Annotated in this window: 179 protein-coding genes, 2 tRNA genes, 1 pseudogene and 1 riboswitch (2 of these 183 running past the window's edge); of the genes and pseudogenes, 79 read left to right on the plus strand and 103 right to left on the minus strand. The window is 73.5% G+C overall.

Going from position 1 to position 230,686, the window contains the following annotated elements; genetic code table 11:
* Together WME83_RS22825 and WME83_RS22830 are read left to right on the plus strand one after the other, a co-directional pair.
* Nucleotides 1-449, plus strand: the 3' portion of a protein-coding gene (locus WME83_RS22825; RefSeq protein ID WP_437321400.1) for an NUDIX hydrolase. The gene continues 463 nt to the left of window position 1, outside the view; only the last 449 of its 912 coding nucleotides appear in the window; its start codon lies beyond the left edge, outside the window; its stop codon occupies nt 447-449.
* Between the two features lie 3 nt (nt 450-452).
* The gene (locus WME83_RS22830; RefSeq protein WP_020736479.1) at nt 453-1,040 is read left to right on the plus strand and encodes a response regulator; all 588 of its coding nucleotides are present in this window, start codon (nt 453-455) and stop codon (nt 1,038-1,040) included.
* 40 nt (nt 1,041-1,080) lie between these two features.
* On the opposite strand, the gene WME83_RS22835 is transcribed toward WME83_RS22830, so the two are convergent.
* The gene (locus tag WME83_RS22835; protein ID WP_437321401.1) at nt 1,081-2,877 is read right to left on the minus strand and encodes an N-acetylmuramoyl-L-alanine amidase; all 1,797 of its coding nucleotides are present in this window, start codon (nt 2,875-2,877) and stop codon (nt 1,081-1,083) included.
* A 210-nt stretch (nt 2,878-3,087) separates the two neighbouring features.
* On the opposite strand from WME83_RS22835, the gene WME83_RS22840 reads away from it, so the two are divergent.
* From WME83_RS22840 to WME83_RS22850, 3 genes are all read left to right on the plus strand, one after another.
* A complete protein-coding gene (locus tag WME83_RS22840) occupies nt 3,088-3,498 on the plus strand; it encodes a YbjN domain-containing protein (RefSeq protein ID WP_437321402.1) in 411 nt (136 codons plus the stop codon).
* A 127-nt stretch (nt 3,499-3,625) separates the two neighbouring features.
* Nucleotides 3,626-5,077: a hypothetical protein gene (locus WME83_RS22845; RefSeq protein ID WP_437321403.1), complete on the plus strand. Its 1,452-nt coding sequence runs from the start codon at nt 3,626-3,628 to the stop codon at nt 5,075-5,077.
* Between the two features lie 93 nt (nt 5,078-5,170).
* On the plus strand, nt 5,171-6,607 hold the full coding sequence (locus WME83_RS22850) for a hypothetical protein (RefSeq protein WP_437321404.1): 1,437 nt from the start codon (nt 5,171-5,173) through the stop codon (nt 6,605-6,607).
* A gap of 570 nt (nt 6,608-7,177) precedes the next feature.
* Here the strand turns inward: WME83_RS22850 and WME83_RS22855 are convergent.
* From WME83_RS22855 to WME83_RS22865, 3 genes are all read right to left on the minus strand, one after another.
* Nucleotides 7,178-8,083 carry a hypothetical protein gene (locus tag WME83_RS22855; RefSeq protein ID WP_437321405.1) on the minus strand — a complete coding sequence of 302 codons (906 nt, stop codon included), beginning with the start codon at nt 8,081-8,083 and terminating at the stop codon, nt 7,178-7,180.
* Between the two features lie 549 nt (nt 8,084-8,632).
* Nucleotides 8,633-9,670 carry a deoxyhypusine synthase family protein gene (locus WME83_RS22860; protein ID WP_437321406.1) on the minus strand — a complete coding sequence of 346 codons (1,038 nt, stop codon included), beginning with the start codon at nt 9,668-9,670 and terminating at the stop codon, nt 8,633-8,635.
* A 465-nt stretch (nt 9,671-10,135) separates the two neighbouring features.
* Nucleotides 10,136-11,560: a sigma 54-interacting transcriptional regulator gene (locus WME83_RS22865; RefSeq protein ID WP_437321407.1), complete on the minus strand. Its 1,425-nt coding sequence runs from the start codon at nt 11,558-11,560 to the stop codon at nt 10,136-10,138.
* Nucleotides 11,561-11,694: 134 nt separating this feature from the next.
* Here WME83_RS22865 and WME83_RS22870 point away from each other — a divergent pair, with 134 nt between their 5' ends.
* Nucleotides 11,695-12,510, plus strand: a complete 816-nt coding sequence (locus WME83_RS22870) for a hypothetical protein (protein WP_437321408.1) — start codon at nt 11,695-11,697, stop codon at nt 12,508-12,510.
* Nucleotides 12,511-12,563: 53 nt separating this feature from the next.
* Nucleotides 12,564-13,835: a Stp1/IreP family PP2C-type Ser/Thr phosphatase gene (locus WME83_RS22875; RefSeq protein ID WP_437321409.1), complete on the plus strand. Its 1,272-nt coding sequence runs from the start codon at nt 12,564-12,566 to the stop codon at nt 13,833-13,835.
* 105 nt (nt 13,836-13,940) lie between these two features.
* Here the strand turns inward: WME83_RS22875 and WME83_RS22880 are convergent, their stop codons facing one another.
* The gene (locus WME83_RS22880; protein ID WP_020736495.1) at nt 13,941-14,270 is read right to left on the minus strand and encodes an FKBP-type peptidyl-prolyl cis-trans isomerase; all 330 of its coding nucleotides are present in this window, start codon (nt 14,268-14,270) and stop codon (nt 13,941-13,943) included.
* A gap of 118 nt (nt 14,271-14,388) precedes the next feature.
* A complete protein-coding gene (locus WME83_RS22885) occupies nt 14,389-15,492 on the minus strand; it encodes a M48 family metalloprotease (RefSeq protein ID WP_437321410.1) in 1,104 nt (367 codons plus the stop codon).
* A 133-nt stretch (nt 15,493-15,625) separates the two neighbouring features.
* Here WME83_RS22885 and WME83_RS22890 point away from each other — a divergent pair, with 133 nt between their 5' ends.
* A complete protein-coding gene (locus WME83_RS22890) occupies nt 15,626-16,216 on the plus strand; it encodes a hypothetical protein (RefSeq protein WP_437321411.1) in 591 nt (196 codons plus the stop codon).
* Nucleotides 16,217-16,254: 38 nt separating this feature from the next.
* Here WME83_RS22890 and WME83_RS22895 read toward each other — a convergent pair whose 3' ends face one another.
* A complete protein-coding gene (locus tag WME83_RS22895) occupies nt 16,255-17,310 on the minus strand; it encodes a hypothetical protein (RefSeq protein WP_437321412.1) in 1,056 nt (351 codons plus the stop codon).
* A 178-nt stretch (nt 17,311-17,488) separates the two neighbouring features.
* On the opposite strand from WME83_RS22895, the gene WME83_RS22900 reads away from it, so the two are divergent.
* From WME83_RS22900 to WME83_RS22915, 4 genes are all read left to right on the plus strand, one after another.
* Nucleotides 17,489-18,943, plus strand: a complete 1,455-nt coding sequence (locus WME83_RS22900; RefSeq protein WP_437321413.1) for a serine/threonine-protein kinase — start codon at nt 17,489-17,491, stop codon at nt 18,941-18,943.
* 200 nt (nt 18,944-19,143) lie between these two features.
* The gene (pdhA, locus tag WME83_RS22905) at nt 19,144-20,121 is read left to right on the plus strand and encodes a pyruvate dehydrogenase (acetyl-transferring) E1 component subunit alpha (RefSeq protein ID WP_437321414.1); all 978 of its coding nucleotides are present in this window, start codon (nt 19,144-19,146) and stop codon (nt 20,119-20,121) included.
* Entirely contained in the window at nt 20,118-21,101 is a 984-nt protein-coding gene (locus WME83_RS22910) for a pyruvate dehydrogenase complex E1 component subunit beta (protein ID WP_437321415.1), read from the plus strand. Before pdhA ends, WME83_RS22910 begins: the two co-directional genes overlap by 4 nt.
* 39 nt (nt 21,102-21,140) lie before the next feature.
* Entirely contained in the window at nt 21,141-22,472 is a 1,332-nt protein-coding gene (locus tag WME83_RS22915) for a pyruvate dehydrogenase complex dihydrolipoamide acetyltransferase (RefSeq protein ID WP_437321416.1), read from the plus strand.
* 75 nt (nt 22,473-22,547) lie between these two features.
* On the opposite strand, the gene fxsT is transcribed toward WME83_RS22915, so the two are convergent.
* The 3 genes from fxsT to WME83_RS22930 form a co-directional block, all read right to left on the minus strand.
* The gene (gene fxsT / locus WME83_RS22920) at nt 22,548-25,418 is read right to left on the minus strand and encodes an FxSxx-COOH system tetratricopeptide repeat protein (RefSeq protein ID WP_437321417.1); all 2,871 of its coding nucleotides are present in this window, start codon (nt 25,416-25,418) and stop codon (nt 22,548-22,550) included.
* A 147-nt stretch (nt 25,419-25,565) separates the two neighbouring features.
* Nucleotides 25,566-26,642 (minus strand): ATP/GTP-binding protein, encoded by a 1,077-nt coding sequence (locus WME83_RS22925; protein ID WP_437321418.1) that lies wholly within the window; start codon nt 26,640-26,642, stop codon nt 25,566-25,568.
* A gap of 26 nt (nt 26,643-26,668) precedes the next feature.
* Nucleotides 26,669-28,171, minus strand: a complete 1,503-nt coding sequence (locus WME83_RS22930) for an SIR2 family protein (protein WP_437321419.1) — start codon at nt 28,169-28,171, stop codon at nt 26,669-26,671.
* Nucleotides 28,172-28,414: 243 nt separating this feature from the next.
* Between WME83_RS22930 and WME83_RS22935 the strand changes: the two genes are divergently transcribed.
* Nucleotides 28,415-29,413, plus strand: a complete 999-nt coding sequence (locus WME83_RS22935) for a formylglycine-generating enzyme family protein (RefSeq protein WP_437321420.1) — start codon at nt 28,415-28,417, stop codon at nt 29,411-29,413.
* A gap of 93 nt (nt 29,414-29,506) precedes the next feature.
* The gene (locus WME83_RS22940; protein ID WP_437321421.1) at nt 29,507-30,451 is read left to right on the plus strand and encodes a metallophosphoesterase family protein; all 945 of its coding nucleotides are present in this window, start codon (nt 29,507-29,509) and stop codon (nt 30,449-30,451) included.
* A gap of 199 nt (nt 30,452-30,650) precedes the next feature.
* Here WME83_RS22940 and WME83_RS22945 read toward each other — a convergent pair whose 3' ends face one another.
* A complete protein-coding gene (locus WME83_RS22945) occupies nt 30,651-30,857 on the minus strand; it encodes a cold-shock protein (RefSeq protein WP_012236438.1) in 207 nt (68 codons plus the stop codon).
* 981 nt (nt 30,858-31,838) lie between these two features.
* On the opposite strand from WME83_RS22945, the gene WME83_RS22950 reads away from it, so the two are divergent.
* Together WME83_RS22950 and def are read left to right on the plus strand one after the other, a co-directional pair.
* A complete protein-coding gene (locus tag WME83_RS22950; RefSeq protein ID WP_437321422.1) occupies nt 31,839-33,971 on the plus strand; it encodes an ATPase, T2SS/T4P/T4SS family in 2,133 nt (710 codons plus the stop codon).
* A gap of 179 nt (nt 33,972-34,150) precedes the next feature.
* The gene (def, locus tag WME83_RS22955; RefSeq protein WP_020736508.1) at nt 34,151-34,663 is read left to right on the plus strand and encodes a peptide deformylase; all 513 of its coding nucleotides are present in this window, start codon (nt 34,151-34,153) and stop codon (nt 34,661-34,663) included.
* A gap of 18 nt (nt 34,664-34,681) precedes the next feature.
* Here def and ribD read toward each other — a convergent pair whose 3' ends face one another.
* The 9 genes from ribD to WME83_RS23000 form a co-directional block, all read right to left on the minus strand.
* Nucleotides 34,682-35,827, minus strand: a complete 1,146-nt coding sequence (ribD, locus tag WME83_RS22960; protein WP_437321423.1) for a bifunctional diaminohydroxyphosphoribosylaminopyrimidine deaminase/5-amino-6-(5-phosphoribosylamino)uracil reductase RibD — start codon at nt 35,825-35,827, stop codon at nt 34,682-34,684.
* Nucleotides 35,828-35,843: 16 nt separating this feature from the next.
* Entirely contained in the window at nt 35,844-36,305 is a 462-nt protein-coding gene (gene nrdR, locus WME83_RS22965) for a transcriptional regulator NrdR (RefSeq protein WP_061625365.1), read from the minus strand.
* Between the two features lie 24 nt (nt 36,306-36,329).
* Complete coding sequence (fabF, locus tag WME83_RS22970) at nt 36,330-37,574, minus strand: beta-ketoacyl-ACP synthase II (protein ID WP_437321424.1); 1,245 nt, start codon at nt 37,572-37,574, stop codon at nt 36,330-36,332.
* A gap of 127 nt (nt 37,575-37,701) precedes the next feature.
* Nucleotides 37,702-37,950 carry an acyl carrier protein gene (gene acpP / locus WME83_RS22975; RefSeq protein WP_020736512.1) on the minus strand — a complete coding sequence of 83 codons (249 nt, stop codon included), beginning with the start codon at nt 37,948-37,950 and terminating at the stop codon, nt 37,702-37,704.
* Between the two features lie 150 nt (nt 37,951-38,100).
* On the minus strand, nt 38,101-38,847 hold the full coding sequence (fabG, locus tag WME83_RS22980; protein ID WP_437321425.1) for a 3-oxoacyl-ACP reductase FabG: 747 nt from the start codon (nt 38,845-38,847) through the stop codon (nt 38,101-38,103).
* Between the two features lie 6 nt (nt 38,848-38,853).
* A complete protein-coding gene (gene fabD, locus WME83_RS22985) occupies nt 38,854-39,795 on the minus strand; it encodes an ACP S-malonyltransferase (protein WP_437321426.1) in 942 nt (313 codons plus the stop codon).
* Nucleotides 39,796-39,968: 173 nt separating this feature from the next.
* On the minus strand, nt 39,969-40,964 hold the full coding sequence (locus WME83_RS22990; protein ID WP_437321427.1) for a beta-ketoacyl-ACP synthase III: 996 nt from the start codon (nt 40,962-40,964) through the stop codon (nt 39,969-39,971).
* Between the two features lie 115 nt (nt 40,965-41,079).
* Entirely contained in the window at nt 41,080-41,274 is a 195-nt protein-coding gene (rpmF, locus tag WME83_RS22995; protein WP_020736516.1) for a 50S ribosomal protein L32, read from the minus strand.
* A 4-nt stretch (nt 41,275-41,278) separates the two neighbouring features.
* Nucleotides 41,279-42,004, minus strand: coding sequence for a YceD family protein (locus WME83_RS23000; protein ID WP_437321428.1), 726 nt, complete (start codon nt 42,002-42,004; stop codon nt 41,279-41,281).
* Between the two features lie 107 nt (nt 42,005-42,111).
* On the opposite strand from WME83_RS23000, the gene WME83_RS23005 reads away from it, so the two are divergent.
* From WME83_RS23005 to asnB, 7 genes are all read left to right on the plus strand, one after another.
* Nucleotides 42,112-43,446 (plus strand): hypothetical protein, encoded by a 1,335-nt coding sequence (locus WME83_RS23005; RefSeq protein ID WP_437321429.1) that lies wholly within the window; start codon nt 42,112-42,114, stop codon nt 43,444-43,446.
* 154 nt (nt 43,447-43,600) lie between these two features.
* Entirely contained in the window at nt 43,601-44,164 is a 564-nt protein-coding gene (gene pyrR / locus WME83_RS23010; protein WP_020736519.1) for a bifunctional pyr operon transcriptional regulator/uracil phosphoribosyltransferase PyrR, read from the plus strand.
* 8 nt (nt 44,165-44,172) lie between these two features.
* On the plus strand, nt 44,173-45,138 hold the full coding sequence (locus WME83_RS23015) for an aspartate carbamoyltransferase catalytic subunit (protein WP_437321430.1): 966 nt from the start codon (nt 44,173-44,175) through the stop codon (nt 45,136-45,138).
* 200 nt (nt 45,139-45,338) lie between these two features.
* Nucleotides 45,339-46,313, plus strand: coding sequence for an NAD(+) synthase (gene nadE, locus WME83_RS23020; protein WP_437321431.1), 975 nt, complete (start codon nt 45,339-45,341; stop codon nt 46,311-46,313).
* 397 nt (nt 46,314-46,710) lie between these two features.
* Nucleotides 46,711-46,971 carry an acyl carrier protein gene (locus tag WME83_RS23025; protein ID WP_020736522.1) on the plus strand — a complete coding sequence of 87 codons (261 nt, stop codon included), beginning with the start codon at nt 46,711-46,713 and terminating at the stop codon, nt 46,969-46,971.
* Between the two features lie 22 nt (nt 46,972-46,993).
* On the plus strand, nt 46,994-48,586 hold the full coding sequence (locus WME83_RS23030; RefSeq protein WP_437321432.1) for a class I adenylate-forming enzyme family protein: 1,593 nt from the start codon (nt 46,994-46,996) through the stop codon (nt 48,584-48,586).
* Between the two features lies 1 nt (nt 48,587).
* Nucleotides 48,588-50,606, plus strand: coding sequence for an asparagine synthase (glutamine-hydrolyzing) (gene asnB, locus WME83_RS23035; RefSeq protein WP_437321433.1), 2,019 nt, complete (start codon nt 48,588-48,590; stop codon nt 50,604-50,606).
* A 48-nt stretch (nt 50,607-50,654) separates the two neighbouring features.
* Here asnB and WME83_RS23040 read toward each other — a convergent pair whose 3' ends face one another.
* The 11 genes from WME83_RS23040 to WME83_RS23090 all read right to left on the minus strand — a co-directional run bounded on the left by WME83_RS23040 (nt 50,655) and on the right by WME83_RS23090 (nt 63,922).
* Nucleotides 50,655-51,878, minus strand: a complete 1,224-nt coding sequence (locus tag WME83_RS23040) for a lipoprotein receptor (RefSeq protein ID WP_437321434.1) — start codon at nt 51,876-51,878, stop codon at nt 50,655-50,657.
* Complete coding sequence (locus WME83_RS23045) at nt 51,878-52,837, minus strand: PEGA domain-containing protein (RefSeq protein WP_437321435.1); 960 nt, start codon at nt 52,835-52,837, stop codon at nt 51,878-51,880. The genes WME83_RS23040 and WME83_RS23045 overlap by 1 nt, the downstream gene beginning before the upstream one ends.
* Nucleotides 52,838-52,899: 62 nt before the next feature.
* The gene (locus WME83_RS23050) at nt 52,900-54,429 is read right to left on the minus strand and encodes a protein kinase domain-containing protein (protein ID WP_437321436.1); all 1,530 of its coding nucleotides are present in this window, start codon (nt 54,427-54,429) and stop codon (nt 52,900-52,902) included.
* Between the two features lie 165 nt (nt 54,430-54,594).
* Entirely contained in the window at nt 54,595-55,977 is a 1,383-nt protein-coding gene (locus tag WME83_RS23055; RefSeq protein WP_437321437.1) for a tetratricopeptide repeat protein, read from the minus strand.
* 86 nt (nt 55,978-56,063) lie between these two features.
* Nucleotides 56,064-56,585 carry a hypothetical protein gene (locus WME83_RS23060; protein ID WP_437321438.1) on the minus strand — a complete coding sequence of 174 codons (522 nt, stop codon included), beginning with the start codon at nt 56,583-56,585 and terminating at the stop codon, nt 56,064-56,066.
* 65 nt (nt 56,586-56,650) lie between these two features.
* Nucleotides 56,651-57,655, minus strand: coding sequence for a collagen-like protein (locus WME83_RS23065; protein ID WP_437321439.1), 1,005 nt, complete (start codon nt 57,653-57,655; stop codon nt 56,651-56,653).
* Nucleotides 57,656-58,034: 379 nt separating this feature from the next.
* Complete coding sequence (locus WME83_RS23070; RefSeq protein WP_437321440.1) at nt 58,035-59,399, minus strand: M16 family metallopeptidase; 1,365 nt, start codon at nt 59,397-59,399, stop codon at nt 58,035-58,037.
* Entirely contained in the window at nt 59,396-60,838 is a 1,443-nt protein-coding gene (locus tag WME83_RS23075; protein ID WP_437321441.1) for a M16 family metallopeptidase, read from the minus strand. The genes WME83_RS23070 and WME83_RS23075 overlap by 4 nt, the downstream gene beginning before the upstream one ends.
* A 23-nt stretch (nt 60,839-60,861) precedes the next feature.
* A complete protein-coding gene (locus WME83_RS23080; RefSeq protein WP_437321442.1) occupies nt 60,862-61,512 on the minus strand; it encodes a hypothetical protein in 651 nt (216 codons plus the stop codon).
* Nucleotides 61,513-61,599: 87 nt separating this feature from the next.
* Nucleotides 61,600-63,402, minus strand: coding sequence for a translation elongation factor 4 (gene lepA, locus WME83_RS23085; RefSeq protein WP_437321443.1), 1,803 nt, complete (start codon nt 63,400-63,402; stop codon nt 61,600-61,602).
* 310 nt (nt 63,403-63,712) lie between these two features.
* Nucleotides 63,713-63,922, minus strand: coding sequence for a ribbon-helix-helix domain-containing protein (locus WME83_RS23090; RefSeq protein ID WP_437321444.1), 210 nt, complete (start codon nt 63,920-63,922; stop codon nt 63,713-63,715).
* A 276-nt stretch (nt 63,923-64,198) separates the two neighbouring features.
* Between WME83_RS23090 and WME83_RS23095 the strand changes: the two genes are divergently transcribed.
* The 3 genes from WME83_RS23095 to WME83_RS23105 all read left to right on the plus strand — a co-directional run bounded on the left by WME83_RS23095 (nt 64,199) and on the right by WME83_RS23105 (nt 67,257).
* Nucleotides 64,199-65,032, plus strand: coding sequence for a hypothetical protein (locus WME83_RS23095; RefSeq protein ID WP_437321445.1), 834 nt, complete (start codon nt 64,199-64,201; stop codon nt 65,030-65,032).
* 1 nt (nt 65,033) lies between these two features.
* Nucleotides 65,034-65,810, plus strand: a complete 777-nt coding sequence (locus WME83_RS23100) for a hypothetical protein (protein WP_437321446.1) — start codon at nt 65,034-65,036, stop codon at nt 65,808-65,810.
* A 241-nt stretch (nt 65,811-66,051) separates the two neighbouring features.
* Entirely contained in the window at nt 66,052-67,257 is a 1,206-nt protein-coding gene (locus WME83_RS23105) for a pseudouridine synthase (RefSeq protein ID WP_437321447.1), read from the plus strand.
* Here the strand turns inward: WME83_RS23105 and WME83_RS23110 are convergent.
* Together WME83_RS23110 and WME83_RS23115 are read right to left on the minus strand one after the other, a co-directional pair.
* Nucleotides 67,169-68,332 carry an AAA family ATPase gene (locus WME83_RS23110; RefSeq protein WP_020736536.1) on the minus strand — a complete coding sequence of 388 codons (1,164 nt, stop codon included), beginning with the start codon at nt 68,330-68,332 and terminating at the stop codon, nt 67,169-67,171. The genes WME83_RS23105 and WME83_RS23110 overlap by 89 nt on opposite strands.
* A 199-nt stretch (nt 68,333-68,531) precedes the next feature.
* A tRNA-Gly gene (locus WME83_RS23115) sits at nt 68,532-68,606 on the minus strand.
* A 429-nt stretch (nt 68,607-69,035) separates the two neighbouring features.
* On the opposite strand from WME83_RS23115, the gene WME83_RS23120 reads away from it, so the two are divergent.
* The gene (locus WME83_RS23120; RefSeq protein WP_437322028.1) at nt 69,036-70,265 is read left to right on the plus strand and encodes an FHA domain-containing protein; all 1,230 of its coding nucleotides are present in this window, start codon (nt 69,036-69,038) and stop codon (nt 70,263-70,265) included.
* Nucleotides 70,266-70,429: 164 nt separating this feature from the next.
* Here WME83_RS23120 and amrB read toward each other — a convergent pair whose 3' ends face one another.
* Nucleotides 70,430-71,695 (minus strand): AmmeMemoRadiSam system protein B, encoded by a 1,266-nt coding sequence (gene amrB, locus WME83_RS23125; protein WP_437321448.1) that lies wholly within the window; start codon nt 71,693-71,695, stop codon nt 70,430-70,432.
* Between the two features lie 276 nt (nt 71,696-71,971).
* Between amrB and WME83_RS23130 the strand changes: the two genes are divergently transcribed.
* A complete protein-coding gene (locus WME83_RS23130) occupies nt 71,972-72,574 on the plus strand; it encodes a YkgJ family cysteine cluster protein (protein ID WP_437321449.1) in 603 nt (200 codons plus the stop codon).
* A gap of 9 nt (nt 72,575-72,583) precedes the next feature.
* Here WME83_RS23130 and WME83_RS23135 read toward each other — a convergent pair whose 3' ends face one another.
* Nucleotides 72,584-74,758: a RelA/SpoT family protein gene (locus WME83_RS23135; RefSeq protein ID WP_437321450.1), complete on the minus strand. Its 2,175-nt coding sequence runs from the start codon at nt 74,756-74,758 to the stop codon at nt 72,584-72,586.
* A 276-nt stretch (nt 74,759-75,034) separates the two neighbouring features.
* Between WME83_RS23135 and hemW the strand changes: the two genes are divergently transcribed.
* Entirely contained in the window at nt 75,035-76,270 is a 1,236-nt protein-coding gene (gene hemW / locus WME83_RS23140; RefSeq protein ID WP_437321451.1) for a radical SAM family heme chaperone HemW, read from the plus strand.
* 149 nt (nt 76,271-76,419) lie between these two features.
* On the plus strand, nt 76,420-77,361 hold the full coding sequence (locus tag WME83_RS23145) for a pyridoxal-phosphate dependent enzyme (RefSeq protein ID WP_437321452.1): 942 nt from the start codon (nt 76,420-76,422) through the stop codon (nt 77,359-77,361).
* A 47-nt stretch (nt 77,362-77,408) separates the two neighbouring features.
* Here WME83_RS23145 and WME83_RS23150 read toward each other — a convergent pair whose 3' ends face one another.
* Nucleotides 77,409-78,173 carry a carbon-nitrogen hydrolase family protein gene (locus tag WME83_RS23150; protein ID WP_437321453.1) on the minus strand — a complete coding sequence of 255 codons (765 nt, stop codon included), beginning with the start codon at nt 78,171-78,173 and terminating at the stop codon, nt 77,409-77,411.
* A 100-nt stretch (nt 78,174-78,273) separates the two neighbouring features.
* Nucleotides 78,274-78,693, minus strand: coding sequence for a response regulator (locus WME83_RS23155; protein WP_437321454.1), 420 nt, complete (start codon nt 78,691-78,693; stop codon nt 78,274-78,276).
* A 293-nt stretch (nt 78,694-78,986) separates the two neighbouring features.
* On the opposite strand from WME83_RS23155, the gene WME83_RS23160 reads away from it, so the two are divergent.
* Nucleotides 78,987-83,423 (plus strand): protein kinase domain-containing protein, encoded by a 4,437-nt coding sequence (locus WME83_RS23160; RefSeq protein WP_437321455.1) that lies wholly within the window; start codon nt 78,987-78,989, stop codon nt 83,421-83,423.
* A gap of 64 nt (nt 83,424-83,487) precedes the next feature.
* Here the strand turns inward: WME83_RS23160 and WME83_RS23165 are convergent, their stop codons facing one another.
* Nucleotides 83,488-84,840 carry a hypothetical protein gene (locus WME83_RS23165; RefSeq protein ID WP_437321456.1) on the minus strand — a complete coding sequence of 451 codons (1,353 nt, stop codon included), beginning with the start codon at nt 84,838-84,840 and terminating at the stop codon, nt 83,488-83,490.
* 182 nt (nt 84,841-85,022) lie between these two features.
* Nucleotides 85,023-87,794 (minus strand): transglycosylase SLT domain-containing protein, encoded by a 2,772-nt coding sequence (locus WME83_RS23170; RefSeq protein ID WP_437321457.1) that lies wholly within the window; start codon nt 87,792-87,794, stop codon nt 85,023-85,025.
* A gap of 214 nt (nt 87,795-88,008) precedes the next feature.
* On the opposite strand from WME83_RS23170, the gene WME83_RS23175 reads away from it, so the two are divergent.
* The 4 genes and pseudogenes from WME83_RS23175 to WME83_RS23190 form a co-directional block, all read left to right on the plus strand.
* Complete coding sequence (locus tag WME83_RS23175; protein WP_437321458.1) at nt 88,009-88,491, plus strand: MarR family winged helix-turn-helix transcriptional regulator; 483 nt, start codon at nt 88,009-88,011, stop codon at nt 88,489-88,491.
* A gap of 355 nt (nt 88,492-88,846) precedes the next feature.
* Entirely contained in the window at nt 88,847-90,025 is a 1,179-nt protein-coding gene (locus WME83_RS23180; protein ID WP_437321459.1) for a hypothetical protein, read from the plus strand.
* 213 nt (nt 90,026-90,238) lie between these two features.
* Nucleotides 90,239-91,036 carry a CDP-alcohol phosphatidyltransferase family protein gene (locus WME83_RS23185; RefSeq protein WP_437321460.1) on the plus strand — a complete coding sequence of 266 codons (798 nt, stop codon included), beginning with the start codon at nt 90,239-90,241 and terminating at the stop codon, nt 91,034-91,036.
* Nucleotides 91,037-91,275: 239 nt separating this feature from the next.
* Nucleotides 91,276-91,908: pseudogene (locus WME83_RS23190) on the plus strand (phosphatase PAP2 family protein); the annotation flags it as partial.
* Nucleotides 91,909-91,955: 47 nt separating this feature from the next.
* Here the strand turns inward: WME83_RS23190 and WME83_RS23195 are convergent.
* On the minus strand, nt 91,956-92,666 hold the full coding sequence (locus WME83_RS23195; RefSeq protein ID WP_437321461.1) for a cob(I)yrinic acid a,c-diamide adenosyltransferase: 711 nt from the start codon (nt 92,664-92,666) through the stop codon (nt 91,956-91,958).
* Between the two features lie 99 nt (nt 92,667-92,765).
* Here WME83_RS23195 and WME83_RS23200 point away from each other — a divergent pair, with 99 nt between their 5' ends.
* Nucleotides 92,766-94,316, plus strand: coding sequence for a hypothetical protein (locus tag WME83_RS23200; protein ID WP_437321462.1), 1,551 nt, complete (start codon nt 92,766-92,768; stop codon nt 94,314-94,316).
* 94 nt (nt 94,317-94,410) lie between these two features.
* Complete coding sequence (gene moeB, locus WME83_RS23205; RefSeq protein WP_437321463.1) at nt 94,411-95,574, plus strand: molybdopterin-synthase adenylyltransferase MoeB; 1,164 nt, start codon at nt 94,411-94,413, stop codon at nt 95,572-95,574.
* Between the two features lie 68 nt (nt 95,575-95,642).
* Here moeB and WME83_RS23210 read toward each other — a convergent pair whose 3' ends face one another.
* Nucleotides 95,643-95,975: a hypothetical protein gene (locus WME83_RS23210; protein WP_437321464.1), complete on the minus strand. Its 333-nt coding sequence runs from the start codon at nt 95,973-95,975 to the stop codon at nt 95,643-95,645.
* Nucleotides 95,976-96,165: 190 nt separating this feature from the next.
* Between WME83_RS23210 and WME83_RS23215 the strand changes: the two genes are divergently transcribed.
* The 5 genes from WME83_RS23215 to WME83_RS23235 all read left to right on the plus strand — a co-directional run bounded on the left by WME83_RS23215 (nt 96,166) and on the right by WME83_RS23235 (nt 100,776).
* Complete coding sequence (locus WME83_RS23215) at nt 96,166-96,618, plus strand: hypothetical protein (protein WP_061628896.1); 453 nt, start codon at nt 96,166-96,168, stop codon at nt 96,616-96,618.
* Nucleotides 96,619-96,829: 211 nt separating this feature from the next.
* On the plus strand, nt 96,830-97,846 hold the full coding sequence (locus WME83_RS23220) for a tetratricopeptide repeat protein (protein ID WP_437321465.1): 1,017 nt from the start codon (nt 96,830-96,832) through the stop codon (nt 97,844-97,846).
* A gap of 56 nt (nt 97,847-97,902) precedes the next feature.
* Entirely contained in the window at nt 97,903-98,961 is a 1,059-nt protein-coding gene (locus WME83_RS23225) for a hypothetical protein (protein ID WP_437321466.1), read from the plus strand.
* A gap of 55 nt (nt 98,962-99,016) precedes the next feature.
* Nucleotides 99,017-99,232, plus strand: coding sequence for a hypothetical protein (locus WME83_RS23230; protein ID WP_437321467.1), 216 nt, complete (start codon nt 99,017-99,019; stop codon nt 99,230-99,232).
* A gap of 65 nt (nt 99,233-99,297) precedes the next feature.
* On the plus strand, nt 99,298-100,776 hold the full coding sequence (locus WME83_RS23235; protein ID WP_437321468.1) for a hypothetical protein: 1,479 nt from the start codon (nt 99,298-99,300) through the stop codon (nt 100,774-100,776).
* Between the two features lie 6 nt (nt 100,777-100,782).
* On the opposite strand, the gene WME83_RS23240 is transcribed toward WME83_RS23235, so the two are convergent.
* Nucleotides 100,783-102,621, minus strand: coding sequence for an ArnT family glycosyltransferase (locus tag WME83_RS23240; protein ID WP_437321469.1), 1,839 nt, complete (start codon nt 102,619-102,621; stop codon nt 100,783-100,785).
* Complete coding sequence (locus WME83_RS23245) at nt 102,618-103,610, minus strand: hypothetical protein (protein WP_437321470.1); 993 nt, start codon at nt 103,608-103,610, stop codon at nt 102,618-102,620. The genes WME83_RS23240 and WME83_RS23245 overlap by 4 nt, the downstream gene beginning before the upstream one ends.
* 188 nt (nt 103,611-103,798) lie before the next feature.
* Here WME83_RS23245 and WME83_RS23250 point away from each other — a divergent pair, with 188 nt between their 5' ends.
* On the plus strand, nt 103,799-104,272 hold the full coding sequence (locus tag WME83_RS23250) for a RusA family crossover junction endodeoxyribonuclease (RefSeq protein ID WP_437321471.1): 474 nt from the start codon (nt 103,799-103,801) through the stop codon (nt 104,270-104,272).
* Complete coding sequence (locus WME83_RS23255; protein ID WP_437322029.1) at nt 104,269-104,904, plus strand: hypothetical protein; 636 nt, start codon at nt 104,269-104,271, stop codon at nt 104,902-104,904. Before WME83_RS23250 ends, WME83_RS23255 begins: the two co-directional genes overlap by 4 nt.
* A gap of 134 nt (nt 104,905-105,038) precedes the next feature.
* On the opposite strand, the gene WME83_RS23260 is transcribed toward WME83_RS23255, so the two are convergent.
* The 8 genes from WME83_RS23260 to WME83_RS23295 all read right to left on the minus strand — a co-directional run bounded on the left by WME83_RS23260 (nt 105,039) and on the right by WME83_RS23295 (nt 118,185).
* Nucleotides 105,039-107,117: a hypothetical protein gene (locus WME83_RS23260; protein ID WP_437321472.1), complete on the minus strand. Its 2,079-nt coding sequence runs from the start codon at nt 107,115-107,117 to the stop codon at nt 105,039-105,041.
* A gap of 148 nt (nt 107,118-107,265) precedes the next feature.
* Nucleotides 107,266-108,798, minus strand: coding sequence for a metallophosphoesterase (locus WME83_RS23265; RefSeq protein ID WP_437321473.1), 1,533 nt, complete (start codon nt 108,796-108,798; stop codon nt 107,266-107,268).
* 121 nt (nt 108,799-108,919) lie between these two features.
* Complete coding sequence (locus tag WME83_RS23270; protein ID WP_437321474.1) at nt 108,920-109,807, minus strand: hypothetical protein; 888 nt, start codon at nt 109,805-109,807, stop codon at nt 108,920-108,922.
* 376 nt (nt 109,808-110,183) lie between these two features.
* Nucleotides 110,184-110,423: a hypothetical protein gene (locus WME83_RS23275; RefSeq protein ID WP_437321475.1), complete on the minus strand. Its 240-nt coding sequence runs from the start codon at nt 110,421-110,423 to the stop codon at nt 110,184-110,186.
* Nucleotides 110,420-111,124: an RNA polymerase sigma factor gene (locus WME83_RS23280; RefSeq protein ID WP_437321476.1), complete on the minus strand. Its 705-nt coding sequence runs from the start codon at nt 111,122-111,124 to the stop codon at nt 110,420-110,422. The genes WME83_RS23275 and WME83_RS23280 overlap by 4 nt, the downstream gene beginning before the upstream one ends.
* A gap of 13 nt (nt 111,125-111,137) precedes the next feature.
* A complete protein-coding gene (locus WME83_RS23285; protein WP_437321477.1) occupies nt 111,138-116,771 on the minus strand; it encodes a tetratricopeptide repeat protein in 5,634 nt (1,877 codons plus the stop codon).
* Between the two features lie 296 nt (nt 116,772-117,067).
* The gene (locus tag WME83_RS23290) at nt 117,068-117,661 is read right to left on the minus strand and encodes a Uma2 family endonuclease (protein ID WP_437321478.1); all 594 of its coding nucleotides are present in this window, start codon (nt 117,659-117,661) and stop codon (nt 117,068-117,070) included.
* A 101-nt stretch (nt 117,662-117,762) separates the two neighbouring features.
* Nucleotides 117,763-118,185: a hypothetical protein gene (locus WME83_RS23295; RefSeq protein WP_437321479.1), complete on the minus strand. Its 423-nt coding sequence runs from the start codon at nt 118,183-118,185 to the stop codon at nt 117,763-117,765.
* Between the two features lie 223 nt (nt 118,186-118,408).
* Here WME83_RS23295 and WME83_RS23300 point away from each other — a divergent pair, with 223 nt between their 5' ends.
* Nucleotides 118,409-118,897, plus strand: a complete 489-nt coding sequence (locus WME83_RS23300) for a type II toxin-antitoxin system RatA family toxin (RefSeq protein ID WP_437321480.1) — start codon at nt 118,409-118,411, stop codon at nt 118,895-118,897.
* Between the two features lie 142 nt (nt 118,898-119,039).
* Here WME83_RS23300 and traA read toward each other — a convergent pair whose 3' ends face one another.
* Both traA and WME83_RS23310 read right to left on the minus strand, forming a co-directional pair.
* Nucleotides 119,040-120,326: an outer membrane exchange protein TraA family protein gene (gene traA / locus WME83_RS23305; RefSeq protein WP_437321481.1), complete on the minus strand. Its 1,287-nt coding sequence runs from the start codon at nt 120,324-120,326 to the stop codon at nt 119,040-119,042.
* Nucleotides 120,327-120,543: 217 nt separating this feature from the next.
* Entirely contained in the window at nt 120,544-123,597 is a 3,054-nt protein-coding gene (locus tag WME83_RS23310; RefSeq protein WP_437321482.1) for a helix-turn-helix domain-containing protein, read from the minus strand.
* Between the two features lie 122 nt (nt 123,598-123,719).
* Between WME83_RS23310 and WME83_RS23315 the strand changes: the two genes are divergently transcribed.
* Nucleotides 123,720-124,295, plus strand: coding sequence for a 2OG-Fe(II) oxygenase (locus tag WME83_RS23315; RefSeq protein ID WP_437321483.1), 576 nt, complete (start codon nt 123,720-123,722; stop codon nt 124,293-124,295).
* 76 nt (nt 124,296-124,371) lie between these two features.
* Here WME83_RS23315 and WME83_RS23320 read toward each other — a convergent pair whose 3' ends face one another.
* Complete coding sequence (locus WME83_RS23320) at nt 124,372-125,232, minus strand: NAD-dependent protein deacetylase (RefSeq protein WP_437321484.1); 861 nt, start codon at nt 125,230-125,232, stop codon at nt 124,372-124,374.
* Between the two features lie 191 nt (nt 125,233-125,423).
* Here WME83_RS23320 and WME83_RS23325 point away from each other — a divergent pair, with 191 nt between their 5' ends.
* From WME83_RS23325 to WME83_RS23360, 8 genes are all read left to right on the plus strand, one after another.
* Nucleotides 125,424-126,035 carry a cytochrome c-type biogenesis protein gene (locus WME83_RS23325; protein WP_437321485.1) on the plus strand — a complete coding sequence of 204 codons (612 nt, stop codon included), beginning with the start codon at nt 125,424-125,426 and terminating at the stop codon, nt 126,033-126,035.
* Nucleotides 126,036-126,120: 85 nt separating this feature from the next.
* Nucleotides 126,121-126,328: riboswitch (cobalamin riboswitch) on the plus strand.
* A 257-nt stretch (nt 126,329-126,585) separates the two neighbouring features.
* Nucleotides 126,586-129,036 (plus strand): ribonucleoside-diphosphate reductase subunit alpha, encoded by a 2,451-nt coding sequence (locus tag WME83_RS23330; RefSeq protein ID WP_437321486.1) that lies wholly within the window; start codon nt 126,586-126,588, stop codon nt 129,034-129,036.
* A 59-nt stretch (nt 129,037-129,095) separates the two neighbouring features.
* Nucleotides 129,096-130,052: a ribonucleotide-diphosphate reductase subunit beta gene (locus WME83_RS23335; RefSeq protein WP_437322030.1), complete on the plus strand. Its 957-nt coding sequence runs from the start codon at nt 129,096-129,098 to the stop codon at nt 130,050-130,052.
* 929 nt (nt 130,053-130,981) lie between these two features.
* Nucleotides 130,982-132,238, plus strand: a complete 1,257-nt coding sequence (dhbC, locus tag WME83_RS23340; protein ID WP_437321487.1) for an isochorismate synthase DhbC — start codon at nt 130,982-130,984, stop codon at nt 132,236-132,238.
* Nucleotides 132,238-133,881: a (2,3-dihydroxybenzoyl)adenylate synthase gene (locus WME83_RS23345; protein WP_437321488.1), complete on the plus strand. Its 1,644-nt coding sequence runs from the start codon at nt 132,238-132,240 to the stop codon at nt 133,879-133,881. Before dhbC ends, WME83_RS23345 begins: the two co-directional genes overlap by 1 nt.
* An 89-nt stretch (nt 133,882-133,970) precedes the next feature.
* Entirely contained in the window at nt 133,971-134,954 is a 984-nt protein-coding gene (locus WME83_RS23350; protein ID WP_437321489.1) for an isochorismatase family protein, read from the plus strand.
* Nucleotides 134,955-134,992: 38 nt separating this feature from the next.
* Nucleotides 134,993-135,838, plus strand: coding sequence for a siderophore-interacting protein (locus tag WME83_RS23355; protein ID WP_437321490.1), 846 nt, complete (start codon nt 134,993-134,995; stop codon nt 135,836-135,838).
* Between the two features lie 19 nt (nt 135,839-135,857).
* Entirely contained in the window at nt 135,858-136,634 is a 777-nt protein-coding gene (locus WME83_RS23360; protein WP_437322031.1) for a 2,3-dihydro-2,3-dihydroxybenzoate dehydrogenase, read from the plus strand.
* Between the two features lie 138 nt (nt 136,635-136,772).
* On the opposite strand, the gene WME83_RS23365 is transcribed toward WME83_RS23360, so the two are convergent.
* The 4 genes from WME83_RS23365 to WME83_RS23380 form a co-directional block, all read right to left on the minus strand.
* A complete protein-coding gene (locus WME83_RS23365) occupies nt 136,773-137,774 on the minus strand; it encodes a PepSY domain-containing protein (protein WP_437321491.1) in 1,002 nt (333 codons plus the stop codon).
* Nucleotides 137,771-139,024 carry a hypothetical protein gene (locus WME83_RS23370; protein WP_437321492.1) on the minus strand — a complete coding sequence of 418 codons (1,254 nt, stop codon included), beginning with the start codon at nt 139,022-139,024 and terminating at the stop codon, nt 137,771-137,773. Before WME83_RS23370 ends, WME83_RS23365 begins: the two co-directional genes overlap by 4 nt.
* A 34-nt stretch (nt 139,025-139,058) precedes the next feature.
* A complete protein-coding gene (mxcH, locus tag WME83_RS23375; protein ID WP_437321493.1) occupies nt 139,059-141,905 on the minus strand; it encodes a TonB-dependent siderophore myxochelin receptor MxcH in 2,847 nt (948 codons plus the stop codon).
* Between the two features lie 161 nt (nt 141,906-142,066).
* Complete coding sequence (locus WME83_RS23380) at nt 142,067-142,297, minus strand: hypothetical protein (protein ID WP_437321494.1); 231 nt, start codon at nt 142,295-142,297, stop codon at nt 142,067-142,069.
* A 513-nt stretch (nt 142,298-142,810) separates the two neighbouring features.
* Here WME83_RS23380 and WME83_RS23385 point away from each other — a divergent pair.
* On the plus strand, nt 142,811-144,076 hold the full coding sequence (locus tag WME83_RS23385; RefSeq protein ID WP_437321495.1) for a condensation domain-containing protein: 1,266 nt from the start codon (nt 142,811-142,813) through the stop codon (nt 144,074-144,076).
* Nucleotides 144,077-144,154: 78 nt separating this feature from the next.
* Entirely contained in the window at nt 144,155-145,426 is a 1,272-nt protein-coding gene (locus WME83_RS23390; RefSeq protein WP_437321496.1) for an MFS transporter, read from the plus strand.
* Here WME83_RS23390 and WME83_RS23395 read toward each other — a convergent pair.
* The 6 genes from WME83_RS23395 to WME83_RS23420 form a co-directional block, all read right to left on the minus strand.
* Nucleotides 145,404-145,859 carry a TlpA family protein disulfide reductase gene (locus WME83_RS23395; RefSeq protein WP_437321497.1) on the minus strand — a complete coding sequence of 152 codons (456 nt, stop codon included), beginning with the start codon at nt 145,857-145,859 and terminating at the stop codon, nt 145,404-145,406. The genes WME83_RS23390 and WME83_RS23395 overlap by 23 nt on opposite strands.
* Nucleotides 145,849-146,424 (minus strand): peroxiredoxin, encoded by a 576-nt coding sequence (locus tag WME83_RS23400; RefSeq protein WP_437321498.1) that lies wholly within the window; start codon nt 146,422-146,424, stop codon nt 145,849-145,851. Before WME83_RS23400 ends, WME83_RS23395 begins: the two co-directional genes overlap by 11 nt.
* Before the next feature lie 217 nt (nt 146,425-146,641).
* The gene (locus WME83_RS23405) at nt 146,642-147,760 is read right to left on the minus strand and encodes a hypothetical protein (RefSeq protein WP_437321499.1); all 1,119 of its coding nucleotides are present in this window, start codon (nt 147,758-147,760) and stop codon (nt 146,642-146,644) included.
* Nucleotides 147,761-147,968: 208 nt separating this feature from the next.
* Nucleotides 147,969-148,760, minus strand: coding sequence for an SDR family NAD(P)-dependent oxidoreductase (locus tag WME83_RS23410; RefSeq protein WP_437321500.1), 792 nt, complete (start codon nt 148,758-148,760; stop codon nt 147,969-147,971).
* A 205-nt stretch (nt 148,761-148,965) separates the two neighbouring features.
* Nucleotides 148,966-150,345: an OmpP1/FadL family transporter gene (locus tag WME83_RS23415; RefSeq protein WP_437321501.1), complete on the minus strand. Its 1,380-nt coding sequence runs from the start codon at nt 150,343-150,345 to the stop codon at nt 148,966-148,968.
* Nucleotides 150,345-151,667, minus strand: coding sequence for an OmpP1/FadL family transporter (locus tag WME83_RS23420; protein ID WP_437321502.1), 1,323 nt, complete (start codon nt 151,665-151,667; stop codon nt 150,345-150,347). The genes WME83_RS23415 and WME83_RS23420 overlap by 1 nt, the downstream gene beginning before the upstream one ends.
* Before the next feature lie 51 nt (nt 151,668-151,718).
* Between WME83_RS23420 and rlmN the strand changes: the two genes are divergently transcribed.
* Genes rlmN through tatC form a run of 3 tightly spaced genes read left to right on the plus strand, consistent with a single transcriptional unit; the run spans nt 151,719 to nt 154,590 of the window.
* Nucleotides 151,719-153,008 (plus strand): 23S rRNA (adenine(2503)-C(2))-methyltransferase RlmN, encoded by a 1,290-nt coding sequence (gene rlmN, locus WME83_RS23425; protein ID WP_437321503.1) that lies wholly within the window; start codon nt 151,719-151,721, stop codon nt 153,006-153,008.
* 44 nt (nt 153,009-153,052) lie between these two features.
* Complete coding sequence (gene tatB / locus WME83_RS23430) at nt 153,053-153,709, plus strand: Sec-independent protein translocase protein TatB (protein ID WP_437321504.1); 657 nt, start codon at nt 153,053-153,055, stop codon at nt 153,707-153,709.
* Entirely contained in the window at nt 153,706-154,590 is an 885-nt protein-coding gene (tatC, locus tag WME83_RS23435; protein WP_437321505.1) for a twin-arginine translocase subunit TatC, read from the plus strand. Before tatB ends, tatC begins: the two co-directional genes overlap by 4 nt.
* A 262-nt stretch (nt 154,591-154,852) precedes the next feature.
* Here tatC and WME83_RS23440 read toward each other — a convergent pair whose 3' ends face one another.
* The 5 genes from WME83_RS23440 to WME83_RS23460 form a co-directional block, all read right to left on the minus strand.
* Nucleotides 154,853-155,791: a prolipoprotein diacylglyceryl transferase gene (locus WME83_RS23440; RefSeq protein ID WP_437321506.1), complete on the minus strand. Its 939-nt coding sequence runs from the start codon at nt 155,789-155,791 to the stop codon at nt 154,853-154,855.
* A gap of 2 nt (nt 155,792-155,793) precedes the next feature.
* Nucleotides 155,794-156,558: a signal peptidase II gene (gene lspA, locus WME83_RS23445; protein WP_437321507.1), complete on the minus strand. Its 765-nt coding sequence runs from the start codon at nt 156,556-156,558 to the stop codon at nt 155,794-155,796.
* A gap of 180 nt (nt 156,559-156,738) precedes the next feature.
* Entirely contained in the window at nt 156,739-157,422 is a 684-nt protein-coding gene (lspA, locus tag WME83_RS23450) for a signal peptidase II (protein ID WP_437321508.1), read from the minus strand.
* A gap of 166 nt (nt 157,423-157,588) precedes the next feature.
* Nucleotides 157,589-158,149 carry a DUF4398 domain-containing protein gene (locus WME83_RS23455; RefSeq protein WP_437321509.1) on the minus strand — a complete coding sequence of 187 codons (561 nt, stop codon included), beginning with the start codon at nt 158,147-158,149 and terminating at the stop codon, nt 157,589-157,591.
* Nucleotides 158,150-158,175: 26 nt separating this feature from the next.
* Nucleotides 158,176-158,529 carry a DUF4398 domain-containing protein gene (locus tag WME83_RS23460; RefSeq protein WP_437321510.1) on the minus strand — a complete coding sequence of 118 codons (354 nt, stop codon included), beginning with the start codon at nt 158,527-158,529 and terminating at the stop codon, nt 158,176-158,178.
* Between the two features lie 537 nt (nt 158,530-159,066).
* Between WME83_RS23460 and WME83_RS23465 the strand changes: the two genes are divergently transcribed.
* Nucleotides 159,067-161,463, plus strand: coding sequence for a DEAD/DEAH box helicase (locus WME83_RS23465; RefSeq protein ID WP_437321511.1), 2,397 nt, complete (start codon nt 159,067-159,069; stop codon nt 161,461-161,463).
* A gap of 179 nt (nt 161,464-161,642) precedes the next feature.
* Here the strand turns inward: WME83_RS23465 and WME83_RS23470 are convergent, their stop codons facing one another.
* Nucleotides 161,643-162,455, minus strand: coding sequence for an SDR family oxidoreductase (locus WME83_RS23470; protein WP_437321512.1), 813 nt, complete (start codon nt 162,453-162,455; stop codon nt 161,643-161,645).
* A gap of 287 nt (nt 162,456-162,742) precedes the next feature.
* On the opposite strand from WME83_RS23470, the gene WME83_RS23475 reads away from it, so the two are divergent.
* Both WME83_RS23475 and WME83_RS23480 read left to right on the plus strand, forming a co-directional pair.
* Nucleotides 162,743-164,320: a serine/threonine-protein kinase gene (locus WME83_RS23475; RefSeq protein WP_437321513.1), complete on the plus strand. Its 1,578-nt coding sequence runs from the start codon at nt 162,743-162,745 to the stop codon at nt 164,318-164,320.
* A gap of 89 nt (nt 164,321-164,409) precedes the next feature.
* Nucleotides 164,410-165,288: a class I SAM-dependent methyltransferase gene (locus WME83_RS23480; protein WP_437321514.1), complete on the plus strand. Its 879-nt coding sequence runs from the start codon at nt 164,410-164,412 to the stop codon at nt 165,286-165,288.
* Between the two features lie 125 nt (nt 165,289-165,413).
* Here the strand turns inward: WME83_RS23480 and WME83_RS23485 are convergent, their stop codons facing one another.
* Entirely contained in the window at nt 165,414-166,532 is a 1,119-nt protein-coding gene (locus tag WME83_RS23485) for a DUF1566 domain-containing protein (protein WP_437321515.1), read from the minus strand.
* Between the two features lie 384 nt (nt 166,533-166,916).
* Here WME83_RS23485 and WME83_RS23490 point away from each other — a divergent pair, with 384 nt between their 5' ends.
* The gene (locus WME83_RS23490; protein ID WP_437321516.1) at nt 166,917-167,693 is read left to right on the plus strand and encodes a hypothetical protein; all 777 of its coding nucleotides are present in this window, start codon (nt 166,917-166,919) and stop codon (nt 167,691-167,693) included.
* 138 nt (nt 167,694-167,831) lie between these two features.
* On the opposite strand, the gene WME83_RS23495 is transcribed toward WME83_RS23490, so the two are convergent.
* The 3 genes from WME83_RS23495 to WME83_RS23505 all read right to left on the minus strand — a co-directional run bounded on the left by WME83_RS23495 (nt 167,832) and on the right by WME83_RS23505 (nt 172,993).
* Complete coding sequence (locus tag WME83_RS23495; protein ID WP_437321517.1) at nt 167,832-169,382, minus strand: pre-peptidase C-terminal domain-containing protein; 1,551 nt, start codon at nt 169,380-169,382, stop codon at nt 167,832-167,834.
* A 1,127-nt stretch (nt 169,383-170,509) separates the two neighbouring features.
* On the minus strand, nt 170,510-172,213 hold the full coding sequence (locus WME83_RS23500; RefSeq protein ID WP_437321518.1) for a hypothetical protein: 1,704 nt from the start codon (nt 172,211-172,213) through the stop codon (nt 170,510-170,512).
* 480 nt (nt 172,214-172,693) lie between these two features.
* Nucleotides 172,694-172,993, minus strand: coding sequence for an FtsB family cell division protein (locus tag WME83_RS23505; RefSeq protein WP_061625815.1), 300 nt, complete (start codon nt 172,991-172,993; stop codon nt 172,694-172,696).
* Between the two features lie 257 nt (nt 172,994-173,250).
* On the opposite strand from WME83_RS23505, the gene WME83_RS23510 reads away from it, so the two are divergent.
* Nucleotides 173,251-178,533, plus strand: a complete 5,283-nt coding sequence (locus WME83_RS23510) for a protein kinase domain-containing protein (RefSeq protein ID WP_437321519.1) — start codon at nt 173,251-173,253, stop codon at nt 178,531-178,533.
* Here WME83_RS23510 and WME83_RS23515 read toward each other — a convergent pair.
* The gene (locus tag WME83_RS23515; protein ID WP_437321520.1) at nt 178,470-179,924 is read right to left on the minus strand and encodes a hypothetical protein; all 1,455 of its coding nucleotides are present in this window, start codon (nt 179,922-179,924) and stop codon (nt 178,470-178,472) included. The genes WME83_RS23510 and WME83_RS23515 overlap by 64 nt on opposite strands.
* Between WME83_RS23515 and WME83_RS23520 the strand changes: the two genes are divergently transcribed.
* From WME83_RS23520 to WME83_RS23530, 3 genes are all read left to right on the plus strand, one after another.
* A complete protein-coding gene (locus WME83_RS23520; protein ID WP_437321521.1) occupies nt 179,917-180,795 on the plus strand; it encodes a Fic family protein in 879 nt (292 codons plus the stop codon). The genes WME83_RS23515 and WME83_RS23520 overlap by 8 nt on opposite strands.
* A complete protein-coding gene (nth, locus tag WME83_RS23525) occupies nt 180,764-181,591 on the plus strand; it encodes an endonuclease III (RefSeq protein ID WP_437322032.1) in 828 nt (275 codons plus the stop codon). Before WME83_RS23520 ends, nth begins: the two co-directional genes overlap by 32 nt.
* Nucleotides 181,592-181,773: 182 nt before the next feature.
* Nucleotides 181,774-182,067: a hypothetical protein gene (locus WME83_RS23530; protein WP_437321522.1), complete on the plus strand. Its 294-nt coding sequence runs from the start codon at nt 181,774-181,776 to the stop codon at nt 182,065-182,067.
* A gap of 139 nt (nt 182,068-182,206) precedes the next feature.
* Here WME83_RS23530 and meaB read toward each other — a convergent pair whose 3' ends face one another.
* The 3 genes from meaB to WME83_RS23545 all read right to left on the minus strand — a co-directional run bounded on the left by meaB (nt 182,207) and on the right by WME83_RS23545 (nt 184,476).
* Nucleotides 182,207-183,286: a methylmalonyl Co-A mutase-associated GTPase MeaB gene (gene meaB, locus WME83_RS23535; RefSeq protein WP_437321523.1), complete on the minus strand. Its 1,080-nt coding sequence runs from the start codon at nt 183,284-183,286 to the stop codon at nt 182,207-182,209.
* A 59-nt stretch (nt 183,287-183,345) separates the two neighbouring features.
* Entirely contained in the window at nt 183,346-183,573 is a 228-nt protein-coding gene (locus WME83_RS23540) for a hypothetical protein (protein ID WP_437321524.1), read from the minus strand.
* 108 nt (nt 183,574-183,681) lie between these two features.
* On the minus strand, nt 183,682-184,476 hold the full coding sequence (locus tag WME83_RS23545) for an arginyltransferase (RefSeq protein ID WP_437321525.1): 795 nt from the start codon (nt 184,474-184,476) through the stop codon (nt 183,682-183,684).
* A 449-nt stretch (nt 184,477-184,925) separates the two neighbouring features.
* On the opposite strand from WME83_RS23545, the gene yhbY reads away from it, so the two are divergent.
* Nucleotides 184,926-185,228, plus strand: coding sequence for a ribosome assembly RNA-binding protein YhbY (gene yhbY / locus WME83_RS23550; RefSeq protein ID WP_020736636.1), 303 nt, complete (start codon nt 184,926-184,928; stop codon nt 185,226-185,228).
* A gap of 161 nt (nt 185,229-185,389) precedes the next feature.
* Here yhbY and WME83_RS23555 read toward each other — a convergent pair whose 3' ends face one another.
* The 5 genes from WME83_RS23555 to WME83_RS23575 form a co-directional block, all read right to left on the minus strand.
* Nucleotides 185,390-189,220, minus strand: a complete 3,831-nt coding sequence (locus WME83_RS23555; RefSeq protein ID WP_437321526.1) for an FAD-dependent oxidoreductase — start codon at nt 189,218-189,220, stop codon at nt 185,390-185,392.
* A gap of 390 nt (nt 189,221-189,610) precedes the next feature.
* A complete protein-coding gene (gene accC, locus WME83_RS23560) occupies nt 189,611-190,957 on the minus strand; it encodes an acetyl-CoA carboxylase biotin carboxylase subunit (protein WP_437321527.1) in 1,347 nt (448 codons plus the stop codon).
* A gap of 21 nt (nt 190,958-190,978) precedes the next feature.
* Nucleotides 190,979-191,509, minus strand: a complete 531-nt coding sequence (gene accB, locus WME83_RS23565; protein WP_437321528.1) for an acetyl-CoA carboxylase biotin carboxyl carrier protein — start codon at nt 191,507-191,509, stop codon at nt 190,979-190,981.
* Nucleotides 191,510-191,548: 39 nt separating this feature from the next.
* Entirely contained in the window at nt 191,549-192,016 is a 468-nt protein-coding gene (locus WME83_RS23570) for a type II 3-dehydroquinate dehydratase (RefSeq protein ID WP_437322033.1), read from the minus strand.
* Nucleotides 192,013-192,360, minus strand: coding sequence for a roadblock/LC7 domain-containing protein (locus tag WME83_RS23575; protein ID WP_237245570.1), 348 nt, complete (start codon nt 192,358-192,360; stop codon nt 192,013-192,015). The genes WME83_RS23570 and WME83_RS23575 overlap by 4 nt, the downstream gene beginning before the upstream one ends.
* Before the next feature lie 589 nt (nt 192,361-192,949).
* On the opposite strand from WME83_RS23575, the gene WME83_RS23580 reads away from it, so the two are divergent.
* Complete coding sequence (locus WME83_RS23580; protein WP_437321529.1) at nt 192,950-194,854, plus strand: aconitase family protein; 1,905 nt, start codon at nt 192,950-192,952, stop codon at nt 194,852-194,854.
* 137 nt (nt 194,855-194,991) lie between these two features.
* Here WME83_RS23580 and WME83_RS23585 read toward each other — a convergent pair whose 3' ends face one another.
* A complete protein-coding gene (locus WME83_RS23585; protein WP_437321530.1) occupies nt 194,992-197,088 on the minus strand; it encodes a hypothetical protein in 2,097 nt (698 codons plus the stop codon).
* 22 nt (nt 197,089-197,110) lie between these two features.
* Nucleotides 197,111-198,094, minus strand: a complete 984-nt coding sequence (locus WME83_RS23590; protein ID WP_437321531.1) for a hypothetical protein — start codon at nt 198,092-198,094, stop codon at nt 197,111-197,113.
* A 203-nt stretch (nt 198,095-198,297) separates the two neighbouring features.
* On the opposite strand from WME83_RS23590, the gene WME83_RS23595 reads away from it, so the two are divergent.
* Nucleotides 198,298-199,824 carry a sulfatase gene (locus WME83_RS23595; protein WP_437321532.1) on the plus strand — a complete coding sequence of 509 codons (1,527 nt, stop codon included), beginning with the start codon at nt 198,298-198,300 and terminating at the stop codon, nt 199,822-199,824.
* Nucleotides 199,825-199,880: 56 nt separating this feature from the next.
* Here the strand turns inward: WME83_RS23595 and WME83_RS23600 are convergent, their stop codons facing one another.
* From WME83_RS23600 to WME83_RS23610, 3 genes are read right to left on the minus strand one after another with little or no spacing between them, the layout of a single operon-like run.
* Nucleotides 199,881-200,915, minus strand: coding sequence for a hypothetical protein (locus WME83_RS23600; protein ID WP_437321533.1), 1,035 nt, complete (start codon nt 200,913-200,915; stop codon nt 199,881-199,883).
* Nucleotides 200,912-201,322: a hypothetical protein gene (locus WME83_RS23605; protein ID WP_437321534.1), complete on the minus strand. Its 411-nt coding sequence runs from the start codon at nt 201,320-201,322 to the stop codon at nt 200,912-200,914. Before WME83_RS23605 ends, WME83_RS23600 begins: the two co-directional genes overlap by 4 nt.
* Nucleotides 201,319-201,996 (minus strand): hypothetical protein, encoded by a 678-nt coding sequence (locus WME83_RS23610; RefSeq protein ID WP_437321535.1) that lies wholly within the window; start codon nt 201,994-201,996, stop codon nt 201,319-201,321. The genes WME83_RS23605 and WME83_RS23610 overlap by 4 nt, the downstream gene beginning before the upstream one ends.
* A 345-nt stretch (nt 201,997-202,341) precedes the next feature.
* Between WME83_RS23610 and WME83_RS23615 the strand changes: the two genes are divergently transcribed.
* Nucleotides 202,342-202,770 carry a hypothetical protein gene (locus tag WME83_RS23615; protein ID WP_437321536.1) on the plus strand — a complete coding sequence of 143 codons (429 nt, stop codon included), beginning with the start codon at nt 202,342-202,344 and terminating at the stop codon, nt 202,768-202,770.
* Between the two features lie 59 nt (nt 202,771-202,829).
* Here the strand turns inward: WME83_RS23615 and WME83_RS23620 are convergent, their stop codons facing one another.
* On the minus strand, nt 202,830-203,045 hold the full coding sequence (locus WME83_RS23620) for a hypothetical protein (RefSeq protein ID WP_044986107.1): 216 nt from the start codon (nt 203,043-203,045) through the stop codon (nt 202,830-202,832).
* 318 nt (nt 203,046-203,363) lie between these two features.
* Nucleotides 203,364-204,626 (minus strand): A/G-specific adenine glycosylase, encoded by a 1,263-nt coding sequence (gene mutY, locus WME83_RS23625; RefSeq protein WP_437321537.1) that lies wholly within the window; start codon nt 204,624-204,626, stop codon nt 203,364-203,366.
* 139 nt (nt 204,627-204,765) lie between these two features.
* Between mutY and WME83_RS23630 the strand changes: the two genes are divergently transcribed.
* The 4 genes from WME83_RS23630 to WME83_RS23645 all read left to right on the plus strand — a co-directional run bounded on the left by WME83_RS23630 (nt 204,766) and on the right by WME83_RS23645 (nt 208,163).
* Complete coding sequence (locus WME83_RS23630) at nt 204,766-205,539, plus strand: hypothetical protein (protein WP_437321538.1); 774 nt, start codon at nt 204,766-204,768, stop codon at nt 205,537-205,539.
* A gap of 251 nt (nt 205,540-205,790) precedes the next feature.
* Nucleotides 205,791-206,297: a hypothetical protein gene (locus WME83_RS23635; protein ID WP_020736653.1), complete on the plus strand. Its 507-nt coding sequence runs from the start codon at nt 205,791-205,793 to the stop codon at nt 206,295-206,297.
* Nucleotides 206,294-206,788 carry a hypothetical protein gene (locus WME83_RS23640; RefSeq protein WP_437321539.1) on the plus strand — a complete coding sequence of 165 codons (495 nt, stop codon included), beginning with the start codon at nt 206,294-206,296 and terminating at the stop codon, nt 206,786-206,788. Before WME83_RS23635 ends, WME83_RS23640 begins: the two co-directional genes overlap by 4 nt.
* A gap of 166 nt (nt 206,789-206,954) precedes the next feature.
* Nucleotides 206,955-208,163: a phosphodiester glycosidase family protein gene (locus WME83_RS23645; protein WP_437321540.1), complete on the plus strand. Its 1,209-nt coding sequence runs from the start codon at nt 206,955-206,957 to the stop codon at nt 208,161-208,163.
* Between the two features lie 48 nt (nt 208,164-208,211).
* On the opposite strand, the gene WME83_RS23650 is transcribed toward WME83_RS23645, so the two are convergent.
* Nucleotides 208,212-210,452, minus strand: a complete 2,241-nt coding sequence (locus WME83_RS23650; protein ID WP_437321541.1) for an ATP-binding protein — start codon at nt 210,450-210,452, stop codon at nt 208,212-208,214.
* A 25-nt stretch (nt 210,453-210,477) separates the two neighbouring features.
* Entirely contained in the window at nt 210,478-213,009 is a 2,532-nt protein-coding gene (locus WME83_RS23655; RefSeq protein WP_437321542.1) for a hypothetical protein, read from the minus strand.
* Between the two features lie 303 nt (nt 213,010-213,312).
* On the opposite strand from WME83_RS23655, the gene WME83_RS23660 reads away from it, so the two are divergent.
* Entirely contained in the window at nt 213,313-214,836 is a 1,524-nt protein-coding gene (locus WME83_RS23660; RefSeq protein ID WP_437321543.1) for a protein kinase domain-containing protein, read from the plus strand.
* 22 nt (nt 214,837-214,858) lie between these two features.
* On the opposite strand, the gene WME83_RS23665 is transcribed toward WME83_RS23660, so the two are convergent.
* On the minus strand, nt 214,859-215,938 hold the full coding sequence (locus WME83_RS23665; protein ID WP_437321544.1) for a tetratricopeptide repeat protein: 1,080 nt from the start codon (nt 215,936-215,938) through the stop codon (nt 214,859-214,861).
* A gap of 269 nt (nt 215,939-216,207) precedes the next feature.
* Between WME83_RS23665 and WME83_RS23670 the strand changes: the two genes are divergently transcribed.
* Nucleotides 216,208-218,049: a serine/threonine-protein kinase gene (locus WME83_RS23670; RefSeq protein ID WP_437321545.1), complete on the plus strand. Its 1,842-nt coding sequence runs from the start codon at nt 216,208-216,210 to the stop codon at nt 218,047-218,049.
* 239 nt (nt 218,050-218,288) lie between these two features.
* Complete coding sequence (locus WME83_RS23675) at nt 218,289-218,552, plus strand: GlsB/YeaQ/YmgE family stress response membrane protein (RefSeq protein WP_061628248.1); 264 nt, start codon at nt 218,289-218,291, stop codon at nt 218,550-218,552.
* Here the strand turns inward: WME83_RS23675 and WME83_RS23680 are convergent.
* The 5 genes from WME83_RS23680 to WME83_RS23700 all read right to left on the minus strand — a co-directional run bounded on the left by WME83_RS23680 (nt 218,513) and on the right by WME83_RS23700 (nt 223,978).
* Nucleotides 218,513-219,331: a hypothetical protein gene (locus WME83_RS23680; protein WP_437321546.1), complete on the minus strand. Its 819-nt coding sequence runs from the start codon at nt 219,329-219,331 to the stop codon at nt 218,513-218,515. The two genes, WME83_RS23675 and WME83_RS23680, sit on opposite strands and share 40 nt — an antisense overlap.
* A 275-nt stretch (nt 219,332-219,606) precedes the next feature.
* Nucleotides 219,607-221,124 carry a serine/threonine-protein kinase gene (locus WME83_RS23685; RefSeq protein WP_437321547.1) on the minus strand — a complete coding sequence of 506 codons (1,518 nt, stop codon included), beginning with the start codon at nt 221,122-221,124 and terminating at the stop codon, nt 219,607-219,609.
* A 243-nt stretch (nt 221,125-221,367) separates the two neighbouring features.
* Nucleotides 221,368-222,816, minus strand: coding sequence for a flippase (locus tag WME83_RS23690; protein WP_437321548.1), 1,449 nt, complete (start codon nt 222,814-222,816; stop codon nt 221,368-221,370).
* Between the two features lie 257 nt (nt 222,817-223,073).
* Nucleotides 223,074-223,146: transfer RNA gene (locus tag WME83_RS23695), tRNA-Gly, on the minus strand.
* 289 nt (nt 223,147-223,435) lie between these two features.
* Nucleotides 223,436-223,978 (minus strand): hypothetical protein, encoded by a 543-nt coding sequence (locus WME83_RS23700; RefSeq protein WP_437321549.1) that lies wholly within the window; start codon nt 223,976-223,978, stop codon nt 223,436-223,438.
* A 187-nt stretch (nt 223,979-224,165) separates the two neighbouring features.
* On the opposite strand from WME83_RS23700, the gene WME83_RS23705 reads away from it, so the two are divergent.
* Nucleotides 224,166-224,480 (plus strand): hypothetical protein, encoded by a 315-nt coding sequence (locus WME83_RS23705; RefSeq protein ID WP_437321550.1) that lies wholly within the window; start codon nt 224,166-224,168, stop codon nt 224,478-224,480.
* Between the two features lie 313 nt (nt 224,481-224,793).
* Here the strand turns inward: WME83_RS23705 and WME83_RS23710 are convergent, their stop codons facing one another.
* The 5 genes from WME83_RS23710 to WME83_RS23730 all read right to left on the minus strand — a co-directional run.
* On the minus strand, nt 224,794-225,432 hold the full coding sequence (locus tag WME83_RS23710; RefSeq protein WP_437321551.1) for a sterol desaturase family protein: 639 nt from the start codon (nt 225,430-225,432) through the stop codon (nt 224,794-224,796).
* Between the two features lie 240 nt (nt 225,433-225,672).
* Entirely contained in the window at nt 225,673-226,827 is a 1,155-nt protein-coding gene (locus tag WME83_RS23715; protein ID WP_437321552.1) for an iron-containing alcohol dehydrogenase, read from the minus strand.
* Complete coding sequence (locus WME83_RS23720) at nt 226,824-228,185, minus strand: glutamine synthetase family protein (protein WP_437321553.1); 1,362 nt, start codon at nt 228,183-228,185, stop codon at nt 226,824-226,826. Before WME83_RS23720 ends, WME83_RS23715 begins: the two co-directional genes overlap by 4 nt.
* Before the next feature lie 155 nt (nt 228,186-228,340).
* Nucleotides 228,341-228,952: a hypothetical protein gene (locus WME83_RS23725; RefSeq protein WP_437321554.1), complete on the minus strand. Its 612-nt coding sequence runs from the start codon at nt 228,950-228,952 to the stop codon at nt 228,341-228,343.
* Nucleotides 228,945-230,686 carry the 3' portion of a serine/threonine protein kinase gene (locus tag WME83_RS23730; RefSeq protein ID WP_437321555.1) on the minus strand. It continues 43 nt past the right edge of the window, so only the last 1,742 of its 1,785 coding nucleotides appear in the window; its start codon lies beyond the right edge, outside the window — the gene reads right to left on this strand; its stop codon occupies nt 228,945-228,947. The genes WME83_RS23725 and WME83_RS23730 overlap by 8 nt, the downstream gene beginning before the upstream one ends.

The raw sequence follows: 230,686 nt of genomic DNA on the forward strand, positions 1-230,686 counted from the left end.
GGCGCCACGACGGGCACGAGACGACGACGAGCTTCTGGGCCGCGCCCTCGAAGGTGCTGGAGCGCGCCGCGCGTGGCGAGATCGTTCTCGCCCCGCCGACGTCGCGCACGCTCGAGCTGCTCGCCGCGGCCCCCGACGTGCGCAGCGCCGTGGCGCTCGCGGAACGCCAGCCGCTCCTGCCGATCTGCCCGCGCTTCGTCCCGGGCGATGGGGCCGAGCCGCCCTACCTGGCGCTGCCGGGCGACCCCTCGCACGAGATCCGCGAGCGGCGCGTCGACGGCCCGACCCGTTATGTCCTGCGCGACGGGCGCTTCGTCGCTGAAGAATGCTGCGCACATGGATCCCCGATCCACATCAAACAGGAACGAGAGCCCAGATCCACGACGAGCTTCGACACCCCCCAGACGACTGCCCCCTCCGTGCCGGCGACGCCTGATCTCGAGGAGTGAGCCATGGAAACGAACCCGAAAGAGAACACGACGCAGCCCGAGCTGTTCACCGCGAGCGACGTCGCGCGCTTCTGTCAGGTGGACCTCAAGACCATCCACAACTGGGCGGACAAGGGGGAAATCCGCCACTTCCGCACGCCCGGACGGCACCTCCGCTTCCGGCGGCTGGACGTGCTCGATTTCCTCCGCAAGTACGGCTACCCCATCCCGGAGATCCTGCGGATGGGCAAGCCGAAGGTCGTCGTGGTCGACGACGACCCCGCCGTCCTCGCCGCGCTCCGCAAGACCCTCTCGCGGCGGTTCGACCTGACCACGTTCCAGGATCCGTTCGACGCCCTCGTCGCGGTGGGCAACCTCCAGCCCGACGCGCTCATCCTGGACGTGATGATGCCGGGGCTCGACGGCGTGCGCTGCCTGGAGCGCCTCCGGTCGATCGACTCGACCTCGCACATCCGCTGTATCGTCTACTCGAACCACGAGGAGATGAAGAAGAACGCGACCGAGGCCGGCGCCTACGACTTCATCAAGAAGGGCGAGGCCGGCGAGCTGCGCGACTCGCTCGAGCGGCTCATGGGCCTCGAGCGGGGGTGATCCCGGCGCGGACGGCGCCTCTTCGGGCCGTCCTCGCCCTTCACTTGCCCTCGCGGTAGGCGCGGATCGCGTTCACGATGGCGTCCGCCATCTTCTGCCGGAAATCGGCGGTGGCGAGGCGCGCCTCGTCCTCGGGGTTCGAGATGAACGAGGTCTCGAACAGCGCGGCCGGCATGTCGGCGCCCGCCAGGACGAAGAAGCCCGCGCCCTTGACGCCCTGGTCCTTCGTGTCGGGGTAGCGGGGCGACAGCGAGGCGAGCGACGACCGCTGGAGGAGCTCGGCGAAGTGGCGCGAGCGGGCCGCCATGTCGCCGACGTTGAGGTTCGACAGGATCGCCGCCACCTCCCGGCGGGCCTCGGGATCGCCCGGCTCCGCGCCCTGCCCTCCCCTGGCGGCGCGGGCGGCGTTCTCGCGCGCCGCGAGCGCGGCCGACGTCGACTCGGCGTCGTGGGGCGCCGCGAGCGAGAAGGTCTGGACCCCGCGCGCGCGGCCGTTGTCGCTGGCGTTGCAGTGGATCGAGACGAACAGGTCGGCGTGGAACGCGTTCGCGCGCGCGGTGCGGAGCTCGAGCGGGACGTAGACGTCGCTGTCCCGGGTGAGGAGCGTCTCGATCTTGAGCTCGCGCGCGAGGAGCGGGGCGACGCGGTGGGCGACGTCGAGCGTCACGTCCTTCTCCTTCAGCCCGGTCGGGCCGACGGCGCCGGTGTCGTTGCCGCCGTGCCCGGGGTCGATCGCGACGCGACGGACCTCCCGCGCGCCGCCGGGCTTGGCCTCGTCGTCGCGCACCGGCGGGCGGGTGCTCACGTCGACGACGATCCGGAACGGCTCGGGCAGGTAGAAGATCCGGCGGTACAGGTTGGCGGCGAGATCGAGGACGACGCGCGTGCCCTTCGGCTGCACGCCGACGCGCACGCGCCTGAGGACGCCGCCGACCTCGATCTCCCGCGCGACGCCGCGCGACGTCGCCCTCGCGATGTCGACGAAGATGCGCGCGTCCTTGCCGGCGGTCTCGTCCGCCGGGAGCGTGCCGACGTCGAACGTCGTCGGCGCGGAGAGCTCGATGACCACGCGCGCCCCCTTGTCCGAGCCGTGCCGCTCGATCGACGTGACCTTCACCGGGCCTGCGGGCGCCGCGGACGCCGGTGGAGCGACGACGAGATCGCCCGCGGCGTCGGCGGTCGCCTGCACCGGCGCCGCGCTCGCCGGCGCGGCGGAGGCGCCCGGCGCGAGCGCGAGCGCGAGCGCGACGCCCTCGACGCGGTGCCCCTCCTGCTCCAGGGCCCGCAGCGCGTCCCCGCTGGGCCGGTAGGCGGCGGCCTGCGCCAGGGCGACCGCGATGGCGCCGAGGCACGGCGAGGCCGCGGGCGGCGCGCCGCCGGACGCGGGCGGCGAGAGGGCCGCGTAGCGCCGGGAGACCAGGTAGAGCTCGCGGTAGGCGACGGCGGCGTCGCGGGCGAGCTCGCCGGCGAGCAGCGCGCGGCGTCGCTCGGCCTGGCACGCGCGCTCGAGGTGGGCCGGATCGGCCGAGGCGCGGAAGGCGGTCGCCGCGGCGCTGTACAGCTCCATCGCCTCGCGCGCGTCGGTGGCCGCCTGGTCGAGGCGGAAGAGCCGCACGCGAAGGTCGGCGGCGAGCTCCGCGAGCGCGGCGGCCGGCGCCCCGGCCTCGGCCCGCGACGACGCGATGGCGACGGCGTCGGCGAGGGCGACCGTCTCGGCGCGGGGCGGGAGCAGCGCGCCCGGATCGAGCAGCGCGGCGGCGCGCTGCTCGTCGGAGGGGGCGGCGGGAGCGGCGGGCGCGCCGCCGTCGGCGCCGCACCCGAGGGTGTGCGCGGCCACTGTAAAAAGCGTGATCGCCGAGAAGGCCAGGGCGCTACGATGCGGCTGCGCTGGGGTGGTGCGCCGTCGTTTCGCCAGAGCTGCCCCGCGCGCCGAGCGAACGGCGATACGTCCCGGAGGTTTCACGTGCCCGACCTCACGCCCACTTCATCCACAGAACCCCTCTACGCGGATCGTGCGTCGGGGGAGAGGTTTGCCGACGCGACGAGCATGGTCAACGCGTATCTCGCCCGGTACGCCGCGAGCGCTCGGGGCGGGGCCGGATCGCCGGGCGGCGCGAGCGCGCTCGACGAGACCGGCTACGCGCAGCTCCAGCACGGGAGCGCGACGATCGGCGTCAACGTGCTCGAGGCGCAGGGGGTCCTGATGGTCTTCTCTCCGATCATGGCCGTCCCCCTGACCGGGCGGGAGGCCTTCTACCGGCGCCTGCTGGAGCTCAGCTTCGTCGCCACCTCCGACGCGGCGTTCGCGATCGACAGGTCGCGCAACGAGGTGGTGGTGCGCTGCCTGCGGCGGCTCAGCGCGCTCGAGTACGAAGAGTTCGAGGATATCGTCACGACGGTGAGCCAGGTCGCCGACAAGTGGGACGACGCGCTGCTGCGCGAGGTGCGCGGCGGATGAGCGGGTCGAGGCGACTCCCGGGGCGTCGGGCGGCGCGCGCCCCCGCCGCCGCGCTCCGGGAGGGCGACCCGCGGATCCGTCGCGAGATTGCGGTGCGGCAGACGCGGGTGATAAGTTCCTCACCGCGATGACTGCGGGGGAGCGACCGACGACCGCGGAACCTGGTGAGCGCTCCCTCTCTGCGGAGGAAGCGGATCGGATCGCGGCGTCGATCCGGCCCTCCTGGGAGGGGTTCGACGAGCTGTCGGGCGCCCGGGGCGACGAGCGCGGCAGCGCCCCCGGTGTCCGAGGCGACGAGCGCGGCAGCGCCCCCGGTGTCCGAGGCGACGAGCGCGGCAGCGCCCCCGGCGCCCCGGCCGCGAAGCCGCCGGAGGCCGCGGCGGCGCCCCTCGTCGGTGCGCCGGCCGCGAAGCCGCCGGGGGCCGCGGCGGCGCCCCTCGTCGGTGGGCCGGCCGCGAAGCCGCCGGGGGCCGCGGCGCCGCCGGTCGATGCGCCGGCCGCGGGGCGTGAGCCGGCGATGGCCGCCTTCTCTGCCGCGCCGATCGCGCCCGCGGCGCGCGTGCTGGAAGCGCCGCCGGCCGGCGCCTCCGGCGTGTCCGACACCGTGATCGAGGGGGTCCCGACCATCGCCGTCGGCGACGACGCGCAGGGGGCGCCGGTCGCGGAGGCCACGCCCAAGGCTGCGGCGGGCGCTCCCGATGCCGGCGCGCAGGACAGCCCCGCGCCTCGACCGCTCGCGGATGCCCCGACGAGCGGCGGCGCTGCCGGCGGCGCTGCCGGAGTTCCGGAGGGCGGCGCGGCGAAGCCGGGTCAGTACCTCGCGCCCGCCGGAAAGACGCGCGTGGGCGTCGGCGAGCCGGATGCGGCGGACGACGCGCCGGCGGCCGAGCTCGGCGGCGAGGCCGGCGCGCGGGCCGCTGAACCGGGGCGCCCGGAGCCGGCCCCCTCCCCTGCGCGCGAGCAGGAGCCGCCGTCCGCGCGGCCTGCGCGCACCCGCTCTCGCGCATCGCGCTCGGCGCCGGAGGGCGCCGGTTCGGTGGCCGCGTCGGCCGTGCGCACCGAAGACCACGATCCCATCGAGCTCCCGGTCTCCACGCCGAACAAGGCGGCGCTGCGGATCATCATCGCCCTCGTCGGCGCGGTCTTCCTCTTCTTCGTCGTCCGCGCCCTGCGTCACGACGACGCCGGCGCCGATCCCACGCCGCCCGCGGCGGAGGCGCCGTCCGCGGCGGAGGCGCCGCCCGCGGCGACGGCGGCACCTCCCGCCGTCACCGCGCAGGCGACCGACGGCCCTTCGCCCGCTGCCACGGCCGTCGGCGTTGCGCCGGCGCCGAGCGCCTCAGCGCCAGCGAGCCCTCCGACCTCCGCGGCGGCGACATCTCCCTCCGCGCCGCCGTCCTCCTCCGCGCCGCCGCCCGCCGCCGCGCCCCCCACCGCCGCCGCGTCGCCGGCGACGCCGGCGACGCCGGCGACCGAGCCCAAGACAGCTCCAGCACCGCAGAAGCCTGTGCCGGCGCAGCGCGGGACCACGACCGGGGGCAACAAAGGCGGAGGCATCATCCGCGATGCCCCCTTCTGAAGCGCCCCGCTTTCCGCCTCGGCAGCGAGGCTTGCTGCAGTCGTTAGTCACCTACCGCGGACGCCGACGAGGCGAAGCGCGACCTGAGGAGCCATGAAAACACGCGCCTGCGCCCCCGTTCTCCTGCTCTCGCTCATCGCTCCTGCTGTGCTCACCGAGGCCGGGCTCCCCTCCTCTCTTCTCGGCGAGCCGCTCTGCTTCGCGCAGTCGTCCGATCCCGTCACCGAGGTCGCGCGCCAGCGCTACGAGGACGGCGTCAAGGCGTATGACGCCGGCCGGTTCGAGGATGCGCGTACGGCGTTTCTTCAGGTCTACGCGCTCAAGCGGCACCCGGCCGTGCTGCTCAACCTCGGGCAGAGCGAGCTTCGCTCCAATCACCTGGAGGACGCCGGCAAGCACCTCCAGCAGTTCCTGCGCGAGCACACCACCGCGACCCCGGACCAGCGCGCCGCCGCCGAGAAGGCGCTCGCCGACGTGAAGCGGCGGACCGGCTTCATCATCGTGACGGCCGACGCGAACGGCGCGGACATCAGCGTCGACGGCGTCCTCGTCGGCAAGGCGCCCCTGCTCGATCCGGTGTTCGTGGCCCCCGGCAAGCACACCTTGTTCGCGACCTACCAGGACCGCTCGGCGACGGTCCAGGTGGACGCGAAGGTCGGCACGGCCACGCCGGCGACGCTCACCCTGGGAACGACCGGCGCGCCCGCCGCCACCGCGCCGACGCCCGCGCCGGGGGCGCTGCCGACCACGCCGACCCCGGGCGCGCCGGCCGGGGCCACGCCGCCGGGCACCGCGCAGCCGGCCCCCGGCTCGCCGACGCCGGGGGCGACGACCCCGGGCGTGCCGGCGCCCGGCGCGACGACGCCCGGCGCAGCGGCTCCCGGCGCGACGGCGCCCGGCACAGCGGCCCCCGGCGCGACGGCGCCCGGCACAGCGGTGCCCGGCGCGACGGCGCCGGGCGCTCCGGCGGCGGCGACGGGGTCCGGCGGGCTCAGCGTCTCGACGAGCGGCACGCTGGGCACGATGGGCACGGACCAGACCTCCGGCGGTCGCGAGCCGTTCTTCCACTGGTATGCGCGCAAGCCGCTCGCCTGGGTGGGGACCGGCGTCGCGGGCGTCGGTCTGGTCATGGGGATCGTCGGCTCGGCGATCGTCGTCAACGCGCGCGGCAACGCCGACGAGGTCGGGCAGACGATCGAGGCGTACGTCGCGAGCCACCAGAGCACGATCCCCGCAAACCGCAGGTCGCAGCCGTGCGGCGCGCGCGAGGATCCCTCGGGCGACCTCCCCGGCTTCCAGACCGCGTGCGGGACCCTCCGGGATGAGCTCGACCGCTACGACGGCGCGCTCCCCTGGGCGATCACCGGGTGGGTCCTCCTCGGCGTCGGGGTCGTCGGCACCGCGACGTACGCGATGATCGATTGGTACCCCCAGAAGCAGCAGACCGCGTCGGGCGGCCCGCGCATCACGGCGATCGCGCCGTTCGTGGCGCCCGGTCAGGCCGCCCTCGGCGTCGCGGGGACCTTCTAGAGCGGTTTTTAGCTCGGACTGACACATCGTCGTCCGTCTCGTCCCCGTCTCTCGTCCCCGTCTCTCGTCCCCGTCTCTCGTCCCCGTCTCTCGTCCCCGTCTCTCGTCCCCGTATCTCGTCTTAGCTCTTCCGTGCGCGTGCGCGCTGATTCCGGGGAATCGCGCACGCGCACGCGCACGATGGACGCGCACGAAGACGGGGGACGGGAGACGGGAGATGGGGGACGGAAGACGGGAGACGAAGAGGGCCTGGGGCCCGTGGCGTCGCGCGTGTGAGCATCTGCGGCGGCTCGCGCAGGCGGACCGCCGCGCGAGCCGTCCGCGTCGGTTGAGCCGTGTTCGCCGCTAGGTAGCCTCGCCGTCGTGGAGCTGAGATTCGAGGGACAACGGAGGGGCAGCGATACCTGATGAGCATGAGCCAGCGCATCGAGCCATCCATCGGGTCTTCCCGGCGGAGAGCCTAGCCCTGGCGGAGCGCGACCGGTTGAGTCAGGCGCTCCTGCCAGCGTGACAGCGGGGTTACGGCGCGTCCGCAGCGCTGGCACGCCGCGTTCTCGATCGGGAGTGGCTTCAGACCGGCGCGGGCTCGATGGGCTTCGGCTCGGCGGGCTTCGGCTCGGCGGACTTGGCGTCGGCGGGCTTCGGCTCGACGGGTGCCGGCTCGTCCGGCGCGGCGGCGCTGCCGCGGCGCTTCGGGCGGAGCCTCCGCAGGGCGTTGCGGAACGAGGTGGCGCTGAAGCGGCGCTTCGCCTCGGGCATGTCCCAGCAGGCGTTGACGCCGGCGGCGCGCGCCTCGTTCCCGAGCAGCGTGGCATACGTCACGATGGAGTTGCGGAGCACCATCGCCTCTTCCCGGTTGCGCAGCCCGAGGATGCCGAGCAGGTCGCGGCCGCTCACCTCGTCGAGCAGGGCGCTGCCCTCACGCAGGAAGTCCTCGGTGAGGCCGACGGGCGCGAGGCGGGCCTGGTGCTGCTTGGCGAGCCGGAGCAGCATGGCGAGATCGCTGGTCTCCTCGGCGAGCGTGCCGCTCGTGTTCACGTCGGCGAACTGCTCGGCGACGTCCGGCTCGAACGCGAACGCCTGGTCGGCGAACGCCTTGAGCCGCGCGCGCCACGGCCGGCTCGCCTTGATCACCTGGTCGATGGGCCGCACCTGGTAGGCGCCGGTCCGCTTGCCCTCGCCGAACCAGAGGTTCGCGGTGTCGAGCAGCTGCATGGCGCCGCGGAGCAGCGCGCGGCGCTCGGGGCCGTAGGCCTTGCTCGCGAGCGCCGCCTCGTACTGGACGACGGCCAGGTAGAGGTCCCGGAGCTCCGTGAGGGTGATCGAGATGGGCTGGCTCGGCTCCATGACCTCGCGGACGATGCGGTCCATCTCGGGCCGCGCGGCATCGAGGAGGGCCTGAAACTCCGCGGGGGTCGCGACCGCGCGGGTCTCCTTCAGGACGGCGTGCTGCTCTTGCGACAGTTCGATTCCCATGAACCTACCTCCGGTGGGGTGGCGAGCGGCCAGGCGTATCACCACAGCAGAGCTCGCGGCCGCTCCAGGCAAGATGCGGCCGTCCGGAAGCACGGTGTCGACGCAGGGGAGCTGCGCCGGCGCGCCGGGGATGCGCCCCAGCGGGCCGGCGCGCGCAGCCAGCGGCCCGGGAACACGGCCAGCGCCGCCGAGACCTCCAAGGGATCGTGTCAGCAGCGCCGGGGAGCCGTACCAGCAGGTCCGAGGAGCCGTACCAGCAGGTCCGGGAAGCTGTACCAGCAGGTCCGAGGAGCCGTACCAGCGGGTCCAAGGAGCCGTACCAGCAGGTCCGGGAAGCTGTACCAGCAGGTCCGGGGAACCGTACCAGCGGGTCCACGGAGCCCTACCAGCGGGTCCACGGAGCCGTACCAGCAGGTCCGGGGAGCCGTACCAGCAGGTCCACGGAGCCCTACCAGCGGGTGCTGGCAGGCATCCCGGGGCTGCCGGGGAGGCGCCGGGCGCTGCTGGCAGGGCGCCGGGAGCTGCTGGGTTACGGAAACCCGCCGACGCTCACGCGCCGCGCGCCTCGATGATGGCCCGCGCCTCGGCCGGGTGGCGCTTGCACTCGAGGAGCGCTCCGAGCAGGAGCGGCGCCACGATGGTGGCGTCCGACTCGATCACGAACATGGGCGTGTCCGCGGTCAGCTTGTCCCAGGTGATCTTCTCGTTGGGCGTGGCGCCGGAGTACGAGCCGTAGGACGTCGTCGAGTCGGAGATCTGGCAGAAGTAGGCCCAGGGCCGGGCCGGCTCGTCGAGATCGTACTTGAGCGACGGCACCACGCAGATGGGGAAGTCCCCCGCGATGCCCCCGCCGATCTGGAAGAACCCGACGCCCGCGCCCGCGCTGAGCGCGCGGTACTGATCGTACAGCGCGGCCATGTACTCGATGCCCGACTTCACGATGCTCGGGGAGCACTCGCCCCGCCTCACGTAGGACGCGAAGATGTTGCCGAAGGTCGAGTCCTCGTGGCCCGGGACCACCAGCGGCAGCCCGGCCTCCGCGGCGGCCAGCAACCAGCACTCCTCGGGCGGTCCGCGGTGGAGCGCGGGCTCGACCGCCCGGACCAGCTCGTAGAAGTACTCGTGCCAGAAGCGGCGCTCGCCGCTCGCCGTCGCCCGCTCCCACATGGGGACGATGTGCTTTTCCACCGCGCGGAAAGCCTCGTCCTCGGGGATGCTGGTGTCGGTCACGCGCCGCATCCGGTCCTCGAGGATCCGCGTGTCGTCCTGCTTGGTGAAGTAACGGTAGTCGGGGAAGTCGCGGTAGCCGTCATGCGCCACGAGGCGGAACAGCGACTCCTCCAGGTTGGCGCCGGTCACGGACATGCCGTGGATCAGGCCGGCGCGGATGGCCGGCGCCAGGGTGATGCCGAGCTGGGCCGAAGACATCGCCCCGGCCACGGCCCAGAACATCTTTCCGCCGCGCTCGATGTGCTCCCAGTAGGCGAGGAGCGCGTCGCGCGTCGCGCGGGCGTTGAAATTCTTGTAGTTGCGGAGAACGAACGAGAGGAGGGGCAGCGTCGTGGACGCCGACGTCGTTCCAGCCATGTTTCGCCGAGCCTCGGCGACCATGAAGGTCGTCCCGGTGGTCTCGGGTCGCGCAAGCCACCAGGGACGCGCTACGGACCGGCGCAGGCCGGGCCGCCATTGCAGCGTCGGGTGGCTTCGGGGGAACCCTAGCACGAGGATCGCCTCGTCGCCTGCAGCTCGGCCCTCCTCCTACGACGGCGTAAGCGCCGGCGGGGGGCTGTGCGCGGCGGCGCGCGGGTGGGCGCGGCGAGCACCGACCGAGGTGCCATAAGGACCCAGCGGGCTCCACGTCTCAGGCGCGCCTTGTGTGGCGCGCAACGAAACGTCCCAGGTGGCAAGGCCCGAAGGGAGACATGCCGGGCGGTGTTCTCAGCGCAAGCTCTCCCGTCCCAGTCTTGGCGGACGGCCGAGCGCCCACCCGCGCGCCGCCGCGCACAGCCCCCCGCCGGCGCGTGCGCGCGGAAAGAGCGCCCCGCCCCACCCTCACCGCTCCCTCGCGGCCCGCAGCAGATCCCGCATCGTCGACCGCGGGACGTCCGCGAGCCGCGCCGCGGCGCTGATGTTGCCCCCCACCTCCTCGAAGGCGCGGAGCGCGTCCGCGGGCGAGATCTTCCGCCGGACCGGCGGCTCGCGATCGGCGAGGACGGCCGTGATGTGCTCCGGCAGCACGCGGCCGTGCGCGCGCAACGCAGCTTGAATGAGCACGTTCCGCAGCTCCCGGACGTTGCCCTGCCAGCGGTGCGCCCGCAGCGCGACGAGCGCCCCGGGGGACAGTTGCCGCGGGCCGATCTCGGACGTCGCCAGCAGGTGCTCGGCGAGGAGCGGGATGTCCTCCGGCCGCTCGCGCAGCGCGGGGAGGTGGATCCGGCACACCGCGAGCCGCTCGTAGAGGTCCGCGCGGAAGCGGCGCTCGGCGACGAGCGTCTCCAGGGGCTCGCAGGTCGCGACGATGAGCCGCACGTTGACCTGCGTCGACCCCTCCCCGCCCAGCGGGCGCACCACCCCCTCCTCCACGACGCGCAAGAGCTTCGCCTGGACCTCCAGCGAGAGCGCCGCGATCTCGTCGAGGAAGAGCGTGCCCTGGTTGGCCTCGACGAACGCGCCCCGCCGGTCCCGATGCGCGCCGGTGAACGCGCCCCGCCGGTGGCCGAACAGCTCGGACTCGGCGATGTCGCGCAGGATCGTGGCGGCGTTCAGCACCACGAACGGCCCGTCGGCCCGGGCGCTCATCGCATGGATCGCGCGGGCGACCAGATCCTTGCCCGTGCCCGACTCGCCGCGCAGGAGCACGGGGAGCTGGAGCGGCGCCACCCGCCGCACCGCCGCGGCGAGCTGCCGCATCGGCCGCGAGCGGCCGACGAGCGACGGCAGCGGCGGCCCCTCCTCGATCGGCGGCACCCGCCGCGCCGCCTCGACGCACACCGCCGTGCGGCCGATCTCGAAGCAGCCGCCAGGAACGAGCATCGCCTGCCGCACCCGCACGCCCCCGACGCGGACGCCGTTGCGCGAGTCGAGATCGGTCACCTCGATCGAGGCGCCGCGGTGCGCGACCCGGCAGTGGCGAGCGCTCACCGCGACGTCGTCGATCCTCACGTCCGCCGCCGGGGCGCTGCCCACGATGAGCTCAGCGCCCGGCCCGACCGCGATCCGCACCGGCGCGCTCCAGCCGCTCTGATCGCAGCGGAGCCACACCGTGGCGAGCGCCTCGCCATCCTCCACGAGCTCGAGCGTGGCGTCCCGGATCGACCGGGCCTCGCCGCCCCGAGCTCTCGGGCCCGGCCGATCGCCGGGCGCCCCCGCGAGCCCCCTCCGCAGCGCCGCGGCGGGCGTGACGGGCGCGGCGGGGTGAACGGGCGTGACGGGCCTGAAATCGCGATCCTCTTCGCTGCAGGTCGGTGCGTTGTCCATGGTCCAGGAGGTCTGTCGTCGGCGCGCGGGGCGCAGTTGCGTCGCTCGCCTCCCTCGCCTCGCCGCGTCGACATTCCTCGCGCCGGCCCGTCACCCCCTTTGCGCTCGGGACCGCGCTGTTCTAGAGGCCGTTCGTGGCATCGCGCTCAACAGGGTGGATCGCGCCGGCGCTCGGCGCCGTGGCAGCGGCCTGGGTGCTCTCGGCCAACCAGGCCCTCGCCCAGCCAGCAGATCGAGACACGTCGGCCGCCGTCGACGACGACGAGGAGCCCGGGCCGGAAGCCGGCGCGAAGCGCCCCGCCGGGCCGGACGAGCGGAGCGGGCACGTCCTGCTCCAGGGACGCGCCGGCTACAGCCTGCCCTTCGGCAGCATGGCCGCCGGCCAGCCGGTCAGCGAGAAGGTCGCGGGCGGCCTCGCGTTCGGCGCCAACATCGGCCTCGGGCTGAGCCGCGTGACCGTCGTGGAAGCGAGCGGCTCCTACGCCCTGCTCTCCGCGGCCGCCGGCTGCGACGGCTGCTCCGGCCGGAGCCTCGATATCGGCCTCGGGTTCGTCTACCACCTCGCCCAGGGCATCGCCGTCGACCCGTGGATCAGCTACGGCGTGGGCTACCGGCGGGCCGTCCTTACATGGCAAGACGAGTCGGCCGCGGGGCCGACAGCCTCCGACCATGTATTCCATGGGCTCGACGTCGCCCGCATCGCGCTGGGCGGCGATTTCTACCCCGTGTCGAGCTTTGGCGTCGGGGTGTTCGCCGAGCTCGACGCCGGCACCTACCTCTCGCGCCCGGGCGAGGACTCCGGTGCCACCGCGTACGGATTCTTCCAGTTCGGCCTGCGCCTCGCGCTGGATCCCGTGCCCCGGGGTGCGCGTACATCCGCCGTCTCGGCCGGTACGTCTCGGAGGATCGCCGTCCAGGCGGCCGGCTCCCCGGGGGCGGTCCGCCGGTAAAGCAGCCGGAATGTGGGCGGTCCGGGGGGCCGGACGGGTATAATCAGCCGCGAATGGGCGAGTTCAGGACGAGCAGCCGCACCCGACCCGTCGCGGCTGCCGTGACCGACGTTGGACGCCAGCGGAAGCACAACGAGGACAACGTCCTCGTGAAGTCCGAGCTCGGTCTCTTCGTCGTGGCCGACGGCATGGGCGGGCACAACGCGGGCAACGTCGCCAGCGCGCTCGCGACGAAATCGCTCGACAACTTCTTCGAGGCGACCCGCGCCGGCAGCCTGCCCGGCCCCGTCCCCGCCGACGAGCAGGAGCTCGATCCCGAGGCACGGCGCGTCGTCGCGGCGATCCGCAAGGCGAACCACGATGTGTTCGTCATCTCGAACACGTACACCCAGCACCAGGGCATGGGCTCCACGGTGGTCGCCGCCTACGTGTCGCGCGAGACCGACCGGATCCACGTCGGGCACGTCGGCGACAGCCGCTGCTACCGGATCCGGCACGGCGAGATCGAGCAGCTCACGAAGGACCACTCGCTCATCAACGACGCCCTCGCGCTCAAGCCCGACCTGAGCCAGGACGAGCTGGCGAGGCTCCCGAAGAACATCATCACGCGCGCGCTCGGCATGAAGGACGCGGTGAAGGTCGACATCCGCTCGGAGCGCATCGAGCCCGGCGACGCTTTCCTGCTCTGCTCGGACGGGCTGAGCGGGATGGTCTCGGAGCAGCAGATGCTCGATGTGTTCGACGTCACCCAGGACCCGCACGAGGCCTGCGAGCTCCTCATCGAGATGGCCAACGAGGCGGGCGGGACCGACAACATCTCGGCGCTGATCGTCCGCATCCTGCCGGAGGCGGAGGACGAGCGGCAGCCCGACAGCGCGGAGCTCGAGGACACCCGGCCCCACCACATCGACGAGCTCGGCGCGATCCTCCCGCCGCCGCAGGTCCGCGCGGCGCGGGCCCGGGCCGAGGAGGCCGAGCTCGACGCCGTCGCCTCCTCGGGCGACGAGCGCATCGCGGCGCAGCCGATCCACTCCGTCGCGGGCAACGGCGTGCGCAGCCACGCCCAGGGCGCCTCGGGCGCGATGTCGCGCGTGGCCGCCGCGCCGTTCACGGACCGGCGCTCCCGGGCGGCCGCTGGCTCCGGCCGCTACGTGGCCGTCGCGGCGGAGCCGAGGCCGCCGGCGCCCCCGGTGAAGGAAGCCCCGCCGGCGAAGCCCGCGAAGCGCCAGACCGAGGTGCGCGTCGCGCGGTGCGCGCACTGCAAGCACGAGCTGTTCATCGGCAACCGCTTCTGCGTCGAGTGCGGCGCGCCCATCAAGCCGTGAGCGGCGCGCGTCTCGTGGCGCGAGACGCGCGCCGCGAGACGCGCGCGCGCCGCCCCGCGCGCCGATCGCGAGCCGCGGCCGGCGCTGCGGGGGCAACGCGGCGCATCACTTGAGCGCGAGCAGCTCGACCTCGAAGATGAGGGTCGAGTTGGGCGGGATCACGGGCGGGAAGCCGCGAGCGCCGTAGCCGAGCTCCGGCGGGATCGTCAGCTTGCGGACGCCGCCGATCTTCATGCCGGCGACCCCCTGATCCCACCCCTTGATCACCTGCCCGGCGCCCAGCTTGAACGAGAAGCCCTGGTTGCGGTCGCGCGAGCTGTCGAACTTGCTGCCGTCCGTCAGCGTGCCGACGTAGTGAACAGTCACGAGCTGGCCGTGCTTCGCCTCGGCGCCCGTCCCTTCCTTGAGGTCCTCGATCCCAAGCCCTGCTTGCATGAATGACTCCTTTCGACGCCGATGGGAGGAGCGCCGCGCGGTCGCGTCAAGCCGAAGCAGCGCGCGGGCGCCCCGAGCGAGCGCTCGCGAGCGCGCAGGGCCGCGGAGAAATCGCGGGTCAGCCGCCGAGGCCGGGGAACGTGAACACCGGCGTGCCGCCGGTCAGCCGCCACGTGTTCGCGGTCTGCTGCACGATGGGCTGGCGCAGCGCCGGGTGCGGGTGCGTCTGCTCGAAGGCGAACAGGATCGTGGCCGGCGTGAGCTGATCGAGCGACGCGAAGAAGCCGAGCGTGAGCATCGCGCCCCCCTCGGTCCACCGGTACCCCTGCCGCCGCGCGCCGGCGGAGAGCAGGTTGTTCACGCCCGCGACGTCCGCGGCGATCTCGTTCGGCTGGTTGAAGACGGGGAGCGCGCGCGACAGCATCCGCCCGAGATCCGCGGGCGTGACGCCGCGGCTGCCGCCCTGCCCGTTCGCGCAGCCCGTGTGCCCGAGGTGATGGTGGCCGAGCTCGTGGCCGAGCACGAACGCGAGCTGCTCCTGGTAGAGCTGGCGCTGCCGCTCGACCTTGCGCGCGTCCGTGTGCTGCGCGGGGTCGATGAAGCCCATCGGCGGCCGGATGATCGGCTGCCCGGGCCGCTGCCGCTGCGCGAGCATCCGCAGGAACTCGTCGAGCTTCCTCGTCCCGAAGATCTCGTCGGTCGCCTTGAACTGCGCGATCTGCGCCTGCACCTCGAGCAGCCCGTCGGTGATCGCCATGAACGGCATCCGCTGGTCGTCGCAGCCGGCGAACGCGTTCACCTCGCCGACCGTCGGATCGGCGATGAAGGGGATGCCCTTCACCTTCTGCTGCGCGCCCGACGGCAGCGCGCCGATCAGCGCGCCCATGACGACGCCGGCCTCGGACTGGAGCCAGCCGATGTTGATGTCGTTGATGGGGTCGCCGAGCACCGGCAGCCCGGGCACCGTGGGCACGGAGAAGGTCGGCGCCGGCGCGGGCCCGGTCTGCGCCGGCGGGTAGCCGGGTTGCTGCTGCGGGTAGCCGGGCTGCTGCTGCGGGTAGCCGGGCTGCTGCTGCGGGTAGCCCTGCGGGGGCGCGCCGTACGGAGGGTAGCCCTGGCCGTACGTAGGCTGTGACGGAGGCCGGCGCGAGCTGCTCCGCTGACAGCCTGCGGCGAGGCCGAGAGCCAGAACGAGGGCGCCGATCGATCGAAGCAGGTTCATCGCCCGCGAGCATAGCGCACGGAGCGGGCGTCAACCTGCGCTCCGGCGCGAGCAGGATCCCAGCGCGCGGCGCGCCTGGCGGCGCCGCGATGAGCCGAAAGCCGCGGCCCGGGCGTCAGGCGCAGGAGGACCGATGAACAGAATCCGAGCCTGGTCTGTAGCCGCCGCCCCCCTGTGGATCAGCGCCGTCGCGCTCTCGGGATGCGGCGGCGCCTCCCCCGCGCATGCGCCCGCGGCACCGGAGCCGGCCAGCACCGTCGCCTCCGCGGCGCCGCGCCAGGAGGGCTCCATCGAGACGGCCGAGGACGCGCTCGCGGCGCTCGAGCGCGCGGAAGGCGAGCTCGACCAGGCCCTCGGCGTACCGGCCGCTCACGAGGAGGACCGCGCCGCGGCGCAGGCAGCGCCGGCGGGAGCGCCGCCGCCGGCAGCGGCGCCGTCGCCGCCGCGCGCGGCGTCTGCGGAGGCCGCCGGCAGCGCCCCCGCGCCGTCGACGCGGTCGACCACCACGGCCGGCGGGCACCCGGCCAAGAAGGCCGAGGCCGCGCCGATGTCGGCGGCGCCGTGCGAGACCGCGTGCCGCGCGCTCGCGTCGATGAGCCGCGCCGCGCAGCACCTCTGCGGGCTGGCCGGCGACGCGGACGCGCGGTGCGACGCCGCGCGCACCCGCGTCAAGAGCGCGACCGACCGCGTCGAGGCGCGGTGCCCGCGCTGCGCCGAGCCCTAGCTCCGCCCACCGGGAGTCCGGTCAGGGACCGAGCGGCGTCAGGGGCCCGGCGCGAGGAGCTGGAGCAGCCGCACGTTCTTGTACATCTCCCCGAGCGAGCCCGCCGCCGCCTGGCCGGCCTTCGCCAGCCGATCGAGCTCCTCGGGCCGCACGTCCATCTGCACCGTGAGCCGGGCCGCGGCCGGATCCACCGCGAGCGTCGCGCGCTTCGCGACCTCGGCGAGCGCCGCGCCGGGCTCCGGGCCGACCAGCGCCGTCAGCGCGTCCACGTTCGCGCGCTTCTCCTCCAGGAGCTTCCGGAGCTCCTCGGCCGCGTCGGCCGACGCGGCGTCGATCGCGACGGTCGTCGAGAGGCCCCCCTTCGTCGAGACGCCGACCGTGACGGCGCGCGGGCCGGTCGACCCGGTGAGGATCGCCCGGAGGCTCGGCTTGCTCTCGGAGAGCAGGGCGACGCCCAGGAGGGGGCGATCCCACCCGATGTGCGCGAGGCGCGAGGTGACCTCTTCCCGGCTCGCCAGCGACGCGTCGGCCTCCTCGGCGTCGATGCTCGCGCGGAGGTCGGGCTCGGCGCCGTACAGCAGGATCGAGCCGTCGCGCACGGCGATCGCGTCCTCGCCGGCGCGGAGCAGGTACTTCACGCCCTTGTACTCCGCCTGGACGTAGCTGTGCTCCGCGAGGCGCGCCGCGAGCTTCTGCTCGTCGAAGCGCCCGCGCGCGACCACGAGCGACGGGGAGAGGACCAGCTTGTCGACGTCGAAGCCGAGATCGATGCCCGTCGCCTTCTTGATGTCGTCGCGGGTGCGCTCGATGTGCTGCCGCACCGCGCCGCCCTCCGCGCCGAGCGCCTTCAGATCGAGCTGGTGAGGGTCGACGATCACCACGCCGGGAGCGCTGCCGTGGACATACTCGAGCAGCGACTCGTCCTTCGGGAACGTGGCCGCGCGGAGGTGCGCCAGCCCGAAGCCGAGGAGACCGGTCTGCTGGGCGAGCACGACGGCGAACACGAGGGCGAGGAGCACGATGTACTTGGCCTTGCCTCGCTTCTTGGGTGCTCCGGCGGCTCGGGCCGGCTTCGACGCGCTCTCGGTGCTCATCTGTACTCGCTGCGCCCTCGCTGGATACCGCGTGCCGCCGGGCCCTGCGGGAACCGCCGCCGCAAGCGCCTCGAGCGCCGCCCGTCGACCTGGAGCGCGCCGCGGCAGAGCATAACCGGAAGCGGGACGCCGGCCAGGCCTTCCGCCGGGGCCGCTGGACGGATAGAACCGACGCGACGTGCCTCGATCCTCGTCCCCCGATGGCGGCCACGGCGCGCTCGCACCGCCGAGCGACGGCGCCGTGCTGCCCGCCGCCCTCGGCCGCTACCGCGTGCAGCGCCTCCTCGGCGAGGGGGCGATGGGGCGCGTCCTGCTCGCGCACGATCCGGTGCTCGATCGCGACGTCGCGCTGAAGCACCTGCGGGACGATCTCCGCATCCCGCGCGACGTCCGCGAGCAGCTCGTCGTGCGGATGCGCCACGAGGCGCGCGCCGCCGCCCGCGTGACCCACCCGAACCTGGTCACGCTCCACGACGTCGGCGAGGACCCGGATTTCGGGCTCTACCTCGTCTTCGAGTACGTCGAGGGGCCGACGCTGAAGCAGCACCTCCTCGAGCGCCCGCTCTCGGCCGCGCAGGCGGCGCGGCTGGCGCGCGAGCTCGGCGAGGCGCTCACGATCGCGCACCGCGCGGGCATCGTCCACCGCGACATCAAGCCGGAGAACATCATCCTCTCCGCGAACGGCGGCAAGATCGCCGACTTCGGGATCGCCAGGATCCCGGACTCGACGCTGACGCACCAGGGGGGGCTCATGGGCACGCCCGCGTACAGCGCGCCGGAGACGTTCCGCGCCGGGAAGTTCTCGCCCGAGAGCGACCAGTTCTCGCTCGCGGCCGTGATGTACGAGGCGATCTCCGGCAAGCGCGCGTTCCCGGGCGACGACGCGGTCTCGGTCGCGTCGAAGATCGCGAGCGACGATCCGCCGCCGATCGCGCAGGAGGTCGGCGCGCCGCCGTCGATCGATCAGGTGCTCGCGCGCGGCCTGTCGAAGCGGCCCGAGGACAGGTACCCGAGCTGCGAGGCGTTCGGCGCCGCGTTCGCCGACAGCCTGGAGTGGGCGGCCTCGAGCCAGCTGCCGAGGCGCATGCTGGACGCCTCCGTCGCCGCGACGGCGGCGCTGTCCACGGAGCCGGGCGCGGTGCGCGCGGATCCGATCGGCGACGACTTCCCTCCCCGCGAGCGGAAGATGGGTCAGGTCGTCCTCGGCGCGGCCGTGGTCGTGGCGACGGCCGTCCTGCTCGTCCGCACGGCGATGCGATCGACAGACGCGCCGGTCGAGGAGCCCCCCGCGCAGGCGGCGCCGGCCGCGTCGTCCGCGGCGCCGCGGCCGAGCGCCGTCCCCTCGGCGCGGCCGGCGCGCCCGAAGCACGGGGCCGCGGAGACCTCGCCGCCCGCCGCGTCATCATCATCATCCACGCCGCGCGCGGCGGGCAGCGCGGAGCCCAGCGCCAGCCCGCCGGGCAGCGACCCGAGCCGGCCCGCGTCGGTCACCCTCCCCGAGGACGAGCACGGCGCGGACGCAGGGACGCCGGAGCCCGAGGTCGACGACCTCGACGCGCCGGAGACCACCGACACCGCGCCGGACACACCCGACGCGCCCGACGCTGGAGCCGCCGATGCTGCTGCGCGTTGAACGGCAGAGATCGCGGTGGCGTTGTCACGAGGAAAAAACTCACCTAAAGGAGCCCGGGTAAGCGGCGTCGCTGTCCGGAACGGCTCGACGTCGAGCGCCTGGTCGGGTCCCTCGCGGGCCCCGGCATGTCGCTCACGCTCACGCCGACCGCCGCGCTGGCGACCGTCTGGAACGCTGTTCTGCCCCTTGAGATCCCCGCGATGACTACCCTGACAAACGGCGACGATCTCCATCTGTCGCTCTACCGAAAGATGTTTCAGATACGCCGCTTCGAGGAAGAAGCGGCCCGCGCGTACGCGCAGAGCAAGATCGGCGGGTTCCTTCACCTGTACATCGGTCAGGAGCCCATCGCCGTCGGCGCCACCGCGGCGCTCCGCCCTGACGACTACGTGATGACGACCTACCGCGATCACGGCCTCGCCCTCGCCCGCGGGATGACCGCGCGCGCCGCGATGGCGGAGCTCTACGGCAAGGTCACCGGGTGCTCGAAGGGGCTCGGCGGCTCGATGCACTTCTTCGACAAAGAGCACAACATGCTCGGCGGCTACGGCATCGTCGGCGGCCACATCCCCATCGCCGTCGGGACCGCGTTCGCGTCGAAGTACCGCGGCGAGGACCGGGTCTCGATGGTGTTCTTCGGCGAGGGGGCGGTGAGCATCGGCGACTTCCACGAGGGCATGTCCCTCGCGGCGCTCTGGAAGCTGCCGATCGTGTTCGTCTGCGAGAACAACGAGTACGCGATGGGGACGCCGCTCTCCCGCACGCTCTCGGTCGAGGACGTCTCGCTGAAGGCGCTCGCCTACGGGATGGAGCGCGATCGCTTCAACTCCGAGCACGTCCTCCAGGTGCGCGATCGCCTCGGCGAGGCCATCGAGCGGGCGCGCAAGCACTCGGAGCCGACGCTGGTCGAGATCAGGACGTACCGCTTCCGGGGCCACTCGATGAGCGATCCGGGCAAGTACCGGACGAAGGAGGAGCTCGAGGAGCGCAAGAAGAAGGACGTGCTCCTGCGATCGCGCGTCGAGCTCGAGGAGAAGGGGCACAAGGACGCCCTCGAGGCGATCGAGAAGGAGGTCGAAGAGGAGATCGCCGACGCGGTCCGCTTCGCCGAGGAGAGCCCCGAACCCGGGCCCGAGGTGCTCGAGCCCACAACCTATGCAGGACCTTTTGCGCGATGACCGTCCTAAGATTCCGGGAGGCGGTTCGCGCCGCCATGATCGAAGAAATGGAGCGCGACGAGCGGGTGTACCTCGTCGGCGAGGAGGTCGGGCACTACCAGGGCGCCTATAAGGTGACCGAGGGGATGCTCGAGAAGTTCGGCGCGAAGCGCGTGATCGACGCGCCGATCACCGAGAGCGGGTTCACCGGCATCTCGATCGGCGCCGCGATGGTCGGGCTGCGGCCGATCGTCGAGTACATGACGTGGAACTTCTCCGCCGTCGCGTTCGACCAGATCCTCAACAACGCGGCGAAGCTCCGGCAGATGTCCGGCGGGCAGCTCAGCATCCCGCTCGTGCTGCGGGCGCCGAACGGCTCGGCGCGGCAGGTCGGCTCGCAGCACTCGCACTCGATGGAGCACTTCTACGCGCACGTCCCCGGCCTCAAGGTGCTCGCGCCCGCGATGCCGGCCGACGCGAAGGGGCTCCTCAAGTCGGCGATCCGCGACGACAACCCGGTGCTCTTCATGGAGAGCGAGACGCTCTACGGCGTGAAGGGCGAGGTGCCCGACGACCCCGACTTCATCGTGCCGCTCGGGGTCGCCTCGATCGTGCGCGAGGGGACCGACGTCTCGATCATCTCGTGGAGCCGGATGGTGCACGTGGCGCTCGAGGCGGCCGCGGAGCTCGAGAAGGAGGGCATCAGCGCGGAGATCGTGGACCTGCGTTCGCTGCGCCCGCTCGACGAGGAGACGATCGTGAAGAGCGTCACGAAGACCCACCGCGCCGTCGTGGCGCACGAGGGGTGGCCGTACGGCGGCGTCGGCGCCGAGGTCGCCGATCGCATCCAGCGGCTCGCGTTCGACGAGCTGGATGCGCCCGTCCTGCGCGCGACGACGCTCGACGTCCCGATGCCCTACAACGCACGGCTGGAGCAGTACGTGATCCCGCAGGCGGCGCGGATCATCGAAAACGTTCACCGCGTTCTCTACAAAAGCTGACTGAGCGGACGCACATCCCCGATCAAGGTTGATAGACCCATGGCGAAGGTTCTGGAACTGCCGAAGCTGTCCCCGACCATGGAGGAGGGGCAGATCAGTGCCTGGCACAAGAAGGAAGGCGACAAGATCGACATCGACGATCTGCTCGCAGAGGTCGAGACCGACAAGGCGACCATGGAGTACAAGTCCTTCGATCGAGGGACGTTGCTCAAGATCCTCGTGCCTGCGGGCAGCGTGGTTCAGCTCGGCCAGCCCGTCGCGATCATCGGCAACCCGGGCGAGGACGTAAGCGCCCTGGCCGGGGGGAGCGGCGGCGGCGCTCCGGCGCAGAAGCCGGCGGCGGCGGAGCCCAAGGGGGCTCCCGCCGCGCAGCCGGCCGGCGGCGCGGCGCCGAGCGGTGAGGCGCCCGGCACGGCCGCGCCGCCCGCGGCGCGCGGCGAGGCGGTCTCGCCGCCCACGCAGCCGGCCGCGCCGCAGCCGGCGTCCGACGGGCGCGTGCGGGCGTCGCCGTACGTGCGCAAGCTCGGCCGCGAGCGCGGGCTCGACCTCACCAGCGTCGCCGGATCGGGCCCGCGCGGGCGCATCGTCGCGCGCGACCTCGAGGGGCTGAAGCCGGCGCCGGCCGCGGCGGCGGCCGCGCCGACCGCGCCCGGCGAGCTCGCCGCGCCGGATGTGCGTCCGCTCAGCATGATGCGCAAGGCGATCGCCCGGCGCCTCACCGAGTCGAAGCAGACCGTCCCGCACTTCTACCTCTCGATCGACGTCGACGCCGATCCGCTGAACGCGCTGCGCGAGCAGATCAACGCGGATCTCGCGGCGACCGCCGCCGAGGGCGAGAAGCCGGCCAAGGTCAGCTTCAACGATCTCCTGGTCAAGGCGTGCGCCATCGCGCTCGTGCGCGTGCCGGAGTGCAACGCGCAGTTCACCTCGGACGCGATCCTCGTCCACCGGCGCGTCGACATCTCGGTGGCGGTCGCCGTCGCCGAGGGCCTCGTCACGCCCGTGGTGCGCGACGCCGATCGCAAGCAGGTGCTCGAGATCGCCACCGAGGTGCGGGAGCTCGCCGGGAAGGCCAAGTCGAAGAAGCTGCGGCCCGAGGAGATGGCGAACGGGACGTTCTCGATCTCGAACCTCGGCATGTACGGGATCGACAACTTCGGGGCCGTCATCAACCCGCCCGAGGGCGCGATCCTCGCCGTGGGCCAGGTCCGCCGCGAGCCCGTCGTGCGCGGCGAGCAGGTCGTGCCGGGCCGCCGCATGGCGATGACGCTCTCCTGCGATCACCGCGTCGTCGACGGCGCGGTCGGCGCGACCTTCCTCAAGGTCCTGCGCCAGCTGCTGGAGCACCCGACGCAGATCCTGATCGGCTGATCCTCCGCGCGCCTCGACCAGCGCTCAGCCAGGACGCAGCGGACGCCGGGGATCTCCCCCGGCGTCAGCTCGCGCTCAGGTCGCCTCGGCGCCGCCGCCGAGCGCGTCGCCGAGGCGCGCCAGGTTCCGCGAGAAGATCTGCACGGACGGGTGCGACGGCCCGAGCGCCTTCGTGGCGATCGCCACGGCGCGCTCGATCTGCTGCCAGGCGCCCGATAAGTCGCCGAGCGCCTGCAGCACGCGCCCGAGGTTGTTCACGATGCTCGCCACGACCGGGTGATCCGGGCCGTAGGTCGCCTGCGCGATGCCGAGCGCCCGCTCCAGCTGCTCGCGCGCCCCGGGCAGCTCGCCGAGCGCTTGCAGCACGCTGCCGAGGTTGTTGCAGCCGATCGCCACGGCCGGGTGATCCGGCCCGTAGGTCGCCTCGGCGATCCTCAGCACGCGCGCGAAGTTCGCCCGCGCGCCCTCGAGGTCGCCGAGATCGCGCAGCACGCTGCCGAGGTTGTTGATGTCCCGCGCCACGTCGGGGTGATCGGGCCCGTAGGTGTCCTCGACGATCGCGAGCGCCCGCTCGAAGTCGGCGCGCGCCCCGGCGAGGTCGCCGAGGTCGCGCAGCACGCGCCCGCGGTTGTTCAGCGCGAGCGCGAAGCGCGGGTGGTACTGGCCGTAGCTGTGCTCGTCGATCTTGAGCGCCTCCTCGAACTGCTCGCGCGCGCCCTTCAGGTCGCCGAGGTCGTGGAGCAGCCGGCCGAGGTTCGTGCGGCCGATCGCGACGGTCGGGTGATCCGGCCCGTAGGCGCGGATGTCGATCGCGAGCGCCCGCTCGAGGTGCACGCGCGCGCCCGCGAAGTCGCCGAGGTCGCGGAAGAGCGCGCCGAGGTTGTTGAGCCGTATCGCGACGCTCGGGTCGTCGGGGCCGTACGTCGCCTCGTCGATCGCGAGCGCGCGCTCCAGGTGCTTGCGCGCGCCGGGCAGGTCGCCCTGATCCATGAGCACGCTGCCGAGGTCGTTCACGTCGCGCGCGACGTCCGGGTGGTCGGGGCCGAAGCGCGCGATGTCGATCGCGAGCGCGCGCTCCAGGTGGGCCCGCGCGCCGCCGAGGTCGCCGAGATCGTGCAGGACGCTGCCGAGGCTGCGCAGCACCGCGGCGACCTTCGGATCGTCGTGGCCGTACACCGCCTCGTGCAGCGCGAGCGCCCGCTCCAGGTACCCCTTCGCCTCCGCGAACGCCGCGCGCCCCTGCAGGTAGACGGCGAACCGCGCGAGGAGCCGCCCGCGCACCTCCTTCGCGACGTCGTAGGCCTCGGCCTGGCTCGCCGCGGCGAGCGCGTGCGGCAGCCACCGGGCGCAGAAGGGCCACGTCTCGACGTCGTCGCTGCTCTCCGGGAACGCGTGGTCGACGAGGCGGACCGCCGCCTCGGCCCACATCCGCCGGTCCTGGGGCGAGAGGCGATCGCGCACCACCGCCTGGACGAGCCGGTGCACCGAGAGCGCGCCCTCGTGCACGTCGATGAACGAGTAGCGGCGCAGCGCGGCGACCGCCTCGTCGAGCATCAGCGGATCGCTCAGCGCCTCCGCGAGCGCCGGCGGCAGGTGCGGCGCGGCGTCGGCGAGGCCCTCGCGCGGGATGTCGTCGGGCGCGAGGAACGCGCACAGGCTCAGGAGATCGACGGCGACGGGCGAGAAGCGCTGCGCCTCCTGGAACGCGAGGCCCCAGGTGGTGGCGACCGGCGTCGGGTAGTCCATCGGCACGCCGCGCAGCAAGAGCTCGCGCTGGTGGTCGCCGAAGACCGCGTGGTAGGTCGCGATCGACGACCCCGTCTCCTTGATGGTCGCCGCCGCCTGCACCAGCGCGAGCGGCAGGTCGCCGAGCGTCTCGGCGAGCCTCTCCGCGGCGCGCTCGTCGCTCTGCCCGGTCTTCTCGAGCAGGAACTTCACCGAGTCGGCGCGATCGAGCGCCGGCACGGTGAGCGGCGTGGCGATGCCGCGGAAGCTCGGGTTGCGCGAGGTGATGAGGATGTGCCCGGTGCGCGGGTGCGGCAGGTACGGGGCGACGTCCCGCGGATCGTTCACGTTGTCGAAGACGAGGAGCCACTTGTCGTTGCGCGACAGCCACGACCGGACCGCCTCGATGGCGATCCGCTGGTCGGCCTCGTTCTGCTCCGGCAGGTCGAGCGCCGCGGCGAGGCGCGCGAAGTCCTCGGCCGTCGTCGCCGGCTCCTCGGCGCGGACCCACCAGACGACGTTGTACTGGCTCGCGTACCGGTGCGCGTACTCCGCGGCGAGCTGCGTCTTGCCGATCCCGCCGAGGCCGCTGATCGCCTGCGTGAGCGCCGCGGGCCCGCCGGTGGTGAGCGCGCTCCGCAGCTCGTCGAGGAGCCGGTCGCGCCCGGTGAAGCTCGGGTTGCGCGGCGGCAGCTTCTTGATGTGCGGCTCTGCGTCGGGCGAGCTCGACTGCCGCCGGGGGGCCGGCCGCTGGGTCGGCGGCTCCGTCTCGCGGACGGCGCTCCGTATCCCCTTCGCGATCTCGGTGAAGGCCTCGCTCTGGTTGGGGTAGCTCGTCACCGGCCGCGCGCGGTGGGGCAGCGGCTGCAGCTTGCCGAGCGCCGTCTTCTCCCAGGCGCAGGGCCGCAGGATGACCGGGATGACCCGGCACTCCCCCGCCTCGTGCCGGGCGATCGCCTCCCGGAGCTCCGGGGAGAGCCACGCGTCGGTGTTGAGGAAGTCCGCGCTCACGAGCAGCAGCACGACCCGCGCTTCGCGCAGCCTCGCCGCGAACGCCTCTCTCCGCTCCCGCCCGCCGCCGAGGGCGAAGCCCTGGTACGTCCGGATGACCCCCTGCCGTTTCAGCGCGTCGAGGTGGGTCTCCAGCTTGGGCCGCAGGTCCTCGTCCCTCGGGGAGTAGGAGAAGAACAGATCGGCGGGGCTCGTCGCCAAGGCAACCATAGTTCCTCTCGCGGGCCTTAAGGTCTCACGACGGACCTGGAGCGCAACGAGAATACGCGCTCGGGAAAGGCCCAGGAAGGGACGGGTTGTGACGCTCTCGGCGGATACATGCGGGTCGAACCTCCATGGCTTCTTCGGGGGTTTGCCTTACCCAGAATCCGGCTCCGTCCTACCTTCGCGTTCCTCTTCCGTGCCGGGGAGGAACCTGCCGGAAGCCTGCACGATGCGGCGCGCCGCTTCCATCCATTGACGCCGATCGTCCCGCCGCAGCTGGTTGCGGACGACGATCTTCACGAGGCGGTGGACGCTGAGCGCGTGCGGCCGCACCTCGATGAGCGAGTGCAGCCGCAGCATCGCGATCGCGTCGTCGAGCGCGAGCGGGTCGTACTCGCTCAGCGCCCGCCGCGGGATCTGGTCCATCGGCAGGAACGAGCAGAGGCTGAGGAGCTCCGCCGCGGCCTGGTGGCTGAACACGGCGGCGAGCGCGCTCTCCCACGCGGTCGCGACCGTCACCGGGAAGCTGACCGGGCGCTCCAGGAGCGCGGCCGGGCGCTGGCGGAACAGCGCGAGGTACTCGGCGAGCGGGCGCCCGGTCTCCTCGATGTACGCGCCGGCCTGCGCCAGGGCGAGCGGCAGGTCGCCGAGCTCCTCGGCGAGCGCGTCGGCCGACTCCGCGTCGGTCTCGCCGGTGCGCCGGAGCAGGAAGGCCACCGACTCGCCGCGCTCGATGCCGCGGACGGTCACCGTCGTCAGCCCGCGCCAGATCGGGTTCTGCGACGTCGCGAGGATGTGGCCGCCGTGCGAGACGCTCGGCACGTAGGGCTCGACCTCGCTCGGGTCGCGCACGCCGTCGAAGAGGAGGAGCCAGCGCCCGCGGCGCCCGAGCCGGTTGCGCACCGCCGCGACCGCGCGCGCGGCATCGAGCTGCTCGTGATCGGGCAGCCGCATCTCGGCGGCGAGCGCCGCGAAGCCGGCGTCCATCGTCGCCGGGCTCTGGCCGTCGATCAGGAAGACCGTGTCGTAAGCGCTGGCGTTGCGGTGCGCGTACTCGATCGCGAGCATGGTCTTGCCGGTGCCGCCGAGCCCGCAGAGCGGCGCCATGCCGCGCCGCGCGAGCGTGGCGCCGATCTCGGCGAGCAGATCCTCGCGCGAGGCCAGGTTCCGGCCGGTCCACGCGGGGACGCTCCAGATCCCGGGGGGCGGTGGCACCTCCGATTGGCTCACCGGCTGGGCGCCGGGGGTCGGTGAGCCTACGGGGGGTTTTGGGTGAGCTGCTCGACCTGCTTTCGGATGCCCTTGGCGATGTCGGTGAACGCCTCGCTCTGGTTGACCCAGCTCGTCACCGGGCGCCCGCCCCGCGGCAGGCTGGCCAGCCTGCCGAAGGGCGCGCCCTCCCAGTCGCAGGCGTCGAGGATGACCGGGATGACGCGCGCCTCCCCCCGCTCGTGGCGCTCGATCGCCTTCTGCATCTCGACGTCGTAACAGAAGTCCGACGCGAGGAAATCGGCGCTGATGAGCAGGAGGATGACCTTCGCGGTCTCGAGGTGCTCGGCGAGCGCCCGGTCGCGCTCCTCGCCGGCGCCGATCTCGCCGTCGTGCCAGCCGCGGATGACGCCCTTGCGCTTGAGGATGGCGAGGTGCGTCTCGAGCTTGTCGCGCAGCTCGCGGTTGCTCTCCGAGTACGAGAAGAACACCTCGATGGGGCTCGCCGGAGGCTCGGACACCCGCTCGCGCCGCGGCGGGTCGAGCGCCCCCGGCATCGTGACCGTGTCGTCGTACGCCGCCGAGTCGGGCGGGAGATCGTACGACGGGAAGCCGAGCGGCGACGACGACGGCGGGAGCTCGAGGTCGGGGATCGGCGGCGGGACGATGGAGCGGGAGCGGGGCGGCGCCCCGCGCGGGCGGGGCGCGCTCACGCGCTCGAGGATCGCGAGCGCCTGGTCGTGGCTGCCGTCGGAGGTGTCGTAGGGCAGGAGCGAGAACCCCATGCCGACGAGCGTCGCGCGGCGGAGCGGCGTCAGGCTCGCGCTCGGGATGATGACGAAGCGGGGCGGCGGCGAGCTGCCCGAGAGCGCGTGGATGTCGGACAGCATCTCGTCGAAGTTGCCGTCGGCGCGCCCGAAGCCGATGAAGAGCACGGGGCAGTTGGAGAGCACGGCCGTGAGCGACCTGCGCACGTCCGGGTCCGCGATCGACGCGAGGAAGCGGTCGCGCGCGAACACCCAGCTGCCCGGCTCCTTCAGCGTGCCGTGCAGCTTGAGGATGAACCGCCGCCGCCACGCGACCTCGTCGGTGACGCGCCACAGGGTGTCCCACTCGGGGCCGAAGGCGCGCTCGAGCAGGTGGTTGAGGTTCGTGGTGAGCACCGCGCGCAGCCTGTCCCGCAGCGCGGCGATCGCGAGCGCGATGCGCGGCGGCTCGAGCCCCTCGTCGTCGAGCGCGTCCTCCACGAACGCGTTGAACTCCGCCGCGCCGAGCGCGTGCTCCGCCGCGGCGAGCGCCTCGCTGTAGCGCTGCGACCACGCGAGCGACGCGACCTCGGCGGTCATCACCTCGTCGCCGACCTGCTCGCGCACCCTCTCGACGAGCAGGTCGACGAGCTGGCGCCACGTCGGCAGCCCGGCCGCGGCCGAGATGCCTCCCCCGACGCAGAGCACGAGCTCTCCGCTCTCGAACGCCTCACGCAGCTCTTCGATCACCGCGGCGTCGAGCTCCGCGCTCACCGTGTTGCCGTTGTCCATAAGGGTTGACATCGAGCCCCTCGAGTCTATCGCTCCTCGGCGTCCGGCGCACTTTTGCGGCGCGTCGCGCGCGCGCTTCCACGCGTGACGCGCGTGACGCGCGTGACGCGCGCCGCGCGACGCCGGGCCCCGCGGGGCGGCCGGCCCGCGCCCGCGATGTCCCAGACGACAGGGCCGCGCCGCCGCGGTCGCGGTCGGGCGCGGTCGGACAAGGCGGAAACAGTCCGCGAGCCTGGAGCATGCTACGCCTGCGACATGCGTCCGGCGGCTCTGTTCGTGCTGGCCACGCTGGCCTCGATTTTCGCAGTCTCCATGGTCGGCGCGGCCGCCCCTGCGCCGGGGGCGCCTCCTCAGCCGCAGCCGGCTCCTGGCCGCGCGCGACGCGCCCCGCGCCTGCCGGCGAGCGCAGAGGCCGCGCTCCCGGCGAGCGCCGGCGGCCAGGGCGCGCGCTCGCCCGCGAGCGTCGTCGCGCTGCGCGCGCCCGGCCCGCCCGCGGTCCTCGTGCGCGCGGGCAGCTTCACGATGGGCTCGAGCGAGGTCGAGATCGCGCACGCGGTGACGCTCTGCAAGCTCGAGCCGGGCGGCGATCTGTGCGTCGACGAGACCGAGGCGAGCTTCGCGAACGAGCTCGTGCCTCACGAGGTGTACCTGTCGGACTTCTGGATCGATCGCACCGAGGTCACCGTCGCCAGCTACCGCCGGTGCGTCTCGGCCGGACTCTGCACCGAGCCTCCCTACGCGTCCGGCGGGCAGCGGTTCGATCGGCCGGACTATCCGGTGGTGCTCGTCTCGTGGAGCGACGCGCAGCGCTACTGCGCGTGGGCCGGCGGCCGCCTGCCGACCGAGGCCGAGTGGGAGCGCGCCGCGCGCGGCGCGGCCGGGCGTCGTTACCCGTGGGGCCATGTCTACAACCCGTTCCACGCGAACCACGGGAAGCTCTCGTTCGACGAGCTCGACGACGGCGACGGCTTCCTCGAGCTCGCTCCCGTCGGCTCGCTCGTCGCCGGGCGGACCCCCGACGGCATCGACGATCTCGCCGGCAACGTCGAGGAGTGGGTCGCCGATTACTACCATCCCGAATATCCAAGCGGCAGCGCGAAGGATCCGCGGGGGCCCGACATGGGGGAGGAGCGCGTGCTGCGGGGCGGCAGCTACATCCTGGGTCGGCCGTGGCTGCGCGGCGCCGCGCGGGGGCACGACCTGCCGACCAGCCGCCGCGCGTGGCGCGGCTTCCGCTGCGCGCGCGACGCCTGACCGAGCCGACGCGCGCGGCGCCCTCGCGCGGGGCGCCCGCGATGAGCCGGCGCGATGGTTGGCCGCCGCGCCGGATGGGCCCATACTGCGCGCGTGAGGATCGCGCACCTCTCTGATCTCCACCTCCTGTCCCTCGAGGGGGCCATCCCGTTCCGGCTGCTGAACAAGCGGCTCACGGGCTATATCAACATCCGCTTCCGGCGCCGCGCCATCCACAAGCCGCACGCGGTGCACGCGGCGGCGAAGGAGATCCGGCGGCTCGGCATCGACCACGTCGTCATCACGGGCGACGTGTCGAACCTCGCGCTCGAGCGGGAGTTCGTCCTCGTCCGCAGCTTCCTGCAGCGCGATCTCGGGCTCCCTCCGGAGCGGGTGAGCATCGTCCCGGGGAACCACGACGCGTACACGAAGGGCGCGCACCGCTCGCAGCGGTTCTCGCAGTACTTCGCGCCGTACCTGCGCTCCGACCTCCCGCTCGACGACGCGGCGAAGCGCGACGACGGCGCAGCCGGCGGCGACGGCGGGGGCTCCGCGTTCCCCTTCGTCCACCTGCGCGGGCCGGTGGCGTTCATCGGCCTGTCGACCGCCTGGCCCCGCCCGCCGCTGGTCGCCTCGGGGCGGCTCGGCCCGGTCCAGCTGCGCGCGCTGGAGCGCGTGCTGTCGCACCCGGAGGTGCGGCGGCGGACGCCGATCGTGCTCCAGCACCACCCCTTCCACAACCCGGCGAGCCGGGCGAAGACCTTGCTGGAGGGCCTGGGCGACGCTGCGGCCGAGGGGCGATTGCTCCGGCACGTCAGCCGCGGCCTGCTGCTGCACGGGCACCTGCACCGCCGCATCCACCGGAAGCTGCACACCGATCGGGGTCACATCGACGCCGTCGGCGCCGCCAGCGCCTCGCTGCTCCACGAGAGCGACGAGCGGATGGCCGGGTTCAACGTCTACGAGGTCGACGACGCCGGGGCGATCAAGGGCATCACCTCCCACCGCTTCGTCCCGGGTCAAGAGGCGTTTCGCGAGGTCCCGGTCCCCGAGCGGTGAGCGCACCCCGCGCTCGGCGGAGCGCCCCGCGGGACGAGGCGCTCTGCCGAGCGCCCCACCGGACGCCGCGCGCAGCTCATCCGCCGCGCGAAGAACCCGCCGTGCGGGCGCGACATGATCGGGCTCGGAGGTGGGGTGGTTCGATCGCAGCGGGGGGCGCTGCGCTGGCAGTCCGGTGGGGCGCTGGTCAGGAGGAAATTCAGGCGGTGGCGCGGATCACGTTGACCGCCTGGAGACCTTTGGGACCTTCCTTGATCTCAAATTCAACGGTCTCGTCCTCGAACAGACGGCGGCGCCCCTCCCCGTTGATCTGCGAATAGTGAACGAAGACGTCGGGGCCAGTCTCCTGCTTGATGAAGCCCCAACCCTTCTCGTCGTTGAACCACTTAACCTTGCCAACTGCCATATTTCCTCCACTTCAGAGCTCGTCGATACCCGAGGCGCGCAGGCTGGGAGTCGGGAGGAGGCCGCGGCTGCGGCCGCGGCTCCCATGATTCCGATGCGGGCTTGGCTGCTTGCAGCAAAACCCCCCTCGTAGACAAATCCAGCTTGCGCAGGGCGGCTGCCCAGCCGCTGGTTGATGTGCATGCGCGGCGACTTCGACGATTCTCCCCGGTCCGAGCGGGCGCCAACGTAAACGGGCCGATGCGCCAAGGTCAAGCAGCGATGATGGTCCGACCCACGCTTGCGCGAGGCCGCACCGCCTCACCGGCAGTCCCTCCTTGCAGCCGCTTCCGACGAGAATGCCCCGCCGTACAGCAGATCCTGACGGCGAGTACGGAACCACGATCAATCACGGGGTTGCCGCGCGGTGCGAAGCAGGATTCGCGCGGCTGTCAAGATTTGCGCTCTTATCGAAGAGCCTTGTGCGTCGCCCCGCGCATGGCGTCGCGCCCTCGACGCGGCTCGCGAGATCGCCTCGCGCCCCTGGACACGGCTCGCGAGATCGCCTCGCGCCCCTGGACACGGCTCGCGAGATCGCCTCGCGCCCCTGGACGCGGCCATCGAGATGTCGCAGGGCCGGCGACCTCCCGCGAACGTCGCGCCGCCGGCCCGCCTTGGCTCAGGCTGTTCGGCGTCGCGCCGCCGGCGTGCCCCCCTGCGCGCGTGGCGCGGTGCGGCTCGCTCGAGCGGCGCCTCCGCGCGGCGCCTGCGCCTGCGCCGCGCCCCGCTGAGCGGCGCCTGCGCCGCGCCTCGCCGAGCGCCCCCTGCGCCGCGCCCCGCTGAGCGCGGCCGGCGCGGGCGCGCGAGCCGAGCCCCGCGCGCCCGCTCGCCGCCCGGGAGCACGATCCGAAGGCATCTCGTTGACATGTCTGTTCGAGCTTGCTCGTATGGCGTGGCGAGGGCATCGGGTCTCACCTCCGCCCTGGCCCCGCGAGGCGACGAGATGTTCTCGGTGATCATCAGCGAGAAAGGGGGCGCGGAGCGCCGCGAAACCTTCGACCGGACAGAGATCAACGTCGGTCGCGTGCAGGGCAACGACCTGATGCTGCCGAAGGGCAACGTGTCGAAGCGGCACGCCCGCCTGCTCTTCCGCGACGGGCGCTTCATCGTCACCGACCTCAAGAGCACGAACGGCACATACGTCAACGGCCGGAAGATCGCCCAGGCGACGATCGTCCGCGAGGGCGACAAGATCTACATCGGCGACTTCGTGCTGCGGATCGAGACGGCCGCGGCCGGAACGGCGCCCCCGGACAGCACGGCGCCCCCGGCGCGCGTGCCGGAGGAGACGGGCACCGGCGATCCCGCCCACCTCGCCGACCGCGCGCCGCCGTCCGCCGAGAAGGGGCTGCACCGGTCGGCGCCCCTGCCGCTGATCAACGAGAAGGGCGAGCCGTCGCGCACCAGCCAGGGCGTGATCAGCCACTTCCCGCTCGAGAACGATCCGGACGAGTCGGTCGACGCCGCCGCGCCCGTCCCCGGCCCGCCGCGCATCCCCTCGCCTCGCCCGCCCATCGCGCCGGGCTCGCACGTCGGCGCGTCCGGTCCTCCGCCCCTGCCGATCCCTCCGGCGACGCCGAACGCCCCAGGCGCGCGCGACGGCCGCGCCGTGGCGCCCCCCGTCCACCCGACCACGCAGATGGCGCGCCCCTACCCGACCGCGACGCCGCTGCCGGGACAGGGCGGCCCGAGCGTCGCCGCGCCGGCGCAGGGCGCCGCGAACGTCGCCGTCCACCCCAGCGTGGTCCCCATCCCCAGCCGGCGCGCCATCCCGCCCGTCTCGGACCGGGTCGACCGGGGGCAAGGCGACTCGGCGCAGGCCGTGGCGCACCGCAGGGCGCTCGCGCGCCTCGTGGAGCGGCTCGCCGACCTCGTCGATCTCACGCCGCTCGACGACGGGACGCCGCCGGACGGCGCGCTCGCCCAGCGGATCGAGCAGGCCGTCGCCGCGGCCGCGGAGGCGATGCGCGCGGCGGGCGAGCTCCCCGCCGAGGTCGACGCCGAGGCGCTCATCGCCGACGCGCAGCGGGAGCTCCTCACGCTCGGCCCGCTCGATCGCCTGCTCGAGGACGCCGAGGTCGGCGAGATCCAGGTGTTCCGCCACGACCACGTGATCGCGATGCACGGGCGCCGGCGCGCCATCACGGAGGTCGGGTTCAGCAGCGATCGCGCGGTCGACCGCGTCATCCGCCGGCTCTGCGCGATGGCCGGGCAGCCGCTCGAGCCGGACGCGCGCTTCGTCGAGCGGACGCTGCCGCAGGGGCGGCGGCTCTTCGCCGTGCTCCCGCCGGCGGCGACCTCCACGCTGGTGATCCGGAAGCCGCAGCGCCCCGACGTCACGCTCGAGGACCTGGTGCGCAACGGGACGATCTCGCGCGCGATGGCCGTCCTGCTCTCCCAGTGCGTGATCGGGCGCGGCAACCTGCTCGTCACCGGGACGCGGGACGCCGGCACGGGCTGGCTGCTCGGCGCGCTCGCGGCCGCGGCGCAGCCCGACGATCGGTTCGTCGTGCTCCAGGACGAGGACGAGCTCGCGCTCGATCAGCCCAACACCCTGTCCATCGCGCTCGGCAGCACGGCGGCCGAGCGGACGCGGGCGGTGCAGGCGGCCGTGCGCCTCCGGCCGGAGCGGGTCGTGGTGAGCTCGTTCTCGGGCCACGTCGCGGCCGAGATCGTCGACGCGATCGGCGGCGGCATGGATGGCGTGCTCGCGGCCGCCCGGGCGCCCACGCTGCGCCAGGCGGTGACGCGGCTCCCTGCGGACATCGCCGCCACCCGCCCGGGGATCACGCCGGAGGCGGCGCGCGAGTGGCTGGCGTCGTCGTTCGACCTGGCGATCGAGATCGCCCTGCTCCGCGACGGCCGCCACCGCGTGCTCCGCATGGCCGAGCTCGCGGTCGAGAACGGGCAGATCGCCATCCGCGACGTGTTCACGTTCGTGGTCGAGCGGACGGCCGCCGGCGGCGCGCTGGAGGGGACGTTCCACCCCTCCGGGCTGGTGCCGGACATCGTGGAAGATCTCCAGTCCCGCGGGCTCACCGTCGACACGTCGACCTCGTTCCGGCGAAACCGCTAGTTCCGCCGGCCGGCGCCGTCACGGGCGAGCACGGCAAGCGCGGGGAAGAGCGGGCAAGAGCGGGCAAGAGCGGGGAAGGAGCGGGCAAGAGCGGGCGAGGAGCGCACGAGTCTCCAGCGCCAGGTGAGAACGTCTTGACGGGCGCCGGCGAGAAACGGAGGTTATGCTGTTGAACAGCCATGGCCATCCGCACCATCCTCCACTATCCCGACCCGCGCCTGCGACAGAAGGCGCAGCCGGTCGGGGACATCACCCCCGAAATCACCAAGCTTATCGACGACATGGCCGAGACCATGTACGCCGCGCCCGGCGTCGGCCTCGCGGCCACGCAGATCGGGGAGCCACACCGCATCTTCCTCGTCGACGTCGCCTCCGACAACGAGCCGAGCAACCTCCTCGTGTTCATCAACCCGGAGATCGTCCGGCAGGAGGGGCAGCAGGTCGGCCCCGAAGGCTGCCTGTCGTTCCCCGGCATCAGCGAGGACATCAAGCGCGCCGATCGCGTCAGCGTCCGCGCCCGCGGGCGCGACGGGGCGACGTTCGAGATCGCGGCCGACGGCCTGCTCGCCGTGGCCATCCAGCACGAGCTCGATCACCTCGACGGCGTGCTGATGATCGACCGGATGGGCACGCTCAAGAAGCGCATCGTCCAGCGGAAGATGCAGAAGCGCGGCGCCGAGGCGACGGGCTGAGCCGCGCCCGCGCCCCGGTCAGCTGCGCGCCGGGAAAGCCAGGGGGCCGCTGACGTACGCGTCGCGGCCGCAGAGCTCCCAGCGCGGATCGACGATCCGGGGCGCGTCCCCCGGCGTGTCCGGGCCGGCCCAGTCGACCGCGCCCGGCCGGCCGCGGGGGCCGAGCAGGATGGGCGCGACGAAGGCGTGGAGCTCGTCCGGCAAGCGCGACGCGAGCAGGCTGCCGGCGAGCTCGGCGCCGCCCTCCACGAGGATGGAGACGATCCCCTGCGAGGCGCAGAGGCGCATCGCGGCGGTCACGTCGACCCGGCCCTCCGCCGAGGTCGGCGCGCGCAGGACGACGCAGCCCGCGTCCACGAGGACCTGCTCGGCCGCCTCGGGCGCGTCGGCGCCCGTGAGCACCCACGTCGGCACCTCCCGCGCCGTCTGCGCCAGGCGCGTGTGGAGCGGCAGCCGGAGCCGCGTATCGAAGACGAGCCGGATGGGGCTCCGCCCGCCCGGCGCGAGCCCCGCCTCGCGCAGGGTGAGGCGAGGGTCGTCGGCCAGCGCGGTGCCGATCCCGATCGCCACCGCGTCGTGGCGCGAGCGGAGCTCCTGCACCTTGGCGCGCGCCTCCGGGCCGGTGACCCACTTCGAGGCCCCCGTGCGGGTCGCGATGCGGCCGTCGAGCGACAGGGCGAGCTTGAGCGCGATGTGGGGGATGCCGGTCGTGATGAACTTGGTCCAGGGCGCGATCAGCGCGCGGGCCTCGGCGCTGGCCACGCCGAGCTCGACGGCGAGCCCTGCGTCGCTGAGCCGCTGCGCCCCGCCGCCGACCACCCCCGGGTTCGGATCGGGCGCGCCGATGACGACGCGCTTGATGCCGGCGCTCAGCACCGCGTCCACGCAGGGCGGCGTGCGCCCCTCGTGGTTGCACGGCTCCAGCGTCACGTAGAGCGTCCCGCCGCGCGCCGCGTCCCCGGCCATCGCGAGCGCGAGCCCCTCGGCGTGCTCCTCGCCGGCGCGCGCGTGGTGCGCGACGGCGATGACGTCCCCCGCGGTGTTCACCACCACCGCGCCGACCGGGGGGTTCGGCGACGGCATCGCCTTGTGCGCCTCCTCGATGGCGAGGCGCATCATCGCGGCGTCGAACTCGGGATCGGGGGTGGGGAGCTTCGCAGACATCGAAGTGCCGGATCTACTAGGGCGCCTTGGCCTTCACAAGCTTGCCAAGCTCGACCATGAACTGGTCGATGTCCCGAAAGGAACGATAGACGCTGGCGAACCGGACGTAGGCGACCTCATCGAGCGCCCGCAGGTGGTTCATCACCCGCTCGCCGAGCTCGGTCGACAGGATCTCCCGCCGCTCGGATTCCTGCGCCTCGCGCTCGATCGCGTCGGCGATGGCCTCGATCTGGTCGGTGGACACGGGCCGCTTGTTGCAGGCGATGCGGAGCCCCCGCACGAGCTTCTGCCGGTCGAACGTCTCCCGTCGGCCGTCCTTCTTGACGACCGTCGGCAGGATGTCCTCGACGCGCTCGTAGGTCGTGAACCGGCGCTCGCACGAGGCGCACTCGCGCCGTCGGCGGATCACGTCGCCCGCGCCGCCGGCGCGGGAGTCGATGACCCGGTCCTCCAGGTGGCCGCAAAATGGGCACTTCATCGAGCCATCCGGCGCGGCGCGCGCTCAGCCCTCGAACTGGGAGAGCACGAGCGACACGTTCGTCCCGCCGAAGCCGAAGGAGTTCGACATGACGTGCTTCAGGCGGCGCTCGCGGGCCGTGAACGGCACGTAGTCGAGGGTGCACTCGGGATCCGGGTCGTCCAGGTTGAGCGTCGGCGGCACCGCGCCGTGATGCAGCGCGAGGGCGCAGACCGCCGCCTCGACCCCGCCGGCGCCCCCGAGCAGGTGGCCCATCGCCGACTTCGTCGAGCTCACCCAGAGGCGCTTCGACGCCGCGTGATCGCCGAAGAGCTTGAGGATCGCCCGGGTCTCCTCGATGTCGCCCTGGGGCGTCGAGGTGCCGTGGGCGTTGATGTAGTCGATCGCGTCCGGCGCGAGCCTGGCGTCATCGAGCGCCATCTTCATCGCGCGCTGCGCCCCGGCGCCCTCGGGGGCCGGCTTCGTGATGTGGTACGCGTCGCACGAGGCGCCGTACCCCACGACCTCGGCGTAGATCTTCGCGCCGCGCTTCTTCGCGTGGGAGAGCGACTCGAGCAGGAGCGACCCGGCGCCCTCGGAGCAGACGAAGCCGTCGCGCCCCTTGTCCCAGGGGCGGCTCGCCCGCTGCGGCTCCTCGTTGCGCCGCGAGAGCGCGAACATCGCGCAGAACCCGCCGATGCCGAGGCCGGTGATCGTCGCCTCGGCGCCGCCCGTGAGCATGATGTGCGAGCGCCCGCGGCGGATCCACTCGAACGCCTCGCCGAGCGAGTGCGCGCTCGACGAGCACGCGCTCGTGTTGCAGTAGCTCGCGCCCCGCAGATCGAGCGCCAGCGCCACCTGTCCCGCGGCGAGGTTGGCGATGACCGTCGGGATGAAATAGGGGCTGACCTTCTGAGGGCCCTTCTCGTGCAGCGTGATCGAGTGCTGGAACAGGTACTCGAGGCCCCCGAGGCCGACGCCGATGAAGGTGCCGCACTGGTCGCGGTCCTCCTCGGTGAGCTCGATCCCCGCGTCCTTCATGCACTGCTGCGAGGCGGCGATGGAGAGCTGGGCGAAGCGGCCCATCTCCTTCACCTTCTTCTTGGGGATGTACTCCTCCGGGACGAACCCCTTCACCTCGCCCGCGAAGCGCGTCGGAAAGGCGCTCGCGTCGAAGAGGGTGATGGGTCCGATACCGGACTGGCCAGCCAGCAACGATTGCCAGGTGGCCTGCGTCCCGATGCCGTTGGGCGTAACGAGCCCGATGCCGGTGATGACAACGCGTTCCATGGCTCTTTTTGCCCTAGCGCCACCACAGAGGGGAGGACACGTGCATCGGCGAGGGGCGGACCCTTCGCCGGCTCACGCGCCATCTCACCTCCATGGTGACGCCGCGTCCGGTAGGGCGGTGGGGACGCTACTTCTTGGCATTCCTTTCGATATAGTCGACCGCATCCTGGACGGTCCGGATCTTCTCCGTGTCCTCGTCCGGAATGTCGATCTCGAACGCCTCCTCGAACGCGAGGACAAGCTCCACCAGGCCCAGCGAATCGGCGCCCAGATCGTCGATGAAACTCGCTTCAGGCTTGATGTCCTTCTCGTCGACGTCGAGCTGTTCCTTGATGATTCGCTTTACTTCGGCCGTGATGTCGCGACCTTCAGCCATGGTATTCCTCCCGGGAAAACGGACCCCCTAGTAGCCCATCGCCATGGGCGTTGCACCATCGAATTACCTGCGACCGTCTTTTTCGTGTGCGCCTGGTTTGCCGCCGAGCGGACGCCTGGCTGGCTGCCGACATCTCCCCGACGAGCGCGCTCAGACGTACATGCCGCCGTTGACGCGCAGCGTCTCCCCCGTCACGTAGCTGGCCTCGTCGGAGCACAGGAATGTGATCGCCGCGGCGACCTCCTCCGGCCGGCCCGTACGCCCGAGCGGGACCATCTTCGTCAGCCCCTCTTTCATCTCAGCGCTGATCGTCGTCGTCATGTCGGTGTCGATGAAGCCTGGCGCCACCGCGTTGACGGTGATGCCGCGCCCAGCGTACTCGCGGGCGAGCGACTTCGTCACGCCGAGCAGGGCCGCCTTCGTCGCGGCGTACGCCGCCTGGCCCACGTTGCCCATCTCGGCCACGACGCTGGAGAGGAAGACGATGCGCCCCGTGCGCGCGCGCATCATCACCTTGGTCGCGGCCCGGGCGCACGCGATCGAGCCCTTGACGTTGACGGCGAAGAGGCGATCCAGGTCCTCCTCCTTGATCCGCAGGAGCAGCCCGTCGATCGCGATCCCCGCGTTCGCGACGAGGATGTCGAGCCGGCCGAGGCGCTTCGCCGCCTCGGCGATGGCGGCCTCGGTCGCCTGCAGGTCCGCGACGTCGAAGCCGAGCGCCTCGGCCTTGCCGCCGCGCGCGGTGATCGCCTCGACGAGCGCGCGCGCCTCGGCCTCGCCGCGCACGTAGTTGACGATCACGTGCGCCCCCTGCGCCGCCAGCGCCTCCGACGCAGCCCGCCCGATCCCCCGCGATCCACCCGTGACGATCGCAACTTTGCCCGTAAGGTCGAACATCGATGCCTATGCCTCCGAAAGGAACGCGCTCACGCGCTCAATCCCCGCCATGTCGCTCACGCTGAGCACCTTGATCTGCTTCGTGATCCGCTTCACCAGCCCGGCGAGCACCTTGCCAGGGCCGATCTCCAGGGCGTGCGTGACGCCGTCCTCGGCCATGCGCTCGATCGTCCGCATCCACTGCACGGTGCCGTCGACCTGGCGCAGGAGGAGCGACCGCACCCGCTCCGGATCGGCGTTCGGCGCCGCGTCGACGTTCGCGATGACCGGGAAGGCGAGCGGCCTCAGCTGGGTGCGCTCGAGCTCGGGGCGCAGGCGGTCGGCCGCGGGCCGCATCAGCGCGCAGTGGAAGGGGGCGCTCACCTTGAGCGGGATCGCCTTGCCGCCGCGGGCGACGGCGAGCTCGCCGGCCCGCGCCACCGCGCGGCTGTGGCCGGCGATCACGATCTGCCCCGGCCCGTTGTAGTTCGCCGGGGCGACCACCTCGCCCTGCGCCGCCTCCGCGCAGATCGCGAGCACGACGTCCTGCTCGAGCCCGATGAGCGCGGCCATGGCCCCCTCGCCCTGCGGCACGGCCTCCTGCATCGCGGCGCCGCGGATCCGGCAGAGGCGCACCGCCTCCTCGATCTCGAGCGCGCCGGCGGCGACCAGCGCGCTGTACTCGCCGAGCGAGTGGCCGGCGGCGTAGAGCGGCGGCTCGAGGTCGGGCAGGTGCTCGATGAGCGCCGCGGCGACGGCACAGCTCGTGGCGACGATGGCGGGCTGGGTGTTGCTCGTCTTCGTCAGCTCCTCCATCGGCCCCTCGAAGCAGAGCCGCGAGATCGGCTCGCCGAGCGCGGCGTCCGCGCGCGCGAACGCGCCGCGCGCCGCCGCCGAGGCCTCGGCGAGGGCCTTGCCCATCCCCACCTCCTGCGCCCCTTGCCCTGGAAACAGCCAAGCGATTTTCACGTTTGTCCTCACTTCCAAGCGGGGGAGGCGGACGTCGGTCCGTCCCCGAACCACGTCACGGGGCGGGCGCGCGCGCGCCGCTCAGATCCCCGCTCATGCCGGCGCGCCGGGCGAGCTCAGCCGCCCTGACGCGCAGATCTCGACCCCGACGCCGGCGCGCGCGCATGGCCCCCTCACATCCGGACGACGGACGCGCCCCAGGAGATGCCAGCGCCGAGCGCGCAGAACAGGACGTTGTGACCCGGCTTGATGCGCCCGTCGCGGACCGCCTCGTCGAGGGCGATCGGGATCGAGGCGCTCGAGGTGTTGCCGTACTCCTCGATGTTCAGCACGAACCGGTCCAGCGGGAGGCTGAGCCGCGCGGCGACCTGGCTGATGATCCGCAGGTTCGCCTGGTGCGCGACGACCCAGTCGACGTCGGTGGCCGACATGCCCGCCGTCTCGAGCGCGATCAACGAGGCGCTGGAGAGGTTCTTCACGGCGACCTTGAAGATGTCCTGCCCCACCATGTGGACCTTGTTGCGGTTCTGCTCGATGCCCTCGGCGGTGAGCGGCTCGGCCGTGCCGCCGCCCGGGATGACCAGCGAGCTCGCGAGCCCGCCGTCGCTGAAGATCCGCGTCGAGACGATGCCCCTGCCGTCGCCGGACGCAGGCCCGAGCACGACCGCGCCGGCGCCGTCGCCGAACAAGACGCACGTCGTGCGATCCTTCCAGTTCAGGATGCGCGAGAGCAGCTCGACGCCGACCACGAGGATGTTCCGGGCGACGCCGTTGGAGATGAACTGATCGGCGATGGTGAGCCCGTAGACGAAGCCCGCGCAGGCCGCCGAGATGTCGAACGAGGGGATCTCCTGGGCGCCGAGCTTCTGCTGCACGTGCACGGCGCAGGCGGGCATCGGGCTGTCGCCGCTGATCGTCCCGACGATGATCATGTCGAGGTCGGCGGCGGAGAGCCCGGCCGCTGCCAGCGCGGAGCGCCCGGCGGCGGCGGCCATGTCGCTCGTGAGCTCGCCCTCGGCGGCGATGTGGCGCCGGCGGATCCCGGTCCGCTCGCTGATCCAGCTGTCGGAGGTGTCGACGATCTTCTCGAGATCGGTGTTGTGCAGGACCCGGGCTGGCGCGTAGCTGCCCGTCCCGAGGATGCGGCTCTTCGGCCGCGCGGCGCTCATGCGAGGCCCCCTCGCACGCCCGCGTGGTTCGGCGCCGCGCCCGCGTGGTCCGGCGCCGCGCCCGGGTGCGCGGGCGCAGCGATGGCGCGCCCCGGCGTCCGCGCACCCGCCCCGGTCATGTGGCCGCGGTCGCCTTGGTCGCCTTCGCCTTGCGCCCGTTGTAGTGCCCGCAGGCGCCACAGGCGCGGTGCGGGAGCCGGGCTTCCCCGCAGTTCTCGCAAGAGACGAGCTGGACGGGGGTCACCTTGTCGTGGTTGGCGCGCCGCATGTCGCGCTTGCTGGGGGTGGTTTTCCTCTTGGGGACGGCCACGGAGCTACTCCTTCTTGGTCTTCTTCTTCGGTGTCCCGGCCTTGGCCGGGGGGGTCGAGGCAGGTTGCGCGCGCCGGTCAGAGCCGCCGGGCTTCTGTCCGAGCTTCTCTCGGAGCGCGCTGAGCGGCGCGAGCCGCGGGTCGAGGCCTGGAGCCTCGTCCTCCTCCGCCGCCCCGCCGGCGAGGGTCGAGGAGCCGCCTTCGCGGTCCTCTCGGGACGCGGCAGGACCGATACCCGGGCAAGCCTCCGAGCACAAGGGGAAGTTCGGCATCTCGAGGAGAATGGCTTCCCGGATGAACGGATCGAGCACCACCGTCTCGCCGTCGTACGTGTCGACGTCGGCCTCCTCGGCCGTGAACTCGTACTCGGGCTCCTTGGCCTTGGCCCCCGCCTTCGCCGCGCCGTTGCGGCCGCCGTCGTCCCGCCGGTGGCCGTGCCCGTGGGCCTCGGCCTTCGGCGCCGGACGCAAGAGGAGCGAGAGCTCGGCGTCGATGTCCAGCGCGGCGGGCGACAGGCACCGCGCGCACGGCGTGGCGACCGGCGCCTTGACGCGGCCGCGCACGACGATCTCGTTCCCCGTGCGGGAGAGGCGGGCGGTGAGGTGGCCGGGCGCGCGCCCGGCGACGTCGGCGTCGGCGAGCTCTGCGCTCAGCCACTCGGCGGGAAGCGGCATGTCCAGCGAGAGGCCGGAGATGTCGATGTCGTTGGCGGAGACGGCGATCTGGGACATGGGTTCCGGGCCAGTGAAAGCGGAGCGTTTAGCGCGGGGTGCGTTGGCTCGCAAGACCGAGCGCGAGCCGCCGCCGGAGCGGGGCCGCGTGGTAGCGTCGCCCCCGCATGAACCGCAGCGCCACGCCCGAGATCCCCGCCGCGGGCGCCGCCGGCGAGCGACCGGAGCCTTCGGGGGAGGCCCCGCGGGCGAGCCGGCGCGCGGCGATCGCGCTCGCCCTCTACGCGCTGGTGACGATCGTGTACGGCGCCAGCGCCTCGCGCGAGCTCTTCGCGGTCCACACGCCGTTCAACCACTACGCCCTGCTGGCCGAGGCGTGGCTGCACGGCCGCCTCGACCTCGGCGGTCCGCCGCCGGCGTACGCGGGCGGCAACGACTTCGCCCTGTTCGGCGATCGCACCTACGTCAGCTTTCCCCCCTTCCCCGCCGTGCTCATCGCGCCGCTCGTGAAGCTCGCCGGCAGCGCCGAGCGGGTGCGCGACGGGCAGTTCTTCCTGGCGTTCGCCGGCGTGGGCCCGGCCGTGCTCTTCCTCGCGCTCGAGAGGCTCTCGGCGTCGCGGCGCAGCCGCCGCACGCAGGCCGAGAACGCCGCGCTCGCGCTGCTCTTCGCGTTCGGGAGCGTCTACTGGTTCAGCGCCGTGCAAGGGACGGTGTGGTTCGCGGCGCACGTCGTCGGCGTGGCGCTCGCGTGCATCTACCTGTACTGCGCGCTCGACGCCGCCCACCCGCTCGCCGCGGGCCTCGCCCTGGGCCTCGGCTTCGCGACCCGCACGCCGCTCGGCTTCGCCCTGCCCCTGTTCCTCTGCGAGGCGCTCCGCGTCGGCCGGTCGGATCCGCGCGCCCTCGCCCGCCGGCTCGCCCTGTTCGCCGCGCCGGCGGCGCTCGTCCTCGCCGCGCTGCTCTGGCACAACCGCGCGCGGTTCGGCGACGCGGTCGAGTTTGGGCACCGGTACCTCCACATCGCCTGGCGCGCGCGGATCGAGAAGTGGGGGCTCTTCTCGTACCACTACCTGCCGCGCAACCTCGCGGTGGTGCTCACGAGCCTGCCGTACACCCACGCGCAGGGCGCGCCCTTCCAGATCAACGCGCACGGCCTCGCGCTCTGGGTGACGACGCCGATCTACGCGTGGGCGCTCTGGCCCCGGCGCACGCCGCCCGTGTTCTGGGCGCTCGCCGCCACGGCGGCCGCGGTCGCGCTGCCGAGCCTCTTCTACCAGAACAGCGGCTGGATCCAGTTCGGCTACCGCTTCTCCAACGACTTCGCCCCGTTCCTCTTCGCCATGATCGCCGTCGGCGGCCGCCGCTTCGGCGCGCCGTTCTACGCCCTCGGCGTGGCCGCGATCGCCGTGAACGCGTTCGGCGCGCTCACGTTCCAGCGCGCGGGCTTCGAGCGGTTCTATTTCCTCGAGCGCACCCAGCGCGTCCTCCACCAGCCGGATTGACCGCGTCGGCGCCGCGGCGGCGCCGCGCCGTTCGTCCCCGCCGCCGCGCGAGGGCCCGAAGGCGGCGCGCCCCCGCGGGCGAGCGGGCGATCCGGCGGGCGGCGCACGCGGCCCTTGGGTGCAGGGCGCTCGCTGTGCTAGCCCTCGCCGCGCCATGGAAGCTCTGCTCGACCCGGCCGCCATCGGGCGCGGCCTGCGGCGCATCGCGCTCCAGATCGCCGAGCGCGGCCGCGGCGTGGACGATCTGGCGCTCATCGGGATCCGGCGGGGCGGCGAGCCGCTCGCCAAGCGGCTCGCCGCGCTGCTCCTCGAGATCGAGGGGCAGGCGCCGCCGGTCGGCGCCGTCGACATCACGCTCTACCGCGACGACGCCGCGACCGCCCTGCCGAACCCGCGCATCGGCCCCAGCCACATCACCTTCCCCGTCGACGGCCGGCGCATCGTGCTGATCGACGACGTGATCTACACCGGCCGCACCATCCGCGCGGCGCTCGACGCGGTGCTCGACTACGGGCGGCCGCAGCGGATCGAGCTCGTCGCGCTCGTCGATCGCGGCGGCCGGGAGCTGCCGATTCACCCCGACTACATCGTCCGCGCGGTCGAGCTCGCCCCCGGGCAGCGCGTCGACGTGGTGGAGCGCGCTGGCGAGCTCTGGGCTCTCGTCACCGCCGCCGGCGCCAAGATCTCGGAGCCCCCCTCTCCCCCGGAAGGAACGTAAGCGAGCGCATGAGGAGGATTTACCCGCACCGACACCTGCTCGGCATCGAGGGGCTGACGCGCCCCGAGATCGTGGCCCTCCTGGACGCCGCCGAGTCGCTCTTCGACGTCTCCCGGCGGAGCGTCCGCAAGGTGCCCACGCTCCGCGGCAAGACGGTCGTGAACCTGTTCTACGAGCCCTCGACGCGCACGCGGACGTCGTTCGAGCTCGCGGGCAAGCGGCTCAGCGCCGACGTGATCAACATCAGCGTCTCCACCTCGAGCGCCGTCAAGGGGGAGTCGCTGCTCGACACGGTGCAGAACCTCCAGGCGATGCAGCCCGACGTCCTCGTCATCCGGCACAGCGCGTCGGGTGCGCCGCACCACGTCGCCGCGCGCACGCGCGCCGCGGTCGTCAACGCGGGCGACGGCACGCACGAGCACCCGACGCAGGCGCTGCTCGACGCGTTCACGATCCGCCGCGCCAAGGGGCGGCTGGAGGGGCTGGAGGTCGCCATCTGCGGCGACATCGTCCACAGCCGCGTCGCCCGCTCGAACGCGCACCTGCTCACCACGATGGGCGCGCGGGTCCGGTTCGCCGGGCCGCGCACGCTCCTGCCGGTCGCGGGCGAGTCGCTCGGCGCGACGATCTACGACCGGATCGAGCCCGCCCTCGAGGGCGCCGACGTGGTGATGATGCTGCGGGTGCAGCGCGAGCGGCTGAGCGGCAGCTTCCTGCCCAGCACGCGCGAGTACAGCCGCACGTTCGGCCTGAGCCCGGCCCGGCTCGCGCTCGCCAAGCCGGACGCGATCGTGATGCACCCGGGCCCGATGAACCGCGGCGTGGAGATCGATCCGCGCGTCGCGGACGGCCAGCAGAGCGTCATCCTCGACCAGGTCGAGGCCGGCGTGGCGGTCCGGATGGCGGTGCTCTGGGTCCTGGCCGCGGAGGCCAACGAGTTCTCCGCGACCGGCGAGCCGCGGCCCGCGGTCTGACAGAGCGCGGCGAACGGGCCGCGAGCCCGAACCATCACGAGCGGACGGGAGGGAGCAGCGCGCCGGGGGCGGACGCGCTGTCCCCTCGTGGCGTTCCCTCGTGGCCGCGCGGGCTTGCGGCGGCCCGCGGCGAACGGGGTTCCCTGCCGCGCCGCGTTTGAATACGCTGGTCCATCTTTTTGAAAGGGTGGATGCCAACCATGTTTTCGCGAGACGTCCTCAAGATCGATGCCCCGGCGGTAGCGCAAGAGATCGAGCAGGCCATCCGGGATCAGGTATTCGGTACGCTGCGGCGGCGCGGGGCCGTGGTCGGGATCTCGGGCGGGATCGACAGCTCCGTCGTCTCGACGCTGTGCGCCCGCGCGCTCGGCAAGGACAAGGTGCTCGGCATCTTCATGCCCGAGCGCGACACCTCGGACGACGCGCTCCGGCTCGGCAAGATGCTCGCCGAGCACCTCGGCATCGAGTCGGTCATCGAGAACATCAAGCCCGCGCTCACCGGCCTCCGCTGCTACGAGCGGCAGGACGAGGCGATCCGGATGGTCTACCCGGACTACAATGAGAGCTGGAAGTTCAAGATCACCCTGCCCTCGATCCTCGAGAGCGATCGGCTGAACGTCTCGCAGCTGACGGCGCAGCCGCCCGGCGAGGAGCCGCGGGTGAAGCGGATGCCGCTGAACGCGTACCTGCAGCTCGTCGCCGCGACGAACTTCAAGCAGCGCATCCGCAAGATGATGGAGTACTACCACGCGGACAGGCTCAATTACGCCGTCGCCGGCACGCCGAACCTGCTCGAGTACGATCAGGGCTTCTTCGTGAAGCAGGGCGACGGCGCCGCGGATTTCAAGCCGATCGCGCACCTGTACAAGAGCCAGGTCTACGCGCTCGCCGAGCACATCGGCGTCCCCGCCGACATCCGCAGGCGCGCGCCGACGACGGACACGTTCTCGCTGCCGCAGGGACAGGACGAGTTCTACTTCGCGCTCCCCTACGACAAGATGGACCTCTGCCTCTACGCCTACAACAACAAGGTGCCGGCCGCGGAGGCGGCGTCCGCCGTCGGCATCACGCCCGAGCAGGTCGAGCGCGTGTTCAAGGACATCGAGGCGAAGCGCCGCGTGGCGCAGTACCTCCACGCGCAGCCGCTGCTCGTCCGCGGCTTGGAGCACGCCTGACGATCCGCGCCCCGCGCGCCGGGCGCCCACGACACGGGCGCCCGGCGGCGCTGCCCCGGGCGCGAAACCGACCGGAAACACGGCCGGCAGCGCCCGCGAGATCGGCGGGGCCGACAAGGCCGACAACGACGTGAGCGGGAGGGCGCGCTCGCGCGAGAGCGCCTCACGACCACGACGGACTCGCGACGAGATCGCGAGTCGCGACTCTCACCTCGGCAGCGTCCAGCCCGTGGCGGCCAGCGCCTCAGGGCGCGTGACGGCGCCTCAGGGCGCCTCAGGGCGCCTCAGGGCGATGAACAGCGACCCAGGGCGATCCGCGCGCTGGGACCGGGTCGCGGCTCCTCCGAGTGCCCTCGACAGGTAAGCCTGGGGGGTGATAGACGTAGAAATTAACTCCATGAGCACTTCCAGCATCGAATCGACGATTCGCAACTTCCTGGTCACCTCGTTCGGATACCGGGGCGCTACCGCCGATCTGGGGGCCGAGGTCCCTTTGCTCGATCAAGGAATCCTCGACTCGACGGCCGTCCTCGAGATCGTCCAGTTCCTCGAGCAGGACCTCGGCATCCAGGTCGCCGACGAGGAGATGGTGCCGGAGAATTTCGGCTCGATCGCCCGGCTCGTGACCTACGTCAACGGGAAGAAGAGCAGCAACTAGCCAGAACACCCCCGGGGGGCGCATGAGCACGCAGCACACCGCTCGCCGCGATCCGCGCTCGGATCGCTTCCTCATCGACTCCGCGCTGCGATCGTTCGCCGCTTCGCGCCCCGACCACGTCGCGCTGGTCTCCGAGGGGCGGCGGCTCACGTACCGCGAGCTCGACGCGCTCGCCGACCGCTGCGCCGCCCTCTTCCGCGCGTCCGGCGTGCAGCGCGGCGACCGCGTGATGATCGCGCTCGACAACGGCGTGGACGCGGTCGTCGCCTACTACGGCACGCTCCGGGCCGACGGGGTGCCGTCGCTGCTCGGCACCGCGATGCGACCCCGGCGCCTCGGCCAGGTCATGGAGCTCGCCGAGCCGCGCGCGCTCGTGGCGGCGCGCAGCATGCGCGAGGGGCTCGCGGCCGTGGCCGAGCTCCCGCCCGCCGCAAGGCCGGCGGCGACGTTCCTGAGCGGCGCCGCGCCCCCGGCCGCCGCGGCCGGCCCCTCGCCCGAGGCGCGCGACTTCCAGGAGGCGCTGGCCGGCGCGCCGGGCGAGGCCCCCGAGCGCCGCGCGATCGAGCTCGACCTCGCGACGCTCTGCTGGACGAGCGGCAGCACGGGCGAGTCGAAGGGGGTCATGCTGACGCACCAGAACCTCCGCAACAGCAGCGCGGCGATCGGCGCGTACCTCGAGCACACGGCGGACGACGTGATCCTCTGCGTGCTGCCGCTGTCGCACACCTACGGGCTCTTCCAGCTGCTCGTGACGCACGCGTTCGGCGGGACCGTCGTGCTCGAGAAGGGCTTCTCCATGCCGTGGCCCATCGTCCAGAAGCTGGCCGACGAGCGCGCCACCGGCTTCGCGGGCGTGCCGACGATCTTCGCCTCGATGCTGTCGCTCAAGAACTTCGCGAAGGCGGACCTCTCGGCGCTCCGTTACATGACGAACGCCGCGTACGGGCTCCCGGCGCCGCAGCTCCTGCGCCTGCGCGAGCTCCTCCCGAACGTCGCCTTCTTCGCGATGTACGGCCAGACCGAGTGCACGCGCGTCTGCTACCTGCCGCCGTCGCTAGCGCTGGAGCGGCCGTCCTCCGTGGGCATCGCGATGCCGAACGAGGAGCTCTGGATCGAGCGGGAGGACGGCGCGCGGGCGGAGCCGGGCGAGGTGGGCGAGCTCGTCGTGCGCGGGCCCAACGTGATGCGCGGCTACTGGAAGAACCCCGACGCGACCGCGCGCGCGCTCCGGCCGGGGCCCCTCCCGGGCGAGGTCGTGCTCCACACCGGCGACCTCTTCAAGATGGATGAGGATCGGTACCTCTACTTCGTCGCGCGCAAGGACGACATCATCAAGACCCGCGGCGAGAAGGTGAGCCCCCTCGAGGTCGAGTCCGTGATCTGCAAGGTCCCGGGCGTGGTCGAGGCGGCGGTCGTCGGCGTGCCGGATCAGGTGCTCGGCGTCGCGGTGAAGGCCGCCGTCGTGAAGGCGGAGGGCGCCCCGGTGACGGCCGACGACGTCCGCAAGAAGGTGCGGTCCGAGCTCGACGAGGTCGCCGTGCCCAAGTTCGTCGAGTTCATGGACACGCTCCCCAAGACGGCGAGCGGCAAAGTCAAGAAGAGCGAGCTCATCTGATATGTGCGGTATCGCCGGCCTGATCAACCTACGCTCCGACGCGCCGAACCCCGACCGCGACCTGGCCCTCAGGATGGCGCGGGCGCTCCGCCACCGCGGCCCCGACGGCTTCGGCATCTACCGCGATCGCCACGTCGCGCTGGCCCACGCCCGCCTGTCGATCATCGACCTCGACGGCGGCTGGCAGCCGATGGCCAACGCCGAGGAGACGCTCTGGGTCTGCTTCAACGGCGAGATCTTCAACTACATCGAGCTCCGCGAGGAGCTCACGGCGAAGGGCCACCACTTCCGGACCAAGAGCGACACCGAGGCGCTGATCCACGCCTACGCCGAGTACGGCGAGGCCATGGTCGACCGGCTGAACGGCCAGTGGGCGTTCGTCCTCTGGGACGTGAAGCGGAGGCGCGCGTTCTTCTCGCGCGACCGCGTCGGCATCAACCCGCTCTTCTGGACGGTCCACCGCGGCGTCCTCCGGTTCGCCAGCGAGGTGAAGTCGCTCTTCCAGGACCCCACCATCCCCCGCGCGATCTCCCGCGACGGGCTCGACGAGGCCCTGACGTTCTGGGCGCCGGTCGCCCCGCTCACCCCGTACGAGGGCATCCAGCAGATCCCGCCGGGCTCGGTGGCGACGCTCGATCTCGATCGCGACGTGGCGCCGCGCGTCTCGATCCGCTTCCGGCCCGAGTTCCCCGTCGGGCGGACGCGCGGCTTGGTCGACGACGAGGCGGCGCTCGTCTCGAGCGTGCGCGAGGCGGTCCGCGGCGGCTCGACGATCCGCCTGCGCGCCGACGTCCCCGTCGGCAGCTACCTGAGCGGCGGCCTCGACTCGACGATCGTCGCGGCGCTGATCGCCTCGAACCGCGAGGTGCCGCTGCGCACGTTCTCGGTCGAGTTCGCCGAGCGCGAGTTCGACGAGGCCGAGCACCAGCGCGACGCCGTCGCGCACCTCGGCACGTCGCACGCCTCGATCCAGTGCGGCGACGCCGACATCGCCGGGGTCTTCCCGGATGTCGTCTACCACGCTGAGGCCCCGCTGCTGCGCACCGCGCCGGCGCCGCTGTTCATCCTGGCGCGCCTCGTCCGTCAGAGCGGCTACCGCGTGGTGCTGACGGGCGAGGGCGCCGACGAGTTCTTCGCCGGCTACGACATCTTCCGCGAGGACCGCGTGCGCCGCTTCTGGGCGCGCCACCCGGACAGCAAGCTCCGGCCCCAGCTCCTCCTCCGGCTCTACCCGTACCTGCAGCGGTCGCCCGTCGCGCAGGTCGAGATGGCGAAGGCCTTCTTCGGGCGGAACCTCGCGCAGACGGACGACCCGTTCTACTCCCACCGCCCGCGGTGGGACGCCACGAGCCGCATCAAGCTGATGCTCGACCCCGCGATGCGCGAGGGCGTCGCCGACACCGCGGCCGCCGATCGCCTGAGGGAGCAGCTGCCCGCGGACTTCATGCGCTGGACGCCGCTCGCGCGCGCGCAGTACCTGGAGATCACGACCCTGCTCTCGGGCTACCTGCTCTCCTCGCAGGGCGAGCGCATGATGATGGCGAACTCGGTCGAGGGTCGCTTCCCGTTCCTCGATCCCAACGTGATGGACGTGGCGGACGCGCTGCCGGACGCGCTCAAGCTCCGCACCCTCGACGAGAAGCACGTGCTCAAGCGCGCGATGGGCGACCTCTTGCCGCCCGGCGTCCTCGCGCGGAAGAAGCAGCCGTACCGCGCGCCCGTGGTGCAGCCGTTCTTCGGGGGCGGGTCGCCGGACTACGTCGAGGCGTGCCTGTCGCCGGACGCCATCAAGGACGCGGGCATCTGGCAGCCGCAGCCGGTCGCGTCGCTGATCGCGAAGTGCCGCAAGACCGGCGGCAAGTCGATGAGCAACACCGATGACATGGCGTTCTGCGCCATCCTCTCTACGCAGCTCATGGCGCGCGACATCCTCCAGGGCGCGCGGGTCGTCTCGGCCGCCGACGACACGTCGGGCCGGCTGGGCGTCGACGTCGACCGGCTGCGCGACGCCGCGGGCTGATCCCGCGCGCCCGGCGCCCGGGCGAGGCTGCGGCGGGCGCGCCTCCCCTCAGAGGGGCCGCTTGCGCACCCCGCCGGAGCCCTGCTCCTCCACCCAGAACACGAACCCGCCGTGGAGCGCGATCCCGCGCGGGCTGCCGCCCTCGTGCAGCACCTGTTGCCGCCCCGAGCCGTCCTTGCGCTTGCGCAGGACGCGGGGGGTCCCCTGATCGGTCCAGTAGACGAAGCCGTCCGGCGCATCGTCCACGGCGATGCAGTCGGGGGACGGGTGCGCCACGTCGTCGTCGGCGGGCCTCCAGAGCGCCTGCGGCTCCCCCGAGCGGTCCTTCCGCGCCCGCATCACGGCGGCTTCCGCCTCGCCGGCGTTGCCGCTGCGCGGGCTGTTGGTCCAGTAGACGAACGCGTCATCGACGGCGATGGCGTACGGGAACGGCTGGTTGCCCGCCAGCCTGTCCGTTTGGCCGGTGCCTCGCCGCGTCCGGTTCACCGTGCCGCGCGCGTTCCGATCGACCCAGTACACGAACTCCTCGTCGAGCGCGATGAGGTGCGGCGACGCGTCTCTGGCCTCGTGGAACCGGTCGTCCGGCCAGCCGTCGGGCATCTCGATCTTGCCGATGAGGCTCCCCTCCCCTGCCACGCCGATGCCCCCCGAGCGCTGCGACCAGAACACCTCCAGGTCGTCCGCCGCGACGCCGAGGGTCGCGAAGCTCGAGTCGAAGATCTCCTTCGGGTCCTCTTCTCCCTCGCGATCCACCGACATGATGTTCTTGGCGTTGAGGTTGGCCCAGAAGACGCCGTGCCGGTTGACGGCGATCCCGTACGGCGCGTTCTGCCCGGCGGCGAGGAGCGTGACCGGCCCGCCGCGGGCCGGCACCTTCTGCACGCTGCCGTTCGCGCCCTCGCCGGCCGTCCAGTAGACCTCGTCCTCGTAGATGAAGAGGTGCTTCCCGTTCGCGTCGTCCGGGGTCGGGTACCCGCGCGCGATCTCCGTGGCACCGGTGCAGCTGCCGTTGCGGCACGTCCCGGGGTCCAGGCACATCGCGCCGCAGGCGCCGCAGTTCAGGGGGTCGGCGTCCACGCTCCTCTCGCATTTGCCGTCGCCGTCGCAGTCCGCCAGGCCGTCCGCGCACCCCGATGACCCGCCGGAGGACCCGCTCGACGAGCTCGCGCCGTCCCCTTCCCCCACCGCGAAGTCCCCGAGCAAGCTCGTGCATGCGGGAGCGGTCGCCACGGCAACGCTGAGCATCAAGCCGACCTGGAACGCGTGGCGCATCAGAAACTCCCCTTCGCTCCCGCGGAGCCGAGCCCGATCACGGGCGTGATCGATATCCCGGCGCGCTGCGGCGATCTCGGCGCCGTGAGGAGAAGAAACGTCCCGACGCCGACGCCCGCGGCGCCGATCGCGAACCCGATCGTCGAGAGGGTGCCCATCGCATGGTAGCTGTCGACGTCGCCCTGGAGCGACGGCTCGCACCGGTCGGCAGGGCAGCGCTCCGAGAGGTCGCGGTGCTTGCCGATCGCGAGCACGCCGCCCACCGCGCCGGCCGCGAGGCCGACGCCGCCGAGCCCCAGCGCGGCGATCCCCAGGACGGTGCGGGTGCTGCCCCCCGAAGCAGCGCCAGGGCCCGCGTCGGGCGCCGGCGCGACCGGCCGGGGCGGCGCGGGCGGAGGCGGCGGCGCGAGCGGCTTGAGCTCGAGCGCGACGGTCTCGCTCGCGCCCTCCGCCAGGGTCACCTTCGCCTCGACCGGCGCGAACCCCGCCGCCTCCGCGCGGACGGTGTGGTCGCCGGGATCGACCGGCCGCTTGACCCCGAGCGCGGCGCGCGGCACGGGCTCGCCGTCGATCGTGACGGCGGCGGTCTCCGGCCCGCGCACCGAGATGAGCACCTGCGGGATCCGGGGCGCGAGCGCGTCGAGCTCGCGCTGGGCCGCCGCGATCGCCTCGAAGAACTGCTCGGGCGATTTCTCCGGCGCCCCCTCCCGGACGATGCGGCTGTACGACTCCTGGGCCGCGATCCACGCGCCCAGGCCCACCTGGGCGCGCGCGACGCCGAGCAGCAGCGTCGGGGCGTGGATGATGGCGTCGGCGCGGCGGAACCGATCGAGCGCGGCGGAGAAGTCCTTCCGGTCGAGGGCCTCCTGGCCCTCCACGGCGAGCGAGCGCGCCGTCGCGCGATCGGCGTCCGAGACCTGCGCCAGCGCGGCGGGCGCGAAGGTCAGCGCGAGCAGCAAGGAAGCGATCCCTAGTCGACGAGCCATACGAGCGAGGTCTGTGCGAGATGCTGCGGTGAACTTCAGATGCCGAAGTCCGTCGGCTTCGGCTTGCGGCGCGCGCTGCCCGCCGGCGCCGGGGCGCGCGGCCTCGCCGGAGCGGGCTGCGCCGCGGGCGCGCGCGGGCCGCGCGGCGCCGACGCCGTCGGGGGCGCCGGCGCGGCAGAGCCGGCCGCCGAGGCGGGCGGCTCGGGCTCTTTCTCCGGCGCGGCGGCCGACGCCACCGCGTCGGGCCCCGGCGGCGCGCCGGACGCCGCCGGCGTCGACGACGGCGGCGCCGGCTGCGCGAGCGGCTGGGCCGGGGCGGTGGGGCCCGCGCCGCGCAGGGCGAAGAACGCGACGGCGGCGAGGACGACCGCGCAGGCCCCCGCGGCGGCGAGCACCCGCCCGACGATGGGCCGCCGCACCGGGGGGGACACCACCGAGACGAGCGCGCTGGCGGTGTGCGACCGCATGTGGCGCCCCGCCGCCTCCGCCTCCCCCGGCGAGGCCACCGTCCTGCCGGCGCTCGCCGAGATCCGCTCGGCCTCGGCCTCCGACGACGCGACCAGCGTGGCCGCGTCGGCGAGCGACGGCGCGGCGCTGTCGGGCCCCGGGTCGACCAGCGTGGCGCCCTCCTTCGAGCGCGGGGCGAACCCGAGCTCCACCGAGATGCGCTCGCCGGACGGGCGGAGCGGGCCGACGATGCTCGTCCTCGACTCGAAGCCGTCGCTCGCGACGTCGAGGGCGACCGCGAGCGCGTCGCAGAACTCCTTCGCGCTCTGGAAGCGGGCCTCCGGCTCGCGCGACGCCGCGCGGGCCCACCAGGCGTCGAAGCCGGGCGGCACCGGGGCGAGCTGCGACGGCACGGGCAGCGGCTTCACCATGATCTTGAGGAGCAGATCGCCGAACGCCTCGCTGTTGAACGGGAGCTTGCCGGTCAGGCACTCGAACACAACGACGGCGAGCGACCAGAGGTCCGAGCGGTGATCGATGCTCTTGGTCCCCTGCGCCTGCTCCGGGCTCATGTACGCGGGGGTCCCGAGCAGCGAGCCGGTCTTCGTCGTGGAGGTGACCCGGGGCGTGCTGTCCTTCGCGATGCCGAAGTCGAGCACCTTGGCGATCTCGCGATCGTCGTCCCGCACGAGGAAGATGTTGGCCGGCTTGAGGTCGCGGTGGACCAGGCCGGCCGCGTGCGCCCGGGTGAGCGCGCGCGCCACCTGCGCCGTGATCGCCATCGTGTCGTACGGGTCGAGCCGCCCCACCCGCTGGATGCGGGCGTCGAGGTCCTCGCCCTCGAGGTACTCCATCGCGATGTACGGCGTCCCTTGCCACACACCGTGATCCAGGATCTGCACCACGTGGGGGCTCCGGATCTGCGCTGCGACCTTCGCCTCCCGCTCGAAGCGGAGCCGCACCTCCTTCGAGACCCCCTGCGCGTGCATGAATTTGATCGCGCACGGGATGTCGAGGCCGATGTGCTGAGCGAGCCACACCGAGCCCATCCCGCCTTGCCGGAGCGGACGCACCAGGCGAAAGCGATCGGCAACGGTGTTCCCCGCGGCGGGTGTCACGGAGCCTCCCAGACCTTCTCGGATATCACAAACGGCCGTCCAGGGTCACGTTTGCGCCATGAAAAACCGCACCGGAACGACGTCACCGCGGGCGCGGCTTGTGCCGCGCGTCACGAAGCGCGCGGGCCCTCGGGCGCGCTGTCCTAGCGAGAGCCTGGCGCGAGCCTAGCGCGAGCCCGAGCTCGGCGCGGGCTCCTGCGGAGGCCGCCGCGCGCCGGACGGAGCCGAGGGCGCGCTGCCCCCGCCCGCGGCGCCGAGCGGCGTGCCCGTCGTCTGCGCGAGCTTTTGGCCCCGCGGATCGTCCGGGAACGCATCGATGAACTTGCGCACGTGGTGGCGCGACTCCTCGAGGATGCCCGCGCGGAACGTGAGGAGCGCGAGGTTGTAGCGCGCGTCGGCGTTCTTCGGATCGGCCTTCAGGGCGGCGAGGTAGCCCTGGCGCGCGCCGTTGTAGTCGCCGCGTTTGTCGGCGACGAGCGCGAGGTTGTAGAGCGCCTCGGCGTCGGAGGGATCCTGCTCGGCGAGCGGCGCGAGGCGCGCCCTGGCCCCGTCGAGATCCCCGGCGAGGATCGCGAGCGCGCCCGCGAGGAGCCGCGCCTTCCGGCCGGCGCCGGCCTCGATCGCGCGCTCCGCCTCGGCCCTGGCCTCCGAGAGGCGCCCCTCGCGCTGGAGCGCGAGGGCGAGCGCGTAGCGGAGCCGCGACGGATCGCCGCCGTCCTCCAGCGCGGCCTGCGCCTCGGCTCGCGCGCGCTCGGGGCGGCCGGCGACGGCGAGCGCCTCGGCCAGGACGGCGCGCGCGCCCTTCTGCTCCGGGCATCGCTCGCGCGCCGCCTCCGCGTCGCGGAGCGCGGCGACGGCGTTCTTGGAGTGCAGCCTCGCCTCGGCGCGGAGCGAGAGGCAGGCGCACGTGGCCGGCGCGGCGGGCGCGGCGGGCGCGGCGGCAACGGGGTGCATCTTCAGGCAGCGCGCCGCGACCGCGTCGAGCTCGTCGAGCTTGCGCCGCTCGAGGAGCGGCCTCGCGAGCTCGTCGACCGCGCGCAGGTGCGCGCCGTCGCGGCGCAGCGCCGCCCACCACATCCGCTCGGGCGACCCGAGCAGGGGCGCCGCCCCGACCAGCTGGACGGCGCCGAGGCCGATCACGACGATGGCGGCGCCCATCCGCCGGTGCTTGAAGGTCGAGCCGAGCCACTGCTCCGCCGCGGCCGCGGCGAGCGTCGCGAGCGCCGCCCACAGCGGCACGGCGACGAGCACGGCCCCCTGCGCGAGCGGCGCGCGCGGCCCGCGGTAGTAGAGCGGGACCGCGAGCGCCGCCGCGATCGCGAGCCAGAGGAGCGCCGCGCCGTTCCTGGCGAGCCGCGTGTCCAGCCGCGCGGCGAACCACGCCGACAGGCCGAGCGCCGCCGCGAGCGCGGCCGCCGAGAGCGCGCCGGAGAGCGCGAGCGCGGCCGGCGGCAGCGGCTCGGGCGAGAGCCACGTGGGCGCGATCGCGAGGACCGCGAGGTGCAGCGCGCGGCTCAGGTGCAGGGCGAGCTCGGCGAGCCAGGGCACGGCGTGACCTTAGCCCAGGGCCCCCCGCGGACCAAACGGCGCCCGAGCGGCGCGGCGGCGGCCAGCGCTCCGCGGGGGCGGCGCGCTCACGGCAGGACCACCTCGATCTCGACGGCGACGCGCGTCCCGGGCGGCGGCACGCCGATCCCGAGCGGGATCATCCGGAGGCACTGCGCGGCGTCGGGGCGCTCCATCCCTCGCACCTCGCTGATGCCGCGGGCGATCTCTTTCCCGGACTCGTCGAAGGTCATGCTGAAGAGGTACTTGGCGCGCGGCGGCGCTGGGTTCTTCCGGGCCGAGGGCTCCCAGCACTGCTTCAGGAATTGCGGCCGCCGCGCTTCGAGCGCCTTCACGGCGTCCGCCTCGACGCGCTTGAAGAGCTCGCGCGACGGCGCGGGCGGGGCCGCGGCCGGCGCCGGGTGAGGTTGCGACGGAGGCTGTGCGTCCGTCGGCGTCGGCGGGACCTTCACGGAGACGGCCGCGGCCTCCGCGCCCGCAGGCGGCGGCCCGGAGGAGGGCTCCGGGCGCTGGAGCCCCAGGTAGAGACCCGTCGCGATGACGACGCTGCCGAGCAGGATCGCCGCGGGGGTCATCAGCTCCTTCTGCATGGTGGAGATCGCCGTCCAGACGCCGCGCAGGCCGCGCGGCGCGGGGCTGGCCGCCCCGCCCGACCTTACTCCATGGCGACGACGGCGGAGGTGTAGGAATAGTCGTTGTTGGTCCAGAACGGGCTCTCGGAGCTCCCGCAGAGGCCCACGTTGTACTGGCCGGGGGGCAGCGAGAGCACCGCGCTCAGCCCCATGCTGACGCTCGTGTTCGCGGGGACCCGGAGCGCGTACACGCCGGTCCCGGTCGGGTGGATGTCGCCGACCGGCTCGAGCTGCTGGGAGCAGATCCAGAGAAAGAGCCGGTCCGCGGGCGACGCCGCGGCGCCGAGCGCCTTGTTGGACACGACGAAGACGCGCTGCCCCAGGTCGGTCACGCTCACGGTGGCAGGCGCGGCGAGGAACTGCAGCGTGGCCCGCGGATCGGCGCCCACGCCGGAAACGGAGGTGCTCGAGACCACGCCAGGGGGCCCCGGCGGCCCTGCCGGCCCCGGCATCCCCGGGGGCCCCGGCTCGCCCGGCATTCCCGGCGGCCCCGGCTCGCCCGGCCCGCCCGGCGGCCCCGCGGGCCCGATCGGACCGGCGGGGCCGGGCGGGCCCTGCAGGCCGACCGGGTCGCCGACCCACGTGCCGCCGCTGTCGATGACGAGGCGGCCGCCGACCGAGATGGAGCTCGGCGTGATGGGGCCGGCGACGTTGCTGGCCAGGAGCGCGTACGGGACGCTCGCGATCCTGGCGCGCGGGGTCATCTCGGGATCGTCCCCCACCCGGATCCCCAGGTAGCGCGCCGTGCCCTCGAGCACCGGCCTGTCCACGGGCGTGAGCTCGCCGAGGTCGACCGAGAAATACCCGTGGTCGAACGTGATGGTGTGGATCTCGCTCCAGATGGGCACGGCGGCGTCGACCGCGTCGTAGAACGCGAACACCACCTCGAGCGTGTCGTCGATGGGTCGTCCTGCCGCATCGAACAGGCGCCCCTGATGGGTCATCGTGATCGGGACCGCCGCGGCGGCGGGCCCGGAGAGCGCGGTCGCCGCCGCGAGGACCAGCGCGTTGATCGTTCGTGCCTTCATCGCGAGCTCCCGTCGTTCGCCCTCGCGAGCCGGCGCCAGGGAGCGCCGGGGCGCACGTCGCACGTCGCGCGCGGAACGAGCGCGGCCTGGGGGCCGGGAAATCCTCGGGCGCGGCGAGCTCTGCCCTGTCTCGCGAAGGAGCAGCGCCTTCGATGCCGGAGGTCACCGGGAGGTTGCGGTCGCGCTCGCGTTCGTTCCGCCTTCGGCTGGGCCGCTCGCGCGGCGTCGCTTGGGCGGCGCCGCCGCGGGCCGAGCGTCCGCGACGGGCGCGCGCCCGGCGCGCGGGGGTGCGCCTCGAGCGGCCGCCCCCCCGATCCGAGGCGCTGGCGATCCCGCCGGAGATCGCCGGCGCGCCGCTACTCGATGTCGAACGGCTCGATTACTCGAGGTCGAACGGCTCGACCTTCACCTCGGTCAGCCTCGGGACGGCCGCGGCGACCGCCTCGCCGATCTCCTCGTGGGTCCCGACGACGCCGATCACGAGATCGTCCTCGGAGATCCGGCGCCGCACGGCGGCGTTCGCCTCCTCGAGGGTGACCGCCTCGACCCGCTTCAGGTAGGTCTCGTGGTACCCCTCCGGCAGGTCGTACAGGATCTCCTCGAGCTTCTGGTGCACGCGCTTCCTCGCGGTGTCGATCTCGAACGCGTGGGAGCGGACGAGGTAGCGCTTCACGAACGTGAGCTCGTCCTCGGTGATCCCGTCGCGCCGGAGCGCCTCGAGCAGGCCGAGCTCCAGGGAGAGGCACGCGGCGGCGTCCTGCGCCGCGGGCGCGGTCCACATGGTGAAGGCGTCGCGGTGCCGGTCGAAGCCCGCCCGCGACGACGCCCCGTAGGACCAGCCGCGCTTCGCCCGCACCTCCTGCATCAGCCGCGACGAGAAGGTGCCCCCGAAGGCGGTGTTCGCGACCAGGAGCGCCATGTGATCCGGGTCGTGCGCGTCGGTGCCGAGCCCGCCGACGACCATCTGCGTCTGCGTCCGCTCGGGTTTGTCGACGAACACGAGGCACCGCCCCGGCCTGGCCGGGGGCTCCGTCACCGGATCGGGGATCGCCTCGCCCTCGGGCAGGCCGGACAGGAGGCGCTCGGCGACCCGGTGCGCCTCGCCGGGCTCGATGTCGCCCGAGATGGCCACGAGCGCGTTGCGCCGCGTGTAGTGCCGCGCGTAGAACGCCGCGACCTCGTCGCGCGTGATCTCCCGCAGCGTCGGGATGGTGCCCGCGATGCGCCGGCCGTAGGGGTGCCCCGCGAACAGGGTCCGCCGGAAGGCGCGGCTGCAGAGCGCGCGATCGCTGTCGCGTGCCTCGATGAGCTCGGCCTCTGCCTCGCGCAGGAGCCGCGCGAGCTCGGGCGGCGAGAACGTCGGGCGCGCGAGGAGCGTGGCCCCGAGCTCGATGAACTTGTCGAGCGAGCGCTTGATCACCTCGAAGTGCACCGTGGTCGCGCTCGTCGCCACGTCCGCGCCGAACTCCCCGCCGAGCGCGTCGATCGTCTCCTCGATCTCGTTCGCGCTGTAGCCCTCCGCCCCGCGGCGGAGCATGCGCGCGGTGATCCGGGCGAGCCCCTCGCGCCCGACCGGATCGTGCGCCGAGCCGGAGCGGAACGCGACCACGATGCTGACGATGGGGAGCGCGTGGCTCGTCTCCACGAGCACCGCGCCGTCGCGCGGCGCGACGCGCGCGCCCGGCGCTCCCCTGCCCTGCCCCTCGGGGCCCCACGCGACGGCGCCCTTCACGCTCTGGGTCACGATGCCTCCTCGCTCTCCGCGTCCGCGTCGCCCGCGTCGCCCTCGTCGCCCGACCCGTCCGGGATCACGTGGATCACGGTCCGCGCCGAGGTCACGAGGTAGCGCCGCGCCACGCGCAGGAGATCCCCCACGGTCGCCCGCCGGTAGGCCGCGAGCCGCTCGAACAGGGCCGCGGGATCGCCGAGCACCGTCTCGTAGAAGCCGATCTGCTCGGCCTTGCCCGCGACGGTCTCGAGCCCCTGCAGGACCGAGAGCTCGATGCGCGCCTTCGCCCGGTCGAGCTCCGCCTCGGTGACCGGGGTGCGGCGCACCTCCTCGAGGAGCGGGTCGAGGGCCGCGAGCAGCGCGTCGCCGGTGTGGGCGCCGCGGGCCGAGACGTAGATGTCGTAGAGCGCGGGGTCGCGGAACGAGCCGACCCAGCCGCGGATCTCGCTCGCGATCTCCTGCTCCTGCACGAGCGCGCGGTGCACGCGCGACGACCGCCCGGCGAAGAGGATCTCGTTCAGCAGCACGAGGGGCGCGTGGTCGAAGTCGCCGAGCGCCGGCGAGCGGTAGCCGATCGCGACCTTGTGCGTCGCGGTCGGCTTCGCCACCTCGGCGCGGCGCTCGGCCACCTGCGGCGGCTCGGGGCACACGTCCTCCACCGGGATCTTCGACGGCTCCTGCGCCCCGTAGTGGTCCTGCACCGCCCGGAGCGCCTGATCGAGCGCGACGTCGCCCACGATGACCAGCGCCGCGTTGTTGGGGGCGTAGTACGTCCGGTAGAACTCGACGCAATCGTCGGTCGTGAAGCCCTTGATGTCCGCCATCCAGCCGATGGTGGGCCACCCGTAGGCGTGCTTGGTGAACGCCTCCTTGTAGAGGAGCTCGCTCACCGCGCCGTCGACGTCGTCGTCGACCCGCTGCCGCCGCTCGTTGGCGACGACCTCCTTCTCGCTCGACACCTGCGGGTCGCGGAGGACGAGCCGCGCCATGCGCTCCGCCTCGAGGCGGAGGGTGAGCTCGAGCGCGTCCTTCGGCAGGTTCGTGTGGTAGTAGGTCCAGTCGAGGAACGTCGCCGCGTTCGTCTCGGCGCCGGCCTCCTCGAGCATCCGGTCGAACGCGCCGTGGGCGACGCTCTCCGTCTCGCCGAACATGAGGTGCTCGAACAGGTGGGCGATGCCGGTCTTGCCCACGCGCTCGTGGCGCGAGCCGACGCCGAACCAGGTCTGCAGGCAGACCACGGGCGCCGAGGCGTCGGCGAGCACGAGCACCTTGAGCCCGTTGCCGAGGAAGAAGCGCTCGACGCGCATGGCGGGGCCGAAGGCGATGGTGGCGTCGTGGCGCAGCCGGGCGAGCGGCGGGCGGTTCTGGTTCAGCTCGGCGAGCATCTCGGCGAGCGGATCCGGTCGAGGGAGCGCGTTGGCGCCGGGGACCGAGTAGGCAAGCGTCTCCTGCATGGCAGACGCAGCCCATACCACGCTCAGCGCCGCGGCGCTGCGTGGCACAGGACGTCGTCCGGATCCCGCGTCGACTGGTGGCACTCCCACAGCGAATCGTGGCAGGAGACAACGAGGATCCCGGCGTCGTACGCCGCCTTGAGAGACGAGCCTGCCCGCTGCGCGAGCAGGTTCGACGGGGTGCGCTCGTTGCACCCCTTGCCCATGTCGACCTCGATCTTCCGGTTCCCCTTGGTCGCCTTCACCGGGTCGGGCGGCGTCTTGCCCTTGTCCGCGGTGCGCGCCGCGGCGGCGAGCTTCGGCAGGATGCCCTCGAGGTAGGCCTTGTCCACGAGCGGATCGGTCGGCTGCGGCGACACCATGGCGAGCGTGTACTGGATCGCCATCATCTGCTGCTCGGCCGGCGCGCTCGGCTGGATCGGCCCGCTCGAGCCGATCGGGACCGGCCGCGGCGGCATGTCCCGCTTCGGGGCCTGCGCCGGCGCGGGGGCCGGCGCGGCGCTCGGCGCCGGCGCGGCGCTCGCCGCGGGCTCGGGCGCGGGAGCAGCGGGAGCCGAGGCGGACGCCCCCGGCGCCGGGGCGCGCGGGTCGTCGCACGCGAGGACGGCGAGGCCGAGGGCGAGGACGGGGAGCGCCGCAAGGCGAGCGCGCGGGCGGGCGGGGGCGGGCTGCATGGGCGGCTTATACGGGCGGCGGCCGCGCGCCGCCACGCCCGCGTGCCGCGCCGGTGCGGCACGTGGGCGGGGGCGGCGCCCCGCGCCTCAGTCGATCTTCAGGATGGCGAGGAACGCCTCTTGCGGGATCTCGACGCTCCCGACCATCTTCATCCGCTTCTTGCCCTCTTTCTGCTTCTCGAGGAGCTTGCGCTTGCGGCTGATGTCGCCGCCGTAGCACTTGGCGGTGACGTCCTTGCGCATCGCCTTCACGGTCGTCCGCGCGATGACCTTCGACCCGATCGCCGCCTGGATGGCGACCTCGTACTGCTGGCGCGGCACGATGTCCTTGAGCTTCACGGCGAGGTCCCGGCCGCGGGCGTAGGCCTTCTCCCGGTGCACGATGACGCTCAGGGCGTCGAGCGGGTCGCCGTTCACCAGCATGTCCAGCTTGATGAGGTCGTCGGCGCGGTACCCGACGAGCTCGTAGTCCATCGACGCGTAGCCGCGCGACACGCTCTTCAGCTTGTCGTGGAAGTCGAAGAGCACCTCGCTGAGGGGCATGTCGTACGTGATGATCACGCGGTCGGACGAGGCGTACTGGATCGACTTCTGCTCCCCGCGCCGCTCCTGGCACAGGGCGAGGACCGCGCCGACGTACGCCGACGGCACGTGGACGGTCATCCGGAAGATCGGCTCCTCGATGCGATCGATGAGGTTCGGCGGCGGGAGCTTCGCCGGGTTCTCGATCGACTTCATCGAGCCGTCGTTCAGGAAGCAGTGATAGACGACGCTCGGCGCGGTCGTGATGAGGTCGAGGTTGTACTCGCGCTCGAGCCGCTCCTGGATGATCTCCATGTGGAGCAGGCCGAGGAAGCCGCACCGGAAGCCGAACCCGAGCGCCTCGGACGTGTCGGGCTCGAAGACGAACGCCGCGTCGTTCATGTGGAGCTTCGACAGGGCGTCGCGGAGGTCCTCGTACTGGGCCGAGTCCGTCGGGAAGATCCCGGCGAAGACCATCGGCTTGACCTCCTTGAAGCCGGGCAGCGGCGTCGTCGCGGGGTGGACGGCGTCGGTCACCGTGTCGCCGATCTTCGTGTCGACCACGCTCTTGATGTTGCCGACGAGGAAGCCGACCTCCCCGGGCCCGAGCTCGGTGATGGCGGTCGCGTGGGGCGTGAACACGCCCATCTCGGTGACCTCGTAGTCGCGGCCGGTCGCCATGAAGCGGACCTTCTGCCCCTTGCGGAGGACGCCGTCGACGACGCGCACCATGACCACCGCGCCGCGGTAGCTGTCGTACCAGCTGTCGAAGATGAGGGCGCGGGGCGCCGCGCTCGGATCGCCCTTGGGCGCGGGGACGCGCGCGACCACGGCCTCGAGGATCTCGGCGATGCCGATCCCCGTCTTGGCGCTGGCGGGGATGGCGCCGGAGCAGTCGAGGCCGATCACGTCCTCGATCTCGCGGGTCGTCCGCTCGACGTCGGCCGACGGGAGGTCGATCTTGTTGAGGACCGGGATGATCGAGAGGTTGTTGTCGAGCGCGAGGAAGACGTTCGCGAGGGTCTGCGCCTCGACGCCCTGGCTGGCGTCGACGACGAGCAGCGCGCCCTCGCACGCCTGGAGGCTGCGCGAGACCTCGTAGTTGAAGTCGACGTGCCCGGGCGTATCGATGAGGTGCAGCCGGTAGGTCTGCCCGTCCTTCGCGGTGTAATCGAGCCGCACGGTCTGGGCTTTGATCGTGATGCCCCGCTCGCGCTCGAGGTCCATCTTGTCGAGGAACTGCTCCTTCTGCTCGCGGGCGGTGAGCGCCCCGGTCGCGTCGAGGATGCGGTCGGCGAGCGTGGACTTGCCGTGGTCGATGTGGGCGATGATGGAGAAGTTGCGGATGAGCTTGGCGTCAACGGGCATGGCGAGCTTCAGGGCGCGGCGACCTGACCAGCGTTAGCGGCCGCGGCGCGCGGCCTCGACCGGGATGCGAAGGAGCGGACCCGAGGTCCGTGACCCTCCGAGAAACGAACCGCAGCACGTCGCGCTGCGAGCGCCGCGGGAAATGGTGGACCGCGGCGTGCCTGCTCCTAGCGCGACCCGCGCCCCGAAGCTATCCACCCGGACAGCGCGCCGCGTCCGGGCGCCCACCCTGCCCGGTCGCCTCCGGCCGCTTCCAGGGCCGAGGAGGCGGGCTTTCTGGCCGGGAGGGCGCGCCAGCCCGCGGTCCGGGTCATTTCTTCGGGATCGCGGGCGGGGGGACCGGCGTGCTCTCCAGGGACATCTGCCCTGGCAGCACGTGCTCGTAGTGCTTGAGGACCATGTCGATCCCTTCGCGGATGTAGACGGCGATCGGGACCTTGGTGCGTTCGTGCAGGATCTTCAGCCGCTCGGCCTGCTCGGGCGTGATGTAGATGGTCGTCGAGACTTTCTTCCGCGACATGTCACGCCCGGGAGGGTAAACCCGCCAGTCTCGATGGGTACGACTGACAAGACGTTACCCTAGATGCCGGTACGTATGTTGTCAATCGGAATGGCGCTGACGCTCGGCGAGGACCCGGGATCGAGCGCGCTGGCCGGCGGGTCGCCTCCTGTGGGCTTCTTGATGTGCGCACGGACGGCGGTCTAGACTGCCGCCGAAGCTGGTCCGCGTCGGGACGGCTCGCCCGGCGCGTCGAGCTCGTCCCGAAGGTCCCGGGCCCGCCGGAGGAATCTCTCGATGACGCGATTCCCGCTCACCTGGCCGTCGCCCAGGTGCTTGCTCGTGGCCCTGATGACCGCTGCCGTCGCCTCCTGCGCGTCCTCGACGCCGGAACCGAAGAGCGCGAAGAGCGCGACCGGCGAGCGGGACACGGCGATCGTCCACGAGCCCTGCGAGAAGGACTCCGCCGCTGCGCAGAAGGTCGATGTGAACGGCGACCGGACGCCCGACATCATCCACGTGAACAAGGATGGCCGGGAGGTCTGCCGGGTCGTCGACCTGAACCTGGACGGCTCGATCGACGCCTTCATCTACTACGACGGCCAGGGGCTCGAGCGCCGGCGCGAATCGGACTTCGACCGCGACGGGCGCGCCGACGAGATCGCGCACTACGAGCGCGGCGCCGTGGTGCTGAAGGAGCGCGAGACCAACTTCGACGACAAGCTCGACACCTGGGACTACTACGAGGGGCCGCGCCTCGCGCGCCGCGAGCGCGACTCCGATGGCGATGGAATCGTCGACCAGTGGTGGCAGTTCAACAACCCGAACGACCCGAAGTGCGCGGTCGTGGCGAGCGATCAGAACGCCGACGGCAAGCCCGATCCGAACAGCGTGGTGGATCTCTGCGCCGAGTCGTACGGCGCGCCGAAGGCGGCCGCTCCTCCGCCGGCCAGCGCGGCGCCCCCCGCGGGTGACGCCAGCGCCGCGCCGGGGCAGCCGGCGGCGGCCGGTGCGCCGGCGGGCGCGGCGGCCCCGGCCGGCGCGGCCCCGGCGGCGAGCGCCGCGCCCGCGGGCTCCGCCCCCTCCCCCGCCAACGCCGCGAGCCAGCCGGCCGACAAGAAGGGACCGTGACATGAGGAGACAAGCGCTCATCGCGCACGTCGCGCTCGGCCTGCTCGGCGCGGCGTGCGGCTCGGATCCGGGGTTCGAGGGCACGAAGGCGCCGAAGGTCGAGGCGGCGCGCAGGGCCGACGGCAGCATCGACGATCGCTCGATGTGCGACTGGAAGGGCCGGCAGGATCGCGAGGCGAGCGAGACCGCGGGGCCTGGCGCGATCCAGCCCAACGTGCGGCGCGTCTACCAGATCGTGGGCACCGGCGAGGATCGCCACCGGGCGCTCGTCTGCCGCGAGATCGACACCAACTTCGACGGGGTGAAGGACGTCGTCCGCAAGTACAACGACAAGGGCGAGAGCCTCCACGAGGAGTCCGACGCGAACTACGACGGCCGGATCGACACCTGGCTCACGTTCGCCAGCGGGCGGCTGGCCGAGGTGAGGATCGACTCCGATCGCGACGGCAACCCCGACGAGTGGAAGTACTACAGCGGCGGCAAGCTCGCGCGCATCAAGCGGGACACCAACCGCGACGGCAAGCCGGACGTGTGGGAGATCTACCGCATGGGCCGGCTCGAGCGGATGGGCGTGGACATCGACGCCGACGAGCGGGTCGATCGCTGGGACCACGACAACGAGGTGAAGCGCCGCGTCGAGGAAGACGAGCGCAAGAAGGAAGAGGAGGCCGCCGCGGCGGCCGCGAAGAAGGCCGCGGAGGATCAATCCGCCGCGGACAAGGCGAACGAGGCCGCGGGCGCCGGCGGGAGTGCGGAGCCCGCCAAGGACAAGAAATAGCGCGCGCCTCCTCCGGCCGGCCTGGAGGCCGACCCGCCCGCCTGGCCTCGCCTGCGGCGCGCGCGCCCCGTCGCTGCTGGGCCGCGGGCGCTCGCCGCCGCGGACCCGAGCGCGCCGGCGTCGATGCCGGGCTCGGGCGTGAGGAGCGCGCGGAACCAACGTTGGTCGACGCGGCGCGAGGGGCGTGCTTATCAGAGCCGCCCGCCGGCATCGCAGCGTCGGCGCAGGTCCCGAGCACACCATGGAAGAACGTCTGCAGAAGATCATCGCGCGGGCCGGCGTGGCCTCGCGCAGGTCGGCCGAGGAGCTCATCCTCGCCGGGCGGGTGCGCGTGAACGGCCGCGTCGTCACCGAGCTCGGCCTCAAGGCGGACCGGCAGAAGGACCGGATCGAGGTGGACGGCAAGCGCCTGGTCTCCGAGGCGCCGGTCTACGTGGCCCTGCACAAGCCGCGGAACGTCGTCTCGACCTTGCGCGATCCCGAGGGGCGCCCGACGGTCGCCGACTACGTGCGCGGCACGGGCGCGCGCCTCTACCCCGTGGGTCGGCTCGACTTCGCGACCAGCGGGATCCTGCTGATGACGAACGACGGCGACTTCGCCAACGGGCTGCTCCATCCGCGCGGCGGTGTGCCGAAGACGTACGTGCTCAAGGTCCAGGGCGTCATGAGCGAGGACGACCTCACGCCGTGGCGCGAGGGGATCCGCCTGGAGGACGGCGTCACGCTGCCGGCCGAGGCGCGGCTGCTCCGCCACGAGGGCGACAAGACGTGGCTCGAGGTGACCCTCCGCGAGGGCCGCAACCAGCAGATCCGGCGCATGGGCGAGGCGACCGGCTGGCCCGTGATGCGCCTGGCCCGGACGACGTTCGCGGGCGTGACCTCGGAAGGGCTGCGGCCGGGAGAGTGGCGCGCCCTGACGGTGGACGAGCTCCTCCACATCCGCGAGGCGTTCGGCGTGCCCAAGCGCATCCGTGGCGCGGTGATGGGCGCGTCGTCGGGGCCGGTCGACCATCGCCGCGCCGCCGGCCTGGCCCGGTCGGGCGCGAAGGCGTCGCCTCGAGGCGCGGCGGAGGCCGCCGGCCCGTCCGCGCGCAGCCGTGGGCCCGCGTCGCCCCGGGCTCGCGCGCATGCCGGCGCCGACGCCGCGAGCGCGCCCGGCTTCGCCCCGGGTGCGCCCAGGGCCCGCTCCAGGGCCGGCGCCGACGCCGCGGGCGCGCCCGGCTTCGGCCCGGCCGCGCCCAGGGCCCGCTCGAGGGCCACCGTCGGCTCGCCGGAAGCGCCCGGCGCCGGCCCGGCCGCGCCGAGGCCTCGCTCGAGGGCCACCGTCGGCTCGCCGGCGGCGCCCGGCGCCGGCCCGGCTAGATCTGCGCGAAACGCCCGCTCCGAAACGACGCCTCGAGCAGCTGAGACACGCGCGCCTCGAGCTCGCGGGCGCGGGCGTCGTTGATGCCGGCGAGCGCCTGCTTGATCTCGCCGAGCGCCTTCAGCTGACTGAACAGCTGCACATCGCCGAGCGCGGCGCCCCCCGTGAGGATCTGCCGGATGCGGTCGATCTCCGCGGCGAGCGCCTCCACCCCGACGCCGAGCGCGCCGACGCGGCGGCGATCCGGGTGCTCGCGGAAGAACGCCTCCAGCACCGGCTGCACGATGCCCTCGAGGATCGCCGCCTGATCCTGGTTGTTCCAGATGTGCTTGAGCACGAAGAAATCGCTCGCGTCCGTGGTCTGACGGCCGTCGAGGTAGGCGCTCGCGGCGAACAGCTTGAGCATCTTCACGACGCGGCGGTCCGAGAGCGATATCCCCTCGGCGCGGATCTGGAACACCAGCCCCTTGTAGGCCGACAGGAACGCGTCGCCGAAGTTCATCCGCGCGCCGAACCCCCGGCCGAGCTCGGCGAGCTCGCGCGCGGCGACGAGCGGGCGGAGCGGCTCGCCGGCCATGTGCCGGATCTCCTGCTGGATGCCGCGCTGGAGCAGCTCGCTGAAGTGGTAGGCGTCGAGGTTGTCGGACTGCACGCGCAGGAGGAAGCGGTCGAAGATCGCCGTCAGCGTCTCGTCGCCCGGCACCTCGTTCGAGGCCGCGAACACGCTGATGAGCGGGCAGCGGATCACCTGGCCGCCGCTCGAGAACTTGCGCTCGTTCAGCAGCGTGAGCAGCGCGTTCAGGATCGCGCTGTTCGACTTGAAGACCTCGTCGAGGAAGACGATCTCGGCCTCGGGGAGCATCCCCGACGTGTTCCGGCGGTAGACGCCCTCGCGGAAAGCGCCGATGTCGACGGGGCCGAAGATCTCGTTCGGCTCGGTGAAGCGCGTGAGCAGGTACTCGAAGTACTGGGCCTGCATCAGCTCGGCGAGCGTGCGGATGAGCGCGCTCTTCGCGGTCCCGGGCGGGCCGAGGAGCACGCAGTGCTCCCCCGCGACGACCGCGATCATGAGCAGGCGGATGATCTCGTCCTTGCCCAGGAACTGCCGCTCGAGGCTGTGGGCAAGGAGGCGCAGGCGCTCGTGGAGCGGAGCGGACATGAGGCGACTCCTCGTATCACAGGCCCGCCGCCCGGCGCATCGATCGACGTATCGATCGGCGTAACGATCAGCGCTTCGAGCCCCGTCGCGCCCCGCGCTTTCCCCCCGGCGCCCGCGCGCCGGGCCGTGGAACAAAACACAGAGGCCGGTGGGTCACACCGGCCTCGCTGGTCTGCTCGCTGTCGCAGAGCCTATGTCGTGGAGCGGGAGACGGGATTTGAACCCGCGACGTCAACCTTGGCAAGGTTGCACTCTACCACTGAGTTACTCCCGCAGATGTCAACCACCCAATTCAGAAATTCATTTTCGGGCAACCGACTGAACTTCTGAAAGCGCTTGTCAGAGATTTCCTGATTCGCGCCGGGTCATCACCGGAGGGTGCCTCCGTCGATGCGTGGCGGATGAGTACCAATCGGCGTGACCAGAGTCAAGCTCTGAAGAACAAAACCTTAAAACTTCCGTCGCCGGCAGGTTGCACGGCCGCTCTGGTCGAGTATTGTGTGGCCATTGCGAGCGAGGGGGCTCGCCAAGCAGCACCGCGCAAGGTGCCGCTCACAAAAGCCTTCGCGTTCGCGGCGGCACCGTGTGGCGCGCTCTTACATCATAAGGGTGCCCGCCGCTCGGCGCGCTCTTGGTTGGCCTGGGTCGACCAGGCAGGTCCTTTGGACTTGGGGGGAGCATGAACGAACAGACTGCTTTGCGAGTGGACGTTGCGGAGACGGCGGCGCCGGTCCTTCAGAAGGAGTACCGGTCCGGAGTCCACGCCAAGCGACAGGATGACGACGGCGGGTGGGGGCTCGTCCTGATCGGGCTCGATGGTCCGCCTCGGATCGTGAGCCTCATGGACGGCGCCGTGATCGGCAGCGCCGCGCGCGACGGGCGCATCGAGGGGAACGGGGTCGCGCCGGAGCACGCCAAGATCAGCGTCCGCTCGGACGGTTGTTACATCGAAGACATGGACACCCACGACGGCACGTGGGTGAACGGCGTCCGCGCCCGCCGCATCGGCGTGATGCACGGCGACGTGGTGCGGCTCGGCCAGCAGCTCGCCGTCTTCGTCGAGCGGCACCTCGCGCTGTACGACGGCGCGCCGTCGCGCCTCGGGCCGCTCGTGTTCGGCTCGAAGCAGCGCAAGGACTGGATCGATCCGGTGATGAAGCTCGTGCAGTCGGGCTCCAGCGTCTGCATCGAGGGCGCGCCCGGGGTCGGCAAGCGCACGCTCGCCCGCCTCGCCGCCGCGGTGCGCGAGGGCCTGGGCGAGACCCTCGTCGTCGACGGCGGCGCCGAGACCAAGCCGGTCATCCCGCCGGGCGCGCGGCCGGTGACCTGGCTCGTCCTCGACGCCGATCGCCTGCCGCGGCCGCAGCAGCTGGAGATCGCGCACTCGGTCGGCCGCTCGAACGGCGTCAGCATCATCGCGACGACCGGGCAGCCCCTCGATCGGGCGGCCGGCGACGGGCGCGTGGCGCCGTGGTTCGCGTCGCTCTTCTCCGGCAAGCGGATCACGATCCCGACGCTCGAGATGCGGCGCGAGGACGTGCCGCTCATCGTGCGCGACATCGCGGAGCGCAACGCGATCGGCCTCGATCGCTTCACCCCGCAGCTCCTGGAGGCGCTCGTCCGCGCCGGCTGGCCGGGCGGCGTGCCGCAGCTCGAGAACGCCATCGTGACCGCGGCGCAGGCCTCGCCGGATGGCCCGCTCTCCGTCACGCCGATCGCGGGCTCGCTCGCGCGCGGCCCGCGCGTGAAGCCGAACCTCCCGCCGGCGACGGATCCGTCGCTCGCGCGCGCCCGCCTCGAGGACGCGCTCGCCCGCGCCAACGGCTCCGTCGCGTCGGCGGCGCGGGCCCTCGGCATGTCGCGGCAGGCGATCTACCGCGAGGCCGACCGGCTCGGCCTCGACATCGCGCGCCGCAGGGTCCCGCGCGGCTGAGCCGACCGCCGTACGCCAGGGAGCCTCGCGGCGCGAAAGCGCGGGGCTCCCGGCGCGCCCCACGGCGACGCGCAGCGCGCCTCGCCCCACGGCGACGCGCAGCGCGGCGGACGAGCGCGCTTCGCCCCATGACGGCGCGCGACGCGCCGAGCGAACGCGCACCTTCAGCCGTAGAACCCGAGCGACGTGTGGCTGACGATCGATCCCTCCTCGGGGTCGACGCACTGCTCGTAGTTCAGCAGCTCTCCGCGCGATGACGGCGGGAGGGCGCGGAGCAGCGTGTAGATGGGGCCGAGGCCGCAGACGCGGCGGGTGCCGAGGTCCTGGGCGACATCGGCGAAGAAGCCCGGCGGATCGACCGACGTCGCGCGCTCGATCGACGCGAGATCGCGATCGCGCAGCGCCGTCCGCTGGCGCTCGTCGAGCGGCGCGGGGTCGCCGAAGCGCGGACCGACGTGGGCGAGGTCCGCCCCGGCGATCACGAGCACGCGGCCGGGGCGCCTCGCCAGCGCGCCGCGGAGCGCGGTCAGGAACGACTCGGCGCCGTCGTCCTGCGCGGGGTCGCGGCGCCGCGCCTGGCTCTCCGAGAGACCGCAGAGGATGGGCACGATCGACGCCGCGCGGTCGCCGAGGAGGTGCCGCACGAACACGGCCTGGAACTCGATCGAGTGCTCGTTCTTGTGCAGGTACTGATCCTCGTGCACGTCGAAGCGGCTCGCCGCCGCGAGCTCCGCGATCATCGCGCGATCCGGCTCGAGCGGGCCGAGCGGCGTCGCGAACGTCTTCTCGCAGACGGCGTAGGGTCGACGCATCGGCGCGTGCGACGTCCCGAGCAGAACGAAGGTGTCGACCTTCTCCAGCCCCGGCGCCGCCAGCGCCTGCTCGAGCGCGGCGTAGGCGTGCCCGTAGCCCGCCGCGGCGCGCCAGAGGTCCATGTGCGGCGCGCAGAGCCCGACCATGCGCTTCGTCGCGCCCTGGGCCGCGCCGCGCGCCGCTGCGCCCTGCGGCCGCGCGACGCCGAGGCACTGGCGCTCGATGAACTCGGCGAGCTTCAGCCGATCGCCGTGGTACGCGCCGCCCGCGTGAGCGGCCGTCCGGATCGGCGCCGCGTCGAACGACCGCACGACGCTCCGCCGGCGCGCGTGGAACCGCGGGCTGTCCAGCATCCACGCGTCCTCCAGCTCGTCGGCCAGCTGCGCAACGTAGGCGGCGTCGACGCGCTGGCCGGTCGACCGGGAGGCGTCGCGCGCGATCTCGTCGATCGATCGCCGCCCGTCGAAGCGCGCGAGCACCGCGGAGCTCCCGGCGGGCACGACGACGGCGGACGGCGCGATGCCCTCGGTGTCGCGCAGCATCAGCGCGCGGCCGTGGCGCTCATCCTGGATGACGACGACCTCCAGAGCTCGAAGCTTCGGGCGCAGAGATGACATCGTTCGCGAGGATAGCGCGTGCGCGCTCGCCGCCCAGCGCGCGAAGCTCGCGCGCCCCGCCGCGGCAGCGGCGGCGCCCGCCGGCGCAGGGCGGCCCGCCTCCGGGAAGGCCGCGCTGGTGCCGCGCGTCAGCGCTCCCGGCGCGCTCGCGGATTGCCGCTTCGCGGCGGCGCCGCGCGGCACTAGGCTCGCGCCTCGGGATCCGCCGCTCCGATCGATCCTGCCTCGCGCCGGCCGCCGCCGCGCGCGCGGACGCACGGGAGCCCGCCCTGACGAATGCGCCGCACCACGACCCCTGAGCCGCACGCCCGTGAAGCCGATCTGCTCGCCGAGCTGTCGGCCGTGTACCGCGAGGCGGAGGAGGTCTTCCATGGCTGGACCTGCCAGGCCTCCACCGAGTGCTGCCGGTTCGGCATCACGGGCCGCGAGCCGTACGTGACGTCCGTCGAGCTCGCCGCCGTCCGGCGCGCGATCGCGGCCCTGGGCGGCCCCCGGGCGCTCCAGGGCGTCGTGCGAGCAGGCGGGGCGGGAGCGCCCGAGCCGACGGCGTCCGCCGGCGAGCCGGGCCGGCGGCGCGCGCTGCCGCAGGCCGCCGAGCGGCGGTGCCCGCTGCTCACCGACGCCGGCCGCTGCGCGATCTACGCCGCGAGGCCGCTCGGGTGCCGCACGTTCTTCTGCGACCGCGCCGCCGCCGGCGCGCCGGTGCGCCACAACGACGTGACCCGGCTCGTGCGCAAGGTGCAGGAGATCGCGGCGCGGCACGAGCCGGGCGGCGACCTCGGCCGCCCCCTCACCCGCGCGCTCCCGGACGCCGGCCCGGGCACCGCAGGCGGTCCGCCCAGGGCGAGCGGCGGGGCGCGCGCTCGCCGCGGCCGATGACGCGCCGGCTCAGGTCCGCTCGACCGCCATCACGCCCGGGATCCGCTGCAGGCGCCGGATGACGCTCTTCAGCTGCGCGAGATCGGAGCAGAGGAAGGTGAACGTGTTCATCGCCCGGCCGTCGTCGCCCGCCCGGCACGTCGCCTCGCTGATGTTGATGCCCTGCTCGTGGAACGTGTGGCCGACCGTCGCGAGGATGCCCGGCCGGTTCGCCGTCATCACCTTGATCTGCACCGGGCGGTTGATCTTCGCGCGCGAGTCCCACGAGATCTCCACGCGGCGCTCGGGGTCCGTGTCGAACGCCTTGGCGCAGTTGCGGCGGTGGACCGTGATGCCGCGGCCGCGCGTGATGAACCCGACGATCTCGTCGCCGGGGAGCGGGTTGCAGCACTTCGTGTAGCGGACGAGGACATCGTCGATGCCGTTCAGGAGGATGCCGGGGCTGTCGCGCCCCGTGACCTTGCGGACGAGCGACTCGATGCGCCCTTCCTTGATCGACTCGGGCGGCGTCGTCGGGGTGCCCTTGTCGTTCTCCTTGGGGGTGGGCGCGAGGAACTCGCACACCGCGCGGACGCTCACCTTGCCGTAGCCGACCGCGATGAACAGCTCGTCGGCCGAGGAGACGCCGAACTTGTCCATGACCTTGCGCAGCTCGGCCTCGTTCTTGGTGAGGCGGCTCAGGCTCATGGTCCGCTGGTGCATCTCCTTCTCGAGGAGCTCGCGGCCGAGCTTGAGCGACTTCTCGCGCTGCTCCGCGCGCAGGTAGTTGCGGATCTTGGAGCGCGCGCGGCTCGTCGACACGTAATCGAGCCAGTCCTTCGACGGGTGCTGGCTCGGGTTGGTCATCACCTCGACGACGTCGCCGTTCCGGAGCTTCGAGCGGAGCGGGACGATGGCGCCGTTGACCCGCGCCCCCGAGCAGTGCTCGCCGACCTTCGTGTGGATCGCGTAGGCGAAGTCGATCGGCGTCGAGCCGCGGGGGAAGACGCGCACGTCCCCCTTCGGCGTGAAGACGTACACCTCGTCCTGGAACAGGTCGACCTTGACGCTCTCCAGGAACTCGGCCGGATCCTTGAGCTCCTTCTGGAACTCCATCAGCTGGCGGAGCCAGCCGAACCGCGCGGCGTCCTTCGGGTCGATGCCGCCGGAGTTGTTCTCCTTGTACTTCCAGTGCGCCGCGATGCCCTGCTCCGCCACGCGGTGCATCTCGTGGGTGCGGATCTGGATCTCGATCCGCTCGCGCCCGGGCCCGATGACCGTCGTGTGCAGCGACTGGTACATGTTCGGCTTGGGCAGCGCGACGTAATCCTTGAAGCGGCCCGGGACCGGGGTCCACTGCGAGTGGATGACGCCGAGCGTCGCGTAGCAGTCGGCGACCGACTCGACGAGCACGCGGAACGCGATGACGTCGTAGACCTGGTCGAAGTCGCACTGCTGCGCCTGCATCTTGCGCCAGATCGAGTAGAGGTGCTTCGCGCGGCCGGTGACGTCGACCGCGAAGCCCTGCTCCGCGAGCTTGCCCGCGAGCACCTTCGAGACCTCGTGGATGTACCTGTCGCGCTCCTTCGCGGTCGTCTTGACCTTCTGCGAGAGGTCCGACCACGCCTCCGGCTCGATGTACCGGAACGACAGGTCCTCGAGCTCGCTCTTGAAGCGCGCGATGCCGAGGCGGTTCGCGAGCGGGGCGTAGATCTCCATCGTCTCCCGGGCGATCCGGTCCTGCGCCTCGGGCTTCATGAACTCCAGCGTCCGCATGTTGTCGAGGCGGTCGCACAGCTTCACGAGGAGCACGCGGATGTCGCGCGCCATCGCCACCAGCATCTTGCGGAAGTTCTCGGCTTGCCGATCCTCCTTGGAGGCGAAGTTGATCTTCGAGAGCTTCGTCACGCCGTCGACGAGGAACGCCACCTCCTGGCCGAAGGTGTCCTCGATGTCGGTGGTCGTCGCGAGGGTGTCCTCGACGACGTCGTGCAAGAGCCCGGCGCAGACGCTCGCCGTGTCCAGCTTGAGCTCGGTGATGATCGCGGCGACGCTCGCCGGGTGGGAGAAATACGGGTCGCCGCTCTTGCGGGTCTGCCCCCTGTGAGCGTCAGAGCTGTAGGCGTAAGCCCGGGCGATGAGATCGACGTCTGCAGCCGGCTGGTAGGTCCGAACGCGATCGACAAGCTCCGTCAACGTCAGCATGAAGAGTTCGGCGGGCGCAATGCGCCCTCTCCCTCTGGCACGCTAACACCGCGATCTAGGCCCCGCAATTGTGTCACCATGCGCGTCTCCGGCGCGGGCCGCGCGCCGCCGATGCATTGCTCATTTCCCGCAGCGGCCGCCCAGCCGCGTCCGTCGCCTCGGTTACGTCAGTTGCGTCAGCTACGTCGATTGCGCCGGTCGTCTCGGCCGAGCCGGTCGCGTCGGTCGCGCCCGTCGCATCCGTCGCATCCGCTGCCTCCTATGTTCATGGATTCCATGGAGCCGATCACCGCCTACGTCCACTTCCCCTGGTGCCTCAAGAAGTGTCCCTACTGCGACTTCGTCTCTTTCGCGAAGGCGCGGGACGCGATCGACCACCGCGGCTATGCCGACGCCGTGCTCGCCGAGCTCCGGAGGCGGGCGGATGCGCTGGGCGAGCGCGAGCTCCGGAGCGTGTTCTTCGGCGGCGGGACGCCGTCCCTGTGGGAGCCGGAGGAGATGGGCAGGGTGCTGTCCGCCATCACCGCGGCCGCCGGCCGGCTCTCGCCCGACCTCGAGGTGACCGTCGAGTGCAACCCGACCTCCCTCGACGAGCAGCGGGCCCGAGCGTTCCGAGCGATCGGGGTCAACCGTCTGAGCGTCGGCGTTCAGGGGCTCGACGTGGAGCGGCTCCGGTTCCTCGGCCGCCTGCACGACCCCGACGGCGGGCTCGGCGCACTGGCGGCAGCGCTCCGGTCCGGGATGCCGCGCGTGAGCGGCGATCTCATCTACGGCGTCGCGGTGGGGACGGCCGAGGAAGCGCGGGAGCAGCGCCCGGAGCACGCCGCCGCCGAGGCGCGCGCCGTGGCCTCGACCGGCGTGACCCACATCTCGGCGTACAGCCTCACGGTCGAGCCGGGCACCTCGTTCGGAGAGCTGGCGCGGCGCGGGCGCCTGCCGCTCGCCGGAGACGACGGGGTCGCGGACACGTTCTTCGCGATCGACGAGGCGCTCGAGGCCGAGGGGCTCGCCCACTACGAGGTCTCGAATTACGCGAAGCCCGGCCACGAGGCGCGCCACAACCTCGGCTACTGGAAAGGCGTCGATTACGTCGGGCTCGGGTGCGCCGCCTACGGGACCGTATCGCGCCCGGATCCGCGCTGGGGCCTGGGCTCGGCCGGCGCGGAGGACGGCGGCGAGGCGTTCGCGATCCGCTACCGGAACCTCGTGAGCCCGGATCGGTACATGGCCGCCATGGCCGAGGGCGGCGGGCCGGTCCCGATGGAGAGCCACGAGCGGCTCGACCCGGGGACGCGCCTGTCCGAGCGGATCATGCTCGGGCTCCGGCTGCGCGAGGGGCTCGATCTCGAGGCGGCGGCGGCGGCGCTCGGGGTGCCGGCGTGGACGCCCGCGCGACGGCGGGCCGCGGAGCGGCTCGAGCGCGCCGGCCGCCTGAAGCTCGACGGCGGGCGGCTCAGCGTCCCGCGGGCCGCCTGGGTCTTCGCCGACGGCATCGCGGCCGACCTGTTCTGACGCCGCGGCGCGCTCGCGGGCGCCGGCGCGGCGCGCTCGCGGGCGCCGGCGCGGCGCGCTCGCGGGCGCGCTCGCGGGCGCCGGCGCGGCGCGCTCGCGGGCGCGCTCGCGGTGGACGTCGGGCGCAGGCCGCGCTCCGATGCCCGTCCATGAGCCCCTTGCCGACGATCGAGGACATCCGCCGCGCCGCCGCGCGCCTCGCGCCGCACGCCCACGTGACCCCCGTCATGACCAGCCGGACGATCGACGGCATGGCGGGCGCGCGCGTCTTCTTCAAGTGCGAGAACCTGCAGCGGGTCGGCGCGTTCAAGTTCCGCGGCGCGTGCAACGCGGTCCTGGCCCTCTCGGACGAGGACGCGCGCCGCGGCGTCGCCACCCACTCCTCGGGCAACCACGCCGCCGCGCTCGCGCTCGCCGCCCGCATCCGCGGCGTCCCCGCGCACATCGTCATGCCCGAGAGCGCGCCCGCCGTGAAGCGCGCCGCCGTGGAGGGCTACGGCGCCCGGATCGTGACCTGCGCCCCGACGCTCCGGGCACGCGAGGAGACGCTCGCCCGCGTGCTGTCCGAGACGGGCGCCATCCTGGTTCACCCGTACAACGACGCGCACGTCATCGCCGGCCAGGGCACGGCCGCGCTGGAGCTCGCGAGCCAGGTGGAGGACCTCGACGCCGTGGTCGCGCCCGTCGGCGGCGGCGGGCTGCTCTCGGGCACCGCCGTCGCGACCAGCGCGCTGTCGCGCGCGCGCACGGTCGGCGCCGAGCCCCGGGCGGCCGACGACGCGGCCCGATCGCTGCGCGAGGGGAAGATCCTCCCCTCGAACGACCCGATCACGATCGCGGACGGCCTCCGCACCTCGCTCGGCGAGCTCACCTTCGCGGTCCTGCGCGAGCGCGGGGTCGAGATCGTCACCGTGGGCGAGGAGGACATCGTCAAGGCGATGCGCGTCGTCTGGGAGCGGATGAAGATCCTCATCGAGCCGAGCTCGGCGGTCCCGGTGGCGGCCGTCCTGCTGCGCAAGGTTCAGGGAGCGCGGATCGGCGTCATCCTGAGCGGGGGAAACGTCGACCTGAGCAAGCTCCCGTTCGCCTGAGCCCGGGCGCGGGCGCGCCAGCGCTGCGCGACCTCCCTCGGCTCCCCTCAGCCGTCGCGCCGGTCCTGCCCGAGGCGCAAGGCGGCGCGCACGGCGCTCGGCCCCGGACCGGGCGGCGCCGCCGCCACCGTTCGCCCGTCGGCGTCGAGGATGCGCGAGCCGCCCTGGCCGTCCAGCGCGGGGCGGGACGGCCCCCAGTTCGCGTTCACGATCGCCACGCGATGGCGCCGCGCGAGCGCGGGCAGGAGCTCGGCGCGCGCGTCGCCCTCCCCGGGCGGATCGACCCAGGCCGTCGGGAAGAGCAGCAGATCCGCCGCGTCGAGCGCCTCGCCCGCGTCCTCGGAGAGGAAGTGGACGTCGAAGCAGATCGCGACCGTCACCTTCACGCCGAGCAGATCGAGGACCGGGGTCCCGAGATCGCCAGGCGCCGCCCAGCGCTCCGGGAACCAGGGGTGGCGCTTGCGGTAGTGGCCGACGCGCCGCCCCTCGCGGTCGAAGACGAGCAGGGTGTTGTAGAAGCGGCCTCGGCCCTCCTCGACGAGCGGGCCCGCCAGCGCGATGCCGTGCTTGCGCGCGAGCTCGGAGAGCCGCCGCGCGGACTCGCCGTCGAGCGGCTCCGCGAAGCGGCGCAGATCGCTGTCGCCCCGCGGCGAGACGTAGCCCGTGACGATCAGCTCGGGCAAGAGCGCGAGATCGGCCCCGGCCAGCGCGGGCGCGCCGAGGAGGCGATCGATCTCGGCGAGCGAGCCCCGGAGGTCGCCGAAGCGCTGCGGCAGCTCGAGCGCGACAACGTCGAGGGAGCGAGCGCTCACCGCCGTCGCCCGGCGCGCCCGCGCCGCGACAGGGAGGCCGGCGGCGCTCCCGGCATGTCGACCTGCGCGGCGCGCCGGAGGGTCATGGGGCGCGCTCGGCTCAGCGGAGGTTCTTCGTCGCCTGGAGCTGGTGCAGGCTCACCGCGAGGTCGACCTGACGGCGCAGATCCGAGGCGATCCACGGCTTCGTGATGATCCGGAAGCTCGCGCTCTCCCGGGAGATCTTCTGGATCTGCTCCACGTCGGTCGGCGCGCAGAGGAGCACCGGGACGTAGCTCAGCCCCTGCCGGCGCAGCTCGCGCAGCAGCGCGAGCCCGCTGAAATGAGGCATCCGGTAGTCCGCGACGACCACGGAGGGCGGCTCCTTCACCGCCGCCGCGAGCGCGCGGCGCGGATCGCCGAAGGTGCGAACCTGGTACCCGGAGCGGAGCGCCCGGTCCATGAGGTCCAGGTTGCTCTCCTCGTCGTCGACGGCGTAGAGGAGCGTTCCTTGGCCCCGGCCACTCGAGGGTGGCGGCATGCTGCCAGAATGCGGGGCATTGCCCATCAAGCGCGAGGGTATCAGACCTCGTCCTCCCGCACCACGCGCTCAAGCCGAAGTAATCTCGGTTGCCTGACTCACGCTCAGCGCCGGACCGCGAAGCGCGCTGCGCCGCGGGGCCGCAGGGGTGGGCGCCGCGGAGGAGTGGGCCAGGTCCCCACCTCGCGGCCGTCCACGAGCGCGCCGGCCTCGGGTCGCGCGAGCGATCAACCTGGGCTGTCAGCGGCGTTCACGATCCCCTCCGGCGGCGTTCGGCTGTAAGAGATCAAGAGATGTCCGCTCGCGATGGGTTGCTCGAGGTCGGCGCGCTCGTGGACGGCCGGTATCAGGTGCTCGGCCACCTCGGCAGCGGTGGTCATAGCGTCGTTTACGAGGCGCGCCAGATCGTGACGACCCAGCGCGTGGCCCTCAAGCTGCTGCGGCCCGAGGCGCTGCGGCGCTCGCGCGAGTCCGGCTCGCAGGAGGCGCGCTTCGAGCGGGAGATGCAGGTCATCGCCCAGCTGAGCCACCCGAACGTCGTCCGGCTCCTCGACGCCGGGCGCCTGCCCGAAGGCGAGCTCTACCTGGCCCTGGAGTACGTCGACGGCGAGACGCTGAGCGCGCGCTGCCAGCGCACGCGGGGGATCGAGCCGAACGAGGCGAAGCGGCTGATGCTCCAGGTGCTCGACGCCATCGGCTTCGCCCACGAGCGCGGCGTCATCCACCGCGACCTCAAGCCGCACAACATCATGGTCGCCGGCTCCGGCAAGCGGACGCACGTCAAGGTGCTCGACTTCGGCATCGCCGCGCTGATCGGCGAGGCCCGCGCCGCCGACTACCGCGCGCTCACGCCCACCGGCGAGTTCAACGGGACCCCGGCCTACATGGCCCCGGAGCAGCTCGTGCAGTCCACCCCGACCACAGCGGCGGACATCTACGCATGGGGGCTCACCTTCCTCGAGTGCCTGATCGGCGCGCCGGTGATGCACGAGGCGACGGTCGCCGAGGTCATTTTCCGCCAGCTGAGCCCCGAGCCGGTGCCCATCCCCCGCGCCCTCCGCGGCCACCAGCTCGGCGCGCTGCTCGCGCAGGCGACCGCCAAGTCGCCGGCGCACCGCTTCCGGTCCGCCCGCGATGCCTACGAGCTGCTCGAGGTCTGCGACGTGTCGGCGATCCCGTGGCCGCTGCCTCGCGACGACGAGCGCGGCGGCTCGCCGGGGCAGCGGGGCATCGCGACGCGCGCGGTGCACCACGCCGCGGCGGACCAGGAGACGCAGCTCGTGCCCTCCGAGCCCGGGCCGCCGCCGAGCACGCAGCGCAGATCGCCCGAGCAGCAGCGGCAGGACGAGCGGCTCGGCGCAGCGCCGACGCTCGCCATCCCGGGCCGCGGCCTCGCGCCCGCCGAGCCGCCGGCGAGGCCGATCCGCAACGCGTCGATCCAGCTCGGCGCCGCCGCCACCCCGGAGACGCCGCTGGCCCCGAAGCTCCCCTCCTTCTTCCCGAGCGCCGCGCCCGGGACGCGGCCGGTGACCGCCACCGGCCGCGGCGAGCGCCGACAGCTCACCGTGCTGGTCTGCGGGCTCGCCGGCGCCGAGCGCATCGCCGACACGGTCGACAGCGAGGCGTTCCACGAGCTCGTGCAGATGTTCCAGGCCGCGTGCGCCCAGGTGATCCGGGCGCAGGAGGGGGTGTTCCTCCGCTCGCCCGGCGAGGAGACGATCGCCTACTTCGGCCACCCCGTGGCCAAGGAGGACGACGCCCTCCGCGCGGTGCAGGCGGCGCTCGATCTGGTCGAGCACATGTCCCGCCTGAACGCGCAGGGGATCGTGTCCGTGCCCCTGTCGGTGCAGGTCGGCGTGCACACCGGGATCGTCGTCGTGGCCGACAGCGACGCCGTGCCCTCGCTCGCCGGTCCGACCCTGAACGCCGCGTCGCAGCTGAAGGCCCACGCCGAGCCGGGCACGGTGCTCGTCAGCCGCGCCACGCAGAAGCTCATCGAGGGCTACTACTACGTGGACGCGCTCGGCGAGATCAGCCCGAAGGGCGCGCGCCAGCCGATCGAGATCTTCGCGGTGCAGGGGCGCACGACCGCGCGGGACCGGCTCGACGCGAGGATGCACCAGGGGCTCACGCCGCTCGTCGGGCGGGACAGCGAGCTCGACGAGCTCGCGACCCGGTGGTCGCGGGCCTCGGGCGGCGCCGGGCAGGTCGTGCTGGTGACGGGCGAGGCCGGCATCGGCAAGTCGCGGAGCGTGCGCGCCTTCCGCGACCGGCTGGCCGGGACGCCGCACCTCTGGCTCGAGGCGCGCTGCTCGCCGCAGCTCCAGAACAGCGCGTTCTATCCGGTGATCGAGCTGCTCAACGCGCTCATCGCGGGCGACCGCGACCGCGCGAGCACGCTGAGCGGCTCGGCCGCGGCGCCGAGCGAGCGCGGGGCGCCCTCGGACAGGGGCGCAGACCGGCTCGACCGGCTGGAGCAGCTGCTCGCCGAGGCGGAGGCGGGGCCGCTCGCCGTGCCGCTGCTCGCCGCGCTCTTGTCGATCCCGACCGAGGGCCGCCACCCGGCGCCGGCGCTCACCCCGCAGCGCCAGCGGCAGGAGACCATCGCCTCGCTCCTCCAGCTCTTCCTCGGGCTCGCCGATCGGCAGCCGCTCGTGCTCACGGCCGAGGACCTGCACTGGGCCGATCCGTCGACCCTGGAGCTGCTCGGCCGGCTGATCGACGAGGGGCGGCCGTCGCCGCTGCTGCTGCTCCTGACCGCGCGCCCCACGTTCACGCCGCCGTGGCCGCTGCGATCGCACTTCACCCAGATCTACCTCGCGCCGCTCAGCGCCGACCGGATGCGGGCGCTCATCCAGCAGCTGGCCGGCGCGTACGCGTCGAGCGGGCCGTCGGCCATCCAGGCCCCGCTGCCCGACGAGGTGATCCGGACGCTGGCCGAGCGCAGCGACGGCGTCCCGCTGTTCGCCGAGGAGCTCACGCGCATGGTCCTCGAGGCGGCCGCCGCCAAGGCGGCCGCTGGGGAGCCGGCCGGCTCGCCGAGCGCGCCGAGCGGGTGGATAAGCGCGCTCGAGACCCCGGTCACCCTCCAGCACTCGCTGATGTCGCGCCTCGACCGCCTCGGCCCGGCGAAGGAGGTCGCGCAGCTCGGCGCGGTGTTCGGCCGCACGTTCGGCTACGAGGCGCTCGAGCTCTGCGCGGGCGGCGGCGCGGGCGGCGAGCCGCTCCTCATGGCGTCGAGCCCCGCGGCGCTGCGCGAGGCGCTCGCGCAGCTCGTCGACGCCGAGCTGCTCTTCCAGCGGGGGCGCCCCCCGCGCGCGACGTACACGTTCAAGCACGCGCTGGTGCAGGACGCGGCCTACCAGTCGCTGCTGCGCAGCACCCGGCAGGTGTACCACGCGCGCATCGCCGCCGTGCTCGCCGAGCGCTTCCCCGAGACGCCGCCCGAGCTGCTCGCGCACCACTACACCGAGGCCGCGCTGATCGGCCCCGCCGTCGCGGCCTGGCAGCGCGCCGGGGAGGCCTCGCTCATCTCGTCCGCGCACGCCGAGGCGAAGAGCCACCTCCGCCGCGGGCTCGAGCTCCTCAAGCAGCTGCCGGAGACGAAGGAGAGGGCGCGCGACGAGATCACCCTGCAGACGACGCTCGGCGTCCCGCTGATGATCACGCGCGGCTACGCCGCCCCGGAGGTCGAGGCGGCGTACGCGCGCGCGCACGCGCTCTGCCGCGAGGCGGGCTCCTCGCCGCAGCTCTTCCCCGCGCTGTGGGGGCTCTGGATCTTCTTCCACGTCCGCGGGGACTACGCGCTCGCTGAGCAGCACGGAGAGCAGCTGCTCGCGCTCGCCGAGAGCACGGGCGACCCGGCGATCTCGCTCGGCGCGCACCAGGCGCTCGGCGCGACGCGCTTCCTCCGGGGGCGCCTCGGCGAGGCGCGCGAGCACTTCAACCAGGTGCTGTCGATCTACGACCCCGCGCGTCACCTGCCGCTCGCCTTCCTCTTCGGCCACGACGCCGCGGCGTTCTCGCTGTCGCACCTCGCCTGGATCGCGCTCCACCTCGGCGAGCCGGAGCGGGGCAAGGCCTCGATCGACGAGGCGATCGCGCTGTGCGAGGAGCTGAACCAGCCCGTGAGCCGGGGCTTCGTCGAGCACTTCGCGGCGGTCCTGTGCTGCCTGGTCGGCGACGTCGCCGGCGCCGAGGCGCACGCGAGCGTGCTCGGCAAGCTCGCCGAGGAGGTGGGCATGCCCCACTGGGCGGCGCTCAGCCAGATCGATCTCGGCTGGGCGTCAGCCGCGCGCGCGGCGCAGGGGCCGGCCGGCGCGGAGGCGCGCGCGCGCTACGCCGAGGGCGCCGCGCGCATCCGCGGGGGCCTGACGATGCTGACGGGCGTCGGCAGCCGCGTGTCGCTGACCTACTGGCGAGCGGCGCTCATCGACGCGGAGCTCGGCGCCGGCAACGTCGACGAGGCCAGCGCCCTGCTCGACGACACGCTCTCCTTCGTCGAGAAGAGCGACGAGCGCTACTTCGAGGCGGAGCTCTGGCGGCTCGAGGGCGAGATCGCGCTCGCGCGCGGCGCGCCGACCGCCGCGGAGGCGCGGGCGCGCGCGGAGGCCGCCTTCCGGAAGGGGCGCGAGATCGCCGAGCGGCAGGGCGCGCTCGGCCTCTTGACGCAGATCTTCGATCGCCGCGGGGCGCGGGCCGACGCGGGGGACGCGCAGCGAGAGCGGTGAGGGGCGGCGCGCGCGGCGCGGCGCCGGGGGCGGAGAGCCGACAGGGGCGCGCCGGCGCGGGGCGCTAGAGATCGCCGTGGATCGGCGACGGCACCCGCCACGCGAGGATCTCGGCGTGCTGCTCGCAGTTGAAGGGCCGCTCGAGGAGCCGGGGGCAGCACTGCCTCGAGCGGAACAGCTCGAGGATGTAGCCCATGCGCTCGCTCAGCAACGCCCAGTCCTGGGCGCCGCAGCCGGCCGTCGTCTGGTCGTGGGCGTCGTACTTGAGCAGGAGCTCGTAGAGCTCGCGATCCTCGATGGTCGCGAGCTCGTCGCAGTGCAGCGGCAGGCCGGGCGGCGCGGGGAGATCGTGGCCGAGCTCGAGGATCTGGTCCGGCAGGCGCATGGTCATCATCTCCTTGGTCGCGATCGCGCGCCAGAACGCCTTCAGCTTCTCGACCTTGTCGAGGACCATCGACTGGAGCGCCTCGGGGAGCCCGACCGTGTCGACCGCGCAGCGGACGGGCGCGTTCAGGGCCCGCGCGATGTACGGCTGGAGCCGCACCTGCTCGTGCAGCCCGACGCGCGCGTTGGCGAGGAGGATGAGCTCCGCCTTCTCGTCCCTGTCCTCCGTGAGCATCGCGTCGTGGTAGTGCTCCATGGCGCTGCGGAGCAGCCCCTGCCCTCCGTCCGTGGACGGCCCCTGCTCCAGCCCCTCGATCAGCGCCGCGAGCTCCTTCTTCCCCGGACGCGGGCAGCCCCGGTAGAGCTGGATCATGCGGGCGAACAGCGGCCCGAGCTCCTCGAACACCTTGAGGTTGCCGAGCGCGATGTCCGCGCTGAGCTCGGACAGGATCCGCTCGGGCAGCTCCATGAGCCCGAACCCCTGCTGCCACCAGGGCGAGATCAGCTCGACGGCGCTGATCCGCCACGCGCTCGCCCGCTCCGGCTCGCCCTGCCCGCGCCTCCTCAGCAGGCGCGGCACGACCACCTCCCGCTCCTCGTCGTCCGAGAGGATCAGCCACCGGAGCACCGACGGCACCTCCTCGTTGCGGATGAACCTCCCTGCAGTCTTGGAGGCCCACGTGGCGAACGTGCACCAGTGGGCGTTGCCGCCGCCGAGCAGCTTCACGAGCTCCGCCGAGATCTCGTAGTAGCACTGGGTGATGAGCAGGTTGCGCAGCACCGGCTGATCCGAGAGCGCGATGACGTCGTGCACCCTGTCGAGCAGCGAGGCCGGATCGGACGTCTCGGCGGGCGTCACCCTCGCGGCGATCCGCGTCGAGCGCTCCACCACGCCGCTCCGCGTCACGCGGGGCGCCTGAAGCGGCGCCTCCGCCGTCAACGAGAGAGGGGGCAGGTAGGCGGCGTCGTGGAAGTGCGTGGCGTGCTCGCTCGCTGGTATGGCGGCCATCAGCGGCTTTACAGGGGTCGTCATTCTCCCGTGCTATCTCCAATTGATGCCAGATGTCCATACCTGTCCATAAGTCCATCCTGCGAAGGACAGCTGGCTCACCAGATAGCGACAGAATGCTGCTGCGGCGCTGAACGCGCGGTTCCCTCTTGCGTCGCGTCAACCACGCGGCGCAGCAATGTGACGGCGCGCGGCGAGCGACGCCGTCACGGCGACGGCGCGGGCGGCGCCGCGGAGGCGGGGACGTCCGTCGCGAGCGGGCCCGCGCCGCGTATGCCGCCGGGGCCGCCGCGGGGCCACGTCGTGACGCTCACCCGGTGCTCTCGGCCGAAGGTCCGCGCGACCACGGCGCGCACGTCGGCCGGCTCGACCTCCTCGAGCGCGCGCAGGAGCCGCGGCAGGCTGCCCGGATCGAGCGCGGCGCGCAGCCGCAGATCCGTGATCGGCCGCGGGGACGCGGGCGGCGGCGCGACGGCGGCGCGGCGCGCGAGCTCCTTCTCCAGCTCGATCTTGAGCAGCGCCTTGGCGAGGGCGAGCTCCTTCCAGGTCGGCCCGGACGTCGCGAGCGCCGCGAGCTCGGCGTCGAAGCGCTGCTCCAGCTCGGCGGCGCTGCGCGACGGAGCGGGCGTGAGCTCCACCGCCGCCACGCTCGCCTGCGCGCCGAGCGACAGCCGCCCGGTCACCTCGGACGCGAGCTGCCCCTCGGTCACGAGCGCCTTCGCGAGCCGCGCGACCCGCGGGCCGACGAGGATCTCCATCGCCACGCGGAGCGGCGCCTCGTCCGCGCCCCCCTCCGGCGGCGCGATCCAGCCGTAGAGCAGCCGCGGCGACGGCACCGCGTCCTCGAGGACGATCCGCTCCTCGCGCGGGTGCGGCCCGATCGGCCGCTCCGGCTCCGCGACGACGCGCTGGAGCGAGCGCGCGAGCGCCTGCTCGACCGCCGCGCGCGAGACGTCGCCGGAGAGCGCGATCGTCGCCTGCGCCGCGGCGCGCTCGCGCCGGAGCGACTCCGTGAGCAGGAGCTCGCTGGCCGCGCCGGCGTCGGCGCGCGCCCCGAGCAGCGTGCCCTCGAGCGGGTGGCCCGCAGGGAACAGCGCCTCCCCGAGCGCGAGCCACGACGGGCCGTACGGCGCCCGCTCGAGCGCGCGCCGCGAGGCCGCGCTGGCCTGCCTCCGGAGCTCGGCCACGCGCCCCGCGCTCGCCTCGTCGAGCAGCAGCCGGAGCCGCGCCGCGACCAGGTCGACGCCGACCTCGAGATCGCGCGGCGGGACGGTGATCGCGACGCGCGCCTCGCTGGCGAGCGCCGGTCCCGCCGCCCCGGCGTCGCCCGCGGACCGCGCCGGCACCGCGACCGACGCGCTGATCGAGACGAGCGGCGCCGCGGGGTCCTCCCGGAGGTCGACCGCGATGCCGTTCGGGAGCCGGAAGCGCTGCACCTGCTCCAGGCCGAGCCCGGCGAGCAGGCCGATCTGCTTCTCGATCGCCGCCTCTCGGCCCTTGAGGGCGCGCCGCGCGCCCGGGCCCTCGAGGGCGTCGAACGGCGACGCCGGGGCGAGGCGGCCGCTCCGCAGGCCGAGCGGATCGTCCTCGAACGCGGGGCGGAAGCCGACGTCGCCGCCGATCATCACGATCGGGAGCTTCGCCTCCAGCGCCTCCGGGTTGCCGAGGAGCGGCATCGGCGCCGGCGCCTGGCCGGGCGGGGTGAAGAGCGGGAGCCGGTTCCGGCCGAGCGACACAGGGCGGGGCGGGAGCGACCCGTCGCCCAGCGCGAGCTCGCCGCGCGGCGGCAGCGCGGCGGACGCGCCGGCCAGGCCGTCGCCCTCGTCCTCGTCGAGCTCCTCGTGGTCGAGGTACGCCGGGAAGAGCGCCATCGCGCGCGCGACGCGATCGGCGGGCAGCGCGATCAGGTGGTCGGCGCGGCCCGGCGGGACGCGGTCGCGCAGGAGCTCGGGGTTGTGCTCGCGCAGCGCGGCCGTGGAGATGCCCGCGGCGCGCGCGATGGTGCGGAGCCGCGTCCCCGGCGGCACCGCGACCTCGCCGAGGTCGAGCGGCGCGAGCGGCGCGACGTCGGGCAGGTCGAGCCCGAAGCGGGCGCGGTTGGCCGCGACGATCGCGAACGCCACGATCTGCGGGACGTAGTCCGCGGTCTCCTTGGGGACGGCGCCGGCCTGCGCGAGCTCGGCGAGCCCGATGGGCCCGCGGGCCTCGGGATCGCGCTCGGCCGCGGCCTTCCCGAGCGCGCGGAGGACGCCCTCGTGGCCGAAGTTGTACGCCGCGAGCGCGAGATCCCAGCGGCCGAAGCGCTCGTAGAGGTCGCGCAGGTGCGCGGTCGCGGCGTCCGTGGCGCGCGTGAGGCTCATGCGCGCGTCGATCCACTCGGATTGCTCGAGGCCGTAAGCCTCGCCGGTCCTCGGCATGAACTGCCAGAGCCCCGCGGCGCCGGCCGGCGAGACCGCCCGCGGATCGAAGCCGCTCTCCACCGCCGCGACCCAGAGGAGGTCCTCCGGGAGGCCCGCCTCGCGGAGCGAGCGCTCGATGATCTCGCGGTAGGCGCCGGCGCGCCGGAAGCGGCGCTGGAACACGGCGCGCCCCTCGTCCGACTGGGCGAAGAAGCGGACGAACCGCATCGTGCGGCGCGTGAGCGGGACGTCGAGATCCGGCATCGCCAGCGTGGACAGCGTCGCCCCGTCGGGGTCCTCGAGATCCTCGTCCGTCGCGGGCTGGAACTCGCGCACGAGGAGCGCGGTGACGGCGGGCGGCGCGTCGTCGGACGGCGCCGGCGCCGGCGGAGCGCACGCGAGCGCCGGCGCGACGTCGGTCGACGCGCGCGCGGGATCGACCAGGCTGGGATCGCGGAAGGCGCGGTACGCCGCCGAGAAGGACGCGCGCAGCGAGGACGCCTGGCCGACGGCCGCGCCTGAAATGCAGATCAGCGCGCCGAGCCCGGTCCACAGAGCGGCTCGCCGTGCCCAGCTCATCAACGCCGATCTTGCTCCGAAACCGCCCGCCGGCGCTACGGCAAAGCGCGGAGACCACGGCGGCGATGTGCGCTGCTCGCCAGCGCGCGCCCCGCCGGGGCTCCCATTTCACCGGTGTCTCGGCGCCCTTGGCGTCATGGCGGTCCGCTCCCCGGCCCGACTTCCCGCCGTGGTGCTAGCCACCTGGGCCCGGGCGAGCTAGCAAGCGTCGGCGATGCGCTCGTCCCACGCCGCTCCCCCCGCAGAGAAGGCCACTCGGCTCGGCGAGGTGCTCGACTTCATGAAGCTCCTGTGGGCGGTCGATCACGGCCTGCAGTCGACCTCGAAGCGCATGGAGGCGAAGATGGGCGTGACCGGCCCGCAGCGGCTCGTCATCCGCATCGTCGGGCGCTACCCCGGGATCTCCGCGGGGCAGCTCGCCGAGATCATGCAGCTGCACCCGAGCACCCTCACGGGCGTGCTCAAGCGGCTGCAGGAGCGCGGCATCATCGAGCGCCGGGCCGACCCGAAGGACGGCCGCCGCGCGCTCCTGGGCCTCACCGCGCGCGGGCGCGAGCTCGACAGCCTCCGCACCGGGACGGTGGAGGCGGCCGTGCGGCAGGCCATCAAGGCGGTGCCGCGGCGCAAGCTCGAGGCCGCGCAGGATGTGCTCGCGGCCGTCGCCGAGGCGCTGCAGCCGCAGCCGGCCGACGAGTAGCGTCGCCGGCCGGATCGGCGCGCGCGGCGCGCGTTCCAGCGGGGGCAGCGGCGATCGGCGCGCGCCTGGCCGGCGCGGCAGCCGCGAGGCGCAGGCGCCGCGCCGCGCGGGAGCGAACGGCGGTTCGCGCCCGGGAGCGACGCGCGATCTGCGCGAACGCGCGGCTCCGACGCGACCGGCCGACCCCGCGGACATCGAACGGAGGAGCAGCGGTCGTCCCGCACGGCAACCCGCCTCCCGCCGCCCCCGAAGGCGGCGGGAGCCGCCGCGCGGACCCGCGATCCGGGGCCTTCGGTGCGGCCTCCGCCCGGCGCGCGCCGCGCCGAGGGCCTCTCATCACCACGACGGGGGAACAATGAAGCACTGGGTTCATGGCGCGATCAGCGCGGCGATCATCGCCGCGGCGTGGGGCTGCGGCTCCGGCGGACGAGGCGGCGGCGCCGACACGGGGGGCGGCGGAGGCACGGGCGGCGAAGGCACGGGGGGCAGCGGAGCCGCGACGGGCGGCGGGGGGACCGGGAGCCACGCCGCGGCCTGCACGATCACGTCGCGAGGCCTGGAGGTGAGCAGCGGCCGCGGGACCACGCCCGCGATCGCAGCGACCGGGGCGGGGTACGCCGTCGCCTGGCAGGAGCGCGGGGCCGACGAGGGCGACATCCACCTCGCGGTGATCGACGCGGACGGCAACAAGCTGCGGGAAGAGGCGATCGCGGCGGGCCCCGGCGTCTCGAGCCACCCGAGCGTCCAGCGCGACGGAGAGGGCCTGCTCGTCGTCTGGCAGGACCAGGACGGCACGGGCAGCGTCGTGCGCGGCCGCCGCGCGACGCTGGAGGGCGTCCCCGAGGGCGCCGCCTTCGACCTTGTCGAGAGCGGCGCGGCCGAGTCGTGGCCCATCGCCGCCGCGGGCCCGGGCGGGATCGTCGTCGCCTGGATGGACGCGGGCGGCTCGCTGATCAGCTCCCTGGATCGCGGCGCGCTGGGCAACGCGACGCCGCTGGACCAGGCGAAGTTCCCCGCGGTCGCGGCCGACGGCGAGCGGACGGCGCTCGCCTGGAGCCAGGGCGACGCGCTCTTCTTCGCCCGGCCGCGCCAGGGGAGCGTGCCGCTCGACCGGATCGCGCACCAGGGCGTCGACGCGAAGCTGACGCGCGTCGCGCTCGGCGGGGACGACGCCTTCGTCGTCTGGGAGGACACCCGCGCCGGCGCCGAGCAGATCCGCGCGATCCGGATCTCCGCGCAGGACGAGGTGTCCCGCGAGGCCGTCGTCTCCCCGGGCGACGACAGCGCGAACTGGCCGTCGCTCGCGTGGACCGGGCGCCACCTGGCCGTCGCGTACTACCAGTTCCGCGACGGCCCCGCGGCCGTCTTCGTGGCGCTGCTGAACCGCGATCTCTCGCCCGCGGGCGCCGAGCTCAAGGCGAGCGGCGACACGCCCGCCCGGTACCCGGCGCTGGCCTGGACCGGCCAGGAGCTCGGCATCGCCTACGCCGAGCCGGACCAGGGCATCCGCCTCTCGCGCGCCAGCTGCAAGTAGCCGGCGGCGCACCCGCCCGCCCCCTCCCTGCCGCGGCGGCGCGCCGCCGCGCCGCCGCGCCGCCGCTGGATGACGGCCGCCCCCGGCGGCGGCGCGACCGGGCCGCCCGCGCCGGCGCAGGACGGCCGCCCGCGCCGGCCCGGATCGAACCCTGCAACCGTCCCCGGGGTGGCCGTTCTCCCCTGCGCCCTTGCGATCCTAATCTGCACAGCCGTGCTCGGCGCCTACGCCGTGCGCGTCGCGCGCCACGGCCGGCCCGCGATGCCGCGGCTCGGCGCCTCGCCGGGGAGCGCGCTGCTCCCCGGCCCGGTCGTCGAGGCCTTCTACTGGTCGTTCCACGCCCCCGCGCGCGCGCTCGTGCGCCTCCGCGTCTCGCCGGACACCCTCACCTACCTCTCGCTCGCCCTGTCGCTCGCCTGCGCGCCGCTGCTCGCGGTCGGCCGCTTCCGCGCCGGCGCCACGCTGCTCATCGCCGGCGCCGTCCTCGACGCGCTCGACGGCATGGTGGCGCGCGAGGGCGGCAAGGCGTCGCGCGCCGGCGCCGTGCTCGACTCGTGCCTCGACCGCGTGTCCGACGCCGCGCCCCTCATCGGCCTCGCCGTCTTCTACCGCCATCACGCCCTCGCGCTCGCGATCCCGCTCGTCGCCATGGTCGCCTCGTCGCTCGTGAGCTACGCGCGCGCCAAGGCCGACGTCTACCGGATCGCGCTGCCCAGCGGGCTCATGCGCCGGCACGAGCGGCTCGCCTACCTCGTCGCCGCGCTCGTCTTCGGCCCGGCCGTGCCGGCCTCGCCGCTCACCGGCGCGCTCCCCTTCCCGATCACGCTCGCCTGCATCGCCCTCGTCGCGGGCGTCGGGCTCGCCGCCGGCCTGCGGCTCGTGCAGCGGACGCGCGCCGCCCTCGCGGCCGCCGACGCGGCGCCGCCGCCCGGGCCGCGGGCGACGGCGCGCCCCGAGGGAGAGCGCCGGCGCCTGCTCGACGACGGCAAGGCCACGAGCGCGCCGCTCTGATCATGCTCCGGCGCGCGCGCGCCCGCTGGGGCGCCTTCCCCTGGCTGCCGGCGCTCTTCTGGCTGCCGGCGCTGCCGTGGCTCGCCTACGTCGCCCTCCTCGCGCGGCGCGGCGCCGCGCGCTGGGACCACCTCGCCGTGGCCGCCCTCGCCGCGACGAGCGTCTGCGCGGGCGATCGCTCGCGCCGGTTCTTCCTGAGCGCCCTGCCCTTCTTCCTGCTGTTCCTCGCGTACGACGGCATGAAGCAGCTCGACGGCGGGCTCGCCGCGCCGGACCACGTCCTCGGCTGCGAGCTGCGCGCGGCCGAGCTCGCGCTCTTCGGCGTGGAGATCGGCGGCCGCCGGCTCACGCCGGGCGAGCTGCTCGCCCGGCTGGAGCGGCCCGCGCTCGACCTGCTCTGCGCCCTCCCGTACGGCGGCTACGTGCTCGTCATGGTGGGGCACTGGCTCCACCTCTACCGGAGCGACGCGGTCGCGGCGCGGAGGTTCGCCTGGCTCGCGCTCGCCACGCACCTCCTCGGCCTCACCACGTACCGCCTCTTGCCGGCCGCGCCGCCCTGGTACGTCGAGGCCCACGGGTGCGCGATCGATCCGGCCGCCCAGAGCTCCCCCGCCGCGCTCGTGCGCGTCGACGCGATGCTCGGGATCACCTACTTCCGCGACCTGTACAGCCGCGGCGCGACCGTCTACGGCGCGCTGCCGTCGCTCCACGTCACGTACCCGCTCTACGGGCTGCTCGCGACCTTCCGCCGGGCGAGCGCGCCGTCGCTCGCCCTCCAGCTCGCCTACGCCGCGCTCATGCTGTTCGCGGCGCTCTACCTCGACCACCACTGGCTCATCGACGCGCTGCTCGGCTACGCCTACGTCGCGCTCGCGTGGGCGCTCGTCCTCCGGGCCTTCCCCGACCGGGGCGGCTCGGATCAGGCGGGCTGCGCCTTGCCGCCGCTCGCCGAGACGTCGGGCTCCCAGAGGATCTCGGGCGTGCCGAGGAGCGCGGACGCCCAGCGGCTCCAGACGAAGAGCGCGTCGCTCAGGCGGTTCAGGTAGCCGACCGCCAGCGGATCGGCGTGGCCCGCCTGCGCGAGGCGCACGCAGCAGCGCTCGGCCCGGCGGCACACCGTCCGCGCCACGTGGAGGTCGGTGTTGAGCCGCGAGCCGCCCGGGAGGACGAACGACCGCAGCGGCGCCAGATCGGCCTGGCAGCGGTCCATCTCGGCCTCGAGGAGCTCGATCTCCGCCTGCGTCACGCGGGGCTGCTTCGGGTGCACGTCCTCGGGGAGCGTCGCGAGGATCGAGCCGAGGTTGAAGAGCTCGTGCTGCACGCGGAGCAGCGCGCGCCCGAGGTCGTGGAGCCGCACGACGCTCGCGGCGGGCGCGCCCGGGAGCAGCTCCATCAGCGTCTGCCGCGCGGCCCCGACCAGCGCGTTGAGCTCGTCGACCGTGCCGTAGGTCTCGATCCGCGCGTCGTCCTTCGGGACGAGCTGCCCGCCGACGAGCCGGGTCTGCCCGCCGTCGCCCTGCCGGGTGTAGACGCGGTTGATCGTGATCTTCGGCGCGCTGAACACGCGCCCGCTGTTGTCCTCTGCCCCCGCCCGGGGAGCGCCCGTCCCGCGCGTATCGTCGTCGCTCACGGGGCTTTCACGTAAAGCGTGAGCCCGCGAGGGTCAAGGAACCGCGCAGCAGGGGCGCCATTGACGATCCTCGGCGTGGAGTGGAACAGTCCTGTCCCTATGCGCTCCCCCGGGCCGCCGCTCCACCGTTCGCTCCCCGCCGTCCTCCTGCTCGCCGCGCTCCCCGTCGCGGCCGGCTGCGCCGCCGAGGCCGCCCCGCGGCCCGCGCCGCAGCCCGCCGTCACGGCCGAGACGGCGCGCATCGCCGAGAGCCAGCGGCTCTACGACGAGGCGAGCCGCGCGCTGTCCGACAAGCGGTACGAGGACGCGCGCGCCCTGCTCGACAAGGCGAGCGGCCTCGGCGTCGACTCGCACCGCTACCAGATCGGCGAGCTGCGCGACAAGCTCGACCGGCGCGAGGCGAAGGTCCGCGCCAGCGAGGCCGCCGAGCTGCTCGATCGGCAGGACTGCGAGGGCGCCTTCGCCGCGCTGTCGTCGCGGATGGACGCCCTGAAGAGCGAGGCGTTCGCGCAGGAGGCCCGGAGGCTCGTGGCCTCGCAAGCCGCGGCGTGCGCGAGCGGGAAGATCGACGCGGCGACCACCGCCGGGAAGTTCGCGGAGGCGCGCGCGTTCATCGCGGCGGCGCCGACGCGGGCGGTCCTCGGCGACGAGGCCGCGGATCGGCTCGCGGCGGAGCTCGACGCCACGATCATCGAGGCGCTCTACGGGCAGCTCGAGGCCGACATCACGGCCGGACGCTGGGCGAGCGTCGTCGAGAAGATCGACGCCGCCGTCAAGCGGGGCGACGCCTCCGAGGAGCAGGGGCGCACGGTGCTCGCGCGCGCCCGCGGCGCCGCGACGCCGCGGCTGACGGAGCTCGCCGGCAAGGCGGTCGGCGCGCAGGACGCGGCCGCCACGCTGGCGCAGCTCGACGCGACCATCGCGCTCCTGCGCTGGGAGGCGCCCGCGCCGGAGACGGCCGACCTGCCCGGGAGCAACGCGCTGCCCGAGGCGCTCGCGCGGAAGCGCTCGGCCCTCGCGGCGTGGGTCGAGGCGATGCAGGTCCGGATGAAGCCGATGAAGAAGCCGGAGAAGCGCTGGACGCACGGCACCATCCCGGTCGCGCCCGCCGCGGACAGCGACGGCGAGCCGAAGCGCAGCCTCCCGCCCTCGACCCCCGTCTGGATCCTCGGCCAGACCAAGGACCGCGCCCTGGTGACCGCGGTCGAGCCCGCCACGGCCGTGCTCACGGCGGCGCTCGATCTCGCGATCGGGTGGGCGCCGCTGCCGCGCCTCGCCCGGGAGCCGACCGCCGACTGGCTCCCGCCGAACGATCAGCTGAAGGGCGAGCGCGTGTGGGGCCCGCTCCGGGAGAAGCAGCCGACGCTCGAGCTCGGCGTGGTGAGCGACGTCCAGGGCGCCGACATCCTCGTCCGGCGGCTCGCGGACGACGTGGAGGTCAAGGTCCAGCGCAAGCAGCTCCGCAGCGGGCGCCTCGCCCCGGGCACGAAGGTGCTCGCCCTCTGCAAGTCGGAGAACGAGCCGGCGACGATCGTCGACGTGCCGCCCGCGGGCCGGGTCGCGCGCATCGAGTGCGAGGGAGGCGCGCAGAAGGAGGAGCCGCTCGCCTCGCTCCGAGCGAAGCCCGACCTCCTGCCCCGCACGCGCTGAGGTGCTCCTCGGCCAGCAGAAAACCCGCACCCGTCCGTCCGTCGTTGACTCGTAGCGCCGCGCACCTAAGTCTCCCTATCCCTGAGGAGCCACGATGCCTACGACCTATAGCGACCTCATCTCCGACGTCCGCAAGTCCATCCGCGAGCTCTCGCTGAGCGAGCTCAAGCGCCGCCTCGACGACAAGGTCCCGCTGGTGCTCCTGGATGTGCGCGAGAAGGAGGAGTACCGCGCCGGCTTCATCCCGGGCGCGATCTCGATCCCGCGCGCCTTCCTGGAGATGCAAGTGGAGCAGAAGCTGCCGGACAAGTCGGCGCACATCGTGGCCTATTGCGCCGGCGGCACGCGCTCGGCGCTCGCCGCGAAGACGCTCCAGGAGCTCGGCTACACGAACGTGGAGAGCGCCAACCCGGGCTTCGTCCGCTGGAAGGACCTGAACTACCCGGTCGAGCTGCCGCCCAACCTCACCGAGGCGCAGCGGGATCGGTACTCGCGCCACCTGCTCCTGCCCGAGGTCGGCGAGGCGGGGCAGGCCAAGCTGCTCGCCTCGAAGGTCCTCCTCCTCGGCGCCGGCGGCCTCGGCAGCCCGGCGGCCCTGTACCTGGCCGCGGCCGGCGTGGGGACGCTCGGCCTCGTCGACGCCGACGTCGTCGACAACTCGAACCTCCAGCGGCAGATCCTCCACGCGACCTCGCGGGTGGGCATGCCCAAGGTCGACAGCGCCGAGACGGCGATCCGCGACCTGAACCCCGACGTGAAGGTCGTGAAGTTCCAGGAGCGCGTCGACAGCTCCAACGTCGACCGCATCTTCGACCAGTTCGACATCATCGTCGACGGGTGCGACAACTTCCCGACCCGCTACCTCGTGAACGACGCCTCGGTCTTCAAGAAGAAGCCGGTCGTCCACGGGTCGATCTTCCGCTTCGAGGGCCAGGTGACGACGTTCATGCCGGGCGTCGGCCCCTGCTACCGGTGCCTCTACCCCGAGCCGCCGCCCCCGCACCTCGCGCCGAGCTGCCAGGAGGCGGGCGTGCTCGGGATCCTCCCCGGCATCATCGGCATCATCCAGGCGACCGAGGCGGTGAAGCTGATCCTCGGCCAGGGGACGCCGCTCATCGGCCGGCTCCTCACCTACGACTCGCTGCGGATGAAGTTCGGCGAGCTCAAGCTGCGCCGCGACAAGAATTGCCCGGCGTGCGGCGAGTCGCCGACCATCACCAGCTACATCGACTACGAAGGCTTCTGCCTGATCGGCTGATCGCCCCGCGGCGGCGCGGCGCCTGCGCCGCCCACCGAGCCGCGCCGCCCGGCGCGGCCTCCGCGGCGTCACGACGGGTACTGCAGCACGGTGCTCTTCTCGGGCCGCTCGATCCGCTCCACGCGGCTCGTCACGACCTGCCGCTCCTGCCCGTCGGGGTCCATCTGCGTGAAGTAGATCGGCGAGCCGACGCGCGCGTTGTGCGGCTCCGGGATCACGACGCCGTTCGGGTTGATCCGGACCGCGCCCTGGAGCTTCAGGTGCAGCGCCAGGTGCGACGTCCTGAACTTCCGCGCCGCCCGGTCGCGCACGGCGACGCAGACTTCGTCGCGGACGTGGTACTCCGTGTTGCGGGTGATGAAGACGCGGTGCCTGCGGCGCTCGTTGCCCGTGTAGCTCATGGTCGCTCGTCGCTCCTTCGCGCCCTTCGGCGCGGCGCGCATCGTGGCAAGGCGCGCCGCGCGTGGCCAAGTTCGTCGCCGACGCGCGGCCCCCTGCGTCCCGCACAAAAGCGGGCGCCTCCGCAACTTTGTGCGGATCTACGCGCGCTTTTGGGAAGCTGCGCGCGGCGATGCCACGATCGCGATCGGAATGTCTCGCAGCGAGCGTCTCCCCGGTCCCGGTCTGGCGAAGGTCAAGCGACCTCCGCTCCTCCAGCGGCGTCACGTCGAGCTCGTGGCCTGCTCGGCGGGGCGCCTCCACGCCCTCTTCGACGGCGCCGACGTGGTGAGCGAGGGCAGCACGCGCAGCGAGGGGGGCGCGCTCGTGTACTACGGGTCGACCAGCCTGCTCGTCGCGCTGCCGCCGGACGCGCCGCTCGCGGCGCCGCTCGACCGGGCGCTCGCGCTCGACCCCCACCTGCGGCTGCGCGCGCTCCGCGTCGCGCAGCGCGAGGCGGCCGCGCGGGCGGGCGGCCCGCTCGGGCCGATGCACGCCGAGATCCGATGCGGGCTCGCGCCGCGCGCGGCGGCGGTCTCGTTCGCGCTGACCGTGGACGTCACGGCGCGCGTGCTGCTCACCACGGACAGGACGGCGCGCGCGTGATCGCCCCTCTGATCGTCACCGAAAGCAAAAATGCACCCCGAGCGCCGCGCGCCGGCGCGGCGCCGCGGCGATCGCTCGCGCCCTCCGCCGCGTGCCCTCTTGACGCGCGTGCCCACGTGAAGAACGGGAGCGCTCCGGCCCGAGGCGGGGTACGCTCCACACGGCGCGCCCTGCTTCTGTCGATCCTCGGCGCGGAGCCCGCGACGCTGCGATGAGCAAGAAGGACCGTTCCGCCTCCGGCGATTCCGACAAGGTGATCCACGTCGTGTTCGGCCCTGGTGGGGGCCGGGTGTCCGAGCCCCCGCCCCCCCCGCGGATCGGCGAGCCCGAGGCGCCGCAGCCCGCGCCGGGCGCGCGCGAGCCGGTCACCGACATGTTCACCGGCACCGAGGTCGCGCGGCTGCTCGGCATCTCGCCCGGGCGACTGCGCTCGCTCGATCGCGCCGGCATCGCGCCGCCGAGCGGCCGCCGGCGCGGGCGCCGCGCGTACACCTTCTCGGATCTGATCGCCCTGCGCGCCGCGCGCGATCTCATCGCGCGCAAGGTGCGCCTGCGCGACGTCGCGCGGGCGATCGACAACATCCGCTCCGCGCTGCCCAAGGTGACGCGCCCCCTCGCCGAGCTCCGCGTCGCCTTCGACGGCAAGGCGGTCGTGGTCCGGAGCGCGTCGGGCGCGTTCGAGCCGCTCACCGGGCAGATGGTGCTCGACTTCGAGGTGAAGGAGCTGCGCGACGACGTCGTGCGCGTGCTCCGCCCGCGGGTCGGCAGGGATCGCGCGCGCACGGCCTACGAGCTCTACATGCAGGCCAGCCAGCTCGACGAGGATCCGGCGACGATGGACGAGGCGGAGGCGCTCTACCGCCGCGCGCTCGAGATCGACCCCTGGCTGGCGATCGCGTACACGAACCTCGGCAACATCTGCTTCCGGCGCAACGCCGAGGAGCAGGCCGAGGCGCTCTACATGAAGGCGCTCGAGCTCGACGCGGCGCAGCCCGAGGCGCAGTACAACCTCGGCTACGTGATGCTGGAGCGCGGCCGGGCGGCCGAGGCGATCCGGTACTTCCGCGGCGCGATCGAGAGCGATCCGCGCTTCGCGGACGCCTATTACAACCTCGCGATGGCGTACGAGCAGATCGGCGATCCGACGAAGGCGCGCCCGTGCTGGCGCAGGTACCTGGAGATCGAGCCGACCGGCACGTGGGCCGAGATCGCGCGCCGGCACCTCTGAGCGGCGCGCCGCGGGGTGGATCGATCGGGCCTCTTTTCCGGCATACTGCGGGCCGCATGGACCAGCAGGGCGCACCGCTCGGCGCGGCAAACCATCCCCCTGGCGGCTATCCGGCGGGTGGAGCCCCTCCGGGCGGCCACGGCCCTCCGCCGGGCGGCTACGGCCCGCCGGGCGGCTACGGCCCGCCGGGCGGCCATGGTCCTCCCGGCGGCCACGGTCCTCCGGGCGGCTACGGCCCTCCCGGCGGCTACGGCCCGCCCGGCGGCTACGGCCCGCGCCCGCAGGGGTTCGGCCCCGCTCCGGGCGGCTTCGGCGGCGCGCCGGTCGGGCCTCCGCCGCGGCGGTCGAACCTCGCGCTGATCCTCGGCATCGGCTGCGGGGCCGTCTTCCTGCTCTGCATCCTCGCGGGCGCGGTGGTCATCTACTTCTCCACGGGCGTCACCGCCCGCGAGATCGCCCGCCTCCCCGAGCCGCTGCCCACGGCGCCCGTCGCCGATCCCCCCGCCGACGCGCCCGGCGCGGCCGCGGAGCGAGGCGTGCTCCGCGCCGAGATCCGCGACCTCCGGAGCTTCCCGGCGCGCGCCGGGAAGCTCCTGCACTTCGTCGGCGAGATCCACAACACCGGCACGGTGCCCATCGGCTCCCCGAGCGCGAAGATCACGCTCTACGGCGCCGGCGACGTCGCCCTCCTGAGCGGCGACTGCGCGACCCAGGTGCGCCTCTTGCCGCCGGGCGAGAAGGTCCCTTGCGCGTTCGCCACCCAGCGTCCCCCCGGGCTCGCCACGTTCAAGGCCGAGGTCGCCCCCGCGCCCGCCACGTTCCGGGGGAAGCTGGCCAAGCTCAGCATCGCGGACACGAAATTCACGCCGACGCGCGGGCAGAGCCCGTACCAGGTGGCCGGCAGGATCACGAACGAGTCCGCCTTCGCGGCCCGGTCCGTGCTCGCGATCGTCTCGCTCTACGGCGCCGACGGCAAGATCGTCAGCGTCGGTCAGATCCCCGTGGCGGGCGGCGATCTCGCCCCGTCGGCGAGCGGCGAGTTCACGGCGAGCATCGTCGATGTCGCCGACGCGCCCGCGACGTGGCAGGTGTTGGCGGTCGGATACAGCGAGTGAGCGCGGGCGGATGCAGCGGCGCGCTCGCGCTCCAACTTACGGAGAGGTGAACGAGATGAGCGACGTGGGATCGGCCCGGCGGGCCAAGGACGAGCTCAAGGCCAAGATCGCCGGCGAGCCGTGGTGTGTCGGCGTCGGGGTCGAGCGAGAGGACGGGGTCGGCTTCATCGTCCGCGTGAGCGTCCGGTCCGGAGGGGCCGAGGCAGCGCGCGCGGCCATCCCGGAGCGGATCGGCGGCGTGCTGATCAAGGTGATCGAGAACGACCCCTGAGCACGGCCGATCCGCGCGCTCCGAAGTATCGCCAGGCCGCGCAAACCGTGTAAGCTGCGCGCCTCGTGAACGAGCGCAACCTCTCCCGCCGACTTTCCACGAGCATCGTCGATGCGCTGAAGGCTCACGGGCACATCCTCGTGGCCAGGGGCGGCGCGACCGCGCTGGCGCGCGAGCTCGAGGACAAGATGTCCGCGGACATCGCGGCCATCGCGCCCCGGCTCGAGCCGTGGGCCCTCGTCGACGGGGAGGTCACGACCACGTTCGGCACCGACGAGATCGACGACCAGGTCGAGGAGCTCGTCGCGAGCCTGACGAGCACGCTCATGGATTCCGAGCACGTCGAGGACATCTTCACCGAGGACAACGTGATCAAGCGCGACGTCTTCCGTGTGATGCGCGACGCGCTGCTCGGCCCGCGGCCCGAGCTCGGCCTCGAGGACGACGGCCCGGTGCAGGTGCGGCTGGACACGCTCGGGTACGTCGCCTCGACGGTCGGCAAGCGCGCGCCGGCGGAGGTCCTGCGCGAGTCGCTGGCGCGCGCGGCCCAGAGCGCCGGCGGCAAGCTGACGTCCTACGATCCCGAGCTCCGCGAGGCGACGTTCTCGCTGGGGAGCAGCGACCCGGACGCCCGGCTCGAGATCGAGGAGGCCGTGGCCGACGAGCTCTCCGATCTGGTCGAGGCGAAGGTGGTGACGCTCCCGATGCTGGAGCGCCGCTTCGAGCTGCAGCGCAAGATCGAGCCCGGCGCGCGCGCCGGCCTGCGCCAGCGGATCGACGCCATCGCCTCGAGGATGCTGCGCGAGGGCGGCTGCGCCGCGTCGTGGGAGATCGCGGGCGACCGCGTCCTCCGGCTCAAGCTCACCCCGCTGTCCGAGCAGGACGCGCTCGAGGTCGACAGCCACATGACGGAGTTCACGCGCGACGTCGCCGCCCTGCTCGGCGAGCCGCTCGGCGCGCCCGGCGCGGCGAGCAGGCCGGCCGCCGCCCCGCAGCGCGGCGAAGCCCCGGCGTCGCGGCGCCGCGAGCCTGCGCCGCAGCCGGTGCGCGCGGACGACGACCTCGAGGAGGACGGCCTCGAGGAGGACGACGATCTCGAGGACGAGGACCTCGACGACGACGAGGACCTCGACGACGAGGAGCTCGACGACGAGGCGGACGGCGAGGACCTCGACGACGAGGAGCTCGACGACGAGGGCGAGGAGCTCGACGACGAGGGCGAGGAGCTCGACGACGAGACGCCGTCCAAGAAGCTCGCCGCGCGCGGGAAGCCGCGCAAGCCGGCCGAGCCGGCGTCCGAGCGGCCCGCGGCGACCAAGCCCAAGGCCGCGGCGGCGCGGGGCGCGAAGAAGGCGCCGGCGAAGAAGGCGGCGGCGGCAGCAACGAAGAAAGCGCCCGCGTCGGAGCGGGCGGCGACGGCGAAGACCGCGGCGACCGCCGCCAAGAAGGCGGCGAAGGCCCCCGCGGCCAAGAAGTCCTCGCCCGCCCCCGCGAAGAAGGCGGCGAAGGCGCCGGCGAAGAAGGCGGCGGCGAAGAAGCGCTGATCGCCCTCAGCGGGCCCGGTTCCGGTAGACGAGGATCACCGGCACGCCGTCGAGCCCGCCGATGTGATCCGGGCTCGTGGTCCCGAACGCGACCCACGCCTGGTACGCCTGCCCGAGCATGTGCTTCTCGTGGTGGTAGAGGGCGAAGTCCGCGCCCGCGACCGCCCCGACGCCGCGGATGTCCTTCCGCAGGCGCCCGTCGCGCAGCAGCATGTCCCACGCCTGGTCGGCGGTGTCGTGGATGTACACCGTCCCCCGGGGCGGGACGTGCTCGTTGAGGTAGTCCACGACCGCGCCCGTGGTGTAGCCCCAGAAGGTGCGGTTCAGCCCGAGGCTCGCGGCGCCGGGCGCGCCGCCGACCAGCGGCGTGTAGGCCGAGAGCGCCCACGGGTGCGCGTGCAGCGTCTCGGCGATGGGCGCCGCGACCACCGCCGCCCCGAGCAGCGCCGGGACCAGCGGCCCGCGCGCCGCGGCCGCGAGCGCCGCCCGCGGCGCGAAGGCGCCGGCGGTCGCGCCGGAGCCGCGCCGGGCGACGAGCAGCGCGCGGAGCCCGACGCGCGCGCGCCGCACCGCGGCGGAGAACGCGGCGCCGGCGAACAGGGCGACGAACGGATAGGCCGTCATCCAGTGCTTGGTGCCGCCGAAGATCGGCGTGCTCGGCGAGAGCCACGCGCCGTAGACGGCGGCGATGGCGAGGAACCAGAGCAGCGCCGTGCCGCCGGCGTCGGGCGGCGGCGGGCGGAGGCGCGCGGCGAGCGCGCGGGCGGCGGCGAGCCTCCCGCGCTCCGGCGCGAGCCGCGCCGCCGCCCGCGCGAGCGGGTAGACGAGGCGCTCGCGCGCGGCCGCGCAGAGCCCCGCGACGAAGAGGCAGAGCGTCACGGCGGGCACCGTCGCCGCCGTCATCACGGGCGCGTAGGCCCTCGGCATCGGCGGCGTCCAATAGTTCCGGCCCAGGAACTCCATGTTGTAGTACTCGTGGTTCAGGTGGAACGACGCGTACTCGCGCAGGCGCGCGAGCGTGTCGCGCCAGATCCACGGCCAGAGCGCGTAGAAGACGAGCGGGCCGATCGTCGCCATCGCGGCGAGCGCGGCGACCGAGCGCCGGGCCCTTCGCGGCGGCGCCGGCGCGGCCGCGGAGGCGTCCTCCGGCGCGGCCTCCGCCGCCTCGGGGCGCGCGACGATCCGCTCCCGGAGCTCCAGCGCGACGGCGTGCGCGACGCAGACGATCGGCAAAAACCACGAGTTGTGCTTGGTGTCGAGCGCGAGGCCGAAGGTGATGCCGGTGAGCACGGGCCAGAGCGCGCCGCCGTCGCGCAGCGAGCGCCAGTACGCGTAGGCGCACGCGGCCCAGACGGTCACGATCGGCGCGTCGAAGCACGCGAGGTGCGCGTGGTAGAAGTACCGCGGCAGCATCGCGAAGAGCACGGCCGCGGACGCGCCGGCGAGCCGGTCGCGCGCCTGCGTTCCCCAGAGGTACACGAGCGCGACCCCGGCGCCCGAGAGCACCATCGCCGGGAAGCGGTAGCTCGTGCCTTCCATGGCGAAGAGCCCGAGCCGCTTCTGGAGGAGCAGGTTCGACAGCGCGAACAGCGACTTGATCAGGCCGGGGTGCTCGTGGTTCACCGACCAGGCGGCGTCGACCACCTCCGGGCGGAGCGCGGCGCGCGGCGCCTCGAGGAGCGCCTGGAACCACGCGCCGTAGCGGTTCGCGGCGAAGAAGTAGAACCCCTCGTCGCGCGCGTAGCCGAGATCGCCCGCGGTCGCGAGCAGCAGGGCGACGTACGCCGCCGCGAGCGCGATCGCGATCAGCCCGTCGGCGGGCGCGAGGGGCGCCGTTCGCTTCATCGGGTGTCGGCCTCGAAGCAGTAGTGGCGGTGCGTGTAATCCGCGGACCTCACGGCGAACTCCACCTCGGCCTTCGCGGCGCCCGCGTGGGCGGCGAGCGGGAACTCGAACGCCGCCCACCCGTCGCCGTCGTGGTGCGTCGCCTCGCCCACGGTCTCGCCGTTCACGCGCACGGACAGCGTGACCGGCGCGCCCTGCCGCTCGCGCTCGATGATCCAGTACATGCCCGCGTGCCCCCGGATCACCGAGCCGAGCGGCACATCGCGGAAGCGCGTGACGATCTCGCCGTCCCTGGGCGGGTGCGACCAGATGCACCGGCGCGGGCGGAACTCCTCGTCGGCGATCACGGTCACCCCCACGTTGAAGAACGGCCCGCCCGGGCACTCGAAGCGCTCGGCGGGGAACGTCGGGTGGCCGCCGAGGCCGCCGGCGGCCACCCGCGCGCGCGGGTTCCAGCGGCACGCGGCCGGCGGATCGGTGACGCGCGCGTCCGCCGACGCGGGCGCGACGTGATCGACGAAGTCGTAGACGACGCGCGCGGGCGACGGGTTCGCGAGGCGCCGGAGCGTGAACCGGCCGTGCTCCTGCCGCGCCTCCTCGCGGAAGCCCGCGAGCTCCTCGGCGCGCTGCCCGAGGACGCTGATCTCCACGGCCGCCGCGTACCGGCTCTCGTCGGGCCGCGCGGCGTCGCGCAGGGGCATCAGCGCGTCGCCGAGCGCGCGGCGCGCCGCCGGATCGGCCCACGCGGGCGCGACGACCACGAGGTCGCCGGGCTGCCGCATCGCCTCGAGGGGCGCCTTCACCTCGCGCCACGCGTCGAAGCCCGGCGCGCGCCGGCTGGCGTGGACGTGCGCCGCGAGCTCGCCGAGGCCGAGCGCGGGGAGGCCGACGAGCGCGAGCAGGCCGAGGGCGCGGCGCGCGAGGTCACCGCTCTTCCGCGTCGACCTGCCGGCGGGCAGCGTCGTCTCGTGTGTTTGCGGCGAGGTCATGGGGCGCGCTCCGTGTGCACCGGGCGATCCCAGGGCGAGCGTCACGGCAGGCGCCGCCGCGTGAGCGCCCCAAGGGGGAGGGATCGCTGGCTCGCGCCTGTAGCACGAAAGCGTCGCGGCAGCGCGAGCTGCTCCGCAACTGGTGCTTGTGCTTGAAGCGACGGCTCCCCATCGCGACACTGCCCCCGATGGCGGACGCGACCCGCGAGCCGAATGAAGATACCAGCCAAGAGGAAGCCGACGTGGTCCGTCTGGAGCTCGTGGTGAAAGGGATCCCGGTCTCGTCGCAAGCCAAAGACCGCGACAAGATGGATCGGTGGAAGCGGCGCGTGGCGCAAGCCGCGCGGGACGCGATCAAGGAAGAGGACGAGCTCTACGGGGAGTGCCGAGGCATCCTCGTCTACTTCTACTTCGGGTCGACGGATCTGGACGTCGACAACATCATCAAGCCCATCTCCGACGCGCTCAAAGGAATCGCCTACTACGATGACACGATCGTCAGCGAGTGGATCGTGCGCAAGACGGATCTCGCCAAGACAGAGATCGTCGATCCGCCTGCGGCGCTCCTGGGGCACCTGGCGGAGTGGGTGGCAGCGGAGCAGCCCTTCATCTACGTTTGCGTGGTCGACGAGCATCCGAACCACGTGGAGTTGCCGAAATGAACGCACGTGAAGAGCACGACCGAGCCGTGCAGAAGCTCGCGGACGAGTACGCGAGCAAGGGGTTCCAGGTTCGGAAGGAGGCGGTGCTGCCGTTCGCGCTCGAAGGCGGGCGCCCCTTCCGAGCCGACATCCTGGCAGAGCGCGACGGCGAGCATCACGTCGTCGAAGTGACCATTCGAGGCATCCGCGGCGCGCCCCAGGCTCCCCGCTGGGACGAGATCGCCAGGCTGGTTCGCACCCGACCCGGGTGGCACTTCAAGATCGTGCCCGTCGATCGTGATCCTCCTCCTCTCCCGGCCCCCGAGCGCATCGAGGCGGAGCTCACGAACGCCGAGGCGCTGCTCGATCAGGACAAGCTTGCAGCGGCGATGCTGCTGGCGGCGGCGGCGTTCGAGGCGTCCGCGCGCCGAAGGCTGCTCGCCGCAGGCGAGCTTCCGAAGAAGGAGTCGCTGACCGCGCTGGTCGAGCATCTCGTCTCCGGGGGGCACGTCGACCAGGAGGAGTTCGTTCCGCTCCGGGATGCGATCGAGCTTCGAAATGCCATCGTGCACGGCCATCTCGATGAGCTGCCGGAACGCGATGCGATCCAGCGCCTCATCACGGGCGCACGTCGGCTCCTCCACGCCTCGTGAGCGCCGAGGCCTGACACCTCGTCTCGGGGTACGAGCGCCCGGCTCGCCGCCGGTACGCGGCGGTGCGCGCCGGTGTTGCCGTCGGGCGGGCAGCGCGCATCCGACAATCCAGACAGGATTGCAGGCGGACTCGGCTACAGCTCGATCGCGTACACGAGGCTGCCGAGCGGCACGCGCTGCATGCGCTCCTCGATCACCCCGCGCAGCGCCTTCCACGCCCCTTCCTTCTCGACGTAGTCGTCGCGGAGGCGCTGCGCCGCCGCCTTGTCGCCGCGCGCCTTGACGCCGAGCACCGTCCTCGCGAGCGCCTCCGCCGCGGCGGGCAGCTTGTCGGCCTGGATCGCGAAGCACCCCATGTCCGCGCCGTTCGCCGCCGCCTCGCCGCGGTAGAAGCCGAGCGCGCCCGCGTCGAGCAGGCTTCCGAGCTGGATCGCGGCGAGCTGGCCGTACGGCCGCGGCTCGCCGTCCGCGGTGTACATCCCCTGCCCCACCTGCCGCAGCGCCCAGAATACCTCCAGCGTCTCGGCCATGCGGGCGAGCGCCGGATCGAGCACGCCCCGCTGCGCGAGCCAGCCGGTGAAGAAGAGCGCCCCGGTCTGGGCCTTGAGCTCCTCGAACATCGTGGCGAGCGGCCCGCCGAAGGTCTCGTTGTCGGTCTTGCCCTTCACCTTGTAGTTCTGCGTCGGCCCCAGGTTGTGGGCCGCCTCGTGCAGCACCGTGCCGAGCGTCGCGACGGGCCCCTCGAGCGAGACGCTCTCCATCGTGGCCTTGCAGAGGAGCGACGCGGCGGCCTGCCGCAGGGCGGCGCGGCTGTCGTCGTCGTCGAGGTTCACCATGGCCACGGTGCGGCCGCGGCCCTCGGTCGCGACCCGCCCCCAGTTCGGCAGGCTCTGCCCCGCGGTCCCGCCGGTCGCGGCGCGCGAGTCGCCGGCGTTCACCACGACGTCGATGAAGTCGGGCAGGTGGAACGCGACCTTGCGCTCCTTGTACGGCGCGCCCGCGAGCTTCGCGAAGGCCGCCTCCATGTCGGCCTTCGCCGGGTCGAGCTTCTTCTGCCAGGCGAGCGACTCCTGGTTGATGCGCGCGAAGCTCACGTGGAAGCCCGCCTTGCGGCTGCACGGCTCCCAGTACGTCTCGTCCGGCCCCACGCGCAGGTACCACGCCGAGTTCTCGGCGTTCATCTTCGACCACGGCTCGTCCGCGAGCTCCCACTGGTTGTCGAGGAACGCCTGCGACGCCGCGAGCAGGTACGCCTTGAAGGCGGCCTCGCCGGGGCTCTGGATCGCCTCGGCCGCGGCCTTGAGCTCCCGGCTCACCGCCTCCATCTCGGGCTTGTAGGCCTCGCTGTACGGCACGGCCTTGAGGGCGCCGCCGTCCTCGACGACCACGGTGAACGGCGAGAGGAGCGCCTGCTGGTCGCGCCGCGCCTCGAGCGCGGCGCAGAACTTCTTGTCCTGCTGGAGCCGCGCCGGGTAGGCGCCGGTCACGCGGGGCGGCTTGCCGGGCAGCGCGCTGCAGTTCGGATCGTCGCGGGTCTTCGGCTGCTCGCACCAGGGCCCCTGGTTGCGCCAGAAGAGCGCCCGGCTCGCCGGGTCGTCGGCCGGGATCTTGTCCGCCATGCCGGCGGAGCCGAGCTGCTTCGCGTGGATCTGGTCGATCAGCGCGGCCACCTTGAGCAGGTGGCCGACGATGGCCCGGTCCTCGGCGGACGCGCCGCGGAAGTCGGACCGGAGGAGCGACGGCCGGCCGGCCGCGAGCTCGGCGAGCACGGCGTCGCGGCGGCGCCGCTCGGCCTCGTCGAGGCCGGCGCGCGGGTGGCCCTCGGCCTTGATCTTGAGCATGGCGGCGTAGGCCGAGGTGAACTCCGGGGTGAACGCCCCGGCGGCGACCCAGGCGGGCGCCTTGGTGTGGTGCCAGAGGGCGGCGACCTCGTCGGGCTCGACGGCCCCCGAGCCGTTCCGATCGGCGATCCAGAAGAGCGGCAGATCGAGCTCCACGGCGATGCGGTTGACGTCGAGCCGGGGGATCTGGCCGAACGGCGGCGCCGAGGGCGCGGCCTGGGCGGCGGGGGGCGCTGGCGCGGCTGCTTTGGGCGGCTCGGCCGGCGGGGGGGCGTGCGGCTGCACGCAGGCGGCCCCCGCGGCGAGGGCGGCGAGCCCGGCGAGCGCGGTGAGCGGGGCGCGGGAGGCGGGGGTCGGGAGGGCGGTCTTCATGGCTGGAGCTACCGTAGTTGGGCGCGCTCGGGGCTCCGACCCCTTTTCTGCGGGCGAGGCCTCGTCGCCCTGAGCGTCTCGGCCGATGACGTCACGTCCTCGGCGTCATCGACGACGCACGGTGTCTCCGTCGCAGCTGAGAACCGCTCTAGCGGCTACCGCAACCTTGTGCGCGGCTGGGGCCTGGAGCCCAGCCCGCCCTGGGCAGCCGCTGTCCGAAGATGCCGGCCAGGAGCTCTCCCGCGCCGTAGTAGCAGAGATACGCGGCGAGCGCGTACTTGAGCAGCACCGCCGACGCGGGGAGCGAGAGCAGGGCGAGGCTGGCGAGCATCGAGCCTGTGCCCACGAGGAAGAGCCACCTCGACTCCACCATCCCCTTGAGCACGACCGACGCCGCGACGCGCAGCGCGCCGGAGACGAACGCCCAGATCCCGACGAGGACCACGAAGATCTCGACCACGTAGCCGCGCCGGAGCACGAGGAGGCCGAGCAGGAGGCTCGCCACGCCGCGCACGCGCGAGAGGAGGCGCCGGACGGGCGGCTCGCGCGACGCCCCGAGCAGCGACAGGGCGCCATCGGCGAGCGCGTAGACCGCGAACGCCGAGACGAGCAATCGCCACCCCGCGGACGAGCCCTGACCGACCGAGATGGTCAGGGCGCCGGCGCCCACCGCGAGCGCGAGGGCGCCTTGCGCGATGAGGACCCACCGGGAGCGCTCCGGCCGGGTCGGCTTCGGGAAGAGCGTCCGCGCGGCGGCGTGCGCCGCGGCGATCGGGTTCTTCTTCACCGGCGGCGCGCGGCCGGGCCCCGCCTCCGGGCGCACCACGGGCATCTCGCGCTCGATCTCGCGGCCATCCTTCCACTCGAGATAGCGCACGTGACCGTCCGGGGAGATGCGGAGAAAGGGGTTCTTGGGGCCGGTCCAGGAGCCGCTGTTGAAGTACCAGTCGCCGATACGACCTGGCTTGTGGGTGTGCCCGAGCACCGCCACGTCATGGTCGCCCCTCTCGAGCGCCGCGCGGACCCCGGCCACGTGCTCGCCGAGCCGATCCGGGTTCTGTGCCGGCGTGAGGGCCGAGGTGGGGCGCACGTCCCGCTCGGGGCCGCGCCCGTGCATCGTCGAAAGGGCGCGCCGCCAGATGGTCAGCATCGATTCGCCGAACTGCTCGAGGACGTCCTCCACGCTCTCGCCGCTCTCGAGGAGCGGAGAGCCGTTCTCGTCCTCCCAGACGCCGGCGAAGATGGCGAGCATGCGGCCGAAGCCGGGATCGTCGCCGGCGTTGAAGGGATCGGTCTCGTGCCCGTGCGAGAAGCGGAATCGCCTGCCCCCGAGCTCCCGGACGAACGGCGCGCGCATGCGGGCGAAGAAGGGGTGATGGAGGAAGTCCGTGTCGATGAAGTGCGCGAGATCGATGTCGTGGTTGCCGGGCACATAGGTGAGGCGCAGCGTGGCGAGCTGGTCGAGGAGCGGCCGCCGCTTCACGAGCAGCAGGCTGAGGTTCATCTGCCAGAGCTCGAAGAGGTCGCCGAGGACGAAGAGCTCGCCCCCCTCGCTGCCCACGTGGTCGAGAAATGCGCGCAGCTGTGGCGTCTTCTTGCCGCTATCGAAGTTGTCGCGCACGCCGCCGTCGCCGAGGTGCAGGTCGCTGATAACGAAGATGTCCCTGGCTGCGCCGTCCATCGCCTTGCTCCAGGGTCGAGCGATCCCGCCATGAGACCGGCCGCGCCCTCTGCGCTGCATGAAAACGCAAGCCGCGTGCCTCGACGGCGCGCAGGAAGGCGAGCTCGGGGTCGAGCGCGGTTTACGGCGACGGCGGGCTGGCGGGCTGCTCGACGGCCCCGCCGCTGCCTCCCCCGTCGGCGTCCTCGCTGCCGCCGTCTTCGGCCTCGATCTCTTCGCCCCCGTCCTCGGCGGCGGCGCTCGACAGGCGGGACAGGAGCTTGGGAGTCACGTCCTCGAACGCGTCGCCGTGGAAGTAATAGGCGATCTTCCGGAGGTCCGTGTACCGGCGGACCAGGAGGGTCCAGAGCCGGTCGCGCATCTTCTCGGCCTCGCCGCGCTGCTTGGCCGCGGGCCGGCGGGCGCCCTCGGGGGTGAGGGTGTCGAGCAGCCACTCGCTCGCTTCCCGCAGCTGATCGAGCTCTTCCTGGGTGAAGGGGTGCTTTCCGCGGAGCGCGCCCGCGTGCTCCTCGTACAGGTGAGCGAGCGCCATGCCGTCGCTGGCCAGGTCGTATTTGCCGCTTCCGGCGCGGATCTCGGCCACCACGTCCTTCGGCAGGAAGCCGCGCTTGGCCAGGGTCTCGGCGAGCGTGAGCATCGGCTCGCGCAGCTCGATGACGAGCTTCAGCTTGGCGTCGATCTCACGAGAGCTCGCGGCCTTCGCCGTGACGCGCGTGGCGGCGAAGACCAGGGCCCGGCCGAGGTCCGGCAGCGCGAGCACGTCATCGAGCGGCAGCTCGGGAAGGGCCTTGCGGATGCGCGACGGGTCGGCGCAGGCGGCCTGGACGCCGCGCTTCACGTTGGCGAAGGCGATCCGCACGTCCGCGCGACAGACCTCGACGTCGCGCTCCGGGAGATCGGCGGCCAGCGGGGCAAAGCGCTGGTAGCAGGCGCGGTAGGTTGCGTGTGCCGTGGGAGCCGCCGCGGGCGACTTCCCGGTGTGTTGTTGTTGGGTCTTGGCTTTGGCCATCGTGGGAACGTAGATCCGAGCGAGCGAGGCCGTGGGGGCAGAGCGGCGCCGGATGTGTGCTCGGAGGAGCGCAGGAGTTCGACGCGACGGGGGTGGGGCTGCGAGGGGAGGCGCACCCCGTGACCGCGGAGCCTGGGGCGGGTGTGGATGGGGTCACGTAGTGTCAGTTCGTAGGCAGATCTGTAAACGGCGGGACACACGTAGTGTCATTTCGCAGGCAGAGCCGTATGCGGAGGGGCACACGTAGTGTCACCCGGCAGGCCCCGCTGCACGGGATCGGGCACGCGTGGTGTCATCCGGCACGGCGCTGTGGCGGTGGAGCGATCCGCGGCTCGTCCGCCGGCGCGCTGCCCGGTGTGTGGGCGAGCGGGCAGCGCTACGGCGCAGGCCACCGGCGCAGCGCCAGCTGGCGCAGGCGAGCGCGGAGCTCCGGAGGGGCTGGGACGGCATGGGCGCCGAGGCCGGCGAAGGCGGCGCGCTGGACGCGGCAGGCGGGGCAGAGCGCGAGGTGCGCGGCGACGGCGGCCGGTGGGGAAGCGCCGAGGGCCTGGGTCGCCTGGGCGCCGAGTCGCGGATCGGTGCAGGCGGGCGGCGCCGGATAGGGCGACGGGCTCATGACGGCTCCTCCTCGGCGAGCGCCTCGCGAAGCTTGCGGAGGGCGCGGTGGCGGAGCTGGCGCACGTGGTTCGGGGTGATGCCGAGCGCGAGCGCGATCTCGGGGCCGTCGCGATCGTCGAGAGCCATGGAAACGACCTCCTGCTCGAGCGGATTGCAGGCGCGCTCCAGGAGCGAGGCGAGCTTCTCCGCGGTCTCGCGCTGGAGCAGCGCGGTGAGGCCGCCCTCGTCGAGCGCGAGCTCACGGTCGTCCGGCGAGCCGTCGGCGACCTCGCGCGAGCGCGCGGCCATGAGGTGCGCCGCCTTGTTGCGCAAGGTGCCGAAGAGGAAGCCGGGGACATTCACGGGCTCGTGGGCGAGCACGGCCTCTGCCTTCTGAAACAGGATGAGGAAGGCTTCCTGCACGGCGTCGGCGGCGTCCGCGGGTTGAAGTTGCAATCGTCGCCGCGCGTAGCCGTTGAGCCGGGCGGCGTGGCGATCGAAGAGCGCGTCGAAGGCCGCGGCGTCGCCCCGGACGAGGACGGCGAGCAGGGCCTCGTCGCTGTCGACGAGGCCCGGAGGACGGCCGCGCAGGTCGCCGGAGGGCGCCCAGCCGGTGGCGCGCAGACGCCCGAAGAGGAGCGCGCGGAGCCGCGCGAGATCGGTCGCGTCGGAAGGAGCCGAGAGCATGGCGGCGCGGGCGAGGAGGTCGGCGAGGGGCACGGGTGGAACGACGTTAGCCTGGCTGGTCCGGCATCAAAGCGCGGAACTGCTGCAGGATGGGGTGGCTCGGGACCTGCTCGGCGAGGACATGAAGGGCATGTCGGAGGAGATCGCCGGCCTCATCCTGTTGACCGAGACGGAAGAGCACCCTGGAGAGCGCCACCTCGGTCTCGGCCGAGTGGTACTGGTCGAGCGAAGCGAAGCACTTCTTCTTGATGGCCAGGACGCGGCGATAGTGCCCCGCTGCCTGATCGAGCTCTCCCTCCGCCTCCAGCAGGACGCCCAGCGCGAGCAGCGACGTTGCCACGTCGGGGTGCTCCTCCGTGCCGTGCACCTTGGCCTGGATCGCCAGCGAGCGCTCCGCCGCCTCTCGCGCTCCCGCGAGGTCGCCCTGCGCCATCCGCACGCCGCCCAGCGCGAGCAGCGACGCGGCCACGGAGGGGTGCTCCTCCGTGCCGCGCACCCTGGCATGGATCGCCAGCGAGCGCTCCAGCGCCTCTCGCGCTCCCGCAAGGTCGCCCTGCGCCATCCGCACGCCGCCCAGCTCGTGCAGCGACGCTGCCACGTCGAGGTGCTCCTCCGTGCCGTGCACCTTGGCCAAGATGTCGCGCGAGCGCTCCAGCGCCTTGCGCGCTCCCGCAAGGTCGCCCTGCGCCCTCAGCACGCCGCCCAGCACGTGCATCGACGCTGCCACCTCGGGGTGCTCGTCCGTGCCGTGCACCTTGGCCTGGATCGCCAGCGAGCGCTCCAGCGCCTCTCGCGCTCCCGCAAGGTCGCCCTGCGCCCTCAGCACGCCGCCCAACTCGTGCAGCGACGCGGCCACGAAGGGGTGCTCCTCCGTGCCGTGCACCTTGGCCTCGATCGCCAGCGAGCGCTCCAGCGCCTTTCGCGCTCCCGCAAGGTCGCCCTGCGCCCTCAGCACGCCGCCCAGCTCGTGCAGCGACGCGGCCATGGAGGGGTGCTCCTCCATGCCGTGCACCTTGGCCTCGATCGCCAGCGAGCGCTCCAGCGCCTCTCGCGCTCCCGCAAGGTCGCCCTGCGCCATCCGCACGCCGCCCAGCTCGTGCAGCGACGCGGCCACGGAGGGGTGCTCCTCCGTACCGTGCACCTTGGCATGGATCGCCAGCGAGCGCTCCAGCGCCTTTCGCGCTCCCGCAAGGTCGCCCTGCGCCATCCGCACGCCGCCCAGCGCGTGCAGCGACGCGGCCACGGAGGGGTGCTCCTCCGTGCCGTGCACCTTGGCCAAGATGTCGCGCGAGCGCTCCAGCGCCTTTCGCGCTCCCGCAAGGTCGCCCTGCGCCATCCGCACGCCGCCCAGCGCGTGCAGCGACGCGGCCACGGAGGGGTGCTCCTCCGTGCCGTGCACCTTGGCCAAGATGTCGCGCGAGCGCTCCAGCGCCTTTCGCGCTCCCGCAAGGTCGCCCTGCGCCCTCAGCACGCGGCCCAGCTCGTGCAGCGACGCTGCCACCTCCGGGTGCTCCTCCGTGCCGTGCACTTTGGCATGAAGCGCCAGCGAGCGCTCCAGCGCCTTTCGCGCTCCCGCAAGGTCGCCCTGCGCCATCAGCACGCCGCCCAGCGCGTGCAGCGACACGGCCACGTCGGGGTGCTCCTCCGTGCCGTGCACCTTGGCCAAGATGTCGCGCGAGCGCTCCAGCACCTTTCGCGCTCCCGCGAGGTCGCCCTGCGCCATCCGCACGCCGCCCAGCTCGTGCAGCGACGCGGCCACGGAGGGGTGCTCCTCCGTGCCGTGCACCTGGGCCTGGATCGCCAGCGAGCGCTCCAGCGCCTTTCGCGCTCCCGCGAGGTCGCCCTGCGCCATCCGCACGCCGCCCAGCGCGTGCAGCGACGCGGCCACGGAGGGGTGCTCCTCCGTGCCGTGCACCTTGGCCTTGATTGCCAGCGAGCGCTCCAGCGCCTTTCGCGCTCCCGCAAAGTCGCCCTGCGCCCTCAGCACGCCGCCCAGCGCGTGCAGCGACGTTGCCACGGAGGGGTGCTCCTCCGTGCCGTGCACCTTGGCATGGATCGCCAGCGAGCGCTCCAGCGCCTTTCGCGCTCCCGCGAGGTCGCCCTGCGCCATCCGCACGCCGCCCAGCTCGTGCAGCGACGCGGCCACGGAGGGGTGCTCCTCCGTGCCGTGCACCTTGGCCAAGATGTCGCGCGAGCGCTCCAGCGCCTTTCGCGCTCCCGCAAAGTCGCCCTGCGCCATCAGCACGCCGCCCAGCGCGTGCAGCGACGCGGCCACGTCGAGGTGCTCCTCCGTGCCGTGCACCTTGGCCTGGATCGCCAGCGAGCGCTCCAGCGCCTTTCGCGCTCCCGCAAAGTCGCCCTGCGCCATCAGCACGCCGCCCAGCGCGTGCAGCGACGTTGCCACGGAGGGGTGCTCCTCCGTGCCGTGCACCTTGGCCTGGATCGCCAGCGAGCGCTCCAGCGCCTTTCGCGCTCCCGCAAGGTCGCCCTGCGCCTCCAGCAGGCCGCCCAGCTCGTGCAGCGACGTTGCCACGTCGGGGTGCTCCTCCGTGCCGTGCACCTTGGCCAAGATGTCGCGCGAGCGCTCCAGCGCCTTTCGCGCTCCCCCGAGGTCGCCCTGCGCCCTCATCACGCCGCCTAGCGCGTGCAGCGACCCTGCCACGTCGGGGTGCTCCTCCGTGCCGTGCACCTTGGCATGGAGCGCCAGCGAGCGCTCCAGCGCCTCTCGCGCTCCCGCAAGGTCGCCCTGCGCCCTCAGCACGCCGCCCAGCGCGTGCAGCGACGCGGCCACGTCGGGGTGCTCCTCCGTGCCGTGCACCTTGGCATCGATCGCCAGCGAGCGCTCCAGCGCCTTTCGCGCTCTCGCAAGATCGCCCTGCGCCATCAACACGTCACCCAGCGCGTGCAGCGGCGCTGCCACGGAGGGGTGCTCCTCCGTGCCGTGCACCTTGGCCAAGATGTCGCGCGAGCGCTCCAGCGCCTTCCGCGCTCCCGCAAAGTCGCCCTGCGCCCTCAGCACGCCGCCCAGCGCGTGCAGCGACGCGGCCACGTCGGGGTGCTCCTCCGTGCCGTGCGCACCGACGAGGAGCGCATGGCCCCGCCGGATGCGCTCCCCGGCGCGGGCCGGAGACAGCCCCGCCTTGAACTCGGCGTAGCCGAGCCACCGATGCCCGAACGGCGATTCCGGCAGCGCCTCCACATGGCGCTCGGCCAGCCGCACGTTGTGGCGGTAGAGACCCGCACGGTGGAACGCTGCGTCGATGCGGCCCGCGAGGCGCTCCGCGCGCGCCACATGCCCGCCCCGCAGCGCATGCTCCCACGCCGCCTCGGTACGTTCGAGCCACACCGCGCCGCTCGCCGCCTTGTTGGCCAGCGCCTCCCAGGCCTCGGCCGCTGCCTCATGCCACCGCGCGGCCTCACCCGCCTCGAACCGCGGCTCCACGAGCGGGCTCACCCGGTACGCGCGCGCGCCGTCGAGCTCACCCACCTCCAGCAGCCCCCAGCTCGCCAGCACGTCCAGGTCCCGGTCGAGGTCGACCTCGAGCCCCTCGGCCAGCGCCGCGAAGGCTTCCCTGGGCACCGCGTCCTCGAAGACGCGCGCCCGCTTCACGAACTCGAGCGCCGGCTCACCGAAGGCCGCGCGGGCCTGCTCGTAGGCCATGTGGCGCAAGAACAGCCCCGCCAGCTTGGCGTGCTCCTCCTCGCTCGCCTCGTCGCCCGGCGCCCAGACCGGCAGCGCCGCCGACGCGCTGGCCGCAGCGGCGGCGAGCTCCTCGTCCGGCTTGCCCGCGAGCAGCGCGCGCGCCCACGCGAGGACACGCGCATTGCGCCCCAGCCGCTCGGCGAGGTCGTGCCAGCTCCTGAGCGACACGCTCGCGAGCTCGTTCGACGCCTGCCCCCGCATCCAGAGCTTTCGCACGGCCGCGCCGTCGAGCGCGCCGAGCGGCACGAAGGCGAGCGCCCGGTCGTTCGCCCCCGGGACCCGGAACGCGGCCGTCGACGTGATCAAGAGCTTCGGCTTGCCGGTCGCGCAGGTGGGCAGGAGCGCCTCGAGCAGCGCGGCCGCCTCGGGCTTCACGAGCCAGGGGCCGCCCGTGCTTCGCTCGAGGTTCTGCTCGAAGTCGTCGAGCACGATGACCACGCGCCGCCTGCGCCAGCGCTCCATCAGGCGCCGCACGCGCTGGAGCACGATCTCCTCGGCGCGCGCGAGCATGTCCTCGGCGGCCCGGTCTGCTCCGCCGGCTCGAACGGCCTGCTCGAACGCCTCGAGCACGGCGCGCTCGTCGACGGCGCCGTGCAGGACCACCACGGCGAGCTCCGGCGCGTGCTGCTTGGCGCGCTCGATCGTCCGGCCCACCGCGCACGACTTGCCGACGCCCTTCATCCCGAAGACACACGCGCCCGCCACGTCGCGCGTCCCGCTCCTCTGCGGGTCTTGCCCGCGGAGGAGCACGCGGAGCAGCCGCTGCACCAGCCGTCGCCGGCCCACGAAGCCCGCCTTGAGCACGCGCATGTGGCTGCCCAGGAACTTGTAGATCTCGTCGCGATCGACGCGCTCGCTGAGCGGCTCGGCGCCATCGTCGACGCGGAACCCAGCCGCCGATCCGCTGACGAGGTGCAGCGTCCCCCAGGCATGCGACGGCGCGGACGCGCCGTCCTCGGCGCGGCGCATCCGCTCGCGCGCGATCTGCGCGGCCTCGACCGGCGTCTTGCCGGTGCCGATCTGCTCGTACGCAGCCGACGCGGCCAGCGTGGCGAGCTCGTCGCGGACCGGACGCGTCCAGCCGAGCACGTTGGGCACGCCGGCGGCCACGAGCTCCGCCGCGAAGCTCGCGACCGAGCCGCGGACCTCGGCGCTGTGGCAGCACGACACCATCACGAGCTCCGGCATGACCTTCGCGCGCTCCAGCACGTCGACGAGCTCCGCCGGCGAGACGAGGCGCGCGCCGCCGAACGCGTCCTCCATGACGAGCCGCGGTCCGTCGGGCATCAGCACCCCGTGGCCGCTCAGGTGCACGACGTCGAAGCGCTCGACGAGCAGGGCGGCGCGGAGATCCTCCAGCGTGCCCTCCTCGACGACGCGCATGCGGGCGCGGCGGCGCTCGGCCAAGGGCGCGATCGCGGCGAGCAGCTCCTCTTCTTCCCGCTCGAAGTCGAGCTCGGGCGGCGCGTCGTGGGGAGAGGACGCCATGAACAGGATGCGCAGGCCGCCGCCGTCCAGCGCGCGCGGCGCGGCGAGGTCCTGCGGCCCGAGCTGCAGCACGACCGTGAGCGGCGGCGCGCCGCGGCGGCGCGTCTCCGCGAAGGGCAGGAGCTCCCACCGCATCCACGTGGCGGGGTGCGCGCGCAGGGCGCCGCGGTCGTCGCTCCGCGCGCGCACGACGAGATCGAGCCGGCGGCGCTCGGCCTCCGCCCGCGCGATGCGCTGCGCGAGGGCGCGCTCGGGGCCGTCGAGCAGCTCGAAGAGGGCGTCGCTCAGCGCGGTGCGGGCACCGTCGATCGCGGCGCCCTGCCCCGCGCTCTCCGCGAGGCTCACCGCGTCGGCCAGGCGCTGGAGGCGCGCGATCTCGTCGCGGCGGATGACCTTGTTCCTGGCGCCCGGCGCCTCGGTCCAGCTCAGGATCACGTCGCCCCCCGGATCCAGCCGGAGGTCGACCATCACGGGCATCGGCGCAGCCATGTGAGGCATCGTACGTAGCGAGGCTCGGGAGGCCAGGGGCGCGGTCATGGGGGTCCTTTCGTCGGGTCCACCGGCTCATCCCGCGAGCAGGCCCGGGCGTTACAGGCGCCCGCACGTTTCGGGATCGAGCGCTGTGGGTCCTCGTTTCTGGACGCGCGCTTACCCGTGGATGGCCCCAAGCCGTTGCGGGGGCGTTCATCATCGACGTCGCCCGCAACATCGGCCCGCTGCGCAGCGATGTTCAGAGCAGGCCGCTCATCCAGCCGACCGTCGGGAGCTCATCGCGACTCCCGAACTCACCCCTCCGCCGCCGGCGCGGCCTGGGCGAGCGGATCTCGGTACACGTCGTCGACCGACAGGGTGCACCCGATCGCCTGGAGCTCCGCCCCCTCCCCAGCACGCGCCTCCCGGAGCGTCCACGAGTCATCCTCGTTGCGGTGGAACACCTCGATGCGCGGCTCGTGCTGCGAGACGAGCACGTATTCCCGGAGCGAGCGGATCCGCCGGTAGTGCGCGAACTTCTGCCCCCGGTCGTACGCCTCCGAGCTGTCGGAGAGGACCTCGATCAGGACGATCGGGTTGAGCGCGGCGTCCGTGTCCTCGGGATCGCGCTCGAGCCTGCCGCAAACGACGCTGACGTCCGGGTACGTGGAGAGCCCGGTCGCCTGCACCCGGACGCGCAGGTCCGACGAGTAGACCGCGCAGGGCCGCCCGCGGAGGTGCGCCCGGAGCTCGGCGCCGACGCTCAGGCACAGGCGCGCATGCTCGGGCGTCCCGCCGGCCATCGCGAAGATCTCGCCGTTCAGGAACTCGTGCTTCGTCGGGCTCGCCCGCTCCTGGTCGAGATACTCGGCGTACGTCCAGATGATCTTGCGCGCCGGCTCGTTCATGGTCCTGCCGAGTATGCCACGCGGGCTCCTCCAAGAGCCAACGGCGAACGGATCTGTGGGCCTCCTCCGAGGGGCAGGTCGTCGCGCCGCCCCCCGCCAGGTCACTTCGGCTGCGTGGCCCGCAGCGCCTGCTGCTCCTCCTGCTGGTTCCGGTACGCCTCGATCGCCGCGTAGCCCGCCGCCGCCGCCGACACGCGGCTCTGGGGCTGCGCGGCCGGGAGCGCGGCCGCCGGGGGCGGCGCGGCAGCGGGAGGCGGCGCGGCAGCGGGAGGCGGCGCCGTCGGAGCCGCTCCGGCCGGGGGCGCCGCCGCGGAAGGGCCGGCCGGCGCCTGCACCGGCTCGCACACGCAGCCCGCCACGGCGCGGTCCACGAGCACGAAGGCGGACATCCGCATCCCGAGCGAGTAACAGGAGCTGGCGCAGTGGGTCGGCCCGCGCTCCGCGGACTCGAGCTCGGCGGCCGTCTGATACCCCCGGTTGCAGCCGCCCAGCGCAAACGCCGCAGTAGCCAGGACAACGAGCACCAGCGCCGATCGGTGACCCATGAGCGGCGGACTACCCGGGTCCCCGCGAGACGTCAACGAGCCGGCGCGCGCCACACCGGCAGCCAATTACGGCTCGATGAGCGCGTGAATGCGCTGCTCCTCCCCGGAGGAGCCCAGACGACTCAGCGCCATCGGGCGCGCAGGAGCTGGAAGCGCAGCGCGCCCTCGCCACCGCGATCCCCGCGGCCCTATCCTCAGCGCCATGCCCACGATCCAGAGCACCGCCGAGATCGACGCCGCTCCCGACGAGCTCTTCGCGCTGTCCCAGGACTACGATCTCCGGCTCGAGTGGGACCCGTTCCTCCGCGAGATGCGCTACCGCGACGGCGCGACCGAGCCCGCCGTCGGCGTGCGGGTGTGGGTGCGGGCAAAGAACGGCCTGTCCATGGAGGCCAGGTACATCACCCTGAACCCGCCGGAGCAGGTGGCCATCACCATGGTCGACGGGCCGCGGATCTTCCGCCAGTTCTCGGGCGCGTGGCTCTTCAAGGCGCTGTCGCCGCGGCGGACCCGCGTCACTTTCCGCTACAACTTCACCGCGCGCCCGCGGGTCCTCGCCGCGGTGCTGGAGCCCGTGATGGCGGCCGTGCTGAGGCGCGACATCGAGCAGCGCCTCGCCGGGCTCAAGCAGAGCGCCGAGACGACGGACATCCTGCAGCGCCTCCCGCGGCGCGGCCCGGCGGCCGCCTGACCGCGCCGAGGCGGCGCGGCCGGAGGAGACGGAGCCGCCGGAGGGCAGCGGCGCCGCCGGAGAAAGCCGCGCGGCCGGAGGAGCCGCGCCCCTCCGGCCGCGCCGCCGGACCTCAGCGCGAGGCGCGCTCCGTGAGCGCGCTCTACCGCGAGGCCGCCCGCGCCCGGCGACGAGCGCCAGCGAGCGCGAGCCCGAGCCCCGCGAGCGCGAAGGCGAGCCCACCGCCCGACCGCCGCTCGCCGCTGACCCCGCAGCCGCCGTCATCGCCGTCCGAGCCCGCGCCGGGCGCCGCGCCCGCGCCGTCCCCGCCAGCGCCGCCCGCGCCGCCCGCGCCGGGCTCGTCCGGGGCCTCGACACAGGCGTGCGCCTCGAGGTCGCAGACCTCGCCGTCATCGCAGTCCCCGTCGCTCACGCACGCCACGCACTCCGGCGTCCCCTCCACCACGGCGCAGCGCGGCGTCTGGGCGTCGCAACGCTGGCAGGTGGGCCCGCAGAACTCGTCGAGCGAGCACGGCGCGCACAGCGCGGCGCTGTTGCAGTACGAGCCCTCGGCGCAGCCGTCGTTTCCGACTTGGTGGATGAACTCACGGCCGCACTGCGTACAGGACGCCTCGTCCTGGTCCGCGTCGCCGCCCGACAAGGCCTGATAGAGCGACGCCGGCTCGACGATGGCGAAGCCGGACTCCGCGAGGCTCATGCTGCCAGTCTCTCCGGCGCCGAGCTGAAAATCCTCGAACTCGCCGACCAACAAAGACACCTCGAGGGCCGAATGCTCGGCGATGCCGGCGTAGAGGACCTCGATCGGATACAGGCCCTCCTTGGCGAACGTGACGGTGTTCGTCATGCGCCACGCGGTGAGGCCGAGCTTGAGGGGCTGCGCCAGCACCGGATAGGCGGTCTGCTCCGCGTCGTAGAGCACCAGGGCCACGGCGTCGTCGGCGAAGAGGCCGAAGTGGACCGGCTGCTCGACGTGCTCGGGCGTCACGGCCAGATAGCCGCGCAGGCGCATGCCGAACGACACGTCGGGCTCGTTCGACGCGAAATCGCAGCCTCCCTCCGAACAGTCGGGGACCGCGTTAATGAAATCGCCGAAGCTCCACTCGTTCCCGGCGGCGTAGTTGTTCGAGAAATCGAGCGGCGCGCTCACCACGAAGCTCTCGATATCGGTCTCGGGCTGCCCCGCATCGAAGAACGCGGTCATCTTCTCGATGAAACCCTCGGTCGTGGCCGGCGAGACGTAGAAGTCGCCCTCCGGGTCGGTCGATATCCTGTGCGCGCCGCACAGGCCGGCGCCTTTCTCGGCGGGGAGCGGAGCGACCGGATCTCCGGTGATGATCACCGGCTCGGCGCTCGCGGAGCCCGATGCTCCGAGCGTAAGGGAGAGGGCGATGACGGAGGAGACGGTAAGGGAGGAAGGTCGAGGGGACATGGACGCTCCTTGCGAAGAAGGGAGTGCAGCCGGTGCAGCCGACGCAACCGGTCGCAGAAGCTGCGTGGATGCTGGTCGACACCACCTGAAGGCGGCCGCGAAATGGTACACGGGCGCCCTGGCTTCCGACCACGAAACGGGGAAGAGCACGGATCCGCGCGCCCGTTCGCCCGCGCGCGGCCGCGCTCTCGCGCGGCACGCAACGCGCGCCCTCCCCTCACCCGAGCTGCGCCAGCGCCGCCCGCGACGCCCCCGCCTCCGGGTGGCGCAGGCGCTCCCGCAGCGCCGCCGCCTCAGCCAGCAGCTCCCGCCCGCGCGCGAGCTCCCCGCCGCGCGCCGCCGCCGCGCGCGCCACGCCGCGCGCCGCCGCCGCGCGCGCCACGCCGCGCGCCGCCGCCGCGCGCGCCACGCCCGCCCAGTGCAGCGCGTCCGCCCTCGCCCACGCGTCCTCGCCCGCCCACGCCACCGCCGCGCCGGCGAGCGCCGCCGCGGACGCCGCCTCCCCCGCGCCGCGGGCCAGCGCGCACCGCGCGGCGACCACGGCGAGCCGCGCGCGGAACGGGCCGAACCCGCACGTCTCCGCCACGTGCAGCCCCTCCAGCGCCTGCCGCGCGCCCTCGTCGGGCCGCCCGGCCGCGAGCGCGAGCCGCGCCGCGAGCTCGTGGCACCGCAGCGCGACCTCCACCTCGCCCGTCGCCGAGGCCCAGCGCCGCGCCTCGACGAGGTGCGCCTCCGCCTGCGCGACGCCGCCTTCGCCTTCGCCGCCGTCCAGCAGCGCGAGGCCGAGCAGCGTGTGGCCGTGCGCCACGTGGCCCTCCCAGCCCCGCCGCCGGCACTCGGCGATGTTCCGCTCCGTGGCCTCGCGCGCCCTGCCACGGCGCCCCAGCGCGAGGTCGTGCTCCGCCTCCCAGAGCGCGCGGCGCGCCACCGGCGCGTCGCCCAGCTCCCGGACCCTCGCGAAATGCTCGCCCGCCGCGTCGACCTCGCCGAGGTCGTGCAGCACGGCGGCGAGCAGCGCCGCGATGCGCACGGCCTGGCCGCTGTCCGCGGCGCGCACGCCGCTCGTCGCGCCGCGCCGATCGACCTCCGACGCGCGCTCGAGCAGGCGGCGCGCCTCGGTCAGGCGACCCCGCAGCCGCTCCGTGTACGCCAGCGTGCGCAGGCCGGTCGCGAGCGGCGCGGGATCGGCGAGCGCCCCGGCGATCTCGTTGTGCGCCGCGTAGCAGGCGCAGGCGAACGCGAGATCGCCGAGCGCGCCCGCGTAGAGGCCCGCGTCGTACGCGAGCGACGCGCGCACGCGCGCGGGCAGCGAGGCCGGCATGCCGCGCGGGTCGTCGCCGCCGGCGAACGCGCGCAGGATGCGGGCGCCGCGGGCCATGTCGCCGAGCTGGAGCCCGAGGTGCGCGAAGCCGCCGAGGCCGAACGCGTAGATCTCGTAGGCCTCGCCCGCGCGCCCGGCGCCGAGCAGCTCGGCGACGATCGCCTCGTACGCGTCGACCGCCCGGCGCTCCCGCGGCGCCCGGCGCGGCGCCTCGTCGAGGCGCGGCGGCGGCGCGGCGCTCCCCGCGGCGTGGATGCGATCCGGCGGCACGCCGAGCAGCGACTTGAAGTGCTGCCGCACGAACGGGTGCGTCGAGGTGCAGAGCTCGCCCTGCCGCGCCGCGAACACGAGCCCCAGCCGCTCGAGCCGCGCGAGCCCGCGGGCGAGCTCCGCGGCGCCCCACCCCGCCATGGCGCCCGCGATCTCGCCGCCGGCGCGGATCAGCTGGAGCAGCGCCGCCTCGCCCGCGCCGCCCGGGAACACCGAGAGGCGCGCGAGCAGGTCCCGCTCGCCCGGGGGCAGCGCGCGCGCGTAGGCCGAAAGCACCGAGCTCAGGCGGCGGGCGAGGACGTCGTCGCGCTCGGCCTCGGCGAGGTGCGCCGCGCCCGCCGCGGAGAGCCGGGCCGCGTCGCCGCCGAGGAACGCGCCCACGTAGGAGCCGACGACGGCGACCGAGAGCGCGTGGCCGCCGGTCTGCTCGAACAGCGCGCGGAGGGCCTCGCCGTCGCCGCGGATCCCCCAGCGGCGCAGGAGCGACGCGGCGTCGCGCTCGCCGAGCGGCTCCGGCCGGATCGTCGCGAGCCCGCCGTCGGCCCAGGCGGCGAGGTCCGCGAGCTCGAAGCGCGACGTGACGAGCGCGCGCGCGCCGCCGAGCCCCGCGGCGATCGCGCAGAGCAGCCGGCGGAGGAGCGCGTCGTGGAGCTCGCCGTGCGCGCGGCCGGCGCCCCCCTCGGCCTGCACGGTCTCGAGGCCGTCGAGCACGAGCAGGTGCGGCGGGCCTTGCCCCAGCGCTTCCTTGAGGCGCGCGAGCTGCTCGCCGGGCGCCGCCGGGGCCCGCGGCGCCGCCGCGCCGGCGCCCGGCGCGAAGTACGCCGCCGCCTGGTCGAGGAACGCCTCGGTCCTGGGGTCGTCGTAGAAGCTCCAGACGAGCACCCCGCCGGGGCGCGGGGCGTCGCCGAGCCCCTGGAGGAGGCGCTCGGCGATGGAGGTCTTGCCCGCGCCGCCGACGCCGAGGAGCGCGATCACCGGGGGCGAGGGCGGCGAGGCGGCGGCCCACGCGGCGAGCCGGCCGAGGATCTCGCCGCGCCCGACGAAGTGCCGGGCCCGCTGGAGCGTGTGCGCGTGCAGGGGGCGCCACGCCGGGGCGGCGCCCTGCGGCGCGGCGGGCGCGACGGGCGGCGCCTGCGCCGCGGCGGGCGCGACGGGCGGCGCCTGCGCCGCGGCGGCGCCGGAGGGCGCCTGCGCCTCGGCGGCGCCGGAGGGCGCCTGCCCGGCCCTGGCGGGCGCCTCCACCCCGGCGGCCGCCTCCCCGGCCCTGGCGGGCGCCTCCACCCCGGCGGCCGCCTCCCCGGCCCCGGCGGGCGCCTCCCCGGCCCCGGCGGGCGCCTCCCCGGCCCCGGCGGGTGCCTCTCCCGCCCCGCTCGCCGCCGCGCCCTCGGCCGCCGGCGCTCCCCCCGCCTCGCCGACGAGCAGGTCCGCCTCCGCGAGGCCGAGCTCGGCGCCGAGCCGCTCGAGGATGCGCCGCCGGGACGGGCTCCGGACCGAGAAGCCGAGCCGCGGGTCGTTGACCGCGCCCGACTCGTAGCGGCGGTACGTCCGCACGTCGACGCCGATCGACGCGGCGACCTGCTCCTGCGTCAGGTCGAGCTCGAGCCGCGCCCGCAGCAGGAGCGCGTGGTTGAAATGGACCGCGGGCTCCGCGCCTCGGCCCGCCCTGGGGAGCTGTGCCATCGCTGCGCGCCCTCGATCATCGGCGATGCCGCGCCGTCCTGTCCACCGCGCTGCCCGGTCCTGCCCGGTCCTGCCCGGTCCCGCCCTTCCGGATCCGGTCCGCCGGGACGCATGGTCCACGCATGAGCACGATGCACACCGAACGACCCGCCCAGCGGAGCACCTATACCGACGACCTCCGCATCTTCACCGTGACGAACCTCCTGTCCCCCGAGGAGTGCGACGGCTTCATCGCGCGCGCCGAGGCGCACGGCTTCGCGCAGGCGCCGATCGGGGGCGGCAGCGTCATCAACCTCGAGGTGCGCAACAACGGCCGCGTCATGCTGGACGATCCGGCGCTCGCGGCGCGCCTCTGGGAGCGGCTCGCGCCGTGGACCCCGCCGACCTGGGGCGCCCTCCGCGCGGTCGGGCTGAACGAGCGCTTCCGCTACTACCGGTACGCCGAGGGCGAGTACTTCAACTGGCACGGTGACGGGTCGTTCCCGCGGTCGGAGATCGAGCGGAGCCTGTTCACCGCGATGGTCTACCTGAACGACGACTTCGAGGGCGGCACGACCGACTTCTGGGGCGGCCAGAGCATCGTCCCGCAGCGCGGGATGGCGCTCGTGTTCGAGCACCGGTGGCTCCACCGGGGCGCCGCCGTGACGCGGGGGCGCAAGTACGTGCTCCGCACCGACGTGATGTACCGGCGCGGCTGACGTCCGGCGCGGCGCGCCCGGCCCCGCGCCGCGCCCTCACCCCGGCCGCGGCGCGCCCCGGCCCTGCGCCGCGCCCTCACCCCGGCCGCGGCGCGCCGGCCAGCGCCTCGGCGAGGCGCGGCAGCACCTCGCCCGCCCGGCCCTCGACCTTCAGCGCGCCGAGCTCCTCGCCGCGCGCGGACCCGAGGTTGACCATCGCGACCGGGATGCCCCGCTGCGCGGCGCGCAGCACGAAGCGGTACCCCGAGAAGACCGCCAGCGAGGAGCCCACCACGAGGAGCGCCTCCGCCGCGTCGACGAGCGCGAACGCCGCGTCGACGACCGGCCGCGCCACGTTCTCGCCGAAGAAGACGACGCGCGGCTTGAGCGGCCCGTCGCAGCGCAGGCAGGGGGGCGTCTGGAAGCCGGCCACGTGCTCGGCGGGCAGGTCGGCGTCGCCGTCGGGGGCGACGTCGGCCGCGAGCCGCAGCCAGCCGGGGTTCCGCGCGAGGAGCCGCTCCTGGAGGGCGGCGCGCGGCTCCATCGCGCCGCACTCGAGGCACGCGACCTCGGCGAGCGTCCCGTGCAGCTCGATGACGCGGCGGCTGCCGGCGGCCTGGTGGAGGCCGTCGACGTTCTGCGTGATGAGGCCCTCGAGCAGCCCATCCTGCTCGAGCCGCGCGAGGGCGCGGTGCGCCGGGTTGGGCTCGGCCCGCGAGAACCGCTCCCACCCGATCACGGCGCGCGCCCAGTACCGCTGCCGGATCTCGGCCGAGCGCGAGAACTCCCGCCCCTGGATCGGGTTGCGCGCCCGGCGCCGCGTCTCGGGGCCGCGGTAGTCCGGGATGCCGGACTCGGTGCTGCACCCCGCCCCGGTCAGCGCCACGAAGCGCTTGCCGCGCAGGAGCGCGATGAGGTCGTCGACCGGATCCGCGAGGAGCGCATGGCTGAGCGGCATGGGCCCCCGTTTGTGACCCGCCGCCGGAGGCGCCGCCAGCCGCCCGCGCCGGCGTGACGCGCAGCACAGGCGACTGCGCCTCTCCGAACCCGCTCCTCGGGCCGCACACCGCGCCTGCCCGGGATGCGCCGCGACGCGCGCGACATCGTGTCGCAGAGCCCTGGCGGCCAGCGGCGCTAGCCTGTCTTGCCATGATCGATCGAGCGCACTGCAAATCGGCGAATGAGCCGGCCCGTTCGGCGCGCGGGGCACGCGAGGCGAGCTCGACATCGCGTCTCCGGCTCCTGCGGAGCTCGCGCTGGCGCCGCGCGGCGGCGCTGGCCGCCGTCATCGCGGGCGTCGCGCTCAGCGGCAGGGCCGAGCCGGCGACGCCCGGCGAGGCCGCGACCGAGCTCGTCGACGCGGCCCCCGCGCCCGGCGAAAAGGCGCTCGCGGCGCGTCTGCTCGCGCCTTGTTGCTGGAATCAGACGCTCGATGTGCACGAATCCCCGGTGGCGAGCGATCTTCGTCGCGAGATCCGCGCGCGTCTCCACCGGGGCGAGGCCGCCGACGCCATCGAGCAGGACCTCGTCGCGCGTTATGGCGACCGCCTCCGCGCGGCGCCTTCGTCCGGCGTCCTCGGCAAGGTCGCGCTGGCATTGATGCTGGGCATCGCGGTGACGTTTCTCGGGGTCTTCGCCCTGCTGCGCTCGTGGAGGCGCGGCGCCGCGCAGCCAGCCCCGCCGAGCGGCGCCGTCGCGGCGGCCGATCGCGATGAATATGACGAGCGCCTCGACGACGAGCTCCGGGCGCGCGACGCGTGAGCACACCTTCGCTGAGAGCCCGTCGTCGCTCGCCTCGCCCGGCCCCGACCACAATATCTCGCTTGACCTGCGCATCGCACCGCAATATGTAGTGCCACGTGTTGGTGCCCTTGGCTTCGGCCCGGGGCTCAAAAGGGAACCCGGTGTGAATCCGGGGCTGCCCCGCAGCGGTAAGCGAGAACGATCTCCACGACGAGCACTGGCCTCCTGGCTGGGAAGCGGTGGACCGTAGGAAGCCGGCGAGAGCCGGAGCGCTCGCGAGCCCGAAGACCTGCCAACATCCTGCGTCGGGGAGACATCCCGCGCCGGTTTGACCTGGAAGCCTCGAGGGAGGCGGGGAGGTCCGAGCTGGCGCCGACTCTCGCGCTCGTTTCGGTTCCGACCCCCTCCCGCGTTGTCTTCCTTTCGCCCGCGGGGGCGAGCGGTCGGTCCGAGGGCTCTCCAGGAGGGCCCGGCGCATCCGTGCGCATCGGCTGGCTTCTTCGCTCTCGCGATCTCGACGCGAGCGGTCCGGGACCGCTCCGAACGAAGCTCGACGAGGAGGATTGCCATGCTGAGCGACACGGTGACGACGGGCGACGGCGCGGCGCCGTTGCGGGCGCGGAGCGCGAGGGGCGGAGGCGCGGAGGAGACGCTCCCGCACACGACGATGCGGGTGACGAAGCGCGACGGGTCGAGCGAGCCCGTCGACGTCAACAAGATCGTCCGGGCCGTGAGCCGCTGCTGCGCGGCGCTGCCCGACGTGGACGCGCTCCGCGTCGCGACAAAGACCATCAGCGGCCTCTACGACGGCGCCACGACGCGGGAGCTCGACAAGCTCTCCATCCAGACGGCGGCGTCGCTCATCGCGGAGGAGCCCCAGTACGCGAAGCTCGCGGCGCGCCTGCTCGCCACCTATATCGACAAGGAGGTCCGCAACCAGGAGATCCACGCCTTCTCGCAGTCCGTGGCCGTCGGGCGGCGGCTCGGCCTCATCAACGAGCGGCTCCACGGGTTCGTGGCGCAGAACGCCCGCAAGCTGAACGACGCGATCGAGCCGGGGCGCGATCACGAGCTCGAATATTTCGGGCTGCGGACCCTCTATGATCGCTACCTCCTCAAGCACCCCGAGGCGCGCGTCGTCATCGAGACGCCGCAGCAGTTCTTCCTGCGCATCGCGTGCGCGCTGTCCGAGACGGCGGCGCAGGCCATCGAGCTTCACCGGCTCTTCTCGTCGCTCGACTACCTCCCGAGCTCCCCCACGCTGTTCAACGCGGGGACGAGCCACGAGCAGCTCTCGAGCTGCTTTTTGCTCGACTCGCCCGAGGACCACCTCGAGACCATCTACCAGCGCTACACCGACGTCGCGCTGCTCTCGAAGTTCTCCGGCGGCATCGGGCTGGCGTACCACCGCGTGAGGTCGCGCGGCTCGCTCATCGAGAGCACCAATGGGCACTCGAGCGGCATCGTGCCGTGGCTCAAGACGCTCGACGCGTCGGTCGCGGCCGTGAACCAGGGCGGCAAGCGCAAGGGAGCCTGCTGCGTCTACCTCGAGCCGTGGCACGCCGACGTCGAGGAGTTCCTCGCGCTGCGCGACAACACGGGAGACGAGGCCGCGCGCACACACAACCTGAACCTCGCGAGCTGGGTCCCGGACCTGTTCATGAAGCGGGTCGAGGCGGACGGCGAATGGAGCCTGTTCGACCCCAAGGACGTGCGCGATCTGCCCGATCTCTACGGCGACGAGTTCGAGCGCCGTTATGCCGAGGCGGAGGGGGCGGGCCTCGCCAAGAAGACGATGAAGGCGCGCGAGCTCTACGCGCGGATGATGCGGACGCTCGCGCAGACGGGCAACGGCTGGATGACGTTCAAGGACAAGGCGAACCGCGCCTGCAACCAGACGGCCCTGCCGGGCCGGATCGTGCACCTCTCGAACCTCTGCACCGAGATCGTCGAGGTGACCTCGAAGGAGGAGACGGCCGTCTGCAATCTCGGCTCGATCAACCTCGCGCGCCACACGGCCGCGCGCGGGGACGGCGCCGTCGCGTTCGATTTCGACAAGCTCGCCCGCACGGTGCGGACGGCGGTCCGACAGCTCGACCGCGTCATCGACCTCAACCACTATCCCATCGATTCCACGCGGCGCTCGAACCTCCGCTGGCGGCCCGTGGGGCTCGGGCTCATGGGCTTGCAAGACGTGTTCTTCCAGATGCGCTTGCCCTTCGACGCCGGCGCCGCGCGGGAGCTCTCGAGGCGGATCTCCGAGGAGGTGTATTATCACGCGCTCTCGACGTCGGCGGACCTCGCCGCCGAGAAGGGGCGCCACCCGGCGTTCGACGAGACGCGCGCGGCGCGCGGGGAGCTCCAGCTCGACGCGTGGGGCGTGGTGCCGGAGGACGCGGCGCGCTGGGACGCGCTCCGCGCCCGCATCCGCGCCGAGGGGCTGCGGAACTCGCTGCTCGTCGCGATCGCGCCGACCGCCACGATCGCCTCGATCGCAGGCTGCTACGAGTGCATCGAGCCGCAGGTGTCGAACCTCTTCAAGCGCGAGACGCTGTCCGGGGACTTCCTGCAGGTGAACCGCTATCTCGTCGCGGAGCTCAAGCGGCGCGGCGCCTGGAACGACGCGGTGCGCGCCAGGCTCAAGCTCGCCGAGGGCTCGGTCCAGGGGCTCGACGAGCTGCCCGAGGAGGTCCGCGCCGTGTACCGGACGGCGTGGGAGATCCCGATGCGCTCGCTCATCGACATGGCCGCGGAGCGCGGCGCCTTCATCGATCAGAGCCAGTCGCTGAACCTGTTCGTCGAGAACCCCACCATCGGCCAGCTCTCGAGCATGTACTTCCACGCATGGAAGAAGGGGCTCAAGACGACCTATTACCTGCGCTCGCGCCCCGCGACGCGCATCGCCAAGGCCACCGTGGACGCGGCGACGGACCTCACGCCTGCGCCGGCGCCGGCGAAGGCGGCCGCGGACGTGGCGTGCGCGCTCGAGAACCCCGAGGCCTGCGAGGCGTGCCAGTGAGCCGCGTGAGCCGCCCCGCGCGCCTGCTCGATCCGGGCCTCTGCCTCACGCTGCGCCCGATGGCGTATCCGGCCTTCTTCGACATGTACCGCGCCGCCATCAAGAACACGTGGACGGTCGAGGAGGTCGACTTCTCCACGGACGTGGGCGACCTGAAGCGGATGACCGGCGCCGAGCGCCACCTCGTGCAGCGCCTCGTCGCGTTCTTCGCCACGGGAGACTCCATCGTGGCGAACAACCTCGTGCTCAACCTGTACAGGCACATCAACGCCCCCGAGGCGCGGATGTACCTGTCGCGGCAGCTCTATGAAGAGGCGCTGCACGTCCAGTTCTACCTGACGCTCCTCGACACGTACATCCCCGATCCGGAGGAGCGCCACCGCGCCTTCGCCGCCGTCGAGAGCATCCCGTCCATCCGGAAGAAGGCCGACTTCTGCATGCGCTGGATCGACGCTGTGCAGTCCCTGGATCGACTGGAGTCGCGCGCGGAGCGGCGGCGGTTCCTCCTGAACCTCGTCTGCTTCGCCGCGTGCGTCGAGGGGCTCTTCTTCTTCGGCGCGTTCGCGTACGTGTACTTCCTGCGCTCGCGCGGCCTGCTGCACGGGCTCGCCGCGGGGACGAGCTGGGTCTTCCGCGACGAGAGCGCGCACATGCGCTTCGCCTTCGAGGTGGTGAGCGCGGTGCGGCGCGAGGAGCCCGAGCTCTTCGACGCCGGCCTCTCGCGGTCGATCGTCGATATGATGGATGAGGCGATCGACTGCGAGGCCCAGTTCGCGGAGGACCTGCTCGGCGCCGGCGTCGCGGGCCTGTCGGCGCGCGACGTGCGCGGCTACCTCGAGTTCTGCGCGGACCAGCGGCTCGTCACGCTCGGCATGCCGAGGCGCTACGGGGCGAAGAACCCGCTGTCCTTCATGGATCTGCAGGACGTCCAGGAGGTCACGAATTTCTTCGAGCGCCGCGTCTCGGCCTATCAGGTCGGCGTCTCCGGGGAAGTCGTCCTCGACGCCTCCTTCTGACGCAGAGCAGATCGAGGCCGAGCGCCCCCTCGCGGTCGCTGCGAAAGGCGAGCTCCGTCCTCTGCATGAGACGCTTCGGCCCCGGATGGCTCGGCGCCTCGGGGCACGAGCGCCGGGACGCGGAGGAGCGGCCCACGGTCGCAAGCAGCGAAAGCCGGCCGCTCCCCATCCCTATGCCGGCATGTCCGGTCTTCAGTAATCACGCACACATCCAAGACACGTCCGCTGACGCCGATGGCGCTGCGCTCGCCCCGGTGACCTGGACGCTACCTCGACGCCCGCTGCACAGCCCGTCAGGCCACGCGTAGGCCGCGCGCGAGGGGGCCACGGGTGTGCACCGGGAAACCTTGACAGTTCTTATTGAACGTGGCATCAATAACTTGAAACTGATTTTCCTTATCAGTACCCACGAGCGGCCCGCGACTTCACGTCCAGAGCCCGATGAACCGAGCCCACGCGGCTCTCGAAGCCCATCGGAGCTGGATGTGACGACGTGCCCATTTCGACGTTCGGGCCGACTCCGCGCCTCGACGCCCTCGCGGGCGGAGCGCGCGTGCCGGCCTCTGGACGCGCGCCTGCGCGCGGCGGCGGAGCCTCTGCGGCCGCGCCTCCACGGCGCCAGGCGGCGTGACGGCGCCGGCAGCGCGGCCCTGAGCCGGTCGATGGGCCAGCGGCGCGCCCCCGCCGCGCTCGCCTCGAGGAGCCGGCGCGCCCCCGCCGCGCTCGCCTCGATGGTCCAGCGCCCCGCAGCTCGGTGCCATGAGACGCGCGGCGCGCCGTGTCCCGGGCGCGCGGGCCGCGCGGACCACCGCGCCCCCGCGCGCTAGCGCCGCAAGAGCGGCCGCCGCCGCGCGGTGACGTGGCCGCGCTCCGGCCCGAGCGCCGCGCCGCGGGCGCCCCCCGATTCCACACCTTTCAAGGAGTGTTCGATGAATTCCATCTCGATGCCGGCTGCCGTCGCTCATCCCTTGTCGAACGCCGGGCAGATCCTCAAGCAATACACCCCCGAGTCAGCGTTCTTCTTCGCGTCGCCGACACGCACCCTCCTCGCGCAGGGCGTGCACGACATGATCCTCGAGACGATCGGCACCGACCGCGGCGAGCGCCTCTCGGACCGCATCACCCGGGTGCTCGCGGCGCAGGGGCGGGCCGGCCACGGCGTCCCCATGGCGGTCGGCGCGGTGCCGTTCAACAGCACCTCGCCCGCGCACCTCATCGTGCCGAAGACGATCCAGAGCGCCGGGCCGCTGAGCTCCGCGGCCGACGCGCTCAGACCCCAGCCGCAGGCCTCCCTCCAGACGCTGCGGAAGGTCCCCGAGCCCCGCGACTACGTGCGCGGCGTCGAGCTGGCCGTGGGCCTGATGCGCAACGAGGCGCTGAGCAAGGTGGTCCTCTCCAGGATGCTGGAGATGACGTTGCGCGAGGCGGTCGACCTCCGCGCCGTCCTGCAGCGCCTCTCGCAGCAGAACCGGAGCGGCTACACCTTCGCCGCCAACCTCACCGATCCGATCGCGGGCCTGTCCGGCGCGGAGCGCGGCCCGAGCTCGCGGCCGCGGACGCTGATCGGCGCGAGCCCCGAGCTGCTCCTGTCCCGATCCGGGCTCCGCGTGGTCGCCAACCCGCTGGCCGGCTCCGCGATCCGCAGCCCGGATCCGGACGAGGACCGGCGGCGCGCCATCGCCCTGCTCGCGTCCGAGAAGGACCGGCACGAGCACGCGATCGTGGTCGACGCCGTCGCCGCCGCGCTCCGGCCGTTCTGCAAGCACCTGAGCGTTCCCGAGGAGCCGTCGCTCACGCAGACGGCGAACCTGTGGCACCTGTCCAGCCGGCTCACGGGCGAGCTCCGCGATCGCTCGATCTCCTCGATGAGGCTCGCCGCCGCGCTGCACCCGACCCCCGCGGTGTGCGGATACCCCACCGAGCGCGCCCGCGCGGCCATCGAGGCGCTCGAGCCCTTCGATCGCGGGTTCTTCACGGGCCTCGTGGGCTGGTGCGACGCCGACGGAGACGGCGAGTGGGCCGTCGTCATCCGCTGCGCCGACGTCGCCGGGCGGGCGCTCCGGCTCTACGCCGGGGCCGGGATCGTCGTCGGCTCCGAAGGCCAGCGCGAGCTCGACGAGACGTCCGCCAAGCTCCGCACGATGCTGAACGCGCTCGGCCTCGACCAGGCGCCGGAGATCGGGTGATGCCCACCGAGGAAAGCCGACAGGCGCTCTCCGGCTGGACCCCTTGGCCGCCCGAGGTGGCCGAGCTCTACCGGCGCGAAGGCTACTGGCGCGGCGAGACGTTCGGGGACCTGCTCCGCGCGCGGGCCGCGCAGCACCCGGATCGGATCGCCCTCGTCGGCGACGACCGCCGGCTGAGCTACAGCGAGCTCGATCGGCGCGCCGACCGCCTCGCCGCGGGCCTCCTGCGCCTCGGGATCCAGCCGCGGGATCGCGTGGTGGTCCAGCTCCCGAACATCGTGGAGTTCTTCGAGGTGTGCTTTGCGCTGTTCCGCCTCGGCGCCCTCCCCGTCCTGGCCCTGCCCGCCCACCGGCGCGCCGAGATCACGTATTTCTGCGAGCACACGGAGGCGGTCGCCTACGTCATCGCCGACCGGGACGGCGGGTTCGATTACCGGGAGCTGGCGAGTCAGGTCCGGCGGGACGTGAAGACCGTGAAGCACGTCCTCGTGGCCGGCCAGCCCGGCGAGCACACCGCGCTCGAGGGCGTGTACGCCGAGCCCGTGGAGCTGCCGAGCCCCGCGGCGGGCGACGTGGCCTTCTTCCAGCTGTCCGGCGGGAGCACCGGAGTGCCCAAGCTGATCCCGCGGACGCACGACGATTATCTCTACAGCGTGCGGGCCAGCGCGGAGATCTGCGCGCTCGACGCGGGCAGCGTGTACCTGGCCGTCCTGCCCGCCGCGCACAACTTCACCCTGAGCTCGCCGGGGAGCCTCGGCGCGCTCTGCGCCGGCGGCCGCGTGGTGCTCAGCCGCCGTCCCAGCCCGGACGAGGCGTTCCCGTGGATCGAGCGGGAGAAGGTCACGATCACCGCGCTCGTGCCGCCGCTCGCCGCGCTGTGGCTGGAGTCGGCCCGGACCACACGGCACGACCTGTCGAGCTTGAAGGTGCTCCAGGTGGGCGGCGCCAAGCTCGCCGCGGAGGTGGCGCGCCGGGTCCGGCCGACGCTGGGCTGCGCCCTGCAACAGGTGTTCGGGATGGCCGAGGGCCTGGTCAACTATACCCGCCTCGACGATCCCGAGGAGATCACGAGCGAGACCCAGGGCCGGCCCATCTCGCCCCACGACGAGGTCCGCGTCGTGGACGACGAGGACCGCGACGTCGAGGACGGGCAGGTCGGTCACCTGCTCACGCGCGGGCCTTACACGATCCGCGGCTATTACAAGGCCGACGCGCACAACGCGAAGGCGTTCACGCGCGACGGCTTCTACCGGACGGGCGATCTCGTGCGACGCACGCCGTCGGGCTACCTGGTCGTCGAGGGCCGCGCCAAGGACCAGATCAACCGCGGCGGCGAGAAGATCGCGGCCGAGGAGGTCGAGAACCACGTCCTCGCCCACCCGGCGGTGCGCGACGCGGCGCTCGTGGCCATGCCGGACGAGCGGCTCGGCGAGCGGTCGTGCGCGTTCCTCGTGCCCCGCGGGCAGCCGCCGGCCGCGCGCGAGATCAACGCCTTCCTGCGCGAGCGCGGCGTCGCCCCGTACAAGGTGCCCGATCGCATCGAGTGGCTCGAGGCGCTCCCGACGACGAGCGTCGGCAAGGTGGACAAGAAGGCGCTCCGCAAGTGGATCGCCGATCGGCTCGCGCAGGGCGCCGCGCGCTGAGGCGCGGCGCGGGCCGGGGCGGCGGGGCGACGGCGCGTCGCTCGAGCCGCCGAGATGAAACGCTGTGACCACGTGAGAGAGGAACAACCATGGCCATCCCCAGCATCCAGACCTATTCCATGCCACGCGTCGACGAGCTCCCGGAGAGCCGGGTGCCCTGGCGGCCGGATCCGAGGCGCGCGGTCCTCCTGATCCACGACATGCAGGACTACTTTCTCGGCTACTACGACGCCAAGGCGTCGCCGGTCGTCGAGCTGCTCGCCAACACCCGCCTGCTCCGCGAGCGGTGCGCGGCGAGCGGGATCCCGGTCGTCTACACGAAGCAGCCCGCCGAGCAGACGAAGGCGCAGCGCGGCCTGCTGCTCGATCTCTGGGGGCCCGGGCTGACGCAGCACCCGCACAAGGAGGCGATCGTCAGCGATCTCGCGCCGGGGAGCGCCGATACGGTCCTCACCAAGTGGCGTTACAGCGCCTTCCAGCGCACCGAGCTCCTCGACCTCCTGCGCCGGTGGGGGCGCGATCAGCTGATCGTGTGCGGGATCTACGCCCATATCGGGTGCCTGATGACCGCGTGCGAGGCGTTCATGAACGACATCCAGCCGTTCTTCGTGACCGACGCGACCGCCGACTTCTCCCGGGCGCAGCACGAGATGGCCATCGCCTACGTGGCGCAGCGGTGCGGCGTCGCGCTGCCGACCAGCGCCGTCGTGGCCGCGCTCGCGCCCCGGGACGACGCGGGCGCCGCGCCGCGCGAGGCGGCGCCGCTCGGGCGGGCGCAGGGCCGGGCGAGCTGGCTCGATCGCCTGCGCGGCGACGTCGCCGAGATCCTCGATCAGCCCGCCTCGGCGCTCTCGGATCGCGAGCACGTGCTCGACCTGGGGCTCGACTCCATCCGCCTCATGACCCTCGTCGAGCGGTGGCGCGCCGCGGGGATCGACGTCACGTTCGTGGAGCTCGGCGAGCTGGAGACGCTGGCGCAGTGGTGGGAGCTCCTGTCGACCCGGCTGCCGCGCGAGGCCCGGCAAGCCCACCGGCAGGGCGGAGAGGCGCGCAGCCAGGAGGCCGCCGGCTGACGCCCGCGTCACCGCGCGTCGACGAGCCCGGACTCACCATGAGCCACACCGCGACTCCCCCGCAAGCGGCGGCGGCGCGCACGCCGCCGCGTCTCCTCGAGGTGCTGCGCGCGACCTCGATCACGCCTCATCTGCGGCGGATCACCCTCGGCGGCGAGGCGCTCGCGGGGTTCCCCGCGGGCTCCGGCGGCGCGCACATCAAGGTGTTCCTCCCGCGGGACGGCCAATCGGCGCCGGAGCTGCCCACGCTCGGCCCGGACGGCCCGGTCTGGCCTCCCGCGCCGCGGCGGCCGATCACGCGCACGTACTCGGTGCGTCGGTACGACGCGCGGGCGGGCGAGCTGGACGTCGACTTCGTGCTGCACGGGGACGACGGCCCCGCGTCGCGCTGGGCCCGCCGGGTCGAGCCGGGCGGCCGGATCGGCGTCGCCGGGCCCAGCGGCCCGGATCCGATGCTGGGGCCCGCCGACTGGTACCTCCTGGCCGGCGATCTCGCCGCGCTGCCGGCGATCGGCGCGCTGCTGGAGGCCCTGCCGGCCACGGCGCGCGGACACGCCTTCATCGCGGTCCCGGACGAGGCCGACGTGCAGCCGATCGCCAGCCCGCCGGCCGTCGCGCTGACCTGGTTACCGCTCCGCGGAAGGCACGCGCCCGGCCCCGAGCTGGAGGACGCGGTGCGCGCCCTCGAGTGGCCGCCGGGTCGGGCTTTCGCCTGGGTCGCGGGCGAGGCGTCGTCGGTCCGCGCGATCCGCGACCACCTGCGGAACGAGCGCGGCCTCGGGCGCGACGCGATGTACGCCGTGCCGTACTGGAAGGCCGATCGCGCCGAGGAGGCGTATCACGAGGAGCGCCACCGGTTCATGGATGAGCTCGACCCCACCTGACGGAGAGCGAGAGATGGAGATGGACTTCAATCACAAGGTCGCGCTCGTCACGGGCGCCGCCCAGGGGATCGGCGAGGCCGTCGCGCGGGCGCTCGCGGCGCGCGGCGCGGCCGTGGCGGCGCTCGACGCGAACCGGGAGCGCCTCACCGCCGTGGTCGCCGATCTGACGGCGAGCGGCCGCCGCGCCGCGGCGTTCCCGGCCGACGTGTCGGACGGCGAGGCCGTCGACCGCGTCGTGGACCGGGTCGAGCGGGAGCTCGGGCCGCTGGACATCCTGGTCAACGTGGCGGGCATCCTGCGCGTCGGCCCGGTCCTGGAGCTGAGCGACGACGACTGGGAGCGGACCTTCGCGGTCAACACCCGGGGCGTGGTCAACGTGAGCCGGGCCGTGGCGCGGCGCATGACGGGGCGCGCTTCGGGGTCGATCGTGACGGTCGGGTCCAACGCCGCGCGGACCCCGCGGGTGCACATGGCCGCTTATGCCGCCTCGAAGGCGGCCACGACCATGTTCACGAAGTGCCTCGGCCTGGAGCTCGCGAGATACAATATCCGGTGCAACGTGGTCTCCCCGGGCTCGACGGACACGCCGATGCAGCGCGCGCTCTGGACCGACGGGCGCGGGGCGCGCGCGGTCATCGCCGGCTCCCCGGAGGCGTTCAAGCTGGGGATCCCGCTGAACCGGATCGCCGAGGCCGAGGACGTCGCCGCGGCGGTGCTGTTCCTCGCCTCGGATCAGGCGCGGCACATCACGATGCACGACCTCTGCGTCGACGGCGGCGCCACGCTCGGCGCCTAGCGCGCCGATCACGTCGATCCGGCGAAAAACGAACCGCCGAGATGCCAATGACGCCGAGAGGCGAATCCCCTCTTGGCGTCATTGGCGTCTTGGCGGTTTCACGTTCTGCGCTGTTCAGCCAGCTTCACGCTCTAGCCCTCACGCGCCGCCCTTCTCGACCTTGCCGAACACGATGTCCGACGCCGTGCCGCTCATCACCACGGCGGCCACGGCGATGGCGACCGCGACGGCGACGGCGCCGACGACCCGGGACGGCTTCATCTGCCACCACATCGCCAGGCCGGTCAGCGCCCAGAGGACCAGGGTGATCCCGGTGATGTCCGCGAACAGCGCCCAGATCCAGGTCATGCCGCCGTGCACCGGGAAATGGTGTGTCTTGTGGAGCATCCCGAGCAGCTCCACGAAGAGCGGCTGTCCGGCGCCGCCGTCGAGCCGCCCGTCGAGGCGGCCCGCGCCGAGGTCGTACGTGACGTTCCACAGGCGGCCGTCCGCGTCGCGCATGCGAAAGCGCAGCTCGGGGCTCACCTTCGGGTGGGCGCGCAGCGGCCCCGCGCCGTCGACGCCCAGCTTGGGCAGCAGATCCTTCACCTGCGCCTCCACGGCCGCCATCCGGTGCTCGGGCAGCTCGACGATCGCGCCGGCGAAGGGAGGCTCGGGGGGCTTCGCGGGCTCGGGCGGGAACGTGGAGAGCGTCGCGGCGCCGTCGTCCAGGCGGATGAGCACCATGGTGCGCCCCCCCTCGCTGGTCGAGCCGATGAGCTCGGGCCAGCCCGAGAACGCGCCGGGGGTCGACGCGTCGAGCGTGTAGCGGGACGGCGAGCCGGCGTTGAGCTGCTCGACGACCTTGCGCGCCACGGCGTCGGGATCCCACGGCGTGAACCCGGTGAGCGACGACACCTGCTCGGCCGAGATCGACCGCCGCTCGAAGTCGCGCCCGATCTGCGGGTGGTTGAACAGCACGCCGCTGATCCCGAACAGCAGGATCCAGGGAAACACGAGCAGCCCGAGGTACATGTGCGCGCGCCGCACGACCTTCATGGCGGCGCCGTACCGCTGCCGCGGGCGGCGGCCCTGCGGGGCGCGGGGCTCCCGCGCAGGGCCGTCGCTCGTCGCACCTTCGCGATCGGGCGCCAGCATCATCGCAGCTTCGCGGCCGAGAACACGACGCCGGGCGCGCTCAGGCTCACCTCGCCGGGGCCGTTGCCGCCGAGCTCGCGGAAGGTGGTGGAGTCCTGGCCGAGGAACTGGAGCACGAAGCTCTCGCCGCCGAGCGACACGCTCACGACGCTGCCGCTCGTGGGCTCGGCGTCGAGCAGCGTGGCCTCCGGGGCGTCGCCGAGGGTGACGCTGGCCCACCGCCACGCCGCGGCGCTCGCGAGCACCCGCGGGTGGGTGTCCTCCTTGATGTCGAACGCGCCCTCGTCGAGCACGCGCAGGTACGCCTCGCCGCCGGAGCCGACGATCAGCGAGCCGGCCGCATCGCCGTCGAACAGCGAGCCGAGCTCGACGTGGAAGTCGGGGTCGAACGCGCCGGCCTCGAGGTCGAACCGCAGCATGCACGGCGCCGCCGCGCTGTCGGGGTTGAGCCGGTGCACCGCGGCGCCGTACGCCTCGGTGGCCATGTAGATCTTGCCGTCGGGCCCGACGGCGCCGTCGCGCACGTAGCCGCAGCGATCGTCGGTGACCACGGTCGCCTCGTCCGTCGCCGTGTCCACGACGACGATCCCGGCCTGGCTCGGCACCTCGGGCCCGTTCCTCCAGCCGGCGAAGGAGATCACCGCGCCGTCCACGCGCAGGGGCGCCGCGGTGAAGGTGAGCGTCGCGTCCCCGAGCACGAGCGCGTCGAGCGGGATGGCGCCGGTGACCGTCATCTCCTTCGGATTCCAGATCACCACCTGGGCGGTGTACCCGTCGAAGAAGTACGCCTTGGTCTCGGACACGAACTGGAACTGCCCCCCGTACTCGTCGATCTTCGCGAGCCCCTGGCCCTGGAAGCTCACCGTGGCGCCCTTCTTCAGGCTGCCGTTCGCCTCGAGGTCGTAACGGGTCACGGTCGGCGCGGCGTCGCTCGCCACGAACAGGGCACCCCCGCCGTCGGGGCCCGCGCCGATGCCGCGCCCCAGGATCTCGATGCCGCTGTCGAGCGACAGCGGCTGATCGCTGTCGAGCGTATCGGTCAGGAGGATATAGCTCAGCGTGTCGGCCGCCTCGACCCCGAACACCTGCGTCGTGAGCGCGATGACCTCCCCCGTGGCGCCGCCCGCGCCCCCGGTGCCGCTGTCACCCCCGTTGCCGCCGACGCCGTCGCTCTCATCGTCGCCGCACGCGGCGAGGCAAGGGACGATCAGGGTGAACAAGAACGGCGTGAGCTGACGCAGAGAACGCGACATGAACTACTCTCCTTGGGTTCGATCGATCACGGGGTCACAGATCGAGGACGAGCTTGGCGTAAGCCGCTCGCCCTGGACGCTGTACACCATAGAAATCAAAGGCTTTTTCGTCGGTGAGGTTGTGGACCTCGAGGCTGCCGCTCACCGAGCGTCCGCCGCGCTGCACCGCGTAGGCGAGCGTGAGCGCGTGCAGGAGCTGCGGTTCGAAAGCGTGCTTCTCGTCCCCGGCGCTCTCCCAGCCGAGGAAGAACTCGCCGACGTAACGCGTGCTCCAGGTCAGCGACAGCGCGTCGTGCGGGTGGAACGGCTCGGGCCAGGTGAGGCGCGCGGAGGCGTCGGCGAACAGGTACGGCTGGTTGAGCATGCGCTCGCCCTTGAAGCGGGCGAGCGGGCCTGTGCCGGCCGTGTTGCGGAAGTCCTGCCATGTGAGCTGACCGTCGAGGGCCAGCCACTCCCCCGGGGACGTCCACCCGATCGCCGACTCGAAGCCCACGGACCGGGCCGACGGGAAGTTCTCGTATTTGGCGTAGCTGGCCTCTCCGCCCAGCCGGATGAGATCCTCGGCGAAGCGGCCGAAGCCGTTCACGTCGAAGCGGAGCTCCCCGAAGCCGGTCTCCGCGCGCTCCAGGGTCACGCCGGCGTTCACGTTGTGGCTCACCTCCGGCGCGAGGTGCAGGCTGTCGGTGATGACCCCGCCGTCGCCGAACAGCTCTTCCGCGTTGGGCAGCCGGGTGGCAAGCTCGTACGAGGCCTTCGCGTAGAGCGCATCCGTGAAGCGGAAGCGCAGGCTGTCGCCGATCCCGAGCCGGTGGCGCGTCAGGTCGAGATCGCGGAGGGCGCCGCTCGGGAGCAGCTCCTTGGTCCCGATCACCTGCGCATAGCCCTTGAGGAAGGCGATGTTCGCGAGCCGGCCATCGAGCCCCTTCGCCTCGTACTCGACGCCCGCCACGCCGCCGAGCACCCCCCGCCGCGCGGTGAGCGGATCGTACCGGTCGCGGATCGCGCTGTTCTTCCCGGCGCGGGTCGCGTAGGTCGGCGACACCCCGAAGCGCAGGAGGTGATCCGGCGCGGCGCGGTAGGCCAGGCTCACGGTGGCGAACGCCGTGTGCTGGAGGACGGCCTGGTCGGCCGCGCGGCCCATCTCCCCGCGCTGCGGGAGCTTCGCCACGCAGCGACCTCGCCAGTCGTAACGGCACGTCCCGAGATCGCGGAAGACGGTGCGCGCGAGCGTATACCCCGCCACGGCGTCGAGCCGGAGCCCCTTCGAGAGCGGCTGCGCATACCGCACGTGACCGCCGCCGGACTGCCTGCCGTAGGTGACCTCGCCATAGGGCACCGTCATGTACAGGTTGTGCTGCACGTCGCGGTCGTGCGCCGTGTAGAAGGCCCGCAGGAGCAGCCGATCGGCCCAGGGCCGCCGGAGCCACCCGCCCTCGATCGAGCCGCCGGCCGCGCGGTAGCGGTCGTGAAAGCGGCGGACGTCGGCGCGCACCATGCGCCCGTTCGGGGCCACCACCTCGACGTCCTGCATCGGGTAGTCGTTCCGCGCGTGGTCGGCGAACGCGCTCGCGCGCGCGAACAGCCCGCTGGGCTCGTCGGCGTGGCGCGCGCTTAGGGTCAGCCGGTACGTGCCGAAGGAGCCGGCCTGGTAGGACGCCGAGCCGCCCGTCCCGCGGGTCTCGCGATCGGTCACGAGGTTCACCGCGCCGCCGAGCGCGTCCGCGCCGAAGCGCACGGGCACGACGCCGCGGTAGATCTCGACCCGCTCGACGAGGTTGACCGGGACGCTGGCGATCCCCGCCGAGTAGCCCGCCAGCGCGAGCGGCACGCCGTCGAGGAAGAAGCGGATCTGGTCGCCGGTGAGGCCGTTCAGCGAGAAGCGGGCGGCGGAGCCGAGCCCGCCGCCGCGGCGCACGCTCACGCCCTCGGAGCGGGCGAGCACCTCGCCGAGATCCGCGGACTGCCGCCGCGCCTGCGCGGTCTCGACGACCCGCACGGCCTCCGCGGATCGGCGCAGCCGCTCGGCCTCCGAGGCGCCGCGCACGCTCACCTCGAGCGGCGAGGCCGCGGCCAGCGGCGCGAGGCGCAGCGTCGCCTCCGCCTCCCGCCCGGCGGCGGCCTCCACGCGCACGCGGAGCCGCTGCGCGAACGCGGCCTCGGCGGTGACGTCGTACGGGCCCGGCACCAGCGCGTCGACGCGGAAGCGGCCGCGCTCGTCGGTGCGCGCGACCTGGCGCGCGGCGCCGTCCGGCGACGCCACCGCGACCTCGACGCCGGCCACGGGCTCGGCGCCGGGACCCGACCAGAGGACGCGCCCGGCCACGCTCGCGGTGGCGGGCGTCGCTGCCGCGGATGTCGCTGGCGCCTCCATCGCCGCCGCGGGCGGCGATGCGATCGGCGCCGCCGCGGCGGGCGGCGCGGGCAACCGGAAGTCGTAGCGGTAGAGGATGCGCGCCGCGACGCTGCGGCCGCCTCGCAGGGCGGGCCGGAAGCGGAAGCGCAGCGCCGCCTCCTGCGCGGCCTCGTCGAACCCGTGACCTGCGGGCGACGCGACGTCCGCCTGCGTGACGCGCCCCGCCGCGTCGATCGTCAGCTTCAGGACGACGCTCGCCTCCTGGCCCGCCGCGCGCGCCTCCTCCGGATACGCGGCCTCCACGGGCTCGACGAGCTCGGGCGCGCGCGCCTCGAGCGCCGCGCCGTCGCCCGGCGCCCCGCGCCCCGCCTCGCCCTCCGGCGCCGCGCCGCGCTCGCGCGCCTCCCCGCTCGGCGGCGCCTCGTCGCGCGGCCGCGCCTCCTGCGCGGAGGCGGCGCGCGCGCCGCAGAGGAGCACGGCCAGGATCCAGAACGTCCCGCCGCGGCGGGGGGCGCGTCCGCCGATCATCCCCTCTCCAACCCGGCGCGCCGCATCGCCGCCGTCCGGCGCGCTGGACGGCCGTGCGCCGCGCCGCCGCCCTCGGCGTTCCGCCTCCTGGTCGACCCGGCGCTCGCCCGCGCGGCCGCGATCGGCGCTCGCATCTCGGCGCTGCTGCGGGCGTTCATGGGTCAGAGCTCGACCTCGGTCTCGGCCGTCGCGTCGTCCCCCGCCGGCGCGATCGGGATGACCACGACGCGCTTGCATCGCCGGCACTTCAGCTCGATGCCCCCGGCCACGTGCCGCGCGAGCATGCTGCCGCAGTCGCAGCGCACGGCGTCGGTCCCCCCATGGCCGGCGACGCCGCAGCGCTCGCACCGGCCGCCGGACGGAGCCTCCCGTTTCAGCGTCAGGTCGTTCATCCCTGGCCCTCTTTCCCGTCCACGACGATCCAAGAAATGATAATGAAAGTAACTTTCAACTCGATCGAATCGAGCGTCTACCATGAAATTGGGCGGTTGGTCAATCAAAAATCGCCCGCAACGGAAGCGGCACCTGGAGGCCTGGCTCACCCACCGAGGGCGGCCCGCCCAGGCGGCGCACCGCGATCCCGCGAAAATCGGCCCATGCGCCGGCCCGAGCGAATCCGCTTGACGGGATCTACCCGATCCTCTAGCTAATTGAAAGCAGCTTTCACTTTCATATTACCGCGTGCCGGTTCACCGCTCCGGGCGAGCGCGCCGGGACCGGTCTCCGGGGCGGCGGGACGACGTCGGTCAGCCCGGTCGCCCGATGCGCGCCGTCTCGGGCCCTCGTGCGAGCGCGCAGGCCGCGCGCTGCCCCCGCGAGGGGCGGCGGCGCGCGGAGGCGGAGTGAAGACGACAACGACGAGCCACGCGCGCTTCGTGGAAGCCGCGTCCTGAGGTCCTGAATCCATGAGCGTCAGTCACCCCCTCACCCAAGCGCAAGCGGCCATGTGGCTCGACCACACGAGGGATCCGCAGAGCACCGTCAACAACACGGCGGAGCGCGTCGAGCTGCGCGGGCCGCTCGACCTCGATCGGCTCAGGCAGGCGCTCCTCGCCATGCAGGGCGAGGCGGAGGCCCTGCACATCCGCTTCTTCGAGCAGGACGGCGAGCCCCGCCAGCGCCTCGGGGAGGCGGCGCAGCCCCCCATCGCGCTGCGCGATCTGACCGGCGCGGAGGACCCGCGGCGCGCGGCCGACAGGGAGATCCTGGAGCGGCTCGACGAGCCCTTTTCGCTCGAGGAGGGGCGGCTCTACGACCAGACCATTTACCGGCTCGCGCCCGATCACCACCTCTGGGTCTTCCGCGCTCACCACATCACCCTCGACGGCTACGGCTTCCAGCTCTGCAAGAGCCGGGTCGCCGAGCACTACCGCGCGCTCGGGGGCGGCGGGCCGCTCTCCCCGCGGTTCGCCGGCTTCGCCCCGGTGATCGCCGAGGACGTCGCTTACCAGGGCTCCGCGCAGGTCGCGCGGGACCGCGAGGCGCTCATGCGCGTTTACGACGGGCTCGATCTGCCGCCGGTGCTGTTCGAGGAGCTGGGCCTCCTGCGGGGGAACCGCGCGAGCACCGCGCTGCCCGCGCGGCTCGGCGCGAAGCTCAAGAAGCGGGCGATCGAGCTCAAGACCAGCTGGCCCAACCTGCTCTTCGGCATGGTGGCGGCGTTCCACGCGCGCCTGACCGGGGAGCGCGACGTGCTCCTCGGCGTCCCGGTGATGCAGCGGATGGGCAGCGCCGCGCTCAACGTGCCGTGCATGGCCATGAACATGATCCCCGTCCGGGTCCGCGTCGATCCGGGCGCCACCCTCCCGGAGCTCGCGCAGCGCGCGCGGCGCGCCTTCGACGGCCTGCGCGCCCACCAGCGGTACCATTACCTGCACCTCTGGCGCGACATGGATCACAAGCGCCTGTTCGGCCCCGAGGTGAACGTCATCCCGTTCAACGCGCCGCTCGACTTCGGCCCCGAGCTCCAGGCGACCGTGACCAACGTCGCTTCCGGCCCGGTGGAAGATCTCTCCTTCGCGTTCTCCAGCTGGGGAGACGACATCCATTTCACGCTCGACGGGCACCCGTCGCTCTACGATCGGGCCACCCTCGAGGGGCACCAGCAGGCGTTCGTGGCGGCGCTGGACGCGGGCTGCGACGCGCCCGCGGCGGCCACGCTGGCGTCATGAGCGCCGCCCAGCGACCGCGCGGGGGCCGGGGCGCCGCCGCGGCACGGGAGGCGGCCGGGGGCCGGGCGCGAGGCGATCATGGCTAGCGCGCGCTCCGAACGGACGATCCTGCTCCTCGTCGCGGCGGTCCAGTTCGTCAACCTCCTCGACGTCATGATGGTCATGCCGCTCGGGCCGGACCTCGCCGCGGCGCTCGGCATCCCGCTGTCGGATCTCGGCCTCGTCGGCGGCAGCTACACCGCGGCCGCGGCGCTCTCGGGCGTCGCCGGCGCGTTCTTCCTCGACCGGTTCGACCGGCGCCGCGCGCTCGCGGTCGCGATGCTCGGCCTCGTCGTCGCCACGGCGGCGGGCGGCCTCGCCACCGGGCTCTCGACCCTGCTCGCGGCGCGCGTCCTCGCCGGCGCCTTCGGGGGGCCCGCGGCGGCGATCTCCCTGTCGATCGTCGCCGACGTCATCCCGCCCGAGCGGCGCGGCAAGGCCATGGGCGTCGTGATGGGCGCCTACTCGTTCGCCGCGGTGCTCGGCGTGCCGGCCGGGCTGGAGCTCGCGCGGCGCGGCGGCTTCCAGGTGCCCTTCTTCGCGGTCGCCGGGCTCGGGGTCCTCGTCGCGGGCCTCGCGACCGCGCTGCTGCCCTCGATGCGCGGCCACATCGGCGGCGCGGCGGCGCCGGGGAGCGCCCTCGGCGAGCTCCGCGCCCTGCTCGGCCGCCCGCTCGTCGTGCGCTCGTACCTGGCGACCACGGCCCTGATGATGGCGTCGTTCCTGATCATCCCGAACATCTCGGCCTACGTGCAGAACAACCTCGGCTACCCGCGCGAGCGGCTCGGCCTGCTCTACCTCGCGGGCGGCGCGCTCAGCTTCGTCGTGATGCGCACGGCGGGCCCGCTGCTCGACCGGCTCGGCTCGTTCCGCACGAGCCTCTCCGGCGCGGCGCTGCTCGTCGCCGTCCTGTACGCCGGGTTCCACGCGTACGTGCCGGGGCTGCCGGTGCTCGCGGTGTTCGTCGGCTTCATGACCGGCACGACGATCTGCAACATCTCGTACAGCACGCTCGCCTCGAAGGTGCCGCTCCCCTCGGAGCGGGCGCGCTTCGCCTCGATGCAGTCGGCGGTGCAGCACCTCGCGTCCGCGCTCGCCGCGTTCGTGTCCGCCAGGATGCTCCGCGAGCTCCCGGACGGGCGCCTCGACGGCATGGGCGGCGTGGCCGCGCTGGCGATCGCCTGCACGCTCGTCTTCTGCCCGCTGCTGCTCTGGATCGAGCGCCAGGTCGCCCTCGACCTCGCGGGCCGCGCCGGGCCGGCGCTCGCCGCGCGGCCGGCCGGGTCGCTCAGCCGCCCTCCTCGCCCGTGAGCTGCGCGAGCGCGCGCCCGAGGTGCGACAGCCCTGCGGCGCCCGCGGATCGCGCCCGCAGCTTCCCCTCGCCGTCGAACAGGAAGTAGGCGGGCCAGAGGCCGCCCGTCTCAAAGCGGTCGCCGATCGCGTGCGCGTTGTCGATGGCGACCGGCTCGTCCATGCCGCTCTCCGCCACGGCGGCCTCCACCCGATCGACGCGCGTGTCGGACTCCTGGCGAGGCATGTGGACCGAGACGAAGCGGACGCCGCGCGGCCCATATTTGTCCTTCCACGCGCGCAGGGTGGGCAGGTTGTCCTTGCAGAGCGAGCACGACACCGCCCAGAACTGCACGACGACCGGCGCGCCCTCGAGCGCGGCGGGCGTGGGCTCGCCGTGCAGCCAGCGGGTCGCGCCCTCGAACGAGGGCATCGGCGCGCCGCTAGGCAGCACGGCGCTGCTCCGCCGAGATCTCGATCGTGTCCTTGCCCGGCTTCCAGTCGGACGGGCACAGGCCGCCGGTCTGGAGCGCCGCGAGCACGCGGAGGGTCTCGTCGGTCGAGCGGCCGATGTTGAGCGAGTGGACCACGGCGTACTGGAGGATGCCCTTGGGATCGACGATGAAGAGCCCGCGCAGCGCCGCGTGGACGCCCTCGATGAGGACGCCGTACCTGCGCGCCACGTCGCCCGCGTGGTCGGCGGCGATCGGGTAGTTCACGCCCGCGATGCCGTTCTGCTCGCGGGGCGTCATCGCCCAGGCCCGATGGGTGTAGGTCGTGTCGGTCGAGCAGCCGAGGAGGCTCGTGCCGAGCTGATCGAAGTCGGCGCGCCGATCGGCCAGGGCGAGGATCTCGGTCGGACAGACGAAGGTGAAGTCCATCGGATAGAAGAAGAAGAGGAGCCACCGGCCGCTGTGATCCGACAGCGAGACCGTGAGATCGTGGCGGTTCGGGGCGGCGGGATCGAACACGGGGAGCGTGAACGCGGGGGCGGGCTCACCCACTCTGGCGATGGACATGGTTCCTCCGTGGGCCTCGTCGAGCGCGAGCTCGATCGGCCGGCGCGCTGGCAATTGCGGCGATCGATGACGTCGATCGATGACGTCGATCGATGACGTCGATCGACGGCATCGACGCGGAGGTCGTGGTGCCGGTGCCCGCGGCGTCAACGGCGGCGCGCCGGGCCGCCGGCGCGGGCGGCCGGGGCGGCGCGGCGGGCGGGCGATCCGGGCGCGCTCACGGCTCGGGCGGCGGGAGCGACGCGTCGGCCGGCGCGACGCCGGCGGCGACCGCGGGGTGGTCCTCGCCGTCGCGCGTCCCCGCCGCCTGCGTGACGAACAGCAGCGAGAACCCGGGATAGGCGGCCACCCAGGGCGCGCGCGGCGCGAGCGCGGAGGACGCGCCGAACACCGGCGCCGCCGCGCGCTGGAGCGGCCCGTCGTGACCGGAGCGGGCCGCGAGGCCGATCGCGGAGCGGCCTGCGCCGTCGCGGCCGGCGTAGTAGACGCGCAGGATCGGGCGGCCCGTGGCGGAGACGGCGAGCACCGGCGCGGGGTCGAAGACGGCGGCGCTGTCGAAGGGCTCGTCCTCCGCCGCGCTCGCGCCGGCGGCCGGCAGGGGCGCCGGCGCGAGCGCGGGGCCGTCGCCGACGCGCTCCCAGGCGAGGCCGTCGTCGCTGCGCGCCTCGCCCACGAAGGACGCGCCCCCGTCGCCCGCGACGACGTAGAACATCCGGAGCGAGCCGTCGGGCAGGCGGACCACGCCGGGGCTGCCGGGAACGGCGCCGCGCTCCCAGCCGTCGCCGGGCGCGGTCGGCGCGAGCACGGGCGCCGGCTCGCGCGCGAAGGCGGCGCCATCGGCGCTGCGCGCGACGCCGATGCCGCCCTCCGCCGCGTAGTAGAGCCAGATTTCGCCGCCCAGGAGGAGCGCCGAAGGGGCCGCCACCGTGCCGCCTTCCCAGGGCAGCTCCGGCGCGAGGACCGTCACCGGCGATCGCTCGAACGAGCGGCCGTCCGCGGCCTCGTAGCGGACGATGGCGTTCGGCGGGGCGAGCGGGTCTGGCTCGGCGTCGTCGGGGCCGAGCGTGGCGGCGAAGAAGCCGGCGGCCGCGAGCGTCGAGGGATCGCCGTCGAGATCGACCACCGAGGCGTCGCGCGCGAAGCGCGCGTCGTCGTTCATGACGTGCGGGGCCGCCCTGGAGTTGCCGAGCTCTTCCTGGTCGATCTCCCGGAACGGACCGGCGAGCGCGTTCGGCAGGCTGCCCGCGTCGGCCTCCTCCGAAGGGAGCGTTGCGCAGGAGCCGAGCGGCCACGGAACCGCGCAGAGGGCGAGCGCTCGAGGGAGGAGGAGCAGCATCGGCACGCGCGGGCCGAGGCGTGGAGCAGGCCTGCGTGGACCCCGAGGTTCACGGATGGGCATGCGCGTCGGATCCTGGAGCACCGATCCATCCTAGTGCATCCCCGCAGGGAGCGGCCTGCGAGGGCGGAGGGCAGCCGACACATCGCTGTTGTTCGGCGCCAACTCGGATTTCTACGGTTACCTGGAGTCGGTTCGAAGGAGATCGTCACCGGGCGGTGAAGCCGCCGTCGATGAGGAGGGTGGTCCCGGTGATGAGCGACGCGGCAGGCGACGCGAGGAAGACGACGGCGCCCGCCACGTCGACGGGCTCGCCGACGCGCCCGAGGGGGATCTTCGACAGGAGATCGTCTCGAAACGCCTCGTCTTTGAGCCATTTGACGGTGCCCGGCGTCCGGATGAACGTCGGGGCGACCGCGTTCACGTTGATGCCGTACTTGGCCCACTCGACCGCGAGGCATTTGGTCAGGTGCGCGATCCCTGCCTTGGTCATGCAGTAGACCGACTCGGTCGGTAGACCGACGAACCCCGCCTGCGAGCTCAGGTTCACGATCTTGCCGCTGCGGTTCTGGATCATCGTCCGCCCGACCTCCTGGCTCACGAAGAACGTGCCCTTGAGGTTCACCGCGACGGTGAGGTCGAAGTCCTCTTCGGTCACGTCTTCTGCGGGGTTCGGCGGGCCGACCCCGGCGTTGTTGACGAGGATGTCGATCCGACCGAAATGGCGGATCGCTTCGGCCACCGCGCTCCTGATCTCCGACGTGCGCGTCACGTCCATTTGCAGCGGGAGCGCGCGTCGGCCGAGGGCGCGTATGGCCTCGGCGAGCTCCCCCGCCGAGCCGATCTCGCGCAGGCCAAGGGCGATGTCCGCGCCGGCGTGCGCGAGGGCGAGCGCGCATGCGTTCCCGAGGCCGCGGGCGGCCCCGGTGACGAGCGCTACCTGTCCCTTCAGATCGAAGCGGGGTGCTTCGCCTGATGAAGAAGGTGTATCCGTTGGCATGAGGTCGTCTCGCAATAACTGGGGCTCGCGTCAAGCGCGCGGCGACGGTGGTGGCTTCGCGGGGTGATGTCGTCGTCGCGTTCTTCCCGAAGGCCTCGCAGATGCAGATCTCCGACGAACGCTCCGGCGCGTCCTCGTCGCCGATCATCCACAGCGCCACATGGTTGCCCGGCACCCTGACGCCCCTCGCCCTGAGCTCACGGGATCAGAACGCAGCCGTCACCGTCGCGCCAAGGTTCACCATCGTGCCGTCCGCTCGGTAATCCCCGACGAAATCGGCCGGATTGTCCTTCTCCACCACCACTTCCGGCAGCACCGACAGTTGCCCGTGCACATCGATCCGGAGCGAGCCCGGCAGCTCCGGCAGAGGCCGATTCAAGACCACGCCCGCCCCCAGAGAGAGCGTGTGCCGATCTGCGTCGATGTAGTTCGTCACCCCCCGCTGCGGCGGGACCGGCGAGCGCTCGTAGACGTACCCCGCGCGGAGCGGGATCTCGATCGCGTGGCGCGCCCCTGGCCCGCCTTGCCCGGCCGCCTCGCGCGGGCTCCCCGCCGCGGCGATCACGTACTCGACGCCCAGCCGCGGCACGAGCCGATCCTCGAACCGGAGCGGCACCACGGACGTGGGCCTCGGATCGTCGGGCAGGTCGAGCGGCACCTCCGGGGGCGGCGACGCCTCGAGGTGCGCCCGCGTCCTCGCCACCGGGCTCTCGTAGGCCGACCAGTTCACCCACGTGACGTCGAGGTTCACGCGCAGGCCCCGGACGCGCTGGAAGCTCGCGCCCACGACGACCTGCTGCGGCAGGAACGCGTCGACCGTGCGCGACTCGAGCTCATAGAGGAGCGGCACCTCGATGCCCGCGAAGTCGACGACCCCTTGCAGCCGCGCGTCGATCGACAGCGGGAGCTTCGCCTCCCCGCGGTAGGCGACCCCCACGAAGCCGAGATCCCAGGCGCGCACCCGCGCGCCGAGCTGCGGGTAGCGGATCGACGTGAGATCCGCGTCCACCTCGTGGCGGAGCGCGGATTCGTAGGGCGACAGCGCGTCGGCGCGGCCCGTCACCGAGAAGCGGCCCCGCGTCGAGGCGAGGAACGCGACGCCGCCGCCGAGCTCCAAAAACGGGAGCGGGCGCACCGCGATGTTCGCGGCGAGGAACAGGATCGAGAGCCGGTCGTCGTAGAGCTCCCAGCGCGGCGTCTCCTGGCGGATCGCCTTGATCCGCGACAGCCCGTCGTCCGGCAGGAACGTCGCCAGCCCGAACGCGAACGGGACGCCGAGCACCTCGCCCGGCACGACGAGGCCGCCCGACAGCCCGTGGACGTCGCGCACGCCGCTGTCGCGGCCGTTCGTGCGCAGGCGGTTCGACGCGTAGCTGTAGCCGAGCGAGAGGCCGAGCCCCGTCGCGCCGGCGAGGCCCGCCGGGTTGTAGTAGCTCGCCGAGAAATCGGTCGCGTCCGCCGCGAGCGCGCCGCCCATCGAGGCGCCGCGCGCGCCGAAGCCGTACGCATCGGGCGCATGTGCGCGCGCTGGCCCGGCGGCCAGCGCGGCCAGCAGCGCGGCGGCGGCGCAGGCGGGCCGGCGCATCAGAACGCCACCCCGAGCGTCGTCCCGCCCGCGACCAGGACGCCCCCCGTGCGCACCGCGCCGGCGCCGCCCTCCGCGCCGCCCGCGGCCGGCTCGCCGCGCTTCCGGTGCGCGCGCGGCAGGAGCAGCTGCACCTCGCCGAACAGGTCCAGCGTCAGCCGGGGCAGCGGCGCGGCGAGCGCGAGCCCGTAGCCGAGCGAGAGCGCGACGCGCGCGTTGTCGTAGAGGTTCGACGCGCCCGTCTGCTCGGGCGCCGGCGACGGCTCGAGGTACGCGCCGCCGCGCGCGTGCGCCGTGGCCCCCGGCCGCAGCGCGAGGCTGCGCTCCACGCCGACCCGCGGCACGACCGTGTCCGAGTACCCCGGATCCGCGGGCGCCGGCGCCCCGCACGGGCCGGCGAACGGCTCGCCCGTGGCGGGGTCGACGTCCGGGCAGCGCACCGTCGCCTCGGCCGGGCCGGGGTACGCCGACCAGCGCTTGTACGTCGCGCCGATCGCCACCTTCCAGGGGCCCTTCACGCGCGCCACCTCGAGCGCGACCTGCGCCGGATCGTACTGCGCGATCCCCGCGATGTGGAGCGGCGGCACGGCGATCCCCCCGAGATCCTCGGCGTGGATGACGACGTCGAAGCGCCCGGCGAGCTCGCCGCGGAACGTGGCCCCGACGCGGTACGCGCCGATGTCGTAGCTCGCGCCGAGGATCGGCCCGTAGCTCGCGACGAGGGTGTCCTCGACCAGCGTGCCCACGCGGCCGGACGCGTCGGTCGCCACCGTCACCGAGCCGGACAGCGCCGCCAGCGCGGCGAAGCCGGCGCCCACCCGGACGCCGTGCCCGAGCGACGCGCCGAGCGCCGCCTGCGCCGCGACCGACTGCGTCCGGTCCGCGACCGGGAACTGCGGCGTCTCCGGGTAGAGGATCCGCCCGCGGACCACCACGTCGAACGGCGCGAAGAAGCCGAGGCCGATCGTCACGCGGTCCGCGAGCGCGCCGCCGAACGGGATCGGCACCGTGGCGCCGATCAGGCTGCCGCGCAGCGGCGGGTACGAGAGCCGCCGGCCGCCCGCGCGGAGGTCGAAGATCGCGCCCTCGATCCCCAGGGTGAGCCGGCGCTCGCGCGACAGCGACAGGAGCGCCGGGTTCGCGTAGACGGCCTCGTAGCCCTCCGCGACCGCGGCGCCCGTCGCGCCCATGGCGCTCGCGCGCGCGCCGAAGCCGAGCACGTCCTCCGGCGACGCCCGCGCGGCGCCGGCCGGCGCGAGGGCGAGCCCCGCCGCGACGAGGGGCGCGAACCCGCGCCGCATCCAGCGGATCGGGCGAAGCATGCGCGGGCGACCGTAGACTGGGCCGCCCTGGCGCGCTAGTCGGTATCCGCCGTGGATCCCCGCCCTCGAAGCAGCTCGGACGAACGCCGCCCTCGCCTCGCGCTCCAGGCCGTGCTGCCGGAGGAGCTCGCCGGCGCCTGCGGCATCGACCTCACCGACGCGCGCCGCATCGTCTCGCTGGCGCACCGCCTCGGGGAGCTGCCCGCGCGCGCGCCCGCGACCGTCCGGCGCGTCGCGCTCGAGGCCGCGCGCTCGGCGGGCGAGATCAGGACGCTCGCGCTCGTGGAGCGGCGCGCGAGCGCCGAGGATCCGTTCGTGAAGTACGCGTTCCGCCTGGAGGACGGCGCGACGATCGAGTCGGTGCGCATCCCGCTCGAGCGGCCGGGCCGGTACTCGGCGTGCGTGAGCTCGCAGGTCGGCTGCGCGCTCGCCTGCGCCTTCTGCGCCACCGGGCGCATGGGCCTCGCGCGCAACCTGGAGGCCTGGGAGATCGTCGAGCAGGTGCGGCTCATCCGCCGGGATCTCGGGGCCACCGTGGGCGGCGGCGCGCGCGTGCACGGCGTGCTGTTCCAGGGCATGGGCGAGCCGCTCGCCAACGCCGACCGCGTCATCCAGGCGATCCGGGTGCTCTCGGAGCCGAGCGCGCAGGCGATCGACATGCGCAACATCACGGTGTGCACGGCGGGGCTCCCGTCGGGGATCCGGCGGCTCGCGGCCGAGGTCCCGGGCGTCCGGCTCGGCCTCTCGCTCGGCTCGGTGCGGCCCGGCAGGCGGCGCCACCTCATGCCGATCGACGGCGCGCACCCGCTCGACGAGGTCCTCGCCGCCGTGGGCGAGCACGCGCGCGCGACCGGGCACGCGCCGATGTGGGCGTACACGCTGCTCGCGGGCCAGAACGACGCGGACGAGGACGCCGCGAGCCTGGCCGCGCTCGCCCGCGGCTTCGCCGCGCAGCACGGCATCTCTCCTCGGCTCAGCCTCATCCCCTACAACGCGATCGGCGCGGCCGACGCTCCCCTGCCCTCGCCCGGCGGCGCCGAGGGCGCCTCGCCCGGCGGCGCCGAGGGCGCCTCGCCCGGCGGCGCCGAGGGCGGCGCCGCGCCGGCCGATCCGTTCGCGCGCTCGGCGCGGCTCGAGGCGTTCCGCGCGGTCCTCTCCGCCGCCGGCGTCGGCTCGATCGTGCGCTACTCCGGCGGCGGCGACGTCGGCGCGGCCTGCGGGCAGCTCGCGCGGCCCCCGGCGGAGGCGCAGCGGCCAGGCGGCCGGCGGGCGTCGCCCCGGCCCGGCGCGGCGGCGGAGGCGGCCGCCGTCGGGCCGGGCGCGCCGCCGCGGCCGGCGTGAGGGTCGCTATGGATCCCCGCTCCCGCGCGCGCTAGCTTGCGCGCGTGTTCGGCTTCAGCTTCGGCGAGGTAATGGTGCTCGTCATCGTGGGCATCATCGTGGTCGGCCCACGACGGTTGCCCGCGATGATGCGGACGGCGGGGAGCTGGATCGCCAAGCTCCGCCGCATGACCACCGAGCTCCGGACGCAGAGCGGCATCGACGACCTGATCCGCCAGGAGGGGCTGGAGCGCGAGCTCCGCGAGCTCCGCGCGCTCTCGCGGGTCAACGTGATCGAGACGCTGGTGAAGCCCGTCATCGACGCCGGCACCGTCGGCACGGTCGTCTCGGCGACGCCGCGCGTGAGGCCGCCGGAGCCCGAGCCCCTGCCGCCGCCGCCGGACGTGCCGCCGCCGCCGCAGAGCGTGCCGCCGCTCCGCGAGCGCGAGTACCCGGTGCTCGGCTGCGACGCCTACGGCGCCGAGATCGAGGAAGCGCCCAAGCCGGCGGGCGCGGCGGAGGGCGGGGGCGCCGCGGCGAGCGGCGCTGCGGGCGCGGAGGACGCGGCAGGCGCGGCGACCACGGCGGCGCCGGCGGCCGCGGCAGCGCCGCAGGGCGCGGCAGCGCCGCAGGGCGCGGCGACCACGGCAGGGTCCGCGGCGGCGCAGGAGACCGCGGCGGCGCAGGGGACTGCAGCGACGGGGAACGGAGCGGCGTCATGAGCCAGGAGCAGGCGGCGAAGAGTGGTTCCCCGGGGGCGGCCGGCGCGTCCAGCGACGCCGAGGAGGACCTCGGCGAAGACAAGCCGATGTCGTTCTGGGAGCACCTCGACGAGCTGCGCAAGCGGCTCGTCCGGAGCATCCTCGTCTTCTTTGCGGCCTGCATCGCCGGGTGGGAGGTGCGCGAGAAGCTCCTGCACTTCTTGACCGTCCCGTTCGTGCAGGCGTGGCGGGAGCAGAACCTGCCGGGCAACCCCTCGCTCCACTTCGGCGCGCCCGCGGCCGCGTTCGTCGCTTACTTCAAGCTGTCGATGATCGGCGGCGCGGCGCTGGCCTCGCCGTTCATCTTCTACCAGCTGTGGGCGTTCGTCGCGCCGGGCCTCTACGCCCGCGAGAAGCGGTACGTCATCCCGTTCGTCCTGTTCTCGACGATCCTGTTCGTGGGCGGCGGCCTGTTCGGCTGGCGCGCCGCCTTTCCGATCTCGTTCGGCTACTTCCTCAGCATGGCCGGCACGGTCGGCGGCGACGGGGTGACGATCACGCCGACGGTGATGATGGGCGACTACCTGGACTTCGTCGCCCAGCTCCTGCTCGGCTTCGGGATCATCTTCGAGATCCCGCTCATCGTGCTGTTTCTCTCGATCGCGGGCATCGTCAACTACCTGCAGCTCATCCTGTTCGGCCGCTGGTTCGTGTTCGGCGCCTTCGTCCTGGCGGCCATCCTGACGCCGCCGGACATCACCAGCCAGCTGGTCATGGCCGTGCCGATGTGCCTCCTCTACGTGCTCTCGATCGGGCTCGCGTACGTCTTCGGCAAGCCGCCGACGGACGACCAGCGCGCGGCGTACAAGAAGCGCAAGCAGAAGGAAGTCTCCCAGGGCTGACGTCCGGCGCGGCGCGGCTCGGGCGGGCCGCGCGCCCCCGCGCCTCGTCGGTGTCCCCGGGGCGACGAACGGGTTGAAGCTGCCTGAAACGAGCAGAAACACGAACCGCCAAGGACACGAAGGACGCCAAGAAAAGACGATCACTTGGCGTCCTTCGTGTCCCTGACGCCTCAGCGGTTTGTCTCTCGCTCGATCGACGTGATCGGCGCTTGAGCGTCGCCCTTGGCGGACGGCGCATGCCGCGCGCCGTCAGGGCCGCGGCTCAGGCCGCGGGCGCGATCGCCGCGGGCGCGGCCTTCCGGCTCCGCGCCACGTGGATCGCGATCGCGGCGCCGAGCATCGCGACCCCGATGAGCTGCGACGTGGACAGGCCGACGAGGCCACCCCGGTCGTCGGCGCGCGCGAACTCGAGCGTGAAGCGCCCGAGCGCGTAGAGGCCGAGGAACGTCGCGAAGACCTGCCCGTCGTACCGCTTCCGCCCGTGCACGTAGAGCAGGCAGATCGCCGCGATGGCGAACGACATGGCCGACTCGTAGATCTGCGTCGGGTGCACGGGGTGCGACGGCAGGCGCGCGCTCGCGAGCTCGTGCAGCTTGAACTGCGCCTCGCTCGCTGGGCTGTTCGGCGGGAACGAGAGCCCGAGCGCCCCGTCGGTGCGCTGGCCGAAGCAGCAGCCGGCGAGCAGGCAGCCCATCCGCCCGAACCCGAGGCCCAGCGGGACGGCGAAGCCCGCCATGTCCGCCGCCTTCCAGAACGGGAACCGATCGCGCTTCAGCAGCCAGTACGCCATCGCCGACGCGCCGACGAAGCCGCCGTAGTACGTCAGGCCGCCCGCCCAGAACTTCGCCCACGCCAGGCAATCGCGCTCGGTCGGGTGGCAGACCCCCTTCGCGGCGTCCCAGACGCCGTGGTACCGCGGCTCGCACAGCGCCTGCTCGACCTTCCAGTCGACGAGCGACGGGTCGGTGCACAGGTGCACGTAATCCCAGAAGTATCCGTCGGCGATGACATGGAGGAGCCGGCCGCCGACGACGCCGGCCAAGAGGCAGGCGAGCCCCAGGTCGACGACCACGTCCGGATCCTCGCCGATGCGCCGCGCCCACAGGGCGCCGATCGCGGTCGCGAAGAGGAAGCCGGTCAGCAGCAGCAGGAAGTAGGCGGGGAACGCGACGTCGAGCAGGCGGAACAGCTCGGGCCGCATGGTCAGCCCGCCGACGCCTTCGCCCCGGTCGCCCGGGAGGTCTTCCCCGCGAGCTCGGGGCGCTGGGGGGAGAACATGTCGATCGCCATCAGCCCGACGCCCACGACGATCGCGATGTCGGCCACGTTGAACGTCGGCCACACGAACGTCGGCGTGAACCGCACCTGGATGAAGTCGATGACGTACCCGTACCGGATCCGGTCGACGAGGTTCCCGAGCGCGCCGCCGAGCACGAGCGGCAGACCCCACCTGAGCGCGATCTGCGAGGGGTGGAGCTTGCGGTACAGCGAGACGATGAAGACGATCGCGGCGAGCGAGACCACGAGGAAGAACGGGCGGCGGATCGCCTCGCTCTCGTCGCCCAGGATGCCCCACGCCCCGCCGTGGTTCTTCGCGAAGATCAGGTTCAGGTGGTCCTGGATGACCTCGATCTTCCGGAGCGCGAGCGGCCGGGGCGCGTCGGCGAGGTCCGCGAGCGCCCGCGGCTCCAGCCGGTCCTTGGCCCACCACTTCGTGCCGAGGTCGGCGGCCAGCGTGACGGCCGACACGACGAGCAGGAACACGTACGACGGCCGGTAGGTGGGCTTCGGCGGCGCGACCACATCGTCGGCGTCGTCCTCCAGCGAGGAGCCGCGCCCCTCGGGGTCGCGCTCGCCGGCGGCCAGCGGCTCGCCTTCCGGCGCCTTCAGGGGCGCGGCGCGGTCCGGCTCCGCATCGGCACCCTCGGTCTTCACGGCAGCATCTCGCGGCGTGGCGTCTTCAGTCATGCGGAGCGCGTTCCTCTACGACAAACCGAGCTCTCCGGCAAAGGCTTCCCTCCGGGTGCGCCGTCTCGCCCGTCCGCCCCCGTGCGCCTTCGCCCGTCTCGCGCGTCGTCAGGTCGTGCTTCTCGAGCGTGCGCGCGCAGCCGCGCTCTGACCGCGCGCCGCGCCGGCTGCTTCGGCCCTTCAGCCGGCCGGCGGGGCAGGCGGAGGCGCTTCCGTCGATAGCGGCGGGGCGGCGTCGCCGCCCGCCGGGCCGCCGGGCGCGCCGCTCGGGGCTGACGAGGGAGCGCTCGCGTTGCGGGCCGAGGCGATCATGTCCGTGGACATGAGGATGACGCCGGCGACGATCGCGATGTCGGCGACGTTGAACGTCGGCCAGTGAAACTCCTGGCCGCCGCGGATCACGTACACGTCGATGAAGTCGATGACCCAGCCGTAGCGGATCCGGTCGACGAGGTTGCCCATCGCGCCGCCGAGCGCCAGCGCGAGCCCCCACTTCATCGCGGCCTGGTCCTTGTGGACGCGCCGGTAGATCGAGACGATGAAGACGATCGCCGCGGCGGAGACGAACAGGAAGAACGGTCGCCGCAGGCCGTCCGGGAGGCTGCGGAGGAAGCTCCAGGCGCCGCCCGGGTTCTGCGCGAAGATGAAATCCAGGTGGTCGGGGATGACCGTGAAGATCTTCGGGCCCGACCGCTTCGGGTCGAACCCGGCGAGCCGCGCGTGCGCCCACGCCTTCGTCGCCAGATCGGCGGCGCACGAGACGAGCGAAACGACGGCCAGGAAGGCGAGCGAGGCGCGCTCGCCCGGGGGGAGCTCGTCCGGGAGGAGTGCAGCGGGCGACGCCTGCGGTGCGCCAGAGGACATCACCCTCGCTTCTACGCGATGGCGCCGCGCGGAGCAAACGGCCCGGAGCAGGGCGACGCCGTCCGCCGACCGTCCCCGCGCCGCCTGCGCCCCCTCCGCCGTCCTCCGTCGCTCCTCCGTCGCCCTGGGCCGTCCGCCGCGCGCCGTCTGCCGCTCCGGACGCGGTTCACCGCCCGTTCACGATCGTCAGCGAGCGCGCCGGGGCGCGCGTCAGCGAGCCCTCCGGGCCGCGCGTCAGCGAGCCCTCCGGGCCGCGCGTCAGCGAGCCCTCCGGGGCGCGTGCCCGGGCGGGCGCCTTCGGCGGCTGCGCCGGTTTGCCCGGCTCGAACGGCTCCGCCGCGTCGGCCGGCGGCGCCCCCTTCCGGCGCAGCGCGATCTGCACCTCGGCGTATGCCTGGAGGGCCGCGCCCCGCTGCCGCTCCGCGGCCGCCGTGCGTCCGAGCGCGTCGGCCAGCTGCGCCCGGCGCCCCGCGAGGTACGCGAGATCCCGCGCCTCGGCGACCTCCTTCCCCGCGGCGAACGCGCGCTCCGCGCGCTCCAGCGCCTCGCCGGCGCCCTCCAGGTCCGCGGCCGCGAGCTCCGCCGCCGCGCCCGCTCGGGCGCGCGCGTAGCTCTCCCGCGCGCTGATGAGCTCCTTCGGCGGCAGCGGGGCGCTCGCGCACCCCAAGTGGCCGCCGAGGAGCAGCATGGCCACCGTCGTGGCCGCCATCCTCGGGTTGCATCGCATGGTTCCGCGCCTCCTCCCGCGCGCCCCTACCGGAGCCGCTGATGGATGAATCCGACCTCCCCGACCGCCTCGCGCGCGCGCGCCTGGGCCCGCGCCTCGCGCGCGAGGGCCATGGCGAGCTCCGCGTCCGCCTGCGCGCGCAGGAGCATGCGCCGCGCCCGATCGGCCACGCCCTCGGCCGACAGCCGCCTCGCGCGCTCCACCTGCTCCCTCGCGAGGCGCAGGTGGACGTCCGCCAGCGAGACCTCGTCGGCGCCGACCTCCTCGGCGGCCCGGATCATCGCCTCCGAGGCGACGACCCGCTCGCCGAACGTCGCCGTGCGCGCGGCGCACCCCGTCGCCGACGCGCCGAGGAGCGTCAAGATCACTGCCTTTCTCATGTGCGACACCTCGTGGCCAGCCCCGGACGCGCGATCGCGCGGCGCTGGCGGGTCAAAGAGCGATGTGGACCTCGACTCCGGATCTCCGTCGGATCTCCGTCGCCGGTCGGCTCTCCCTCAGGCAACCAGCACACCAGGCCTGCCCGCGGTGGGGCTCTGCCTGAGCGCCCCCGCGCGGCGCGCCGCCCGGCGTCCGTCGGTGCAGCAGGATCGCCGAGCGCGCTGAGACGTCGGCTCACGCGCCGTATCCGCGCTGCCCAACCGTTGCGCGCAAACGAGCCATTCGCCGCCGCGCGCCGCGCGAGCAACGCCTCCACGGCGGGAGGGCCGCCGAGCTCCGAGTTCGCTCGAGGACACGAGCGCTCCCCGCTCTCCCGTACGCGCGCCTGCCCTGCCCGCCGTCGCCCTCCCCCGCGCCCACCCGCGGCGCCGCCCGCCGCGACCGGGTGCGGCAGCTTCCCACAGATCCACCCATCGCGCCCCCCCGCGCCCGATCCGGTTGAGCGACACGGCGCATCTGTTTAGTATGCCGGCGTCATGCCGTCGCCCCCCTGGAAGATCGAGACCGGCGTCGAGACCGTCATCGCGTCGTGGCTCGCGTCGGGCTACGTTCGCCCTTGTTTCACCGCGGATCGCGAGATGCCGCCGGCCGAGGCGCGCACCGCGCCGATGCCCGAGGCGCTCTCGCCGGCGCTGCGCGGCGCCCTGGAGCGGCGCGGCATCTCGCGGCTCTACGACCACCAGGCCCGGGCCTTCGCGGCGGCCCGCGCGGCGCGCGGCGCGGCGGAGGCCGCGCAGGCCGGGCGGCACGTGGTCGTCGCGACGCCCACGGCGAGCGGCAAGAGCCTCTGCTTCCACCTCCCGGTGCTCGACGCGCTGGCGGAGGGCGCCGCGTCGGGCCAGGGCGGCAGCGCGATCTACCTGTACCCGACCAAGGCGCTGGCCCGGGACCAGGAGGCCGGGCTGCACGCGCTCATCCGCGAGGCGGGGCTCACGATCCCGGCCATCGTCTACGACGGGGACACGCCGGGCGACGCGCGGCGGGCGGCGCGCGAGCGCAGCCCCATCGTCATGACCAACCCCGACATGCTCCACGCGGGGATCCTGCCGCACCACGCGCACTGGGCGCGGACGTTCCAGCGCCTGCGCTACGTCGTGCTGGACGAGCTCCACACCTACCGCGGCGTGTTCGGCTCGCACGTCGCCCACGTGCTCGCCCGGCTGCGCCGCGTCGCCGCCTTCCACGGCTCGAGCCCGACGTTCCTCTGCGCGACGGCGACCATCGGCAACCCGCGGGCGCACGCCGCGCGCCTCCTGGGCATCGCCGAGGACGAGCTCGAGCTCATCGACGAGTCGGGCGCCCCGCGCGGGCCGCGGCGCTTCTTCCTGTACAACCCGCCCGTCGTGAACGCGGAGCTCGGGGTGCGCGCCAGCACGCTGAAGAGCGCGGTCCGCCTCGCCGGGGATCTCGCGCGGGCCCGCGTGCCGACGCTGGTGTTCGGCCAGTCGCGCAACTCGGTCGAGATCATGCTGAAGTACCTGCGCGAGGGCGTCGGCAAGGAGATCGGGGCGGAGGACGCGATCATGGCCTACCGCGGCGGCTACCTCCCGGAGACGCGCCGCCGGGTCGAGCGGGGGCTCCGCGAGGGCGAGATCCTCTGCGTCGTGGCCACGAACGCGCTCGAGCTCGGCATCGACATCGGCGAGCTCGACGCGGTGATCTGCGCCGGTTATCCCGGGTCGGTCGCGGAGACGTGGCAGCGCTTCGGCCGCGCGGGCCGGCGCGGCAAGACGAGCATCGCCGTCCTGTGCGCGACGAGCGCGGCGCTCGACCAGTACCTCGCGAGGAACCCGAGCTACCTGCTCGAGCGCGGGGCCGAGTCGGCCCGGATCGATCCGCAGAACACCGAGATCCTCGTGCAGCACCTCAAGTGCGCGGCGTTCGAGCTGCCGTTCCTCAAGGGGGAGTCCTACGCGGCGATGCCGGCGGACGACACCGTCGCTGCGCTCCGCTTCCTCCAGGACAACGGGGTCGTCCACGAGTCGAACGATCGCTTTCACTGGGCGACCGACGCCTATCCGGCGAACCACGTGAGCCTGCGCTCGGTGGGCTGGGACAACTTCGTCATCATCGACAAGGCGCTCGGCAAGACGCTGGCGGAGCTCGACTGGCGCGCCGCGCCGACGATGCTCCACGAACAGGCCATCTACCAGCACGACGGCGAGCAGTATCAGGTCGAGCGGCTCGACTACGAGAACCACAAGGCCTTCGTGACGAAGGTCGTCCCCGACTATTTCACGACCGCGCTCACCCATCGAAAGGTGAGCATCCTCGACGAGAGCGCGAACGCCCAGCTCGGCCGGGCGACCGCCGCGTTCGGCGAGGTGAGCATCGTGGAGAAGGTGGTGGGGTACAAGAAGATCAAGTTCTACACGCACGAGAACACGGGGTATGGCGACGTGCGGCTGCCCGACATCCAGATGCACACGACCTCGTTCTGGCTCACCGTGCCCGAGGCGCTCTGCGAGGAGCTCGGCCTCGGCCGCGCGACCGCGATCGACGGCCTGCGCGGGATCGCGCGGGCGCTGGAGACGGTCGCGACGCTCTCGCTCATGTGCGATCCGCGGGACATCGGCCAGACGCTCGAGGACGGGAGCGAGGCGCGGGCGCCGGACGTCCCGCCCGGCGGCGAGCCGGCCGGGGTCTTCGACCCGACGCTGTTCCTGTTCGACAACGTGCCCGGCGGCGTCGGCCTGTCCGAGCGCATCTACGAGCAGCGCGACGAGCTCCTCGCGCGCACGCGGCAGCTCATCGCGGGGTGCGGCTGCGACCAGGCCGGCTGCCCCCTGTGCGTCGGCGCGACGGAGTCCATCGACGCGAAGCGCAAGCGCGCGGCGCTCGGGCTCCTCGAGATCTTGCTCCACCAGGCGTGAGGCACGGGCCGCGAGCGGGGAAGAAGATTGAACCACAGAGGCACAGAGGGCACAGAGGAGAGAAGGAGAGAAGAATAAAAAGCGCTGTTTCTCTCCTTCTCTTGTTCTCTCCTCTGTGCCCTCTGTGCCTCTGTGGTTCCCTCTCTCCTGCATCCAGGGGAGCGCCCTGCGACGCGGCGCTATCCCCTCTTCACCGCGAAGCCGGCGAACGCCTGCATGACGGGCATCAGCTCCAGCCGGTTCACGTTGACGTGCTCCGGGAGCGTCGCGCACCAGACCACGGCCTCGGCCACGTCCTCGGCCGAGAGCGGCTTCACCCCCTGGTACACGGCGGCGGCCCTCTCCTGGTCGCCCTTGAAGCGCACCAGCGAGAACTCCGTCTCGGCCATGCCGGGCTCGATGTCGGTGACGCGCACCCGGCTGCCGAGGAGATCGGCGCGCAGGTTCAGCGAGAACTGGGCCACGAACGCCTTGCAAGCGCCGTAGACGTTGCTCCCGGGATACGGCGTCTCGGCGGCCACCGAGCCGATGTTGATGATGTGCCCCCGGTCGCGCGCAACCATCCCGGGCAAGAGCGCCCGCGTGCAGTAGAGCAGCCCCTTGATGTTGGTGTCGACCATCTGCTCCCAGTCGTCGGGATCCGCCGTCTGCGCCGGCGAGAGGCCGAGCGCGCCGCCCGCGTTGTTGACCAGCACCGACACCTCGGACAGCTCCGGCGGGAGCTCCGCGATCGCCCGATCCACCGCGCCCCGATCCCGGACGTCCAGCCGGACGAGGTGGACCGCGGCCGCCCGACCCCCCCCGGGCGACGCGCCCGCCCCGCCGCCCGTGAGCTCGGCCGCGAGCGCCTCCAGGCGCTCGTAACGGCGCGCCGCCAGGATCAACCGAGCGCCCAGGCCGGCGAACCGACGGGCGATCGCCGCGCCGAAGCCAGCGGAAGCGCCGGTGATGAAGACAACCGGAGTCGAATCGTTCAGGGCAGCGTGCATCATGTCCAGAGCGGACTTGTACCAGACCGGCGCAGTTCCAGCGACATCCACCGCACCCTGCGGCGCACGTCGGCCCCGCACGCCCCCACCGGACAGCCGTAGATTCGTCGTGGACGTGCCGCCGCGCTCGCGCGCGTCACAGCCGGGTTTCGGCCGCGTGGGAACGCCGCGAGTCGATTTGTGCAATCGACCCCGGCATCCAGGATGGTCGAGCGCGGTCGCCCCTTTACCCGCCCCCTCGGTGCCATTTACAGTCGGGCACCGTGGAGAGCGCGCCATCGAGGGGGTCTGTGCTGGGGCGTTACGCCGTCGGACCGCGGATGGCGCGCGGCGGGATGGGCGAGGTGTTCCGCGCGGCCGCGCTCGGGCCGGATGGCGAGGAGACTCCGGTCGCCATCAAGCGAATCGTCCCGATGCACGCCGGCAGCGACGATCTGAAGCAGCTCTTCATCGCCGAGGCGAGCATGATGACCCGCCTCAAGCACCCCAACATCGATGAGGTGCTCGACTTCGGCATCGACGAGGCGGGCGACTTCTACCTCGTGCTCGAGCTCGTGTCCGGAACAGATCTCGGCCGGCTCTGCCGATGGATCTGGGCTCGCGGGGAGTCTGTCCCGGTGCCGATCGCGCTCTTCGTCGCGTCCGAGGTGCTCAAGGGGCTCGGCTATGCGCACGAGCGCTCGGCCGCCGAGGGGCGGCTGATGGTGCACCGCGACGTGAGCCCGGGGAACGTGCTCATCTCGCTGGCCGGCGCGGTGAAGATCGCGGACTTCGGCGTGGCGATCGCCACGCGGGGCGAGGCGGGCGACGCGGCCAGGCGCGATCTCGTCGGGAAGCCGAGCTACATGCCGCCCGAGCAGTTCGACGGGGAGCGGGTCGACGCCCGCGCCGACCTGTTCGCGCTCGGGGTGGTGCTCTTCCAGATGCTCACCGGAACGCGGCCGTTCTCCGGGACCAGCGCCGCCACGCGCATGGCCGCGGCGCGCGAGGGGCAGATGCTGCGGGCGAGCGAGCTGCGCCCCGAGGTGAGCCCCGCCCTCGAGGCGCTCCTCGTGCGCGCGCTCGCGCCCCGGCGGGAGGACCGCTTCCCCGACGCGCGCGCCATGCAGGAGGCGATCGAGGCGCTCCGCGAGGCCGGCCACGAGATCGGCGCGCCGGAGGATCTCGCGGCGCTCGTGGGCGCGGCGCTGAAGGAGCCGTCCGAGCCGCGCCCGGCGGGCCACCCCGCGTCCGAGCGCCCGGACGCCGACGCCGACGACGACCTGGAAGGGGGCGAGCTGGCGCGCGCCGACGAGGACAGCCCGTTCACCCTCCGCGTGACGCGGCGGCTCAGCGGTCCGTCGCAGGCGCTCGGCGGCGACGCCGAGCCGCTCGACGCGAACGGCGCGGCGCTGCCGGAGCCGTCGAGCGCCCCGCTGAGCGGCGGATTCCACGCGGTGGCGCCGCCCTCCAGCGAGGAGAGCTCGCTCGATCCGCTCCTGGCCCCGTCCGTGAGGCCGGGGATCCCCTCGCAGCGGCCGCGGGACGAGCTCCGGCCGGCGTCGGTGCCGAGCGCGGCCCTCCCGGCGGCCGGGGCGACGCGGCAGCGCCTGCTCGCGGCGGCGATCGCCTGCGCCGCGCTGGCCGGGATCGCCGTCGCCAGCCTGCGCGTCGGCGAGGGCCGGCTGAGCGCGGCGCACCCCGCGGCCGCGCAGCGCGCCGCGGCCGTGGCGCAGCCGCGGCTCGCCCCCGCGGTGCAGGCGGCGCTCCTGCCGCTGCGAAGGGCGGCGCCGCCGGCGAGCTCCCCGGCCGAGTCAGCGCCCGAGGCGGGCGCGACGCCCGCCGCGGGCGCCCCGACGGGCGCAACGCCCGCCGCCACCCTGCGCTGACCGCCCGCTGCGCCGGCCGCGCGCGGCGCTCAGCCCGCCCGCAGCCCGAGCCGCTTGCGGCGCTCAGCCCGCTCGGCTAGCAGCGCCGCGTGCAACGTCCTCACGCCCTCCTCGCCTTCGCCCTCGCCGCGCTCACCGGGTGTGCCTCCGCGCCTCCTGCGGCGCCGTCCGCCCCTCCCGCCGCGCCGGCCGCCTCGCAAGATGCGGCGCCGGCCGCGACGGCCCCCGCCCCGACCGACGCTGCCGCCTCGGCGCCCGCCCAGGCCACCTCGGTCGAGGTGCCCGCGGCCCTGCGCGCCGTCGTGGAGGCCGCCGACCGCGCGGACGCCGACAAGGCGCTCGACGCTGGCCGGAAGCCCGCGGAGACGCTCGCCTTCTTCGGCATCCAGCCGGGGATGAAGGTCGCGGAGCTCATGGCAGGGGGCGGCTACACGGCCGAGCTCCTGGCGCGGGCGGTCGGCCCGAGCGGGGTCGTCTACGGGCAGAACAACCGCTTCGTCCTCGAGCGCTTCGCCGAGAAGCCGTGGAGCGAGCGGCTCAAGAAGCCCGCGATGAAGCAGGTGGTCCGGGTCGACCGCGAGCTCGACGACCCGCTGCCGCCCGAGGCGCGCGATCTCGACGCCGTGTTCCTCGTCCTCTTCTACCACGACGCCGTGTGGATGGAGGTGGACCGGGCCGCGATGAACCGCGCCATCTTCCGCGCGCTCAAGCCCGGCGGCGTGTACGCCATCATCGATCACGCGGGGCGCGACGGGACGGGCGTCACCGAGGTGAAGACGCTCCACCGGATCGAGCAGAAGGTCGTGCGCCAGGAGATCGAGCAGGCCGGCTTCCGGCTCGCGGCCGAGGCGAGCTTCCTCCGGACGCCCAGCGACACGCGCGACTGGAACGCCTCGCCCATGGCGTCGGGTGACAAGCGGGGCATGAGCGACCGCTTCGTCCTGAAGTTCGTCAAGCCCGGCGGCTGACCCGCGGCGGACGTCGGGTCAGCCCGGGCCGCGGCGCGGCTGCCGCCGCGGCAGGGAGCGCCCGGCGAGCTCCGCGTGTCGGAGATCCCGCCGGGGACTGCTGGCGGGCGGAACGAGGGCGGCGCTCACCCGTCGGAGCGGACGCAGCGCGTGAGCCGCCGGTCGCGGACCGAGTGGTCCTGCGATGTGCCGTTCGTGAAGTTGACGAGGATCGCCTTGTCGGCGCTGCCGATGGCGGGCGTCGACGACCAGAAGACGTCGGCGGGCGCCCCCGGGAAGGCCTCCGGGTCGATCGCCGGCCCGGAACGTCGATCGTCGACGATCGAGAGCAGCTCCTTCGCGCTCGGCAGCCGCCAGTCGCCCTTGCCGGCGAGGGTGAGCTCCTCGCAGTGGGCGAGCGCGCCGTTCCAGATGAAGCGGGTCAGGGAGGCGTGACGCTCCCAGACGAGCCCCGTCCGCCCATCGAGCACCCACTCCTCGCCGAACGACAGATCGGGCGACTCCGTCCCGCCCTCGCCCCCGACGCACAGCGCTCGCGCGCCGGGCATGTCCTTCTGGAAGAACCCCACGGACGCGTCGGCGGCGAGCACGCCCCACGCGTAGCTGTCGTCGTCGGCGACGTCGGTCGCGGACCAGTAGAAGCTGTCCTGGGTGCTCGTGAAGAAGACGTCCGGAAACGCCGTGGTGTGGCCGAAATCCAGGATGGAGACGAGCTCGCGCCGCGTCGGCAGGCGCCACTTCGCGATGCCGCCGACCTGATCGGCGCTGAGCGTCGTGCAGTGCTCCATCGCGCCCTGCAGCGTGAACGTCCCGTTCTCCGTCACCTTTTCCCACGTGAGCCCGGTCACCGAGTCTTTCACGGTGCCGTCGTCTTCCGTGTAGGAGGGGACGGCGATCTCGTAGTTGCCGTCCTGTCCGAAGAAGGGATCCGACGGTCCCGGGCACGCCTCCAGCACGATCGTCCCGTCGGAGCAGCGTGTCGTCGGCGAGTCGGGCCACGTCACCTCGGCGGTGGGCGGCCCTCCGCCGGTCCCTCCCCCGGTGCCGCCGCCGCCCATCGGCTCGCTCCCGCCGCCGCCCATCGGCTCGCTCCCGCCGCTTCCGCCGCCGGTCCCTCCCCCGGTCCCGGAGCCGTAACCGACCTGAAAGGGCTCTCCAACGCATCCGGCGAGCGCGACGAGCTCCACGAGCAGCGCGGCCAGCAGCCGGGTGGAGCGATGGGCGTGAGGGGTCTCGTTCGGCATGGGCGAGCGGCGGCGTCCGTGATGGATCCGGGCCTGCAGCCTACCATCCACCGGGGCGCAGAGATCGATTTCCTCGCAGGCGAGCCCGCGGCGCAGGTCCTCGTCGGCGGCCCGCCCGCCGCGCTTTCTCCGCGAATTTTGCCTGCGCCGAGCCCACGCGCGTTCGCGGCGCCCTGCCGCGCGCTGCCTCCCCCAGGCTTTCGCCGCGCTCCCCCGCGCGCCGTCGCCGCGCGCCCGTGCCGTTCACCGCGCGCTCTTGCCGCTCACCGCGCGCTCTTGCCACGCGCCGCACGTTTTCGCCGCGCGCTCCGCCAGCCCGGAACCGGCAGCCGCGAAAAACGGAGCGAGCACGAAATAAACAGGAGGCTGCGGCGAAGAGTGGGTATGAGCACACGCACCTCCCTTTTGTTCGCGGTCGCGCTCACGGGCAGCCTGCTCGTGGGCTGTGGCGACGGCGCGACAAGCTCGGTCGGGGATCGGGTCGCTCGAGGGGCAGCGGCCTGCCTCCCGGGCGAATCGATCGAGCGGGCCGAGACGAAGGTTTATACGTTCTTCGGCAGCGCCGGCGCGCAGAGCCGGGTCGAGCGGGCGATCCGGCCGGATGGGTCGGAGACCCTCTCGAGCGAGACCCGTCTATCGCCCGCCGACGCCGGCCACGGGCCCGGGGGCGCGCCCCCGACCGGCGGCGTTCTCCGCGAGTACGCCGAGCTCGACCCCTCGGGTCGCCTCGTCTACGCCGACGTCTCCCTCAGCGACGCCGCCGGCATGGTGAAGCGGATGATCCTCGATCCGCAGCACGGCGCCGCGCTGCTCCGCCGGACCGGCCGCGCTTCCGGCTTCGTCCGGATCCCGACCGGAGAGGCCACCATCTATGCGCCGGTGGGCTCGGTCGTGACGCCGGTCGCGGCGTGGGTCGCCCGGCGCGCGGCGCTCGCTGCGCCGAGCGTCCGCATGTTCGACGAGGGGACCGCCGAGAGCCACGCCGTCCTGAGCGATCAGCTGGTCGTCGAGGACGGCCGCGACACGTTCGTGGTGCTCGGCGACGCGGCGCTGTCGGTCGATGACGAGTTCATCACCTCCCTCCCGCTCGGCGCCGCCGCGTCGGCGACGGCCTGCGAGGCGGGGGGGAGCGGCGCCGCGGCTCCCGCGCGCTCGGGGTGAGCCCGTCTGCCGGCGATCCGTGGCCGCGCTCGCGCCGCGCTCGCGCCGCGATCGCAGAAGACACCGAGGACGAGCGCCCGCTCTCCTCGGTGTCTCTCCGCGAGACGAATCGCCGTTACCTCCCGGATCCTCTCCGCTTCACGGGGCCGTGTAGTCGACGTTCACCGTGTACGTGCTGACCGCGTATCCCTGCACGAGGAGGAAGGCCTCCGACGCGCCCTCGGGGACCGTCAGATCGCACGTCTCGTCCGCGCCGTCGAGGTAGGGGCGGCAGTCGTAGGCGCTCAGCGTCGGCTGCTCGCCGAACCGCACATAGAGATCGGGATCCCCCGAGCCGCTCATCACGGCCCGGAAGGTCGTGCCCGGGACGACCGCGATCGGCCCGTGGGATGCCGTCTCGCGCCGCGAGATGCTGCCCTCGAAGCTCGTGGACGTCGCGGTGCCGCCGCCGCCTTCCGCCGACCCCGGCGCGGAGTAGCTCACCTCGATCTCGTAGTTCGACGCCGTGTAGCCGTGCACCTTGATGAAGGCCCTCGTCTCGCCTTCCGGCACCTCGAGCGTGCAGGTCTCGTTGGCGTCGCTGAGGTACGGCCGGCAGTCGAACGAGCGCGCCGTCGGCGCGTCGCCGAATTTCACGTAGAGATCGGGGTCCCCGGTCCCGGTCATGACCACGGTGAGGGTCGTTCCGGGCACGACCTCGATCCCCTCGGCGGGCCCGACCGCGTCGAACGCGCCCCGGGCGACACGGCCGCTGAACGTCTCGGTGGTCGGCACCCCGCCGCCACCGCCACCGCCGCCGCCTCCGCCGCCCCCACCGCCGCCGCCTCCGCCGCCTCCGCCGCCGCCGGCGGGAGCGCCGTAGAGCGCTTGAATGCCTTCGATGTCCTTCTCCGTGAGGTTGAGCGTCCTGTCGCCGGTGCCGTTGCACTGGGGATAGTGCATGACGGACGCTCCGTCGTACTCGGTGAGGGCGCGCCAGTTGTCGTCCTCGAAGCAGGCGCCCGACTCAGGACGGGTGTGCTCGTGGCGGAAGCCGAGGGTGTGACCCAGCTCGTGGCGGAGGATGCCCGTGAGATCGGGCTGGGAGCTGTTGTGAGCGGTCCTGTCGACCAGGACGTTCCGCGACGAGCGCGACTGGCCGGGGAAGAAGGCGCGCGCCAGGTACTGGCCGCCCGCGTTCACGGGGTTCACGTCGAACAGGACGCTGCTGGTGCTCGAGGTGCAGTTCGAGTCGGCGGACTCCACGTGGATGAAGTCGACGTCCGCGACCTCCTCCCACGCCTCCACGGCCGACGCCATCGCGGCGACGACGGACTCGTAGTTGCCCCCGAATCTCGTGCTCACGCAGTAGGTGAGATTGCGCCGCTGCTCCGTCGTCCAGACAATATCGCTGCCCCCGGACTGGTTGACGATCAGCGCACCATCGCGCACATGCGTCTCCCAGAACTCGCGCAGATGCTTGATATCTACGACAGGCGTGTCCCCGTTAACAATGTAGATGCCAGTGTCAGCCTCGCGGAAGACGGTCCGTTCGAAGTCGTCAAATCCCAATTGATTCGTACCGACTGCCTCGGTGCTACCGTCGCCGACGTCTGCCGAGCAACCGGCCGCAGCAGCGGTCAAACCAGCGATCACCACGGCGAGCTTACGGGTGACCACATTGCTCTGGTGCGGCTTTGCAGGATGCATTTGAAGCTCCTTTCGGGGAGGCGAATCACGCTGTCTACGCGAACTCGATGAGACCCAAATGCCTTAACCCGATTTGACCCGCAGTCGGATAGCCAAATCTGACCGCCGTTCAGAAAAAGGGTTCCGGATTGTAAAAAATTTCGAAAGGAGCGCATCGAGTTCTCCCGTCACAGGAAAATTCCTGTGACACGCAAACTGCTCGGATCGTCCTGGACCGACACACTGGAAAATCACACCTCTTGAGTTCAGGCGACGCGCACTTGCACCTCGACAAGCATCGGGATTTTCCTGCCTTCGTTGCGCGGATGAAAGCCACGGCGCGCACGCCTGCAACGCGGCGCCTGCGGCGCGCGCGGCGCGATGCGCGTGGGAGCGAGAGCGGCGCGCGGCCTGCGCCGCGGCGGCGATGCGCGCGGCACGCGGCAGCGATGCGCGCAGCACGCGGCAGCGATGCGCGCGGCACGCGGCAGCGATGCGCGCGGCACGCGGCAGCAGTGCGCGCGGCACGCGGCAGCGATGCGCGCGGCACGCGGCAGCAGGCGCGGTGCACGGGGCAGCGATGCGCGTGCGCGAGGACGCCAGCGGCTGTCGCGGGTGCCCGGCGAGATCGCGCCGTCGCTGCAGCGGCGACGCAGCACGCCGGAGCGCAGCGCTCAGGGGCGCCGACCGAGATGACCCGCGTTCAGATGGCGGTCGCTTGCCGGTGCTCGTTCAGGATCGCGCGCAGCGCGGCGCCGCGATCGCCTCGACGACGCGCTCGCCGCCGCTCAAGGAGGTGCCGCCGCGGCAGCTCGTGGAGGTGCCGCCGCGGCAGCTCGTGGAGGTGCCGCCGCGGCAGCTCGTGGAGGTGCCGCCGCGGGCAGCTCGTGGAGGTGCCGCCGCGGCAGCTCGTGGAGGTGCCGCCGCGGCAGCTCGTGGAGGTGCCGCCGCGGCAGCTCGTGGAGGTCGCTGGAAGAATGAGGAACGAGCGCTGCGCGCGGCCGCATCGCCTCGATCGCGCGGGGCGCCCCACCGCGCGACGGGGCCGGCGTGCGGCGCGCGCGACCGCCTCCACCGCGTCGCCGCCCGCCGCGCGCATGCGGTCGACGCGGCGCCGGATCGAGCGCCGCGATCGCGCCGCGCGGCGCTCACCCGCGCGCGGAGAGGATCCGGCTGAACGCCTCGCCGACGGCGCGCGCGAGCTCGACCATGCGTCGCGACCCGCTCGCGGTGTCGATGATCCGGTCGGCGACCAGGATCATCGCGGGCCGGCCGACGACCTGCACGGCGACCGCGGCGACGTCGAGGCTCGGGTTGACCATGACGTCGAGCAGCGGCGCGTGCGTGGGCGTGCCGGGGATCGGCCCGACGTAGAGGTGCGTCGCCACGGCGGTGGCGAGGATGCTCGGCTGATCCATCGGGAGGGTGAGCTTCCGCAGCGCCTCCTGATCGCCGAACTCCGCGTTGCAGGCGAACCCCCGGAAGACCCCGCGGTGCGCGGCGAAGATCGCGACGCGCCGCGCGAACAGGCGCAGGCCCCGCAGCGCGAGCCGGACGACGTCGTCCCGCGTGCGCGCGAGGTAGAGCGCGTCGATGACGTCGCTCAGGTCGACGAACGGCTGCGGCGGCGGGTCGTCGTCGAGCGGATCGATGAGCTCCTCGGGCGCGGGAGGCAGCGCCGGGAGCCGCCCGGAGCGCAGGCTCGACGGCGGCGCGGCGCCCTCGGGACGGGAGCGCAGGCTCGACGGCGGCGCGGCGCCCTCGGGACGGGAGCGCAGGCTCGACGGCGGCGCGGCGCCCTCGGGACGACCCCCGCCGCGCAGCAGCCGCGGGACCTCCGCGTCCGCTGCGCTCCGGCGCGACGCCGGGGCGAGGCCGGAGGGCGCGTCGAGCGGCAACCGACCGAGCCGCCGCGTCGAGGGGGCCGGCTCGCGCCCGCCGCTGTCCGGGCCGCGCTCGGGAGCAGGCGAGCTCTGGGGCATGATCGAGGCGAGCAGCTTGAACGGAGGGGAGATCTCCACGGGCGGAGACGGCGGGAACGAGACGGCCGGCGGCTCCACGTCCGCCGGCGCGCGCAGGGTGGCCCGACGCGCGCCCGCGCCGCGCTCGGCCTCCAGCGGGCCGCGCGCGCTCGCGGGAGAGCCGCGCGCGCCGGGCGCCGCCTTGGCGTGGCGGAGCGGGAGGATCGGCTCCTCCTGGGACGACGGCGCCTCGGCGAGCAGCACGTGACCGTTGTGCGCGGGAGCGCGGCGGCCTGGCTTGCCGCTGGGCGGCTCGTGGAGACCCGGCTCGTCGAACGAGGGCACCGCGGCGCGCCGGATGAGCGGGATGGGAACCTCGTAAGACGGCGGCGGCGGGATGGTCGACTGGGGCGCGCCGTGCGGGAATGCCGGGGTGGCGCGGCGCGAGCGGGCGGGGACCTGCTCGCGCTCGTCGAGATCCAGGGCGCGGATGGCCTCCTCGATCGCCGAGATCGGCGCGCGGTAGATGCGCACCGGCGCGCCGAGGTGGAAGCTGAACTCGTCGGCGATGTGGCGGTCGAGCGGATCGGCGGCGGCGACGTCGACGGTGCCCGCGCCGGGGTCGACGCGGATCGGGACGGCGCCGAGGCGGCGGCACATGGCGCGCGGCAGGCGCGCGACGAGATCGCGGGCGCCGACGACCTGCCGGAGCGCGAGGCCGCCGCGCCGATCGAGCTCCGCCTCCAGGGCGCGCTCGCTGATGGCGGCGCGGTCGATGAGGGCGCGGGGGAACGAGATGCCCCGCAGGACCGCCACGAAGAGGGCGGCTTCGACCTCAGCCTTGGAGACGGCGCCGGCGGAGATGAGGAGGCGGCCCAGGTCTAGCGACACTCGCTGCACGATACCAGAAAGGGCGCTGCCAGCGTGCAGCGCCCCGCACGCGGCCACGACGGACGCCGGGGCCTTCGCGCGAGCGGCGCGCCGGATCTCCCTGTCGCGAGCGGCGCGCCGGATCTCCCTGTCGCGAGCGGTGCGCCGGATCTCCCTGTCGCGAGCGGCGCGCCGGATCTCCCTATAAGGAGACGCGGGCGGCGCGGGCGGGCAGACCGCTCCTCGCCGGCGGCGCCGCGAGGGGGCGGCCGGCGCGCGGCGGCGCGCTCGGAGGCGCCGTGGGCGCGACGCCAGGGCGACCGTCGCTCGCTCGGAGCGCCGCGGCGGGTGGAAGCGGCGCCGCGCTCGGAGGCGCAGGCGCGGCGGCGGCGCGGAGCCGAGCGGCGGGCGAGCTCACCCGATCATGCGGGGCGCCCCGCGGAGGAGCGCTGGTGTCCGATACGGCACGAGGCCTGGAGAGCGCCAGAAGACCCCGAGTCGTCAGCGGGAGAACTGAAAGACCACCTCGCTCTGCCGCACGAGACCCAGGTTGTCGCGCGCGATCCTCTCCACGGCGGTCGGGTCGTCGCGCAGACGCGCCACCTTGCCGCGGAGCGCCTCGATTTGCCGGCCGAGCTCGGCGTTCTCCTCCTCGACGTCGGCGAGCTCTCTCTCGAGCTCCCGGAGGCGAGGCAGGCCCTGAGGCGAGAAGATCATGACCGGAGCGCCCACGACCGCCACGACGAGCACCGCGATGGGGAGGGTCCGCTCGAGGAACTGCGCTATTCGACGCACGGACATCCGCTCGCACATCACCCGCGCTCCTGTCAACTTTCCTCCAGGGTTCCTGCAACTCCGCGTTAACTTCCACCAGGTTTCGGCGCGGCAACCGGGGTGAAGCCCGGCCGCGCCCGCGTCGAGCGCCGCCCAGGGCGATGCCGGCACCGGGGAGCGTCGGATGTCGCATGGCGCCGCAAGCTTCGCTAGCATGACGCACGTCCCGCCGTGCGGCAGGCCCGCTGCGCGCGCCGCCACGAGGGCTCGGCCCGAGGAGACCCATGTCCATTGATATCGTCCGAGGCGAGCTCGAGCGCCTCTTTTCGCTCGATGAAATGATGGCCCTGTCGTCCGACCTCCTCGGTTTCAGCCCGGCCGAGATCGGCGGCAACGCCTCCAAGGCCTCCTTCGCACGCGCGCTCACGGACCATTGCGTCGAGGTCGACGCCATCGAGGCGTTGATCGACGCCGTCATCGCCTCACGCGCCGAGGTCGACGCGCGCGTCCGCGCCCTCGGCTCCCAGGGGATCAGCCTGCCCGAGGAGCTCGCGCCCGGCGAGGCGTTCGGCGACTACATCATCACGAGAAAAATCGGCGAGGGGCCGCGAGGCATCGTCTACGCGGCGACGCGGGCGACCGAGCCGCGGACGCTCAAGGTGCTCCGGCGCGAGGTGACGCGCGACGGCCGGGCGGTGCGCCGGTTTTTGACCCACGTCCGCCTCGCCGCGCAGGTGCACCACGAGAACCTGGCGAGCGGCGTCGATGCCGGGCTCGTGGGCGGCCGGGCGTTCGTCGCCTACACGCACGTCGACGGCCTCCCGCTGTCGGCGCGCCTCGCGCGATCGGGGCCGCTCCACATCAACGAGGCCAAGCCGCTGCTCCGCGGCATCCTGAGCGGGCTCGCCGCGCTCCACGAGCAGCGCCTCGTCCACGGGGCGCTCAAGCTGGAGAACGTGCTCGTCGCCCGCGGCGAGGAGGGGCAGCCGCTCCCCATCCTCGTCGACGTGGGCGGCGATCGGCTCGGCGCCGGGTGGTCCAGCCCGGAGCTGGTCAAGACGGCCAGCCCCGAGCAGCTGCGCGGCGAGGGCGTCGGCCCCGCGAGCGACCTCTACGCCTTCGGCGCGCTGCTCTTCGAGCTCGTCACGGGCAAGCCCGTGTTCTCGGGCGCGGCCGCGGTCGACGTGGCCGTCGCGCACCTCACCGAGCCGCCGCCCGCGCCGAGCGCGGTCGCGCCGCGCGGGTGGGCGGGCAAGGACATCGACGAGCTCGCGGCGCGCCTGCTCGCGAAGGCGCAGGACGACCGGCCGCGGAGCGCGCGCGCCGCGCTCGACGCGGTCGAGCCGCTCGGCAAGCCGCAGCAGAAGGGGGCGGCGATCGGCGACGCCGAGCTGAACGACCTCATCGACCGGCTCGTCGCGCGCCCGACCGACGCCGACCTGGCGCTCGCCGTCGAGGCGACCGTCGACCGTGGCGCGGACCCGGGGCGGGTCGCCGCGGCGCTCGTGACGGCCTCCGAGCAGGTCGACGCGGCCGCGGGCGGCGACCAGGCGGCAGCGAAGCGGCTCCTCCACTACCGGGCGGCCCGGATCTACGAGAAGGGGCGGCTCCACGACAAGGCGGAGGCCGTCTACCTGGGCCTCCTCGAGCTCGACCCGGGCGACGACATCGCCTTCAGCGCGCTCGAGGAGCTCCGCAAGGCGCTCGGCAAGCACGAGGAGCTCGTGGAGATGCTCCTCCAGCGGAGCGAGCGCGCCGAGAGCGCGGGGGAGCGCGCCCGGGCGCTGAACGAGATCGGGCACCTCTACGTGCGGGAGCTCGACGACAAGGACCAGGGGGTGTTCGCCTTCGCCCAGGCGCTCGCCCAGGATCCGGAGCTGGACGCGTACGCCGTCGACCTGGAGCGCGCGGCCGGCAACGACATGAAGGTCTGGTCCGAGGCGCTCCAGATCCTGAGCCAGGCGAGCACCGACGAGGCGATGGCCGCCGAGCCGAAGATCGCGCTCTTCAACCGGCTCGGGCCCTGGTACGCGGAGAAGATCGCCCGGGCGGACCTCGGGATCCCGTGCTTCCAGTTCGTGCTCGGGCTCGACCCGGCGAACGAGAAGGCGCTGGAGGGGCTGGCGCAGGTCTACCGCCGCGCCCAGCAGTGGCAGGAGCTCGTCCAGGTGCTGCTCTCGCGGGCCGATCGCGCCGCGACCCCCGGCGAGGCGCGCGATCTCCGCGCCGCGGCGGCCGAGCTCCTCGAGACGAAGCTGAACGACGCGGGCCGCGCGCGCGATCTCTACGAGCAGATCTTCGCCGAGGACCCCGGCCACACGAAGGCGTGCGACGCGCTGCTCCGGATCTACCGGCGCGTCGAGGACCACGCCGGCTACGCCAAGATCCTCGAGCGGCGCGCGGAGGCGCTCCGGGGCGAGGAGCGCGTCGACACGATGTGCAGGCTCGCCGAGCTCTACGAGGACCGGCTCGGCGACCTCGGCGAGGCGACGCGCCGCTACGAGGCGGCGCTCGAGCTCGATCCGACCAGCCTGACCGCCCTGCGCGGGCTCGACCGCATCTACAGCCGCGCCGGGCGCTACCAGGAGCTGCTCCAGAACCTGGAGCGGCAGATCGAGGTGAGCGCGACGCCGCGCCAGAAGATCAACCTCTACGAGCGGATCGCCGGCATCCAGGACGAGGAGTTCCTCGACCACGCGAAGGCGGCCGAGGCCCTCGAGGCGATCCTCAGGATCGACGGCGCGCACGAGGGCTCGCTGGCCGCGCTCGGGCGGCACTACCGCGCCCTCGAGCGGTGGGAGGACGTGGTGGCCCTCTACGAGCGGCAGCTCGGCATCGTGCCCGACGACAAGCGGCGGGAGGAGCTCCTGCTCGCGATGGGGCGCGTGCTGCTCGAGCAGGTCGGCTCGCCCGAGCGCGCCCGCAAGGCCTACGAGCGGGTGCTCGCGATCGACCCGCACCACGCCGGGGCGCTCGAGTCGCTGGCGCACGTGCGGGCCGCGACCGGCGACGCCGCGGCGGCGCTGAGCGCGATCGAGTCGCTCGCGGCGACCGCCAAGACCGCGGAGAGCAGGGCCGATCTCTGGATCCGCGCGGCGAAGATGCTCGAGGAGAAGGGCGATCGCGACGGGGCGATCGAGCGGTACAAGATGGCCCTCGACGCGCAGCCGCAGAACGCGGGCGCGTCCTCGGCGCTGCGCGCGGCCTACCTGGCCCGGGGCGACGCGACGAGCGCCGTCGAGCTCATCGCGCGCGAGGCCGAGGTCGCCGAGGGCAACCTCACGAAGGCCCGCCTCTACGGCGAGATGGCCCTCCTGCTGCGGGAGCGCCTCAAGGACGACGCGCGCGCCGCCGAGGCGGCCACGAGGGCGGTCGACCTCGATCCGACGAGCGCGCCGGGGCTCATGATCTCGGGCGATCTCGCGTTCGAGGCCGGCCGGTTCCTCGAGGCGGCGCGGCATTACGAGCTCCTCTCGAGCCGGGTCGACGCCCTGCCGAAGGAGCAGGGGCTCAAGCTGCTGCTCCGCTACGTCGACGCGCTCAGCAAGAGCGGCTCGAGCGGCAAGGCGATCGGCACCGTGCAGGCGCTGCTCGCGCTCGCGCCGGACGATCCGGCGGCGCTGTCGCGCGCCGCGAAGGTCAACCTCGACGCGGGCAGGGCTAAGGAGGCGGCGGAGCTCTACGAGCGCCTCGTCGAGCGCTTCGGCGCCGGCCTGCCGGAGCGGGAGCGGGCCGAGGCGCTCCTCCGGCTCGGCGAGGCGCGGCTCGCGGCCGGCGACCCGGACGGCGCGGTGGCGCCGCTGAACGACGCCGCGGATCTCGTCCCGGAGTCGCCTGCCCCGCTCGCCCTGCTCTCCCGGGTGTTCGAGGCCAAGGGGGACTGGGAAGAGGTCGCGCGGCTCAAGCACCGGCGGCTCGACGTGGTGACCGGCGAGGAGCGGAGCGCGCTCCTGCTCGAGATCGGCGACCTGCTCGCGACGCACCTCCACGACCGGACGCGCGCGGCGAAGAGCTACGTGGCCGCGCTCGACGAGCGGCCGGACGACCGGAAGATCCTCACCAAGCTGATGCAGCTCTACAGCGAGGAGGGGGACTGGTCGAAGCTCATCGACATCGTCCTCAAGCTCGCCGCGAAGATCGACGACAGCCGGCAGAAGGCGAAGTACCTGCACACCGCGGCGATCGTGAGCGCGCGGCAGCTCGGCGACCTCGACCGGGCGGCCCAGTTCTACGACGAGGTGCTGGAGCTCGATCCGTCCCTCACCCGGGCGCTCGCCGAGGCGATCGAGCTCCGCGCCGAGAAGGGCGACCACGAGGAGGTGGAGCGCCTGCTCAAGGTCGAGCTCGACCGGGCGACGGAGGAGAACGACACCGCGAAGATGCTCGAGACGTTCGACCGGTTGGGCGCCCTCTACAAGGACAAGCTCGGCTGGATGAGCGAGGCGATCGACGCCTACGAGGCGGCGCAGACGCTCGATCCGGACAGCGAGGAGCGCAACGAGCTCCTGGCGAACCTCTACGCGAGCAACCCGGCGGAGTACCTGGACAAGGCGGTGGCCGCGCAGCTCCCGATCCTGCGGCGCTCCCCCTACAAGCCGGACGCTTACCGGCTGCTGCGGAAGATGTACACGGAGACGAAGCGGGCCGACGCCGCCTTCTGCCTCTGCCAGGCGCTCTGCTGCCTGAACGCGGCCGAGCCCGACGAGGAGCGCTTCTTCCGGCGGCTGCGCCCGGACACGGCCGCGGCGGCCCAGCAGCCGCTCGACGACGAGGCGTGGGCGGCCGCGCTCGTCCACCCGGACGCGGATCCGCTCCTGACCGCCATCTTCGGCGCCATCGAGCCGGCCGTGCTGCGGAAGAACGGGCAGCCGCTGGAGGAGCTCGGCTACCAGCTCGCCTACCAGATCGATCTCTCGCGCCACCCTTACCCGATGTCGCAGACGCTCTACTACGCGGCGGGCGTCCTCGGCATCGAGCCGCCGGTCACGTTCCAGAACCCGAACGACGGCGGCGGCGTCTCGTTCCTCCACGCGCACGTGCCGTCGATCGTGCTCGGCGCCGCGGCGCTCCAGATGGATCTGCCGACCCAGGCCGCCGCGTTCATCGCGGCGCGCCACCTCACCTACTACCGGCCGGGCATGTACCTCCGCCACCTGGTGCCGACGGGCACCGGCCTGCGCGCCTGGCTGTTCGCGGCGATCAAGCTGATCTCTCCCACGTTCCCGATCACGAAGGAGCTGGAGGGGCCGGTGAAGGAGAACCTGTCGGTCCTGGATCCCACCATCGTGGGGCCGGCGCGCGATCAGCTGGCGAGCATCGTGACCAAGCTCCTCCAGGCCGGCGCGATCGACCTGAAGCGCTGGGTCTCCGGCGTCGACCTGACGGCCGACCGCGCCGGGTTCCTCCTCGCCAACGACCTCGAGCTGGCGCAGGAGATGATCAAGGCGGCCGACGACGCGAGCGCCGCTGTGCCCCAGAAAGAGCGGCTCAAGGAGCTCATGCTCTACGCGGTCAGCGAGGAGTACTTCGCCATCCGACAGCGGCTCGGGATCAACGTCGACAGCTGAGCGCCGAGCGCGGCGCCGCGGAGCGCTCTCGCTCGATCGCGGGGCGACCCGCCCGCGCCCGCCGCGGGCGCTGCCCGGCCCGCGCCCAGCGCGGGCGTTGCCTGCCCGGCCCGCGCCCAGCGCGGGCGTTGCCTGCCCGGCCCGCGCCCAGCGCGGGCGTTGCCTGGTAGAGCGGCCGAGCTGGATCGGGGACGATCCAGCTCACGCATGTCGGTTCCGGCCCACTTCTGCACCGGACTGGTTGACGGATAAATCAGCAAATTGCTAGGCTGCGGGCCGGCATTAGGCCCCTTTTGGATGTATGTTAGCTCGCCGCAGCATGGCAGCGGGCAGCCTGAGCGATCGTGTGAAAGCACGCCCATGGCGGCAAAGAAGACCCGAAAAACTTCAAAAAAAGACCGGAAGAGAGCGACCAAGGCCAGCGCGGCGAGCTCGAGGCGAGCCGCGCCTGCGGCGCGGAAGCGGAAGGCGAAGCCCGCCGCCCGTTCAGCCGCTCGGAAGCCTAAACGAAAGGCCGCGTCCTCTCGACCTGCTGCGCGACGCACCGCTGCCGTGAAGGCGGCAAAGCGCCGGAAGGCGACGACAAAACGGGCGACCACCCGCAAGTCGGCGGCCCCGGCGCGGCGCAAGGCGACGCGCGCACCGGCGCGGGCAACCCGGACGGGCGCCAGGAAGAAATCGGCGGCCGCGAAGGCGAAGAAGGCGACGCGCGCCGCGGCGAAGCGAGCCAGCGCGTCCAAGGCGAGGAAGGCAGCCGCCCGGACGAAGGCGAAGCCGACGCGCGCCGCCGCCAAGCTCAGGACCACCAAGGCCAGGGCGAAGGCGCGGGCGACGAAGGTCAAGGCCAGGGCCGCGAAGGCCAAGGCGACGCGGGCCAAGACGGCGCGGGCCAAGGCCACGAAGGCCAGGGCGACGCGGGCCAGGGTCGCGAAGCCGCGGGCGGCGAAGAAGGCCAGGGCCGCGAAGCCGAGGGCGGCCGCCGGGCGGGCGCGGCGCGCCAAGGCCACGAAGACGAGGACCTCGCGGGTCAAGGCCACGCGGCCGAGGCTGGCGCGGGTCAAGGCCGCGAAGCCGAGGCTCGCCAGGCGGAAGATCGCGGCGCGCTCCGAGCGGGCGCTCTCGCCGGCGGCGGAGCCGAAGAAGCTCCGCAAGAAGCTGAGGCTCGGCGACGACCAGCCGAGGCTGAAGGAGCGGCTGAAGCTCAAGCACGGCGGGGAGCAGGAGGCGGCGGTCGAGGCCGAGCGCCCGCGCCGGACGAGCGACAAGCCGCAGCGCGCGAGCGACAGGCCCCAGCGCGCGAGCGACAGGCCCCAGCGCGCGAGCGACAGGCCCCAGCGCGCGAGCGACAAGCCGGCCGCCGAGAAGAAGAGCGTGCGGCCGGGCGTGGTCAAGGGGAAGGGCCCGGCGTCGTCGATCGAGCGCCGCCCTGGCCGCGTCCCGCTCCGGGAGCCCCCGCGGGTGGTCACGCTGCCCTTGCCGATGCTGCCCCCGCCGCGGCGAGCCACCATCGAGGAGCGCAGCGCGATCATCGAGCAGCGGCTGAACGCGCAATCGGAGGATTTCCGGCGGCGTTATATCGAGAGCCTCGATATGTCGTGGATTTACCACGACAGCGCGCTCGAGGGCGTGGTCTACACGTTCGACGAGCTGCGCGCGGCCCTCAGCGGCCCGGCGCCGCTCGTGACGGACTCGAGCCTTCAGCCGACGTACGATGACATCCGGCGCCACAAGGAGGCCATCGTCTATGTGCGCGAGCAGGGCGAGAACAAGCGGGCGCCGATCACGCTCGACTGCGTGAAGAAGCTGTACCTGATCCTCCACCCGGAGGAGGGGGACCTCAAGACGGTCAAATACCGCAAGGACATCCCCCAGCACCGGCTCTACTTCCACGAGTACGCCCCGCCGGACAAGATCGCCTACAAGGTGCGGCAGATCATCGACTGGCTGAACGACCCCGAGACGCGAAAGACGCGGAACGGCATCCGGATCGCGGCGCGCGCGCACTACGATCTGCTGCGGGTCTATCCGTTCCCGAACGACAGCGGCAAGGTCGCGCGGCTGTTCATGAACATGCTGCTGCTCCGCACCGGTCTGCCCCCGTCGATCATCCACTCGACCGAGCGGCAGCGCTATTACGAGGCGCTGAAGGGCTCGGCGACGACGGTCCTGCAGATGGTGCAGGAGTCGGTGGAGAACGCGCTCGCGAGCGTCGAGAAGCTCCTCGATGAGCATGAGACGCGGAAACGCGCCTTCGTCAGCTGAGACAGCGAAGCGCGGCCCCGGAGGCAGCCCCGCCCCGGTCGGACGCGGGGCGCGCCGCCCGCCCGGGGCCGCTGCCGGTGCTCGTCCCGCGCCAGCGCGCCCGCGGCCTGGCACCCCGCCGCAGGCCACGTTTGCGCGGCTGCGCGCGCTGCACCCGGATGCTCATTGCGAGCTAGACCACAAATCTTCGTTCGAGCTGCTGGTCGCGACGGTGCTCAGCGCGCAGACGACGGACGTGCTGGTCAACAAGGTGACGCCCCACCTGTTCGCCGCCTATCCCGACGCCCGCGCGCTCGCCGGCGCCGAGCCCGCCGAGGTGGGCGCGCTCCTCCGGCGGCTCGGGATGGGGATGTTCAACCAGAAGGCCAGGAACGTCGTGGGGCTCGCGCGAGGCCTCGTCGAGCGGCACGGCGGGGAGGTGCCGAGGACGCTGGCGGAGCTCGTGGAGCTGCCCGGCGTCGGGCGCAAGACGGCGAATGTGGTGCTCGGCGTCGCCTTCGGCGCGCCGGAGGGCGTCGTGGTCGATACGCACGTGCAGCGCCTGTCCCAGCGGCTCGGGTGGACGAAGGCCGACAAGCCGGCGCAGATCGAGCAGGATCTCATGGCGCTCTTCCCGAAGCGCGACTGGGACATGCTGTCTCACACGCTGATCTTCCACGGCCGCCGGATCTGCTTCGCGAGGAAGCCGGCCTGCGGAGGCTGCGGCATCAACGACGCGTGCCCGAGCGCGTTCCACGCGGAGAACGTGGGGCGCAAGGCGCCGCGCGCGCCGCGGCGCGGCGGCGCGCAGGCCTGAGCGCCAAGGACGCTGCGCACGCCGGGCGTCGAGCGCACTTACGGAAACGGGACCGGGCCAGCGCGGCTCATCGCCCGTCGCTCATCGCCCGTCGCTCATCGCCCATCGCGCATCGCCGCTCGGCACGTCTGCTGTCAGCTGTTTATTCCCTCGGCGCTGAAGACGCGAGGTAAGCTTGGCCCATGAAGGCCTTGCACCTGACCCTCGCCCTCGCCTGCCTCTTCACCGCCGCGTGCGGCCGCCCGGAGGACGACATCTGCGACGACAAGTGCGACTGCGAGGGCTGTAACGAGCGCGAGTTCAACGATTGCCTCGATCGCTACGATGTCAGGTTCGTAGACGCAGACCGCCGCGACTGCCTCGACCGGTACGACGATCTCCTCGCGTGCGAGGACGATACCGGGATTTGCCGCGATTACAGGTGGGATACGGCGTGCAAGGACGAGCGGGAGGCGCTGGATCGGTGCGTGGACTAGCGTTGGACATCGGGAGTCCCCGCCGGGCTGGCTGACGCGCGGGGCCCGGCGCGGTCGGACGGGCGGCTGTGCCGGCGGCGGGGTCGCCGGTTGCGGGAGCGCTGTCGCCGCGCCGCTTCCCGGCGACCTCGACGCTGGCTCAGGGCCCGTCGTCCGGCGCGGCGGCGGCGCCGGGGAAGACGGCTCCAGCGCCGCGGAACGCGTCGACGAGCCGCTCCGACGCCGTGTAGGGGTCGACCTCGTGCCGCGCGACGGCGCGCACCGCCGCGTCGAGCGCGGGCCCGAGCGCGGCGACCGCGGCGTCGGTGAGCGCGTCGCGGAGCTGCACGTGCATCGCCTCGCGCAGGCGCTCCTCCCGGCGCTCGGCGCCGGCCTCGGTCCCGAACAGCCACGCCCGGTGCGCCTCCAGCCGGTCCACGAGCGCCGCCACGCCCTCGTTGCGCGTGGCCACGGTCCGCGCGATGGCGGGCTCCCACGGCCCCTCGGCCGGCGCGCCGCCCGGGGTCGACGCCGCCTCGGCCGCGCGGGCGTGGAGCGCCGCGGCGCTGTGCCCGCGCGACCGCCCGGACGCCCTCGCCACCTCGCCGCCGAGCGCGATCATGAGCTCGAGATCGCGCACCGCGGCGTCGGCCCCGTCCCGATCGGCCTTGTTCACGGCGAAGACGTCGGCGCACTCCAGGATGCCCGCCTTGATCGCCTGCACCTCGTCGCCCATGCCCGGCGCCGCGACGACCAGGGTCGTGTGCGCCATGCGCGTGATCTCGAGCTCGTCCTGCCCGACCCCGACGGTCTCGACCAGCACGACGTCGGCGCCCCACGCGTCGAGCACCCGCGCGATGTCCACCGCCGAGCGCGACAGCCCGCCGAGCGCGCCCCGGGTCGCCAGCGACCGGATGAACACGTCGGGATCTCCGAAATGCGCCTGCATGCGGATGCGATCGCCGAGGATGGCGCCGCCGGTGAACGGGCTCGTGGGATCGACCGCCACCACGGCGACCCGGCGATCCTGCTTCCGGAACGCGCCGATCAGGCGGTCGGTGAGCGTGCTCTTGCCCGCCCCCGGGTTGCCGGTCACGCCGAGGACCCAGGCGCGGCCGGTGTGGGGGAAGAGATCCTTCAGGATCGCGGCGTAGTCGCCGGCGCGATCGTCGACGAGCCGGCAGGCCCGCGCCGTCGCGCGCGTGTCGCGGGCGAGGACCTTCTCTGCGAGCGGGTGCACGCGAGCGGTCTAGGCCCGGCGATGCGGGGACACAACCGGCCCGGGGCGGCGTGGGGTCTCTACCCTTCCCCGCCGCCGCCCGCCGCGCCGCCGACGCCGCCGGCCTGACCGCCGTCACCGGACGGCCCGCCGCCGGCGCCGCCCTCCCCGCTCGCCGACGAGCCAGCGCCGCCGGCGCCGCCCGCAGCGTCGCCGCGATCGACGATCGGCCGCGTCTCGCCGCAGGCGACGGTGAGCAGGGCCGAGAGGACAGCGCAGGAGGCGAACACGAGCGCGCGATTCCACATGGGCGCGTTCTTGAAGCGGGCGGCCCGCGAAGTCCAGACGCCGCGCCCGTCAGGGCGACGCGGGCGCGGGCGCGGCGGGGCGCCGCCCGGAACGGCCGCGCGCTCCCGTCAGGGCGCCCGGGTCGCCGGCCGCTCGAAGCGCCGCCAGCGGCCGTCGATGAGCCGCTCGTGCGGCAGGTACTGGGCCTTGTAGACAAGCCGAGAGCACTTCTCGACGTAGAGGCCGAGGTACAGGTACCTGAGGCCCCAGGCGCGGCACAGCTCGAGCTGCTTCAAGATCGAGAAGACGCCGGGGCTCAGCGGCTCGAGCTCGGGATCGTAGAACGAGTAGACCGCCGACAGCGACTCCTGCCCGCGATCCACGACGGCGACCCCGACGAGGCGACCGCCGACGCGGTAGCGCATCTCGAACGTCTCGCAGCAGCTGTCCACGAGGAACGCCTCGTAGCCCGCGGCGCCGAGCGGGCCGTCGTCGCGCATCAGCCCGCGGCCGTGCTTGTGCAGGTTGTAGAGCGCGACCTTCTCCCGCGTGGTGACGGGCGGACCGATCTCGACGTCGACCACCTGCTCGCCGCGGCGGAGCACCCGGCGCTGGGTGCGGCCGGGGACGAAGTCGCGCACGATGATCCGGATCGGCTCGCACGCGCGGCACGAGGGGCACTGCGTGCGGTAGAGCAGCTTGCCGTGGCGGCGGTTGCCCGCGACCAGCCGCCGGTCGAACTCCGCGCGCGTGAGCGGACGGATGGGCACGCGGAGCGGCATCCGCGCGTCGACCTCGGGGAGGTATGGGCAAGGGCTCACCTCGTCGTGGACCGTGAGCTCGATGGGGTCCGCCACCTCGTCGCGCCGAGGGAGCTCGACGTCTTGACCCGATGCCGCATCTCGCTCGCTCGATGAGCCCATGTCGCTGTCGATCCGAGCGCTCGAGACCCCGTCGACACGCCGGCCGCTACATCCAGGGGATGCCTGTTGCGCGGCCACGTCAAGCAAAACCCAGAGCGGCACGACGGCGCGCCGGAGATCCCGCCCGCTCGCGCGATGCGGCCGTCGGCATCGACATCGGGCATCGGCAGCGGCTGCGGCTGCGGCTGCGGTCATCTGCCGCGCACGATCTCGCGCCGCCGCTCATTCACACCACAGCATCTGTCTGCACACATTTAACTTCATAGACACACCCGTTATCCGATCCAGCGCGCTCAGCGCGCCCAACCGGACGGGCTGCGCGCGGACCTGCACGGCGCGCCCTTTTCCCTTGGCCGCGAGGCCGGTATGACCCAGCGCGCGCCCGCGAGGAGGGGCCGGCCCGGTGAAGGGCCCGCCTCGCGCGAGCGACGCAAGAAAGGCCGAACGCTTTGGATCTCACAGGAAAGCAGCGCCGCCACCTCCGGGCGCTGGGGCATCACCTCGACCCGATCGTGCAGCTCGGCAAGGCCGGGCTGACGGACGGGGTCGTCGCGGCCGTCGACGCCGCCCTGGAGCGACACGAGCTCGTCAAGGTTCGCCTGGGCACCGAGTGCCCGGACGACCTCGGCGAGGTCGCCGACACCCTCTCCGAGCGGCTCCGCGCCGAGGTGGCGCAGACGCTCGGCCGGACGATCTTGCTCTACCGGCGCCACCCGAAGGAGCCGAAGATCAAGCTGCCCGCGGGCGCCTGACCGCGCGAGCCGCGCGAGCCGTTGACGCGCGGACGCGCCGTCCGAACGAGGCGCCGCCCCGCGTGCGCCGGGCCGCCAGCGCCGCCTCGCCGCGCGCGCAGCCGCCTCGCCGCGCGCCGCAGCTCAGGGCGCCCCGGATCGCCGGGGCGCCCGGGACCGCGTCACACGTGCCGCAGCGTGGGGCGCTCGGCCAGGATGTGATCGAGCCAGGCGTTCGACAGCTTCTCCTGCACCGTGTTGGCCCGGAGCCTCGCGGCGAGGTTCTTGAAGTCGACGTGGTCGATGAGCTGATCCTGGTTGAAGCACGAGAAGACCACCGTCTCCTTGCCCGTCTCCGGATCCACGTGGCGCTGGAGGCACTGCGCGCAGACCTCCTTCATCATGCACTGCATCGGCGAGTTGATGCTCGCGATGCCCACGTGCTTCGGGTTGAGGTGCGGCGCGAGCACGCCGTGCCGCGCCTCGCGCACCGCGTTCATCATCTTGTCCGAGCCGATCGCGATGATGCGCCGGACCTCCGAGAGGCTCGCCAGCTCGCCGCCGAGCTGGCGCTCGGCGTAGGCCCGCATCGCCTGCACGATGTTGCCGCGGAAATGGCGGTCCGTGGCGCGCCGCGGGGGGATCTCCGCGCCGCCGTCGGTGCACCAGACGACCTGATCGGTCGCCACCTCGATCTCGTCCTGCTTGAAGAGATCCTCGCCGCGCCGGTAGCCGGCGAAGTAGATCACGCGGTCGCCGCGCGCCTTGAGCGCCTTCGCGATCGAGAACAGCACGGCGTTGCCGAGCCCGCCGCCGGCGAGCAGCACGGTCTCGCCCTCGGGGATCTCCGTCGGCGTCCCGGTCGGCCCCATCACGACGACCTCCTCGCCCGGGCGCAGCGCAGCGAGCAGCCGGGAGGACGCGCCCATCTCGAGCGCGATGAGCGACAGCAGCCCCTTCTCCTTGTCGACCCACGCGCCCGTGAGCGCGAGCCCCTCCATCGCGAGCCGCGTGCCGCGGACCACCGGCGAGCGCACCTCGAAGTTCTGCAGCCGGTAGAACTGCCCCGGCTCGAACTTCCGCGCCGCCGCGGGCGCGCGCACGACCACCTCGACGATCGTCGGCGTCAGCCGCTCGACCCGCTCGACCACCGCGGTGAAATCGTGATCGAGGCGGGCGAAGAGGTCGCGCCGCCGCGCGTCGCGCGCCGCCTGCGGCTCCTCGCCGAGCCGGGCGAGGTCGCGCTGGAACAGCGCGACGACGGACGGGTACGCGTCCTTGGCGCTCGCCATCGCCTTCACGACGCTCCCCGCGTAGTGCGGGTGGTTGTCGCCGTAGAAGCTCACCGCGTGCTCGCCGTCGTTGTAGCTCGTGAAGAAGCCCTCGCGCGCCTTGGCCGGCTCGACCTTGAGCGCGCCGGCCTCGTCGACGTACGCGCGGTGCGGCTGGAAGAACTGCTTCCACTTGTCGAACGCGAACGAGCCCGGGCGCTCCTTCTCGTAGGTGACGTTGGGGCTCGTCCCCGCCGCCACGCACACGGTGCGGGCCGGGATCGAGACCGTCTGCCCCGCGCTCCGCCACTTGCCGTCGACGACCTCCTGGCGATCGAAGACGAGCGACGAGACGCACCCGCGCTCGTCGAGCACCGCCTCCAGCGGGGCGAGGTTCTCGACGTAACGGATCCCCTCCTCGAGCGACTTGGCGACCTCCTCGTGGTTCAGCCGGTAGGCCGGCGAGTCGATGAGCCGCTTGCGGTAGACCAGCGAGACGCCGCCCCACGCGTCGATGAGGCCCTGGAACCGCGGCGGCCGCCCCTCGCGCGCGGCGCGCGCGCGCTCGTCGCGGATCTCCTCGGCGTGGCGCCGCTGCTCGGCCAGGAACTCCCGCTCCTCCTCGTCGAACATCGCGAGCACCGACGCCTCGCCGCGCTCGGCGATGAGCGCGTCGAGCCGGTCGGCCGTCTTCTCGGCCTGCACGACGTAGTAGGCCGCGAGCTCCGTCGCGGTGTCGATCGCCGTCAGGCCGCCGCCGATCACCACCGCCGGCAGCCGCACCTGCAGGTTCGCGAGCGCCGAGCGCTTGTAGGCGCCGGCCAGCTGGAGCGCCATCAGGAAGTCCGACGCCTTGCGGATGCCGCGCGCGAGGTTGTTCTTGAGCGGGATGATCGTCGGACGCCCCGCGCCCGCGGCGATCGCGACGTGGTGGAACCCGAGCCGGAAGGCGTCGTCGAGATCGATCGTGCCGCCGAACCGCACGCCGCCGTAGATCCGGAGCAGCCGCTGCCGCGCGAGCGTGATGTAGAGGACGGTGAGGAAGTTCTTGTCCCACCGCACCGTGATCCCGTACTCGCTCACCCCGCCGAAGCCGAGGAGGACGCGCTCGTCGAGCTCGGTGTAGAGCCGCTTGAAATCCCTGACGGGCCGCGGCGGGCGCGTCTCGTCGCCCGTGAGCTCGACCGGCAGCGGCTCGATCTTGAGGCCGTCGATCGCCACGCACGCGAAGCCCTGCCGCGTGAGGTGGTGCGACAGGGTGTAGCCGGCCGGGCCGAGGCCGACGACGAGCACGTTCTTGCCGTTGTACGGGAGCGCGTGCGGCCGGAGCGCGTCGAGCGGGTTCCACCGCGTGAGCAGCCCGTAGATCTCGAGGCCCCACGGGAGCGACAGGACGTCCGTGAGCGCCGCGGTCTCGACCTGCGGGATGTCCACCGGGTCCTGCTTCTGGAAGACGCACGCCTTCATGCAGTCGTTGCAGATGCGGTGACCGGTGCCGGGGCACATCGGGTTGTCGATGCAGACGAGCGCGAGCGCGGCGATCGACTCGCCCCGCCCGCGCATCGTGTGCATCTCGCTGATCTTCTCGTCGAGCGGGCAGCCGTGGAGCTCGACGCCGAGCGGGTTCGACTTGATCGCCCCCGTCTTGTTGTCGCGCAGGCCCTTCGAGCACGAGTCCTTGTCGCGATCGTGGCAGAGCAGGCAGTAGTCGACCTGGCTCTCGACCTCGCGGGGCCCCGCGCGCCGGTCGGTCAGCGCGAAGCCGTCGCGAGCCCGCCGCTCGTGCTCCGGGCCGACGAGGAGCTCGGCCGAGCCCGGGCCGTCGCTCGCGCCCTTCCTGTGCAGCTGGACCAGCGCCTGGTAGTCGAGCGTGCGCGGCGCCTTGAGCGTCGGCCAGCGATGCGCCGGATCGTGCTCGTCGGCGCGGCGCGCCGCGAGCCACGCCTCGACGGCGTCGAGCGCGAACGCGACGACCGCCGCGTCCTCGGCCTCGGTCGGCTCCGCGCCCGCGACGGCGACGGCCGGCGCCACGCGCTCGGCGAGCGCCGGGTCCTCCCGCAGCGCCGCGCGCGCCTTCGCCGCGCGGCCGCGGAGCTCGTCCGTCCACTTCGCGCCGCCGGCCTTGGCGGCCTTGCGCGCGATCTCGTCGACCTCGATCAGCGCGAGCGTCGCGCGCGCGATCGCGAGCTCCTCCGCGGCGGAGCCGCTGTCGAGCGCGCTCGCCGGCGCGCCCATGGCCACGAGCGCCCGCCGCGCCGCGTGCGCCGCCTCGACGGGCGTTCCCTGCCACGCCTTCCCGGGGCTCGGCTTGAACAGCCGCTTCTTCGAGAACTCGCGCTTGAAGTCCCAAAGCGCGGCCCGCTCGCGGGTCGCGTCGATCTGCGCCTGGGTCTCCCGCTCGACGCGGAAGAGCGTGGCGACGAAGCGGCCGACGTGCGGCGCCGCCGCGAGGAGCGCCTCGGAGACCTGCTCCGCGGTGAGCGCGGGCCGGCCCGCGCCGCCGCCCCCGGAGGCCGTCTGCTCCGCGCGCAGGGCGGACCGGTACGCGTCGAAGCGCGCGTACGCGCCCTCGTCCGACGCGTGGAAGTACTCCTCGAAGCGCTCCGTCAGCTCGGCGAGCTTCGCAGGGTCGAAGAGATCGACGTAACCGAAACCAGGGATTCCGAGCTCGAGCTCGGAAACATCGGAGGTGGCCTGCACCCACGAAGAGAAGTCAGCCTGCACGCCAGCGTTCGCTTCCATACCCGCAGCAAATGCTTTCTATTTCAAGGGGTTTGCCCGACCGGCGAGGGGCGCGCGCACCCGATCTCGAGAGCGACGTAAAGTAGCACCGGGCCGTACCTCCGACCTGTCGCTCAGGCAACATTCATCGAGCTCATCCCGCGCTCGCCGGCGCGGCGAGCGCGCAACGGCTGCGCGCCGGCGAGCTCCCCGCGGCCGCGAGCCCACCGATGCGCCGAGCGCGCAACGGCTGCGCGCCGGCGCGCTCCCCGCAGCTGCGACCGACGCAGCGAGGGCGCAACGGCTGCGCGCCGGCGCGCTCGCCACGGCCGGGACCGCCGCCCGCTCGCGCGGCGAGGAGCTCCGTCGCGGCCGTCTGCAGGGCGGCGCCGCGCGGCGGGAGCGCCGCGATCAGAAGCCCTGCGAGACGACGCGCTCGATCGTGTGGGTCGAGATGTTGCCCGCGATGACGTCGGGATCGCGCAGCAGCGCCTGGTGCAGCGGGATGTTCGTGCGGATGCCGCCGATGATGAACTCGTCGAGCGCGCACCGGAGCCGCGCGATCGCCTCGGCCCGGTTCGCGCCGTGCGCGATCACCTTGGCGACCAGCGAGTCGTAGGAGCTCGGGACGCGGAAGCCGCCGTACACGCCGGAGTCGACGCGGATCCCGACGCCGCCGGGCGAGTGGTACTCGGTGATGAGCCCCGGCCACGGCACGAACGAGCGCGGATCCTCGGCGTTGACCCGGCACTCGATGGCGTGGCCGCGGAAGCTCCAGGGGCGCGTGTCCGGCAGCGAGAGGCGCTCGCCGGCGGCGGCGAGGATCTGCTGCGCGACAAGATCGACGCCGGTCACCATCTCGGTGACCGGGTGCTCGACCTGCACGCGGGTGTTCATCTCCATGAAGTAGAGCTCGCCGCGCTCATCCATCAGGAACTCGAGCGTGCCGAGGCCGGTGTAGCCGGTCTCGAGGATCGCGGCCCGGATGATGTCGCCCATCCGGGTGCGCTTCTCGTTGTCCATCGCGGGGCTCGGCGACTCCTCCATCACCTTCTGGTGCCGGCGCTGGAGCGAGCACTCGCGCTCGCCGAGCGTCCACACGCCCCCGTGCTGATCCGCGAGCACCTGGAACTCGATGTGGCGCGGCGCCTCGACGTAGCGCTCGAGGTACACGTCCGGGTTCTTGAAGCCGGTCAGGGCCTCCTGCGTCGCGATCTCGAACGAGCGCTGCACCTCGCCGGCGTGGCGGACGATGCGCATCCCGCGGCCGCCGCCGCCCCCGGAGGCCTTCAGGATCACCGGGTAGCCGACGCGGTCGGCCTGCTCCGCCGCGTCCGCCGCGCTCTTGAGCACACCGGTGCCGCTCAGCATCGGGATGCCGAAGCGCTTGGCGACCGCGCGCGCCGACACCTTGTCGCCCCAGGTCCGCATCGCCTCCGCGCTCGGCCCGATGAACGTGAGCCGGCACTTCTTGCAGACCTCGGCGAACTTCGCGTTCTCCGAGAGGAACCCGTAGCCCGGGTGGATCGCGTCGGCGCCGGTGACCTCGGCGGCCGCGATGATCTGCGGGATGTTGAGGTAGCTCTTCGACGCGTCGGCGGGGCCGACGCACACGGCCTCGTCCGCGAACCGGACGTGCAGCGCCGCGGCGTCGGCCTCGGAGTGGATCGCGACCGAGCGGATGCCGAGCAAGCGGCAGGCGCGGATGACGCGCATCGCGATCTCGCCGCGATTGGCAATCAGGATCTTCTGGAACACGGCACCCTCGCCCGCGCAGCGCTAGCTGCGCCGCACCTTGAAGAGAGGCTGCCCGAACTCGACCGGCTTGCCGTTCTCGGCGAGGATCTCGACGATCGTGCCGGAGCAGTCCGCCTCGATCTCGTTCATCAGCTTCATCGCCTCGATGATGCAGAGCGCCTGCCCCTCGCGGATCGGGCTGCCGACCTCGACGAAGGGCGGCGCGTCAGGAGACGGCGAGCGGTAGAACGTGCCGACGAACGGCGAGGTGACGGTCGAGCTCCTGTCGTCGCTCGCCGCGGCGGGCGCCGGCGGCGCCGCCGGCGCGGCCGCCGCAGCAGGCGCAGGCGCGGCCGCCGGAGCGGGCGCGGCCGCGGCCGGCGCGCTCTGGAGCTGGTAGGCGACGGGCGCGAGCTGCGGCGCCCCTCCCTGCGGCACGAAGCCCCCGCGCGTGAGCCGGATGCGAACGTGTTCGTCCTCGAACTCGAAGTCGCTCACGTTGCGCTTCTCGAGGAGGCGCACCAGCGCCCGCAACTGCTTGAGGTTGATGTTCATGGAAGGACGTTCGGCCATCGATGTTTGCCGCCTTTCAACCAGAGTGACGGCGCATGTTCAACCTCTTTCGTCCGGTCGCAGCTTCTCCAGGTGCCCGAGCAGCCCGAGCAGCCCGAGGACGTACGAGCTCGGACCGAAGCCCGCGACGCGCGCCATGCACGCGGGCGCGATGCGGGAGCGGCGACGAAACGGCTCGCGAGCGTCCGGGTTGGAGATGTGCACCTCGACGGTCGGGAGCGCGCCCGCGCGGATCGCGTCGTAGAGCGCGATGGAGGTGTGCGTGTACGCGCCGGCGTTGAGGAGGATGCCGTGGAAGCCGCGATCGCCGGCGTGGCTGATCGCGGTCACGAGCTCCCCCTCGCAGTTCGACTGCATGCACGACACCGAGGCGCCGTGGGCCTGTGCGGCCTCCTCGACGGCGCGGTGGATGTCATCCAGCGTGGCCGTGCCGTAGATCGCTGGCTCGCGCTTGCCCAGACGATCGAGGTTCGGCCCCGAGATGACCGAGATCCTGAAGCCGCTCAGGCGAGCTCCTTCAGCAGCACGGGCACCTTGGTGCGCAGGAGATAGCGGGCCTTGCCGATGTTCGCGTCGGGCGTCATCGAGAAGGCCACGAAGTACGAGTTGTTCACGACGCGGATCAGCGTGGTGACCTTCTCCGCCTGGATCGCGATCTCGGCGGCGTTGCCCGCGTCGAGCATCTCGGCGGCGCGCTGGATCGACTTGAGCACGACGCTGAACTCCGCGCCGATGGTGGTGATGTCGAACGCGGCCCCCGGCTTGGAGTAGCTGTCGACCGCGATCCCCTCGAAATCCATGAGAAGGGTCGCGATGCCGCCCTCGGTGTTCTCTACGACTTCCTTCAGCACGGCCTGGAACATGGGGGGAGACTACCCAAGCGCGGCACGATCGGGAAAACAAACGAACCGGCGCGCGTCCGGCGCGCGTCCGGGCCAAGGCCGGGCGCCCGCGCGCGCCCCCCGTCGGCCGGCACGGCTGGCCGGTCTGGCTGGCCTGGCCTGGCCGCGCGCGCCGGGCGCCTCGCGCCGGCCGCCCGCGGCAGCAGACGGGCGCGCGGGGCGGCGATCCCGCGGCGGCGCGGCGGCACGTAACACCGCGAAAGCTCGCGCCGTCTGCCCGGCAGCGCGGCGAAGCGCGGCGTTCGCGTTGAGCGGCGAGCGCGCTTTGCCTCTTGCATCCTGGTCCCAGCCGGGCGATTCCCGCCCCAGGGGCCCCGCTCCAAAGCACGCCTTGACCCTTGTCCCGGCGAGCGGCTAACGTGCGGCCGTTCTTTCGCCTCGCGGCAAGGCCGCGGGCGGATCCCGCCGGCGCATCTCGCCGGCGGGACGATGTCAAACGTGGCCGGGCGCGGCCCTGCGCCGCACCCGCCAGCTCATCAAGAAAAACAAGGACGGCCCAACATCTATGCGTGCGCGAGCCGGGGATCCCCCCCGCACGATGCCCCAGAAGATCCTCGCCGGGCGGGCGACGGATCCTCAGCTGCGCGGTGATCTCGTCCAGGTCAAGGTCGACCAGGTGATCCTCTCCAGGGCGCCGTCGCGCGCGCTGGCCGAGGCCATCGCCACGGGCATGAAGAAGACGCCGGTCGAGGTCGCCGTCGCCTACGACGGCACCTGCGTGGCCGACGCGAGCTCGCTCGCGGACATCGACGAGGGGAGCCCGCACTCGGTGTCGCCCGAGTTCCCGACCTACAACATCCCGATCGCGCGGCCGGGCATCGGCTTCCCCGCGCCCGTGCACCTCGAGCGCTTCGCCGCGCCGGCGCGGCTCGCGCTCACCGACGACCCGCGCCTCGCGACGGTCGGCGGCATCGGCATGCTGTCGCTCGTCGTGTCGCCGAGCCAGCTCGGGCAGGCGCTCGCCACGGGCTCGGCCTGGCTCCGGCCGCCGCGGAGCGTGCAGATCCACCTATCGGGCCGGGTGCGGCCCTTCGTGTGCGCGAGGGACGTCGCGCTCGAGCTGCTCCGCAGGAACCTCGACGAGGTCGTCCGGCGCATCGAGGGCGAGCACCACGCGCCGGTGATCCTCGAGTTCGCCGGGCCGAGCGCGCGGCTCCTCTCGGTGGGCGACCGCGCGGTGCTCTGCGGGATCGCGCCGCAGGTGGGCGCGGCGGCGGCGCTGTTCGTGAGCGACGAGAAGACGGAGGTCTTCCTCCGCGATCAGCGCAGGTCGAAGGCCCACCGCGCGCTCGTGCCGGACCCGGGCGCGCCGTGCGAGGAGGTCGTCTCGATCGACCTCGGCACGGTCGACCCGCTGCTCATGGACGAGGAGGGCGTGGTGCGGCCGGTCCGCGATCTCGCCGGCAAGCCGGTGGCGCAGGTCGTCCTCGGGGGCGACTCCGGCGTGACGTTGCGCGACATGCTCGCGGCGGCGCTGCTGCTCAAGTCGAAGCGCGTCCCGTCGCGGCTCGATCTGCTGGTCGCGCCGCCGTCGCGCCAGGTGCTCGAGGTGCTCGCGCAGTCGGGCGCGCTGGTCGACCTCGTCGCGACGGGCGCGCGCATCGTCGAGCCGGACCGGCGCGTCGTCACCTCGGAGATCTACCCGCCGCCGCCCGGCGGCCTGTCGCTGCGCACCGCCGATCCGGAGCCGCGCATCGCCGGGGCGCCGTCGTTCGTCGTGGCCTCGGCCGAGACGCTCGCCTACGCCGTGGCCACGGGCTCGGTCGGCGATCCGCGGTCGTTCAAGCGGCCGGTGCGGGTAACCGTGCCGCGGGCGCTGCCGACCGACGACGTGCTGATCCTCCGCGACAAGAAGGGCGAGCAGGTGAGCACGAAGAAGCCGCCGCCGGCGCCCGCGGCCGTGCCCTGGAAGGGGCCGCTGACGCTCGACGTGCTCGCGGGCGTGCCGAAGGGGAACGGGCGCGCGGCGGTCGGGGCGCGCGGGCGCAAGGCCGCCGCGCCGGCCGAGCCGGCCGCGCCCGCCGCGCCCGTCGCGCCGGTCGTCGAAGACGACAAGGCGCAAGCCGCGCCTGCCGAGGGAAAGGCGGTGGGCGGGGTGGCGCTCGTGCTGTCGACGCTCGACGAGGTGCGCGCGGTCGCGGAGCGCGCGACCGACCTGTCGACGGTGCGCGCGGTGGTCGCGCCGTTCGTGCCGAGCACCGCGGTGTCGGCGTTCGCGAGCGAGGGGATCGCCACGTTCCTCGTCGGCGCGGAGGCGCTCGGCAGCATCAAGGAGCAGAAGAGCGTGGAGCTCCCCGCCCCCGCGCAGTGGGGCGACCGCGTCGCGGCCGTCTTCGGGAGCGAGCGCGTCGAGGTGGCCTGGCTCGCGACCGGCATGGAGCGGAGCTGGACCCACGCAGGCACCGTGCGGCAGCCGCCCAGCGCGAGCAAACCGGCGCGGTAGCGGGCGAGCGCGCGGCCGGCGCGGCGGGGCGCGGCGGGGTGCGCGCACCCCCCGCCGAGCCCCGGGGGATGCGGGCCGCCCCGCGCCGGAGCCGGGGGAAGCGAGGCATCCCCCGCAGAGGACCGGGAGCGCTGCGCTCAGGGGGTCGCGCGCACGGGGGCGAGCGGGGCGAGGAGCTTGATCTCGTTCGTGAGATCGCGGAAGCGGATCTGCTGCTCGTTGATCTGCATCTCGAGCACGATGACGCGCTTCGTGATCTCGTCGAGGCGCGCCGACGCCTTGGCGAGCCGGTCGGTGAGGTCGCGGCGGAGCTCGTCGGCGGTCTTGTTCTTCTCGATCGCCCTGAGGTTCTGGCGGAGCTCGTGGCTCTGCTGCTCGAGGCGCTGCTGCTCCGCGATCAGCCTGTCGCGCTCGTCGATCGCCGGGCGCAGCTTGCCCCGGACCTCCCAGGCCTGGCCGAGCTGCTTCGCCACGGCCGCGTCGGCGCGCGGGTCCTTGAGGTAGGCCTGCACCGCGTCGTCGGCGAGCTGGCTGAGCCAGTCGATCTGCTGCCGGAAGGTCCGCCGCTCGTCCACGTCGAGCACCGCCGTCCCCCGCCGCGGCACGTCGACCGGCACGAGCGCGCTGCCCGTGCCGACGTTGTCCTCCGTGCCCTTCGGCGGCGCGTGCAGGCGCGTGCCGTGCAGGCGGGGGTGCTTCACGAGCGTCCGCGCCGCGAGCTCGCCGCCGTTGCGGACGGCGTACTTGGTGTGCGTCACCCAATCGCGCTCGATCTCGAGCGCGCCGCCCTCGATCTTCGCGAGGCGCGCGCCCTCGGCGGTCTCCTCGCGCGCCGTGTCGACGGCGAGGCCCCGCTCCAGCGCGAACGGCACCGTCGTCGTGGCGCCCGGCGGCAGCGGCTCGACCATGCCCTGGCCGAGGAACGCGCCGTTCTCGAAGACCGCGATGGGGCCGCGCTCCAGGAGCCCCTTCGTGTCGTTCGTGAAGCGCGCCACGCGGAACGGGTGCGAGCTCGACGCGGGCACGCCGCCGTCGGGCGCGAACAGGAAGATCGACTCGCCGGGCACCTGCTTCGCGAGGAGCAGGACCATCGTCGCGCTCCGGTCGGGGATGTCGACCGGGAACGGGATGTCGTAGCGCGTCGTGCCCGCCTCCATCGCGACCGCGGCGAGGGCGCTCATGTTGCGCGGCGGCGACGGGTTCATCATCGCCTTGTTGTCCGCGGCCAGCGGATCGTCGGCGAACACCGCCCCGCCCCGCCGCGGGGCAGCGGCGCCAGGCGCGCCGACGGCCGCGCCGCCGACGGCCCGCTTCGCCGCCGGCTTCGCGGGCGCCTTGGCGACCTCGAGCCGCTCCCTCATCGCCGCCCTGCTGGCTTCGGCGCCCTCCTCGGCCTCGAACGCGTACCCGTGGCCTTCATCCGCGCCTGCCGCCGCCGGCGGCACGGCCGGCGCCGCCTCCGGGGCGGGCATGGGCGGCGGCGGCGGCGGCGCGGCCTCGGCCGCCAGCGTGGTCTCGCTCGTCGGCACGGACGCGATCACCTCGCCCTGATCGCTGACGATCGGGCGCGGCGGGATCGCCGCCTGGTCGAGCGTCGCCTGGAAGGCGAGCGGCGCGCCCGCCACGAGCGACAGCTTCACGCCCTTCCAGTCCTCGCCCGAGAGGTTCTGCACGATGCCCCACGCCTGGAGGTGCGCCTGCTTCGACGCCGCGGCCTGGGCCCCGGCCGCGCCCATCACGAGCCGGTAGGACGGGCGCCACACCGGCGTCTCGGCCACGTAGCCGACCACGAGGTCGTGCTCTCGCCCGTCGAGCGTGAGCTTCACCTTCTCGAGCTCGTCCCGCTTCTTCCCCGCCGCCGCCGCGCCCTTGTCCTTGGGCGGCGGCGACGCCGTCGTCACCTCGGGCCCGGGCTCCTCCGGCGCGTCGCCCTCGCCCGAGCCGTCGTCGACCTCGACCGGGAACGACGCGCTCCGGACGCTGCTGCCGCCGGCCTCGATGACCGCGAGCGTCGCGAGGAAGTCGCCGACCTTCTCCTTGCGCACGCGGAAGGTCACCTGATCGGCGTCGATGAGCCCCCGGCGCTCGAAGTACGCGACGCCGTTCCTGTAGATGACCACGCGCCGCAGCGCGAGCCCCGAGGCGTCCACGTCGGGGCCCCGCGCGCAGCCGGCGAGCAGAGAGAGAGCGAGGAGCAGGCCGGAGCCCGCTCGCGCGACGTCGTACCGTCTCATGATGTCCGTGGGTTTTCTTGGGTCAGCTGTCGGAGGGCGCCGTCGAGGCGCGGCGCCAGTCGGGCGGCAGGTCGAGAAAGCCCTCGTTGCAGAGGAACTCGTAGAGCCCCTCGCAGACCTCGCCGCAGATCATGCTGAAGAGGTGGGGATCGGTGATGAAGAGGATCGTCTCGTCGCGCTCGGAGCCCGCCGTGTCCGCGAGCTGCGCGACCAGCTCGTCCTCGGCGAAGCCGACGAGCATCACCATGAGGGTCCGCTCGAACGCCGCGCGGAAGCGTGGGAAGGCCTCGCTCGTCACCTTGTACGCGAACGCCCTGCCCTCGTACGTGCGCGCGTCCCGCACGACCTTCGCGGCGACCTCGCCGAGGCTCGGGGCGAGCCGCTCGCCGAAGAAGTCGACGAGCACGACATGCACCACCGAGACGATGCGCCGGAGCTCGCTCGACCGGCGCGACAGGAAGGCGTCCTGCATGTCCTTCGTGAGCTTCGCGAGCAGCTCGAACGACTGCTCCCGCGCCTCCTCGGAGGCGAACTCGAAGCCCTCGAGCTCGGCCTCGATCCGGTTCTTGTAGCGGGTGAGCACGTAGAACAGCGCCTGCTCGCCGTGGTGGATCACCTTCGGCGCGCCGTCGCGGCCCCGCGTCTTCTCGTGGAGCTCGGACTGGAAGAACAGGCGGGCGAGGTTCTTGTGGATCTTCTTGAGCCGCCGCTCGACGAGCAGCGAGGTCCCGTCCTCGCGGATGACCCGCTCGAGCAGGGCGCGGAGGGTCCGCTCGTGCGCGTCGCGGATCGCGTCGCGGTTCTTCGCCCCGCGCTCGCCCGCGCCGGCGGAGGCCTGGATCACCTTCAGCTGGGCGACGACCTGCGCGGTGACCGCGTCGAGCTCGGGGTTGGTCTCGAGATCGGCGCGGTAGTGGACGATGCGGGCCTGCATCTGCTCCTCGAGCAGGCCGAGCGCCATCTCGGTGATGTGATCCTTGAGCGCCTGGCTGACATGCTCGCCCACGCGCCGCGGCGCGTCGGGCGGGAGCGACCTCGGCGGGTCGGGCGACGACCTCTCCGCTGGCCTGGCCCCAGGTTGCGGTCGGCCCGAAGGCGGCAGCGGCGGCGGGTTCCGAGGGGCCGGGGCCATGAGCGGAGAGCATACCGGAACTCGCCCGCGGTGTGCGGCTTTGGCGGAGCGGCGCAAGTCGGAGTAAGACGGCCACCATGCACACGGTCGCTTCACGTACGAGAGCCTGGGCACCGGAAGGACAACCGGCGCCCTCCTGCCCGGCGCCCTCCTGCCCGGCGCCCTCGCGCCTGGCCCGCCGGCGCCTCGCGGCGGCGCTCGCGCTCGCGCTCGTCAGCGCCGGAGCGGGCTGCTCCCGCGAGGGCGACGGCCATCCCCCGCCCGCGCGCACACCGGAGCCCACGGCGCGGCAAGATCCCGCGGCGGCCGGCTCGCAGGCCGCGGCGGCCGGCTCGCAGGCCGCCGCGGGGGAGAGCGCCGCGCCGGCCGACGGGAGCGCCGCCGCGGGCAAGGAGGGCGGCGCCGCGGGGTCGCCGGGGGCGCAGCGCCCGAAGATGAACGTGCTCGTGATCTCGATCGACAGCCTGCGCGCGGACATGCCGTGGAACGGCTACGAGCGCGACATCGCGCCCCGGCTGACGGCGTTCGAGAAGAAGGCGGTCAGCTACACGCGCCACTACGCGATCTCGTCGTACACCTCGATGAGCGTCGGCGGCTTCCTCGCCGGCCGCTACCCGAGCGAGGTCGAGCGCAGCGGCTATTTCTTCGGCAACTACCCCGACAGCGTCCTCATGTTCCCGGAGCTCCTGCAGAAGGCCGGGGTGCGGACGATGAGCGCGCACGCGCACTTCTACTTCGACCAGAAGGCGGGCTTCCGGCAGGGCTTCGACGTGTACGAGATCGTGCCGGGGCTCTCGGCCGACAACACGACCGACCGGAACGTGACGAGCCCCGGGCACCTGGAGCTCGCGATCAAGATGCTCTCCGACAAGGCGAACACCTCGGGCACCTTCTTCGCGTACTTCCACTTCCTCGATCCGCACGACGTGTACATGACGCACGAGGGGATCGAGCCGTTCGGCAAGCGCGCCCGCGACAAGTACGACGGGGAGGTCAAGTTCACCGACATGCACGTGGGCAAGCTGCTCGATTTCGTCGCGCAGCAGCCGTGGGGGAAGGACACGGCGATCATCATCACCGCGGACCACGGCGAGGCGTTCGGCGAGCACAAGATGTACCGCCACGGCTTCGAGGTGTGGGACGTGCTCGCCCACGTGCCGCTGATGATCCAGGCGCCCGGCGGGATCACCCCGCGCCGGATCGACGTGCCGCGCAGCTCCATCGATCTCGCGCCCACGATCCTGGACATGATCGGCGCCCCGCCGGAGCCGTCGTTCCCGGGCAAGAGCCTCGTGCCCGAGCTCTACGGCGCGAGCGCGGAGGCGCGCGACGTCATCGTCGATCTGCCGCGCACGAGCGACAACGACCGGCGCAGGGCGCTCATCAGCGGGCGGCACAAGCTCATCGCCTTCGGCGACGACGACGCGTTCGAGCTCTACGACGTCGTCGCGGATCCTGGGGAGACGAAGGACATCAGGCGCGAGCAGGCGGCCGTCTTCGAGGCGATGAAGGCGATCTACAAGCAGCGCTCCGCGGCCATCAAGGACGTCTGCCCGAAGAACACGGCGAAGCTCAAGGGGAAGAAGAAGAACAAGCCGTGCTAGCGCTGGCGCCGCGGTCTCGCTAGCGCTGGCGCGGCGGTCTTCTAACGAGCGGCGGTCTAGCGCGCGGCGGGGGCGACGGTGATCGTCACGGCGTCGTCCTCGCCCGCCTCGCTCGCGGCCCGCGCCACGAGGCGGGCCCCCTCGCACTCGAGGTGCAGCACGACGGGCGCCTCCACCTGGCGGCCGCACGACGGATCGCCGGAGACGCGCGCCGCGAAGGCGCCGCGCGCGAGCTCGACCGCCAGGGCGATCCCCCCGATGCGGCCCTCCGGGTCGTCCGGGGCGACCTCGCGCGCCGAGCGCGCCTCCTCGAGCCGCGTGAAGAGGTCAGGCCCCCGGATCGCGACCTCGATCGGACGGCCCGCCGCGTCCTCCAGGACGGAGATCTCGATCTCCGCCTGCCGCGGCGCGCTCTCGCCCCCGGCGTTCACGACGAACGGGAGCGCGATCCGCTTCGCGCACACGGCCGCGCCCGGGGCCGCGCGCTCGCCGGCGGGCGCGCACCGGGGCGCCGGCAGCGTCAGGCTGAACGGGACGATCACCTCGGCGGGCGCCTCCGCGAGCGGGCGCCCCCAGGCCTCCCTGCCGAGGAAGCGGCGCAGCCACGCGGCGAGCTCCTCGCGGATCCGCGCGCGCTCCGCCCGCTGCCGCGAGAGCTGCGCGTCGGTCTCGCGGGCCGCGCGCGAGAGCAGATCGCCGGCGCTGCGCTCCTGGACGAGCGCGCGCAGCCGGCGGGTCGCGTCCTCGCGGAACGCGCCCCTCGGCAGCGTGGCCAGGTACGTCGCGAGCCCCGCGGCCGTCCCGCGCTTCGCGGCGTAGTAGATCGGCTCGGCCCGCGCGAGGTACGCGCGCACCTCGACGGCGAACGCCCCCTCTGGATGGCGCGCGAGGTAAGCCGACGCCGCCGCGAGCCGCCCCTCGAGGGTCCTCGACACGCGCGTCGCCCGGTACGCCGCGTAGTCGTCGTGGCTCGCGAGGAGCGCCGGCCTCGAGGCGCACCCGGACAGGGCCGAGAGCGCCGCGGCGCACGAGAGCGCCCGGGCGGCCCGCGCGAGGCGGAGGCCGGGGGCGGCTGCGACGCGCCCGCTCACGGGGCCTCCTCCAGTGGGCAGAAATTGCACTCCGTCGGGATGGAGGCGCCCTCGTCCGCCATGTGCTCGCGGTACGCGTCGCAGCTCGCCGTCTGGAGCTTGTGCAGGCACACCTCGCCGTCGTGGACCAGCGGGTAGCAGCCGATCGGGAGCTCCGGCGCGGCGTCGAAGCCGCAAGCGGCGGCGCAGGCGCGCGTGCGCAGGCCGCACGCCTCGCACTGGGCGCAGTCGATCTGCGCCTTCAGCGCGAAGAACTTGTGCGGATCGAGCTCCTCCGGCGCCTGCCCGCAGCTGCCGATGTCGCCCACGACCGGCCCGATGCCCGCGAGGAGCAAGAGCGCCGCGACCCCCGCGACCTCGTTCGCCCGGAGGCGCCCGCTGCGCCGCTCGCGCCCCGGCGACCTCATGGCAAAAGCTCGTGGTCGATCATGAGCCCGAGCTGCGCCGAGACGACGGGGTAGACGGTGTACGCCGCCTCGTAGGTCGCGGCGCCGTAGAAGAGATCCCCGACGAGCTCGCCCGAGAGCGCGACGCCCGCGAGGAGGTAGTACCCGAGCCCCACCGCGAGCTCGCCGCCGACGTTCACGTCGGGCTCGATCAGGATCGCCGCGCCGAGCCGACCGTACGCGAGCGCGCGGGTGAGGCCGCGGTAGGCGACGAAGTAGCTCGGCGTGAGCGACTCCTGCGGGACGCCGCTCAGCGCGATCGAGAGGCGCAGCGCGCCGCCGTGCTGGACGCCGTCGGCCGGCCCCAGCGCCAGGGCGACCCCGAGATCGAGGTACCCCGCGGTGAGCGAGAGCGACTCCGCCGTGTCGCCGAGCTGCGTCTGCAGGCGGTACGGGTTGTTGAACCGGAGCCCCGTCCCCATCGCGAGGGACGACACGACGCGCGCCGCCGTTCCCGGCGGCCGCGCGAGCGCGCGGTACGCCTCGAGCTCGGCGCCGCCGCCCTCCTCGCCGCGCGGCGCCTCCGCGGCCGCCTCGCCGCCGCGGCCGGGGGCAGGCTGGGCCGCGGCGACGCGCCCGAAGGACGCCCCGAGCAGCACGGCCACGAGCGCAAGCCCGGTCCGGAGTTCCAGCATCGCCACGAGCCTTCTACCCCGAGGCGGCGCTCGCTGGCACGCTCAATTGCGTCCCGGCCGGCGCCGTCGCGGAAGCGCCGCGCGCAGCTCGCGCGCGGCGCCTTGGCGGCGGCGCCGGCGGCGACCCTCGGCACGGTCCTCGCTCCCGTTGCGTATCCGCCCGCTTCACCTGCGGACCGGACCCTGCATGGCGAGACCACCGTGAGCAATTCAAGCACCCGAGGCAGGCAGAGCACCGCCGCACCTTCACCGGCGCTACGCGCGCCGCGCGCGAGCGTGACGCAGCGCCGAGAACGAGAAGATCGCAGCGAGCAGGGAAGGCCGCGCAAGCCGCCGCGGGCCCCCGTGGCCGCCGCGCGATGGGCCGGCGCGACCGAGCTGGACGAGCCGTTCGCCGACGTGATCGACGCCGCAGCGGCGCCCCCGCTGCGCGGCAAGGTGAGCCCGCGCAGCGAGCTCAGCGACGTGGTCCCGACGCTCGACGACGAGGTCCGCGGCTACCACCACCACCCGAACGACGCGGGCTGCACCGAGTTCGAGGTGAACCCCGACGCCGCCGACGCCGCCGCGGATCTGGCGAGCGATCTCGGGGCGGAGTTCCTCGAGGGAGCGACGAGGGGGCAGGACATCAGCGACGTCGTGATGTCGCACGACGACGACGACGGCGATCTGCCCTATCTCCTGGAAGACGAGGAGGTCGAGTCCGTGGAGCCGGACGCCGACGAAGACGACGAGCAACCCGTGACCCAGCGGATGCGACGGAACGTGGGCTGAGCGGCGGCGCGTCGAGGCGGCGCGCCGCGCCGCCCGTCGCGCGAGCGGGACCGGCCCGATCACGCCTGGCCGAGCACGGGCAGCTCCGCCACCACCTCGCCGTCGATGCGGATGAACGCCAAGAGGCCCTCGTCCTCGTAGGCCAGCACATCGAGCACGATCCGCTCGCACAGCGGCAGCACGTACAGCGCTCCGTCGTCCGCCATCACGGTCATGGATCGCGCAGGTGCGCTCGGCGTGAGCAGCGTCTCTGTGGTCCGTCGTCGCGCATCCATGTTGCTTGAGCTCCCAGGCTTGAAACGAGCTCCGGCCACCGCCGGCGCCGCGAGGCTAGAGGGCCTGCCCGCCCTCCCACCAAGCGCCTTCCATGCCACCGCGCTCGCGGTGCAGCGTCGAAGCCGGCGACGTCCCGCGACGACATATGGGTTTCGCCCCCGCCCGCGGCGCTCTGCCGCAGCAGCTCGCCCGCAAGCGGCGCCGCGCCCCGCCCGCAGCGGAGCGACGCTCCCCGGAGGACCGCCAGGACGAGATTTCGAGCCGCCTCCGGCCTCTCCGAGGCCGCGGCGCGCGCCGGGCCGCCCGGCCGCGCGCGTTCAGCGCGTCCCGCGCGCGCTCCCTTCGTCCGGCGCCGAGGCCGCGGACAGGACCTTTCGCGCGAGTTTGGAAACACCGTACTCCATCGCGCCCGGATCGAGCCACGCCGCCTTCTCGTAGGGGGCGGCAAGCTTTGCCCGGCATCGCCACGGGGCCGCCACCTCGGCGCGCGCGACCGTCACGTCGAGCCGCCGGTGCGTGAGGATGTGGCGCACGCGGCCGACCTCGCGGAGCGGCGCGTCAGGCGCGACGCCGACCTGTTCGAGGAGGGCTCGGGCGTCCGCGAGCGCGCGCGCCTCGACCATGGGCGGCTCCCAGAGCCCGCCGAAGAGACCTCCCTCGGCGCGGCGGACGAAGAGCACGCGGTCGCCCGACCGCACCACCGCGGCGACCATCGCGACCGCCGGGACGTCGCGCTTCGGGGCGATCACCGGCAGCTCCGCCTGCCGTCCCTCGGCGCGCGCGGCGCACGCGCCGTCGACGGGACAGGCCTCGCAGCGGGGGTTGCGGGGCGCGCACACGGTCGCGCCGAGCTCCATGAGGGCCTGGTTGAAGCGTCCCGGATGAACGCTGCCCGCGGCGGCCCGCACGAGGCGTTCCGCGGCCGACCAGAGCTTGCGCGTGCCCGAGGTGCTGCGGATCTCGTCGTCGATGCCCTCGATGCGGGAGAGCACCCGGGCGACGTTGCCGTCGACGAGCGGCACCGGCTGATCGTACGCGATGCTCGCGATCGCGCCCGCGGTGTACGCGCCGACGCCGGGCAGGGCGAGGAGCGCCGGGACGTCGCGGGGGAGCGCGCCGTCGTGGCGCTCCGTGATCTCGCGCGCGGCGAGGTGGAGCACGCGGGCGCGGCGGTAGTAGCCGAGGCCGCTCCACAGCGAGAGCACGTCGTCGATCTCGGCGGAGGCGAGGGCGGAGACCGTCGGATAGCGGGCGAGGAAGCGCTCGTAGTACGGGATCACCGTCTCGACGCGCGTCTGCTGGAGCATCACCTCGCTTAGCCAGATCGCGTAGGGGTCGCGCGTCCTCCGCCACGGCAGGTCGCGCGCGACGCGATCGAACCAGACCCCGAGGGCGGCGGCGATCTCCCGATCGCGCTCGCTCGGATCCGGCGGCGCCGGCGGGGGCGCGCCCTGCTCACCGGACGAGCCGCGGCGGCGCGGGGCGCGCTCCTGAGCGTGGCTCTGGCGTGCGCCCGAGCGCGAGCGCGAGGATGTCGGGTCTGCGCCCTCGCGCGAGGGCGACCGGGGCTTCGTGCTCACGCGCGAGAGGCCCACCCTCTGCACCGTCGGTGCGGATTGCGCGCCTCGCGCGTCGCTTTGTGCGGATTGCGCGGCCGCCGCTCGCCGCGCTCAGAAAACGCTTCCATCGCGCGGGACTCTAGCGCAAGAGCCGACCGCGGTGTCGTCCCGGCGCCCCTGCCCCTCCCCGGTCGTCTCCAGGGCCGCGCGCCTCGGCGCCGCGTTGCTCCTCGGGCTCGTCGCGGCGGGTTGCCGCGACGAACCGCGCCCCTGGGAGGGCAAGCCCGGCCCGCCGGTGGTGCTCTCGGCAGCGCCGCCGAACGTGGCCGTCACGGTCGGGGCCGGCGGGCTGTCGGACGCGGACGCGGGACAGGGCGAGGGCGACGCCGGAGCGCCCGCGGATCCCGACCTGCCGGCCCTCCCCGTGCGCGTCGGCGGGCCCTGGGTGCGCTGCTACGGGAACTTCAAGATCAGCGGCAATCCGCTGAAGGACGTGACGCGCCTGTCGCTGCTCTGCGGCCCGGAGAACGGCATGCGCCGGGTCTCGCCCAAGCCGATCGAGGGGCAGGTGGCCGAGGGGGGCGCGATCGTGACGGAGAAGTTCCAGGCGCTCCGGGGCGCCTGCTACCGGGTGTTCGCCGTCGGCGGCCCCGGGATCCTCAACCTGGACGTCGCCGTGCGGAGCAGCCGCGGGGCGATGATCGCGAGCGACGGCACCGAGGACGCATGGCCGATCGTCCAGCCGGATCGGCCTTTCTGCCCGCTCGAGGACGACGACGCCACGGTCGAGATCAGCGCCCGCCGCGGCGCCGGCCGGTTCGCGGCGGAGGTGTGGATGCTGAAGTCCTACAAGCGAGCGCGCGAGGGCGACGCTGGAGCGGAGTCCGACGAGCCCTACGAGATGAACGAGACCGACGCCTACGACGGGCTCTGAGCCGGCGGCGCGCCCCGCGCGGTCGCGGGCGGGCGGCCGCCGCGGGGCGGCGAGGTTCTGTCCGGGTCACCACGACCTCCGGCCGCGCGGCCGGGGCGAAGGCCGAGCTCACCTGCCCGCGAAGCGGCGCGCGAAAGGCTCCCCATCGTCATCAAAATCCGGCAGATCCATGGACCATGGCGCGACGCCGGCACCCTGCGCGAACCCCTGCATTGACGTGGCCGCCCCGTCCCGCTAGGGGAGCCCGAGCCATGGCCGACGACACCGAGCCGCTCCGCGAGGACGAAGGGGACAAGGTGGAAGGCGAAGGCGAGAAGAAGCGCCTCTTCGAGCGCGCTATCCCGGAGATCTTCAAGCGCGTGGTCGAGCGCGCCGTCGAGAGCGGCATCGACAAGCTGAGCGAGGGGCCCGAGAACCTCCGGCACTTCGTGGGCGACCTCAAGCTCCCCAAAGAGGTCCTCCACTACCTCTACACCCAGATCGACGAGACCAAGAACGGTCTCTACCGGGTCGTCGCCAAGGAGATCCGGGACGTGCTCGAGCACACCCAGTTCGCGGACGAGATCACGAAGGTGCTGACGAAGCTCTCCTTCGAGATCAAGACCGAGATCCGCTTCGTCCCGAACGAGGCGGCCAAGCGAGACGACGGCCAGGACGAGCCGAGGACGGGCCTGCCGAAGCCGGAGGTGACCGCGCAAGTGAACGTCAAAGACCGAAGCAAAGAGACCGGGCGAGACCGGCGCCGCGAGGAGAAGTGACGACGAAGAAGCTTAGGACGGGCGGCGAGGTCGACGCCTGGTGCACGAAGTGCCGCCTCGATCTTACCCATCGGATCATCGCGATGGTCGGCGACGTGGTGAAGAAGGTCGAGTGCAAGACCTGCATGTCGCACCACCTCTACCGCCAGCCGAAGAGCGAGCGCGAGAGCCGCGCCGCCGCGCGCGCCGCGTCGCGGAGCAGCGGCGAGCCGAGGGCCGCATCGTCGGCCTCGACGCGCGGCGGCGGCGTGGAGCGCCTCACGGCCGCCCAGCGCGCCGAGCGCGACCAGACGCTCGCGTGGGAGCGCGCCATCGCGGGGCAGCCCTCCGGGGCGTTCAAGCCGTACCGCACCACCCTCACCTTCGGCGAGGGTGAGCTCATCCACCACAGCAAGTTCGGCGACGGCGTGGTCGCGAAGGTCATCGATCGGGGCAAGATCGAGATCCTGTTCAAGGACGGGCCCCGGACCATGGCGCACGGGCAGGCGTAGGTAGCTCCGCGCCGGGCTTCCGGCGGGTGGAGCTCGCCGGCCGCGCTCGCTCGCAGCCCGGAACTTGGGGCTGCCCGCGCGATCGGGTAGCCTCTCGGCCGCCGTGGACAAGCCTTCGCCCCCTCCCGCCAGCGGGCCCCCGCGCAGGCGGCGGTCCCGCCCGCGCTTGCCCGAGCGCGCGCTGCGCTGCGTCGCCATCTGCGCGATCGCCGTCGAGGCGCTCTGGTACGGCATCCACGAGGTCCCCGGCTTCGGCCCGGCGCTCGCCGACGGGGCGCGGGCCGTGGTCGGCCCGGCGCCCGTCGCGTGGGCCGAGGACGTGGCCTACGGCATCGCCGACCGCCTGAACCAGGCCATCTACCGGCACGCGCCCCCGAAGACGTTCTGGGAGCCCGCGCCCGCCGCCGCCGCGGAGGCCGTGCGGGACGAGGGCCTGGAGGCGGAGGCGATCTCGTCCCCGTCGCCGTTCGAGCCGCCGTTCCGCGAGGTCGCGGCCACGGGCGACGGCGTCTGGACGCCGATCCCGGACGCCGTGCGGCCCGGCGACGCCCCGGTGCTCTGGCGGAGCGCCGTGCACCCCGATCCGCGGCGCGTGTTCGCGGCGATCGCCGTGGTGGCGATCGACCTCGGGCGCGTCGACCTCCGGCTCGTCGCGGGCACGAAGGAGCCGTTCTCGCCGGACGTCCCGGCCGAGCGCCGCCCCGGGCTCGTCCCCGAGGGCCACGCGGGAGAGCTCATCGCCGCCTTCAACGGGGGCTTCAAGGCGATGCACGGCCACTACGGGATGATGCTCGACGGCGACACGTTCCTGCCGCCGCGCGACCGGGCGTGCACGATCGCCCTCTACCGCGACGGCGCGGTGCGGATCCGCACCTGGCCCGAGCTGCGCGCGGAGGAGGCCCGGATGACCGCCTACCGGCAGACGCCTCCGTGCCTGGTCGAGCAGGGCGAGCTGCACCACGCGCTCTACGACTCGAACCGCGACTGGGGCGCGACCGTGAGCGGCGAGACGGTGATCCGGCGCTCGGCGCTCGGCGTCGACGCGACCGGCAAGCTGCTCTTCTACGGGCTCGGCGAGGCCGTGACCGCGCGCACCCTCGCCCAGGGGATGAAGGCCGCGGGCGCGCACGACGTGGCGGAGCTCGACGTGAACCACGCCTACCCCCGCTTCCTCCTGTACGGGCGCGGCGAGGGCGGCGAGGGGCCGCGCGCGCGGTCGGCGCTGATCCCCGACGTGCAGTTCAAGCCGGAGGAGTACGTGGCCGAGCCCGCGCCGCGCGACTTCTTCTACCTGCGGCGGCGGCGGGCGGCGGCGACGCTCGGGATCGCCGACCCGGCGCCCGCCGACGACGTCCTCGGTCGCGACGGGCGGTGAGGCTCGATCCGCGGCGCCCCGGCCGAGCGCGCGCCGCGGTCCCCCCCGTCAGCGCCGGTCGAGCAGGTCGCGCACCCGCTGCGCCAGGGTGTCGGGGGTGAACGGCTTCTGCAGCAGCACGAGCTCGCGATCGGCCTCGGCGCCCGCGAGGACGTCCTCGGCGTAGCCGGACATGTACAGCACGCGCGCGCGCGGGTGGATCGCGAGGGCGCGCTCGGCGAGCTCGCGGCCGTTCATGCCCGGCATCACGAGGTCGGTGAGCAGGAGGTCGATCGCCCCCTCCCCGTCGCTCGCGAGCGCGGCGAGCGCCTCCTCGCCGGTCGCGGCCGACAGCACGCCGTAGCCGCGCCGCTCGAGCACCTCGACGATGAGCCTGCGCACGGCGTCGTCGTCCTCGACGACGAGCACCGTCTCGTCGCCGCCGGCCGGCGGCGGCCGGGTGCGCGCGGGCGCCGCCTCGGAGCGGTCCTCGACGCGCGGCAGGTAGATGCGGAACGTCGTGCCGCGCCCGACCTCGCTCTCGACCTCGATCAGCCCGCCGCTCTGGCTCACGATGCCGTAGACCGTGGCGAGGCCGAGCCCCGTCCCCTTGCCGCGCGCCTTCGTCGTGAAGAACGGCTCGAACAGGTGCGCGAGCGTGTCGTGATCCATCCCGTCGCCGCTGTCGGTCACCGACAGCACGACGTACGGGGGGCCGGCCGCGGCGGGCGCGTCGGCCTCGTCCTGCTCCGCGGGCACGAACGACCGCGCCGCCGGGCTCTGGCCGGGCTCGCCGAGGGAGGTCTCGACCACGAGCTTCCCGCCGTCCGGCATCGCGTCGCGCGCGTTCACGACCAGGTTCAGGAGCACCTGCTCCAGCTGGCTCTTGTCGAACTTGATCGAGCCGAGATCCCGCCCGACGTTCGTCTGCAGATCGATGTTCTCGCCGATGAGGCGCTGGAGCATCGTCTGCATGTCGAGCACCACCGCGTTGAGGTCGAGCGCCTCGCGCTGCAGCACCTTGCGCCGGCTCATCGCGAGGAGCTGCCGCGTGAGCGCCGCGGCGCGCTCCCCGGCCTTCGTGACCTGGAGGGCGTCGCGCCGGAGCGCGCTCTCGGGCCCGAGCCGGCGCAGGATGAGCTCGCCGTAGCCGAGCATCACCATGAGCATGTTGTTGAAGTCGTGCGCGATGCCGCCGGCCAGCCGGCCGAGCGCCTCCATCTTCTGCGACTCGCGCGAGCGCTCCTCGCGCTGCCGGAGCGCCTCCTCGGCGCGCCGCCGCTCGGTGATGTCGCGGAGCAGCACGAGGGCGTGCCCCTCGAGGAACGGCATCGTGCGCGCCTCCACGTGGCGCTCTCCGCCCGCGCTCGGGACGGCGTGCTCGAGCGCGACGACGGCGCCCGTCTCGCGGGCCTCCCGGACCGCGCGCTCCAGCTGCTCCCCGAGCTCGCCGGGGAGCGCCTCCGCCACGCGCTTGCCGAGCGGCGCCTCGGGCGCGACGCGGAGCGCGGAGGGCCGCGGCTCGTTGCAGTCAACGATCCGGAGCTCGGCGTCGAGGCGGAAGCAGAGATCCGGGATCGCGCGGACGAGCGCGCGGAGCTCGCCCGCGGCGCGCTCGCTCTCCCGCTCGGCGCGCCGCAGAGCGACGCTCTGCCCGATCTGGCGGCCGATCGACGCGAGGACGAGGAGCAGCTGCTCGTCGCGGCGCTGCGGCGCGCGGCTCCTCAGCTCGATCACCCCGGCCACGCCGTCGCCGCACGGGATCGGGGCGGCGCACGCCGCGCGCTCCCAGCTCGGCCCGCGCGCGGCGTCAGCGGAGGCGACGACGCCGGCGCGGAACGCCGGCGCGCCGCTCCGGAGGACCTCGCCGACGAGCCCGTGCTCGGCGGAGGGGTGCGGCTCCTGGCGGAGCGCCTCCTCGATCGCCTCGCGCTCGAGGTGCGCCGCCGCCCGGGCCGCGACGCACCGGAGCGCGCTCGCCGCCGCGGCGGGCGGAGCGCAGCCCGCGGCGCTGGCCTGCGGATCGGCGAGCCAGAGCGCCGCGACGTCCCAGCCGAGGCGCTCGACGAGCGCGGCGACCACGCGCGAGGCGGCCTCGGCGAGCGAGGTCGAGCCGGCCAGCGCCGTCGCCGTCGCGAGCAGCGCGGCCAGCCTGGCCTCGGCCTGCGGGGCGTCGGCCGGCGCGGCGCTGGCAGCACCGTCCGCCGGCGCGGCGCCGGCACCATCGGCCGCCGGCGGGGCCTCCGAGCCGGCGCTGGCAAGCGCCCCGGCGTGGATCGATCCCTCGAGCTCCAGATCGGCGTGGGACACGTGAAACCGCGGCGCCCCCATGCGCTCAGCCGCCGGTCTTCTCCGAGGCGCCGCTCTGCAGGTCGACCGACCAGCACACGGCGCTCGCCGAGGGCTCGCCGCCGGGCGGCCCCACGCTGACCTCGGCGCGCGCCGGGCCGACGGCCCGGATGTAGAGCCGCTGCCCGACGGCGTCGCGCCCGAGCGCGCAGACCGCGCGGCGCACCCGAGGATCGTCGGCCGCGACCTCCCCCTCGTCCTCGGCCGCCATGAACAGGACCTCGATCTCTGGCTTCAGGCAGGCGCCCATCTCGCGCCACGCGTCGTAGTCGACCGACGGATCGAGCACGTCGGCGAGCTGCCCGTGGCGGGCGCGCCCGACGCGGTAGCGGAACGCGTCGCGCTTCTCCGCGCGGAGCGTGGCGCCGATCCGATCGAACCGCAGCGACAGCGCGCCGAGCGCCGTGGCCATCTTGACGGTCGGCGCGCCCAGGTTCGCCTTGTCCGGCTCCTTGAAGCGGTGCAGCTGCACGCCCGCGGGCAGCACGCCGGCGAGCAGCTCCGCGAAGCGCGGGTTCATCCCGAGGCGCCCGGCGAGCAGGATCCGGAGCCCCTGGTACGGGTCCGGCTCGCGTCCGATCTTCGCCACCGCGCCGGCGAGGTGCTGCCGGAACACGTCGATCGCGTCGCGGAACCACCCGTCGATCGCGCCGCTCAGGGCGCCGCGATCGATCGAGAGCGGCACCACGGAGCTCTCGCCGTCGAGCCCGACGAGCGCGAGCTGCTCCGCGACCGGCGCGCTCGACCCCGCCTCGAGGAGGGGCCGCAGGAGCTCCTTGAGCGCCCAGGTGTTGGCGCGCGCGTCGGGCGACGGCGCGAAGAGGGCCTCCGCGTCGCCGAGCGGGCTCTCCTCGGGCGGGCGCTCGAACGGGATGCGGCGCTCGCGCATCTCGGCCTGGCTGGCCGCGTACACCCGGTAGGCGAGCCGGTGCAGGAGCCGCTCGCCGCCGAGCCAGGGGATCGCCATGGGATCGAGGTACTCGACCATCCGCTCCAGCCCCTGCGCCGCCTCGTGGGCCTTCGCGCTCCGCAGGAGGCCGAAGGCGATCCCCGCCTCGCTGGCCCCGGCGTCGATGACGCAGAACGCGACGCCGCCGTCGCGCGGCTGGATCCCGAACATGCGGAACGCCTGGACGGCGTAGGCGATCGCCGACGGGCCCGCGTCGACGACCTTCAGGCCCTCGAGGTCGTGGTACTCGCAGAGCCCCGCGGGCAGGCTCCGGAAGAGGCCACGGCGGAAGGCGATGAGCACGCTGGCGCGGCGCTCGGGCGACCAGCCCGTCGGCATCGTGATCGCGTAGCGCGTGGAGATGCCCCGCGAGCGCTGGTTCAGGTGCAGGCCGACGTAGTACGCGTAGAGCTCGAGCGGATCGAACGGGTCGTGCGCGCCGATCCCTTCCTCGTCGATGATCGGCGGGGCCGGCTTCTTCAGCGGCTCGGTCGTGTCGGGGTCGCTCCGGCCCCGGAGCCGGAACGGCTCGCCGCGCTCGGTCCGCTCGCGCAGCAGCGCGAGGGCCGGGAGCGAGGCCGCGGCGCGCTCGTGGGCGCCCTCGCCGGGCCTGAGGCGCATGTCGCGCGCGGCGTGCCCGACGAGCACGTCGCCCCAGCGCGTCATCGGCAGGATCACCCGGTCGCGCCACGCCTTCGTGGTCCGGGCGAGCGCCTCGAACGCGACCTCGCTCGGGTTCTCGTTGTCGGCCGAGACCCGGAGCGGCCCGTCGGCGCCGATCCGGACGAACTCGGCGCCGCCGCGCTCTCCCCGGACGGCGACGGCCGTCGACGCGGCGCCGACGTCCACGGCGACCCAGTCGGCGCGCACGTCGAGCCGCGGATCGCGCCGCTTCACCTCGGGCGGGATCGGGTCCTTGTCGGTCTTGCCGGTGCGGCGGTGCAGCCCGACCACGCGGCCCTGCCGGAGGATGGCGATCCCCGTGGCGCCGAGGAAGCGCGCGCCCGTCCAGAAGCCCTGCGCGGGGTCGACCAGCGTCGTCCCCTTCACGGGCTCGAGGTTCGCGACGACCTTGGGGAAGAAGTCCGCGATGAGCTCGGGCGAGGCCACCCCGTCGTATCGCTCGACCTTGATCGGGGGCGAGTAGTAGTTCTGGAGCCCTTCGCCGTAGATGCGGGGGCTGACCTGGATCAGCTTCAGGTAGGGGATCGGGCAAGTCTGCTCGTCGAGGCGGAACTCCTGGTAGAGCTCGGACGGAGCGACCGCGTTCTCCATCTCGGGCGCGATGCGGGGGACGCTCGCGCTCATCTCGGTGCCGAAGTACATGAACTTCGTGCCCGCGCGGCCCGTGAAGGCGGCAATCCTGACCTCGTTGAACGTCGCCTGCCCGACGATGAGCGGCGGCAACGCGATCACGTAGTCGAGCACGAGCGTGGTGAGCCACGGCTGGTCGAAGAGGCGCGATTCCCAGCGCATGACGAGCGTCGGGAACTCGCGGCCCGCGAGCGACACGACCTTCTCCGCTTCGCGAACCAGGGTTCCGTCGACCGATAGCTCGTAAACCGGCATACGAGGGCGACGTTATCACGAAGAACCCCTGCGCCAGCGCCGCGGATGCGCGGGGCGGGGCTTTCATTCCGCCGTCGGCCGAAGGGCGCGCGCAGGGGGCCTGCGTCGAACGGCGCACGTCGCGCCGGGCGGCGGTCCATGTGCGGGGCGGAGGTCCGCGTGCGGGTAGGTAGAGGCGGCGGCGGAGTGAGGAGGAGGCGAGGCGGCGCGGCCTGCGCGCCCGCCCGCTAGGGCGTAGGCTGCCCTCGGGCCACCGTGCTAGTCTGCCCGGGTGATTTGCTTCTCCGCACCGGGAACGCCGGCATGAGCGCGCTGGTCGGCGAGATCATCGACGGCAAGTACCGGATCGTCCGGCTGCTCGGCCAGGGGGGCATGGGCGCGGTCTTCGAAGGCGAGAACGTGCGCATCCGGCGCCGCGTCGCCATCAAGCTGCTGCACGCCAGCATCTCGAGCCAGGCCGAGTCGGTCGCGCGCTTCGAGCGCGAGGCCCAGGCCGCGGCGCGGATCGGCTCCGATCACATCTGCGAGGTGCTCGACCTCGGCGTGCTGCCCGACGGCACGCGGTACATGGTCATGGAGTACCTCGAGGGCGAGACCCTCGGCGCCAAGATCGAGCGGGCGGGGCGGCTCGGGCCCGAGGTCACCGTGCCGATCATGGTCCAGGTGCTCGAGGCGCTCGGCGCCGCGCACGCCGCGGGGATCATCCACCGCGACCTGAAGCCCGACAACATCTTCGTCATCCCCGTGAAGGCCGGGCTCAGCAACTTCGTGAAGGTGCTCGATTTCGGCGTCTCGAAGTTCTCGCAGCTCGCCGGCGGCGAGATGAGCATGACGCGCACGGGCGCCGTCGTCGGGACGCCCTACTACATGTCGCCCGAGCAGGCGCGGGGCTCCAGCCCCGTCGACCAGCGGACCGACATCTACGCCATGGGCGTGCTGCTCTACCAGGCGACGACCGGTCAGGTGCCGTTCGACGCGGCGACCTTCAACGAGCTGCTCTTCAAGATCGTCCTCGAGACGGCGCCGGTGCCCCAGCAGCTCGTGCCCGACCTCGACGTCGAGTTCTCCGGGATCATCCAGAAGGCGATGGCGCGCGAGCCGGGGGCCCGCTTCCAGAGCTGCGCGGAGTTCAAGAGCGCGCTCCTCGCCTGGGCCGCGGCGCGGCCCAACCTGGCCTTGCTGAGCACGGGTCGGACGTCCCTCCCGCGGGTGTCGCTGCCGTCCCAGCCCGAGGTGACGACGACCCCTCCGCCCCCCGTCCGCCCCGACACCCCCTCGTGGGGCCAGAGCGGGCCGCCGGTGCCCGGCATGGGCCACACGCCGCACACGCCGCAGCTGACCGCCAACTCGTGGGGCGCCTCGTCAGGCGTCACGGGCCGCGCGACGCGCCCCCCGTCCAGGACGCCGGTCTTCGCCGCGATCGCCGCGGCGGCCACCCTGCTCGGCGCGGGCGTCGCCGTCTGGTTCGCCTTCGGCGGCAGCGGGTCGACCGGCGCGGCGACCCCGGATCCGAGCGCCGTCAGCGCGACGGCCATCGCGACGCCCCCGCCGCCGCCCACGACGGCGCCCCCGCCCGAGCCGCCGGTCGTCACCGCGAGCGCCACGGCCGCAGAGCCCACGCCGCCCACGCCGCCCGCCACGGCGGAGCCGAGCGCCGTCCCGGCGGCGTCCTCGGCGCCGGTGAGGCCCCTCGCGCCGCGGACGCCGCCCTCCCAGACCAGGCCGCCGTCGGTGACGAAGCCGCCGCAGCAGGTGCCGCCGACGAAGCCGAGCGCGCAGCCCCAGAAGCCGCAGAAGCCGGGCGTTCCGGGCGACTTCGGCTACTGAGCGCGCGCTCGGTGCGCTCCCGTCAGAACGCGCCGCGCACCCCGAGCCCGGTCGGCGTCACGTAGGGGGCGACCCACGCCGAGCTCGACGGCTCCGGCTTGGACGTCAGCTCCAGCACGATCAGCGTCGCGCCGCCGACGAGGAGCACGCCGCCCGCGATGAGGTTGATCGCGCCGGTCGTCTGCTGATCCGCGGCGTCGGCGTCGAGCTGCTTGATCTTCTGCTGGATGAGCGGACCGCAGCCGGCGCCGGGGCCTGCCTGCGACTCGCACCGGTACGTGTCGCTCATGTCGTTCGCTTTCTGCTGCGTCGAGCCGCCCTTCGCCAGGAACACCGAGCCCACCACGACCCCGCCGAGCCCGAGCGCCGCGGCCGCGATGCCCCCGCCCAGCATGAGCACGTTCGTCTTTCGCTCCGGCTTGCCCGGCGGCCCTTCGGGGGGGATCTCGCCTGGGCCGCTGCTCCAGGTCCCCTGCCCCTCCCCCGAGGCGTCGGGCGAGGGCGGCATGGCCGGGCTCTCCGGGACCGGGATCTTCAGCTCCTTCCGCTCGCCGTCACCGAGCGTGACCGCCTGCTCGATCGGCGAGAGGCCCGGCGGATAGACGGTCACCACGTGATTGCCCGGATCGATCGGGCGATGCACGCCGAGCAGCGCGTCCGCGACCGGCTGGCCGTCGAGCTTCACGACGATCTTCCGCCCGGCGGCGCCCTCCAGCGCGATGCGCAGCGACGCGATCCTGGGATCGACCGCGGCGAGCTCCTCCCGCGCGTCCTGCTGGGCCTTCTTGAAGGGCGACGGCGCCGTGGGCGGCAGCTCCTCGCGGACGATCCGCAGGTACGTCTCCTTGGCCGCGACGAGCCGGCCGAGGCGCGTCTGCGAGCGCGCGATCAGCAGGAGGTGCGTCGGCGCGTGCACGAGCGCCTCGGCGCGACCGAGCAGATCGATCGCCTCGTCGAAGCGGCCGGACGTGAACGCTTCGGCGCCCTGCGTGGCCAGCGACCGGGCCGCTGCTCTGTCCTGGTCCGACTGCGCGAGCACCTCGCCTGTCGGGAGCAGCAGGAACAGCGCCGCAGCGAACGGAACGCATCGTCTCAAGAGCACTCGGGCCTCCTCGCGGGCCACGCTATCACAGGCCGTCGGCAACGGAACAAATCAGCCCCGCGGCGCCGCCGCCCTGCGCTCTGGCCGGCGTTTCGCGGCGCCTCCGAGCGGAGGCGCGCGGCGCGCGGGCCGCTCGACGCCCTCCGCGCGCTTCGCGGAGCGGCGCGGCGAGCCTGCGCGCAGCGCGCCGCGCCCGACGCGCCGTCCGCGGGCGGCTGTGAAACGTCCGCACAGCGCGATGGCACCCATTCTGCTGCGTGGGACGCGCCATGGACTGCCTCCGCTCCTCCGCGCCCCTCGACGCGGGACTCCCGTCCTCGGAGCGATCCCTCAGGGGACGCCTGCTCGGGGGGCGGTACCTCATCGAGCAGCTGATCGGCGCCGGTGCGATGGGGCGCGTCTACCGCGCGCGGCACCTCGGGCTCGGGCGCGCGTGCGCCGTGAAGATCATCCGCGAGCGCGGCGCCTCGCCGGGCGCGGCGGGCGGAGCGGGCCGCCGCGCCTGCACGACGCGCGTCTGCTCGCCGTCGCGCCGGGAGGACCCGGGCCCCCGCGCCTCGAGCGGCGTGAGCGAGCGGCCCTCGACCGACTCGAGGCCGCGCTCCGGCGGCGCCCGCGCCGGGGACGCGGTGCTGAGGTTCCACGTCGAGGCGATGGCGGCGAGCCGGCTCGATCACCCGAACATCGTGCGGGTCCTCGACTTCGGCTGCGAGCCGTCCTGCCCCCACGGCGCGCCCTTCGCGGGCGCCGACGGGCGCGAGCCGGAGCCGCCGAGCCTCTGGTACCTCGTCACCGAGCACCTCGACGGCGAGGACCTCATCGACCTGCTCAACGCCGCGCCGATCCTGCCCGCGGAGCGCATCGTCGCGATCATGCGCCAGCTGTGCTCCGCGCTGCAGCACGCGCACGACGCGGGCGTCATCCACCGCGACGTCAAGCCCGAGAACATCCGCCTGGTGCCCCGCGTCGACGACGACGGCGCGCCGTTCGAGCAGGTGAAGCTCCTCGACTTCGGGACGGCGAAGCTGCTCCACGACGAGCGCTCCGGCGCGCTCGCGGGCGCGCCGCTGCTCGCTGCGGCCGCCGACGACGGCCGGCTCGTCATCGGGACCCCCGCCTACATGAGCCCGGAGCAGGCAGCAGGGCAGCCCGTGGACGCGCGCAGCGACATCTACGCGTGCGGGGTGCTGCTCTTCGAGATGGCGACGGGGCGGCTCCCGTTCGAGCGCCCGACGCCCGTCGCGCTCGCCGCCGCGCACGTCGACTCCCCGCCGCCCCGGCCGAGCGCCCTCCACCCGGCGATCGATCCGGATCTGGAGGCGCTGATCCTGCAATGCCTGCGCAAGAACCCGGACGACCGCCCGCAGAGCGCGCGCGCCCTGCGCGAGGCGCTCGCGCACGTCGCGCTCCGCAGCGGGCGCTCCGCCGCGGAGGATCGCGCCGCGGCGGACGACGCCGCGGCGCGCGCTGCGGACGACGCCGCGACGCGCGCTGCGGACGACGCCGCGGCGCGCGCTGCGGACGACGCCGCGGCGCGCTCCGCGTGCGTCTCGACGTGGGTCGGGTACCGCTCCCCGTCCTCGCTGCCGGGGAGCGCGCCCCTGGATCTGCCCTGCTCCCCGCCGGATGCGCGGCGCGATCCCTCGTCCGCTTCCACCTGGGTCGGCCACCGCGCCTCGCCCTGCCCGCCGCCGGCGCTCGTCGAGCCCGCCGCGGCCGGCGCGCCGCCGGCGGACGCGGCGCCTCCCAGCGCCGCGGCTCCGTCACCCGACCTTGCCTGCGCGCATCCCAGCCCGGAGCTCGACGCCGCGCTCACGCCCGTCCTCCTGCTGCGGGCGCGCCTGCCCGGCGGGCTGCGGAGCCAGGCACGGCTGCGCCGACGGCGTCGCCGGCGGCTCGCTCCGGTCGTGGTCGGCACCGTTGCGGCCACGGTGCTCGGCGGATCGCTGTGCCTCCTCTTCAGCGCTGCCGGCGCCGCGCTCGCCCCGCTCGCCCCGCTCGCCTCGCCCTCGCCGGGGCGCGACGGCGACGCGCCCCCGACCGGCGACGCGCGGCCGACGCCGCCGCGCGCCGACGAGCCGGAGCGCGCCTGTCCCCTCGAGCCGCCGTGAGCGCCGCGGGAGCGGGAGACCGGCCTCGAGATCGGCGCGCCGGGCAGGTCGCCGATGTACAGCCGATGCCCAGCGCCGCGGGCCGGATGGCGACGCCGTTCACGCTGGCTGCCGAGCCTCCGCTTCAGCCCGGTGCGAACGGAGCTCACCGCGAACGGCACGTCGTCTGCAAACGCTGGCCTCCGCGTTGACGCGGGAAGACGCCCCTCGGCGTCGCCCGGTGTCGAGAGGAGCGAACCATGTCCGTGCTGTTGTGGATCCTGTTTGGGCTCATCGTCGGCGTCATCGCCAAGCTGCTCACCCCCGGGCGCGATCCCGGCGGCTTCGTGGTGACCGCGCTGCTCGGCATCGCGGGCGCCCTGCTCGGCGGCTTCATCGGCCGGGCCCTCGGGCTCTACCCGTCGTACCAGTCGAGCGGGGGCTTCTTCATGTCGATCCTGGGCGCCGTCATCCTCCTCGCCATCTACAACGCGACGCTCGGCCGGAGGGCGACGAGGCCCTGAGCGCTCACCCCCTTCGCGGGCTCGCGCCGCGGCGGCGAGGCGGGCGGTTCGAGCAGCGCCGCGGCGGGCACCACGCGGGCCGGCACGGCGCGCCGGTCCAGGCGAAAATCGAGCGCGACCTCCGGCGGCAGCGGCCGGATCGCGCCCGCGCCGTAGCAGCGGCGATAAACGAGATCGCCCGGCCCCGCGCCCTGCCCGCCGAGCTGGTGGCTCCACCACCGCGAGTAGACCGTCGGCCGCGCGGGGTCGACCGCGAGCAGATCGGCCCGCTCGAGCCGCACCTCGCTGTGATCGCCGCGGTCGGCGGCGCCGTGGTCGGCGGTGAGCCGCCCGTCGTCGCCCACGCTGTAGACGATCCTGAACCCCTCGACGTCGCCCTTGCCGTAGGCGACGCGCTGAACTCCCGGGCCGAAGAGCAACCCGTGCGTGTAGACGAGGTCCACGGCGAGCGCGGGCAGCACGGTCCAGGTGAGCCAGTTGTTGCCCCAGGGCCGCTCCTCCGAGAAGAAGGCGTAGTAGCCGACGGAGACCGTGCCGCGCTCGCCCGGCGCGCTGCGGTAGAACAGGACGTCGCCGAGCTCCCCCGCGCTCGCGACCGTCGAGCCGACGCAGATGGGCTGCTGCTCGATCGCCGCGTCGATCGCGCTCGGCTCCGCCGGCGCGCCAGGCTCACCGGCGGCCGGGCGCGGCAGCGCGCTCCCGCCCGTCGCGCTCGCGAGGAGGGGCACGGCCACTGCGGCGAACGCGAGGGAACGGTTCAGGGGATTCCGGAGGGGCATCAGGGCGGGCTAGGCTAGCGAGCCCGTCGCTGGGCGCGCCACCGCAAAGGGCCGTTCGCGTTCGGCCGATCACGGCGGCATCGCCGAATGGATGGTCTCCCGGAGATCGGGCGAGCTCCGCGCTTTCAAGGTCCTCGAGGCGCGGGCGGCCCTGGAACGCCGTTCACGTCGATCGAGCGAGTGAGGAACCGCCAAGAACGCCAAGAAGAGAACAAGATCTTGGCGTCCTTGGCGCCTTGGCGGCTCCTCTCTCGCTCGATCGACGCGATCGATGCCTACCGGGGCGCGCCGCGGCTCGCCGGCGCGGCGCCGCCGTCGAGCGCGCCGATCGCCCTGCCCGCGAGCGCGCCGGCGGCGAACGTGACCGCCGCGATCACGAGCCACTGCAGGAGCCGGGCGCGCCGCGGCGGGCGCGCCTCCCTCCAGTGCGGCGTCACCGCGTCCCTGCCCTCGCTGCGCTCGATCTCGACCGCCGCCTCCTCCGCGCCCGCGCCCGCCTCGGGGCCGCGCGCCGCGGGCGCCGCCTCGCCGCGATCGTCCCCGGAGCGGCTCGTCAGGGTGCGCCGCGCGCCCGGGCGCCCGCGGATCCCGGCGGATCGCCGGCAGCCCCGCACGAGCAGCGACCGGTGGCGATCGCGCCCGCTCGCGACCTCGCGCACGAGCGCGGCGATCTCCTGGCCGGCGAGGAGCCCGCGTTCGCTCGAGCTCGGCTCGTCGCCCCCGCCCGGCGCCCTGCGCACCGAGGCGAGCACCTCGGCGAGCGCCTCTTCCATCTGCGCCGCGGCCTCGAAGCGATCGTCGGGGTCGCGCGCGAGCGCGCGCCGCACCGCCTCCTCGAGCAGCGCAGGGCACGCCGGGCGGAGCGGCGCGATCGCCGGCACCTCGCCCGAGAGCACCGCGCGCATCGTGGCGCCGTCGTCCTTCCGGTGGAACAGGCGGCGCCCCGTCAGGAGCTCGAACAGCATCACCCCGACCGCGAAGAGATCGGCCCGCGCGTCGATCCGCTGCCCGCGCAGCTGCTCGGGCGCCACGTAGCCGAGCTTGCCCTTCACCGTGGGGGCGTCGCTCGACGGCGCCGGGCCCGGCGAGCCGAGGGGGAAGACGTCGTCCAGGATGCCGCGCATCGCCGTCATCTCCGCGACGCCGAAGTCGATGAGCTTGATCTCGCCCTCGAGCGAGAGGAGCACGTTCTGAGGGCTCACGTCGCGGTGCACGAGCCCGACGAGCTGCCCGCCGTCGTCGCGGAGCCCGTGCGCGTGCCCGAGCGCCCGCAGCACGCCCACGCCGATCTCGAGGGCCGCCTCGATCGGGAACGGCCGCCCCTCGGCGAACAGGGCGCGCGCGGCCGCCGCCAGATCGCAGCCCGGGACGTACTCGACCACGAGGTGATGGCGACCCTCGTGAAACACGAAGTCGTGGAACCGGATCACGTTCGGGTGCTGGAGCCGGGCGCTGATCCACGCCTCCCGGAGGAACATCCGCACGATCGACGGATCCCGCCGCGCCTCGGGGCGAAGGCGCTTCACGACGACGGGGTGCGCGATCCCTGCCGGCCCGCGCCGGCACGCGAGGAACAGCTCGGCCATGCCGCCGGCCGACAGGCGCGCGAGCAGCGCGTAGCCGCCCTCGCCCATGGGCAGGTCCATCTCGCGAGGCCTCCACGGCCGCTCGGGCGCGCCCAGCTCGTCGCGCCCCGGCATGCCGAAGGCGCGGAGCGAGGACGGCCGCCGCGCCATCCACTGCCGGAGTCGCCCCACCCCGGCCAGCCCCCGGACCTGCCCGCGCCGCCACATCGCCCCTCCGCCATTCACGCTGCATGCCACGGAGAAGGCTGCGGCACCGTCACCTCCGAGCCACGGGCGCCCCGCGCCGCTGCGTGGATCCCGCCGGATGAGAGCGCATGTCGGCAGCCGCGGAGACCCGAGGCGAGCGCCGCTTCCAGCGGAAAAGCCGAAAAGTCGATGGCCACCTGTTCCGCACAGGCGCGCAGAGGGCCGCGCGCGCAGCGCCGGGCCCCGCCCGCGGCGGAACGCGGATCAGACCGCGGCGGCGGGCGAGGCGCGGACGCGGCGCGCGAGCAGCGCGCGCAGCTCGCCGAAGGAGACGGCGCGCAGGGCGAGGAGGAGGGCGACGTAGACGGCGACGCCCACCGCCATCGATGCCCACATCCCCGCGAGCGCGCGCGCGGCGTAGGCCGCGGCGGCCATCGCCGCCGTCGCGGCGAGGATCGCGGCGATGCGTCCGAGCTCGACGCACCGGGCCCAGCGCGCGCTCAGGCCCCACGACGCGATCAGCGACCCGGCGCTGACGGCGAGCGTCGCGCACGCGGCGCCCACGGCGCGGTAGCGCGGCAGGAGGAGCAGGTTCAGCGCGACGTCGGCGACGAGCGCCACCACGAGCAGCTTCACCATCGCGACCTCGCGCTTCGCGGCGAGCAGCGGCAGCGTCACGACCTGGAACGCGAACGTCACGGGGACGCCGCAGGCGAGGATCCGGAGGACGTCCGCCGCCGGCGCGTAGTCGCCCGCCGATCCGTAGACGAGCTGGACGATGTCCGGCGCGAGCAGGAAGACGCCGGCGGCGACCGGCAGCCCGAACAGCGCGGCGACGAGCATGCAGCCGCCGTAGAGGCGGCCGAACGCGTCGCTGTCCTGCGCGTAGAGGCGCATGCCGGCCGCGAAGGCGGCGCCGAGCAGCACGTCGGGCAGCATCCTGAAGTTCTCGCTCAGCACCCAGGCGGCGCTGTAGACGCCCACCGCCTCCTCGTCGCACAGGGCGCGGAGCATCACGCGATCGGTCTGGAGCAGCGCGCTCGCGAGCGCGCCGAGCGCGCCGATCGGCAGGCTTCGCTTCACGATCTGCCAGAGCTCGGCGGGGGGCGTGGTGAGCTCGGGTCGGTAGAGCCGGGAGCGCAGGTAGTGCGCGGTGATCCCGAGCTCCAGCACGTTGCCGAGCAGGAACGCCGCGGCCGCGGCGACGACGCCGAAGCCGAGCGCGAGCAGGGCGGCCGAGAGCGCGATGACGAACAGCCGCGCGCCGAGCTCCGCGTAGAGGATGTACTGGAAGCGCTCGTGGGCCTCGAACGAGAGCCACATCGTCGAGTAGAGCAGCGTCGCGAGCTGGGACGCCGCGGCGAGCACGACGAGCTGCGCGCCGAGGCCCGAGCGCGTCGCGAGCGCGACGGCCACGGTCGCGCCGAGCACCAGCGTCCCGGTCACGCCCCGGATGGTGAGCGCCGCGCCGAGGTGACGCGGCCCGAGCTCCGGCTTCACGGCGATCTCCCGCGCGAGGTACCCCCGCACGCCGATGCCGGCGGCGATCGTGACGATCCCCGCGATCGCGAGCGACGCCTGGAACTCCCCCCACGCGGCGACGCCCACCTTCCGCGCGAGGTAGCCGACGAACACGACGCCGAGGACGGCCATGATCGCCTGCTTGAGGAGCATCAGCGCCGCGTTCAGCGCGATGCGCCGGCCATCCTGCATGAACACCTCCAGGTGTCCCCCTGGGGTGGTGCACCGCCGTCCACGCAGCGGGAGCAGGCCCGATTCGACGTCGTGCGCTCCCAGCGCGCGTCCGTCTCGCGCGGCGCGCTCGGCGCTGGAGCGCCCGCGGCGCGCGCCTGCTCCGAGCTCAGCTCGAGGAGCCGTCTCGGGCGGCGGCGCTCGAAGAGGCGCTCATCGGGCCCGAAGCACCAACAGCAGGAGGACCGCCAGCGCAGGAGGGGGCCGGCAATCCTCGGAGCGGGACACGGGATTCGAACCCGCGACCCTCAGCTTGGGAAGCTGATGCTCTACCAACTGAGCTAGTCCCGCCTGAGGTGGAGGAAGCTTCTACCCAATCCCGAGCCGCAGAGCAACCCCCTTCATCTCTTTTCCGTCCCCGGATTCCGCCGCCGGTCTCCGTTGTGCCTCCCGGCGGATTCCGACCGGGCGCCGGGCGCTCGGCCAGCGGAGCGCCAGAGCGACAAAACGGGCTGAAACCGCTCTAAAGAGCAGAAATTCGAACCGCCAAGGGGCGAAGGACGCCAAGATCCCGTTCTCTTCTTGGCGCCCTCGGCGTCCTTGGCGGTTGATTTCTCCGGCGATCGACGCAGCCGGTGTTCTAGCGGCGCGCGCGCGCGCGGAGCGCGGGCACGTCGAGCACGTCCCCCGGCAGCGGCGAGCGCCTCCGCACGGAGCTGTTGCAGTCGCTGGTCGCCGCCGCGATCGCGCTCGTGATCTCGTCCGCGCCCGCGTCCGGCGGGATCCAGGGCAGCTGCTGCAGCGTCGGCCTGTCCGGCGGCAGCCACCGCAGGCTCCTCGTCACGAGCACGACCGGATGGTCGCTGTCCACGAGCTCGCTCGCGAGCCGCGCGCCGCCGAGCGGCGCCGGCGGCAGATCGAGGCAGACCAGGCACGCATCGAACCGCTCGGTCGCCGACGCGAGCAGGGCGTCGTCGATCGACGACGCGTCCACGATCTCGACGTTCGCCAGGGTCGCCTCGATCGCGCGCGCCAGCGCGTCGCAGGTCGCGGCGCGGGCGTCGTGCGCGAGCAGGATCCGGAAGCTGCGCACCGAGCGCGGCCCGGGCCTGCACGCCTCGACGACCTGCAACCTCCCCGAAGCCGGCGTCGCGCGCTCACGAGGTGCACGTCGAACGGTCATGGACTCCCCTTCCTCAGTCACACCAGGGCAACCGTGCCCCAGGCTAACACCCCTTGAGCTCAAACTGACCAACCTTTATATGAGGACGCGCTCTTTCTCGGCCACGCCGCGCTGCGGCTCTCTCGAGCTCGCCGCGCCGCGGCATGCTGGCATCGACTACGGAAACATCTACGAAGGACGGTCATGCATGAGTCGGTTTCTCATCTCCACACCTTGCGAGTGCCAGGCAAGCCTCTCAGCCACCCTGGACGAGCACCGGCACGTCACCGCCGGGTGGGCCACCCGGGCTCCCCGCGGCCGGTCGGCCGGCGGTGAAGCCGACAGGGAGCTCGCTCCTGCGCACAGCATCAATGCCCACCTCGACCGGTTCGACGTGGCGTGGCTGTGCCCCTACTGCGGGCGCAACACCCTCCGCACCTTCTATGCAGGCGCGATGAGGCGGCTGCCCGACGCGGCGCCTGCAGCAGGGCTCGCCCCCTCCGGCACGACGCCCGCGCCCTGACGCGCCCGCGGCGGCGCGCTCTCCTCGATCCGTTCATCCCGCCCATCGATCCGCCGCGCCCCTGCGGCGCCGCGCCGGCGCCGCTCGCCGCCCGGGCGCGCAGCCGGCGAACGACGTCGACGCGGCCCCGCGCCCCCTCCCCTCGTCGACGCGCCCGCAGCTCAGCGCCGGGCTGCTGCGCCGCGCCCCTCGCGGAGGTGGAAGCGTACAGACGCGACCGAATCATGGCCCCTCAACCCGCCGCGCGCCGGGGCCATTCCCATCCGCCGACGATCCTCCGCGGCGCGCACCGGCGCGCGCGCCGCCCTCCCGCTCAGCTGCCTTTTCCCGGCTGCGAGGTGCCCATCGTCCCGAAGACCCAGTCCCAGAGCGGCGACGACACGCCCCACCGCGCGTGCTCTCCCGTGTGGTGATGGACCATGTGATGCCGCTTGATCCACTTCCCCCAGCGCGAGCTCATGCGGAAGTGGTGAATGGCATAGTGGGTGCCGTCGTACGCGAGGTACCCGAGGCCGAAGCCGATGAACAGCGGATCCGCGGGGACAGGGCCGAAGACGGCGCGGAACAGCATGTAAAAAACGGCGCCGAGGGGAATGCTGGCGCCGAGCGGCATCACCAGCCGGTCGGCGTCCTGCGGGAAGTCGTGGTGCACCCCGTGGAGGACGAAGTGCATCCGGCGCTGCCACAGGCGCGGACCGACGTAGTGGAACACGTAGCGGTGCAGGACGTACTCGGCGAACGTCCACAGGAACAGGCCGACGAGCACGAGGCCGAGCCCGGACCAGAGGCCGACACCAAACCCGGCGGCGCGGACGCCCAGGTAGCCGAGGACGGGGAGCCAGAACGCGAACGGCGTGATCGGGTGGATCCGCGAAAATCGCTCGATGAGCGGCGTCTCGAACATCTGGCAGGTCGCAGGACGCGCGGTGCGCTCGGTGGTGGTGCCCGTCATCGTGCACCCCTGCTACCTCATTTATCCATTGTCGGCCAGAGGTAGGCCGGCACCCAGCGGACCGGCGGATGCCCGGAAATGGCCGTGCTCCCGCCGCGATCGACGCGGGTCAGGGCGCCCCCTCCAGGCGGCGACGCGAGCGCGTCGCGCGCCCGACGGCCGAGCGACGCGCGCGGCGCCAGCGTGCGCCGCGCGCCGCGCCAGCGTGCGCCGCGCGCGTCAGCCCGCGAAGCGCGCGCGTCAGCCCGCGAAGGAGGCCTCGTAGAGCTGGCGGAGATCGTTCCGCGAGCACGGGCGCGGGTTGCTCGTGTGGCAGGCGTCCTGCACGGCGAGATCGGCCAGCGCGTCGAGCTTGTCGCGCGCGACCCCCGCCTTCTCGAGGCCGGCCGCGAGCCCGATGCGGGCGCGCAGCGCGCGGATGGCGTCGGCGCACGCGGCCGCGTCCTCGGCGGCGCCGAGGAGCGCCGCGACGCGCGCGAGGCGCGGCGCCGCCGCGGCGACGTTGAACTCGACCACCGGCGGGAGGCAGAGCGCGTTGGCGAGGCCGTGGTGCAGCCCGCACTCGCTCGAGAGCGGGTGCGCGAGCGAGTGGCACGCGCCGAGCCCCTTCTGGAACGCGACGGCGCCCATCATCGCCGCCTTCATCATGGCGCCGCGCGCCTCGAGGTCGTCGCCGTGCGTCACCGCGCGCTCCAGGTTCGCGGCGGCGAGGCGGATGCCCTCGAGCGCGATGCCGTCGGCCATCGGGTGGTCACCCTTCGCGACGTACGCCTCGATACAGTGCGTGAGCGCGTCGAAGCCCGTGGCCGCGGTCAGGAACGCGGGCATCGACCGCGTCATCGCCGGGTCGAGCAGCGCGGCGTTCGCGAGCAGGTACGGGGAGAAGATCACCGTCTTCCGGTGGTTCACGTCGAGCGTCACCACGCCCGAGCGGCCGACCTCGCTGCCGGTCCCGGCCGTCGTGGGGATCGCGAGCATCGGCGGGACGTTGGGCGTGATGAAGCGATCGCCGCCGGTGGCGTCGTCGTAGTCGACGAGCGGCCGATCGTGGTTCACGCCGAGGCGGACGAGCTTGCCGACGTCGAGCGGCGAGCCGCCCCCGAGCGCCACGACGAGATCGGCGCGGGCGTCGCGGAACGCGGCGACGCCGTCGTGCACGTTCTTCTCGATCGGGTTGCCGAGCACGTCGTCGAAGACGGCTACCTCGAGCCCCTCCTTCCGCAGCGAGGCCGCGACGGGCTCGAGCAGACCCGAGCGGACGACGCCCTTGTCCGTGACGATGAGGGCCCGCGCCGCCCCGAGCCGGCGCGCCTCGGCGCCCGTCTGCTCGACGACGCCGGCGCCGAAGAGGATGCGTGTAGGAAAGCTCCAAACCGTGAACTGGCTCATGATCACACCGCCTCGAAGTAGCGCTTCAGCTCCCAATCCGTGACCGCGCGCTCGTACTGCCGTACCTCCCAGTCGCGCGTCAGGACATAGTGGTCGACGAACCTCTCGCCGAGGATCTCGCGGGCCTTCTGGCTGCCCGCGAGCAGCCGCGTCGCCTCCGCGAGCGAGCGCGGCAGCGCGAGGCGCGACGACTCGGCGCTCGACGCGTCCCCCGAGGCCTGCGCGGGCGGCTCGACGCGGTGCTCGATGCCGTAGAGCCCCGCGCCGAGGCACGCGGCCATGGCGACGTACGGGTTGATGTCCGCGGCGGTCTGGCGGTACTCGACGCGCGCGCCGGGCGTGCCGAGGCCGATGAGGCGGATCGCCGCCGTGCGGTTCTCGACGCCCCAGCTGGCGGTGAGCGGCGCCCAGACGCCGGGCACGTACCGCTTGTACGCGTTGATCGTGGGCGAGTAGAGCGCCGTCAGCTCGGGCATGAGCGCGATCTGGCCGCCGACGTAGTGGCGCAGCGCGGCCGGGAGCCGGTCGGGCGACGACGCATCGTCGAAGATGTTCTTGCCGTCCCGCCAGAGGCTCTGGTGCAGGTGGCCGCTCGAGCCGGGCAGGTCCGCGTTCCACTTCGCCATGAACGTGACCGAGAGGCCGTGCTCGTGGGCGATCTGCTTCATGGCGACCTTGAAGAGCGCGGCCTTGTCCGCGGCGCGGAGCACGTCGTCGTAGCGGATCGCCGCCTCGTACACGCCCGGGCCGGTCTCGGTGTGCAGGCCCTCGATCTCGACGTCGAAGGCGCGCATCTGGTCGAGAATGGCGGCCATGAGCTTCTTGTTCTGGCCCTCGCGGACCCACGAGTAGCCGAACATGCCGGGGCTGAGCGGCGTGAGGCCGGCGAAGCGCTTGTCGTGCAGCGAGCGCGGCGTCTCCTCGAAGAGGAAGAACTCGAACTCGCACGAGAACTTCGCCGAGATCCCCATCTTCTCGCCCTTCGCGATGACGCTCCTGAGGAGCGAGCGCGGGCACGCGGGGTGCGGGGCGCCGCGCTCGTCGCGGAAGTCGGCGAGCATCGCGACGGTGTTCGGCTCCCACGGCAGGTCGCGCAGCGTGCTCGGGTCGAGGACCGCGTGCGCGTCCGGGTAGCCGGTGTGCCAGCCGGTGACCTTGGTGTTGTCGTAGAGGACGTCGGCGATGTCCCAGCCGAAGATCACGTCGCAGAAGCCGAAGCCGCTCCCGAGGGCGCTCTTCAGCTTCTCGAGGGAGACGTACTTTCCGCGGAGGAGGCCGTCGATGTCAAAGCCGCCGATCTTGGCGCGGGTGATGCCCCGCGCTTCCAGATCGGAGAGGAGCTTCTCGGAGGTCGAGGCGGTCATGGGCCGCGACGATAGCAGGGGTACGGGGCCGCAGGGCAAGCGCGCGCGCCGGCCCCCGGGCGACGCCCCCGCGCCATCTCCCGGACATGCGCCGGACGCGCGCGTCCTCGACAGCGCGCTCGGTGGACGCGCGCGGCCTGGCCGCGCGCGGGCGCTCACTTCACCCGGACGCTCTGGATCGGGTAGCGCTCCGCGAGCGGCACGAGCACGCGCTCGACGAGCTCGCGGACGCGCGTGTAGCGCTGGTGGTTCGTCGCGGCCGGGTTGCGCTTCGAGTCGACGACGCCGATGCGGATGTCCAGCGTGCGGGCGTCCTCGACGCCGCCGGTCACGAACGCGTCCGGGTGCACCTTGTCGAGCTCGACGTTGAGCTCCGCGGTGTCCGGGACGGCGCCCGCGAAGGTGACCTCCAGCGCCTCGCCCAGGCCGTTCAGCACGGCGTTGAGGTTCTCCACCGGGAACGGCTGGCGCGCGAGCCACGCGACGACCGCGCGCCGCGCGCCGCGCAGCGCCACGCTCACGGCGAGCGCGACCGTGATCGGCGCGAGCGCGAGGGCGCCGAGCGCGCGCGCCACCGAAGGGCCCGCGTCGCGGCCGAGCGCCGCGAGGAACGCGAGCAGGAACACGCCCGAGGCGAGCGCCACGAGCGGCGGATCGGTGAGCACGCCCCACCGCGAGGTCGACGCGTTCATGATCCGCGTGAAGCGGGCCGACACGCTCTCTTCGGCGCGCTGCTCCGCGGCGCTCCCGTGGGTCTGGTCAGGCATCGCCGGCGTCTCCGAGCATGCGCCAGAAGAACAGACCGACGCCGAAGAGGAGCAGCACGCCGGCGACCCAGAACGAGCGCACCGGGCCGAAGCTCAGCACCTCGCCCGATCGCTTCATGATGAGGTCGGCGACCGTGACCACGCAGGCGAACACGATGCAGACCACGGGCAGGGCGAGCTGCTGGAGGAGGCTCGGCCCGGCGGCGATCGGCTTCGGCTCCGGCGGGCGCGGCCGCGCATCCGGCGCCGGCGGGCGCGCCGACGGCCGGTACCTCATCGACGGCAGGTCCGACATCGGGCGCACCGCGGCCGGCGCCAGCGACGTCGCGCGCGGCGTCGCGCCGAGCGCGACCTCCAGCGGCGGCGAGCTCTCCATCATCCCGCCGCCGCGCGCGTGCAGGCCCGGCGGGGCGCTCTCCATTCCGCCGCCGCGCGGGAGCGCCCCCACCGGCGTCGTCTCCGCGAAGCCGGCGCGCTCGTCCCTGAGGCCGCGGCCGCGCGCGCTCCCGGGCACCACGTCGGCGGCGAGCGCGCCCACCCCCCGGCCCCGCGCGCTCTGCGGCGCCTCGGGCAGATCCATCTCGAGCCCGGCCGAGTCCGAGGGCGGCGCCGGGCGCACGCTGCTCGCGGGCCCGTCCCGGCGGCCGCCCCAGGGCGAGCGCATCGAGGCGGGGGCCGCGTCGAGATCGAGCTCGAGCGACCCGGCGTCCCTGGGCGTGTCGAGCCAGACGTGCCCGGCGCGCTTGACCTGCGGGGCCGCGCGCATCGACGACGAGGGCGGCGGCGGGGTGGAGTACGCGTCCTCGAGCGCGGCGGCGCGCCCGAAGGTGGGCGCGAGCCCCATGGCCGCCTCCAGCTCGGTCCAGAAGGTCTCGATGTCCCTCGTGCGGTCGCGCGGGCTCACGGCGAGCGCGCGCTCGAACACCGCGTCGACCTCCGGCGGGATGTTCGCGCCCTCGGTCCTGGGCGTTGGCCGGCGCTTCACGTCGAGCGCCGTGCCCATCATGGCTTGCGCCTCGCCATCGATCACCTGCCGCCCGACGAGCGCCTCCGCCATGGTGAGCGCTAGACCCCACACGTCGGTCCAGGTTCCCGTCTGCCCGAAGCGCTTCGGCGCCCACTGTTCCGGCGCGCCGTACGCCGGGGAGAAGGCGTTCAGCGGGTCGCCGTTCGTGACCCGGCCGACGGCTTGCTCGGCCAGCGTCTTCGCCTGGGCGATGCCGTAGTCGAGGATCTTGAGGCGCTCGGTCCCCTCCTGGGTCGTGATGAAGATGTTCTCGGGCTTGAGGTCGCGGTGGATGATCGACACCGTGCCGTCCGGGCTCGGGAAGCGGTGCGCGCGCGCGATCGCCTGCGCGATGGGGCGCATCATCTTCATCAGCCGGTGGAGCGGGATCGGCGGCTCCCCCTTGAGCCTGCGCCGATCGATGACCTTGTCGAGCGACTCGCCTTCCAGCCACTCGAGGGCGAGGAAGGGGACGAACTCCCCGCGCTTGAGGTGCAGCACGTCGACGTGGAGCGGGCGGACGACCTCCGGGATGGAGGCGGAGAGCCGGAAGAGCAGCTGGGCTTCCTCGCGGAATTTCTCGAGGAAGAGCTGGCGCTCGCGCGGGGTCTTCGCCTCGGAGACCTTCAGGCATTTCAGGGCGACCGGCGCGCGAAAACCGCCATGGATCGCGCGGTACACCACGCCGAATCCCCCCTCCGCGACCACCTGCTCGACGTGGAAATTAC

It is taken from the genome of Sorangium sp. So ce385 (assembly GCF_051474135.1).
GTDB classification, from domain to species: Bacteria; Myxococcota_A; Polyangia; order Polyangiales; family Polyangiaceae; genus Sorangium; species Sorangium cellulosum_D.

What these genes read in the sequence shown, in the direction of transcription:
- WME83_RS23420 (WP_437321502.1), bottom strand. Translation starts at nt 151,667, where the DNA reads ATGCTTCGCCCGATCCGCTGGATGCGGCGCGGGTTCGCGCCCCTCGTC.
- WME83_RS22910 (WP_437321415.1), top strand. Translation starts at nt 20,118, where the DNA reads ATGACCGTCCTAAGATTCCGGGAGGCGGTTCGCGCCGCCATGATCGAA.
- WME83_RS23315 (WP_437321483.1), top strand. Translation starts at nt 123,720, where the DNA reads ATGAGCACGATGCACACCGAACGACCCGCCCAGCGGAGCACCTATACC.
- def (WP_020736508.1), top strand. Translation starts at nt 34,151, where the DNA reads ATGGCCATCCGCACCATCCTCCACTATCCCGACCCGCGCCTGCGACAG.
- WME83_RS23725 (WP_437321554.1), bottom strand. Translation starts at nt 228,952, where the DNA reads ATGCCTGACCAGACCCACGGGAGCGCCGCGGAGCAGCGCGCCGAAGAG.
- hemW (WP_437321451.1), top strand. Translation starts at nt 75,035, where the DNA reads ATGGAGCCGATCACCGCCTACGTCCACTTCCCCTGGTGCCTCAAGAAG.
- WME83_RS22880 (WP_020736495.1), bottom strand. Translation starts at nt 14,270, where the DNA reads ATGCAAGCAGGGCTTGGGATCGAGGACCTCAAGGAAGGGACGGGCGCC.
- WME83_RS23145 (WP_437321452.1), top strand. Translation starts at nt 76,420, where the DNA reads ATGAGCCCCTTGCCGACGATCGAGGACATCCGCCGCGCCGCCGCGCGC.
- WME83_RS23135 (WP_437321450.1), bottom strand. Translation starts at nt 74,758, where the DNA reads ATGCTGACGTTGACGGAGCTTGTCGATCGCGTTCGGACCTACCAGCCG.
- WME83_RS23555 (WP_437321526.1), bottom strand. Translation starts at nt 189,220, where the DNA reads ATGGAAGCGAACGCTGGCGTGCAGGCTGACTTCTCTTCGTGGGTGCAG.
- WME83_RS23225 (WP_437321466.1), top strand. Translation starts at nt 97,903, where the DNA reads ATGGACCAGCAGGGCGCACCGCTCGGCGCGGCAAACCATCCCCCTGGC.
- WME83_RS23335 (WP_437322030.1), top strand. Translation starts at nt 129,096, where the DNA reads ATGGCGTATCCGGCCTTCTTCGACATGTACCGCGCCGCCATCAAGAAC.
- WME83_RS23250 (WP_437321471.1), top strand. Translation starts at nt 103,799, where the DNA reads ATGGCGGACGCGACCCGCGAGCCGAATGAAGATACCAGCCAAGAGGAA.
- asnB (WP_437321433.1), top strand. Translation starts at nt 48,588, where the DNA reads ATGTGCGGTATCGCCGGCCTGATCAACCTACGCTCCGACGCGCCGAAC.
- WME83_RS23385 (WP_437321495.1), top strand. Translation starts at nt 142,811, where the DNA reads ATGAGCGTCAGTCACCCCCTCACCCAAGCGCAAGCGGCCATGTGGCTC.
- WME83_RS22950 (WP_437321422.1), top strand. Translation starts at nt 31,839, where the DNA reads ATGTTCTCGGTGATCATCAGCGAGAAAGGGGGCGCGGAGCGCCGCGAA.
- WME83_RS23025 (WP_020736522.1), top strand. Translation starts at nt 46,711, where the DNA reads ATGAGCACTTCCAGCATCGAATCGACGATTCGCAACTTCCTGGTCACC.
- WME83_RS22865 (WP_437321407.1), bottom strand. Translation starts at nt 11,560, where the DNA reads ATGGACAACGCACCGACCTGCAGCGAAGAGGATCGCGATTTCAGGCCC.
- WME83_RS22895 (WP_437321412.1), bottom strand. Translation starts at nt 17,310, where the DNA reads ATGAGCACCGAGAGCGCGTCGAAGCCGGCCCGAGCCGCCGGAGCACCC.
- ribD (WP_437321423.1), bottom strand. Translation starts at nt 35,827, where the DNA reads ATGTCTGCGAAGCTCCCCACCCCCGATCCCGAGTTCGACGCCGCGATG.
- WME83_RS23245 (WP_437321470.1), bottom strand. Translation starts at nt 103,610, where the DNA reads ATGACCTCGCCGCAAACACACGAGACGACGCTGCCCGCCGGCAGGTCG.
- accB (WP_437321528.1), bottom strand. Translation starts at nt 191,509, where the DNA reads ATGGCCGAACGTCCTTCCATGAACATCAACCTCAAGCAGTTGCGGGCG.
- WME83_RS23260 (WP_437321472.1), bottom strand. Translation starts at nt 107,117, where the DNA reads ATGAAGACCGCCCTCCCGACCCCCGCCTCCCGCGCCCCGCTCACCGCG.
- WME83_RS23380 (WP_437321494.1), bottom strand. Translation starts at nt 142,297, where the DNA reads ATGAACGACCTGACGCTGAAACGGGAGGCTCCGTCCGGCGGCCGGTGC.
- WME83_RS23325 (WP_437321485.1), top strand. Translation starts at nt 125,424, where the DNA reads ATGATCGATCGAGCGCACTGCAAATCGGCGAATGAGCCGGCCCGTTCG.
- WME83_RS23440 (WP_437321506.1), bottom strand. Translation starts at nt 155,791, where the DNA reads ATGCGGCCCGAGCTGTTCCGCCTGCTCGACGTCGCGTTCCCCGCCTAC.
- WME83_RS23175 (WP_437321458.1), top strand. Translation starts at nt 88,009, where the DNA reads ATGCGCTCGTCCCACGCCGCTCCCCCCGCAGAGAAGGCCACTCGGCTC.
- WME83_RS23540 (WP_437321524.1), bottom strand. Translation starts at nt 183,573, where the DNA reads ATGTGGAATCGCGCGCTCGTGTTCGCCTCCTGCGCTGTCCTCTCGGCC.
- WME83_RS23595 (WP_437321532.1), top strand. Translation starts at nt 198,298, where the DNA reads ATGCACACGGTCGCTTCACGTACGAGAGCCTGGGCACCGGAAGGACAA.
- WME83_RS23220 (WP_437321465.1), top strand. Translation starts at nt 96,830, where the DNA reads ATGAGCAAGAAGGACCGTTCCGCCTCCGGCGATTCCGACAAGGTGATC.
- WME83_RS23105 (WP_437321447.1), top strand. Translation starts at nt 66,052, where the DNA reads ATGGAAGAACGTCTGCAGAAGATCATCGCGCGGGCCGGCGTGGCCTCG.
- WME83_RS23400 (WP_437321498.1), bottom strand. Translation starts at nt 146,424, where the DNA reads ATGTCCATCGCCAGAGTGGGTGAGCCCGCCCCCGCGTTCACGCTCCCC.
- WME83_RS23495 (WP_437321517.1), bottom strand. Translation starts at nt 169,382, where the DNA reads ATGCATCCTGCAAAGCCGCACCAGAGCAATGTGGTCACCCGTAAGCTC.
- WME83_RS23690 (WP_437321548.1), bottom strand. Translation starts at nt 222,816, where the DNA reads ATGCAGGATGGCCGGCGCATCGCGCTGAACGCGGCGCTGATGCTCCTC.
- WME83_RS23685 (WP_437321547.1), bottom strand. Translation starts at nt 221,124, where the DNA reads ATGTGGCGGCGCGGGCAGGTCCGGGGGCTGGCCGGGGTGGGGCGACTC.
- WME83_RS22830 (WP_020736479.1), top strand. Translation starts at nt 453, where the DNA reads ATGGAAACGAACCCGAAAGAGAACACGACGCAGCCCGAGCTGTTCACC.
- WME83_RS23180 (WP_437321459.1), top strand. Translation starts at nt 88,847, where the DNA reads ATGAAGCACTGGGTTCATGGCGCGATCAGCGCGGCGATCATCGCCGCG.
- WME83_RS23580 (WP_437321529.1), top strand. Translation starts at nt 192,950, where the DNA reads ATGCCCCAGAAGATCCTCGCCGGGCGGGCGACGGATCCTCAGCTGCGC.
- WME83_RS23365 (WP_437321491.1), bottom strand. Translation starts at nt 137,774, where the DNA reads ATGATGCTGGCGCCCGATCGCGAAGGTGCGACGAGCGACGGCCCTGCG.
- WME83_RS23460 (WP_437321510.1), bottom strand. Translation starts at nt 158,529, where the DNA reads ATGAGAAAGGCAGTGATCTTGACGCTCCTCGGCGCGTCGGCGACGGGG.
- WME83_RS23090 (WP_437321444.1), bottom strand. Translation starts at nt 63,922, where the DNA reads ATGTCGCGGAAGAAAGTCTCGACGACCATCTACATCACGCCCGAGCAG.
- WME83_RS22845 (WP_437321403.1), top strand. Translation starts at nt 3,626, where the DNA reads ATGACTGCGGGGGAGCGACCGACGACCGCGGAACCTGGTGAGCGCTCC.
- WME83_RS23005 (WP_437321429.1), top strand. Translation starts at nt 42,112, where the DNA reads ATGAACCGCAGCGCCACGCCCGAGATCCCCGCCGCGGGCGCCGCCGGC.
- lepA (WP_437321443.1), bottom strand. Translation starts at nt 63,402, where the DNA reads ATGCCCGTTGACGCCAAGCTCATCCGCAACTTCTCCATCATCGCCCAC.
- nadE (WP_437321431.1), top strand. Translation starts at nt 45,339, where the DNA reads ATGTTTTCGCGAGACGTCCTCAAGATCGATGCCCCGGCGGTAGCGCAA.
- WME83_RS23610 (WP_437321535.1), bottom strand. Translation starts at nt 201,996, where the DNA reads ATGCTGGAACTCCGGACCGGGCTTGCGCTCGTGGCCGTGCTGCTCGGG.
- WME83_RS23370 (WP_437321492.1), bottom strand. Translation starts at nt 139,024, where the DNA reads ATGTCGCGTTCTCTGCGTCAGCTCACGCCGTTCTTGTTCACCCTGATC.
- WME83_RS23155 (WP_437321454.1), bottom strand. Translation starts at nt 78,693, where the DNA reads ATGCCGCCACCCTCGAGTGGCCGGGGCCAAGGAACGCTCCTCTACGCC.
- acpP (WP_020736512.1), bottom strand. Translation starts at nt 37,950, where the DNA reads ATGGCTGAAGGTCGCGACATCACGGCCGAAGTAAAGCGAATCATCAAG.
- WME83_RS23255 (WP_437322029.1), top strand. Translation starts at nt 104,269, where the DNA reads ATGAACGCACGTGAAGAGCACGACCGAGCCGTGCAGAAGCTCGCGGAC.
- WME83_RS23350 (WP_437321489.1), top strand. Translation starts at nt 133,971, where the DNA reads ATGGCCATCCCCAGCATCCAGACCTATTCCATGCCACGCGTCGACGAG.
- WME83_RS23100 (WP_437321446.1), top strand. Translation starts at nt 65,034, where the DNA reads ATGAGGAGACAAGCGCTCATCGCGCACGTCGCGCTCGGCCTGCTCGGC.
- WME83_RS23390 (WP_437321496.1), top strand. Translation starts at nt 144,155, where the DNA reads ATGGCTAGCGCGCGCTCCGAACGGACGATCCTGCTCCTCGTCGCGGCG.
- WME83_RS23310 (WP_437321482.1), bottom strand. Translation starts at nt 123,597, where the DNA reads ATGGCACAGCTCCCCAGGGCGGGCCGAGGCGCGGAGCCCGCGGTCCAT.
- WME83_RS23080 (WP_437321442.1), bottom strand. Translation starts at nt 61,512, where the DNA reads ATGCAGCCCGCCCCCGCCCGCCCGCGCGCTCGCCTTGCGGCGCTCCCC.
- WME83_RS23415 (WP_437321501.1), bottom strand. Translation starts at nt 150,345, where the DNA reads ATGCGCCGGCCCGCCTGCGCCGCCGCCGCGCTGCTGGCCGCGCTGGCC.
- WME83_RS23355 (WP_437321490.1), top strand. Translation starts at nt 134,993, where the DNA reads ATGAGCCACACCGCGACTCCCCCGCAAGCGGCGGCGGCGCGCACGCCG.
- WME83_RS22860 (WP_437321406.1), bottom strand. Translation starts at nt 9,670, where the DNA reads ATGGCTGGAACGACGTCGGCGTCCACGACGCTGCCCCTCCTCTCGTTC.
- WME83_RS23485 (WP_437321515.1), bottom strand. Translation starts at nt 166,532, where the DNA reads ATGCCGAACGAGACCCCTCACGCCCATCGCTCCACCCGGCTGCTGGCC.
- WME83_RS23165 (WP_437321456.1), bottom strand. Translation starts at nt 84,840, where the DNA reads ATGACGACCCCTGTAAAGCCGCTGATGGCCGCCATACCAGCGAGCGAG.
- WME83_RS23170 (WP_437321457.1), bottom strand. Translation starts at nt 87,794, where the DNA reads ATGAGCTGGGCACGGCGAGCCGCTCTGTGGACCGGGCTCGGCGCGCTG.
- WME83_RS22850 (WP_437321404.1), top strand. Translation starts at nt 5,171, where the DNA reads ATGAAAACACGCGCCTGCGCCCCCGTTCTCCTGCTCTCGCTCATCGCT.
- WME83_RS23330 (WP_437321486.1), top strand. Translation starts at nt 126,586, where the DNA reads ATGCTGAGCGACACGGTGACGACGGGCGACGGCGCGGCGCCGTTGCGG.
- WME83_RS23530 (WP_437321522.1), top strand. Translation starts at nt 181,774, where the DNA reads ATGAAGGCCTTGCACCTGACCCTCGCCCTCGCCTGCCTCTTCACCGCC.
- WME83_RS23215 (WP_061628896.1), top strand. Translation starts at nt 96,166, where the DNA reads ATGTCTCGCAGCGAGCGTCTCCCCGGTCCCGGTCTGGCGAAGGTCAAG.
- WME83_RS23470 (WP_437321512.1), bottom strand. Translation starts at nt 162,455, where the DNA reads ATGATGCACGCTGCCCTGAACGATTCGACTCCGGTTGTCTTCATCACC.
- WME83_RS23455 (WP_437321509.1), bottom strand. Translation starts at nt 158,149, where the DNA reads ATGCGATGCAACCCGAGGATGGCGGCCACGACGGTGGCCATGCTGCTC.
- WME83_RS23490 (WP_437321516.1), top strand. Translation starts at nt 166,917, where the DNA reads ATGAGCACACGCACCTCCCTTTTGTTCGCGGTCGCGCTCACGGGCAGC.
- WME83_RS23015 (WP_437321430.1), top strand. Translation starts at nt 44,173, where the DNA reads ATGAGGAGGATTTACCCGCACCGACACCTGCTCGGCATCGAGGGGCTG.
- WME83_RS22840 (WP_437321402.1), top strand. Translation starts at nt 3,088, where the DNA reads ATGGTCAACGCGTATCTCGCCCGGTACGCCGCGAGCGCTCGGGGCGGG.
- lspA (WP_437321508.1), bottom strand. Translation starts at nt 157,422, where the DNA reads ATGTCCTCTGGCGCACCGCAGGCGTCGCCCGCTGCACTCCTCCCGGAC.
- moeB (WP_437321463.1), top strand. Translation starts at nt 94,411, where the DNA reads ATGCCTACGACCTATAGCGACCTCATCTCCGACGTCCGCAAGTCCATC.
- WME83_RS23095 (WP_437321445.1), top strand. Translation starts at nt 64,199, where the DNA reads ATGACGCGATTCCCGCTCACCTGGCCGTCGCCCAGGTGCTTGCTCGTG.
- WME83_RS22855 (WP_437321405.1), bottom strand. Translation starts at nt 8,083, where the DNA reads ATGGGAATCGAACTGTCGCAAGAGCAGCACGCCGTCCTGAAGGAGACC.
- WME83_RS22935 (WP_437321420.1), top strand. Translation starts at nt 28,415, where the DNA reads ATGCGTCCGGCGGCTCTGTTCGTGCTGGCCACGCTGGCCTCGATTTTC.
- WME83_RS23060 (WP_437321438.1), bottom strand. Translation starts at nt 56,585, where the DNA reads ATGCAGAAGGAGCTGATGACCCCCGCGGCGATCCTGCTCGGCAGCGTC.
- WME83_RS23585 (WP_437321530.1), bottom strand. Translation starts at nt 197,088, where the DNA reads ATGAGACGGTACGACGTCGCGCGAGCGGGCTCCGGCCTGCTCCTCGCT.
- WME83_RS23545 (WP_437321525.1), bottom strand. Translation starts at nt 184,476, where the DNA reads ATGGGCTCATCGAGCGAGCGAGATGCGGCATCGGGTCAAGACGTCGAG.
- WME83_RS23410 (WP_437321500.1), bottom strand. Translation starts at nt 148,760, where the DNA reads ATGCCAACGGATACACCTTCTTCATCAGGCGAAGCACCCCGCTTCGAT.
- WME83_RS23040 (WP_437321434.1), bottom strand. Translation starts at nt 51,878, where the DNA reads ATGCGCCACGCGTTCCAGGTCGGCTTGATGCTCAGCGTTGCCGTGGCG.
- WME83_RS23360 (WP_437322031.1), top strand. Translation starts at nt 135,858, where the DNA reads ATGGACTTCAATCACAAGGTCGCGCTCGTCACGGGCGCCGCCCAGGGG.
- WME83_RS23065 (WP_437321439.1), bottom strand. Translation starts at nt 57,655, where the DNA reads ATGAAGGCACGAACGATCAACGCGCTGGTCCTCGCGGCGGCGACCGCG.
- pdhA (WP_437321414.1), top strand. Translation starts at nt 19,144, where the DNA reads ATGACTACCCTGACAAACGGCGACGATCTCCATCTGTCGCTCTACCGA.
- WME83_RS23075 (WP_437321441.1), bottom strand. Translation starts at nt 60,838, where the DNA reads ATGCAGGAGACGCTTGCCTACTCGGTCCCCGGCGCCAACGCGCTCCCT.
- WME83_RS22890 (WP_437321411.1), top strand. Translation starts at nt 15,626, where the DNA reads ATGAACAGAATCCGAGCCTGGTCTGTAGCCGCCGCCCCCCTGTGGATC.
- WME83_RS23110 (WP_020736536.1), bottom strand. Translation starts at nt 68,332, where the DNA reads ATGTCCGCTCCGCTCCACGAGCGCCTGCGCCTCCTTGCCCACAGCCTC.
- WME83_RS23510 (WP_437321519.1), top strand. Translation starts at nt 173,251, where the DNA reads ATGTCCATTGATATCGTCCGAGGCGAGCTCGAGCGCCTCTTTTCGCTC.
- WME83_RS23675 (WP_061628248.1), top strand. Translation starts at nt 218,289, where the DNA reads ATGTCCGTGCTGTTGTGGATCCTGTTTGGGCTCATCGTCGGCGTCATC.
- WME83_RS22885 (WP_437321410.1), bottom strand. Translation starts at nt 15,492, where the DNA reads ATGAACCTGCTTCGATCGATCGGCGCCCTCGTTCTGGCTCTCGGCCTC.
- WME83_RS23230 (WP_437321467.1), top strand. Translation starts at nt 99,017, where the DNA reads ATGAGCGACGTGGGATCGGCCCGGCGGGCCAAGGACGAGCTCAAGGCC.
- WME83_RS23030 (WP_437321432.1), top strand. Translation starts at nt 46,994, where the DNA reads ATGAGCACGCAGCACACCGCTCGCCGCGATCCGCGCTCGGATCGCTTC.
- WME83_RS23710 (WP_437321551.1), bottom strand. Translation starts at nt 225,432, where the DNA reads ATGACGGGCACCACCACCGAGCGCACCGCGCGTCCTGCGACCTGCCAG.
- WME83_RS23290 (WP_437321478.1), bottom strand. Translation starts at nt 117,661, where the DNA reads ATGAACGAGCCGGCGCGCAAGATCATCTGGACGTACGCCGAGTATCTC.
- WME83_RS22875 (WP_437321409.1), top strand. Translation starts at nt 12,564, where the DNA reads ATGGGCGAGTTCAGGACGAGCAGCCGCACCCGACCCGTCGCGGCTGCC.
- WME83_RS23000 (WP_437321428.1), bottom strand. Translation starts at nt 42,004, where the DNA reads ATGTCCCAGATCGCCGTCTCCGCCAACGACATCGACATCTCCGGCCTC.
- pyrR (WP_020736519.1), top strand. Translation starts at nt 43,601, where the DNA reads ATGGAAGCTCTGCTCGACCCGGCCGCCATCGGGCGCGGCCTGCGGCGC.
- WME83_RS23465 (WP_437321511.1), top strand. Translation starts at nt 159,067, where the DNA reads ATGCCGTCGCCCCCCTGGAAGATCGAGACCGGCGTCGAGACCGTCATC.
- WME83_RS23270 (WP_437321474.1), bottom strand. Translation starts at nt 109,807, where the DNA reads ATGGCCAAAGCCAAGACCCAACAACAACACACCGGGAAGTCGCCCGCG.
- WME83_RS23635 (WP_020736653.1), top strand. Translation starts at nt 205,791, where the DNA reads ATGGCCGACGACACCGAGCCGCTCCGCGAGGACGAAGGGGACAAGGTG.
- WME83_RS23160 (WP_437321455.1), top strand. Translation starts at nt 78,987, where the DNA reads ATGTCCGCTCGCGATGGGTTGCTCGAGGTCGGCGCGCTCGTGGACGGC.
- fabG (WP_437321425.1), bottom strand. Translation starts at nt 38,847, where the DNA reads ATGTTCGACCTTACGGGCAAAGTTGCGATCGTCACGGGTGGATCGCGG.
- WME83_RS22915 (WP_437321416.1), top strand. Translation starts at nt 21,141, where the DNA reads ATGGCGAAGGTTCTGGAACTGCCGAAGCTGTCCCCGACCATGGAGGAG.
- WME83_RS23130 (WP_437321449.1), top strand. Translation starts at nt 71,972, where the DNA reads ATGCGCCGCACCACGACCCCTGAGCCGCACGCCCGTGAAGCCGATCTG.
- WME83_RS23660 (WP_437321543.1), top strand. Translation starts at nt 213,313, where the DNA reads ATGAGCGCGCTGGTCGGCGAGATCATCGACGGCAAGTACCGGATCGTC.
- WME83_RS23680 (WP_437321546.1), bottom strand. Translation starts at nt 219,331, where the DNA reads ATGCCCCTCCGGAATCCCCTGAACCGTTCCCTCGCGTTCGCCGCAGTG.
- mxcH (WP_437321493.1), bottom strand. Translation starts at nt 141,905, where the DNA reads ATGATCGGCGGACGCGCCCCCCGCCGCGGCGGGACGTTCTGGATCCTG.
- lspA (WP_437321507.1), bottom strand. Translation starts at nt 156,558, where the DNA reads ATGACTGAAGACGCCACGCCGCGAGATGCTGCCGTGAAGACCGAGGGT.
- nrdR (WP_061625365.1), bottom strand. Translation starts at nt 36,305, where the DNA reads ATGAAGTGCCCATTTTGCGGCCACCTGGAGGACCGGGTCATCGACTCC.
- nth (WP_437322032.1), top strand. Translation starts at nt 180,764, where the DNA reads ATGAGACGCGGAAACGCGCCTTCGTCAGCTGAGACAGCGAAGCGCGGC.
- WME83_RS23300 (WP_437321480.1), top strand. Translation starts at nt 118,409, where the DNA reads ATGCCCACGATCCAGAGCACCGCCGAGATCGACGCCGCTCCCGACGAG.
- fabF (WP_437321424.1), bottom strand. Translation starts at nt 37,574, where the DNA reads ATGGAACGCGTTGTCATCACCGGCATCGGGCTCGTTACGCCCAACGGC.
- WME83_RS23285 (WP_437321477.1), bottom strand. Translation starts at nt 116,771, where the DNA reads ATGGCTGCGCCGATGCCCGTGATGGTCGACCTCCGGCTGGATCCGGGG.
- WME83_RS23505 (WP_061625815.1), bottom strand. Translation starts at nt 172,993, where the DNA reads ATGTCCGTGCGTCGAATAGCGCAGTTCCTCGAGCGGACCCTCCCCATC.
- WME83_RS23655 (WP_437321542.1), bottom strand. Translation starts at nt 213,009, where the DNA reads ATGCCGGTTTACGAGCTATCGGTCGACGGAACCCTGGTTCGCGAAGCG.
- WME83_RS23240 (WP_437321469.1), bottom strand. Translation starts at nt 102,621, where the DNA reads ATGAAGCGAACGGCGCCCCTCGCGCCCGCCGACGGGCTGATCGCGATC.
- WME83_RS22945 (WP_012236438.1), bottom strand. Translation starts at nt 30,857, where the DNA reads ATGGCAGTTGGCAAGGTTAAGTGGTTCAACGACGAGAAGGGTTGGGGC.
- WME83_RS23320 (WP_437321484.1), bottom strand. Translation starts at nt 125,232, where the DNA reads ATGCCGCTCAGCCATGCGCTCCTCGCGGATCCGGTCGACGACCTCATC.
- fxsT (WP_437321417.1), bottom strand. Translation starts at nt 25,418, where the DNA reads ATGGTTGCCTTGGCGACGAGCCCCGCCGATCTGTTCTTCTCCTACTCC.
- WME83_RS23700 (WP_437321549.1), bottom strand. Translation starts at nt 223,978, where the DNA reads ATGACCGTTCGACGTGCACCTCGTGAGCGCGCGACGCCGGCTTCGGGG.
- WME83_RS22990 (WP_437321427.1), bottom strand. Translation starts at nt 40,964, where the DNA reads ATGAGCGCCGCGCGGCCGAAGAGCCGCATCCTCGGGACGGGCAGCTAC.
- tatC (WP_437321505.1), top strand. Translation starts at nt 153,706, where the DNA reads ATGAGCCAGGAGCAGGCGGCGAAGAGTGGTTCCCCGGGGGCGGCCGGC.
- WME83_RS23605 (WP_437321534.1), bottom strand. Translation starts at nt 201,322, where the DNA reads ATGAGGTCGCCGGGGCGCGAGCGGCGCAGCGGGCGCCTCCGGGCGAAC.
- WME83_RS22930 (WP_437321419.1), bottom strand. Translation starts at nt 28,171, where the DNA reads ATGTCAACCCTTATGGACAACGGCAACACGGTGAGCGCGGAGCTCGAC.
- amrB (WP_437321448.1), bottom strand. Translation starts at nt 71,695, where the DNA reads ATGTCATCTCTGCGCCCGAAGCTTCGAGCTCTGGAGGTCGTCGTCATC.
- dhbC (WP_437321487.1), top strand. Translation starts at nt 130,982, where the DNA reads ATGAATTCCATCTCGATGCCGGCTGCCGTCGCTCATCCCTTGTCGAAC.
- WME83_RS23265 (WP_437321473.1), bottom strand. Translation starts at nt 108,798, where the DNA reads ATGGACGGCGCAGCCAGGGACATCTTCGTTATCAGCGACCTGCACCTC.
- WME83_RS23200 (WP_437321462.1), top strand. Translation starts at nt 92,766, where the DNA reads ATGCGCTCCCCCGGGCCGCCGCTCCACCGTTCGCTCCCCGCCGTCCTC.
- WME83_RS23405 (WP_437321499.1), bottom strand. Translation starts at nt 147,760, where the DNA reads ATGCTGCTCCTCCTCCCTCGAGCGCTCGCCCTCTGCGCGGTTCCGTGG.
- WME83_RS23275 (WP_437321475.1), bottom strand. Translation starts at nt 110,423, where the DNA reads ATGAGCCCGTCGCCCTATCCGGCGCCGCCCGCCTGCACCGATCCGCGA.
- WME83_RS23210 (WP_437321464.1), bottom strand. Translation starts at nt 95,975, where the DNA reads ATGAGCTACACGGGCAACGAGCGCCGCAGGCACCGCGTCTTCATCACC.
- WME83_RS23705 (WP_437321550.1), top strand. Translation starts at nt 224,166, where the DNA reads ATGAGTCGGTTTCTCATCTCCACACCTTGCGAGTGCCAGGCAAGCCTC.
- WME83_RS23720 (WP_437321553.1), bottom strand. Translation starts at nt 228,185, where the DNA reads ATGACCGCCTCGACCTCCGAGAAGCTCCTCTCCGATCTGGAAGCGCGG.
- WME83_RS23670 (WP_437321545.1), top strand. Translation starts at nt 216,208, where the DNA reads ATGGACTGCCTCCGCTCCTCCGCGCCCCTCGACGCGGGACTCCCGTCC.
- WME83_RS23345 (WP_437321488.1), top strand. Translation starts at nt 132,238, where the DNA reads ATGCCCACCGAGGAAAGCCGACAGGCGCTCTCCGGCTGGACCCCTTGG.
- traA (WP_437321481.1), bottom strand. Translation starts at nt 120,326, where the DNA reads ATGTCCCCTCGACCTTCCTCCCTTACCGTCTCCTCCGTCATCGCCCTC.
- WME83_RS23620 (WP_044986107.1), bottom strand. Translation starts at nt 203,045, where the DNA reads ATGGATGCGCGACGACGGACCACAGAGACGCTGCTCACGCCGAGCGCA.